The organism is Pseudarthrobacter sp. alpha12b (assembly GCF_054130495.1).
On record NZ_CP196746.1, the window covers coordinates 2,110,801 to 2,336,893 of the forward strand.

Sequence of the window (226,093 nt, forward strand, 5' to 3'; positions counted from 1 at the left end):
ATCTTGCCGTCGACGGTCTTGGTGACAACCTGCGGCTTGCCCACGGTCAGCTCGAAGCCTTCGCGGCGCATCTGCTCAACCAAAATGGCCAACGCCAGCTCGCCACGGCCCTGGACTTCCCAGGCGTCGGGACGCTCGGTGGGGAGCACCTTGATGGAGACGTTACCGATCAGTTCCTTGTCCAGGCGGTCCTTGACCTGGCGGGCGGTGACCTTGGCGCCCTTGACCTTGCCGGCCAGCGGGGAGGTGTTGATACCGATGGTCATGGAGATGGCGGGATCGTCCACCGTGATCAGCGGCAGCGGCTGCGGGTTCTCGGCGTCAGTCAGGGTCTCACCGATGGTGATGTCCTCGATGCCGGCGACGGCGACGATCTCGCCGGGGCCTGCGGACTCGGCCGGAACGCGGTCCAGCGCCTTGGTGGCCAGCAGTTCGGTGATCTTGACGTTCTTCAGCTCACCGTTTGCGCGGGCCCAGGCAACAGTCTGGCCCTTGCGCAGGGTGCCGTTGTAGATCCGGAGCAGCGCCAGGCGGCCCAGGAACGGGGAGGCGTCCAGGTTGGTGACGTGCGCCTGAAGGACGCCTTCGGGGTTGTACGTCGGGGCGGGGATGTGCTCGATGATGGTCTTGAAGAGCGGCTCGAGATCTTCGTTCTCCGGGGCGGTGCCATCAGCGGGCTGCTCGAGGGATGCGCGGCCAACCTTGGCTGCAGCGTAAACGACGGGAACTTCGAGGATCTTGTCCAGGTCGAGGTCGGGCACTTCGTCCGCCAGGTCGGACGCCAGGCCCAAGAGCAGGTCCATGGACTCGTGAACGACTTCCTCGATGCGGGCATCGGGACGGTCGGTCTTGTTGACCAGCAGGATGACAGGCAGGTGCGCGGCCAGGGCCTTGCGGAGGACGAAGCGGGTCTGCGGCAGCGGACCCTCGGACGCGTCAACGAGGAGGACAACGCCGTCGACCATGGACAGGCCGCGCTCCACCTCGCCACCGAAGTCAGCGTGGCCGGGGGTGTCGATGACGTTGATGGTGATGGTCTCGCCGTTGGAGGACGGACCGTTGTAGGCCACCGTGGTGTTCTTGGCCAGGATGGTGATGCCCTTTTCGCGCTCAAGGTCACCGGAGTCCATCACGCGGTCTTCGAGGTGGTTGTGCTCGGCAAAGGAGTTGGTCTGCTTGAGCATGGCGTCGACCAGAGTGGTCTTGCCGTGGTCAACGTGGGCCACAATCGCGACGTTGCGCAGGTCACTGCGCGAGGCAGTGGCTACCGCGGTGTTGGTGGTGGTTTCAGACATGCGTAAAGGCTCGATTCAGTGGAGTCAGCTGTTGTATCGCGACATTTCCAACTGGAACGCACGACGGACAAGGCCCTTGGCACAGGGCGCCTTCCTCTATTCTAGCCGCTGAGCCATTTGTTGGCCTAAATTCCGGCGGGATTGCCGGCCAGCAGGGAGGCCGCTTTCAGGCGCCGGTGGTTCCTGGTGTGACCAAGTTCACTGCCGCCTCCGCGTGCATGGCATGATGTCTGTGACACCGAGCCCATCCTTCAAGTACGCCGGAGACAACGATGCCCCCTGCCAACGCCAGCACCATGCGCGGTGCCGCATGGGCTGCCGCCGCAGTGGTGTCCGGGCTCGTCGTGGTGGCGGCAGCCCTGGGACCCGCCAGCCAGGGACCGCCCGCCGGCTCCCCCGACGGTGGCCTGTCACGGGCCGCCGCAGGTCAAGCAGGCAACGGCAACTCCGCAGCCGGGCAACCGGGCAGCGCGAAGCCGGCGGTGACAGCCACTTCCCACGTCAGGAACGCCGGCAACGGAAGGATTGAAGCGGTACTGCCGGACATCGGCCGGACCGTGCTGCTGATTGGCGATTCGCAGTCGGAACCCACCGACGGCTGGCCTCGCCTGGGCCTCGCCGCCGCTGGATACAACGTGTACTTCTGCGGCCGCGGCGGTACCGGCTACGTGGCGGCGAACGGTGCCACGGGTAATTATGTGGACGCGCTGCAGCGCGGGGACTGGTTGCTTCCCGCCGGCACTCCCGCGCTGATTGTGATCGAGGGCGGCGGGAACGACGCCGCGGGAGGCGCAAGCAACGCACAGATCGCACGAAACGCCGAACGGCTGATCAGCGAACTGCGCACCCGCTATCCCGGCACGCGGCTGGCAATGATCGGCACCCTGGCACGGGGAGCAAACGACGGCGGCGGCCGCCGGAGCGAGGTGGACGCTTTGCTTGGTGCCGTGGCGGCAGCCAACGGACTGTCCTTTGTCTCCACTGGCGACTGGCTTACCCGGTACGGACTGGCAAAGGACCTCGCTGATGCAGTCCACATGAACGCCGAAGGCCGCCTGGCTCTTGGCGGGATCCTTGAGCGCCGGCTGCGGGAACTTGGGCTGGACCGGAAACCTGCAGCGGAGCAGGGCGCCCTAGCTGCAGTACCCGGGAGCAACAGCGCGCTCCAGGACTGACGCCCAAAGTCCGCCGGCTCCGCCGGTCAAGCAAACACATGGAGCCGGGACCAAACGGTCCCGGCTCCATGTGTTCACAAAAGGCTTCCCGCTATGCCACCTCAGGCGGAAGCATCAGCTTCGCACCGGGGATGGCGTTCAGCAGCGCCTTCGTGTAGTCCTGCTTGGGCGACTCGAAGACCTCGTCCGTGGATCCCGTCTCCACCAGGCGGCCCTTTTCCATCACGCAGACGTGGTCCGCGATCTGCCGAACCACGGCAAGGTCGTGAGTGATGAACAGGTAGGTCAGCCCAAGGTTGGCCTGCAGGTCGGCCAGCAGGTTGAGCACCTGGGCCTGCACCAGCACGTCCAGCGCGGAAACCGCCTCATCACAGATGATGACTTCGGGATCCAGCGCCAGCGCCCGGGCGATGGCAACGCGCTGCCGCTGCCCGCCTGACAGCTCGTTCGGATACCGCTGCATGGCGGACTGGGGCAGTGCCACCTGGTCCAGCAGCGTCCGGACCTTCTTCTCCCGGCTGGCCTGGTCCCCGATCTTGTGGACCCGCAGCGGTTCCTCGATGGTGCGGTAGATGTTGTACATCGGATCGAGGGAACCGTACGGATCCTGGAAGATCGGCTGGACGCGCCTGCGGAACTTGAAGAGTTCGGCAGGCTTCAGGGCGGAGGTGTCGACGCCGTCGAACAGGATCCTGCCATCGGTCGGCTTCTCCAGCTGGAGCACCATCTTGGCCACTGTGGACTTGCCGGACCCCGACTCCCCCACGATCGCCGTCGTGGTTCCCCGCCGCACGTCGAAGCTCACGCCGTCGACGGCCGCAAAGTCCGTCGCCTTGCCCAGCCCCGAGCGAAGCTTGTAGACCTTCCGCAGATCCTGGATCTGCAGGAAGGTATCGGACTTCACCGTCTCGGCGGCGGGCGCCAGGAGGTCCGCCGTTTCCACTCCCTGCTCCTTGGCCACCTGGATACGGCGGCTGGCGAGCGACGGAGCGGACTCCACGAGCCGCTTGGTGTACGGGTGCTGCGGGTTGCGCAGCAGCTCCAGGGACGGTCCTGCTTCAACCACACGGCCCTGGTACATGACCACCACTTTGTCTGCGCGCTCGGCTGCCAAACCCAGGTCGTGGGTGATCAGCAGCACCGAGGTGCCCAGTTCGTTGGTCATGGTCTCCAGGTGGTCAAGGATCTGCCGCTGGACGGTGACGTCGAGGGCCGACGTCGGCTCATCCGCAATCAGCAGGCGCGGCTGGCAGGAGAGGCCAATGGCGATCAGCGCACGCTGGCGCATGCCGCCCGAGAACTCATGCGGGTACTGGTTGGCCCGGCGTTTGGCGTCCGGAAGTCCCGCCTGGGACAGCACCTTGGCGATGTCGTCCGGCCCGCTGGGACGGCCGTTCGCCTTCAGTGTTTCCCGGACCTGGTAGCCGATCTTCCACACGGGGTTCAGGTTGGACATCGGGTCCTGCGGGACCATGCCGATGGTGTTGCCGCGGAGTTCGATCATGCGCTGCTCGCTGGCGTGGGCGATATCCTCTCCGTCGAGCAGGATCTGACCGCCGGAGACCCTGCCGTTGTTGGGCAGGAGTCCGATGGCCGCCAGGGCAGTGGTGGACTTTCCGGAGCCGGACTCCCCCACAATAGCCACCGTTTCGCCCGGCATGATGGTCAGGTGGGCGTCCCGGACAGCCTGGACTTCACCGCCGCCGGTCTTGAAGGTGATGGCCAGGTCACGGATTTCGAGCAGCGGCCTGACGCCGGTGGTGCCGGCCTCATCAATGCGGACTTCTGGAGTTGTCATCTCTTTTTCTCTCATCGCTGACGGCTCTTCGGGTCGAGGGCGTCACGCACGGCGTCGCCCAGCATGATGAAGCTCAACACCGTAAGGGAGAGCGCGGCGGCCGGGTAGAGCATGATTTCCGGGCGGGTCCTGATCGATGCCTGCGCGCCTGCAATATCGTTGCCCCAGGACATGATGCTCTGCGGGAGGCCAATGCCCAGGAAGGACAGGGTGGCTTCCGCCACGATGAACACGCCAAGTTCCAGCGTTGCCAGGACGATGATGGGCGCCAGGGCGTTGGGCAGGACATGGCGGATCAACGCGCCGAATTTGGAGACACCCAGCGCGCGTGCGGCGGTGACGAAGTCCGCGTTGCGTACCTCAATCACCGCGCCCCGCGTGATGCGGGCCATTTGCGGCCACGCCAGGAGCGAGATGACAAACACGACGGTCCACACGCTCTTGTTCTCGCGGAACAGCGGGAGCTGCGTGATCACCAGCGCGCCCAGCACGAGCGGCAGGGCGAAGAAGATGTCGCCCAGGCGGGCCAGCACGGCATCGATCCAGCCGCCGTAGTAGCCGGCGAGGGCGCCGAGGGTCACGCCGATGACCAGGACGCAGAGTACGGAGAGCAGGCCGACCGAAAGCGAGGCCTGCGTGCCGTGGATGACCCTGGAGTAAACGTCGCAGCCCTGGAAGGTGAAGCCGAACGGGTGTCCGGCGGTGGGGCCGCCTTCAGAGTTGGCAAGCTCACAGCCCTCGTTGGGCGGCGTGGACGTGAAGAGTCCCGGGAACAGCGCAATCACGATCAGGGCAAGGATCAGCAGTGCCGAGATGATGAACAGCGGACGACGGCGGAGCTTGCGCCAGGCGTCTGCCCAGAGGCTGAGCGGGGCCTGGTCGGTCTTGACGGCGTCCGTCGCCTGCAGCGGTGTCTCGTCGATGGGTGCCACAAAGTGGCTGTTATTACTGGTCATAGCGGATCCTCGGGTCAAGCCAGGCGTACAGGAGATCGACAAGCAGGTTGGCCACCACGAACACCAGCACCAGCACGCTGACGATGGAGACGATGGTGGGACCCTCACTGCGAAGGACAGCCTGGTAGAGCTTGTTGCCTACGCCGGGAACGTTGAAGATGCCCTCGGTAACAATGGCACCGCCCATCAGGCCGCCAAGGTTGGCGCCCAGGTAGGTCACCACCGGGATCAGCGAGTTGCGCAGGATGTGCGCCAGGACCACCCTGGGCCGGGAAAGGCCCTTGGCGGTGGCAGTCCGCACGTAGTCGGCGTTCATGTTCTCGCTGACCGAGGCTCGGGTCAGGCGGAGGACGTAGGCAAAGGACACCAGACCCAGGACCACTGCCGGCAACAGCAGGGTAACCCAGTTGGCGTTGGCGCCGACGGTGGGTTTGGCCCAGCCGAGCTGCACGCCAAAGACCAGCTGGAAAACGAAGCCCAGGACAAAGGTGGGCACGGCGATGACCACCAGCGAGGCCACCAGGACGGTGGAGTCGAACCAGCCGCCGCGCCGCAGACCGGCGAAGACGCCGAACGCAACACCGAAGATGGCCTGGATGGCCAGTGCCTCGATGGCGAGCATCGCGGTCACCGGGAACACGCGGGCGAGGCTGGCCGCGATGGGCTGGCCGGTGAAGTCGTTGCCCAGGTTGAAGGTGAACAGGTTCTTGAGGAACAAGCCGTACTGGACCCAGAAAGGCTGGTCCAGGTTGTACTGGCTGCGCAGGGTGTCAATGACCGCCTGCGGGGGCTGGCGGTCGCCGAACAGCGCGGCGATGGGATCGCCGGGCAAGGCGAACACCATGTAGTACACCAACAGGGTTGTGCCGAGGAAAACAGGGATCACCTGAAGGAGTCGGCGCAGAATGAACCGGACCACAGGATTACCTGCCTTCCGGTAAGGGGGAAAACGCGTTCATGAGTGCCTTCCTGCCGCTTGCAAGCCAATGGGGGCCCGGACGCAACCGGTACCCCCATCAGCCTGTCGGCAAGTTAGATCTGGTACTACTTGGCGGTGATGCCGTAGTAGAGGATTTCACCGTTCCAGCCGGTCTCGGCCTTCGCAATGTTGTTGCTCCACACGATCGGCCGTGCCTGGTCCCAGAGCGGCAGGCCCGGCAGGTCCTGGAACAGGATCTCCTGCGCCTGGTTGAACTTGGCGTTTGCCTCGTCGGTGCTCTTGGCGGCCAGGCCCTCCTTGAGGAGCTTGTCGAACTCGGGGTTCGAGTACTTCTCGTAGTTGGAGGAAGCGCCCGTGGCCCAGACCGGTCCAAGGAAGTTGTACAGCGACGGGTAGTCGCCCTGCCAGCCCGCGCGGGTCAGGCCGGGCAGCTGCTGAGACTTGCGCAGGTTCAGGACTTCGGCGAACTTGGCGAACGGCTGGATTTCAGCCTGGATGCCGAGGTTGTTCTTGAAACCGTTGGCTACGGCGTCGATCCATTCCTTGTTGCCGCCGTCCGTGTTGGAGGCGATCTGGAGCGGCTTGGAGTTGTCGTACGGCTGGATCTTGTCAGCCTGTGCCCACAGGTCCTTGGCCTTGGCGGCGTCGAACTTCAGGACTTCGCTGCCTTTGATGCCTTCCTTGAAGCCATCGATGACCGGCGGTGCGAAAGCCTTGGCCGGGGTGCGGGTACCGTTGAAGACCACCTTGGCGATTTCCTCGCGGTTGATGGCGTAGGACAGCGCCTGCCGACGCAGCTTGCCGGCTTCACCCTGGAAGTTCGGGTTGTAGCCCGGGATGTTGAGGGTGGAATCGGTGGCAACGGCCTTGGTGGCGTTCCGGTCCGGGAAGTCGTTGACGTAGGTCTTCAGTGCGTTGGACGGCAGCACGTCAGTGATGTCCAGGTTGTCCGACTGCAGGTCGGTGTATGCCGGGCCCGGATCGGTGTAGAACTTGAACGTCACGCCGCCGTTTTTGGCTGCGCGGGTGCCGTTGTAATCGGCGTTCTTCACAAGGGTGATGGACTGGTCGTGGACCCAGGAACCCTGCTTCTCAAACTTATATGGACCGTTGCCTACGGGGTTTTCGCCGTAGGTCTTGGGGTCTTTCAGCGCAGCGGAGGGCAGCGGGTAGAAGGCTGAGTAGCCAAGGCGCAGGGACCAGTCAGCTTCGGGCTGGGCGAGCTTGACGGTGATCGTGGAATCATCCGTTGCCTGGAGACCGGACATCGTGTCGGCTTTGGGGGCTGGTGTTGTGGTGGTCTTGCCGTCCGCACCCTTGGCAGAATCAACGGCAGAGACATCCTCGTAACCGGCGATGGACTCGAAGAAGAATCCATTGTTCTGCAGGTTCTTGGAGTTTGCAGCGAAGTTCCAGGAGTCAACGAAGGTCTTGGCCGTGATGGCTTCACCGTTGGTGAACTTCTGGCCTTGCTTGACCTTAATGGTCCAGTTCTGCGCGTCGGACGACTCGATCGAATCGGCCAGGGCATTGACCGCCTTGCCGTTTGCGTCGTAGCTGCGAAGACCCTCGAACAGCAGGTTCACGACGCGGCCGCCGTAGACCTCATTCGTGTTGGCCGGCAGCAACGGGTTTTGTGGCTCGTTGCTGTAGGCGGTGATGACCTTATTCGGATCGCCGGCGGCATTGCTGGCACCGTCGTTGCTGCCACCGCCGCCGGTGCCGCATCCGGTCAGGGCAAGCGCGGCGATTGCCACGATGCCCAGTGCTTTGGAAGTGCGCGTAAAACGCATTCCGCCTCCTATGAGTTGTGGGAGAGATGTATAGGGGAATCTTGTGCTTCCCCGCAGGCCGGACGCAGCTCACCGCTGTGACGAAACCTACATAATACGAGTTAGCCTAACCGCACAAAGTCCAGATACTGGTACTCCGTTGCCAAACCGTGACCGGCGCAGTGAAATGCCCCAGGCCACAGTGGATAGTTAGGCACGTCACATGCTACTCGCCGGTAGGCCGGACGGCGAATCGGCAGCACAAGGGCCGAAGGACCCCTAGCGGCACGGCTGCCCTATGACAGCCGCCACTCCCATACGTTCCACCACACGCCGAGGGGACCGGGGCTGGTCTTCACTCCGGCCACCCGCGAATTGAAGGCGGTTGTCCCCAGGCTTTGATAGAGCGGCAGGCCGTATGCGTCCTCCCAGATGTGCCTGTCGATCTCGGCCAGGAGCTCGTCCTGTTTACCCAGGTCCGTGGTCAGAGCCAACTGCTCCATCACCTTGTCCGCGTCGCCGTCGGAATATCCCGTGAAGTTGCTGCCTGCCCCGGTGCGGAAGATTTGCGGCACCCTGCTGACGCCCGCTTCCGTGCCGATCCATCCTGACACCGCGGCGTCATAGCCGCCCCGGCTCAGCGAGGCAGCCCAGTCTGCGCTTCCCTGTCCGCCGTCAACCACGCGGAAGCCGGCCAGCCCGGCCGAGTCCCGGATCAGTGCGAATGCCCTGGCACGGTTCGGATTGTCCCGGTTATAAAGAATGCGGACGGTGGGGGTGGCGTCCTTGAGAAGCTTCTTTGCCCCATCAATGTCCACCTTGGCGTAATCAAACGACCCGTTCTTCTTCACCGTGTCGTCGTATTTTGGCTGTCCCGGCAGGAACACGAATGAGTCCAGCGGCTTGTTATCCGGCACCTGGGCTCCAACGACGGCGTCCACGATCGCCTGCCGGGGAACTGCTTTGAGGAAGGCTTCCCTGACGTCCTTGTCGGCAAACGGCCCGGAAAAGTTCAGGTCCAGGTGGTCGTAGCCGGATTGTTTGTACCGTTCAACCGTGATGCCCTGACCTGAGAGGCCGGTGAGGAGGTCGTCCGTGGCGGCCGACGGCTGTGGCGAGATGATGTCCGCCTGGCCGTTGCGCAGCGCGTCAACTGCCGCCGGAACCGCCCCCGTGAACCTGACATTGATCTCGTCAAGCCAAGGTTCCGCGCCCCACGTGTAGTCCCGGTTCCGGACCAGTTTCATGGACACTTCCGGCACGATGTCGCGGACAATGTAGGGGCCGCTGGACAGGTAGAGTGCCGGATCGTCGGGAACGGATTTTGTGTCGAACCCGGTGTTCCAGAAGTCACCGACTTTCTTGAGCGCGGGGTGGGACGCCGGCTTATCCGGGTTGCCCCGTGGCGTGTCCTTGAGGAGCTTGACCAGGTCTTGCTCATCATTGAGTCCGCTCTTGGCAGCGACCACGTGGGCCGGGAGCCCGACGTCGAACGCCACTTCCCAGTCCGCATACGGTGCGGCGTACTCGATGGTGATGGAACGGCCGTCCGACCCGATTTCGGGAAACAGGGTACCCGCCAGGCCCGTGGTGTCGGAGGCGACCGAGAAGTATTTGGTTCCCTTCCCGGCGGCTGGATCGACGTCGTCGAAGTAGCCCGACCCTGCGGCCCAGCTCAGCAGGAGGTCGGAGGCTCCGATCGGTGCGCCGTCTGACCACTTGACGCCCTCGTTGACCGTGTACTTCACCTTGAGCGGCTGGTCCGAGACCTTCTCGAAGTGCCCGAACTTGTCGTTGCGGACCACCTTGGAGCTGGCGTCGAGGTAAAAAAAGCCCGAGTGTGTGATGGCGCCGATTTTCGAGTTGATGTCGGTGTTGCCGTTGGCGCTGTAGGGGTTGAACGAGGAGAAGGCGTTGACCTCGGCCACGGTGACGCTGCCACCGCGCTTTGCCTCCCCCACCACCACGGACGGGGCGCTGCTGCCCGAGCAGCCAGAAAGAACCAGCGCAGCCGCCAATGCGGCGATGAGCAACTGCACCAGACGCCGGACCGGCATGCCGCCTCCTTGTAATTTCCCTCTCCGGAGGGGACTGGGCCGCTGCGATCGCGCCCTACAAACTCAGGATACTTGGTGATGCCGGCCGGCAACGGAATCGGGCCCCCCTCCAGACGCATCAGGGGGTGCCTGCACCAGTCGATCCCCTCCGTGCCGGTGAGCAGCGCCCGGGCCCGGCGCCGATGTCCCTCCCGGACGCCGGGTTCCATCCGGTCCAGGAGGGACACGACCATCCGGGACCGCGGGTTCCGTGATCTGCACACAGAGAAGCCCTTCCCGGTGACCCGGGAAGGGCTTCTCTTCTTGAACCTGATGTCAGCGTCACCTCTGCTATGTCAGTGGCTCCGCGGAGAGGATCGTGCGTCCTAGTACTTGCTGTAAGTCAGCTTCACTTTGCCGTTCTCCAGGCTGACTTTGGCGCTCATGGACACGGAGGTGGTGTCCGTTGTGGGCTTCCAGTCAGCTGTTCCGAAACCGTATGAGTTGTCCTTCTCATAGGTGACGGTGGCTTTCCCGGGAGTCTGCGTGCTAATCCGCCATGGGGACGAGCCGTAGGGGTCCTTGCTCATGGTGAACGTGGGCTTCGTGGTGAGTGTCCAGTGGAAATTGCGTGAATAGCGCGAGGAAGCGTAGTTGTTGAGCGGGCAATTGGCCGGCTCTGCCTCCGTGGACTTCACACATTCGGCAAGGTAAGCGTCGATCTGCGCCATGGCTTCGGACTTGAGGGCATCAGAGGCGTCCACCTTGAGGCTGGCGGTCGGGGGTGCCTGGGCGGCCCCGATGGTTACCAACGCCATCGACTTTTTAGCCGTCAGATACTTTTCCGAAGACGGCAATTCCACCGTGTACTCACCAGGGAACGCAGGGTAACTGAAGCCGGATGACCCCAAAGAGCTGCCGGCAAGGTCAACGTCGAGCTCCTGACCATTGATCAGGACCTTCTGCACCGCTGTGTCCGAGGTGATGCGCACGCTCTGAAGAGGTGTTGACTCCATCTTCCAGTGGTCGTCCAACAGCTCAGGGTTGGACTTACGGAGGCTGAACGTCGTCTGCTGCTTACGGCCGTCCTGGTGAACGTCGGCCACTACGGTGGCTTTGTCGTCGGAGACCTTCGTGGAAACAATGTCGAAGCCGTCGATCCGCTTGCCGGCCTTGGCGTAAACCTCGTCGGAAAGCAGGACCCTTTGATCGTTGGCGAGGCCGGGATCGGCCAGCGCCATCGCCTTTGAAGCCTCACCGTTTTGGAGCGCCTGGAGGTAGCTGCTCACGGTCTTATCAGGACCGTTGTTGCCCTTGATGACGTTGAGGGCGATGACTCCACCGACCACCAGGACGACCACGAGACCGGCAGAACCGAGGATAAGTCCAAGCTTCCGCTTCGTCTGTGCTGACATCGGCTCCCGCGGCGCCAGCGCAGGATGGGCTCCAGGGGCTGCATAGCTGGCCGGAGCAGCCGCAGCAGTAGACGCAGTGGCAGCCGGTGCAGTCACAGTCGGATCGGCAGGAGCGATCTTGTAAGCCATAGCCAGGGGGACGTACCTGCTCAGCTGGGGCGCGACATAGCGCGCTGATGCTTCTGTTGCACCGCCCCAGAGCATCAGGAAGAACGGGGTCCACCACGCCAGCGTCATGCTGCCGGCGCCCGATGCCAGTGACCCGGCGTCGAAGGTGCCGGTCACGCTGCTGAGCCACGTCATCAGCGTCCCGGCCATAAGGAATGCAGCGGGGAGCATCACCCAGTCAGTGATCTTGTTGGTTACCACCGGTCCACGGCGCAGGTACCAGAAGACAGAGGCCACCACGATCGAAATCAGCGCCAGGAGAAGCAGCAACCCGCCGGCCCAACCCGGTATGCCGTACTGGGAGAGGGCGCTTCCGAAGCCGAAGCTGATGTCTGAACCCGAAGAATTCGCCGAGGAGGCCACCGGGGAGCCAAAATTCCAGGTGCGGCTGAGTGCACTTAGATGACCCAGGCCGAACATGAAGAGGCCTGCCGTAGGTGCCCACAGGGGCGAGGAGAGCGTGGCCTGCCAGCCGGACTTAATGCCCAGGACGAGCACAACAACCGGGATGGCGATGGCCAAAAAGACGCCGTAGTGCACGGCTACGGTTTCAAATGCCCTGCGAACCGCCGCACGGACACCAACGCCTGCAGTGGCGCGAGGGCGCACTGATGCCCGCCCTGCGGAAGTGGCGAGCGTTCCGATAACCAGCGCGAACACGAATGAACCGAATGTCACTGCCCCGATCGGGCTGATCTTCACGCTCGGTACCGGCACTGACATGGCAAAAATCGCCCCGACGATGTTAACCAGGAGAGTGAAGACCAGACCCGTTACTGCTGCCTGGATCCAGATGCCGGCTGAAGTTTGAGCTGCGGACCGTTTGGCGGCGTACCGCCCGCCCAGGAACAGCACCGCGATCGACACGGCCGTCAGCAGCAAGGGAACGGCGAAGAAGGAGGCCGATCCGTGCACGTTTCCCATGAACGGGATAGTGGCGTCGATGCTGGAACCGAGCGCGCCAAGTTGGCTCATGACGACCAGCTGGATGGCCATCTGGCCCACCAGGGACCATGGTGACGGCATCGAGTCACCGCTGGGGAGCATGGAATTCGAGGGTATCTCGGTGTTACCCCCATTGCTGGCGCTAATACCGATCAATGCCAGAATCAGGAAAAGGAACGCGGTAATCAGAATCACCACATACGAAATGGCCCCGACCAGGGCCCCAGGAATCAACGTTTTGTAGTCGAAAGAATTGAAACGGCTGGGCACTGGTGCAGGACCCGACCCAGCTCCTTCATGACTATCGTTCCCTGCGCTGGCAGCAGGTGGCCAGTCAGGCGCCTCATTGATTGGCCCGGATAACCTGGTCTGCGGACGATGCGGTTCAGTCACAACAAATTCCCCCTAATTGTTTTTGTACTTCTCATCGTGCCACGGGCTGATTCTTATTACGCGGCGTGTCATATCCTGCGAAATTCCGTGGCCTTCGCCGGCTTTTGGAAAGAATGCCACAGGGGTCCGGCATCGTTCGACCGTCTAGGCCGCGATATACCGACCCTCGCGATTTAGGTGACTGGTGCAGTTCCACGGTGAATGACTTCCAGACCTCCACCCGGGGCCTAGCCATCCCGGGATTCGGTGAAGTTTGCTTCCATAACCGGGCCCAGGTCCTTCAGAGGAAACTTTGATCAGATCCTCGTGGTCTTTACCCGGGCGAGGCTCCTGGTACTGATGGGGGCTGTAATGTCCTGGTGGTTCTTCCCGAGGGCATCCAGCGCTGGACTTCCAGGCCCCATAGCGGGCGGTAAGGGCCATGTTCCGCATTCATATCGAGAAAACGGCTGTCAATGCTGCTACAAGAAATGCCACCCTCATACGGTTTCACGGAGGGCGGCATTTCTACTGTTTCAGGCGACGAATCTATACGTTAAATCTAAACTCCACCACGTCGCCGTCGGCCATGACGTATTCCTTGCCCTCAATCCGGACCTTGCCGCGGGACTTTGCCTCGGCCATGGAGCCGGCATCCACAAGGTCGTCGAAGGAGACTACCTCGGCCTTGATGAAACCGCGCTGGAAGTCGGAGTGGATGACGCCGGCCGCCTGCGGCGCCGTGTCCCCCTGCCGGATGGTCCAGGCCCGTGCTTCCTTGGGGCCTGCCGTGAGGTAGGTCTGCAGCCCCAGGGTGTGGAAGCCAACGCGCGCCAGCTGGTCCAGGCCGGACTCGTCCTGGCCGTTCATCTCAAGCATCTCGCGCGCTTCTTCCTCGTCCAACTCCACGAGGTCCGCCTCAAGCTTGGCGTCAAGGAAGATGCAGTCTGCCGGCGCCACCATGGCGCGCAGCTCCTCCTGCTTTTCGGGGCTGCCCAGGATGCCTTCGTCGGCATTGAACACGTAGATGAAGGGCTTGGCGGTCAGCAGGCCCAGCTCCTTGAGGTGTTCCATCTCCAGCTTGTCGCTCTTGATGGAGGAGTAGATGGTGTCTCCCCGCTCCAGCACCGCCTGTGCGGCCTTGATGGCGGCGAGCTCGGCGGCTTCCCGCTTCTTGATCTTGACTTCCTTTTCGACCCGCGGGATGGCTTTTTCGATGGTCTGCAGGTCGGCGAGGATCAGCTCGGTGTTGATGGTTTCCATGTCCGAGCGCGGATCCACCTTGCCATCAACGTGCACCACATCGGGGTCGTCGAAGACCCGGACAACCTGGGCGATGGCTTCAGCTTCGCGGATGTTGGCCAGGAACTGGTTGCCCAGCCCCTCCCCTTCGGACGCGCCCTTGACGATGCCGGCGATGTCGACGAAGGATACGGCGGCGGGCAGGACGCGCTGCGAGCCGAAGATCCCGGCGAGCTTCTGGAGCCTGGGGTCCGGGAGGTTCACGACGCCGACATTGGGTTCGATGGTGGCGAACGGATAGTTCGCGGCCAGGACCTGGTTGCGGGTGAGCGCGTTGAAGAGGGTTGATTTGCCGACGTTGGGCAGTCCGACGATGCCAATAGTAAGAGCCACGAGCATTGATTCTACCCGCCGGGCCCCGGCAGCCAGTACCGAGGAATGTCACTGCCCATAATTGTCAGAGCCCCGTGCAACAGTGAAGTCATGGATGCTTTTGCCTTGATTCTGGCCCTTCTCATGCTGCTGCTTGGTGCACTTGCCGGCGCTGCTGCCACCTATTTTTCCCTGCGCAGGAACTCGCATGCTTTGGAGACGGACTTTGACCAGGTGTCCTCCCGCCTTTCAGAGGTCACGGCGCAGCTGGCAGCGGCCGACGCCGAGCGGCGGCTTTTGGCTGCACAGAACCGTGAGCTGGGCGAGGCCAGGACACAGGACGGCAGCGTGCTGCGCGCGCTTGCTCCCGTGGCCGAAAAGCTTTCCGCGGTCCAGCAGCAGGTGGCGCTGCTGGAGCGGGACAGGGTTGAGCAGTACGGCCAACTGGCTCAGCAGCTGCAGGAGGCACGGCTTTCCGATGAACAGCTCATTCGGTCCACGCATGCCCTGGAATCGGCCCTGCGCTCCAACAGCGCCAGGGGCCAGTGGGGCGAGGTGCAGCTTCGGCGCGTGGTGGAAGCCGCGGGCATGCTCCGCCACGTGGACTTCCTGGAACAGGTCCACAGCGCAGGCCACGACTCAGCTGTCCGACCGGACCTGGTGGTGCAGTTGCCGGGCGAGAAGCAGCTGGTGGTTGACGCCAAAGTCCCGTTGTCGTCCTACCTCGAGGCACAGGAGCTGGGCGCGGTGGATCCGCGCCCGGGCCAGCCGGCCGGGACGCAGTCGGCGAACGACGGCCGGAACCGGCAGGCTCTGCTGGCGGCCCACGCCAAGGCCCTGCGCGCGCACGTCGACGCACTGGGTAACAAGAAATACTGGGACATCCCCGGGAACTCGCCCGAGCTGGTGGTTTGCTTCATCCCGGCCGAATCCATCCTGGCGGCGGCACTGACGGCGGACGCCGGGCTCCTGGACCATGCGCTGTCCCGCAACGTGGTCCTCGCGTCCCCGAGCACCCTCCTGGCAGTGCTGAAGTCCGTGGCATTCACCTGGCGCCAGGACGTCCTGACGGACAGTGCCCGCGAGCTCTTCGAACTGGCTCGGCAGCTGTACGACCGGATGGGCACCCTGGGCGATAACGTCACCAAGCTGGGGTCTTCCCTGAAGACGTCCGTGGACCGCTACAACGCCATGATAGGCACCCTGGAAGCCAGGATCCTGCCCACCGCACGGAAACTCAACAACCTGGAGGAGTCCGGCCTGGTTGCACCTCCGCTTGTGGAGGTAACCCCACGGGCGCTGGTGGCACCCGAACTCCAGGGCGACGACGAAGCAGCCTGAAAGGGTCCCTAAGTGCAGGAAGGCCGGGCAGCGGTTGGCTGCCCGGCCCATTCCGTTTGAGTGTGGTGGCGTCTAGCTGCGGGACCGTCGTCCGCCCAGCGCCCGGCTGACGTCGCCGGCCTGTTTCAGCGTGGCCCGGAGCTCCTTGGGCAGCGAGAAGAGGAGGTCTTCCTCGGCTGTGACCACTTCCTCCACGGCGCCATAGCCGTAGTCGGCCAGCAGCCTCAGCACGTCCTGCACCAGCACCTCGGGAACGGAAGCCCCGGACGTGACGCCCACGGTGGCAACGCCTTCGAACCAGGCTTCGTCAACCTCGTTGGCGAAGTCCACCCGGTACGAGGCCTTGGCACCGTATTCGAGTGCCACCTCCACCAGCCGGACGGAGTTCGATGAGTTGGCCGAGCCCACCACGATCACCAGGTCTGCCTTGGGCGCAATCTTCTTGATGGCTACCTGGCGGTTGGTGGTGGCATAACAAATGTCGTCGCTGGGCGGATCCTGCAGGGTGGGGAACCGGTCCTTGAGCAGCCGGACGGTTTCCATTGTCTCGTCCACGCTCAGCGTGGTCTGGGAAAGCCAGATGACCTTTTCGGGGTCGCGGACAGTTACCTTGTCCACTTCGTGCGGCCCGTTGATGATCTGGATGTGCTCCGGCGCTTCACCGGAGGTGCCTTCCACTTCCTCGTGGCCGTCGTGGCCGATCAGGAGGATGTCGAAATCGTCCTTGGCAAAGCGGACGGCTTCCTTGTGCACCTTGGTGACCAAGGGACAGGTGGCATCGATGGTGCGCAGGCCCCGGTTTTCTGCCGATTCGACAACTGCCGGAGAAACGCCGTGGGCGGAGAAGATCACCAGGGCACCTTCGGGCACTTCATCTGTCTCGTCGACGAAGATGGCGCCCTTTTCCTCCAGCGAGCTGACCACGTGGACGTTGTGGACAATCTGCTTACGGACATACACGGGCGGCCCGTAGTGTTCCAATGCCTTTTCGACGGCGATCACGGCCCGGTCGACGCCGGCACAGTAGCCACGCGGAGCAGCGAGCAGCACCTTCTTGGTGCCGTTCACCGGGGCTGCAGCCGCTACTTCCTCAGGCGAGCGGCGCCTGCGCGGAATGGTTGGCATCGAAAGGGATACAGCCGAGGTGGTCATCCCTCCATGTTACCGGCTGGTCCCTGCCCGTTTCCGGGATGCGAACAACGTCACAATGCCAACTGCCACCAGGACGCCACCGGTGACAGCGGCCGTTGCGATCCACGTTTGGAAGTCCGCGCCCGCGGCGGCAAGGAACTCGTCGCGGAACATATTGGCCACCGCGTTGCCGGTGTCCGTGGCCTGGGCACGCGCCGAGCCCAGCTGCAAACCAAGGCCCCACAGCCCGGCGAGTGCCAGTCCCCCAAGACCGGCGGCCAGCAGCACGGTCCAGCGGCGTCGCGCCGCCACAAGCGCCAGCAGGAACGCTACGGCCGAGCCGATGGCCAGGATGTAGCCCATGGGTGCATAGGTGGCCAGCCGTTCAGTCCACTCCCTTTGTGCGGGCTGGCCGACGTTGATCAGCGTTTGTTCCGGCGGGTCGAGGGGAAGACGGGTGGTGCGGGAGATCTCCTCCGAACCGAGGGCAACCAACGGTGCGACGTCGAGGGTCAGGGTCGATGCCGACGCGCCGCCCTGCGTGCCCGCGGCGGGATCGGCAAAGCTAAGGCGGTGGCTTCGGCGAAGGGTCTCCTCCCAGGCCCCCGGATAGCCGGGCAGCCCGGTCAGCGACTCCGCCGCCTTTTCAAGCATCGGCTCCACCAGCCCCGAGAGAAACCCAGGGACCGACCCGGTATCAATGGTTCCCACCGCCGCAGCAGCCAGCTTCCTTTGGAACTCGGAGTCCTTGCCGAGCGGAGCTGCGAGACGGACAAACCCGTCTTCCTGGACGATGTTCCGGTCCACCCATATGGCGGGCACGGCAACGGCGGCCAGGAGGATACCCAGCACGGTGGCGATGGCAGAGACAAAAGTGCGCACAACAGGTCCTTAGGGGTTGGAGGCCTTATCCCATCCTAGGCAGGGTCGAGGGGCTTCCCCTGTCAGTCCCCGGTGCTACACCTTATGGATAAGGTTGATTGACCGCCCACAACAGATCAAGGACCGCATGCCCACAGCACCAGCCTCCCAACGGCGTCCCCATGTCTGACCAGGCCTCCTTTCCGGGTGCTGCACCCACTACCCTGCCGGCCACCGCAGCGGAAACCAGCCCGGATAACCCGTGGCCGCTGCAGCTGCTGTCGCAGAAGCTGAAGGCCCACATCGACCGCACCCCGTCGGCGTGGGTTGAAGGCCAGGTCATCGAACTGAACCGCCGCGGCACCAACGCCTACCTCACCCTCCGTGACGTGGATGCCGAGGTATCGCTGCCGGCTTCCGTCTGGACCAAGGTCCTGGAACGGCAAAACCTTCCGCTGGAGCGCGGTTCACGGGTGGTAGCCCTGCTGAAACCGGAATTCTGGCTGAAAACGGGAAGGCTGAACATGCTGGTGCGGGACATCCGACCGGTCGGATTGGGTGACCTGCTGGCCAGGATTGAGCGGTTGCGCCAGGCCCTCGCGGCTGAGGGCCTGTTCGCCGACTCCCGGAAGAAGCGGCTGCCGCTGCTGCCGCACCGCATCGGCCTGATCACGGGCCGTGACTCAGACGCCAAGAAGGACATCCTTCGGAACGCGGCCCTGCGGTGGCCGGCGGTGGAGTTCGAGATCCGCGAGGTGGCCGTGCAGGGCAACACGGCGGTGGCACAGGTGGTCCGCGCCCTGCGTGAACTGGACGTCCACCCGGAGGTGGATGTCATCGTTATTGCCCGGGGCGGTGGCGCACTGGAAGATCTCCTGCCATTTAACAGCGAGGACCTGATCCGGGCAGTCGCCGCGGCCAACACGCCGGTGGTGAGTGCCATTGGCCACGAGGCGGACCGCCCGCTGCTGGACTACGTGGCCGATCTCCGTGCCTCCACCCCCACCGACGCGGCCAAACGCATCGTCCCCGAGGTATCGGAGGAACTTGCCGGCATGCGCCAGGCGCGGGAACAGCTGCGGCGCTGCATGGAGCGGCTGGTGGACCGGGAGTCTGACCGGCTGGCAGCACTGCACTCGCGGCCCGTCATGGCGGCGCCCGAGGGCATGGTCTCCGTCCGGGGCGAGGAAATCGAACGGTTGCTGCGCCGCTCCTCAGCTGCAGTGAGCTCCACGGTGGTGCGGGCAGCGGACCAGCTTGAGCATTTGAAAGCCCAAGTGCGCGCGCTCTCGCCGCAGAAGACCCTGGACCGGGGGTACGCCGTCGTCGAACTGGCGGGAGACCAGGCCGCCCGGATCGCCGAAGCCGGCCACGCCGTTGTCCGCAGGCCCGCCGAAGCGCCGGCGGGTGCCGTCCTGTCCATCCGTGTGGCGGAGGGCCGCTTCGGCGCCACGTCCACGGGGGCACTGCAAGCAGGAAACCCAGACCAGCACCAGGAATTGGAAGAGAAGGCATGACCGAACAGAAACCAGAGTCCGACGTCGCAGCCCTGAGCTACGAGGAAGCCCGGGAGCAGCTCATCGCAGTGGTGGGCAGGCTGGAGGCAGGAGGGGCAAGCCTCGAGGAATCCCTGGCCCTGTGGGAGCGCGGTGAAGCGCTGGCCGCACGCTGCGAGGAGTGGCTGGAAGGCGCACGGAAGCGGCTGGCCGCTGCCCGGGACCAGCCACTGTAGCCAAGCGCAAAAACTGGAACCGGCAGCACCGGGGCCAAGGAACGGTGGTCAGGAACGGGCTACCAGCTCGCGTTCGGTTTCAACGTCGAATTCGGCCTTGGGCCACTCCAGGCGAAGGTCGGACAGAGCGGACATCACCAATTGCTGCACGGCGATCCGGGCAAACCACTTCTTGTTGGCCGGAACGACGTACCAGGGGGCCGCGGCTGAACTGGTTTCGTCGAAGGCGGCCTGGTAGGCCGCCATGTAGTCGTCCCAGAAGGCCCGTTCCTTCAAGTCACCGCTGCTGTATTTCCAGTGCTTGGCAGGATTGTCCAGCCGGGCCAACAGCCGGGACTTTTGCTCATCCTTGCTGATGTTGAGCATCACCTTGACGATCTTGGTGCCGGCGTCGGTTTGGCGTGCCTCGAATTCGTTGATTGCCCGGTAGCGCCGGCTGATTTCGTCGGGCGTTGCCCAATTGTGGACCCGGTGGATGAGGACGTCTTCGTAATGGGAGCGGTCGAAAATGCCCACCATTCCGGCTGCCGGCACCTCCTTCTCGATGCGCCAGAGGAAGTCATAGGACCTCTCCTGCTCCGTAGGGGCCTTGAACGCCTTGAATTGGACGCCTTGGGGGTCCATGGTGGCCATGACGTGGTTGACGATTCCGCCTTTGCCTGCCGTGTCCATCGCCTGCAGGACCAGGAGGACCCGCTTCTTCCCGCCGAACCTCGACTCCGCGAACAGCTTTTCCTGCATTTCTGAGAGCTTTCCGTCCAAGTCCGCCAGCAACGCTTCACCGTCGGCCTTGTTGCCGCTGTAGCCCGGAGTGGTGTCAGGGTCCACCGCGGCCAGCGAAAATCCCTTCCCAACGCGCATGGTGTCGGAGGGGTGCTGGTCGAAGCCGACGACGCGGGCCATGGTGTTCCTTTCCGCAAGGGGTACACGGGCCCGGCGGCCCGTGAGCACAGGCTAGTTCCCCTGGTACCTGCTTAGGAAGTCCCCCATGCGCCCGATGGCTTCCTCAATGTCCTTGACGTTGGGCAGCGTCACCATGCGGAAGTGGTCCGGGCGCACCCAATTGAAGGCCCGGCCGTGGGAGACCAGGATCTTCTGTTCCCGCAGGAGGTCGAGCACAAACTTTTCGTCGTCCCGGATGTGGTAGACCTCGGGGTCGAGCTTCGGGAACAGGTAGAGGGCGCCACGGGCCTGCTGCGTGCTGACGCCCGGGATGGCGTTCAGCATGTCATAGGCCTTGTTGCGCTGCTCCAGCAGCCTGCCGCCGGGGAGGATGAGGTCCTGAATGCTCTGGTAGCCGCCCAGCGCGGTCTGGATGGCGTGCTGGGCCGGGACGTTGGCGCACAGGCGCATGTTGGCCAGGAGGTTGATGCCTTCGAGGTAGTCGGCGGCATCCTTCTTGGGCCCGGAAATGGCCATCCAGCCGGCCCGGTAGCCGCACACACGGTAAGCCTTGGACAACCCGCTGAAGGTCAGGCACAGGACATGGTCGCCGGTGAGGCCGGCCAGGTTCACATGGACGGCGTCCTCGTACAGGATCTTCTCGTAGATCTCGTCGGCGAAAATCACCAAGCCGTGCTTCTCGGCAAGGGCCACGATGCGCTTCAGGGTCTCTTCCGGGTACACGGCGCCGGTGGGGTTGTTCGGGTTGATCACCACGATGCCCTTGGTGCGGGGCGTGATCTTGGCTTCCATGTCCTCAAGGTCAGGCTGCCAGCCGGATTCCTCATCGCAGAGGTAATGGACGGGCTTGCCGCCGGCGAGCGCCACGGATGCCGTCCATAGCGGGTAGTCCGGGGTGGGGATGAGGACTTCGTCGCCTGAATCCAGCAGCGCCATCAGGGACATGGTGATCAGCTCACTGACACCGTTGCCCAGGTAGATGTCGTCAACGTGGATGTTCTGGATTCCCCGGGTCTGGTAGTACTGCGAGACGGCGGTGCGCGCGGAAAAGATGCCGCGGGAATCGCTGTAGCCCTGGGCATGGGGCAGGTGGCGGATCATGTCCACCAGGATGGCGTCCGGCGCCTCGAAACCGAACGGCGCCGGGTTTCCGATGTTCAGCTTGAGGATCCGGTGGCCCTCCGCCTCCATCTGCTGGGCGGCCTCAAGGATCGGTCCACGGATGTCATAAAGGACGTTGTTGAGCTTCGTGGACTGCCTGAATTCTGCCATCCCTCAAATATGCCACAGGAAGGATGCATGGCCGTTGAGACATCCGCCACACGGCCGACGGCGGCTGCCGGACCTTCAAAAGTCCGGCAGCCGCCGTCGTGCTCACCAACGTGTCCCCTGCCCCTGCGCGCAGGCAACGGGAATCTACTTGACGATTCCCTTGTCCTTCAGCCATGCGTTGGCCGCAGTCTTGGCGTCCTGCTTCTGGCTGCCGCTGACCGCCCGGTTGAGGTTGATCAGGTCATCCGTGGTGAGGGTGCTGGACACCGAGTTCAGCGCCTGCTTGGCCTTGTCCGTCATCTTGGCCTTGTTGTAGAGCGGCAGGACCTGCTGGGCGATGAAGTTGTTCTTGGGATCCTCCAGCACCACCAGATCGTTGTCCGCGATGGACGGCGTGGTGGTGTAGATGTCGGCCACCTGCACCTGGTTCTCCAGCAGCGCCTTGAGCGTCACCGGGCCGCCGCCGTCGCTGAAGGGCTCCAGCTTCTTGGGTTCGCAGTTGTAGTTCTTCTTCAGCCCGGGCAGCCCGTAGGCGCGCTCGGCGAAGGTGGCCGGGGCGCCCACGACGATCTCGCTGCAGACCTTGGCCAGGTCCTCAATGGACTTCAGCTGGTACTTCTCCGCGGTTGCCTTAGTCACCACCATGGCGTCCTTGTCCTCCGCCTTGGAAACGTCCAGGACGCCGAGCCCGTCCGGGAGCTTGCCCGGCAGGGCCTTGGCAATGTCCCCTGCGGAGACTTCCTTGGCTTCCTTGTCCACGTACAGCAGCAGGTTGCCGCTGTAGTCCGGCACCACATCCACTGAACCGTCCTGGACGGCCTTGAAGTAGACCTCGCGGGAACCGATGTTCGGTTTGGTGGTGGCCGTGATTCCGTTGGCGTTCAGCGCACCGGCGTAGAGTTCGGCGATGATCTGGCTCTCCGGGAAGTCGGCGGAGCCCACCACCAGGGACGTGGCTCCGCCGGAAGCTCCGGCGCTGGAGGCCGGGGCGTTTTTCAGCGGATCGGACGAACCTCCGCAGGCGGACAGCGCCACTGCCAGGCCAAGCCCGGCGGCCAGGCCGCTGAACGCCCGCCTGCCGAGGCGCTGGGGACGGCTATCTTTCATGACTTACCTCCTTGTACAACAGTCTCCGCGACAACGGGGTCTGTGAGATCAACCGCAGCCTCCTGGCTGCGGCGGGACAGTTTTGAGGCCCCTGGTGCCAGGAAACGCCTCTGGAACAGGGACAGGACAAGGTCGACGGCGATGGCCAGCACGGCGATGAGGAGGGAACCTCCCAGCATCTGGGGGAAGTCGCTGAGGACAAGGCCGTCGAAGAGATAGCGGCCCAGGCCGCCCAGGTTAATGTAGGCAACCACGGAGACGGTGGCGATCACCTGCAGCACGCCGGTCCGGAAGCCGCCGAACATGACAGTGAGGGCATTGGGTAGCTCGGCCCGGAACAGGACCTGCAGTTCGGTCATGCCCATGGCCCGGGCGGCGTCCACCACGTTCCGGTCCACACTGGAAATTCCGGCATACGTCCCGGCCAGGAGCGGGGGTACCGTGAGGATCACCAGGGCCCAGACCGGGGGCATCAGCCCAATGCCGGCCAGCAGCACGAAAAGAATAAGCAGGCCAAGGGTGGGCAGGGCGCGCAGGGCGCCGGCCAGTGCGACGACGGCCACCCGGCCCCTTCCCGTGTGGCCGACGAAGAGCCCGACGGGGACGGCGATGGCGGTGGCGATCAGCATCACGAGTCCGGTGTATTGCAGGTGCTCCCCCAGCCGGGCGGGGATGCCCATGCTTCCGGTCCAGTGCATCGGCTCGGCAAGCCAGGCGAAGGTATCGGCGAACACGTTGCTCATGCTGCATCACCAGCCGGAGACGTGGCCCGATCACCAGCGGCGGGTGTTCCCGCAAGGGTGCGCTGGGTCCCGTGGTCCTGCGGCCTTACCGCCCGCTCCCACGGGGTGAGGACGCGCTCCAGGAGGACAAGGACGGCGTCCATCAGCAGCGCGAGGACCAGGATGGCGATGATGCCCACCACCACCTCGGTGACGAAGTCCCGCTGGAGCCCGTCGGTGAAGAGCATGCCAAGGTTGCCGACGCCCAGCAGGGCCGCAACGCTGACCAGCGAGATGTTGCTGACGGAGACCACCCGCAATCCGGCGAACATGACCGGCAAGGAAAGCGGCAGGTCGACCTGCAGGAAACGGGCCAAAGGTTTGAAACCCATGGCCTGCGCGGCCTGGCTGACGTCGGCGTCCACGGAGTCGAAGGCATCGAGGGCCGCGCGCACCAGCAGTGCCACGGCATAGATGGTCAGTGCCACCACCACGTTGAGGGGATCAAGGATCCGGGTGCCCAGGATGGTGGGGAGGATGATGAACAGCGCCAGCGACGGGATGGTGTACAGGAGGGAGGACGCCGTCAGTACCACGGAGCGGAGGGCCCTGTTCTGCCGGGCCACCTGCGCCAGCGGGATGGAAATGAGCAGGCCCAGGACCATGGGAACGAGTGCCAGCACCAGGTGCTGGCCGCCGCGCTCCAGGATCATGCCGGTGTTGGCCAGGAACCATTCCATCAGAGGGCAGCCTGCCGCACCTGGCGCGCTTCCTCGATCAATGCCAGGACCTCACCGCCGCGGACCACACCCAGGACCACGCCTTCGGCATCCACGGCGACGCCGAGGCCGGACGGCGAGGACAAGGCGGCGTCCAGGGCCCGGCGGAGGCTCTCCCCCGGCCGGAACAGCGAGCCGCCGGGAACGAGTTCAGTCTCCGTGCCCGGTGCCGACCAGCCCAGCGGATGCCTGTCCGCATCCACCACCAGCTGCCACCCGCCGGCAGCGCTGGAATCCGACTGGTAGCCTCCGGAAGCACGGATGATCGTGGGCACCGGGTGGATCGCCACGCCGTCGGACGGGGTGAAACCCAGGTGGCGGAAGCCACGGTCGCGCCCCACGAAGGACGCCACGAAGTTGTTTGCGGGCGCCCTCAGGATTTCCTCCGGCGAGGCGTATTGGGCCAGCTTGCCGCCGGTGGCGAAGACTGCCACCTTGTCGCCAAGGATGGTGGCTTCATCAATATCGTGCGTCACGAAAACGATGGTCTTGGCAAGGTCCTTCTGCAGGCGCAGCAGCTCCTGCTGCAGTTCGTCGCGGACCACGGGATCCACTGCGCTGAACGGCTCATCCATGAGGAGCACGGGCGGGTCCGCGGCGAGGGCGCGCGCCACGCCGACGCGCTGCTGCTGGCCGCCGGAAAGCTGCGACGGGTAGCGGCCGCCCAGGGAGTGGGCCAGGCCCACCACGTCCAGGAGCTCCTGCGCCCGCCTGCGGGCCTCCGCTTTCGAAACCCCGTTCAGCCGCGGAACGGTGGCAATGTTGTCCAGGACCGAGCGGTGCGGCAGCAGACCGGCCGACTGCATCACGTAGCCCATGGACCGGCGCAGTTCAGCCGCCGGTACGGAGGTGACATCCCGGCCGTCCACGGTGATGGTCCCTGAGGTGGGTTCCACCATGCGGTTGATCATCCTGAGGGACGTGGTTTTTCCGCAGCCGGAAGGGCCCACGAAGACGGTAACTGAACCTTTGGCGATGGACATGGACAACGCGTCCACGGCCGGCTGGCCGCCGGGGTACTGCTTGGTAACGCTTTGGAACTCGATCATCGCCTGGTCCATGGTGCGGACTAACCTGTTCTCTTGGACGGGCTGATCACAGCACCGCGACATTGCCATAAGCACGCTGATAGTTACGGTAGCCCAAACGGGGGCAGGCTTCAGCAGCTGAGGCCCTAATCCGCGCAAAGGAATCCCTACTGTAACCATTCGGTACCCCGGCCGCAGCGGATGGGTTTCCCGGATCCGGCTGTTTGGCGGCTCCTGTCCGGCAGCCGTGGGCGGGCCTAAAGTGGAGCCGTGACCAACTTGGAAGTTTCGCCGCAGGAGGAAGTTTGTCCGCCCGCTACTGAAGGAGGGACGTCCGGACCCTGCCTGCAGCTGTGGCCCGAACGGGAGGTGCCGCTGGGCGGGGTCCGCGCCATGAACGTCAAGCGCACATTGCCCCAGCGCGGACTCCCCACAATCGGGGCTTGGTGCTTCCTGGACAGCTTTGGCCCGGACCGGACCGCAATGTCCGTCCTTCCCCATCCCCACATCGGATTGCAGACCGTGACGTGGCCGCTGGCGGGGCACATCCGCCACCGGGACAGCGTGGGCAGCGATGTGGTGGTGCGCCCCGGAGAGTTGAACATCATGACGGCGGGCCAGGGCGTATCGCACTCCGAGTTCGCTGTGCTGCCTGCCGACGGCGGGGAGTTGCCGCTGCAGCGGGGCCTGCAGCTCTGGATTGCCCTTCCTGACGGGGACCGCCACCGGGAGCCGGCATTTGAACAGCACAGGGAACTGCCGCGAGCCAACGGCCGGGGCTTCACGGCCACGGTCATGGTGGGAGAGTTGGCAGGGGTGGTGTCCCCTGCAACGGTGTTTTCGCCGATCGTCGGCGCGGACATTTCCTGCGAAGGGGACGCGGCGGTGCCCCTGAACCCCAGCTTTGAGCACGGCATATTAGTGCTCGACGGCGGCCTGGCGGTGGACGGACAGGGCCTCCCGGCGGGACCGCTGGGCTACCTTGGCACCGGCCGCAGCGAACTGAGGGTGGAGGCGCTCCCGGGCACCAGGTTCCTGCTGATTGGCGGTGAGCCGTTTGGTGAGGAACTGCTGATGTGGTGGAACTTCGTGGGCCGCACCCATGACGAAGTGGAACAGGCCCGGGAGGATTGGGAAGCGCAGGCCGGGCTGCCCGATGCTGAAACGGCTGCGGCCCGCTACGGCCTGGTGCCCGGCCACGGCCCGGATGCCGGGGCGGAGGCCGGCCGCATCCCGGCTCCCCCGCTCCCCGGCGTCCGGCTGACGCCCCGGAAGCGCTCCGTGGGCTAAGCGGGTTCTGCCAGCAGCTGCAGCACGCCGAACACCGGTTCCTGGTCCAGCACCCTGACGTCCGTCACACCGGCTGCTTCAAGGTTCCGCCGGAATGACTCCTGCAGCGGCGCCACGTTCATGCCCAGTCCACCGCCCAGGATTACGGGGCCCTGGATCTTCAGCTGGGCCAACACTTGGCCAGCCAACGCCGCGAGGTCCTGCCCGGCCTGTTCCAGCAAAGTTGCACTGTCCTGGTGCCCGGACGCAGCGGCTTCCACAACGTGCCTGGCCTGCTGTGCCCAGAAGCGCCTTCCCGTGTCCGGTGAGTGAAACAGTGCGATGAGCTTGTTGGGATGGTCCAGCCCGCAGGATGCCAGGAGAGCCGCCGTGAGCTGGTCAATCGGCAGGCCCTGGTTCATCCTGCGCAGACTGTGCCGCACCGCTTCCCTGCCCAGCCAGTAACCGCTGCCTTCATCCCCCAGCAGGTATCCCCAGCCGCCGGCCCTGGCCTCGCCGCCGTCGGCATTGCGTCCCCAGGCGGCCGAGCCGGTGCCCGCAATGACCGCTACTCCGGTGGCGGCGCGGCCAGCGGCCAGCAGCAGGCGGGAGTCGTGAACAACGGTGACGCGCGCTCCCGGGGCCAGGGGCTGGATCAGGGCAGCCAGGGCGGCCGCGTCCTCATCGGTATCGATTCCGCCGGACCCCGCGTACACCCGGTCCACATGCCCGCCGCCTATCCTGGCAAACAGGTCCGCCAGGTTGCGTGCCGCCTGCTCGCGGCTGACGTTCTGGACGTTGGAGCTCCCGGCCGACTCGTCAGCGACGGGGAGGCCGTCCTCGAAGCGAATGCCGTGCGTCTTGGTGCCGCCAATGTCCAGCCCAATCGTGATGCCGTGCAATTGTTTGCCAGCTGCGCCCGCAGCATGCTCGACAGAACTGGCGGAGGGGTTCTGGGTGTTCGTCACGTCACAAGGGTACTTGCCGCGCGGTGGTTGGCGCCCAGCCGCCGGGGCACTCGCTGCCGCCTGCCGTCGTCGGACGATCTTTCCCGGCTCAACGGCCTGCCCGGGTGACCAGTCCCGCCAACAAGCCCGGCCCCTGTGCCACCACCAACTCCCGGAAAAGCCTTGCCGGAACCGGCTCACTTTCCGGTTTCCGGCGCCGCCAGCTCACGCCCACTTCACGGAAGGCGAGCGCTGAGTCCAGCGGCAGTTCCACCCACCCCAGGTCTCCCGTTTCAGGACGAGGGGTCCGGCCGGGAGCGTCGCCGCCCGGCGGCAGGATGCTGACGCCCAGTCCCGCCGAGACCAGCCCCCGGACGGTGTGTGAATCCTGGCTTTCGAAGGCGATCCGCGGGCGGTACCCGGCCTCGCGGAAGAGTGCGTCCGTCAGCGATCGCAGCCCGTAGCCGGGCCCCAGCACAACCACCGGCTCCGTCCGGATGTCGGCCAGCCGCGCCATCCGCTGCCGCGCGAGCGGATGGGCATGATGCACCACCAGGCGGAGCGGCTCGCGGTAGAGCGGCGCCGAATCGAGGTTTTTGCCTGGCGGAGCCACGGGTGCGGTCAGGGCAAGGTCGGCCCCACCGGATGACAATTCTTCCAGGCAGGTGCTCCGGGCGCCTTGGCTGAGCCGGAATCCCGTCCCTGGATGCCGTGCCCGGAAGGCACTGATCAGCAGTGGCAGGGTGGCCTCGCCGAAGGTGTGTTGGAACGACACGGACACGGTGCCCCTGACCACGTGGGACTCATTCCGGACCAGGTCCAGACCGGTCTGGAACTCCGCGAGCGCCTGCTCAATATAGGGCAGCAGCGTGCGGGCGGCAGGCGTTAGGCGGACCCCGCGGCCGTCCCGGACCACTAGTTCGGTGCCGACGGCGGCGCTGGCCCTCGCCAGTGCCCTGCTCACCGTCGACTGGGGTACCCCGAGGAGTTCCGCCGTCTCCGTCACATGTTCAGTCCGCCCCAGCTCGGCAAGCACCGGCAGGAGTGGCAGCAGCTGCGCCAGCTGTTTGCGGTCCGGTTCCATGGAACCCTTCCTCCTTGCCGGTGAACGATCTGATTTTGCTATCAGTTTGGCATGAAGCATGCATTGGAGGCATTCATCGCCGGCGGACTACTCTGGCTTGATGCCACAGAATGCAAGCGCCGGCATTGACGCTTCCCCCATCTGGAACGGCCATACCAAAGGATCCAGGGCCTACGGGCGGATCCTGGCCGGCCTGTCCTGCGCGGGCGTGGCCACTTTCGCCCAGCTCTACTCCACCCAGGCGGTCCTGCCCCTCTTGGCGGCCGACCTTCGCATTACGGCTGCCGAGGCCGCCCTCACCATCTCCCTGGCCACTGTGGGCCTCGCCACCACGGTGATTCCCTGGTCCTTCCTGGCGGACCGGATCGGCCGGGTGAAGGCCATGATGTGGGGCATCACCGCGGCCACCGTCCTGGGGCTGCTGGTGCCGATGTCCACCAACTTCACCATGCTGCTGGTCCTGCGGCTCCTTGAAGGAATGGCGCTGGGAGGCATTCCCGCCATCGCCATTGCCTACCTCAACGAGGAGGTCAGCAAGGCCCACGCCGCGCTTGCGGCAGGAAGCTACGTCGCCGGCACCACGTTGGGAGGACTGTCCGGACGGCTGGTGGCGGGACCGGCCGGCGAACTCTGGGGCTGGCGGTCGGCAGCCCTGGCCGTTTCCCTGCTGGCGACGCTGGCCGCCGTCGCGTTCCTTGTCCTGGTGCCGCGGGCCAGGGGCTTTGTCCCCGCCCAGGCCTCGGGCCTCCGCAATGCCATCAAGACGCTCGGCAGGCACCTGGGAAATGTCAGGCTGCTGGCCCTCTACGCGCAGGCGTTCCTGATGATGGGCGGGTTCGTGGCCGTCTACAACTACCTGGGCTTCAGGTTGTCCGGTGCGCCGTTCGGGCTGCCGGCCACGGTGATCAGCCTGATCTTCCTGGCCTACCTGTCCGGCACCTTCTCCTCCCGCTGGGCCGCGGGGATGACCACCAGGTACGGGCGCCGCAATGTGCTGCTGGCAGGCCTTGCCCTCGCCCTGGGCGGACTGGCCCTGACCCTCACGCCATCCCTGGTACTGATCCTGTCCGGGCTGGTGGTGTTCACCGGTGGTTTCTTCGCAGCCCACAGCATCGGCTCCGGCTGGACCGGCGCCATCGCCAGGACTGGCCGGGCCCAGGCGGCGTCGCTGTACAACCTTGCCTACTACCTCGGTTCCAGCCTCTTGGGCTGGGCCGGCGGCCTGGTCTTCCAGGCCTGGGGCTGGAGCGCCCTTGCGGGAGCCGTCATGGTCCTGGCGTGCCTGACTGCCGCAACTGTCGCCGTCGTCCATCCCCGGACGGAGCGCACCTCCTGACATCGGCGCACGGCACGCGAATTATTCAGCTTCAGGCGGCCGAACGGTGGTGTGGATGTTCGGCAGGACGCGCGTCTGCTGCGCGGATGGCGGCGATTCTGCGGTCTAGGATGAACTGAGGACCGCTTGGAAGGAACCGCCGTGAGTACGAATGCCAGGAACACCAGGCCAGGGGCGCACCTGGAGCCGCTGGACGCCATTGACGAGCGCCTCCTGGCGGCCCTCGTGGCCGATGCCAGGATCTCCAACAAGCAGCTCGCCGAGATGGTGGGGATTGCGCCGTCCACAGCCCTGATGCGGACCCGGGCACTTTCGGAGCGGGGCATCGTCCAGGGCTACGAGGCGAAGCTGAGCCTGTCAGCCATCGGCAGGTCCGTGCAGGCACTCGTGGCTGTCCGGCTTCGCGCCCACGACCGCGACCAGATAGACCGCTTCACCGCACGCGTGCCGCACCTGCCGGCCGTGCTTTCCACCTTCCACACCTCGGGCTCGGTGGACTACCTGCTGCACATCGCCGTCGGAAGCACCGAAGACCTGCGGGACTGGGTACTGGACAACCTGGCCACCGACCCCGTAGTGGGCCACACGGAAACCACCCTTGTCTTCGAACACATCCAAGGCAACCACGGCCCGCTTCCGGACTAGCCGCAGGGAGCGGCGCCAGGGCCCGCTGCCGATGCCACTGCTCAGGCGGTTGCCTGCTGCCTCGCCGCCTGGACCGCTGTCGCGGCAGCAAGCGCGAGTGCTGCCGTGCCGCACAGCAGGACGAAGCCCTGCACCGCCGCGGCCATGCCGAACGCGGCGCTGGCCCAGCCCAGGCCCAGGACCGGCACTGCGCTCCCCAGGTAGGTGATGACGTAGACGGTGCTGATGATCTGCGCGTGGCGGGCCGCTTCCACCCTGGCTGCCACCTCATTGAAGACGGTCCGGAACGCCAGCCCCTGCCCCAGCCCCGCGGCAACGGCGGCGCCCACCAGCATCAGGGGATTGTGCCAGGCGCCGGCGGCGCCCAGCAGCATGACGGAGACGCCCAGCACGGCCAGGCCGGCGGGCACGGTCAGGCGCCCGCGAACGGTCACCAACTGGCTCAGTGCCGACGCCCCAAGCGGCAGGCCCGCCAAAACACCGATCAGCGGCCGCGAGTCCGTGCCCAGGACCTGCGCGAAATAGCCCGGGGCCAGTGACAGGGAGAAACCAAACACGGCAAAGCTCAGGAAGCCGACGCCGGAGGCCAGCCAGAAAGCGCCCCTCGCCTGGCGCGACACGAAAGGCCGGCGCGGTGCCAGCGCGTGCAGCGGCCGGGACACCGCGGGAACCATGATTGCCGGCCGGGCACGGATCAGGTAGAGCGGCACCAGGAGCCCGGCCAGGAGGAGCGAATGGACCACGTACGGAGCTGTGGTGGCACCCGGAAGCAGGGACAGCAGGCCGCCAATGACGGGGCCGGCTGCCACTCCCCCTGAAGACGCCAGCAACGTAAAGCGCGATGCCCACTCCGGCCGGGACGGCAGCAGTTCACGCAGGGCAGCCGCGCTGGCCCCCGTGGCAAGCGCAACGGCCATACCCTGCAGGGCCCGGCCGGCGCACAGGGCGGCCAAAGACTGGGCTTCGGCAAAGATCCAGCCGCCTGCCAGCCCGGTCAGCACAGCGACCAGGAGGGCGGCGCGCCGGCCGATATGGTCCGACCAGTGCCCGGCCAGAAGCAGCGTTCCCACCAGCGCCAGGACGTAGCTGGCGAACGCGGCGGTCACTTCCAGGCTTGACAGCCCCAGGTGGGCCTGCAGCAGCGGATACAGCGGCGTGGCAAGGTTGGCGCCCACCAGGAGCATGAAGATGGCCGCTCCGGAAATCACCAGCCGCGCGGTGGTGGAGGCATTCCACCCGCTGGCCGTGGCCATTACCGGGCGCATGCGCAATTCGCTGAAAACCGTCATTGTGCCGCCTTAAGGGTCGCCGCGGCGGGTGGTCCTTGTGGGAGCCCAACGCGGATACAACTGTGTTGGTTCAAGAGTGCGGCACGGCTGCGCGACGCATCCAACATTGAGTGGATAATTGAGCAAAATCATCAACATGCGGATCCCCCCGTGATGGAGAGTGACGATCTTGAACAAGCTGGACCCGACAGACCTGAAAATCCTCCTGGCCCTCATCAGGGATCCCCGGATCCAGATCGGTGAGCTCAGCGAGTCCCTGGGCATCGCCCGCAACACGGCGCAGTCGCGCGTGCGGCGCCTGCTCCGCGCCGGGGTGCTGCGCCCGGGCGGCCGTGAGGTCGACCTTGAGGCGGTGGGCTATGACGTGGTGGCCTTCGTGACCATCGAGGTTTCCCACCGCGAGCTCGACGGCGTCGTGGCGGCGCTGCGGCTCATCCCGCAGGTCCTTGAAGTCCATGAAATATCCGGCCGCGGGGACGTCTGGTGCCGGGTGGTTGCCACCGACACGCACAACCTCCAGTCGTCCCTGCGGCAAGTCCTGAGGATCAAGGGAGTCATCCGGACAGAGACCGTCCTGGCCCTGCACACCCACATCCCGTACCGGACGGAGCCTCTTATCAGCGGTCTCAGCAGTGCCGCGTCCCCGGCTAGGATTTCCTGAATGACCATCATCGATAACGCCGTCTACGTCAACGGCGTCCGCCACGCCGAGCCCGAGAGCCTGGAGCAGACCTTTGAGACGCTGGCCCGGCATGGCGGCATGGCATGGATCGGCCTCTACCGTCCCACGGCGGAGGAGATGACCGCCGTCGCCACCGAGTTCGGGCTCCACGCCCTGGCGGTGGAGGATGCCGTCTCGGCCCACCAGCGGCCCAAGCTTGAGCGTTACGACGACAACCTGTTCACCGTCCTGCGGCCGGCCCGGTACGTGGATGCCGACGAAACCGTGGAGTTCGGCGAACTCCACGTCTTCACCGGGAAGAACTTCGTAGTGACCGTGCGGCATGCCGAAACGGCGGGTGTTGCCAGGGTGCGGCAGCGGCTGGAGGGACGGCCGGACCTCCTCCAGCACGGGCCCGAAGCAGTGCTGTACGCCCTGCTGGACCGTGTGGTGGATGACTACGCGCCGGTGGTGGCAGGGCTGGAGAACGATATTGACGAGATTGAGGACCAGCTGTTCAGTGGCGATTCCTCTGTATCACGACGGATCTATGAGCTCGCCCGGGAAGTCATCCAGTTCCAGCGTGCCATCCACCCCCTGCCGGAAATGCTGGACCAGCTGAAGCGGGGCTTCGAGAAGTACGCGGTGGAAACTGAGCTGAGGCATAACCTGCGCGACGTTGAGGACCACGTAGAACGGGTGATTTCCCGGGCAGACTCATTCCGGGATTTGCTGCAGAACGCCCTGACCCTGGACGGAACCCTGACTGCCAACCGGCAGAACGAGGCCAGCGCGGAGCAGAATGAACAGGTCAAGAAGATCTCATCCTGGGCAGCAATCCTGTTCGCGCCGTCATTTGTAGCTGGAATCTACGGGATGAACTTCGACAATATGCCCGAGCTCCACTGGTTCTTCGGCTACCCCTATGCACTGGTCCTCATGGTTGCTGCAGGGGGCCTCATGTACGGCATCTTCAAGAAGAAGGGCTGGATCTAGGGGTTTCGGCCCGGCCAGCCTTTCCGGCCGCCAGCGCCGCCCGTGCGTTGCCCGCCGCGTGGACCAGGACCGAGACAGCCAGGAACGCAACCAGCACCTGGGCGGTGGCAACGAATACCCTGGCCCACCCGCCGTCGAGGGTTGGATCGAGAAAGTCGTAGACGTACCACCCGTCGAGGCCGCCACGGATCCAGGAGAACGCGAGGAACGCCACCGGGTAGGCCAGCCAGGCAACGGGCCGCCACCACGACCCGCGGACCGTCCTTGTGACCAGGAGCCAGTCAAGTGCCGTCACCAGCGGGGCGAGGCGGTGGTGGACCATCTGGGGCCAGTACAGATCCCAGCTCCACCACGGCTCCCCCGGCGGAGCGACCAGCACCACATAGATAATCCCCGTCATCACCAGGTACAGGGCCAGTGCACCGAAGAGGTGGTCCCACCACAGCGGCAGCCGGTTCCGCCGCCGGACTCCTGAAACGATTAGAACGAGCCCCAAGGCAAGGTTCCCCTGCACGGTGAACTCCGAGTACAACTGGGGAACATCCACATCGTTGCCGGGGAGGGTGGCGTCAAACGTCTTCTGGACAAGGGCGGCGAGCACGAAAAGCCCGACAAGGATTCGAACGGCCCGGACCCAGGGGCGGTCGGGGTGCAGGGCGCGGTTGGCGGCGGTGCTTCGGCGGACCCGCGGCACCAGCAGAGCAGCAGTGGCGGCCGGCTTCGGGAGACTCATGGAGACAGCGTGGCGCCGTTGCTGCTGAAGGGCTAGGGTCCTTTGGCAGTCAGGGGTTCACCGCTCGCCGGACCGGTAACCAGCGGCCCGGCGGGCGGGGGTTGCCGTCAGGCGTTGGTTTTGCGCTTCAGCCAGCCCCAGACGCCGGTGGCGACGAACAGGACCAAGCCGATGATGGCGAGCCAGAGGAGGCCCTTAACGACGAAGCCGACGATGGACAGGATGAGCCAGATGACCAGAAGTCCAATAATGATTCCCATGGGCCCACTCTAGGCCCGCCCTTGTGGAATGGATTGGGCATTCGTCAGCGTTTCGCGGACCAGCTTTGGTGGAGCTAAGGAGATTCGAACTCCTGACCTCTTCGATGCGAACGAAGCGCTCTACCAACTGAGCTATAGCCCCGGATTTGGCCGCACCCTGCAATGTGCTCCAGGTTGGTGCGGAACCGGTGTCCCTAGGCTACAAATAATCCGTGGCCAACGCCAATTGGAGCCCAGTGGACTTCCGCACCCATGGTGCGGGCCGCCGTCGTGCCTTATGCGCGGCGGCGCTGAAGGACGTCGTCGAGGTTGCTGAGGGCGCTTTGTGCCTTGGACAGCTGCTGTGCTTCCGCTGCAGCTGCCGCCTCTGCCGCCGGCGCTGCGGACGCGCCCTGCTTCAGTGACGGCTTACCAACGGCTTTGGGCGCTTCCGGGAGTTCAAGCGGCTGCGGCTCTGGACGCTCTGCCTTCGGGGCCTCCACATAGACAGGCTTGGGGACCTCCACGGGCTCCCAGGGGGTGCTGGCGGGCGTTGCCGGCGCGGATGGCACGGCGCTGGTGTCGCCGGCAGCTATGGCGACGGCGAGGGCTGCTTCACGGAGTTCCACAGCGGTAAGCGGCTTGACCTTGGGCGCGCCTGCCTCGGCGTCGAAGAGCGGGCTTTCCGGCCGGGCCGGGATCGCCTGGGGCTTAGGAGGCATGGCTTCGGCCGCCTCCGGGCGGCGCGCCGGCGCACTCATGGCCGAGCGGAAAGCGGCGTCCACCTTTGCCTTGCGGTCGCGGACGGCGAGCCACCGCAGCAGGGCCACGGACCCCACGGTCAGCACCGTGCAGACGACCGGAAGCGAGGGTGAGCCCAAACCGAAGGGCAACAGCACACCGGAAATGAAGGCGGTGGCCAGGGACAGCAGCCCCACAAGGGCCAGGGCAGTCCGGCCGTAGCGGATGCGGAACGGCGCCGCAGGTGGGGTGCTTGAAGTGCCGGCAGCACTCTTCCTGGGTTCCATGGCTTTCTCCTGCTGGGCGGCGGCGTTGAGGACCAGGCCGGCGCGCGGGTCCGGCCCTTCCTCCGCGGGGGCGTCTGCCAGGAAGTCGCCGGCGGGCTGGAACTGGTGCCTGCGGTTCCGGAGGACGTAAGGGGCAACCCATACAATCCAGAGCGCGACGGCAACCACAAGGATCACTGAGCTGCTAAGGGGGAAGTCCACACTCAAAACCGTATGAGCATCATGCCTGCTCAGGCCGCATTAGCTGCGGTGTGTCGTGTCCCCACCGGCAAACGGTTGGATTTATGACCGGCGCGACGCCAGCCAAGGGCCCAGCAAGCCTTCCGGGACCTCTTCCGAGGTGAGGGCGAACGAACGGTGGTCAGCCCATTTGCCGTTGATGTGCAGGAAACGGGGCCGGTAACCTTCGTCCCGGAACCCCAGCTTTTCCACCACCCGGAGGCTTGGTCCGTTCTCAGGCCGGATGTTGATTTCCATCCGGTGCAGGCCAAGGGCCCGGAAGCAGTGGTCCGTTACCAGCGCCACGGACGTGGGGGCAATCCCCCGCCCCGCCCGGGACTGGTCCACCCAGTACCCCAAGGTGGCCATCATGGCCGAACCCCAGACAATTGAAGACACCGTCAGCTGGCCCACGATCGCAGGGTTCCGGAGGCCCGGCCTCCACTCGGTGATGAGGAAGGGCAGCGCTGTGGCCTGTGCCGCCTGAATATTGAGCGAGCGGACCATGTGCCGGTAGTCGGGAAGTCCGCCGGCCGGGTCCGGGTTGGAGGCCTCCCACGGCGCCAGCCACTCGCTGTTCCGCGACCGTACCTCTGTCCATTCCTTTTTGTCGCGGTACCGGATGGGCCGCAGGACCAGATCGCCGCATTCGAGGGTGACCGGCCAGATGGGACCAGTGCGCACGCCGCTACCGGGAAAGGCCGGCGGTGAAGCCCGGCAGCCATTCCCGCAGGCCCGGCCCCAGGTCATCGCTGTCGACAGCCAGCTGGACACAGGCTTTGAGGTAGCTGAGCTTGTCGCCGGTATCGTAACGGCGGCCACGGAATACCACGCCGTATACGCCATACCCTTCACCCTCACCCGACGCAAGTTCCTGAAGGGCATCCGTCAACTGGATTTCGCCGCCACGGCCCGGCGCAGTGTGTTCGAGGACGCCAAATACGGCAGGGTGCAGGACATAACGTCCAATCAGCGCCAGGTTGGACGGCGCTTCCTCGGGCGAGGGCTTCTCCACGAGCCGGTTGACGCGGACGTAGTCTTCGCCGTCTATCTCCTGGACGTCGGCGCAGCCGTAGGCGCTGATCTGTGAGGGTTCCACTTCAATGAGGGCGACGACGGACCCTCCAGTTTTCGCCTGCACGTCAATCATGATGCTGAGCAGTTCGTCGCGAGCATCGATGAGGTCGTCGCCCAACAGGACAGCGAAGGCTTCATCGCCCACATGCTGCTTTGCCCGGAGGACGGCATGCCCCAGTCCGTGGGGATCGCCCTGCCGGACGTAGTGGATGTCACCGAGCTGGCTGGCTGCCTGGATGGACGCAAGTTTCTCCGTATCGCCCTTGTCCTGGAGGGTCGATTCGAGGGACGGCACCCTGTCAAAGTGGTCTTCGAGGGCCCGCTTGTTGCGGCCGGTAATCATCAGCAAGTCGTTGAGGCCCACGTGGACGGCCTCCTCCACCACATACTGGATGGCAGGCTTGTCCACGACGGGAAGCATTTCCTTGGGCATCGCCTTGGTGGCAGGCAGGAACCTGGTACCCAGGCCCGCTGCGGGAATGACGGCTTTGCGGACTCTGGGTTTACTGGTGTTCACCGGACTAATCTAACGTCAGCGTCAAGTATTTCCGTAACCAAGTACGGCAGGCAGGCACCCGGCTCGAGGCTGTGGAACGCCGTGCGATGCAGGGAGGACAACATGCTGCAAGAGACGAACGCCGTCAAGGACGATATCCGGGCCACCCACCGGCAGCGGCGGGCAGGCCTGGCGCCGGCGCAGCTGGAAGCTGCGGGCCTGGCCCTGGCCACCCACGGGGAAGCCTGGGCCGGATTGGTTACGGAAGGCCGCCCCGGCATAGCCTGCGTGTACCTTGGCGTGGGCCAGGAGCCACCCACCCTGCCACTGGTCAACGCCCTGCATCGCAGCGGCCACAAGGTCCTGCTGCCGGTATGCGAACCCGCCAGGGAGTTGAGCTGGGTGTTCTGGACCCCGGACACAGGCTTCGAGCGCAGCAAATATGCACCCATCCTGGAACCAACGGGGCTCCGGCACGGGCCGGAAACGGCTGGCAATGCAGCAGTGCTTTTCATTCCGGCAACAGCCGTGGACCTTGCCGGCAACAGGATTGGCCAGGGTGGCGGGTACTACGACAAATTCCTGGGACACCTCGCCACGGCAGGGAAGGAAATCCCGTTGGCTGCTGTTATCTACGATGACGAATTGCTTCCCGCCGGCCGGATTCCCGCCGAGGAATTCGACCGGCCGGTCCCGGGTGTCCTTACACCCTCCGGGTACCGGCCCCTGGCCGGCGGCGCCTGAGCCCGGGCCTACCGGACGCAGTGATAGAATTAGCACTCAGGCCCTGCGACTGCTAACGGATTACCAGCTGGCAGCACGGGACCTCTCGTTTGCCCAAGAGGAGGAGCACCAGTGCCAACATATGCTTACGCCTGCAAGGATTGCGGCCACGCCTTCGACATAGTCCAGTCGTTCTCGGACAGCAGCCTTACGTCCTGCCCTGAATGCCAGGGCACGTTGCGCAAGAAGTTCAACAGCGTCGGCGTCGTCTTCAAGGGCTCTGGTTTCTACCGCACGGACTCCCGCGACTCCAAGGGCAGCTCTGTCTCCCCCGCACCTGCCGCGGCTCCAGCTGCACCCGCTGCCGCCCCCGCCGCTTCGGCGCCGGCATCCGCCGCGAGTTAAGCAGCACAGTCTTCACGACGGCGGCCGGCGCGTTCGAGCGTCCGGCCGCCGCTGTCCACATAGCCGTCGTCCCGGCTCCCTTGCGTCACTGCCCGCAGCTAGCGTGGGCGCATGCCCATACTTCCCCGCCGTCGCCGCGCCGGCCTCCGGTATTCCACCAGCACCGCCAACATCGGCCGCGGCCAGAGGAAGCGCCCCCTGCCCGCCCGTGTTGCCGGCTGGTTGAGCCGCAACCGCCGGCTCGCCGCTGCGTTGCTGTTGTGCGCAGCTGCCGCCGTGGCCGTCCAGCAGCTCACTCCCGCCCCGCTCTCCACCGCCACCGCACTGGCCGCCGCGCGGGATCTTCCCGCCGGAACCGCTGTGACTGAAGCGGACGTGGCCCGCGTCCAGGTACCGCCAGGGATGGTGGCGGACGGTTTCCTCACGGATGGCGACGCCGCCACAGGCAGGCAGCTCGCCGCCCCCATGCGCAAGGGCCAGCTCCTCACCGATGCCCAAATGCTGGGCCCCGGGCTTCTCGCAGGTACGCCGCCCGGTTCAGCCGCAGTTCCACTGCGTATGGCGGATGCCTCATCCATCCAGCTGGTCTCCCCCGGCCAGTTGGTCAACGTGGTGCTCACATCAGCTAACGGATTCGACCAGCAGGGCCCCTCCGAGGTGTTGGCGTCCGCCGTCCCCGTTCTGTGGACCTCGAACAAGGGCGGCCAGAGCGGACAATGGCTGGGCACCTCGGAGACGGACGGACTGATCGTGGTGGCAGCCACCGCAGAACAATCGTCACGCCTGGCCGGAGCCTCCACGCAGGGCAGGCTGTTCTTCGTCATGGTGGGGCCGCCCTGACCAGCCGGCACCAACCGCGGGCCGGGACGCGGCGGTCAGCCCCAGTGCGGCGGTTTCTGTTCCTTCAACCAGGTGTCGTGGTCGTCTTCCCGGTCGCCCCAGCTGCGGGCGTCGTCTTCCGCGGCCTTGCTGGGGAGGATCTCCCCGGTGCCGCCCGTTACCGCTGGGGACACCGGGGCAGCTCCTGCGGGGCCCGCAGGAGCTGCCCCGTCAGTTCCTGTTTCCGTCTGCCCGTTCTTGTTCTCGTCCTGGCGCATGTCTTCCTCGCGGCCGTTTTCCTCAGGCCTGTCTTCGCCAGGCCTTTCTTCCTCAGTCATGGGCCCAGCCTCGTGGTTGCCACTTTCGCTGTTCCCCCCTGCGCCGGAATCCCGGGGCAGGTAAGAAACTCCGGCGGAGGGCGCTGCGCCAATTCCATTGAGCGCCTGGTCGACGTCGTCGTCAAGGAAACCGACTGACTGGCTGTTCCTGCCCGGCAGCACCATCTTTTCCAGGCCCAGGTAGCCGGCAATGCGGTCTGCGCAGGAGGAGGGGTCCGTGAACACCTCGATGGTCCACAGCGGCATGTACCGCCAGCCCAGGCGTTCCAACAGTTGCGGGCGCAGCCTGCTGCGTTCACGCACGCTCATGGTGCGGTACTGCGCGGTGCCGTCGGACTCGATAGCCACGGGCCGGGGAATGTCGGAATCATCGCGGTCCATGGTGTTCAGGGGGTCGGCCGCTGCAACCACATCGATGGCGCCGTCGTACTGGTGCCAGACCCTGGCGCCGCGGGCACGCAGCCGCTCCCCCAGGTCCGCCACCAACGGGTCCGCGCCAAGCGCCTGTTCGCTGGCAGCGGCACGGGACGCCGGGGTACCGAGGTCCGTGTTGCCGGCAATTTCCCGGTCCAACAGTGCGTACAGGTCCACCGCCCCGTGGGTGAGCCGGGTCTGGTCCAGGTCCTCGGGCCGGAAGCAGGTGAGCACGTGCATGGAACGGCGGGCCCGGGTCATGGCCAGGGCAAACTTCTCCCGGCCGCCCTCAGCAGACAGCGGCCCGAAGTTGTGGAGCGCACGGCCGTGCGGGGTGCGCCCGAATCCTGGCGAGAAAATCACGTGGTCGCGCACCAGGCCCTGGGCGCGTTCCAGGTCCACCACCCGGAAGGACTCCGGGCCGGCACCGAAGAATCCCGCCAGGCCCGGCTGGTTGGACAACTGGAGCCGGATGGACTCACCGATCCTGGCGGCGTGACGCAGGCTGGCGGTGACCACCGCGAGTGACGTTCGCGGCCGCAGGCGGGCGTGCTCAAACACCAGCTCCACAACCCGGTTGACCTCGGCAACCACGGACTCCACGCCCTCGTGATCGGCGCTCGGCAGGCCGGTGCCGTCCGGCAGGTATTCCACCAGCAGGGACCGGTCCAGCCCCGTGGCCGACTGTCCTTCCGGCAGCCGGCGCAGGCCGCCGTCGTAAAAGTTCTTGCTCAGCTGCAGGACCAGGTCCTCGTCCACTGCGCGGTACACCACGTTGAGCCGCCACACCGGCAGCACGGCAGAGAGCGCGGTGAAGGCGCTCTCCACGCGGTGGTGGGCCGACTCGCCGGGGGCAAGCCGCTCCACACCCACGGTGAACGTCCGCGGCGTTGCGATGCGCGGGTCGCCGAAGGCAATGACCTGGCGTGCCCGGGCGATCGACGGAAGGACAGCCTGCAGCGACGTGGCCTCCGCGTCGAGGATGACGACGGCGTCGAAGTGCTGCTCGGCGGGAAGCAGGCCCGTCATCAGGTACGGACTGACCGACCAGACCGGAACCAGCGTCCCGATCAGCTCGGGCGCCTGGGCGGTAAGGGACGGCAGGGAGACCCGGCCGTCCTTGAGCAGGCTGCGCAGGAGGTCTGCCTGGCGCGGCTGGGCGGCGATGGCTGTGCGCCACCGCTCGGCGAGGTCCCACCGCAGGCGGGCGGCGCCGCTGGCGATGTGCGCGTTATCGGCGAGCCGGTACTCCGCTTCCAGCTGGCGGAGGGCGTCGCCGTCGGACATGGCAAGGTAGTCGTCACCGCTGATCATCGCTTCCAGCGCTGACTGCCACCAGGCCAGCTCCAGCTCGGCGGCAACGGATCCTTCCGGGACTTCCCGTTCGGCAAGGTCGGCAAGGAGTTCGCCCAGGCCGTGCTCGCGCATGTTCTCGATGAGGAGGGTGCGTTCGGGCAGCGTCTTGAGCGTGTCGGTGTCTGCCACCAGGCGTTCCAGGCGATCCATCAGCTGCGCGTAGGGGACGGTGGACAGAGCCCCGCCGTCCTCCGTGTGCCGCAGCGACTCGCCCAGCTTTGCCAACTCCTGGTCCAGGGACCGGTACATGGCGTTCATTTCGGCGAGGCCGGACGGGACGGCAGGGTGGCGCTGCGTGGTGGCATAGCCCGCCCACAGGGCACGCTGTTCCTGGACCAGCACCAGGGACGAGTGCAGGTCCGCGATGTGAACGCCCGGACGCACGTATTCCTTGGCCACCCGCCGCAGCCTGGAGCGCTGCATGGCGGTCAGCTCGATGCCGCGCTCACGCCGCCACGCGGACGGCGCCGTGGCGGAGATCAGGTCCGTCACGGGCCGGTCGAAGATGTCAGGGGTGAACTTGTCCAGGCTGCCGCGGACGGCGACCAGCAGTTCCAGCTGCTCACCCCACTCCGCGAAGGATTCGCCCAGGCGGATTTCGGCATGCTCCGCAACGGCGTGCATGCGGTCGCGCAGGATGGGAAGGCTCTTGGCCACGGAACGGACCAGGTCTTGGGCTTCCTCGGTCTCCTTGCGGGTCAGCAGCCGGGCGCCGTGCCAGGGGCTGGTGGTGGCAGCCTTGCTGAAGCTGCCCAGTTCGGCAGCCCGGCGGAGCCTGCCTGCCAGTTCCTCGCGGTCCCGGATGCTGTCCAGGACGCTCCGCTTGAGCCGGACGGTGGTGGCCGGGGCGGGGTGGATGGAGGTGAGCTGGGCGAGTGACTGCATGGCCTGGTACGGCGAGCAGCCCCATCTGTCGCGGACGTTATGGAGCGACGCCACGTGGTCCATCAGCGCGTGCCGGTGTTCGGTCAGGGTGTTGTGGAGGTTCCCCAACTGCGGTTCCAGCGACTTTTCGTTGCGGACGATCGCCCGCACCAACTGGCCCTTCAGCTGTTGGGCGGTGACGTTCCCGGTGAGCTGGAACAGGATGGACTCCAGCCCCAGTGTTTCCAGGTGTCCGGAAACCTCGTTGAGGCTGGCACGGCGGTCGCCCACCACCAGCACCGTCTTGCCGGCATCCACCAAGGCGCCGATGGTGTTGATTGCCGTCTGGGTCTGGCCGGTTCCGGGCGGACTGCTGACCACAAGGGAGTCCCCGGCCCGGGCAGCATCAACCACGTACTGCTGGTCCGTGTCGGCATCCAGCAGCAGCAACTCGTCCTTGGGGTGCCTGTTGTCCAGGTGCGGGAAGCGGGACGGGTCCGGCTCCTGGACGTCCACCACTTCGCCTCCGGCGGCAGTGGCCAGCGAGGAAACGATGGGGTGGGAGTCGTTAATCCAGGGGTCGTCAAGGTTGCCGGAAAGGTCCGCAAAGGTTGAAACCAGCAAGTTGTGCTGGGTTTCGGCGCCATGGATGGGCCGGATCAGGGTGGCCAGCCGGTCCAGGACGGGCTGGGGGTCGAACCGCGCGGTGCTGTAGGCGAGGCGGGTGACGGCATTGACGTCAAACACGATCCCGTGGATGTTTTTCAGGTGCCGCACCAGGGCAGGGTTGATGTGGGCCTGTTCGGTGAGCTGAAGTTCGAAGTCATCCTCCCCCGGACGCACCGTAAGGGAGATGGCGGTCAGCATGACCGGGGCGGACACCCGCTGGGGTTTGCCCCCGACGGCGGACGTCCACACCACGGTGCCCGCGGACAGGTACCCGGCGTCGATCCCGCGGTCGTTGGCGAGCTCGAAGATTTTGGACCGGATGTTGCGCGAAGCCCGGGCGGCCACCACATATTGCTGCCTGTCACGGATCAGCGTGGACAGACGTGTGCGGCGCCCGGCCATGAGCTGGGCGAGCCCGGAGGGGTGCGCCGATGTCAGGTCAATGGAGCCTTCGGGCGTCTTGGTGAAGCGCAGCATTGTGTCCGCGCCAGTAACGGGTTTAAGCCCGGACAGCCATTTACGAAGCTCTTCCGAGCCTTCCGGGTGGCCTTGACCAACTGACACTTCTGCCTTCTTTTCTGCGTTTGCACGTGACGCCCTGGACCATACCGGCATAGATTCGAGAGTAGCCGGTCCGGCGCCGGACTTGAGAGACCGCAACACTGGAGCACGGCAATTCGCCGTGGATTCATCCGGGAAAAGCAGTGGCCGGCCCCCGCTGGCGGAGGCCGGCCACTTAGGATGCTATTCCCATTCGATGGTTCCCGGCGGCTTGCTGGTAACGTCCAGCACCACGCGGTTTACGCCGTCCACCTCATTGGTGATCCGGCTGGAAATCCGGGCCAGGAGGTCGTAGGGCAGGCGTGACCAGTCGGCCGTCATCGCGTCCTCGGAGGAAACAGGGCGGAGCACGATGGGGTGGCCGTAGGTGCGGCCGTCGCCCATGACACCCACGCTGCGCACGTCGGCGAGCAGGACCACGGGCATCTGCCAGACCTCGTTGTCCAGTCCGGCTGCCGTGAGCTCGGCACGCGCGATGGCGTCCGCCTTGCGCAGCAGGTCCAGCCGCTCCTTGGTCACCTCGCCAACGATCCGGATGCCCAGGCCGGGGCCGGGGAACGGCTGGCGGCCGACGATCTCCTGGGGCAGGCCCAGCTGTGCGCCCACGGCGCGGACCTCGTCCTTGAACAGGGCGCGCAGCGGCTCAACGAGCTCGAACTGCAGGTCCTCGGGGAGGCCGCCCACGTTGTGGTGGCTCTTGATGTTCGCGGCACCTTCACCGCCGCCGGACTCGACGACGTCCGGGTACAGGGTGCCCTGGACCAGGAACTTGATCTTCTCGCCGTGGGCAGCGGCCTCGGCGATGATGGCCAGTTCGGCTTCTTCGAAAGCGCGGATGAATTCGCGGCCGATGATTTTGCGCTTGGTTTCGGGATCGCTGACACCGGCGAGGGCCGAGAGGAAGCGTTCCTGTTCGTTGGCCACGTACAGCTTCACCCCGGTGGCGGCCACGAAGTCGCGCTCAACCTGCTCTGCTTCGCCTTCACGCAGCAGTCCGTGGTCCACGAACACGCAGGTGAGCTGGTCGCCCACAGCCCGCTGGACCAGGGCTGCCGCCACTGCGGAGTCCACGCCGCCGGAGAGGCCACAGATGACCCGTGCATCCCCCACCTGCTGGCGGATGCGCTCCACCTGCTCTTCCAGGATGTTGCCGGTGGTCCAGTTGGGCTCAAGCTTGGCGCCCTTGAAGAGGAAGTTCTCCAGCACCTGCTGGCCGTACGCGGAGTGCTTGACCTCAGGATGCCACTGCACGCCGAAGAGCCCTTTCTCCTCGTTTGCGAAGGCTGCTACTTCAGCACCTGCCGTGGTGGCGAGGACATCGAATCCTGCGGGTGCCTCGTGCACGGAGTCGCCGTGGCTCATCCAGGTCTTCTGGTGCTGGGGCATGCCCTCAAGGACCGAGCGGCCGTCACCCAGGATGGTGGTTTCCGTGGATCCGTACTCCCGCAGGCCGGTCTTGTCCACCTTGCCGCCCAGGGCATTGGCCATGGCCTGGAATCCGTAGCAGATTCCAAAGACGGGGACGCCGGCTTCGAAGAGGTCGGCACCCACGCTGGGGGCGCCGTCGGCATAGACGCTGGAGGGGCCGCCGGACAGGATGATGGCGGCGGGGTTCTTGGCCAGGAGCTGCTCGGTGGAGTAAGTATGCGGAACCACTTCCGAATACACATTCGCTTCCCTGACGCGGCGGGCAATCAGCTGCGCGTACTGGGCACCGTAATCAACAACCAGCACCGGCTTCTGGGAAGTCTGGGATGCAGTGGGAGTAGTCACCGTAATAGCCTACTTTGCGCCCTTGCACCGGCGCACCTTGAGACGCCGCGCTGTGACGGAGCAGACGTACGACGGCGGGGCCGACGCACGCAGGGCCCGGCACCTAAGCGGCCGGTACAGCCGCCGCTAGTAGCGCTGCGGGGCCTGCGGGTTGGCGGCCAGTTCGGCCTCCACCTCGGCGTGGAACTTCTTCTCTACGATGAACGACAGGAACGGCACCACGCCGCCCAGCGCCAGCAGGACCAGCTTCAGGAACGGCCAGCGCATCAGGGACCACAAGCGGAAGTTGGAGATCAGGTACACCACGTACATCCAGCCGTGCACGATCAGGACCGTGACGGAGATGTTCACGCCGTTGAGCACTCCCGGCGGTTCCGCGTCGGCGAACCCGAAGCCGAACGGCTGGCCGGTCACCGCGTTGGTGCCGCCGGCGAACAGGTACTGCCCGAAGCCGTACCGGACCACGAGTTCGGCGCAGAGCAGCAGCAGCATGGTGCCGGTCAGGTAGGCCATGACCTTGTAGAACTTCAGGGCCGACCGGATCTGCGCCTCGGTACCGCCAAAGCGGCGCTTCTTTCCGGTCTTGCCGCCGGATGCCTGCGACGACGGGGTGGCCGGTTTCGGATCAATCATGGCTGTACCTTCTGCTGGTTCTGGTCAGGCTGCTGGTGCTGGTCAGGTTGCTGGTTCTGTTCAGGTTGCTGTGGAAGCTGATGCGTTTCGTGCTGGTGCTCTTCGGGGGCGGCGCCGCCTTCCTGGTCGAGGGCCTCCTCGAGGTCCCGGTGGTAGTCGTCCTTGACCAGCCGCCACCAGATAAAGAATGCGAAGCCGGCGAAAACCACCCATTCGATGGAGTAGAAGAGGTTCAGCCAGTTGATGTGCTGCCCGGGCGGCTGCGGTCCGATGTCCAACGGCAGGAGCTTTCCGGTCAAGGCCGCGGCGCTGACGTCCTGGCCGCCCACCACCTCTGCCGTGGCCGACACAAAACCGGGGTAGCTGCTCACGTCCCAGTAGTTGATGAGCTCCGCCACGGAGACAGCCGAGGCCTCCCCCGGCTTGGGAGCTTTCCCGGCCACCGGCGCCTCGGACGGCAGCAGGCGCCCCGTCAGTTCAACCAGGCCCGACGGCGGCGCTGCCGCATCCTGGGGTTCGGCCACCCACCCGCGTGCCACGGGGATCCAAGTCTGCGGTGTTGCGCCCGCTCCGCTCAGGGTTGGGGCACCGTTGACGGCAAAAGCCGAAACCACCCAGTAGCCGCTCTTGCCGTCATGGAGCCGGCCGGGAACCAGGACCTGTTTGTCCGGGCTGTATGTCCCTTGGGCGGTGACCATCTGGTCGGCGACGCTGCCGTGGAAGAACTCACCCGGCTGGAGCGTGCCGGTGAGCGGCTGCACCTGCTCTGACGCCTGGTTGACCGGCACTTCGGGTTGGGTGGAGCGGCCGAACTGCCACTGGCTCAACAGCACGAAGACCCCGGAGAGCGCGATCGCGAAGATAAAGCCTGCGATCCATCGGGGCTTAAGGGCTGTTTTCCACACGTCTTAACCGTACTTCGTACTTCTGTAGAACAACTAAACGCCAGGGGCGTCCGGGCCCCGGGCCGGGAGATTGCCTAGTGGTCGAAGAACACCAGGCTGGAGTTGATGAGTTCGGCGATCACTTCGGGGTCGTAGGCACGCCGCAGCGATTCCCGGAATGATTCCTTGGAGAGGGACCGGGCCAGGGTGGCCAGCACCTCCAGGTGGTCGGAGAAGGAGCTGGCCGGGGTGGCAATCAGCAGGATGACCGTGGCGGGGCCGTCGGTGGCTCCGAAGTCCAGCGCGTGGCCGTACTTGGTGATGCCCACGGCGATGGAGGTCTGGGACACGTATTCGCTGCGGGCATGCGGCAGGCCGATGCCGCCCGGGAGCCCTGTGGCCAGCTGGTGTTCCCGGGCGTTGACGTTCTTCAGGAACCCGTCGAGATCCGAGATCCGCCCGGCGGCGTGGAGCCGCTCTGCCAGTTGGTTGGTGGCGTCGGTCTTGTCCTTCGCCTCCATCTCCAGGATCACCATGTCGGCGGTGGTCAGGTGGGCGTCATACGGGTCCAGTGGTTCCGCCAAGGCGTATCCCTTCGGTCAGCAGTGGGGCGAACGGCCCGTCAACGCAAGGGCACGATATCTTCCGCGCCCAGGCGGGCGGCGTCTGCGGATTCGTCGTCCGGCTGTTGCTGGCTAAGGCGTTCGGCCTCCACGCGGGCAAGGTAGTGGCGGACTTCGTTTTCACGCTGCGCGTCACTCCAGCCAAGGACGTCACCCATCAGTTTAGCGACAACGGGGGCCGCGGACACGCCGCGGTCCCATGCTTCGATGGAGATCCGTGTGCGCCGGGTCAGGACGTCCTGCACGTGGCGGGCACCTTCATGGCTTGCGGCGTAGACAGCCTCGGCCTGCAGGTAGTCGTCAGCACCAGGGAGCGGCTCCGCCAGTTCCGGGTTCTGCCCGATGATGGCCAGGACTTCGGGCGTCATGGATCCGTACCGGTTGAGCAGGTGCTCGATCCGCGCTACGTGGACCCCGGATTCCGCTGCGGTACGGTTCCGCCGGTTCCAGGCGGCCCGGAAGCCGCTGGCGCCCAGCAGCGGGATGGTCTCGGTGCAGCTGGGCGGGACCCGTTCGTCCATGGTGCGGGTGGCCTCGTCAACGGCATCCTTGGCCATGACCCGGTACGTGGTCCATTTGCCGCCTGCCACCACCACCAGGCCGGGAACGGGATGCGCCACCACGTGCTCGCGGGAGAGCTTGGCGGTGGAGTCGTTTTCACCGGCCAGCAGCGGCCGCAGGCCCGCGTAGACCCCTTCGACGTCTTCCCTGGTCAGGGGGCGCTTCAGCACCTGGTTGACATGCTCCAGGACGTAGTCGATGTCCTTGCTGGAAGCGGCAGGATGGGCCTTGTCCAGGTGCCAGTCGGTGTCGGTGGTGCCGATGATCCAGTGCCGTCCCCAGGGGATGACGAACAGCACCGATTTCTCGGTGCGCAGGATCAGGCCCACCGTGGACTGGAAGCGGTCGCGGGGAACCACCAGGTGGATGCCCTTGGAGGCGCGGACTTTCAACTGGCCGCGGTCGGTCACCATGGCCTGGGTTTCGTCGGTCCACACGCCGGTGGCGTTGATGACCTGCTTGGCGCGGATGCTGAACTGCGTCCCGTCCTCGCGGTTTTCCACTTTGGCCCCGACTACCCGTTCGCCTTCCCGGAGGAAGTCCACCACCTTCATTTGGTTCACGGCATGGGCGCCGTAGTAGGCAGCCGTGCGGACCAGGTTGGCACAGTATTTGGCGTCATCCACCTGGCCGTCGTAGTACCGGATGGAGCCAACGAAGGCGTCGTCCTTAAGACTGGGGGCGGCTCGCAGGGTGCCGCGCCTGCTCAGGTGCTTGTGGAACGGTACCCCGCGACTGTGTCCGCTGGAGATGGACATGGCGTCATAGAGGGCAATCCCGGCGCCCACGTAGGGCCGCTCGATGAACGGCTTGGTGAGCGGATAGAGGAACGGCACCGGGCGGGCCAGATGGGGTGCAAGCTCGGAGAGAAGCAGCCCGCGTTCCTGCAGGGCCTCTTTGACCAAGGCGAAGTCCAGCATTTCCAGGTAGCGCAGGCCGCCGTGGATAAGTTTGGAGGACCGGGAGGACGTACCAGCGGCCCAGTCGCTTGCCTCGACGATGCCAACGCTCAACCCGCGGGTCACGGCGTCAAGCGCAGCTCCCGCGCCAACGATTCCGCCGCCCACAATCAGGATGTCAAGTTCCTGGCCAGGTTCCGTGGTGCCGCGCAGCCGCCGGATGGATGCTTCCCTGGCTTCCGGGCCAAGGACCCCGCCGTTTGCAGGAACACTCTTCATTGAACGCCTCCAGTGCCTCTAGTGCCGGTAGTAAACCCACACTACTTGCTAGTGGCGTGCTTGGGCAGGGCGGGAGCTGGCTGCCCCGCCCTGCCGCGAGGTGTCAGTTCCCGGCGTACGGGGACACGACGACGTCGACGCGCTGGAATTCCTTCAAGTCCGAGTATCCGGTGGTTGCCATGGAGCGCCGCAGCGCGCCAATGAGGTTGGACGTGCCGTTGGTGTGGTGGCCCGGTCCAAAGAGGACCTCCTCCAGCGGGCCGACGGTGCCCACGTTGGCGCGGTCCCCGCGCGGCAGCTCCAGGTGGTGTGCCTCCTGGCCCCAGTGCCACCCTTTGCCGGGTGCTTCTTCTGCCCTGGCCAGGGCACTGCCCAGCATGACGGCGTCGGCGCCCATGGCAATCGCTTTGACGATGTCACCCGAGGTGCCCATGCCGCCGTCGGCAATGACGTGCACGTAGCGGCCGCCGGACTCGTCCATGTAGTCGCGGCGGGCAGCCGCGACGTCGGAGATGGCGGAGGCCATGGGTGAGTGGATGCCCAGGGCGCGGCGCGTGGTGGTGGTGGCACCGCCGCCGAAGCCCACCAGCACGCCGGCGGCACCGGTGCGCATGAGGTGCAGTGCCGGGGTGTAGCCCGCAGCGCCGCCGACGATCACGGGGACGTCGAGTTCGTAGATGAACTGCTTGAGGTTGAGCGGTTCGTGGTCCTTGGAGACGTGCTCGGCGGACACCGTGGTGCCGCGGATGACGAAGATGTCGACGCCGGCCGCGACGACCGTCTTGTAGTGCTCCTGCGTGCGCTGCGGGGTCAGGGAGCCGGCAACGGTGACGCCGGCCTCGCGGATCTCGGCCAGGCGGGACGTGATGAGCTCGGGCTGGATGGGTGCCTGGTACAGGTCCTGCATCCGCCCGGTGACGGCCGGGCTGTTGGTCTCGTCCTGGAGCGCAGCGATCTCGTCGAGGATGGGCTGCGGATCCTCGTACCGGGTCCAGAGGCCTTCCAGGTCCAGGACGCCCAGGCCGCCCAGCTTGCCCAGTGCGATGGCGGTCTGCGGGGACATGGCTGAGTCCATCGGGGCGGCGATCACCGGCATGTCGAACTGGTACGCGTCGATCTGCCAGGAGACGGAGACATCCTTGGGGTCACGGGTGCGACGGTTGGGGACGATTGCTATGTCATCCAGGGAGTAGGCACGACGCCCACGCTTGCCACGGCCGATCTCGATCTCATAAGTCACTGCTCTAGGTTATCCCAGCAGGTCCGGCGATCTGGCCCGGGTTGTTTCCCCGCGGGTAGCGCTGCCGATGGCGGCAGCGCGGGAGAAGCCCTTAGCCTTAGGCAGGGGGCTTCGGTGAACGCTCCCGCCACAAGCTCTCCAACGATTGGGCCTCCTTCCGGTATGACACATTCCAGTCCTTTTCCCGCCGGCGCGCCCGTGCATTCGCTGGACCATTGGCTCTCCCCCGAACTGGCCCAGGCCAGCCCGCCGAACGCACCGTCCCGGCTGCGCCAACTGGCGGATGCCCAGGGCACCCTGGCGGCTGGTTGGAGCAGCGCCATCGCTGGTGGCCCCGTCCTCGCCATCGCAGGTGCATTTTTTTCAGCAATGTATGGAAATCCGGCCGCAGTGCTGGTCCTGGGCCCGTTGGGGGGCGCCCTCATGCTGCTGGGCCTATCCTCGTGGAAGCGGGTCCGAGCCACCCTGCCCAATACCGACCGGATCCTGATCAGCCGTGGCCCGGGCTCGGCCCGCGGTGGCATCGCCATGGTGTCCCTACTGGCAGTTGCCCTCGGCGGGATCCTGTCCGTGTACCTGCCCTCGGCCGCTGCGAAGGGCGATGGCACGGCCACAACGCTGGTGGGGGGCTTCGTGCTGATCCTGGCCCTCCTGGTCGCGTGCATCGTGATCCCATCTACGGTCATGGGCCGTGCCCGGCAGTCGTTCCGGCTGCGGGTTCAGGCCAACCCCGGACTTCGCCGTGCTGTGGAAGAAGACCTTGCCGTATGGCATGACCCCTACGGCAACACAGGCTACGGCCCGTTGTGAGGCGTACGCTTCCCGATACAGTGGCTTGATGGGCAGCCGCTGGACATTTGACGGGCACATCGCCGGTATTGGCACCGTATCCGGTCTGCGCGCCGTGGTGGGCATCTGGCAGGACTCCCCCTTTGGGTTGTTCGCCGACGTCATGGTGCAGCAGCCCTCCGGGTACCGGGTTCTGTTGGCGCCGTCGCCGGATGTAGCAGAGTTCATTGCATCGACGTACAGCTTTGATGAGGTGCGGGTGGTGGACGTCCGTGCGCGTCTGTCCGGTGGCCGGTTAACGGTCGACGCCGGTCCCTTGGCAATACAGGCCGTCACCGGAGCGAGAACTTTCCTGGGCACAGCTTTGCGGGCCGTGCCGCGACGCCTTGCGGTGCACCCGCGCTGGCTTTCCGCCGTCAATCCGCTCGCCGCCTTGGCAGCTCCCGGCGCCCGCACCTACGGTTCTGCCGGCAGCGGCAGGACGGAGTTCTATGGGGTGACCGACCTGCACCACGTGACGTCCGCCGTCGTCACGTGGGAAGGAGCCGACGCCGGCGCGTTGGCGCCGATCCGGCCCGCGGTGACGTTCGGATTCAGCAGCGTCCCGCCACGGCCCAGCGTGGCCAGGGTGCGCACCACCGTGGTGGACGCTTAGAGTCCTGTCGGCTCCTCCACCGTGAGCTGCGACTCGAACATGCGGAAGTACCTGCCGCGCAGGGCGACCAGCTCCTTGTGCGTGCCCTGTTCGACGATACGGCCGTCCTCCAGCATGTACACGACGTCCGCCTTCTCGATGGTGGCGAGGCGGTGGCTGATGGCGATGATGGTGCTGCTGCGGTCTGCGAAGAGCCGGGTGAAGATCCGGTGCTCGGCGAGTGCATCGATCGCCGACGTGGGTTCGTCCATCACCATGAAGGACGCGTCCCGATAGAAGTTCCGGGCCATGGCCAGGCGTTGCCACTGGCCTCCGGAGAGGCCGCTGCCCTTCCGGCCCCGCGGGTCTTCCATCCAGTTGCTGACGTGGTTGTCCAGGCCGTTGGGCAGTTTGTTGATGAATTCCAGTGCCTCGGCGTCGGCGGCTGCCGTGCGGACCCGGGCATCGTCGCGGGGGCTGTCCACATCTCCGAAGTAGATGTTTTCCGCGGCCGTGGCGAACTCGTACTTCAGGAACTCCTGGCTGAGGACTGCCAGGTGCCGATGCCAGGAGGTGACGTCGACGGCGGCGAGATCCACGCCGTCGAGCAGCACCTGCCCGGAGTCCGGGCTGTAGAGGCCAGCGAGGATGCGGATCAGCGTGGACTTGCCGGCGCCGTTCTCCCCCACGACGGCGATGTGCTGGCCGCGCCTGATGGTGAGGCTGATGCCCCGGATCACCTCGATATCGCTGCCCGTGTAGGTAAAGCGGATGTCCTTCAGCTCAATTTTCTGCGGAGCCTCCAACAGGGACGGTGAATGTTCCGAGTGCGCGGGCATCGCCATGAACAGCTCGTAATCCTTGAGGTTGGCGAGGTCCTCGTCAATGGAGCTGAGGGAGGACACCAGGTTGTTGGCGGTGGACAGGGCGCGGCTGACGATCTGCTGCACGTAGAGGAACTGGCCGACAGGGGCTGCGCGGGCGATGATCTGGCCCACCACCCAGATCAGTGAGACAACCTCGGCACCGTACTGCAACGCGTCGGCGGCCAATTGCTTGGGGATGTAGCGGCGCTGGTAGTCGAGGCGGCGCCGCTCGTCAGCATCGCGAAGCCGGGAACGAAGGTCCATGAGGAATCCGACAATCCCGTAGAGCCGCATCTCGGCAATATGCTGCGGCCGCAGAAGGTTGGTTTCAATCATGCGGCGCTGGCGGCGTGAATCCACCTGCGTGTTCCAGTGGGCAATCTGCTCCCTGGAGAGCTTGAACTGCAGGTACACGCTGGGGACTATGGCTACCAGGACGATGACAGCGATCCACCAGCTGACCAGCAGCAGGGCGCCGATGGCCAGGATGACCGAGACAAGTTGCGTGAAAATGGCAGCGATCCTGTCCAGGACCCGCGCGTACGAATCGGAAAACCTCTTGGCGCGGTCATAGAGGTCAATGGTTTCTTTGTCGTCGTAGCGCCAGAATTCCAGGGCCAGGAAGCGCTCATACATCTGGTCCCCCACGATAGCGCCCACTTTGAAACTCATCAGCTGCTGGATGTAGCGGTCCACGCTGTTGAAGGCACCCCAAAACAGACCCAGCGCTGCAGTGACGATGACGTAGACGATGGCAAGGCGCCCCGCTCCACCGTCGCCCGCGTAGGCAGCCGCCAAGGCCGTGGTGGTGAGCGACGCGTAGAAAGTGGTGACAAGCGGCAGCACGGCCGATATCAGCGAGCCGAGCACCTTCATGACCACGGCGCCGGGGGACGCGCGGAAACTGACCCGCAGCACCTGGGCTACGGCGCGGGCATAGGGACGAAGGGCCAGCCGCTTTTGCGGGTCTCGTTTGGGGGTCAATTCCGCCGGATGGCGCGGTTGGGACATGGAACCAGCCTAGTGCTGCACTTGACCTGAAAAGCGGCCGCTAACCAGCGAGACGCAGCACGAGTGCTTCCTCCAGAATGCTTCTTTGACCAGGCCGGACTCCTGGTGGCCAGTGGGTTGGTTCGGGGGTGGGGTGTTCGGGTTTGTAGTGCCGGCCGGTGGGTGAAGTCCAGCCCGGAGGCTCGTTATTGGTTGCGGCATCAGGTACCCACGGGCGGGCGTGCTTGAGCCGGTGATGTTTGGGGCAGAGCTGTGCCAGGTTGCTGGTGCCAGTGGTTCCGCCGTGCTCCCAGGCCGTGAGGTGGTCGGTTTCATTGTCCAGGGTGCGGTTGGTGCAGCCGGGGAAGGTGCATTTGCCGTCGCGCATTCGGATCCAGCCTTTGATGGTCTCCGGTAACCGGTAATTCTTCCGGCCGATCTCGAGGGGTGCGCCGTCGCGGGGGTCGACGAGGACCCGGTAAAACGACTCCGCCCCGTCGGCGACCAGCCGCCGTGCCATCGACACGGGGATCGGGCCGAACCCGTCCAGCACCGCCGGCTCGTCCGTCAGCCCGAGGAGAGAGAACACCGGCACCGTGACCAGCACATCGGCCCGCGGAGTGGGAAACTGGCCCGCATCGGTGGCGCTGCCTGCACCCAGGAGTAGCGATGCTGCGATGTCAGGGCGTAGTTGGGCGAGGGTGCGCTCTTCGTCAGGGCCCTGGAGGCCTCGGGCGGTGGCGGTGGTGCGGTTCCAGATCGCGCACGCGGTGTCGCCGGGGAGATAGAGCGAGATCCAGGCCATGCCGTCGCGGTCCGGGGTGTATTCCATCCGCCGGTCGGCGACGCCTTTGGCGTGGCGCTTCTCAAGTGTCTCGGGGTGGTGGCGTTCCCGCCAGGCGCGGACCTTGGCGCGGAACCGGGAGGGGATGAGTTCGCCGGGGGCGGCGCCGCGGGCGGGGTTGGCCGCACCGGGGTCGAAGAAGTGCACCACCAAGGCTGCAGCACCGTCGGGGGTGAGCCCTTCGGTTTCGTCGGCAACAATCCGGGCGTGCTGCCAGGAGATTGCACCCGTGGCAAGTGCGTCCAGGACCGGCGGCAGTGCGCACACCCGAAGGGACTGCTCCACGAACGCCCCGGCAGCCCCTGAACTGATCGTCAGGACCCCCGCGATCTCCTCCACCGCTGACATCTCCGCATACGTGCGCTCATGCACCGGCGCGTCCGGGGCGATCATGGCCTGCTGGAACCCGATGCACTCCACCGCGTCCAGGGCTTCCCCGGCCGCGAGCTGCGCCTTGAGGCGCGACGTCACCTCCAGCCGCTCCAGCCGGATCTCATACCGACGCTGCAACACATCAACGCCGGCACCAACACCAGCCCCGGCAGCCAGGAAAGCGTCCTCACGGTCCAGCGCATCCAGGGCAGCAACGGAGGCACGAATACCCTCCAAAACCACACCAACCCCACCGCTGAATTCCATATGGACATCATGCAGCGGGGGTCCGACAACGCGCCCTCGGGGCCCGACAACAAGAGGAGGCGGGAAAGTCCCGCCTCCTCTTTCACACGCCTTAGCGTGAATAAAACCCTCGCCGTTTACCGGGAGCCGTAGTTCGGTGCCTCGACGGTCATCTGGATGTCGTGCGGGTGCGATTCCTTCAGGCCGGCGGAGGTGATCCGCACGAACTTGCCGCGGACCTTCAGCTCGGGAATGGTGGGTGCACCGGTGTAGAACATGGTCTGGCGCAGGCCGCCCACCAGCTGGTAGGCCACTGAGGACAGCGGGCCACGGTAGGCCACCCGGCCTTCGATGCCTTCGGGGATCAGCTTGTCATCACCGGAGACGTCGGCCTGGAAGTAGCGGTCCTTGGAGTAGGACGTGTTCTTGCCGCGCGACTGCATGGCCCCCAGGGAGCCCATTCCACGGTAGGACTTGAACTGCTTGCCGTTGACGAAGATCAGGTCGCCCGGGGACTCGTCACAGCCTGCCAGGAGCGAGCCCAGCATGACGGTGTCGGCGCCGGCCACCAGGGCCTTGCCAATGTCACCCGAGTACTGGAGGCCGCCGTCGGCGATCAGCGGCACGCCGGCCGGAATGGCAGCCTTGGCGGATTCGTAAATGGCGGTGATCTGCGGAACGCCCACACCGGCCACCACACGGGTGGTGCAGATGGATCCGGGGCCAACGCCCACCTTGATGCCGTCGGCACCGGCGTCGATCAGTGCCTGTGCCCCTTCCCGGGTGGCAGCCTGGCCGCCAATGATGTCCACGTGCGCGGCAACGGGATCGGACTTCAGCCTGCGGATCATGTCCAGGACACCCTGGGAGTGGCCGTTGGCGGTGTCCACGAACAGGGCGTCGACGCCGGCGTCCACCAGGGTCATGGCGCGTTCCCAGCCGTCGCCGAAGAAGCCGATGGCGGCACCGACGCGCAGGCGGCCCTCGTCGTCCTTGGTGGCCAGGGGGTACTGCTCGGCCTTGGTGAAGTCCTTGGTGGTGATCAGGCCCTTGAGCCGGCCCTGCTCGTCCACGAGAGGGAGCTTTTCGATTTTGTTGGTGGCCAGCTTGTGCGAGGCTTCCTCGCGGCTGATTCCCACGTGCCCGGTGACCAGGGGCATCTTGGTCATGACGTCGCTGACCAGCCGCAGCGGGAAATCGGATTCCGGCACGAAACGGGTGTCGCGGTTGGTGACGATGCCCAGCAGGCGGTTGTCCTCATCCACCACGGGCAGGCCTGAAACGCGGTAGTGGGCGCAGAGATCGTCCAGTTCCCGCAGCGTGGCCTCGGGGCGGATGGTCAGCGGGTTGGTGATCATCCCGGACTCGCTGCGCTTGACCCGGTCCACCTGGTCCGCCTGGTCGGCGATGGACAGGTTGCGGTGCACCACGCCCAGGCCGCCCTGGCGGGCCATGGCGATGGCCATGCGGGACTCCGTGACGGTGTCCATGGCGGCGGAAAGCAGCGGGGTCTGCACGGTGATCCGCTTGGAGATCCGCGAGGAGGTATCTGCCTCCGACGGGATGACATCGGTGTGGCCCGGCAGGAGCAGCACGTCGTCATAGGTCAGGCCGATGAAGCCAAAGGGGTTGTGTTCGGGCTCGGTCATGAGTGCGCCTCTTACCTTGGTTGCTGGGTCACGGGTAGGGGTTGCAGCCGATGACCAGCCCGTAATTACGGAACTGGCCTGTGCAGACGATCCTGCGGGAGCACCGTGCAGCACGGCGTTCCGGGGGCAGAAAGTGTTGAGTAAATATTAGAACCTTGGCGCCAATCCCCCTATTCCACGCCGACAATGTGAGCAACCCCACGGTCCCCAACCGGGGGCGTGCCCCCCCCCCCCCACCCTGGGGACTCGCTCAGCTCCAGCCCGTGGCCGCCAGCAGTCGCTGCTCGAACATGGGGATCATGGTTTCCACATAGGTCCTGGTGAGGTGGTTGTCGTCCTTGTACACGTACACATTCCCCACCACGGCCGGGCAGACGCCGCGCGCACAGATGAAGTCGCTCATGTCCATCAGGTGCAGCCCGGGCAGCTTGCCGCGGTAATTCTCCAGCGGCGACGGCTCCACCAGGGACTCGGCCAGCGACGGGTTGCAGGCAGGCGCATTGGGACCGTTCCGCTGGGCGCACTGGGGCATGTTGAAGGTGAACCGGGGGTTGTCGCGGATGCCCAGGATCTCGATTCCCGCCTCGGCGAAAGGTTTCACGCCGTCGAGGTATCCGGGCACTTCGGTTTCGAACGGGGCGTCCTCGTGGGTCAGCGACGCCACTGTGAATACAGCATCCGGGAGGTGTTCCAGGACGTAGGCGGAGCTGGCCCTGTTGTAGGCGTTACATTCCGCGTTACGCGCCCCAGACTCCGCACCGAAGCGGCAGGCGGGCATCAGCAGGGTCACAAGCTCCCAGCCGCGCGCGGCCGCCACCGGTGCCAGGGCGGCAAGGTACTGCTGGGCGTGGGAGTCGCCCAGGACCACGATGCGCTTGGTTGACGGTTCCTCCGGCAGCTCCTGCCGGCAGCCCTCCAGGATGGGGTCGCTGGTGGCGTTGGCACCCGTGCAGGGCGAGTCGATTCCGGCCCAGTCATTGTCCAGCGCGGTGGGCCCGGGGATGGTTCGAGCCCGCGGAGCCGGCGAGTTTTCGTTCTCCGGGGTGAGCGCCAACGCCCCGGGCGTAAGCTCCCTCGGCTGTGCCGCCGTCGCGCTTTCCTCTGCGGTGAGCGATGTCTGCCAGACCGCCACCGGCCCGGCCAGGACGGCACCGCAGGCAACAATGACGACGGCGGTCCGCCAGGCCCGGAGCTTGGGCCAGTGCCAGTCGCGCAACGGCTTTTCCACGAAGCGCGTGGTCAGGACGGCGAGCACAATGGAGGCCCCGACAATGCCGAGACCCTGCTTGAGGTTTGGCGCTTCCACGCCGGTGGCCGCGAGCGCCAACACCAGGACGGGCCAATGCCACAGATACAGGGCGTAGGAGTTGTCACCCAGGGCGACGGCGGCCCGGCTGCTAAGGAGGCGGTCCACGCCGAACCGGCTGCCGGTCTGCCCCGCAACGATGATGGCGGCGGCGGCCAGCGTGGGCCATAGCGCCACGTACCCCGGGAAGGATCGGTCAACGGCCAGGACCAGCCCGCAGGAGACCATCGCCACCAGCCCGGCCCAGCCCAGGGCTATGCGGAGCAGGCGCCCTGGCCGCAGGTAAGGCAGCGCCAGTGCCAGCAGGGACCCCAGCGCAAACTCCCAGAGCCGGGTGCGGGTATCGAAGTAGGCGTAGGCCTGGTTGGAGGCGGTCTGGTCGATGGAGTAGGCCAGGGACACTGCGAACACTGCCCCGAAAACCAGCGCCAGCAAGCCACGGTAGGTCAGACCCTGCAAGCGGGGAGCCCGGCTCAGCAGGTTCAGCACCGCAGCCGTGGCGGCAAAGACCAGCGGCCACAGGATGAAGACCTGACCCTGGATGGATAAGGACCAGAAGTGCTGCAGCGGGCTGGCGCCGGCGTGGTCCTGCGCGTAGTAATCCACTGCCGTGTCTGCCAAGAGCCAGTTCTGGCGGTACAGCAGCGACGCCCAGGCCTGGTCCAGCACCTGCGGCCAGCGGCCCTGCGGCAGGATCAGCCAGGTGCCGGCCAGCACTGCGAGGATCACCACGACGGCGGCCGGCAGCAGCCGCTTGAACAGGTGCAGCCAGTGCGCCACGAGCCGGAAGGGGTTGCCTGACTCCGCCTTGCGGATAAAGGACAGCGTGAGCAGGAAAGCCGAAATCAGCAGGAAGACGTCCACACCGCCGGACACGCGGCCCAGCCAGACGTGGTAGGCCACCACCATCAGGACAGCCAGGGCACGGAGCCCCTGGACCTCCGGGCGGAACGTGGGCTTCCGTTGGCGGCCCGCGGCACTGGACCCGGGTTCAGGTGCCTTCGGGGTTTCCGTTATCGACACTAGAACCTCTCAAAATGCCCGCCAGCCAAAGCATCAAGCCTAGCCAAGGTGGTCTGCCCCGGCCAATTAAGGCTCGGGTTCGGACTATGCTGGCCCCAACCATCGAAGGGAGCCCGCGTGGTTGTCCAGCTGCGGATTTGCGTGCCCAAGGAGCTGTCCGCCGTCACCCTGAAGACCTGCCGCGACCAGCGGGGAACTGCGGAAGTTGCGCTTGTTCCGGGGGCGGCCGTGGTGCCGCAGGGCGATGTAATTGAGGTGCTGATCGCCCGGGAGTCAGTGGAGGAACTGCTCGAGAAGCTGGAGATCCTGAAGGTCCCGGACGTGGGCTCCATCGCCATGGCCACGCCGGAATTCGTCCTGTCCAGGAATGCTGACCGGGCGGAGCGCGCCGCCCCCGGGGACGGCGCGGACGCGGTGATCTGGGATGACGTCACCCGGCAATCGGGCGAGGATTCCCGGCTGACCTGGAACTTCCTTGCCTTCCTGGTGCTGGCAACGCAGCTCGCCGGAATTGGAATCGTGACAGATTCCCCCATTGCGATTGTGGGTGCCATGGCGGTAGGTCCGGAGTTCGGCCCGCTGGCCGCCCTCGCCGTCTCGCTTGTCACCAGGAAGTGGAAGCTCGGGCGGCGCGCCGCAGTTGCGCTGGGCGTCGGCTTCCCCGTTGCCATGCTGTTGGCGGCGCTGACGGCATGGCTTTCAATCCCCCTCGGACTTTTTCCGCGTGATGCCTTGGACAAGGGCTCCGCGGTCGAGTTCATCTACCATCCGGGTCCGTATTCACTGATTGTTGCCCTGTTGGCCGGGATCGCCGGGATGCTTTCCATCATCGGACGGCGTTCTGCAGCCCTTATCGGCGTGTTCATCTCCGTGACCACTGTCCCGGCGGCAGGGTACGTTGCGGTGGCCTTGGTCCTGGGTGAATACCAGAAGGCGGCCGGCTCGGCCCTCCAGTTGCTGCTCAACCTCGTGGGCATCGTGGTGGCCGCCGTCGCGGTTTTGCTCTTTTACCGGATGGTTTCCAGGCGTGTGCCGCACGGCGTGGCACGGAGCCTGAAACGCCAGCGGAGCGGCAGCAGCAACCAGGCCTGATCCATGCCCTCTACGATCGCAGCAGGGCACGCAGGGTCTGGATGGTGTCCGCTTCAGCCGGCGTCTTGTCGTCCCGGTACCGCTTGACGCGCGCAAAACGAAGGGCGATTCCACCGGGGTAGCGCGGCGACTGCTGGACGCCGTCGATGGCAATCTCGACGACGGTGACCGGCTCAACCCACACGGTGCCGGCAGTGCGCCGCACCTCAAGTTCCTGAAACCTCCCGGTCTGCCACCGCAGCAGTTCATCGGTGAGGCCCTTGAAGGTCTTGCCCACCATCACGAAACCGCCGGGCTCTCCGAACTCGCCTGCGGGGTCAAGGGCTCCAAGGTGCAGGTTTGAGAGCATCCCGGTGCGGCGCCCTGACCCCCATTCGCAGGCGAGCACCACCAGGTCGTAGGTGAGCACCGGCTTCACTTTCACCCAGTTGGATCCACGGCGGCCGGCCGCGTAAGCCGATCCGATCGCCTTCACCACGACTCCCTCGTGGCCCGCGGCAAGCGCCTCCTGCGACACACGCTCAGCGACGGCGGGATCGGCAGTGACCTCCCCCGGGATCCGGTGTTCCGGTGCGATGCGCTCGAGCACGTTGATGCGGGTAGACAGCGGTTCATCGAGCAGGTCCCGCCCGTCGATGTGCAATACGTCGAAGAACCAGGGATGCAGCACTGTTTCCCGCGCCGCGTCAGCGCCGAACCGCGCCATGGTCTCCTGGAATGGCCGCGGGCCGCCCTCCTCGTCGAGGGCAAGGGTCTCACCGTCAAGAATCACGTCCTGCAGCGGCAGTCCGCGCACCACCTCAACCACTTCGGGGAGCCGGTGGGTGACGTCGGCCAGGTTGCGCGTGTAGATGCTGACATCCTCGCCGGCACGGTGCACCTGGATGCGGGCGCCGTCGAGCTTGTATTCCACGGATGCCTCCCCGGTGGCTTCCAGGGCTGCGCTTGGACTGCCTGCGGTGGCGGCGAGCATGGGCTGCACCGGACGGCCCACCATCAGGCCGACGGCGTCAAGCCCGGCTTCCGTGCCGGTGATGGCCAGCAGGGCGGTTCCGCCCAGGTCGCCGGAAAGCATGGCGGCACGGCGTACGGCAGCAACGGGCTTCCCGGCGGCGCGCGCAACGGCATCTGTCAGCACACCCTCCAGGGCGCCGGTGCGCAGTTCGCCCAGGAGGACCCCGGCGATGAATGACTGCTCCGGCGCGGTGGCCGCCGCCATCAGCTTCCGCAGCGTGGCTGCGCGCCCGGCGCCCGATCCGGTACCCGCCGTGGCAAGCAGCCGGTCCAGGGCGGCGTCGAGGTCGGCCACGGTGAGGGTTGGCTCGACGGCGGGTTCCTCCTTGGCCGCCGCCACGGCGCTCCAGCCCACGCCCACGCGCCCCTGGCGCGGCTTGGCAACGAGCCAGCCCACTGCCGTCGGGATTTGGGCCGGCTCAAGCCGGCCCAGCAGCTGGGCCAGCGCATCCACTTTCGCCAGCCGGGAACGGGTGGAGGTGACGGCCTTCGCGGTTTTGACGAGCTCAAGGAGCAGCATGGCACCATCCTGCCACGGGCACTGGACAGGCCAGGGGTGCTGCTCCACAATGGGCGCGTGGGGATCATCGTGGCGAACCTGTTCATCACCCTCGACGGCGTCTACCAGGCGCCCGGCGGCCGTGAAGAAGACCCCGAAGGCGAATTCACGTTCGGCGGCTGGCAGGCGCCGGTATCCGATGATGAAGCCGGCGCGGCCATCGGGGCCGAAATCGCGGAGATGGACGCCCTCCTCCTCGGCCGGAAGACCTACGACATCTTCGCGTCCTACTGGCCCCACCAGTCCGGTGGGATCGCTGACACGCTCAACCAGGTCCCCAAGTTTGTCGTGTCCGGGTCCCTGGATGACCCTTCATGGGCAGGTACCACTGTGCTGCCGGACGCTGTGGCGGCGGGCAGGCTGCGGGAGGAGTACCGGCAGGTGCACATGTTCGGCAGCGGGGTCCTCATCCGCTCGCTGCTGGCGGCAGGCGTTCTGGACCGCCTTCACCTCTGGCTGTATCCGGTCACGCTCGGGCAGGGCAAGCGGCTCTTCGACGCCGGAACGGTGCCGGCGACGTTCCGCCTCGCCGAGCCGGCGCGCAGCTACCCGAAGGGTGCAGTGTCGCTGGTCTACGAGCCGGCGGGCGGGGTTGAAACGGCAGAGATGGGGGCCGGATAGCGGTCACAACACAAAAACCGGTCCAGCGGATGCTGGACCGGTCTTTTAGTGCAGAGGAGCCGCTTGCGGCGAAACCGCTAGTGGCTGTGGCCTGCGTGCTCGTCCTCTTCGGCGGGCTTCTCCACGACGAGGGTCTCGGTGGTGAGAACCAGGGCGGCGATGGAGGCCGCGTTGCGGAGGGCTGCACGGGTGACCTTGACGGGGTCGATGACGCCAGCGGCGATCAGGTCCTCGTACTCACCGGACTTGGCGTTGAAACCGTTGTTGGTCTCGAGGTCGGCAACCTTGGAGGTGACCACGTAGCCGTCGAAGCCGGCGTTCTGGGCGATCCAGCGCAGCGGCTGCACCAGTGCGCGGCGGACGATGCCCACAGCAGCAGCAGCGTCGCCTTCGAGGGCCTTGACGGAAGCGTCCTCATCCAGTGCCTTGAGGGCGTGGATGAGGGCGGAGCCGCCGCCGGCCACGATGCCTTCTTCGAGGGCAGCGCGGGTGGAGGAGACTGCGTCCTCGATGCGGTGCTTCTTTTCCTTCAGTTCAACTTCGGTGGCAGCGCCAACCTTGATGACGCCGATGCCGCCGGCCAGCTTGGCCAGGCGTTCCTGGAGCTTTTCACGGTCCCAGTCGGAGTCGGTGCGGGTCAGCTCGGCGCGCAGCTGGGCAACGCGTGCCGCTACGTCCTCGGCCGAACCGGCGCCGTCAACGATGGTGGTGTTGTCCTTGGTGACGGTGATGCGGCGGGCGGTACCCAGCACCTCCAGGCCAACGGAATCCAGGCTCAGGCCCAGTTCCGGGGAGACAACCTGCGCACCGGTGAGGGTGGCGATGTCCTGCAGCATGGCCTTGCGGCGGTCGCCGAAGCCGGGAGCCTTGACCGCCACCACGTTCAGGGTGCCGCGGATGCGGTTGACGATCAGCGTGGACAGGGCCTCGCCCTCAACGTCCTCGGCAATGATGAACAGCGGCTTGGAGCTCTGCAGCGCCTTTTCGAGCAGCGGCAGGAATTCCTGGATCGAGGAGATCTTGCCCTGGTTGATCAGGATGAGTGCGTCCTCGAGGACTGCTTCCTGGCGCTCCGCGTCGGTGACGAAGTACGGGGACAGGTAGCCCTTGTCGAACTGCATGCCCTCGGTGAGGACCAGTTCGGTCTGCGTGGTGGAGGATTCCTCGATGGTGATGACGCCATCCTTGCCCACCTTGCCGAAGGCCTCGGCGAGGAGCTCGCCGATTTCGTCGCTCTGGGCCGAGATGGCGGCAACGCTTGCCACCTGCGTGCCTTCAACAGGGCGCGCGTTCTCGAGCAGGCGCGCAGCCACGGCCTCAACCGCAACCTCGATGCCGCGCTTGATCTGGCCGGGGGCAGCGCCGGCTGCCACGTTGCGCAGGCCTTCCTTGACCAGTGCCTGGGCCAGGACCGTAGCGGTGGTGGTGCCGTCGCCGGCAACATCGTTGGTCTTGGTGGCTACTTCCTTGGCCAGCTGGGCGCCAAGGTTTTCGTAGGGGTCGTCCAGTTCCACTTCGCGGGCGATGGTGACGCCGTCGTTCGTGATGGTGGGAGCGCCCCACTTCTTGTCCAGGACGACGTTGCGGCCGCGGGGGCCGAGCGTCACCTTGACGGTGTTCGCGAGCTTATCGATGCCGGCCTCAAGGGACCGGCGGGCAGCGTCATTAAACGCAAGCTGCTTTGCCATGGTTTTGTCCTTTCAAAGACAGAAACCCCGCACTGCCGGCCAGCATGAGCATGGCCGGCGGCACGGGGATCCGGAAGAGTTACTTTACGACGATCGCCAGGACGTCGCGGGCGGACAGTACCAGGTACTCGGTGCCGCCGGTCTTGACTTCGGTTCCGCCGTACTTGGAGTAGATGACGACGTCGCCAACAGCTACGTCAACGGGGACGCGGTTGCCATCTTCGAAGCGGCCGGGGCCTACAGCAACAACTTCGCCTTCCTGCGGCTTCTCCTGTGCGGAGTCCGGGATGACCAGGCCGGAAGCCGTGGTCTGCTCGGCTTCGAGCGGGCGGACAACAATACGATCCTCAAGAGGCTTAATAGAGACCGACACTCGGACCTCTCCTTTTCGTCAGCAAATTCGTGGACTGGAAAGCTTTCCGCCGTAGCTGGCAAACCGTCGTCGCGGTGCCGGCAGCAGCCTGGCTGGCAGCTCTTCATGTGTTAGCACCCTCCTAGGGAGAGTGCTAATGAAGACTCTATGTAAGGGTTAGCACTCGGTCAAGGTGAGTGCCAACTTTTTCGTCATGGGCGGACAGCTTTACGGTCGGACGACGCCGGACCGCCGGGCTGGGAACATGCAGCGCGCCTAACGGCCCAGGTCGTCGAAGTCCACGTCCTCGCCGCCGTCGGTGTCGCCGCCGCCCTGCTTCCGTCCCCGGTACAGCACCCAGCCGGACGCCGCTGCGGCGAGCAGCGCGGCAACGAGGAAGACGATGCTCCCCGCCCGCGCGCCGTCGTACAGCCCGCGGATGTCGCGTGACTGCTGGCTGTTGTCCTGGATGTCGTTGCCGCCCACGGAATAGACGGTGGCGTTGAACGTGTCCAGCAGGAAAATGATCACCAGCAGGGCGATGCAGACCACGGCCACCACGGCGGAGGCGATCAGGACGGGCCGGGCAAACCTGGCCGGCCCGCGGTCCCTCGACCCGTTGTCGCCGGTCTCGCGGGGGGCTGCGCTGTCATCCATGGCTTCAACAGTATCCGCATCCCGGCCGCGCGCTCCTCCACTAGGCTGGAACCCATGGCTCACGCTCCCCAGGACCAGATTGCACCGCTGTTGACCCCCGAAGGGTGGGAGCTGCTGGCATCCCTGGGCCCCTACCGGGATGAGGACTCATTCGAGCTCAACTCCGCACTCCGGAAGGCCGGCCACCCCGCCGGGCTCGTGTCCGCGGTCCTCACGCAGTCACGGCTGCGCACAAAGGCGCAGGCGAAATTCGGCGAGTTCGCCCGGCAGATGCTGTTCACCCAGGCCGGCCTGGAGCAGGCCACGCGACTGAACGTCGCCGCCCACCACGCGCAGCGGTTCGCCGCTGCCGGGATCAGCCGTGTGGCGGACCTGGGCTGCGGCCTCGGCGCCGATTCCCTGGCCCTCGCCTCCCTTGACCTCAACGTCACGGCCGTCGAAATGGACGAAACCACCGCTGCCTGCGCCACGGTGAACCTCATTCCGTTCCCCAACGCCACGGTGGTCCACGCCGATGCGGCGTCGGTCCTGCTGGAGGGGGTGGACGGCGTCTGGTTGGATCCCGCACGCCGGGTCACCTCCACGTCAGGCACCAAGCGGATCTGGGATCCCGAGGCGTTCTCCCCGCCGTTGTCCTTCGTGGAATCGCTGGCCGCGGAGGGCAAGGCGGTGGGTGTGAAGATGGGCCCGGGCATGCCGCACGAGTCGGTGCCCGCGGGCTGCGAGGCGCAGTGGGTGTCGGTGGCCGGGGACGTCACCGAGGTGACCCTGTGGTTCAACGCCGTGCGCAGGCCCGGGGTGCGCCGCGCCGCCCTGGTCCTGGGATCTGACGGGCCCGCCGAACTGACCAGCGGTGACGACTTCGGCGCCGGCCCGTCCGCGCCGGTGGGACCGGTGGAGGGCTACCTCTACGAACCTGACGGCGCGGTGATCCGCGCCGGGCTGGTGGCCGACGTCGCGCTGCAGCTCGACGGCCACCTGGTGGACGAACACATCGCCTACATCTGCGCCCCGGAACTCCTGGACACCCCGTTCGCCAGGGCCTACAAGGTCCTTGATGTCATGCCCTACAACGTCAAGGCACTCAAGGCCTGGGTGAAGCAGCAGGGCATTACCGTGCTGGACATCAAGAAGCGCGGCACCGCCGTTACTCCGGAAGAGCTGCGGAAGCAGCTGCTGCCCGGCGGAAAGAACGCCAAAAAGGGCGGCAAAACGGCCACCCTGGTCCTGACGCGCATCGGCGAGGACCGGGTGGCCATCGCGGTGGAACCTGTATAGATGCCTACTGGGCGCGCATGAACTCCTCGGCTGCCCGAATCTGCTCCGCGCTGGGCCGCACCCCCGTATACAGGACGAACTGCTCCAGCGCCTGGATGGTGGCCACCTCGGCCCCCGTAATGACCGGCTTGCCTGCGGCACGGGCCGCACGGATCAGCGGCGTTTCAGCAGGCAGCGCCACCACGTCGAACACCAGCCGTGCCGCGTCGATGGCCTCGGCGGGGAAGGACAGGCTGTCGGCTTCCGCACCTCCCGCCATGCCGATGGGGGTGACGTTGATGATCAAGTCCGCCGTCCCGCCGTCCAGCGCTGCCCGCCACTGGAAGCCGTACTGGTCTGCGAGCGCGCGCCCAGCTGCCTCGTTCCGGGCGATGACGGTGACATTGGCGAAGCCGGCGTCCCGGAGGGCGGCAACGGTGGCCTTGGCCATGCCCCCGGCGCCCTGGACCAGTACGGAATAGTCGGTGGGGACTGAGTTGGTGGCGAGGAGCTGCTCGATCGCGGTGTAGTCGGTGTTGTACGCCTTGAGGTGGCCGTCAGTGTTCACGATGGTGTTCACCGAGTCGATGGCCTTGGCGGAAGGATCCATCTCGTCCACCAGCGCGATGACGTCCTCCTTGTACGGCATGGAGATGGCACAGCCACGGATGCCCAGCCCGCGGACGCCGGCGATGGCTTGTTCAAGGTTGGTGGGCGCGAAGGCCTTGTAAATCCAGTTCAGGTCCAGCTGCCCGTAGAGGTGGTTGTGGAACCGGGTCCCGTTGTTGCTGGGACGGGCAGAAAGCGAGATGCAGAGGGTCATGTCTTTATTCAGAATGGGCACCAGACCATTAAAGCGTTTCCGCCGTGGGTCAGGGGCAGCCGGTTCCCGCAGGAAAGGGCCCGACGGCGGCGGGCAGCTTCCCCGGCGCCGGAGCCTTCCCCGCCAGCACGGCGGCCAGTGCGTCGAAGGCGGCGTCGGTGCGGCCGTACAGCGCCAGCTTCACCGGCGCGGCTGAGCCCTGAAGCGGCCAGGGGGCGTCCAATGCCACGGCGATGTCCCCGCCCGCCGGTTTCCCGCCGAACCCGATGAGGTTGACCAGCGGCCCTGAGCCCACCGTGAGCCCGGCACGCGCGGCAGCGGCTTCGAAGCGCTCCCGGTCCCCCGGTCCCCCGCCGGCCACGCGCACGGAACCGGGCACCAGGGGTCCGCTGCAGCGACCGGAGACCACCGTCACGGCCGACGCCGAGACTTGGGCCGACAGGGCTGCCCCGCTTCCGGCCGGAGCACCTGCGCCGGCCGTTCCGGCAGGCGGGGTGGTCCGGGCATGCCAGATCATCATGGTGGCCACGCGCTGTGCTGCCTCATCCAGGCGCGCGGCGGGAAGGGTTCCCGTGGCCAGGGCCTGGATGATGGCGGCATGCGCCTGCTCCACGTCAGCAGGCATCAGCAGCAGGTCGGCGCCGGCTGCCAGGGCCTTCACCGCAGCCGCGCCGGCCGGGTACTGCTTGTCCACGGCGCCCATGTTGAGGGCGTCAGTCACGGCCACACCCTTGAAGCCCAGGCCCCTCAGTGCCACGTAGCTCGGGGCAGAGAGCGACGCCGGCACACCGGGTTCCAGCGCGGGCACGGCGATGTGCCCGGTCATGACGATCGGCAGGCCCGCGGCGACGGCGGCCTGGAAGGGTTTCCAGTCCCGGCCGCGGAGTGCGTCGATGCCGGCCGGCTGGACGGGCAGGCTGAGGTGGGAGTCCGTAGTCACCGAGCCGTGTCCGGGAAAGTGCTTGACAGTGGGGAGCACACCCGCGTCCAGCATGCCTTGGGAGAACGCGGTCCCCTGGGTTGCCGCGGCGGCCGGATCGGCGGACATGGAACGCGCACCGATGGTGGGGTCCGCGGGGCCGATGGTCACGTCCGTGTCCGGCGCGAAGTCGAGGTCGAACCCCAGCGGCACCAGCTCGCCGGCCATGGCCTTGCCCGCCTGGCGGGTCAGTGCCTGGTTGCCGGCGGCTCCGTAGCTCATGGGGGTGGGCCACTCGGTGAGGGGCGCCCCCAGCCGCGCCACCGCGCCGCCCTCCTGGTCCACGCCCAGGATCCCGGGCCAGCGCCGGCCATCGGCGGCAACGGCCTGCTGCAGCCGCTGGTTCACGGCGCCCATGGCGGCCACGTCCACCTTTCCCTGCGGGTCGCGCGGCACGTTGTCGCCCATGATGATGGACCCGGCCAGGTGCAGGCGCTGGATGAGGGCGGCGTGGGCTTCCACCTGGTTGCCTTTGAAGAACGGAAGCAGGACCTGCCCGGCCTTCTGCTCCGGTGACATCGCCGCTACGGCTGCCACCGCGGCGTCCTGGTCACGCTGCTCCGGGCCCCACCCCAATGGCCGGGAGCCTGGGTCAGGTGAGGGGGAAGCGGTGGGAGGCGCCGGCGTCGTACTTGCCGATGCGGACGGGGAGGCGCCGGCAGGCGGCGCGGAGGACGACGGCGGGACCGGACTTGGGGAGGCCGAACAGGAGGCCAGGGCCATTGCGGACAGGGCCAGGAGGAGGGGGAAGGATTTGGCAGGACTGGATTTGGCAGGGCTGTGACGCAGGGGGAACGGAGCCATCAATACGATGCTACCCCTGCACTAGACTTGAACCACCCGTTCGCCTGCCGGCAGCAGCCTGTGAGCGGCATCAGCCAGCGGCAAACCGGACAGTAAGGAAACGTGTGAAGATCGACTTCGCGTCATCGAGGCAGTCAACCCTCGGTGTTGAGTGGGAGCTTGCCCTGGTGGACGGAAAAACGGGCGAGCTCGCGTCCGTGGCCAACCAGGTGCTCCGCGGCGTGGCCTCGCGCCACCCGGAACTCAACGAAGACGACGAACATCCGCACATCAAGCAGGAACTGCTGCTGAACACGGTGGAGCTGGTCACCGGCATCTGCGAGACGGCCGCCGAGGCCAAAGAGGACCTGAGCCGGTCCGTCGCCGCGGTCCGCGAGATCACAGATCCCATGGGCGTGGAGCTGTTCTGCGCCGGCAGCCACCCGTTCAGCCCGCCGCAGCTGCAGCCCGTGACGGACAAGGCCCGCTACGCCAAACTCATCGACCGCACCCAGTGGTGGGGCCGCCAGATGGTCATTTACGGCGTCCACGTGCACGTGGGCCTGGACCGCCGGGACAAGGCCCTGCCCGTGCTGGACGGCCTGGTCAACTACTTCCCGCACTTCCAGGCGCTCTCCGCGTCCAGCCCGTTCTGGGGCGGCGAGGACACCGGCTATGCCTCCCAGCGCGCGCTGATGTTCCAGCAGCTTCCCACCGCAGGCCTGCCCTTCCAGTTCAAGTCCTGGGAGGAATACGAGTCCTACGTCCAGGACATGACCACCACCGGCGTCATCGACACCATCTCCGAGATCCGCTGGGACATCCGGCCGGTGCCTGCGCTCGGGACCATCGAGATGCGCATCTGCGACGGCCTGGCCACGCTGGAGGAAGTGGGCGCCATCGCGGCCCTCACCCAGTGCCTGGTGGACGAGTTCTCCACCACCCTGGACAACGGCGGCACCATCCCCACCATGCCGCCGTGGCATGTGCAGGAGAACAAATGGCGCGCTGCCCGGTACGGTCTGGACGCCATCATCATCCTGGATGCCGCAGGCCGGGAGCAGCTGGTCACCGACCACCTGCTGGAGACGATTAACCGGCTGGAGCCGGTGGCGGCCAAGCTGCGCTGCTCCGACGAGCTTGCCGACGTCGAAAAGATCATCCGCCGCGGCGCCGGCTACCAGCGGCAGCGCCGCGTTGCCGCGGAGAACGGCGGGAACCTCCAGGCCGTGGTCCTGGACCTGGTCAAGCAGATGCGGAACGGCCCCACCGCCTGAGGTAGCCCCTCGCCTGACGTGGCCCGTGGCTGACGTGCCCCTCCCGAAACGGGGCACGTCGGCGCGGACACGCCGGCCGGCGTCGTGATGTACGACGGCGACGCACCCCAAAGTGCCCCGCGACGGTTGGGCCGGGCCAACCGCCGCCGGGCCAGCTGCCGTCAGGCCGGCAGCGACACCGAAGTGACCGGCATCGACGAGTCGGGGGCGAAACCAATGCCGCTGGGTGAAGCGCCCGCCATCATCAACTGCGCGCCCAGGGCTGCCACCATGGCGCCGTTGTCCGTGCACAGGTCCAAGGGCGGCACGTGCAGCCGGATGCCGGCGGACGCGCAGCGCTGCCCGGTCAGTTCGCGCAAGCGTGAGTTGGCTGCGACACCGCCACCGAGCAGGACGTCCTTGATGCCCTGCTCGCGGCAGGCCAGGACCGCCTTGGACGAAATCACGTCCACTACGGCCTCCTGGAAAGCGGCCGCAATGTCAGCCACGGGGATCTCCTCCCCGCGGGCCTCGAACTGCTCCACGCACCGGGCCACCGCCGTCTTGAGCCCGCTGAAGGACCAGTCGTACCGGTGCGGGCCGGGCTCATCCGCCGTGCCCATGTACTTGGGCTGGGTGAGGCCGCGGGGGAAACGGATGGCTTTGGGGTTGCCGTTGCGGGCCATCTTGTCGATGGCCGGTCCGCCGGGGTAGCCCAGCCCCAGGATGCGGGCCACCTTGTCGTAGGCCTCGCCGGCGGCGTCGTCGATGGTGGAGCCGAGGAGCTCAACGTCGCCGGTGATGTTCCTGATCCGCAGGATCTCGGTGTGGCCTCCGGACACCAGCAGGGCGCCCAGGTTCTCCGGCAGTTCCTGTTTCCGGCCGCTGGCACGGTCATCCAGAAGTCCCACGCCAACGTGCGCCACGAGGTGGTTGATCGCATAGAGGGGTTTCCCGGTAGCGACTGCGAGCGCCTTGGCAGCGCAGACGCCCACCATGAGTGCGCCGGCCAGTCCGGGCCCGGATGTTACGGCGATGGCGTCCACCTGGTCCAGGCTGACCCCGGCGTCGGCCAGTGCCTGCTCAAGGGTGGGGACAAAGGCGTCCAGATGGGCGCGGGACGCGATCTCCGGGATGACGCCGCCGAAGCGGACGTGCTCGTCCATGGAGGAAGAGACGGTGTTGGTCAGGAGGGTGGTGCCGCGGACGATCCCCACGCCGGTTTCATCGCAGGATGATTCGATGCCCAGTACCAGGGGCTGCGAGCGGTTCATGGCTGGCCTGCTTCCATTGCCTCGTGGCCGTCAGTGTCAGGTGCAGCCAGCGGGAGCCGCATGATGAGGGCGTCCACGCCGTCGCGGTAGTAACGGGGCCGGACGTGGATCTGCTCGAAACCGAACCGCACATACAGCTTCTGCGCCCGCGGGTTGTCGGCACGGACCTCGAGCAGGACGTCGGCGGCGCCGCGGCGCCGGGCCTCCTCGATCAGTTGCGTGAGCAGCGTGCTGCCGATGCCCCGGCCCTCGAAATCGGGGACGACGGCGATCGTCTGGACGTCCGCGATGGGCTCGATGCACATCAGGCCTGCATACCCCACGATGCCGTCACTGGACTCCGCCACCAGGTAGCGGCGGGTTTCCGGCTGGGAAAGCTCGTCCAGGAACATCTGCACAGGCCATGCATCAATGGGGAAGAGCTGGTGTTCCAGCGCGCCGACGGCGGGCACATCGTCCAGCGTCATGTCGCGGACGGTGACTTCAGCCGGCCGGGGATCCGGGGTGCTGCTCACAATGCCCGCTTCCGTGGTCCGGGGACCTGGGCGTCGGATTCGCGCAGGTACAGGGGAGTAGAGTCCAGGAGGGTGTGTCCGGAGGCCAGCCGTGCCAGGGCGAACTGGCCAAGGTACAGGGCGTCGGGCTGCTCCCCCGCGAAGTCCGGGTGGGCCTGGAGCACGTCGGTGTACAGTCCGGCACCGGCGCCGAATGCAGGCAGGTCGGGAAGGTCTGACGCGAAACTCACGTGGGGCCCATCCTCCAGCACGGGCAGCTGGCCGTCGTCCAGGCTGTACCGGGCCCAGTAGACCTCCTTGCGGCGGGCGTCCGTCACCACCAGGAACTCGGAAACGGCGGCGGTGGACTCGGCTACTTCCAGGGCCATCGCGTCCAGGCTCACCAGCCCGTGCAGCGGCTTGCCCCAGACGAATGCCAGGGTGCGGGCGGTGGCAATGCCGGAGCGCAGCCCGGTGAACGGGCCGGGACCCACGCCCACCACCAGGGCGTCAACGTCCTGTCCGGTCACGCCGGCCGACGACAGCATGGCGTGGATGCCGGGCGCAAGCACCTCGGCATGGCTGCGGGTGTCCTCCGTGGCGAAGCTGGCGAGCACACTTTCGGGAGCGTCATCGGTGACCAGCGCTGCGCTGGCGACGGCGGAGGTATCGATAGCGAGGATCAGCATGCCGCTCCCCCGCCCGGGCCCGCCAGTTCGGGGACGGTTGCCCACCGGGGCCCGTACCCGCGCATCACGATAGTCCGGGGCTCGTCCGTGTCCTCGCCGTCAAAGTCCAGGCTTCCGTTGGATTCAGCCACCCGTGTGGATTCCAGCCCGATGGCACGGTGCAGATCGATCTCCAGCCGGCTGTCGCTCAGGTGCTCCACGCGCTCATGCCCCCACTCCACCACCGTCACCGATGAATCCATGGTGTTTTCGAGGTCGATGTCATCGATCTCTGCGGCCGAGCCCAGCCTGTAGGCGTCCACGTGGACCAGGTCAGGGCCGCCCGGTCGCCGACCGTCCGGCAGGCTGGGATGGATCCGGACCAGGACGAACGTCGGCGAGATGATGCCCGGCCGGACGCCCAGGCCTTCACCCAGCCCCTGCGTGAAGGTGGTCTTCCCGGCACCCAGCTCACCGGACAGCACCAGCAGGTCCCCGGCCTGCAGCACCTCTGCCAGGCGTGCGCCGAAAGCGTGCGTCTGTTCCGCCGTCGTCGCCATGAAGGTCTTTTCCCAGTTGGGAGTGGACTGTTCCGCGCTCACGCGGCCCCCGCCTTGCCGGGCACGCCGACCAAGCCCTTAACGTTGCCCGCCGGCTGATCCTCGTTGATGAAGCGCCGGGGAACACGCGGACTGATCCTGGTCACCACTTCATAGTTGATGGTCCCGGCTGCGCGGGCCCAGTCGTCCACCGTGGGACCGCCGTCGGCGCCGTCCCCGAACAGTTCCGCCTCCGCCCCTTGCAGGCCAGCTCCGGAAGCCTCCGGGCCGAGGTCGATGACCATCTGGTCCATGGCGATCCGCCCCACCACGGGGTAGGTCTTCCCGGCCACCCGGACGGGGCCGCCGGTGGCCACGCGCGGGACGCCGTCGGCATAGCCCAGCGGAATCAGCGCCAGGGTGCTCGCTGTCCTGGTGCGGTAATGCAGCCCGTAGGAGACGCCCTGCCCCTCAGGCACCTCCTTGCACTGCGACACCAGCGTGCGCAGCGTCATGGCGGGGCGGAGGCCGAGCTCTGCGGATGTGGTGCCGTCGAACGGCGAAAGCCCGTAAATGCCAAGGCCCACGCGGACCATGTCAAAGTGGGTGTCCGGCCGGGACAGGGTAGCGGGGGTGTTGGCAAGGTGCCGGACCTCGGGATCCACCCCGGCGTCCTCCGCGATGGCCAAGGCCTCCCGGAAGGCGGCCACCTGCTGGTCCGTTTCGGGCCGCTCCGGCTCATCGGCGACGGCCAGGTGGGAGAAGATGCCCACCACGCGCAGCAGCCCTTGGTCCTGGTATTCCACGGCCTCCCCAACCAGGCGGTCCCAGGCCTCGGGGGTGGCGCCGTTGCGGCCCAGCCCGGTGTCCACCTTGAGGTGTATCCGTGCCGGACGTTCCTGTTCGCGGGCCGCGGCCACGATGCGCTCCAGCTCCCAGCCAGAGCAGCCGATGTCGACGCCGGCGGCTACTGCGGCGCCGAAGTTGCTGTCCGCGGTGTGCAGCCAGGCGAGAAGCGGTGCGTCGATGCCGGCCGCACGCAGCGAGAGGGCCTCGGAAATGTGCGCCACACCCAGCCAGGACGCGCCTGCCTGCAGGGCTGCACGGGCCACGGGGACGGCGCCGTGCCCGTACGCATCGGCTTTGACGACAGCCATGACTTTCGCGGGGGAAGCAGCGGCGGCAAGCCGGCGGACGTTGTGCCGGATCGCCTCCAAGTCGATCACGGCGGACCGCTCGTGGCGGGGGTCCGGCCCGGAGGCAGCGCTGAATTCACCGGTTGTTGCGGGGTAGGTCACCTAACTGATTCTAGTGCGGCCACTTCGCGCCGAATAATCGGGGCGCCCGGGGGCTCCTCAGGCGTCTGACAGGTGCGCGATGGTGGCTGCCGCCCGGCGCTGCGCTGCCAGCGGCACGTCCTCGATGATGTCCGCGAGGAACGCGAAGCGACGCAGCCATTGGCTCGTCTGCCGTTCGGGGCGGGCGTTGGCGCGTCTCCACCAGTCGGCAATGTCGCCCCAGCCCGGGGCTGCCAGCGATCCGCCAACCTCCTGCACGGCCAGGGCTGCGCACAGGTTGGCGAACCGCAGCCTGTCCCCCAGCGGCCAGCCGGCCAAGGTGCCGACGATGAACGCTGCGTCGAAGCAGTCCCCGGCGCCGGTGGGGTCGTGGGCCTTGACCGGGAGCGACGGGACCCACTCTTCCTCACCGGTTTCCGAGTCCACCGCCATTGCGCCCTGGGGGCCAAGGGTCACGACGGCCACCGGAACGCGGTCCGCCAGCGCATAGAGGGCACTCCACGGATTGTCCTTGCCCGTGAACGCCATGGCCTCCCGCTGGTTGGGCAGGAAGGCGTAAAAGTACTGCAGGTTTTCGAGCCTCACCGGTGCCCATTCCCCGCTGGGATCCCATCCCACGTCTCCAAACAGCTTCACCCCTGCGCTATGGGCTGCCCGGGCCCACGGCTCCACTTCCAGGCCCACCTCTGCGATGCCCGCGAGCGCGTTGGGCGGCGTTCCGATCAGTTCTGAGCTTGTCACCGGGGCGGAGTGCCCGTGGGTGACCAGGGAGCGGTCCTGGTCCACGCAGAGGGACACGGTCACCGGAGAGTGCCAGCCCGGAACACGGCGGGAGAGGCTGAGGTCAACATGTTCCTGGCCGGAGAGTATCTTCCAGTTGAAGTCCCCGTATCCGTCATCGCCGAAGGCTGCCGCCAGCCCGGTGCGCAGCCCCAGCCTGGCCGCGGCGATGGCCTGGTTGGCCACCCCGCCCGGACAGCTGCCCATGCCGTCACTCCAGATTTCGGTGCCGGGTTCGGGCCCGTGGGGCAGGCCGGTGAAGATGATGTCCTGGAAGACCGTCCCGGCCAGCAGGAGATCGAATCCCGGTTCAACCTGTGAGCGGACGGCGGCCAGCGGATCGAAGGGGCGGGCTGGAATCGCGTCCATGATGGGCACAATACGCCGTGCCGGAGTGCTGCGGTAGGGCCCTTGGAAAGGGTGTGGACAGGCTGTCGGAGGCTGGTCCTAGACTGCAGGGTATGCGGCTTCTGATTGCCGGCGGCGGGGGTTTCCGCGTGCCGCTGATATACCGGGCTTTGCTGTCCGGCCGTTTCTCCGGGCTGGCCAGTGAGCTGGTGCTGCATGACGTCGATCCCGCCCGCCTTAATGCCGTCACCGCCGTGCTGCGCAGTATGCCCGGATACGGAGAAGCGCAGCTTCCGGTGCATCCCACCACCGATCTTTCCGAAGCCCTGTCCGGCACCACCATGGTGTTTGCCGCCATCCGGCCCGGCGGCACCGCGGGGCGCGTGGCGGACGAGAAGGTGGCACAGGACCTCGGCCTGCTGGGCCAGGAAACCACCGGCGCCGGCGGGATCTCCTACGCTTTGCGGACCATTCCGCACATGCTGGACCTTGCCCGGCTGATGCGCCAACGCTGCCCGGACGCGTGGCTGATTAACTTCACCAACCCGGCCGGAATGGTCACCGAGGCGTTGCTCCCCATCATGGGAACCCGGGTCATCGGGATCTGCGATTCTGCGGGCGGGCTGGTGCAGCGGGCGGCGCGCGCCGCGGGCGCCCCCTTGCCGGACGGACGGCTCGACGGCGCGGGCTACTACGGGCTGAACCATCTGGGCTGGCTCTACCGGCTGGAGTCCGGCGGCCGGGACATGCTGCCCGCCCTGCTTGCGGACGCCGGGGCCCTGCAGTCCTTCGAGGAAGGCAGGCTCTTCCCCCAGCCGTTCCTGGCCGGACTGGGCCTGCTCCCCAACGAGTACCTGTATTACTACTACCAGCGCGATTCCGCCCGGCGGGCCATGCAGGCAATGGCGCAAACGCGCGGCGAAAGCATCCACCGCCAGCAGCAGGAGCTGTATCCGCGGCTCGCCTCCGCGGGCCCTGAAGCATACTGGCTGTGGGAGGAGGCGCGGCGCTCCCGCGAAGAGGGGTATCTGGCCGAGGCCCGGGGCGACGGTGAGCACCGGAACGAGGAGGACCTGGCCGGCGGCGGCTACGAACGGGTGGCGCTGGCGGCCATGCGGGCCCTCGCCGGCGGCGGCGATGCGCAACTGATCCTCAACACTGTGAACGCACTGCCTCCCCCGCGCAAACCGGACCCCGGCGCGCCCGCGCCCGCCACGGCCGTCCCGAGTGTTGCCCAGCCAGCCATTCCCGGCCTGCCCGCGGACGCCGTCGTCGAGGTCCCCTGTACTGTCACGGCCAACGGCGCCGTCCCGCTCCCCCAAGAGGCGCCGGCCGCCCCGCAACTAGGGCTGCTCCAGCAGGTCAAGGACGTGGAGCGGCTCACTGTGCAAGCCGCCACAGCCGGCAACCGTGCAGCGGCGCTGGAGGCCTTCGCCCGGCATCCGCTCGTGGATTCAGCAGGCCTGGCGGCGAAGCTCCTTGTCGATTATGAGGAGGCGTTTCCGGCCTTGGGGAAGATGTGGGAGGGGGGTGGGCGTTAGGGGAAGGAGTAGTGTTTTATCGAATGCGCACTGAACCGGCTCCCCTGACACGCGCCGGCGGCCGGAAGGAGGACCCGTGGCACTGATCCGCAGGGTTGCTTTGCTCTCCCTCCACACCTCCCCCATGGAACAGCCGGGCTCCGGTGATGCGGGCGGAATGAACGTCTACATCCGCGAGCTGGCCTCGGCGCTGGCGGAGGCGGGCGTGGAGGTGGAGATCTTCACGCGAGCCACCGCGGCCGACCAGCCCGCCGTCGAGCATCCCGATCCCGGCGTGTGCGTGCACAACGTCCTTGCCGGACCGCCCAAAAAGATCCCCAAAGAGGAGCTTCCGGGCCTGCTGCACGCCATGGTCGCGGAAATCGAGCAGATCCGCCGCCGCCAGCCGCACGGCCGGTACGACGTCATCCATTCGCACTATTGGGTGTCCGGGATCGCCGGGCTGGAGCTGTCCGAGCTGTGGGGCGTGCCGCTGGTGCACACCATGCACACCATGGCCAAGGTCAAGAACCTGCTGCTGGAGTCCGGTGAACAGCCGGAGCCCCGGCGCCGCGAGCTGGGCGAGCACCGCATCGTTGAGGGCGCGTCCCGGCTCATCGCCAACACCAGCTCCGAGGCTGCCGAACTCGTGTCCCACTACGGCGCCACCTACGACCGGATCGACATCGCTCCGCCCGGCGTGGACCTCGCCGCGTTCACGCCCGCGTTCCGGGCACGGTCCAGGGCCGGGCATGGCGTCAGCCCGGACACGTTCCACCTGGTGTTCGCCGGCCGCATCCAAAGGCTGAAAGGCCCGCAGGTCCTGGTCAAGGCGGCGGCGCTGCTGCGGAAACGCCGCCCGGACATCGATCTGCGCGTCACCATCCTGGGCGCCTTGAGCGGCAACAAGGAATTCAACCTGCGCTGCCTGATTGAGGAGGCAGGAATGGACGACGTCGTCACGCAGCTTCCGCCCGTGAAGGCACCTGAGCTTGCCTCCTGGTTCCGCGCGGCGGATGTTGTGGTGATGCCTTCCTTCAGCGAGTCCTTCGGGCTGGTGGCGTTGGAGGCGCAGGCCTGCGGCACACCGGTGGTGGCCACCCGGGTGGGCGGGCTTTCCCGCGCGATCTTCCACGGCCGGACCGGCCTGCTGGTGGACGGCCACCACGCAGCCGACTGGGCCGATGCCCTGGAAGCCCTGTACGACGACCCCGCCACCCGCGAGGACCTGGGCCGCGCCGCCGCCATCCGGGCACAGAACTCCGGCTGGCAGCGCACTGCCGCCATCACGCTGGAAAGCTACCACGCCGCCGTCGACAACTTTGTGGGCCGCCGCCTGGCCCCGGTGGTGCCTGCTTCCTGATCTTTCCTTCCGGCCGTTCCTTCGCCGGTGGCCTAGGTGCTGTTAGCTTAGGGGCAGGTCTCCGGCGCCTGCCGGTGCAGGAAAGGACAAGGATGTCTGCTCTCCCTTCTGATCTTGAGATAGCCCGCGCTGCCCGGATCCGGCCCATCGGGGAGATCGCGGCCGCAGCGGGGGTCAATGCCGACGCCCTGGAGCAGTACGGGCGGTACAAGGCGAAGATCGATCCGGCCAGGCTCGCAGCGCCGGACCCGCACGGCAAAGTGGTGCTGGTCTCGGCGATGTCGCCCACCCCGGCCGGTGAGGGCAAATCCACCACCACTGTGGGGCTGGCGGATTCGCTGGCCCGCGCCGGCCACAAGGTGATGATCGCGCTGCGCGAGCCGTCCCTGGGCCCGGTGCTGGGAATGAAGGGCGGCGCCACCGGCGGCGGTTATTCGCAGGTGCTGCCCATGGATGAGATCAACCTGCACTTCACCGGCGACTTCCATGCGATCACCTCCGCCAACAATGCACTGATGGCGCTGGTGGACAACCACATCTACCAGGGAAACGCGCTGAACATCGATCCACGAAGGATGACATTCAAGCGCGTCCTGGACATGAACGACCGGGCCCTGCGGGAAGTTGTCATCGGCCTGGGCGGCCCGACGCAGGGGGTGCCGCGGCAGGACGGGTTCGACATCACCGTGGCCTCCGAGATCATGGCGGTTTTCTGCCTCGCCACGGATCTCGCGGACCTCCGCACCCGGCTGGGGCGCATCACGTTCGGCTACACGTATGACCGGGCACCCGTGACAGTGGCGGACCTCGGCGTCGAGGGTGCTTTGACGCTGCTGCTGAAGGAGGCGGTCAAGCCCAACCTGGTGCAGACCATCGCCGGCACCCCTGCCCTGGTCCACGGCGGTCCCTTCGCCAACATCGCCCACGGCTGCAATTCGCTCATTGCCACCCAGACCGCCCGGCGGCTGGCGGACATTGTGGTGACGGAAGCCGGTTTCGGGGCTGACCTGGGGGCCGAGAAGTTCATGGACATCAAGGCCCGGTACGGCGGCCTGGCACCGTCCGCCGTGGTGGTGGTGGCCACCGTGCGGGCCCTGAAGATGCAGGGCGGGGTTGCCAAGGACAAGCTGTCCCAGCCGGATGTAGCTGCCCTGGAGGCCGGGGTGGTTAACCTGCGCCGGCACGTGCACAATGTGGAGAAGTTCGGGGTCACACCGGTGGTGGCCATCAACAAGTTCTCATCCGACGCCCCGGAGGAACTCGAGTGGCTGCTGGCGTGGTGCGCCGCCGAGGGCGTGCACGCCGCCGTCGCCGACGTGTGGGGCCGGGGCGGCGGGGGCGACGGCGGTGACGAACTCGCCGCTTTGGTTGCACAGGCTGTGGAGACTCCCAGCCACTTCCGGCACCTGTATCCCCTGGAGCTGTCTGTGGAGGACAAGATCCGTACCATCGCCCAGGAGATCTACGGTGCCGACGGCGTTGACTTCTCCGTCCCGGCATTGAAGCGGCTTGCCGACATTGAGCGGAATGGCTGGAGTTCGCTGCCCGTGTGCATGGCCAAGACGCAGTATTCGTTCACCGACGATGCCTCCCGTCTGGGCGCCCCCAAGGGCTTCACCATCCATGTCAGGGACCTGCTGCCCAAGACCGGTGCGGGCTTCATCGTGGCGCTGACCGGCGCGGTCATGACTATGCCCGGCCTCCCCGCCGTCCCGGCAGCCCTGCGCATGGACGTGGACGCGGACGGCAATCCGGTAGGCCTCACCTGACCCTCCACCAACGCCACATCACCTCCCGCCCCACAACCACCAACGCCCCATCACACCCCGCGTCCCTCCCACCAACGCCCCATCACCTCCCGCGTCCCTCCCACCAACGCCCCATCACCTCCCGCGTCCCTCCCACCAACGCCCCATCACCTCCCGCGTCCCTCCCACCAACGCCCCATCACCTCCCGCCCCACAACCACCAATGCCCCATCACCTCCCGCCCCACAACCACCAATGCCCCATCAGCTTCAGAAGCTTCCAGGACTGGCCTGTGGATAACTCCTGCAGCGGCAGAGCTCCCTAAGACAGAATGCCAGCATGCATAGTCGCGCTGGACTGCCCTCGAATCTGGCAAATTCCCCGTTTACATTCGCCTCCGCGTTGGCGTCAGGTGTGCCTGCCGTCAGATTGCGAGGGCACGACGTAGCCCACGTGAGCAGAGGTTTGTACCGCCCAGCTGTTTGGAGCTTTGAGCTGAAAGCGGCGGCGCGGGCTCTGTCGGAAGTTTCACCGGGAGCTTGGATTTCACACGTCACCGCGGCACGTCTGCATTGTCAGCTGCTGCCGAACTGGCTGTCGGACTCGACTGAACTGCATTTGAGCAAACCTAAGCAATTACCCCAGGTGCGGCGAAAGGGAGTGGTGGCTCATAACGTCATCGCAAGCGACGACGAGATAGAGGCTTTTGACGGCATACGAATCAGCACTCGTTCCAGAACGTGGCTCGATTTGGCTCGCCGACTGTCACTAGCAGAATTAGTCTGCCTCGGCGACCAGATCATTCGCATCCCCCGGGCAGAGTTTGAAGGCCGATCAGAGCCTTTCGACTCACTTGACGGGCTGCGCATCTTGGTTGGACGACATCCCAACCTTCAGGGCATCGTCCGCGCCAGGGATGCCTTGGAACTAATGCGAGTTGGAGCTGATTCGGCACCGGAGTCCATGCTGCGACTGGCCATGATGGACGCGAATTTACCTGAGCCTGATTTGCAAGTCGCACTTCGTCCGGGTGACCCTGCCTCCCCTACCGCCGATCTCGGCTACCGTCACCGGCGTCTCGCAATCCAGTACGACGGCGGGCATCACCTTCTCGAGGCTCAGCAGTTTAGCGACCGGAGGCGGAACAAGGCCTTTGAGTCAGCGGGTTGGACAGTTCTTGTGTTCACCAAAGATGACGCCAAGGACGGCTTTGAACGGGCTACGGGACAAATCAAGCGACACCTGCGTACGACTAGGAAGGATCATCCCTATACAGCCGGTTTTGTCAGTGACTGCTGACGTGGTGGCGGGAAGGCTCTCCGGAGATGCGCATGAGGTGATGGCGCGTCGCCGGAAAGCCTGCACGAGGTGATGGCGCGTCGCCGGAAAGCCTGCACGAGGTGATGGCGCGTCGCCGGAAAGCAGCAGGAAGTGATGGGGCGTGTTAATGGGGAACGCTCCCCCACCCCGGAGGGTGAGGGAGCGCCCGGAACGACAGAAGACCGGGGTTAGCGCTCCAGGTCGCCGCGGATGAAGGCCTCGACCTTCTCGCGGGCGAGGTCGTCGTTGAACTGCTCCGGCGGGGACTTCATGAAGTAGCTGGACGCGGACAGCAGCGGGCCCCCGATGCCGCGGTCAAGGCCGATCTTCGCCGCGCGGATCGCGTCGATGATCACACCGGCGGAGTTCGGCGAATCCCAGACCTCCAGCTTGTACTCCAGGGACACCGGGGCGTCGCCGAAGTTGCGGCCCTCGAGGCGGACGAACGCCCACTTGCGGTCATCGAGCCACTGCACGTAGTCGGACGGACCGATGTGGACGTCCTTGGCAGCCAGCTCGGCCTCCACGTTCGAGGTCACGGCCTGGGTCTTGGAGATCTTCTTGGACTCCAGCCGGTCACGCTCGAGCATGTTCTTGAAGTCCATGTTCCCGCCAACGTTCAGCTGGTAGGTCCGGTCCAGGGTCACGCCACGGTCCTCGAACAGCTTGGCCATCACGCGGTGGGTGATGGTGGCACCGATCTGGCTCTTGATGTCATCGCCCACGATCGGAACACCCGCGGCGGTGAACTTGTCCGCCCATTCCTTGGTGCCGGCAATGAACACGGGCAGGGCGTTGACGAATGCGACGCCTGCGTCGATGGCTGCCTGGGCGTAGAATTCGGCAGCCTGCTGGGAGCCCACGGGCAGGTAGCAGACCAGGACGTCAGCCTTGGCGTCCTTCAGGGCCTGGACCACGTCCACGGGCTCTTCGGTGGACTGCTCGATGGTCTCGAGGTAGTACTTGCCCAGGCCGTCGAGGGTGTGGCCGCGCTGGACGGTGACGCCGGTGGGCGGGACGTCGGCGATCTTGATGGTGTTGTTCTCGCTGGCCAGGATGGCGTCGGAAAGGTCAACACCGACCTTCTTGCCGTCCACATCAAACGCGGCGACGAACTCAACGTCACCCACGTGGTACTGGCCAAACTCAACGTGCATCAGGCCCGGAATGGTTTCTGCCGGATCGGCATCCTTGTAGTAGTGGACGCCCTGCACCAGCGAGGCGGCGCAGTTGCCCACGCCAACGATTGCAACACGGATGGGATGTGAAGACACAGAACTCCTTTGGGGACAAACGTCAGCCGGCCTGGTTTGCCTCCGAGGAATGGACGACGGCGGCCGGCTGGCTTGGCGCCACGCGGCGCCTTTTCATACTACCCAACAGAGCGGGACCGGACGCGGTTGCGCCCGGTCCCGCTCTGTAAAGAAAACCTCGGTCAGGCGTTTTGCTTCCAGAGGTTGATGTCCGATTCCACTGCGAATTCGTCAATGGCGGTCAGCTCCTCAGCGGAGAAGCTGAGGTTGTTGATGGCGGACAGCGTGTCCTCCAACTGCCGGACACTTGAGGCGCCCACCAGCGCCGACGTGACGGGCGAACCCTTTGGCTGGTCGCGCAGGATCCAGGCGATGGCCATCTGGGCCAGGGACTGTCCGCGGCCCTCGGCGATCTTCCGCAGCCCGCGGACCCGGTCCAGCTTCTCTTCCGTGATGGAGTCCTCGGAGAGGAAACGTGCCTTGGCTGCCCGCGAGTCCTCGGGGATGCCGTGGAGGTAGCGGTCCGTGAGCATCCCCTGCGCCAGGGGCGAGAAGGCGATGGATCCGGCCCCCACCTGGTCCAGCACCTCGTACAGATTCGGCGAGCCGTCCTCGGTCCAGCGGTTGAGCATGGAGTAGCTGGGCTGGTGGATCAGCAGCGGCGTACCGAGTTCCTTGAGGATGCGGGCAGCCTCGAGGGTCTGTTCGGGCGTGTAGGAGGAAATGCCCGCGTACAGCGCCTTGCCGGAACGGACGGCGTAGTCCAGGGCGCCCATGGTCTCTTCCATGGGCGTTTCGGGATCCGGCCGGTGGCTGTAGAAGATGTCCACGTAGTCCAGGCCCATGCGCTGGAGGGACTGGTCCAGGCTGGAGATCAGGTACTTGCGGGAACCCCATTCCCCGTACGGGCCGGGCCACATGTAGTAGCCGGCCTTGGTAGAAATGACCAGTTCGTCCCGGTACGGCTTGAAGTCGTCCCGCAGGTGCCGGCCGAAGTTCGTTTCCGCGGATCCGTCCGGCGGACCGTAGTTGTTGGCGAGGTCGAAGTGGTTGACGCCAAGGTCGAAGGCACGGCGGAGGATGTCCCGCTGTTCCTCGAAGCGCTTGTCGTCGCCGAAGTTGTGCCACAGGCCCAGGGAGATGGCCGGGAGCTTGAGCCCGCTGCGGCCCACCCGGCGGTAGGGCATGGATTCGTAGCGGTTTTCCGCTGCAGTGTAGGTCATAACTATCAGCTTTCCGTCTGGGTAGTGATGATTGCGGCGCTCCACGGCGCCAGGGCCAGGGCCGCGCCGTCCAGCCCGGTCCCTTCATCCGTGGCCAGCAGGACGCTGCCGAAGGCACCGTCCAGCCGGAGCTTGGAGTCGGAGAAATTCAGCAGCACCTCGATGGATCCGCGCCGGAAGCGCAGCCACCCGGCGTCGTCGTCGAACGAAACCTCCGTCTCACCGAAGCCAAGCCCCGCGAGGTCCGGATGTGAACGGCGCAGCGCCGTCAGCGACCGGTACAGCTCCAGGAGCCGTGCGTGGTCGCCCGTGGCGGCCTCGGCCCAGTCCAGCTTGGACCGGCGGAAGGTTTCCGGGTCCTGCGGGTCAGGCACGACGGCGGGATCCCACCCCATGCGCTCGAACTCCTTGATGCGCCCTTCCGCGGTGGCCTTCCCGAGCTCCGGTTCGGGGTGCGAGGTGAAGAACTGCCACGGTGTGGAGGCCCCGTATTCCTCACCCATGAACAGCATGGGCGTGAACGGGGAGGTCAGCGTGAGAACGGCGGCCACGGCGAGCTGCCCGTAGGACAGGGACTGCGAGAGCCTGTCCCCCGTGGCCCGGTTGCCGATCTGGTCGTGGTTCTGGTTGCAGACCACCAGCGCCGCCGGGTGGACCAGCGAGGCGTTGATGGGGCGTCCGTGGTGCCGGCCGCGGAAGCTGGAGTAGCTGCCGTCGTGGAGGAACCCGTCCTTCAGCACCTTGGCCAGCACGGCCAGGGATTCGAAGTCCGAGTAGTAGCCTGTGGTCTCGCCGCTGACGCTGACGTGCACTGCGTGGTGGAAATCATCGCTCCACTGCCCAGCCAGGCCGTACCCATTGGTATCCCGGGGATAGACCAGGCGCGGATTGTTGAGGTCCGATTCCGCGATGAGCGTCTTGGGCAGCCCGGTCTCGGCCGATACGGCGTCGCCCAAAGCCCCCAGCTCCTCCAGGATGTGCACCGCGCGTTCGTCCTTCAGCGCATGCACGGCGTCGAGGCGGAGCCCGTCCGCGTGGTAGTCGCGCAGCCAGAGTGCGGCGTTGTCCAGGATGTATTCGCGCACCACGTCCGAGCCGTGCCCGTCCAGGTTCACGGAGTCGCCCCAGGTGTTGGCGTCGCCCTGCTTCAGGTAAGGCCCGAATTTGGGCAGGTAGTTTCCGCTGGGTCCCAGGTGGTTGTAGACCACGTCCTGGATGACGCCCAGCCCTGCCGCGTGGGCGGCGTCAACGAAGCGCTGGTACGCCTCCGGCCCGCCATAGCCTTCATGCACGGCGTACCACTGGACGCCGTCGTAACCCCAGTTGTGGGTGCCGTTGAAGCCGTTGACCGGCAGGAGCTCCACGAAGTCGATGCCCAGGTCCGCCAGGTAGCCCAGCTTCTCCACGGCAGCGTCCAGGGTTCCTTCGGGCGTGAAGGTGCCTACGTGGAGTTCGTAGATGACGGCACCCTGCAGGTCCTTGCCGCGCCAGCCGGCATCCTGCCACCCGTACGCGGCGGGATCGTAGGTCCGGGACAGTTCGTGGACCCCGGAGGGCAACCGCAGGGACCGGGGGTCCGGGACGGGGGTGGTGTCCCCGTCCAGCAGGTAGCCATAGTCCACGTCGCCCTCCGCAGGGGCGTCAGGTGCAGTCCACCACCCCTCGGATCCCGGTGCCGTGTCCTTCTTCTGCATGGGGTACTGCCGGCCGTCGGCCAACAGAACCACCGAGGAAACGTCCGGGGCCCACACATCGAAGCGCTCGGGGCCAACGTTGACCAGGGTCATGCCTTTTCTCCATCCACGGGTACCAGCAGGGCCACGGGGTAGGTACCCAGGACCTCTGCCACCGAAACCCGGCCCGGCCCGTAGCCGGCGCCGGTAAGTTCGTCGCGCATGGCAGTGGAAAGGTCGACGGCGGTGTCCCGCCACCCGCCGCCGGCTTCCAGTCCGGCGGGGAGCCGGGTGGCAAGCGTGAGGGCGCCGAAGGAGGCATCGGTTCCGCGGGTGAACGCGAGCAGGTGCCCTGCAGCCGCGCCGGTGGCTGCCACCGGGGTGTAGCCCTGGAACAGTTCCGGACGGTCGCGGCGCAGGCGCAGGGCCCGCGAGGTGACCAGCAGCTTGCTGGCCTCTGTGCCCGCTTCCGGCAAGGTGCCGGCGTCGAGCTTTGCCAGCTCTGCCTGCCGTGCAGCAAAGTCCACGGGCCGGCGGTTGTCCGGGTCCGTGAGCGACCGTTCCCAGAATTCGCTGCCCTGGTACACGTCCGGCACGCCGGGCATGGTCAGCTGGACCAGCTTGGCGGAAACCGAGTTGACGGCGGAGTAGGCGTCGATGCGGGCCACGAAGTCCTCGACCACCTGTGCCACCTTGGTGTTGTCGAAGACTGCGTCGACGGCAGCCTTCACCTTGGCCTCGAAGTCCTCGTTGGGATCGGTCCACGTGGTGGAGTTGCCGGCCTCCCGGGCCGCCTTTTCCGCATAGCCCTGCAGCCGTTCCCGGCTTGCCGGCCAGGCCCCGACGATAGCCTGCCACAGCAGGTTCTCGTACGGACCGTCCGGAATCGGCGCCAGGCTCCGGAGCGTCTCCAGTGTTTCCGCCCACTCCTGCGGCAGCTCGGCGATGACCGAGATCCGGGCCCGGGCGTCCTCGCTGCGCTTGGTGTCGTGGGTGGACAGGGTGGTCATGGACAGCGGCAGGTCCTGCTGGCGCCGCTGCATTCGCCGGTGGAATTCCTCCGGCGCCACCGCGAACTCAGTGGGTTCGGCGCCCACCTCAGTCAGGGTGCCCAGCCGGGTGTAGCGGTAGAACGCAGTGTCCTCCACGCCCTTGGCCATGACCATGCCGGAGGTCTGCTGGAACCGGATGGCAATGGGATTGGCGGGGTCCAGCAGCAGCGTAAGGAGGGTTCCCACCGCCACTTCCAGGTCCGGCCGGTGCGCCGCGGCAGACTCGCATGCCTCCTTGAGGACGTCGGCGCCTACCGGCAGGTAGGACCGGTACACCGGGAAGGACGCGATGATTTCCGCGATGGCATCAGCCGCCTGGTCCACGGTGACGCCGTGGGACTCGGGGACCAGCCGGGCCAGCCGCAGGACTTCCGAGCGCAGGATGCCGTCGGCGATCATGCGCTTGGTGCCGCGGATCATCGCGGCGTAATCGGCGGGTTCGGAAGTTCCCCGCAGTGAAGCGTCCAGCGCGTCCAGCGCCTGCTGCCCGGCAGGGTCAACGAAGACCCGGTCCACGTCCGCCAGGGCGTCGTACCCGGTGGTGCCTTCGCAGGCGAACTCCTGGGGCAGCACCTCGCCCGGTTCAAGGATCTTCTCCACCAGGACGTACGCGCCGCCGCTGAGGTCCTTGAGCCAGCGGAGGTAGCCGGCAGGATCAGCCAGCCCGTCCGGGTGGTCAACGCGGAGCCCGTCCACCAGGCCCTCGGTGAACCAGCGGCCCACCTCGGCATGGGCCTTTTCGAAGACGGACGGCTCCTCCACCCGGATACCGGCCAGGGTGGTGACCGCGAAGAAGCGCCGGTAGTTCAGCTCGGCATCGGCACGGCGCCAGTCCATCAGCTGGTAGTGCTGGCGGCTGTGGACGTCCTGCGGGGAGTCGCCCTCGCTGTACGTTCCCTCGGCCAGCGGGAACCGGTGGTCGTAGTAGCGGAGTTCGCCGTCCTTGATCTCGAGCTTGTCCAGGTCGGCGTCCGAGCCGAGCATCGGCAGCCGGACCTTTCCGCCGCCCAGGTCCCAGTCGACGTCGAACGCCTCAGCGTACGGCGATTCGCGCCCTTCCTTGAGAAGGGACCACCACCAGGGGTTCTGCGGCGGGGATGCCACGCCCACGTGGTTGGGCACGATGTCCACCAGGACGCCCATGCCGTGCTCGCGGGCTGCCTTGGAGAGGGCCAGCAAACCTTCGGGGCCTCCGCGGTCCGGGTCCACAGTGGAGGGGTCGGTCACGTCGTAGCCGTGGTCCGAGCCCTTCTCCGCGGTGAGGATGGGTGACAGGTACACCCAGTCCACGCCGAGGTTTTTCAGGTACGGGACCTTCTCGGCGGCGTCGAACAGGGTGAAGCTGCTGCGGATCTGCAGGCGGTAAGTGGAGACCGGAGTCCTCATGCCTTGGCTTCCTCGTCGGCGCCTGTTGCCCTTGCCTCGCTTGCTTCCGCGGCCTTGGTCTGGGCCTCCACCATCTCCTCCTGGGCTTCCTCATGCTCGGCCATGGACGCGAGGGAAGCCGCGGCGGACGTGTCCACTTCAGCCTCGGGACCGGAGTAGGCACGCATAACCACCATGGACTTGGCGTCCAGCGTCAGTGTTGCACCAGCCTTGAGCGGTTCGTAGGCGTCGGCCTGCGCGGCGGTGTCGATCAGGACCTCCCAGTACTGGGAGTATTCGTCGGAAGGCAGGCAGAAGTCCACGGCGCCATCGTGCGCATTGAACGCCATGATGAAGCTGTCGTCGGTGATGCGGCGGCCGCGTGAATCCTGTTCCTGGATGCCGTCGCCGTTATAGAACACACCAATGGTCCGGCCGAAGCCGCTCCCCCAGTCCTCCGGCAGCATTTCGGTGCCGTCGGTCTTCAGCCACACGATGTCCGGCAGCTTTTCGCCTTCGCCGCGGCGTACCGGCCGGCCGTCGAAGAAGCGGCTGCGGCGGAACGTCGGGTGGTCGTGCCTGAGTTTGTTGACGAAAGCAGTGAACTCGATCAGCGGCTGGTCCATGGCTTCCCAGTGGATCCAGCTGAGCTCGGAGTCCTGGCAGTAGGTGTTGTTGTTGCCTTGCTGGGTGCGGCCCAGCTCGTCGCCGTGCAGCAGCATGGGCACGCCTTGGGAGAGCAGCAGCGTGGCGATGAAGTTCCGCTGCTGGCGGGCGCGCAGGGTCAGCACCTTATCGTCGTCCGTATCGCCTTCAACGCCGCAGTTCCAGGAGCGGTTGTGCGATTCGCCGTCGTTGTTGCCTTCACCGTTGGCCTCGTTGTGTTTCTCGTTGTAGGACACCAGGTCCCGCATGGTGAAGCCGTCGTGGGCGGTGACGAAGTTGATCGAGGCCACCGGGCGGCGGGCCGAGCTTTCGTAGAGGTCGGCGGAGCCGGTCAGCCGGGAGGCGAACTCGCCCAGCGTGGCGGGCTCGCCGCGCCAGAAGTCGCGGACTGTGTCGCGGTACTTGCCGTTCCACTCCGTCCACTGTGGCGGGAAGTTCCCCACCTGGTAGCCGCCGGGACCCACGTCCCACGGCTCCGCGATCAGCTTGACCTGGGAGACTACGGGGTCCTGCTGGATGAGTTCGAAGAAGGTGGAGAGCTTGTCCACGTCGTAGAACTCACGGGCCAGGGTGGAGGCGAGGTCGAACCGGAAGCCGTCCACGTGCATCTCGGTGACCCAGTAGCGCAGGGAATCCATCAGCAGCTGCAGGGAGTGCGGGTGGCGCACGTTGAGCGAGTTTCCGGTGCCCGTGTAATCCATGTAGTGCTTGAGGTCGTTGTCCACCAGGCGGTAGTAGGCCTGGTTGTCGATGCCCTTGAAGGACAGCGTGGGGCCCAGGTGGTTGCCTTCGGCCGTGTGGTTGTACACGACGTCGAGGATCACTTCGATACCGGCGCGGTGCAGGTCGCGGACCATGGCCTTGAATTCCTGGACCTGGTGCCCCACGTCGCCGGTGGCGCTGTAGGTGTTCTGCGGAGCGAAGAAGCCAATGGTGTTGTAGCCCCAGTAGTTGTTAAGGCCCTTCTCTTCCAGGGTGCCGTCGTTGACGAACTGGTGGACGGGCATAAGCTCGATGGCGGTGGCGCCGAGTTTCTTCAGGTGCTCGATAACCGCAGGGTGCGCCACGCCGGCGTAGGTGCCGCGCTGCTCTTCGGGGATTTCCGGGTGCAGCTGCGTGAGGCCCTTGACGTGGGCTTCGTAAATAACCGATTCGTGGTACGGGATCTTCAGCTGGCGGTCGCCGTCCCATTCGAAGAACGGGTTGATGACCACGCCATGCATGGTGTGCGGTGCCGAGTCGGCATCGTTTTGGGAGTCGGGGTCGCCGAATTCGTAGGAGAACAGTGCGGGATCCCAGTCGATCTGGCCCTGGATGGCCTTGGCGTAGGGGTCCATCAGCAGCTTGTTCGGGTTGAAGCGGTTGCCGCTCGCTGGATCGTACGGCCCGTGCACCCGGTAGCCGTACTTCTGGCCGGGCTGGATGTGGGGCAGGTAGCAGTGCCACACATAGCCGTCCACTTCGGTCAGCTCGATCCGGGTTTCGGTCAGATCGTCGGACAGGAGGCAGAGTTCGACCCGCTCGGCCCGTTCGCTGAACAGGGCGAAATTGGTGCCGGTGCCGTCAAAGGTAGCTCCCAGCGGGTAGGCAGTTCCAGGCCAGACTTCCATCGTGCTCCTCATTATTTTGTCAGCAGCAGACGGCATTGGAACGCCCCTACTGCTGGTGCGAACTAATGCCTACCGTAGTGGTTGGCTGTGACTATTACGTTTCCAGGCTCCATAGTTACTAAGCATGCTGACTTTACCCCAAATTTCGGGTAGGGCGTCCGCAACGCGGCCCGCCGTGATCGGCCCGCCGGATACGGCTTCCGACGCCGCCCTCCCGGCGTGGCCGTGCAGGGCGGCCCCCAGCGCGGCGATGGCAGCCCACCGCACGTCCCCTTCGATGCCCGCCGCACTGAAGCGGCCGACGTCGGGCCCTGCCTGGGCGACCAGCGCACCGATGACGCCGGCCAGGACGTCCCCGCTGCCGGCGGTGGCGAGCCACGGCGTGCCGTCCGCCTGGCTGAAGGTGGTGCCCCAGGGTGCAGCCACGAGCGTGGTGGCGCCCTTAAGGAGGACGGTGGCCCCGGTGCGCTCGGCCGCATGGCGGACAGCAGCCAGCGTGCCGGCTTCTACTGCCTCCCGGTCCTCCCCGCGGCCCAGGCGCTTGAACAGCGACGCGAGCTCCCCGGCGTGCGGCGTCAGCACCACGTGCGGAGCGAGCATGGCAGGCAGTGCGGGCAGCGCGCCGGCGTCGGCCACTACGGGAAGGTCCGACGCAATCGCGTCCCGTGCGCGGGTCAGCTGTTCGTGGTCGTGCGGTCCCATGCCTGAGCCCACCAGCCAGGCTTGCACGCGGTTTTCCGCCACGGTTCCCGTGCTGCAGACAACTTCCGGGCAGGACTGGCGGACCAGGTCAGCCACCGCGGGCGGCCCCAGGTACCGCACCATGCCCACTCCCGCAGCCAGCGCGCCCCGGCAGGCAAGGACCGCGGCGCCGGGGTAGTCCTCGGAGCCGGCCACGACGCCCAGCACGCCGCGGGAGTACTTCTGGGCACGCCGGGCCGGGTGCGGCAGGAGGCGGGCCACGTCGGCGTCCTCCAGTCGGCGAAGGGACGGCCGCGGCAAGTGCTCCTCGATCCCGATCTGCACCACCAGCACGCGGCCGGCATGGTCGGCACCGGGGTCGGCCAGCAGGCCGGCTTTCGCGCCGCCAAACGTCACGGTCAGGTCTGCCGGCAGGACCGGGGCGGTGGCCTCACCGGTGTCCGCGTCGACGCCGCTGGGTAGGTCGCAGGCCACCACGAAGCCGTCACGGTGTGCGTCAGCGAGAGCCTGGATCAAATCCGCGGCGCTCCCCCGCAGCCCGCCCTTGGCGCCGGTTCCCAGCACGGCATCGATCACGACGTCGGCCCGGGCGGCTTCCGCCGCCAGTCCCGGCAGTGCCGCTTCGGTTAGCCGCTGCACCCGGCCGCCGGCGCGCTCAAATGCGGCCAAGCCGGCCGGATGAGCGGCATCCCCGGTGAGCACCGCCGTCGTACGCATTCCACGGGCGGCCAGGAAGGCGCCGGCGAACAGGCCGTCGCCGCCGTTGTTGCCCTTGCCGGCCAGCACCGCAACCCGCGCACCGTTCAAGCGGCCGCGGCGGGACTTCAGTTCATTGACGACGGCGGTGGCCAGCCCGTGCGCGGCGCGCTGCATGAGCACGTCCCCCAGCCCGGCGGCCAGGAGGGGTTCCTCGGCGGCCCGGACTTGTGTTCCGGTGTAGGCGCTGATCATGCGGGGGCGGCCGGGTCAGCCCTCGGCCACGACCGTGGCGGTGGCGATGCCGCCGTCGTGGCTGATGGACAGGTGCCAGCGCTTGACGCCCTTGGCCTCGGCAACCGCAAGGACGGTCCCCTTCACCTGGACGGTGGGCCCGTTGTGGTCGAGGCCGATCCAGCAGTCCTGCCAGTTCATGCCGGCGGGCGCACCGAGGACCTTGGCCACCGCTTCCTTTGCGGCGAACCGGGCGGCCAGGGACCGGGTGTTCAGTTCCCGCTCGGCAGGCACGAACAGGCGATCCCTCAGGCCCGGTGTCCGTTCCAGCTGCCGGCCGAACCGTTCGATGTCTACTACGTCTACCCCAATGCCAACAATCATGCGTGTCATTCTACGGTGGCGCTCCCGGCCGGGAGGCGGTCTGCGCCACGGTTCGGGAAGGATATTGGCCTTGTCCGCCATCAGCGCAAACGTGGGGTTTTTGGCACGGCAGTGTTAACGAGGAAGCCCCAGGCCGTAGGGGCCTGGGGCTTCCGATCTCCTGGAACGAACCGGCTATTCGACGGTGACGCTCTTGGCGAGGTTGCGGGGCTGGTCCACGTCGTAGCCCTTCGCTGCGGCGAGTTCCGCGGCGAAGATCTGCAGCGGGACGGTGGTCAGCAGCGGCATGAGCAGGGTGGGGGTCTCGGGGACGTAGAAGACGTACTCGGCGTAGGCCTTGACGGCTTCGTCGCCTTCCTCGGCGATGACCAGGGTCCGGGCACCGCGGGCGCGGACTTCCTGGATGTTGGAGACCACCTTGGCGTGCAGCGAGTCACGCCCGCGCGGGGACGGGACCACCACGAACACCGGCTGGCCTTCATCGATCAGGGCGATGGGGCCGTGCTTGAGCTCACCGGCGGCGAACCCTTCGGCGTGGATGTACGCGATTTCCTTGAGCTTCAGCGCGCCTTCCAGAGCCACGGGGTAGCCCACGTGCCGGCCCAGGAACAGCACGGACTTCTCGTTCGCCATGGACCGGGCCAGTTCGCGCAGCGGGCCGGCGTTGTCCAGGATCTTCTGGATCTTCGCGGGGATCTTGTTCAGGTCCGCGAGGACGTCCTTGATCTGGCCGGAGAAGATGTTCCCGCGCAGCTGCGCCAGGTACAGGCCCAGCAGGTACGCGGCGGTGATCTGGGCCAGGAACGCCTTGGTGGAGGCCACCGCGATCTCCGGGCCCGCGTGCGTGTAGAGCACGGCGTCGGATTCGCGCGGGATGGTGGAGCCGTTGGTGTTGCAGATCGAGATGGTCTTCGCGCCCTGTTCCCGGGCGTACCGGACGGCCATCAGGGTGTCCATGGTCTCCCCGGACTGGCTGATGCAGACCACCAGGGTCTTCTCGTCCAGGATCGGGTCCCGGTAACGGAACTCGTGCGCGAGCTCCACCTCGGTGGGGATCCGGCACCAGTTCTCGATGGCGTACTTGGCCACCATGCCCGCATAGGCGGCGGTGCCGCAGGCCAGCACGATGATCTTGTTGACCTGCTTCAAAAGCTCCGGATCGATCCGCAGCTCATCCAGGGTCAGCTTGCCGTCCAGGTCCGACCGGCCCAGCAGGGTCTGCGCCACGGCGTCGGGCTGGTCATTGATTTCCTTCTCCATGAACGAGGAGAAGCCGCCCTTTTCCGCCGACGCCGGGTCCCAGTCCACGTGGTATTCCTTGCCCTGGGCCGGGTTGCCGTAGAAATCGGTGATCTCAACACTGTCAGCAGTGATGGTCACGATCTGGTCCTGGCCCAGCTCCACCGCTCGGCGGGTGTAGTCAATGAACCCGGACACGTCCGAGCCCAGGAAGTTCTCCCCCTCGCCCAGGCCCACCACCAGCGGTGAGTTACGGCGCGCGGCCACGACGACGTCGGGCTGGTCCGCGTGGACCGCCAGCAGCGTGAACGCTCCTTCAAGGCGCTGGCACGCCAGTTCCATGGCCCGGGTCAGGCCACCGTTCGCGGTGTCCCCGCCCAGCTGGTTCCGCAGGATGTCAGCCAGCAGCGCGGCAGCGACCTCGGTGTCCGTCTCGGACAGGAACGTCACACCCTTGCCCAGCAGCTCGAGCTTGAGCTCGGCGAAGTTTTCGATGATGCCGTTGTGGATCACGGCGAGCTTGCCGCCATCAGCCAGGTGCGGGTGCGCGTTGCGGTCCGTCGGGCCGCCATGGGTCGCCCAACGCGTGTGACCGATCCCGGTCACCGCCTCCGGCAACGGGTGGGCCTCCAGCTCACCAATCAGGTTGCTCAGCTTCCCGGACTTCTTCCGCGACTCAATGCTCCCCTGGGACACCACCGCCACACCGGCAGAGTCATAACCGCGGTACTCCAGGCGCCGCAGTCCCTCAAGGACAACATCCAACGCACTGTGACCATTAATTGCACCGTCAACCGAACGGCCTACGTAACCCACGATTCCACACATAGGCACAAGACTATCGGCAGCGTGCCGGTTGCTCTAAACCGGCGGGCCGCCCTCCCGGGCATCCGTGACGCACGTCGCCGCGCTGAGCAGGACCGTCATTTCGTGATGGGGCGGGCGCGGGGCAGAATCTTTAGCGTGACTTCGCAACGCAATGAAGCGAACGGGGAGGGTGCCTCGCCGTTCGTGGAGCTGGACCGGCAAACCTGGTCCCGGCTCGCAGCCCAGATGGAACAGCCCCTTAATGAAGAGGACGTGCTGCGCCTTCGCGGGCTCGGCGACCCCCTGGACATCAATGAAGTCAGGGATGTTTACCTGCCGCTGTCACGGCTCCTGCACCTGTATGTGGAGGCGGCCGGGCAGCTGCACGCGGCCACCACCACCTTCCTGGGTGAGCAGACGCAGCGCACCCCGTTCGTGATCGGCGTGGCTGGCTCGGTTGCCGTGGGCAAGTCCACCATCGCCCGCGTGCTGCGGGAGATGCTGCGCCGCTGGCCCGGCACCCCCAACGTTGAGCTCATCACCACCGACGGGTTCCTCTACCCCCTGGCCGAGCTCAAGCGCCGGCAGCTGCTGGACCGGAAGGGTTTCCCGGAGTCCTACGACCGGCGGGCGCTGCTGCGCTTCGTGAGTGAGATCAAAGGCGGGGCCGAGGAAGTCCGCGCGCCCTGGTACTCCCACGTCACGTACGACATCGTGCCCGGCAAGGAAGTGGTGGTCCGCCGCCCGGACGTGCTGATCGTTGAGGGCCTGAATGTGCTGGCGCCGGCCCGTCCCCGCCATGACGGCCGGCAGGGCCTGGCGCTGAGCGACTTCTTTGATTTCTCCATCTACGTGGACGCGAAGACCTCCTACATCGAGGAGTGGTACGTGGACCGGTTCCGCAAGCTTCGCAGCACCGCGTTCGCGCAGCCGGAGTCCTACTTCCACCGCTACGCCACACTGTCCGATGAAGAGGCAGAGAACACCGCCCGGGACATCTGGAAGCGGATCAACGAGCCCAACCTGGAGGAGAACGTGCTTCCCACCCGGGGCCGGGCGCAGCTGGTGCTGACCAAAGATGCGGACCACTCCATCCGCCGCATGCTGCTCCGGAAGGTTTAGCACAGGTGTGCTACCAATGCGGGTCTCCCAGCCGGCGCAGCTTCACGCGCTTCCTCGCCGCCGGCGCCGGACTGACCGTCCTGGCTGCCTGCACGCCCGAGGCACCCAAGGCCGTGGCGCCGTCGTCGTCCGTTGCTTCCTCTCCTGCCCCCTCCCCTGCGGCCATCACCACAACAGCCGGCCCGACGGCGGAAACCGCCACGGTAGGCCAGTCGCCTGAGGCTCCCACCCCCACGCCGTCGCCCTCGGCAACACTTGCGCGGCAGTTTTCGCTCGATGATCCGGCAAGTCAGTGGGTCATCGTGAACAAGCACCGGCCGCTGAAGCCGGCGGACTATGTGCCGGCTGACCTGGTGCGTCCCGCCGTCGCCATCTCCGCTGCAGGTGAGGCGGCGCTGCTGAACAGTACGACGGCGGCTGCGGCGGAGGCGATGTTCGCGGCGGCCGCGCGGGACGGCGTGGCGGTGGTCCTGGCCAGCGGTTACCGCTCCTACACCACGCAGGTGACCACGTACAACGGGTACGTCGCGGCGCGGGGACAGGCCGACGCCGACACGGCCAGCGCGCGCCCCGGCCATTCGGAGCACCAGACCGGGTGGGCGTTCGACATCGGGGACGGCGGCGGTGCCTGCAGCTTCCAGCCGTGTTTCGCCGAGCAGCCCGCGGCCACGTGGGTGAAGGCGAACGGGCACCGGTTCGGGTTCGTGGTGCGGTATCCGTGGATGCTGCACCCCATCACGGGGTACTACTACGAGCCGTGGCACCTGCGGTATGTGGGGGTGGAGGCGGCCACGGACATGCTGAACCGGGGCATCGGCACGCTGGAGGAATACTTCGGCCTGGAAGCGGCGCCAGCGTACCTGTAATGCCGGTGCGCTAGGTTGGTTTGCATGCTTAGTGGATTCAAGAATTTCATCATGAAGGGCAACGTGGTTGACCTTGCCGTCGCCGTTGTCATGGGTACTGCCTTTGGCGCGGTTGTCACCGCACTGGTGAACAAGGTGCTGATGCCCTTCGTCTCAGGCCTGGTGGGCGCGCCCAACTTCGACAGCTTCGCGAGGGTGGAGCTGAACGGCAACGCCATCGAGTTCGGGGTCCTGCTGACCGCGATAGTGAATTTCCTGCTGATTGCCGCGGCGATCTACATTGTGGTGGTGATGCCGATGAACATCATGATCGAGCGCCGCAACCGCCGGCTGGGGATCAACAAGGACGTGAAGAAGGATGCCGCCGAGGATCCGCAGGTTGCGCTCCTGACCGAGATCCGGGATGCGCTGAAGGACCGCGTCTAGTTACTTCTGCACAGACGTGTGGCCCGTCTCCTTTCGAGGAGGCGGGCCACTTTTGTTTGCTGCTAGTTCGAGGCCAGTTCGAGCGCGAGTTCCGTCCGGACCACCTGGGCGAGGTGTTCGGCGATGGACTGCGCGGTGTCTTCGTCAGCGGCCTCCACCATGACGCGCACAACGGGCTCGGTGCCGGAGGGGCGGAGCAGGACGCGGCCGGTGTCGCCCAGTGCTGCTTCCGCTGCCGCCACGGCCTGGGCCAGGACGTCGCTGCTGCCTACGCGGCTGCGGTCCACGCCTTTGACGTTGATGAGGACCTGCGGAAGCTTGGTCATGACCGTGGCGAGCTCTTTGAGCGGCTTCTTGGTCAGGGCCACCTGCGCGGCGAGCTGGAGTCCGGTGAGGAGGCCGTCGCCGGTGGTGGCGTGGTCGGAGAAGATCACGTGGCCGGACTGCTCGCCGCCCAGGTTGTAGCCGCCGTCGCGCATGCCTTCCAGGACGTAGCGGTCCCCCACTGCGGTTTCCAGGATGGTGATGCCGGCGTCGCGGAGGGCGATCTTGAGGCCCAGGTTGCTCATGACGGTGGCCACCAGGACGTCGTCCTTGAGCTTGCCGGCCTTTTTGAGCGCTACGGCGAGGATGGCCATGATCTGGTCGCCGTCCACCTCGTTGCCCTCGTGGTCAACGGCCAGGCAGCGGTCAGCGTCGCCGTCGTGCGCGATACCCAGGTCCGCTCCGTACTTTACAACGGCTTCCTTGAGGGGGCCCAGGTGGGTGGAGCCCACGCCGTCGTTGATGTTCAGGCCGTCAGGATCCGCGCCGATGACGATGAGGTCGGCGCCGGCGTCCTTGAAGAGCTGGGGCGAGCAGCCGCTGGCGGCACCGTTGGCGCAGTCCAGCACCACGGTGAGGCCGTCCAGGCGGTGCGGGAGGGTGCGGAGCAGGTGGACGATGTAGCGGTCCTCTGCGTCGGAGAAACGCTGGATCCGGCCGACGTCGGGGCCGATGGGGCGGACGGCTTCCTTGCTCATCTGGGCCTCGATGGCGTTTTCCACGTCGTCGGGCAGCTTCTGGCCGCCGCGGGCGAAGAACTTGATGCCGTTGTCCGGCGCCGGGTTGTGGGAGGCGGAGATCATGACGCCGAAGTCGGCGTCCAGGTCTGCCACAAGGTAGGCGGCCGCGGGGGTGGGAAGGACGCCGGCATCGTAGACGTCGATGCCTGAGCTGGAGAGTCCGGCTTCCACGGCGGCGGCGATGAATTCGCCGCTGGCGCGCGGGTCTCTAGCCAGCACGGCGCGGGGCCGGGAGCCGTTGGAGTTGCGGTCGTGACCGAGCACGACGGCGGCCGCCTGGGCCAACTGCAGGGCCAGTTCTGCTGTCAGCAGGCCGTTGGCCAGCCCCCGGACACCATCAGTTCCAAATAATCTAGACACCGGTCAAGTGTAGAGGATGGGTGCATGGGAACCTGCGTAGGCGACTCCTTCTGGCCCGGATCTACTTGGTGAGTACCTGCCTGTTGCTTCGGCCAATTACTGGGACTACCTGCTTTTTTGCGTTGTTACCTGTCTTTGCTCTAAACCCTCGCCACGCCTATTTGGCGGCCCCTACGATCCATGCATGACACCTAGCTATGGGGGCTTGGCGCTCGAAATTGTAGTACCGGTCTACAACGAAGAAGCGGTACTCGAACGCAGCATCACAAGGCTCGCCGAATATCTGACGAATGAAATGCCGTCGACGTGGAAAATCACCATCGCCGATAATGCAAGCACCGACAGGACTCCGGTGATTGCCGCTCGACTCAGCGAGCACTTGGACAACGTCGATTACCGCCGCCTTGAAACCAAGGGACGCGGCCTGGCACTGAGAGATGCCTGGACCGCTTCCGATGCAAAAGTCCTCGCCTATTTGGATGTGGATCTCTCTACTGATCTTGCGGCACTCCCACCGCTGGTGGCCCCGTTGCTGTCCGGGCACTCTGACATCTCAATCGGAACCAGGTTGGGGCAGAGTTCGAGGGTAAGCCGAGGGCCCAAACGGGAGTTCATTTCCCGGTCCTACAACTTTCTCCTGCGGCGCACCATGCAGGTGCGGTTTTCGGATGCCCAGTGCGGGTTTAAAGCCATTCGAGCTGACGTCGCGCACCGTCTCCTTCCACATGTGGAAGATAACGGCTGGTTCTTCGACACCGAACTCCTGATCATTGCTGAGCGATCAGGGCTCCGAATCCATGAAATCCCGGTGGATTGGGTGGATGACCCTGACAGCCGGGTGGACATTACTCAGACCGCCCTGGATGACATCCGCGGGATGGTCCGGGTCGGTTCGTCCCTGATACGGGGACTCATCCCGGTCCAGGCGATCTACGCCGAATTAGGGCGCGGCCCAATAGCGCCAGTCGGCCGGCCGAGCTTCTTTGGCCAGGTGCTCCGTTTTGGACTTGTAGGGGTCGCCTCGACAATGGCGTTCGCACTGCTGTATCTCATGATGCAAGGGCCTTTGGGGTCTCAGGAAGCCAACTTCCTTGCACTCCTTCTTACAGCTGTAGGAAATACAGCAGCAAACCGCAGGTTTACGTTTGGCATCAGTGGTCCAGAAAAATTGTTGATCCAACAATTTCAAGGTTTCTTGGTCTTCCTGTTGGCCTGGAGCATCACATCTTCATCCTTGTTGGTACTGCACTCAGTGCACTCAGATGCTGCCCCGAGGGTGGAACTCCTTGTTCTCACTGCGGCAAATATCTTCGCAACTTTGGTGAGGTTCGTGCTCCTTCGGCTTTGGGTCTTCCGAGCGAGCCGAACGACAGGCAGGGCGTCCAGCATCCGGATGGCGCATGCAGGAAAGTCCGGCCTGTGAAACTCACAGAAGAACAGCCGACTACAGCTAAGCGGACAGGCGAGGTCCCTGTTCACCAGCATCTGGAGAGATTGGCTCTTGGCGCCCTAATGCTCGTGGCAGGGCTCACGTACGTCTGGGCTGTCGACAGAAATGGCTGGGCAAACGCCTATTACTCTGCGGCGGTACAAGCAGGCCAGCACAACGTAGAAGCATTTCTCTTCGCTTCGGCTGATTGGGGTAACTTCATCACGGTCGATAAGCCCCCACTAAGCATTTGGGTGATGGGGATGTCTGTCCGAATTTTTGGCCTCAACTCTTGGTCCTTAATTGTTCCACAGGCCGTAATGACACTCGTCAGCACGTTCCTGTTGTTCCGGCTTACGAGGCGTTGCTTCTCCTTCTCTACTGCCCTAATGGCAGGAACTGTTTATGCTTTCGCTCCCATCACTGTCCTAATGGCTCGGTACAACAACCCGGACCCCCTTATGATTCTTCTGATGGTCTGTGCCCTCTACGCAGGTGTCCGCGCAGCCGAGACCGGCCGCTTCGGATATATGCTTTTGGCAAGTCTCCTTCTTATTTTGGGATTCTTAACTAAACAATTGCAGGCCTTCCTGGTACTGCCCGCCGTTGCCGCTACATATTTGTTATATGCGCCAATTTCTTGGCGCAAGCGGGTGAGCGGGCTAGGCATCGCCGGCATCACCCTGGGGATTGGTTCCCTGTTGTGGCCGCTCTTCGTAGATTTGATGCCCCATTCGAGCCGCCCGTACATAGGCGGATCGACAACAAACAGCATGCTCGAACTCACAATGGGATACAACGGCCTCGATCGCATCCTGCAGCACGGTGATACTCCCTCTGCGGCCCTGATTCCAGACCAATTTCGCAGCGTAGAATCGGATGCCGGATTCTTCCGGCTGCTCAATGCAAACTACGGCCAAGAAATAGGTTGGCTCCTGCTTCCAGCTTTGCTTTCCTGCATAGGCTCGACTGTTCTCGTCGCCAAAGGAAGCTACACCCGTCGCCAGTCGATTCTGGCCTGTGCAGCGAGTGCATGGACTATCACGACCTATATGGTGCTCAGCTTTATGGGCAGTAGCTTTCACTCCTACTACACTTCCTCCCTAGCGCTTCCCATGGCCCTCTGTGTTGGTCTAGGGATCGACATAATGAGACGAGTGGTGAAGACCCGCATTGGCCGCATGACCGTGGCACTAGCGGTGGTGGTAAGTGTCGTTTTCTCGCACGGGATGTGGCAGGTCAGCAGCGCTTATCCGGATTGGCTGGGGACCAGCCTTCTGCTCCTCGGGGTGTCTGCAGCTGCAGCCCTTGCCGTCCGGGCCCCACAACAGTGGATTCCACGCCTTGCCGGAAGTATTGCGGTGAGCGCACTCCTTGTGGGACCGCTTTTTTGTTCAGCTCTCACGCTACAGTCGCCGCAAGAGGGATCCAATCCCGTGTCAGGTGGGCTAACTAAAAATGCAAATACGCTGAGTAGGTTTCTGCAGGGGGTCAAGCAACAAGAGCCCGCCTGGGCAACAGGCATAGCGATAGGTATGAAGCCAAGCCCCGCAATGGTAAACCTAATTCGGAAGGCGCCTGAGAGTTGCACGTGGGCTGTTGCGACTTATCCCGGCCAGACGGCCGCTCAATATCAACTTGCAACAGGACGCACTGTGATGGCGATTGGTGGATTCGCTGCCGTGGACCCAACACCGACCCTGGAACAATTTCAGGCGGCAATATCCGCCGGTCAGGTCTGCTATGTGGTCGAACAGCAAGAGCAGCTGAAGGTGCCAGGCAACAGCAAGGACCTTATCGCCCTACAGGACTGGGTCAAAGCAAACTTTGAAGCGGAGAAGATAGATGGCTCAAACGTCTATAACGTCAGCACTCGATGAACCGAGTACAGGACAACCAAATGCACCCAGGCCTGAACTATGGAGGAGATACTGGCCGGAGGCGTTGCTATATGGAGTGGCCGGTTTCGTCTACTTGTGGAACCTCACGATAAATGGATGGGGCAATCCTTATTATGCCTCTGCGGCGCAAGTAGGCGCTGCAGATTTCGAAGGTCTGCTTTACGGTTCGGCTGATGCAGGAAATGGCCTGTCGGTAGATAAGCCGCCAGCGCATCTATGGATCATCGCATTGTCTATAAGGCTATTCGGCCTCAATTCGCTCAGTGTCCTGGTACCACAAGCATCGATGGGGATTGCAACAGTTGCCGCGGTCTACAGGACTACTCTCTGCTGGTCCAGTCGGCGCCAAGCCCTTACCGCTGGACTTTTTGTGGTCCTAATTCCGGTAACTTCCATGATTTTTCGGTTCAATAATCCGGATGCCTTACTCCTCCTTCTTTGGTCCTTGGCGGTCTTCTTCGCCGTGAAGGCTCTAGAAAAGCACCAGGCGAGGTACCTTTACGCTGTCTCACTGATTCTTGGGATTGCATTCCTGTGCAAACAGTTCCAAAGTTGGATTCTGGTACCGGCGCTCGTACTGGCGTTCTTGGTGTTCGGTGATGGCCGACTGCGGGCAAAACTGTTTCACTTGTCTGCCGGCGCAGCGGTTGCGCTTATCCCGCCCTCATTGTGGATAGCCATCGTTGAACTCACCCCGCCGTCGCAAAGACCATGGATAGGTGGAACATCTACAAACAGCTTTCTTGACCTTACTTTTGGCTACAACGGCCTCGGTCGATTAACCGGCCAGACGGATCTGGGCGCAGTTAATCCAAAAGACTTTTCAGGAGTAGTTGGATATGACGCCAGTCTAATCCGCCTCTTCACCATCAACTACGCTCCCGAGGTGGCGTGGCTACTGCCGGTTGCCTTCGTGGGTGCCGCACTACTGGTCATCAGACTCTGCCGCCGCAGCGCGTCCCAATTGGAGTCTTATGCCACAACCCTACTGGTCACTTGGTTCCTGACCACTTTCACAGTGCTCAGCTTCATGACGGGTGATATTCACCCGTACTATACGTCGATGCTGGCTCTACCGATGGCATCGACGGGCGCCGCCGCCTTCGAAGCGTTCTGGGTGAACCGAAACAGGACGCTTTATATGCGAGGGGCCGCAGTCATAACGCTCTTCTGCGCTGTGCTCACATCCGGTATGCTCACCTGGTTTCAGGGCTGGCAGCCTTGGGCATCTTTGGGAATTAAAGTCGGAGCGCTTGCGTCGGCCGGAGCCTTACTGCTTCCCCATACAATCAAACGACCTCGAGCCGTTGCAATGTCACTCTTAGTGGCAGGCACGACAATACTTTTGGTCCCTTCCTTGTTCGTCGGAGAGTCCATATCAACTCCCCAGCAAGGATCGTTTCCGATTTCTGGACCCGTTCCGACTGCCGACAGCTGGCACAAACGGGACGCCGATCAATTACGGCTGGACGAAAGGAGCAAGTACGCATTGTCACGAGGTGAACCCGTGATCCCAGAAATCGCAGCCTATGTTGAGGCAACATCTTCTGGCACGCGTTGGGCAGCCGCAACGACGGGAAGCGAAAATGCAGCTTTGTACCAGCTCGCCACGAATCGTGCAGTAATGTCAATCGGCGGTTTTTCTGCATTGGATTCCTATCCGGCACTGGATTCCTTCAAGGACTATGTACGCGCAGGAGAGGTGCACTACTACATACACCAGCCGGGGATTCTAAGCTGGTCCGCTGGATCTAACACGCTATCTGTTGTCTCTTGGATTGAAGACCACTATCCGTACCGGGAATTCTCCGGAGTTCGTCTTTATGATTTGTCGCGGCAACTACCAGATTGAAATAACACAGAAGCCCGCCCCACCAAACGGCGGGACGGGCTTCTGTGTAAGCGGTCTTAGCGCTTGGAGTACTGCTGAGCCTTGCGGGCCTTCTTGAGACCGGCCTTCTTACGCTCGATGACACGAGCGTCGCGGGACAGGTAACCGGCCTTCTTCAGGGTCGGGCGGTTGTTCTCGACGTCGATCTCGTTCAGCGAACGGGCGATGCCGAGGCGCAGTGCGCCGGCCTGGCCGGAGATGCCGCCACCGTGAATGCGGGCGATAACGTCGTAGGCGCCTTCAAGATCGAGGATCTTGAAGGGCTCGTTGACGTCCTGCTGGTGCAGCTTGTTGGGGAAGTAGTTCGCCAGCTCGCGGCCGTTGATGGTCCACTTGCCGGAGCCGGGCACAACGCGGACGCGTGCAACGGCTTCCTTGCGGCGGCCAACAGCTGCGCCGGCAACGGTCAGGGCCGGGCGCTCCTTCTTCGGCGCAGCTTCAGCAGCTGCACTTTCAGAGGTGTAGCTGGTCAGGTTTTCCTCGGCCTCGACGACCTCGGTGGTCTCTTCGTTCTGAGCCACGATTCTCCTTGTATAGATAAGTTGTTTGGTGGCCAGGACTACTGGGCGACCTGGGTGATTTCGAAAGTCTTGGGCTGCTGGGCGGCGTGGGGGTGCTCAGCACCGCGGTACACCTTCAGCTTGCCGAGCTGCTGGGCAGCCAGGGAGTTCTTGGGGAGCATGCCCTTGATGGCCTTCTCAACGGCGCGGACCGGGTTGGATTCCAGCAGTTCCGCATAGTTGACGGAGGTCAGGCCGCCCGGGTAGCCCGAGTGGCGGTATGCACGCTTCTGCTCCAGCTTGGCGCCGGTCAGGGCTACCTTTTCAGCGTTGATGATGATGACAAAGTCGCCCATGTCCATGTGGGATGCGAAAGTGGCCTTGTGCTTGCCGCGCAGCAGGATTGCGGTCTGGCTTGCAAGACGACCAAGGACAACGTCGGTGGCGTCAATGACGTGCCACTGGCGGTTGATATCGCCGGGCTTCGGGGTGTACGTACGCACGGTGTTTGCCTCGTTCTTGTTCTGGCGTTCTTGTTTAGGTGTCGCTAGCTCGCGCACCTACTGTCTGCGCGCTACCGGAACAGAGGTGAGGGCTCCATGTAACCAGTCATCCTGAGGTTCCGAATGTGCCCGTTGAGTAGTTATCCTGCAACCGGATTCTCAAGCGGGCACGCACCATCGGAATAGGACACGCACAACGACTACCAAGATTAGCGCGTCAGGTGGTTCGGGGTCAAAATGAGGTAGTCGGGGGCCGCCGGGGCCGTGCCGGTTCACTCAACACAGGGGGATGCAGTGCTGTCAGCGGCGAACGGGGACTCGATCAGCGTGCTCTTAGTCCTTGGCGCCGCCCTCACAGGGTGCATCCTCTCCCCCATCGCCGAACTCCTGATAGCAAAGCTGCTCCCGAGACTCGGAGAAGCACCGCGCCTGCAGGCAAGAATTACGACGGCGGCGCTAACCGGCGTCGCGTGTGCGGCCTTTGCGGTACATTTCGGCAGCGCGTTGAGCCTTCCAGCATTCCTATTACTTGCGGTGTTGGGCGTCCAGCTGGCAAGGATCGATGTGGCGCTGCATTTACTGCCCAATCCGCTCGTGTTGACACTCCTAGCCGGCGGTCTCTTACTGCTTTTATTGCCAGAAATATTTGGTAAGCAATCTGATGATTTTCTTCGCGCAACACTCGGAGCCGTCATTTTGTTTGCTGGCTACCTGATTTTGGGACTAATTTCTCCCGGCGGCATCGGGATGGGCGACGTGAAGCTCGCAGCACCTGTCGGTCTTTACCTGGGGTACCTAGGCTGGAGCCACCTCCTCTACGGAGGGCTCATCGGCTTCGTCTTGAATGGCATTGTCACTGTGCTTGTGCTCAGCCGAAAAGGCCGGGATAAAGCCACCGAAGTACCTCATGGACCCTCGATGCTATGCGCCCTAGCGGCCGTCACCTTCTTCATCGCTTAGCCGCAGGGCGGTGCTCACACCGGAGCCACGGAGTGGCCAGTACAAGTAGCCCGCCGGGTACCTGCAAACGATGACTGAGTACCACCTCCCGCTTTCGAGTACGTACTTTTCGCACGCCTTGAAAAAGTCGAGTACCACTACGCGTTGTTGCCGTATATGCCCTAGTGACAATCTCTTCTTAGCGAAGTCCAGCCGCTAAGGATTTATGGGGGCAGCTGGAAATTCGTTGAAATAAATCCAGATCAATTTCACCGAATTAAGGAAAATACAATGACTTCTCTCATGGTCTCGATGATGGCTTTCGTCGCCGGCGTCAAGGATCGCTTTGACTCTGAAAAGGGAGCGACTGCCACGGAATACTCCCTTCTCGTAGGGTTGATTGCCCTGGTGATCGTCGCTGGCGTCACGCTATTTGGCGGAAACCTCAACACTTTCTTCAACGGACTCGCAGGCAAGGTTGGCGCCTGGTAGAAGCCAGCGCCAACTAGAGAAAGACGCCAAAATGTCAACCTTCAATGCCTTTGTTCGAGAACTGGCAGTTGCCATCCGGACGATCCTCACCACCGAGAAAGGCGCAACGGCCACTGAGTACTCACTGCTCGTGGGACTAATTGCCTTGGTTATTGTCGCAGGGGTGACCCTCTTCGGCACTAACCTGAATGCCTTTTTCAATGGTCTAGCCGGCACTGTCGGCGCCTGGTAATCATCCGGGATCGGTGTGCCGCGCCAACTGCGCGGCACACCGAACCCTTTTCACGCTGCAACTGTCCAGGGGGACCCATTGAAACGCAGCCCCAGAAACCGAAAAGACAAAGAGCGGGGAGCCGTTGCCGTCGAGTTTGCGCTTGTAGCGCCGATTCTCGTCGCGTTGATCATTGCAATCGTTGAGTTTTCTAACGCCTACAACATCCAAGTGTCGGTCACGCAAGCATCACGTGAAGCGGCCCGGACAATGGCAATCACCCACGATGCCACAAAGGCAACTGCCGCGGGCAAAACCGGCGCACCATCCATCAACACAGCGCTGCTGAGTTTCGATTACTCGGCGGCTACGTGCCCGGCTGCGACTCCAATGCCAACTGCATCCGTAACCGTGACCTACACGGGGACTTCTCTCACAGGGTTTTTCGGGTCCTCGCTGGTTCTCAAAGGCAAAGGAGCCATGCAATGCGGTGGTTAACCAGATTCCATGGGGATGCAGAATCTCGTGAACGCGGGGCGGCGGGTGTCATGGTTGCGGTCATGATGCTGGTCCTCATCGGTGCCGGCGCCATGGCTGTTGATGTCGGCCAGATCTATGCCGAGCGGGCACAACTCCAGAATGGCGCAGATTCAGGCGCGCTTGCCGTGGCCAAGAGCTGTGATCCTGGACCATGTGTGGCCTCACTGGCTGGACCTCTAGCCAACGCGAACTCCAATGATGGTGCCAGCGACGCTGCTGTGGACCTGAGTGTGGCCGGCCAGGTTACGGTCACGACATCGACAAGAGACGGCTCCAACAGCTTTTTGGCGAAAATGTTTGCGAGCGCGCTGAACGCGGGGCCGGTCACGGTAGGCGCCACCTCAACAGCCGCTTGGGGATCGCCCGGATCTGGTCCGGCTACGTTGCCCATCACGTTCGCGCCGTGCCAGTTCGATGTCGACGGAACGGTTCACACAATTCTGACTCACGGCAGTGAAACCTGTGTCAGTGACAGCCCCTCCGGCGCGGCCATACCAGGCGGATTTGAATGGTTGATGCCGGACCCGGGCAAGTGCCAGGCCACCGTATATCCGGACGATCCGACAACAGCCGGCGTCACCGACCCATACGCCATGACAAACACGGGCCTGAGCATTCCCTCGGAATGCAAGGCACTCATACCCACGTACCTGAACAAGGTAATTCTGTTTCCCGTCTTTACGCCCGCCAGCGGCACCGGCGCGGGCGGCAAGTACTACATCAAGGGCTATGCCGCGTTCCTTCTCCTCGGATACAGCTTCCCCGGAGCCGAAGGCGGCGACCTGACAGGTCTTGGCGGCAGCGACCGCGGCGTTCGAGGCAAGTTTGTCGAATGGGTAGCCGACCCGACGCTCTACGGCGGCGGCGGCTATGACGGTGGCGGCGTGGATCTGCCGCCACATCTGGTCAAGTAAAAATCTAAGGGGAAAGTAATGAAAGCACGCCTACTGGGAGGCATCGCCGCGCTGGTTGTAGCAGTCATTGGCACGGTCCTTCTCTTCAATTACGTCCAAGGCGCGGACCGACGCGCATTGGCGAACACAGAAACAGAGGACGTACTCGTTGTAAAACAGAACGTCCCGGCCGGAACGCCGGCCAGTCAACTCGCCCAATACGTGACTACCAAGCCCGTGCCACGCACCGCCGTCGCAGCCGATGGAGTTCGTGATCTGGGGTCGCTTGGATCTACGGTCACATCCGTAGCACTGGTGCCTGGTGAACAGTTGCTCAGCAGCCGCCTGGTTGACGCAAATGCCTACCTCGGCCCCTCCCGGGTAGCAGTCCCTGCGGGACTCCAGGAAATTACTCTCCGTCTGGGGATTGAACGGGTCGTCGGCGGCAAAATCCAGGCTGGCGACACAGTGGGCGTCTTCATCTCTATGGCAGACCAAGCAGGAGGTGGCAACGGAACCCAGCTGACGTTCCATAAGGTTCTGGTCACCGCGGTTCAATTCAGCTCCGGGGCGGCGGCGCAAACCCAGGGACAGGCGACACAGGGTGGCTCGTCCGGCGCACTTAACGCCGCGAGCGAGAACAAGCCAACGTCAAGCGATTCCTATCTGATCACTTTCGCACGGAACGCCATCGACACCGAAAAGCTGGTCTATGCAGCTGAATTCGGGAAGGTCTACCTCTCAAAAGAACCGGCTGACGCCAGCGAGGGCACTAACGGCGTCGTCAATCAGACAAAGGTATTCAAATGAGCCGCTTCATTTTGATCTCACCCTCCACCGACTACGAACGGAAGGTTCGGGCGTCTGTAGCCCCTCTCAGCGGCTCATTGCAGTTTTTCCAAGCCGCTTACCTCCCCGAGTCCCCTGACGACATCCTTCGGCAGCAGGCCGGCGAACCTCCAGAAGTGCTCATTCTGGGCCCTGGTCTTCCGCAGGACGAAGCTCTCAAATTCGCCGCGGTAATGGACCTGCAATACCCGGAAGTCAGCATCGTCTTGGCAGCGGAAGACGACGGCGAGCTCGCCTTGAGTGCAATGCGCTCCGGCATCCGCGACCTGATCCCGCCGGCAGCAGATACGGACCAGGTCCGAGCACTGGTGGAACGGGCAAGCCTTGCCGCCGCTGGACGCCGCCGCGGTTTGGCCCCGAACACTGCTGAGCGTCCTGCCGCTGAAGGAGGGCGGGTTATTGCGGTCATGTCTCCCAAAGGCGGGGTCGGCAAGACCACAGTTGCTAGCAACCTGGCAATCGGTTTGGGACAGGTGTCACCCATGAGCGTGGTGGTCGTCGACCTGGACCTCCAATTCGGCGACATCGCAAGCGGCCTGATGCTCGAGCCTGACTTCACGATCACGGACGCTGTGGTGGGTGCCGCAAGCCAGGACGCAATGGTGCTCAAAACATATCTGTCTCTGCACCCCAGCAACATCTACGTCCTGTGCGCGCCCCGCAATCCCATCGATATGGATCGGATATCCGGCGAAAATATCAGCCACCTCCTGCGCCAATTGCGGGCCGAGTTCCAATATGTGGTGGTCGATACTGCACCCGGCCTGGGCGAGCACGTTCTGGCAACACTGGAGCAGGCCACGGACGCCGTTTGGGTGTGCGGCATGGATGTGCCGAGCATTCGTGGATTGCGAACCGGATTCCAGATCCTTTCGGAACTCGATCTGCTTCCTGATAACCGACATGTGGTTCTCAATATGGCGGACCGGCGGACAGGCCTGACCGTCCAGGATGTTGAGGCCACCATCGGCGCTCCAGTGGATGTGGTTCTTCCCAAGTCGCGCGCGGTGCCGTTCTCTACTAACAAAGGAGTCCCCCTTCTTCAGGACGGAAGCCGGGATGGAGCAGCCAAGGGTCTGCGCAAGTTGGTCGAGCGTTTCAAACCTAATTGGGAAGCACCGCGGAAGAAAGTCCACAGAAGGGCGGTAGTACAGTGAGCCTCACCAACCGTTTTGCCAAGATGCGTGGCGAGTCCGATCCCGGCGCTCCCGCTATTTCCCCACATGCCGCCTCTACTTTGGGCACCATCCAGCAGGCCCAGGCAGCAGAGCAAGCCCAAGTACCAGTGACGGTAGAAGTTACCGGTGGGATTGCGAGTGAGGCGCTTACGGGCCTTAAAGAACGTGCCAGCCAGGCACTGTACGAGAGGCTTGGCTCCCGCATCACGGACTCATCCCTTGAGGAGGCCGAACTCCATCAGTTCGTGAAGGATGAGCTGAAGGCAGTGGTTGATGAGGAACAGGTCCCTCTGTCACAGGGTGAGCGACAGCGACTCACACGGGAGATCATCGACGATGTCCTGGGACACGGGCCGCTGCAGCGGTACCTCGATGACCCGTCCGTCACAGAAATCATGGTCAACAGAGCAGACCAGATCTACGTTGAGCGGAACGGCCACCTGTTTCTCACTGACACCAAGTTCAGCAACGAGGAGGCGCTTCGCAGGGTCATCGAACGGATCGTCACCCGGATCGGTCGCCGGATCGACGAATCTTCGCCTCTGGTGGATGCCCGCCTGGCAGACGGCTCCCGTGTAAACGCCATCATCCCGCCTTTGGCTGTCAACGGCGCTTCTCTGACAATCCGGAAATTCGGCAGGGAGGCTCTGACCGTCCAAAAGCTCATTAGCTTCGGCAGCCTGTCTCCTGAAATGGCAGAACTGCTCCAAGCTTGTGTGCTCGCGAAAATGAACATTATCGTCTCGGGCGGTACCGGCACCGGTAAGACCACTATGTTGAACGTACTGTCCTCTTTCATCCCCGCGACGGACCGTATCGTCACCATTGAAGACGCCGTTGAGCTTCAGTTGCAGCAGGACCACGTGGTCAGGCTGGAAAGCCGGCCAGCGAATATTGAGGGCAAAGGTGAAGTCTCCATCCGTGACCTGGTCCGCAACTCCCTCCGCATGAGGCCGGACCGCATCGTGGTTGGTGAGGTCCGCGGTGGCGAATCGTTGGACATGCTCCAAGCGATGAACACCGGCCACGACGGCTCAATCTCGACCGTCCACGCCAACTCACCACGTGATGCCGTGGCCCGACTCGAAACCCTCGTCCTGATGGCAGGGATGGACCTGCCGCTCAGGGCAATTCGGGAGCAAATCGCATCCGCGGTTAACCTGATCGTCCATATCTCCCGGCTCCGCGACGGTACTCGGCGGGTGACGCACATAACTGAAGTGCAGGGCATGGAAGGCGACATCGTCACGCTTCAGGATGCTTTCGTCTTCGACTACTCTGCCGGCATCGATGCGAACGGCAGGTTCCTCGGGAAGCCTGTTCCGACCGGGGTCCGTCCACGGTTCACGGACAGGTTCGAAGAACTGGGAATCAGGATTTCTCCCTCCGTATTCGGAGCCCAAGGGCCAAGGAGTCGATAGATGGAAACTCCAGAAGCCCCTGTCATGATCCTGGTCGCGGGGGTGCTGATGATCTTCACGTCGATTATTGTCACCTTCGTTGTCGTATTGAAACCCGGGCATGCGATCCCGCTCGCACGGCGCCGGCCGGATGTGCCCGCAAGCGCTTCCAGGCTGACCGTCCTGACTGATACTGCCGTTGGCGCCATTAACAAGCGCCTCAAAGGAAAAAACGATTTCCTGATCACTCGCGAGAAGCTGGAACGGGCGGGGCTGAAGGCCCAGCCTGCCGACTTCCTGCTCATGATGGGCGCGGGCGCGCTGGCAGGGAGCGTGTTCGGTTTCCTCCTTGGGGGGCTCTTCTTCGCGATCATTCTGCTCGCAGTTGTTCCCGCCGGAATGCTCGTCTATCTTTCGGTCCTTACCTCCAAGCGCAAGAGCAAGTTCGACGAGCAATTGCCGGACACCTTGCAGATGCTCACCGGAAGTATGCGGGCCGGTCATTCCCTCCTGCGGGCTATCGACGCGTCGGCACGTGAAAGTGACGCACCGATGTCGGAGGAACTGAGCAGGATTGTCAACGAAACCAGGATCGGCCGCGACTTAGGCGAATCAATGACGGAAGTGTCTTTCCGCACCGGCAGTGAAGACTTCAGCTGGATCTCCCAAGCCATCGAGATCCACCGGGAGGTGGGCGGAGATTTGGCGGAAGTGCTTGATCACGTCGGCGAAACCATCCGTGACCGCAACCAGATACGCCGTCAGGTGAAGGCCCTAAGCGCCGAAGGAAAGATGTCGGCTGCCGTTCTCATGGGACTGCCGGTGGTTTTGTTCTTCGCCCTGATCCTGATCAATGGGCAATATGCGAAAACGTTCACGAGTACAGTTCCCGGTTTCCTGATGCTAGGCGCTGCGGCTGTAATGCTCACTGCCGGCGGCTTTTGGCTCAGCCGGCTGATTAAGCCGAAGTACTAGGAGCGCGACATGTCACCCATTGCACTCGGAGCCATATTCGCCATCGTTTTGCCCATCACCTATCTCGTGTGGTCGGTAGCCGCTACAGATAGGGTTGCCCTTCGGAACATACAGGCGAACCTAGGACAACGCGCAAGGAACGCAGCTCCGCAAAGTTTGGCCGTGGAATTCAGCGCAGTGGCCCGCAAGGTCACGCCAGTGCGTTATGTCGCATGGCTGGACAAGCAGCTCGCTGCCCTGGGGCGCCCCAAGGAGTGGCCCCTTGAGCGGCTCTTGGTGGTGAAGCCGCTGCTCGCCCTCGGTGCCGGACTTCTGGCCCTGTTTTACTTCCTCGCCTCGCCAGAGCCGGCACGCTTCGCGATTCTCATTGCCGCTCTTGCGTTTGGCTATTTTGCACCTGACCTCTTGATTCGCAGTAATGCTGAGAAGCGGAGAGACAAGATTCGGCAGGAGCTGCCGAACACTCTGGACCAAATGTTGATCTCTGTCCAAGCTGGTCTTGGATTTGAAGCTGCTATGGCGCGCACAGCGCAAAATGGAGGCGGCCCCCTGGCTGACGAAATGATGCGGACACTGCAAGACATGCAGGTGGGCCGCTCCCGCAAGGAAGCCTATTTGGACATGTCCGACCGTGTTGACGTTCCCGACCTCCGCTCATTCATCCGGGCCATCGTCCAAGCGGATGCTTACGGAATCGCCATCGCCAAGGTGCTAAAAGTGCAGGCCCACGAAATGCGGATGAAGCGCCGCCAGCGCGCCGAGGAACACGCCATGAAGATACCAGTGAAGATTCTCTTCCCACTGATCTTCTTCATCTTTCCGACCCTCTTCATCATCCTGCTGGGGCCGGCCGTCATGAACATCATCGCCGCGTTCTCCTAGGAGGAGTCATGAAGCAACTAGTACAGGCATTGTCGCTGATCCGAAGTTTTACGCAGCGTCTAAGGGCTGAGGAAGGCGGCGCAACCGCCACAGAATATGGAATCACAGTCGGTTTCATTGCCATTGTGATTGTGGCTGGAGTGGGCCTGTTCGGCCTGTCGCTCAATGGTTTCTTCGACCATCTAACCACCGGGATTAAGACCGCGCTCGGTATCCCCTAGCAGAAGCTGTCAGCTTCGCGCCTAATGGCGCCACATAAACCGGACCCCCTCGGCACCCAGAACCGAGGGGGTCCTCTTGTGCGCCCATAGTCAGCTACGAACCAGAGCATCAGCGCAGGCCAAACCCACCAAAAGCGCAGTGAAAGCGCACCCCGTAAAGGCTTTGCGCAGGATGCGGCAAAATCCGGTCAAGCTGCCGGTTGAGGTTGCTAACTTCGATTCAGTGCTGGTGCAGTGCCAGCCAATCCGTCTCGCTCAGGAGTCAAAATGCTTTCTCTCTACACCAAAGTCATGATCCGTCTTCGCAGCGAAAAGGGCGCAACGGCCGTTGAATACGGCATCATGGTCGCGCTCATCGCCGTTGTCATCATCGTCGCTGTCAGCACCCTCGGCGGACAGCTGGGAACCCTTTTCACGGGCGTCACCAAGGACATCGCACACCCGTCTGCAACCGCCGTTCCCACCAGCTAGCCCCACCGTTCCGGACCCCATATCGAAACGGCGGCAGCCTGCCCCGCAGGAACAAGCAACCCAAGAGGAGGAGCAGCAGGTGAAACGCGATTCGGAACGCGGCGCGGCAGCCGTTGAATTCGCGATCCTGCTGCCCCTCCTCTTGATGCTGGTGCTGGGAACCATCGAGTTCGGCCGCGCCTACAACGCCCAAATCACCCTGACTAACGCGGCCCGGGACGGTGTGCGGGTGATGGCAATCAACAACAACCCAACCGCGGCCGCGAGCGCAGTCCAGACGGCAGCCGCGTCGGTCAGCTCAACCATTCCCTCATCCGCCGTTACCGTGAGCCCAACCACGTGCAGCACGGGTACCCAGGTGACGGTTACCGTCAAGTACACGCTTTCCACGATTACCGGCATCGCGGGGCCGTTCCCCATGACCGGCAAAGGAGTTATGTTGTGCGGGGGCTGAGCCGGGACAGACGGGCCGCCCACCAGCCCGGCGATCGCGGCGCGGTCAGCGTCATAGTCGCGATCCTCATGGTGACGCTCCTCGGCTTCGTGGCGATTGCCGTCGATGTAGGCGTCATCTACTCGGAACGGGCACAGCTGCAAAGTGGCGCCGATGCTTCGGCGCTCGCCATGGCGCAAAAGTGCGGTGTCAATTTGACGGATCCAACGTGTTCAACAACGTCGGCGCTGGCAGCCAGCCTGGCCAATCAGAATGCACTGGACGGGAAAAGTAACGTCTCATCCATTCAGCTCGACAAGGCGGCGCGAACAGTAAGCGTGACTACGTCGGCAAAACAAGATGGTGCACCCCAGGACTCCGTCTCGCTCTACTTCGCACGTGCCCTCGGGATCAGCAGCGAGAAAGTAATGGCAAAATCGTCTGCCACGTGGGGGATTCCCTCCAAGGGTCCCGTAATCCTTCCGCTGGCCATCGCCTACTGCAAGTTAGACATCCTCGCCGGTTCGACGGCGGGCACCGAACAGGTGTTAGAACAGTCAGTCAACGGGTGTGGAGGCATCCCGGGCGGGTTCGGCTGGATCCAAACCGTTTCCACTAAATGCTCCATAACAGCAACGGCGGGCGCATCCAGCAATGCTGGGATCTGGTTTTCCAGTGACGTTGGAGCAAGTGTCCCGTCCACTTGCAGTCAGACCGATTTCAATCAAATGAACAACCAAACCGTCCTCCTGCCTTTATACGATTTAGCTACCGGCACGGGTTCCAGCGGGAAGTACTACGTCAAGGGGTTCGCGGCCTTCCATGTGACGGGATACCAGTTCGCAAGCATCGGTTGGACGGCAGGCACAAAAGTGACCAACAAGACGATCCGGGGCTACTTCGTGAAATACGTTTCCCTCGCCCAGGGCTTTGAACTCGGCAACGTCCCGGACTTTGGCGCCAGCGTTGCCCGGCTCACCCTCTAATTCACCAACAACACACCACGGAGTCCAACGTGAAGTCTCGCCTGCTCGCCGGAACGGCCGCCGTCGCCCTGGCGCTTGTGGGAGCCCTCCTCATCATCGTTTATGCGAACGGCGCCGATGCACGAGCGATGGCCAGCACCAACCCCAAGAAGGTCCTGGTTGTCCAAAAGGCCATACCCGCCGGGACCCCGGTGAACGACATGACGGCGTCGCTCGTCATCGAGGACGTGCCAGCGGCAGGCGTTGCAGCAACAGCCCTCACGTCACTGGACGGCAAAGGCGGAACGGTGGCCGCCGTGGACCTGGTCCCGGGCGAACAACTTCTCGCCGAACGCCTCGTCGCCCCCAAGGATGCCAAGAGCAGCGGCGTCCCGAAGGTGCCGGCAGGCATGCAGGAAGTGACCTTCGAGCTGGAACCAAAAATGGTTGTCGGTGGCCGTCTTGAAGCCGGCGACCATGTTGCCATTGGTTTCAGCTTCGCCGGTGGGGCTGACAAGTCGAAGCCGGCTGAGCCCACCACCCAGCTGGCCCTCCGCAAGGTCTTGGTTACAGCCGTCCAACGCGCGCCGCAAGCAGCTGATGCAAAGAAAACAACCGACGGCACAAACCCGCAGGACACCACCCTTCCCCAAGGCTCCTTCATGGTGACCGTGGCGGTGAGCGACGTGGACGCCAACAAGATCATCTTCACCACACTGAATGGCAGCCTCTGGCTCACCAAGGAATCCCTCGACGCCCAGGACAACGGCCCATTCGTAGCCAGGAAGGACACGGTGTACAAGTGAGCCGCTTCGTCCTCCTCTCCCCCAACGGCGACTTCGACCAGAAGCTGCGTGCCGCCGTCGCCAACGGCCTGCGCGGAACCGTCCAGACCATCGCGAGCGATATCCTCCCCGCCGGCCCGGCAGAACTGTTCGCCCTCCTCAACCAGGAGCAGCCGGAGGTGCTGATCATCGGCCCTGACGTTCCGTACGAAGAGGCGCTGCGGTTCGCCAAGGTCTTCGACGTCCAGCTCCCCGGCCTCAGCCTGGTCCTGGTCAGCGACGTCGAGCCCGCCGCACTCCTCCACGCCATGCGCGCCGGCATCCGCGACATCCTCAGCCCGCAGGCGGACGCGGCGGAGATCAGGGTGCTGCTGGAACGCGCCTGCCAGTCCTTCGCCACCCGCCACCGGAACCCGGAAACACACGCCGAACAGAACAGCAAGGGCCTGGTCATCGGCGTCTTCTCCCCCAAGGGCGGCGTGGGCAAGACCACCCTGGCCACCAACATCGCCATCGGCCTGGGCCAGATCGCGCCCATGAGCGTGGTCATCGTGGACCTTGACCTCCAGTTCGGGGACGTCGCCTCCGGCCTGTACCTCAACCCGGAGCACACGGTCACGGACGCCGTCACTCCCGCGGCCGCCCAGGACTCCCTGGTCCTCAAAGCCTTCCTCACCGTCCACCCGGCAGGCATCTACGCCCTGTGCGCCCCGCCCAACCCCGTGGACGCGGACCACATCACCCCGGAGCAGGTCAGCCACCTGCTGGAACAGCTGGCCCAGGAGTTCCAGTACGTTGTGCTGGACACCGCCCCCGGCATGCCGGAAATCGGCCTCGCCGCCATGGAGCAGTGCACGGACGTGGTCTGGGTCAGCGCCATGGACATCCCCAGCCTCCGAGGCCTGCGCTCCGGCCTGGAAGTCCTCCGCCAGCTGGACATCATGCCCGAATCCCGCCACGTGGTCCTGAACATGGCCGACGCCAAGGCAGGCCTGAACGTCCAGGACGTCGAGTCAACCATCGGCGCGCCCGTGGACGTCAGCGTCCCCCGCTCCCGCGCCGTGGCACTGTCCACCAACCGCGGCATCCCCGTCCTGCAGGAATCCAAAAAGGACCCCGCCGTCAAAAGCCTCCGCCAGCTGGTGGAGCGCTTCAATCCGGCATGGCGCACGCAGACCCAGCGGAAACTTCACCGAAGGGTGGTCATCTGATGAAACTCTCCGAACGCATCAATGCGGCCCAGTCGCGCAGCCAGGCATCCGGCACCGCGCTGCTTGAGGCACCGCGTCCGGCACCTGCGCCCTCGCCGTCCCCAGCGGAAAGCACGGAGCGGCACCTTCCGGCGCACGCCGCCGTCGTGCATTCAACGCACGACGCCGGCACACAGCCGGTGCCCAGCGCACCGAAGGTGGACGTCTTCGCAGCCATGAAGGACAGGGCGGCCACCGCCCTGTTCGAACGCATGGGAACCCGTTTCAACGACGCCGCCGTCAGCGAACAGGAGCTGCGGAGCACCGCCAAGGAGGAACTCACCCGCATCGTCGACGCCGAGCAGGTGCCGCTGACCCCCGAGGAACGCACCCGCCTGGTCCAGGACGTCGCCGACGACGTACTGGGCTACGGCCCCCTCCAGCGCCTGCTGGATGACCCGGCCGTCACCGAAATCATGGTCAACCGCATGGACCAGATCTACGTGGAACGCAAAGGCAAGCTGACGCTCGCCGAATCCCGGTTCAGCTCCGAGGAACACCTGCGCAAGGTCATCGAACGCATCGTATCCAAGGTGGGCCGCCGCATTGACGAGTCCTCACCGCTGGTGGACGCCCGCCTGGAGGACGGCTCCCGCGTCAACGCGGTCATCCCCCCGCTGGCAGTGGGCGGGTCCTCCCTGACCATCCGAAAGTTCAGCAAGACCCCGCTGACGGTCCGCAACCTCATCGACTTCGGGACCCTGACGCCGGAGATGGCCGAGCTGCTGAACGCCTGCGTCAAAGCCAAGCTGAACATCATCGTTTCCGGCGGTACGGGCACGGGCAAGACCACGCTCCTCAATGTGCTGTCCTCCTTCCTGCCCGCGGACGAACGGATCGTCACCATCGAGGACGCCGTGGAACTGCAGATCCAGCAGGACCACGTGGTCCGGCTCGAAAGCCGGCCGCCCAACACCGAAGGCAAAGGCGAGGTGACCATCCGCGAGCTCCTCCGCAACTCCCTCCGTATGCGTCCGGACCGGATCGTGGTAGGCGAGGTCCGTGGCGGCGAATCGCTGGACATGCTGCAGGCGATGAACACCGGCCACGACGGCTCCCTCTCCACCGTGCACTCCAACTCGCCTCGCGACGCAGTAGCCCGCCTCGAAACCCTGGTGCTGATGGCCGGCATGGACCTTCCGCTCCGCGCCATCCGTGAGCAGATCGCCTCCGCCGTGAACCTCATCGTCCAGATTTCCAGGCTCCGGGACGGCTCCCGCCGCATCACCCACGTCACCGAGGTCCAGGGCATGGAAGGTGACATCGTCACCCTCCAGGACGCCTTTGTCTTCGACTACTCGGCCGGCGTGGACGCGCAAGGCCGGTTCCTGGGCAAGCCTGTTGCCACAGGCATCCGGCCACGGTTCATCGACCGGTTCGAGGACCTGGGCATCCACGTGTCCCCCGCCGTCTTCGCCGGGCCGCTGACCCCGGGCGCCAAGTAGGGACGCGGCCATGATTATCGCCATCGGAACCGTCATCCTCCTGGCAGCCATCTGCCTGCTCGGCGTGGCCGTGCTCCTGCCCAGCGCCCCCTCGGTGCCGCTGGACCGCCGTCGTCCGTTTGAACCCGAGCCGCCGTCCTCGCTGTCCCGCCTGGCGCTCTCCGGCGTGAGGTCCTTCGAACGGCTGCTCTCCGGGCGGAACGTCAAGCTCTTCTCCCGCCCCGAACTGGAGAACGCCGGCCTGCGCCTCAGCCAGGCCGAATTCTTCCTCCTGGTGGGAATCGGCGCCTGCGTCGGGATGCTGGTTGGCATAGTGACAGTGGGTCCCCTGGTGGGACTGCTGCTCGCCCTGCTGGCACCCTTCGCAGGCAAACTGGTCCTCGGATTCCTGGCCGGCAGGCGCCGCACCGCCTTCGACAGCCAGCTTGGCGACACCCTGCAGCTGCTCTCCGGCGGCCTGCGGGCCGGGCACAGCATCCTGCGCGCCATCGACGCCGCCGCAACTGAGTCCCAGAAACCCACCTCCGAGGAGATGCGGCGGGTGATCACCGAAACCAGCCTTGGCCGTGACCTGCTCGCCGCCCTCAACGACACCGCGGACCGGATGAAGAACGAGGACTTCGTCTGGATCTCGCAGGCCATCCAGATCAACCGCGAAGTGGGCGGAAACCTGGCCGAGGTACTGGACCAGGTCAACGAGACCATCCGCGAGCGCGCGGAGATCAAGGGCCACATCAAGGCCCTGGCGGCAGAAGGCAAGTTCTCCGCCTACATCCTGATCGCCATGCCGTTCGGCATCGTGGCCATGCTGCTGGCAGTGAGCCCCAGCTACATGAACTCGATGTTCACCCATCCCCTGGGCTGGGTGATGATCGGCGCCTCCTTTGTCCTGATGACCATCGGCGCGCTGTGGATGCGCAAGATCATCGACCTGAAGTTCTGAGGGCCCCATGAACCTGATCGTCCTGCTCTCCGTCCTGTTGGTCTGCGTCCCCCTGGCAGCGCTGGCCTGGTCCGTCCTCACCGTGGACAAACAGGGCCGCCTGGCAGTCACCGATCTGCTCTCCCGCGGTGCACCCGCCGTCGCCGCCGCACCAGCCGGAGCGCCGGCGCGGCTCGAGGCCCTGGGCCGGCGGCTCACTCCCCCTGCCTACGTCGCATTCCTGGACCGCCTGCTGTCCCTCGCCGGCCGGCCCGCCTCCATGCCGCTGGGCAAGGTGCTGGGGTCCAAGCTCGCCCTCGGCCTGGCCGGCGTGGCCATGGGCGGCTACCTGGCAGCGGTTGGAGGCAGTCCCCTGATGAAGCTCGCCGGGCTCTTCGTCCTGTTCCTGGGCTACTTCATCCCGGACCTGCTCCTCTACAGCAAAGGGCAGGAGCGGCAGAAGGCCATGCAGCTTGAGCTCGCCAACACGCTGGACCAGATGCTGATCTCCGTGGAAGCCGGGCTTGGCTTCGAAGGTGCAATGGCGCGCGCGGGCGAGAACGGCAAGGGCCCGCTTGCAGAGGAACTGGTCCGCACCCTGCAGGACATGCAGGTGGGACGCAGCCGCCGCGAGTCCTACATCGCACTGGCCGAACGGACCAACATCCCGGAACTGCGCAGCTTCGTGCAGGCCGTAGTCCAGGCCGACACCTACGGGATCGCCATCAGCCGGGTCCTGCGCGTCCAGGCTAAAGTCATGCGGGTCAAACGGCGCCAGCGGGCCGAGGAAAAGGCCATGAAGCTGCCCGTCATGATCCTTTTCCCGCTCTTGTTCTTTATCTTTCCGGTCCTCTTCATCGCCATCCTGGGACCGGCCGTGATCAATACCGTGATGACCTTCAGCGGACAGTAAAGCAAACTCAGTGCGGCAGCAAGGTTGCCTCAAGGTTTACACAGAAAGACAAGAAATGGGACACCGAAGGATTTCCAGGAAGTAGCCTTGAACAATGCAGAGTCACGATCCCGGTTCCAGCGGAAAGAGCCCCGCTGCGGACTCCCCGCTGGCCGGGGTCACGGCGCCTATCGCCCCCGCTCCCCCCGCCGGCGCGTCTCCCGCACTGGAAACGGCTGCTCTCTTGCCGTTGGTTGACGCCGCCGTCCTGGAGGAACTCGAGGACGAGCTGGCCGGGTCCGGGCTGGCGCAGCGCTTCGCCCGGGACTACGCCGCCATGTGGGACCTGCGGCTTGCCCGCCTGGGAACAGCAGTGGAGAGCCAGGACGAGGACTCCGCCCTGGACGCCGTGATCAGCCTCAAAATCAGCTCCGCCATGGTTGGCGGGCTGCGGCTGGCCAAGCTCGCCGAACTCCTGGAAGGTGTGATCCGGCAGGGTGACTTTGTCCAAGGGCAGGCGATGATGGCAGGCGTGGCCCTGGACGGGGCACGCACGGTGTCCGAGCTGCAGTCAACCTACATCCTGGAAAAGGGCTAGCCCTTACGCATCGTCCGGCCGCCGCGGCGCCAGCCGGTACCCAACCCCGCGCACCGTCTGCAGCCAGCGCGGCGACAACTGGTCCTCCTTGAGCTTGCGCCGCAGGTTTCCCACATGGACCTCCACGGCGCGCTCATCCGCCTCGCTGATGTAGGTGTCCCGTTCATAGAAATCGCCCCGCACGGCCCGCACCAGGTCAGCCCTGGTGCACACGGCACCACCGCCCTTCAGCAGCACATGCAGCAGGTCGAACTCACTGCGGGTCAGTCCAAGCGGCTCGCCCTTGACTTCCACCGTGCGTGTCCGGTGGTTCAGCAGGAGCCCGTTATGCCGCATCACCCCAGGGTCGGCCGACGCAGCGGGAGCCGGGGCCTGTCCCCACTGCGTAGTGGACGGGTTCTCCCCTGCTATCTCATGCCGGGGCCTGCGCATCATCGCCGCCACCCGGGCCCGGAGTTCCCGTGGCCTGAAGGGTTTGGCGATGTAATCGTCCGCGCCGGCGTTGAGTGCCGACAGCAGGTCCGGTTCCTCCGTCCGGCCCGTCAGCATCACCACATATGCATTGCTGAAATTCCGGATCCGCCGCAAAACCTCGAATCCGTCAATATCCGGCAGGCCGATATCGAGCGTCACAACGTTGGCCTGCTCGCTGCGGACTACCTCAACCCCGGTCCGCCCATCAACCGCTGTATGTACTTCGAAGCCCGCCTGGGTCAGTACGCCTTCTAGGAGGTTGCGTACATCCGCGTCATCTTCGATTACGACAGCTACACCAAGATCGTCCATTGCTATCCCTGCGCCAGGCGGAGATGGCCCCCCATTGGCCCAGCGCCAATGCCATTCCCGCTCCAACCATTTATACGCTACTAGTAAGCCTTGCTGATGACATCCGTATTCGCCCTAAAAATTGAAAAGTCAATTATTATGACAAGACGTGTGCAGTATGGCGGGAAAGGGTAAGTGCCAGGGTACGTAAAGCAATTGAATGACCCTGGCAGGGCCTGCAATCCAGTTGTGAAGGGGTACGAGTCAGAAACATGGCTGAGCCATTGTTCCACCGCGGGCCCGGTCGCATCTTCCGCCGGCTGGGGACCCGCGCCCAAGTGGCGCTGTGCCAGCTGCCCCTCACCGTTGTGGTGGGCGTCATCGCAGTGATCACCCCATTCGCATGGCCCACGCTCCTGCACAGTCCGTTGTACGGGGCCGGCCTTGCCCTTCACGGGATACTGTTCCTTGCCTGCTTCCTGGTCCCCTGGGAACGCCTGCCGCACCGCCCCTACCTGCTGATTCCCGTGCTGGATTTCGCCGCGATCGGGTTCCTGCGCAACGGCGCGGCACCGCTCCTGCCGGGCCTGGCCGTCCTGGTGGTCTTCCCGGTCATCTGGCTCTCCGCGTCCGGCATGCTGGCGCGCAGCAGCCTGGTGCTCAGCTTCGTTGGGCCGCTCCTGATCATGCTCCCCACGGCCGCGGCAGACTTTCCAGCGCTCACGGCCGCGGACCTCACCACGGTGGTTCTCTTCCCCGTCATGATGCTCGCCGTGTCCCTGGCCATCCGCTTCGCCAGCGTGAACCTCCGGCTGCAGCAGCGCGAACTGGCGGACAAGGACCGTGAACTGCGGGACCTGCTGGCGGCAAGCCGGGAACGGGAAAAGCTGCTCGAAACCGTCCTGGACGCCACCGACGTCGGGATTGCCGCCGTCGACCGTTCCGGCCACTTCCTGGTGTCCAACAGCCGCCAGCGCACCTTCCGCCGCGCCACGGGCGCTGACGAGGCCGTCCCCGGCCAGGGGCACCAGCTCATCTTCGGCCAGGACCGGCGCACCCTGCTTCCCCCTGACCGCCGGCCCATCAGCCGGGCCATGGCCGGGGAATCCTTTGCCGATTACCTGGTGTGGGCCGGCGAGGGCCCGGAGCAGCGCGCACTGTCCACGGCGGCCCGCCCGCTGGTCAGCGTGGACGGCCGCCTCACCGGCGCGGTGGTGGTCTACACGGATGTCACCGGCTGGGTGGAGTCCCTTGCCGCGAACCAGGAACTGATCTCCAATGTCTCGCACGAATTCAAGAACCCGTTGAACTCGATCGTTGGCAACGTGGACCTGGTGCTGGAAGAGGCCGGCAGCCTGCCGCCGCACCTGGCCCAGCGCCTCCTGGTGGTCCAGCGCAACGCGGAGCGGCTGCTGGACCTGGTGGCCGACCTGACGGCCTCCGCCTCCACCACCCTGAACGTCCACCCCAAGCGGACCGACCTTGCCAGTCTGGTGGAAACCAGCCTCAGTTCGGCCCAGGCCTCGGCCCAGCGCTCCCACGTGGAGATCGCCGCCGATGTCCCGTCGCCCCTGTGGGCTTACGCCGACCCGCTAAGGATCGGGCAGGTGCTGGACAACCTGGTTTCCAACGCCATCAAATACTCCCCGGGCGGCGGGAAGATCAGCATCAGCGCGACGGCGGACAGGCAATGGGTGCGGCTGAGCGTCACGGACACCGGGATGGGAATATCCCACGAGGACGCGGCAAAGGTCTTCAACCGTTTCTTCCGGACCGAGTCTGCGCAGAAGGCAGCCATTCCCGGGGTGGGACTGGGCCTTTCCATCACGCGGATGATCGTGGAGCGCCACGGCGGCAGCATCATGTGCGAGAGCGGCGAGGGCCGGGGCAGCACGTTCACGGTAACGCTTCCGGCGGAAGGCCCACCCCCGGCTTTTTGATCATCGATTGCTCCCCACCGGCTCCCTACCCTCGCAAGCTCGGGCCGGGGCCCTCGCCGGCGTGGGCCCCCTGCCGTTTTGAAGCCTCAAACGGCGTTTACGCAGCAATCGATGGGTGGTTAGGATTCGCGGACGGCCCTGGTCTGCTCGGCGCGGGTCAGCAGCTCGCTGTCCGAGGGATAGGCCACTTCCTCCAGCACCAAGGGGTGCGGGGCGGCCAGGACAGACTTCGCGTCCCGCTTCTGCAGCAGCAGCCGCTCGTGCAGCCACCCGGGCTCAACAAGGCCCTCACCCACGTACAGCGCGGAGCCGATCAGCGCGCGCACCATGTTGTGGCAGAACGCGTCGGCCTGGACGGTGGCCACGATGACGCCGTCCTCGCCGCGCCTGAACTCAAAGCGCTGCAGCTCACGAATGGTGGTGGCTCCTTCGCGGGGCTTGCAGAAGGACAGGAAGTTCTGCAGGCCCAAAAGCTTCGAGGCCCCCTCATTCAGCAGGTCCACGTCCAGCGCACTCTTGTGCCACAGCGTGAAGTACCGCTCCAGCGGATCCCAGAGGGCAGGCCCGTCGGCGATCCGGTAGCTGTAGCGCCGCCAGAGGGCCGAGAAACGGGCGTCAAAGCCTCCGGGTGCCAGCGAGATGTTGTGCACCTCCACCGCGCCGGTCAGGTCGCCCAGGACACGGCTGAGTGCTCCGCGGAGCCTGCGCAGCATGGCGACGGCGGGATCAAGTTCGTGCCCGCGCGGCAGTCCCAGCCACTCGGCTTCGGTGAGGTCCAGGTGGACCACCTGGCCCCGGGCATGCACGCCGGCGTCGGTCCGCCCCGCAACGGTGACCCGCACCGCCCGGCGCACCAGAAGCTCGAGTGCCTCCTCCAGGACACCCTGTACGGTGCGCCGTCCCGGCTGCAGCGCCCACCCGCTGAACGGGCCGCCGTCGTACGAAAGATCAAGCCGGATACGCAAAAACCCGCCGCCCCCTGGAACGGGGGCCGCGGGTTTTTGGTGGTTCACAGACCTAAGTCTATGCGAAGAGAGTCAGCGAATTACTTCGCGTCCTTCTCCTCGGCAGCCGGAGCAGCAGCTTCCTCAGCGGCCGGAGCCTCTTCGGTTGCAGCTTCCTCAGCAGCGGGTGCCTCTTCGGTTGCAGCAGCTTCTTCAGCGGCCGGAGCCTCTTCAGCGGGAGCTTCCTCGGCGGCCGGAGCAGCCTTGGCAGCAGCCTGGGTAGCCTCGGCTACGACGGCCTGCTTGGCGGAAACCGGCTCGAGGACCAGTTCGATGACAGCCATGGGAGCGTTGTCGCCCTTGCGGTTGCCGATCTTGGTGATGCGGGTGTAGCCGCCCTCGCGGTTCTCCACAGCCTGCGCAATGTCGGTGAACAGCTCGTGGACGACGCCCTTGTTGCTGATCAGGCCGAGCACGCGGCGGCGGGAAGCGAGGTCGCCACGCTTGGCGAAGGTCACCAGGCGCTCTGCGTACGGCTTCAGGCGCTTGGCCTTGGTCACCGTGGTGGTGATCCGCTTGTGCTCGAACAGTGCTGCTGCCAGGTTCGCGAGCATGAGGCGCTCGTGAGCCGGGCCGCCGCCGAGACGCGGACCCTTAGTGGGGGTAGGCATAATTGTTTCTCCTCATGTGGAAGCCGTGGGCGGCACACCATGGTGCTGCCCGCCGGCCAAGGTCTGGTTTAGAGTTCGTCGTCGCCGAAGGCGGCGTCGTCCTCTTCGATTGCTGCGGCGCGTGCTGCGAGGTCAAAACCGGGAGGCGAGTCCTTGAGGGACAGGCCCAGTTCAACCAGCTTTGCCTTGACCTCGTCAATGGACTTCGCACCAAAGTTGCGGATATCCATCAGGTCAGCCTCAGAGCGGGCAACGAGTTCACCCACGGTGTGGATGCCCTCACGCTTGAGGCAGTTGTAGGAACGGACGGTGAGGTCCAGATCCTCGATCGGCAGTGCCATGTCGGCTGCCAGGGCAGCGTCGGTTGGCGACGGGCCGATCTCGATACCTTCAGCTGCGGTGTTCAGCTCACGGGCCAGACCGAACAGTTCCACCAGGGTGGTGCCTGCGGAAGCAACAGCATCGCGCGGGGCGATGGCCTGCTTGGTCTCGACGTCGACAATCAGCTTGTCGAAGTCGGTGCGCTGCTCAACACGGGTTGCTTCCACGCGGAAAGTAACCTTCAGCACCGGCGAGTAGATGGAGTCAACCGGGATACGGCCGATCTCTGCATCACCGGACTTGTTCTGAGCTGCCGAAACGTAGCCGCGGCCGCGCTCGATGGTCAGTTCGAGCTCGAACTTGCCCTTCGAGTTCAGCGTGGCGATGTGCAGATCCGGGTTGTGGAATTCGACGCCGGCCGGCGGAGCGATGTCCGCGGCGGTGACGACTCCGGGGCCCTGCTTGCGCAGGTAGGCAACGACGGGCTCGTCGTGCTCGGAGGAAACCGACAGGCTCTTGATGTTAAGGATGATCTCGGTGACATCTTCCTTGACACCCGGAACCGTGGTGAACTCGTGCAGCACACCATCGATCCGGATGCTGGTTACGGCAGCACCGGGGATGGAGGAGAGCAGGGTACGGCGGAGGGAGTTTCCGAGGGTGTAGCCGAAGCCCGGTTCCAGCGGTTCAATGATGAAACGCGAACGGTTTTCGGAGACTACCTCTTCGGAGAGGGTGGGGCGCTGTGCAATGAGCACTTAGGTTTCCTTTCGGCGAGCATCCGCTATATGACGCAACACAGGTGGTGGAAATTCGGTCTGAAGACTTAACGCGCTGGGCTTGCCCGGACCATCACTTGGTCCGGGCAAGCTCCTGCTGCGGAAAAGAATTAGACGCGGCGGCGCTTCGGCGGGCGGCAGCCGTTGTGCGCTGCGGGGGTGACGTCCTGGATGGAGCCAACCTCGAGGCCTGCGGCCTGCAGCGAACGGATTGCCGTCTCGCGTCCGGAACCCGGACCCTTGACGAAAACGTCTACCTTGCGCATGCCGTGCTCCTGCGCACGCTTGGCAGCGGCTTCGGCAGCCATCTGGGCAGCGAACGGGGTGGACTTCCGCGAGCCCTTGAAGCCAACCTCACCGGAGGAAGCCCAGGAAATAACAGCACCGCTGGGATCCGTGATGGAAACGATGGTGTTGTTAAAGGTGCTCTTGATGTGCGCCTGGCCAAGCGCGATATTCTTCTTGTCCTTCTTACGCGGCTTGCGAACCGCGCCACGAGTCTTCGGGGGCATTTTTTCTCCTACAGAAAGTTATTGGGGAAAGTCCGTAAATCCCGGGTGGGGATTTTAACGGGCCTTCTTCTTGCCTGCGACGGTGCGCTTCGGACCCTTGCGGGTACGGGCGTTGGTCTTGGTACGCTGCCCGCGGACCGGCAGGCCCTTACGGTGGCGAATACCTTCGTAGCTGCCGATTTCAACCTTGCGGCGGATATCAGCTGCTACTTCGCGGCGAAGGTCACCCTCAACCTTGTAGTTGCCTTCGATGTAATCACGCAGCTCAACCAGCTGGGCATCGGTGAGGTCCTTGACGCGGACGTCAGCGCTGATGCCAGTGGCAGCCAGGGTTTCGTGTGCACGGGTCTTGCCCACGCCGTAGATGTAAGTAAGCGCAATTTCCAGCCGCTTTTCGCGGGGAATGTCTACGCCAGCGAGACGAGCCATAGTGGCAGTACTCCTTGATAAACCGGAGGTCGTAGGCAGTACACCCGCATGTTCCATGCGGCCCCAGCCTCCGACCGGGGGTTAGCTGTCCGGACTCTTTCGAGCTCAATGTTCCAGATCAGCTTGTGCTGCCTTTATTTACTTGCGTGGGTTAGCAACCCAGGATTTCCTTCAGGGAAGGAAATTAGCCCTGGCGCTGCTTGTGGCGCGGGTTCTCGCAGATCACCATGACCCGGCCATTACGGCGGATCACTTTGCACTTTTCGCAGATCTGCTTGACGCTCGGCTTGACCTTCATGGCATTCCTTTGCGTGTAGCAGTTGGTCAACTGGAGCAGCAGTCAGCATGCGCTGCAGCTGCCCAGTAATTTACTTGTAGCGGTAGACGATACGACCACGGGTGAGGTCGTACGGGCTCAGCTCCACCACTACGCGGTCCTCAGGGAGGATTCGGATGTAGTGCTGACGCATCTTTCCAGAGATGTGTGCCAGAACGATGTGCTTGTTGGTGAGCTCAACGCGAAACATCGCGTTAGGCAGCGCCTCGGTCACAACGCCTTCGATCTCAATGACCCCGTCCTTCTTGGCCATACCCTCCGCTAACTGTTGTTGCCGCAGCCCCGCCGGATAGCACCGGGCATGACCACGAACGTTTTTGTTGGATCGATCGCCGGCTCCAGGCCCAAAAGGGCGTGGCAGTCCAGACAACCAACAAACAACACTACCCTGTTGGCCGGTAAAAGTTAAATCGGCCATAGTAGCCTACGAGGTGCGGTACGCACCATATTCGCCAGCCGGAGTGCTCACCGCAACAGCCGCGGCCACACCGTCAACGATGGCCAAACGGACGACGTCGGCTGCCGCGCTTTGAAGCGTGATGAGGCTGATCTGCCGGGCAGCGTCGTCCGAGCGGTCCAGTGCCAATGCCTGGGTGGACAAACAGAAAACGGTGTCCCCATCGGCCAGGGTGTGGCTCGGGTTCAGTGCCCGGGCAATCCCTGCATGGGATGCGGAGGCAGTCCGCTTGCACTCAGCCACATCGAGGACTGCATTAGTTGCCACCACGATAAGAGTGGTGTTGAGGGGCTGCGGATCAGCACTCTTCCCCGAGACCGGCTTAGCTGGCTCGAACGGCAGGCCCAGCGCGTTGACGACCGCGATGGCACCGACAACCGCCCCGTTCTCAAGGGTGACCGAGGCCGTGCCTACACCGCCCTTGAACTGTCCCCTGCCGATCAGCGCCCCGGTGCCGGCGCCGACGTTGCCGCGTCCGACGTCGTGCCCTTCCTTTTGTGCTGCTGCGGCGGCGGTTGCCGCGTAGCCCATGTCCGGCGTCGGCCGTGCTGAGAAGTCGCCGCCCCTGCCGAGGTCGAAGATGGCGGCGGCCGGGACGATGGGCACCACTCCCCCGGGGACGGCAAAGCCGCGGCCGTTCTCCTCGCACCAGCGCTGGGCGCCCGCCGCGGCCGCGAGCCCGTAGGCGCTGCCGCCGGTGAGAACTACGGCATCGACCGCGCTGACCAGCGTGGTGGGGTCAAGGGCGTCTGTTTCGTGGGTGGCCGGCCCGCCGCCCTGGACATCCACTGAGCCGATGGTGCCCGGCGGCGGCAGGACAACGGTGACGCCTGTCAGCCAGCCGTCGCTGTCCTTCTGGACGTGGCCCACGCGAATGCCCGGAACATCGGTAATGGTTCCCATGCCCCCTATTGTCCCCTCTGCTGGCGCGCCCCTGCCGCATCGGCGAACTTTATGCGAGACTGCATTCAACACAGCGTTAACGGGCGACGAAGCCTTGGATAACAGTTCCCTGACAAGGGCATATGCGGGTTTCAGCCCCCTGACGGTCTGGTGTAGTAGTCCCTAGATCAAGCCAGGGCCGGCCACGAGCAGGCTCCCAACCCGGGAGAGACACGCATGACCCGTCAACTCGCCCCCCACCCCTCGGCCAAACCCAACAGGCCGCCGGGGCGCTCAGCAAAAGTTCCAAGACGCCGGTGGACCGCACGGGCCCGCCGCGACTTCTTCGTTTTCCTTGCCATGGCGCTGCCCAACCTTGTGCTGATCGCCGTCTTCACCTACCGCCCGCTGTTCAGCAACATGTACTACTCCACGCTGGACTGGACCCTGGGTTCCCCCACCGCCACCGTGGTTGGCTTTACTAACTACGTCACCTTCTTCACCAGCAACGATGCGCCGAAAGTCCTGGGGACCACGGCGGTGTTCACCCTGGTGACCGTGGGCGGCTCTATGATATTGGGACTGCTGGTGGCGCTGGCCCTGAACGCGAAGGTCCGGGGCACCACGTTTGCCCGTTCCGCCGTGTTTGCCCCCTACGTCCTTTCCGGCGTCGGCGTGGGCCTGGTGTGGCTGTTCATTTTCGACCCCGGCTACGGCGTCCTGGCCTGGCTGCTCCGGGGCATCGGACAACAAAGCCCACAATGGATCAACGATCCGCAGCTGTCGCTGGTCATGGTGATCCTGGTCTACGTCTGGAAGAACCTGGGCTACTGCGCTGTGGTGTATCTCGCCGGGCTCCAGTCCCTTCCGCAGGACGTGATGGAGGCAGCATCCCTCGACGGGGCGAACGGCTTCCGGCGCTTCCTCAGCATCTCGCTGCCGCTGCTGTCCCCCACCACGTTCTTCCTCCTGATCACCACCATGCTCAGCTCACTGCAGGCCTTCGACCTCATCCGGATCATGACGCCGTTGGGCACCGGCACCAGCACCCTGATCTATGAGGCATACCTCCAGGCCTTCGGCGCCTACAACCGTGCAGGTTACTCGGCAGCCATTTCGGTGGTCCTGTTCGCCATCCTCCTGGTCATCACCGTGCTCCAGCTGCGGTTCGTGGAACGAAAGGTGCACTACTCGTGACCTCCCTATCACCGGTGAGCCCGGACCCCGCCGCCCCGGATCCAGGCCTTCGCCGCGACCAACCGTTTTCGCGCCGGAACCTCATCCAGACCGTGGTGGGCGGCTACCTGCCGCTGCTCGTGGCCACGCTGGTGGTGTTCCTTCCCCTGCTGTGGATGGTGCTCAGCTCCTTCAAGCAGTCGGGGGAAATCGTCACCACCGACCTGAAAATCCTGCCGGAAAGCCTGAACCTGGAGAACTACCGGACGGCCATGACCACCGTGCCGTTCGGCCAGTTCTTCCTGAACAGCACCATCGTCACCCTGGCTGGGGCCACCATCAAGGTGCTGCTGGCCATCCTCACGGCGTACGCACTGGTCTTTGTCCGCTTCCCGTTCCGGAACTTCATTTTCCTGCTGATCCTGGTGGCGCTCATGGTGCCGCCGCAGGTGTCCATCCTGCCCAACTTCATCCTGATCGCGGGGATCGGGGGCAAGAACACCCTGTGGGGCATCATCCTTCCCGGCCTTGGCACCGCGTTCGGCACGTTCCTGCTGCGCCAGCACTTCCGTACCCTGCCGGCCTCGATCCTGGAATCGGCCGAGATGGACGGTGCCGGCCACTGGCGCCGGCTGTGGCAGATCGTGGTCCCCGTGTCGGTCCCCTCCGTCGCCACCGTGGCCCTGGTGACCATCGTGACCGAGTGGAATGACTACATCTGGCCGCTCATCATCACGGACCGGCCGGAGACCATGACCCTCCCCGTGGGCCTGACCCTGCTGCAGAACAACGAGAGCAACGCCGCCGGCTGGGGTGTCCTCATGGCCGGGGCGGTCCTGGTCATCGTTCCCATCCTGATCATCTTCGCGGCCCTGCAGCGCTACATCGTGGCGGGCCTCACCCAAGGCAGCGTGACCGGCTAAGCTGCCGGCCGCCGTCGTACGTCCCAACCTTCCAAAGGCAACAACCGAAAGGAACTGTCATGACACTTCACCTGGACCGGAGGCACTTCCTGGGCCTGGCAGGGGTCACCGCCTCTGCTGCCGCCCTGGCCGCATGCGGCGGACCTTCAACAACCGGCGGCGGACAGGCCACATCCCAGGCGGCCGATATCGACTTCAGCGGCGTGAAGCCTGCCGCCAAGATCGACTTCTGGTCCAGCCACCCAGGACAGTCGCAGGACGTGGAGAAGAGCCTGATCGAGAAATTCCAGGCCAAGAACCCGGGCATCACCGTGAACCTGGTCACCGCCGGGGCCAACTACGAGGAAATCGCCCAGAAGTTCCAAACGGCGCAGGCGGCCAAGTCCGGCCTTCCCGGCGTTGTGGTCCTCTCCGACGTGTGGTGGTTCCGCTACTACACCAACGGCAGCATCATTCCCGTTGACGCCCTGACCAAACAGCTGAACATGAAGATGGACGACTTCCAGCAGTCACTGGTCAATGACTACAAGTACGACGGCAAGCAGTGGGCACTGCCTTATGGCCGGTCAACACCGCTGTTCTACTACAACAAGGACCACTTCGCGGCGGCCGGCATTCCGGACCGTGCTCCCAAGACCTGGCAGGAATTCGGTGAGTGGGCGCCCAAGCTGAAGGCAAGCTCCGGCGCCCAGTACGCCTACATCTATCCCGCGCTGGCCGGCTACGCAGGCTGGACGCTGCAGAACATGCTGTGGGGCTGGGGCGGCGGCTGGTCCAAGGAATGGGACATCACCTGCGACTCCGCCGAGTCGGTTGCGGCGCTGCAGTGGGCCCAGGACTCGATCTACAAGGACAAGTGGGCGGGCGTCTCGTCCAAAGAGGCGGCGGATGACTTCTCGGCCGGCTTGACCTCCGCAACCATCGCCTCCACGGGCTCACTGCTGGGGATCCTGAAGTCGGCCAAGTTCAACGTAGGTGTTGGCTTCCTGCCCGGCGGCCCCAAGGCGGAATCCAACGTTTGCCCCACGGGCGGCGCCGGCCTGGGCATCCCCAGCGGCATCACCAAGGAGGAACAGCTGGCCGCCGGGATGTTCCTGGACTTCGTCACCCAGCCGGAGAGCACCGCGGAATTCTCCGCCGCCACCGGCTACATGCCCACCCGCAAGTCGGCGGACATGAAGGCAGTCCTGGCCAAGACCCCGCAGATCCAGACGGCAGTGGACCAGCTCGCGGTGACCAAGGTCCAGGACAACGCCCGCGTGTTCCTGCCGGGCGCCGACCAGGAGATGGCCAAGGCCGCCGCGAAGATCCTCACCCAGCAGGGCGACGTCAAACCCACCATGACGGACCTGAAGACCACGCTGCAGGGCATCTACGACCGGGACGTGAAGCCGAAGCTCAAGTCCTGACTCCCCGCGACGCGCACGCTCGCGAGCGATACGCAAAATCCCTGCCGACACCCATATTCGGAATAAATCAAGCTGTCTGTGACAGTTTGGGTGTTTGGTTGGGTTGGTTGATCCAGGCTTCCCCGGGCGGTGCCGGAGTGACCGGGGGGCTGCGGAAGCGTTCGGGGTGTCGGCGGTAGTAGGCCTCGTGGGCGTGTTGGCGGTGGTTCCGGATGTCTGCTGCGCTGCCATCGTGCACTGAAGTGGGTGTGAACCAGTTCAGGCCACTGTGCAGGTGGTTGTTGTTGTAGTCATCGAAGAACCAGCGCGCAAAGTCTCTAGCTTGTTTGAGCGATTCGAAGCGCTCGGGGAATTCGAGTGAGTACTTCACGGTCTTGAAGAGGGATTCGATGTAGGGGTTGTCGTTGGAGACTCTCGGGCGGGAATGCGAGGGACGGATCCCCAAGGTGCGCAGCAGTTCCCATGTCCGGGCGGACCTCATGGGTCCTCCGTTGTCCGCGTGGAGCACTTTCGGGGCTGTCCTGGCAGCCAGGACTGCGCTGCGGATGAGGTCCTGGGCGAGTGCTGTGTCCTCGACCTGCTCGACTCGGTGGCCCATGACTTTCCGCGAGAAGACGTCAATGATGGTGTAGAGCTTGAGGTGTTGTCTGCCGGGCCCACGAAGCATCGTGATGTCCCAGGACCATAGCTGATTCGGCGCTGTGGCTTGGAGGACTGGTTTCGCGCGGGAGGTTGTTGCGGCGCCAGCGGATCTTCGGCGGCGTCGGTCCCCGTTCTGGCCATGCCGACGGACGATCCGGTGGGCAGATGCCATCGAGCAATAGATGTCCCCGGCATCAGCCATCCTCCTCACGGCTTGTGTGACGGAGAGCCCGGAATACTCCTCGTTGTTAATGGTTTGGAGCAGTTTCTCTTCGTCCTCGGGGCTGATCCTGTTCGGATAGGACCGGTCACGGTGGGCAACGACAACACCGGGGCGTTTGGTGCCTCTGCGATACCGGTACCAGGTCTCGTGGGAGAGCCCCAGCAGGCTGCAGGCCCTGCGGACTCCGTAGCCGACACCACTCAACGCGGTGATCACTCCGAGGAGGACGTCCCGTCGACGGGCTTCTTCAGCCACTCTGGCCGGCCTGGTTCCGGTTCGTCCAAGTGGGGATCTGTTGCTGCCGCGCTCCGGGCCATAGCGTCCAGGAGCGCGGCAGCTTTTCCCAGGATCTCCACCGCGGCCTCCGACTTCTCCAGCTTTTGCTTCAGCCGCTCGTTCTCTGTCCGAAGGTGTTTGAGTTCATCCCTGTCACGCGCTGTCATCCATGCCTTCCCCTCACCTGTCCCGGGTTGAACCCCCGGCGGCAGGAGCCGCCCTTCATCCCGGGCAGCAAGCCAATCACGGAAGGTCGCGGAGTGCACCTGAACCCGGCGGCAAAACTCGGACTTGGAACCCCAGTCCACGCACTTGTCGTATTCCAGCAACAAATCCCACTTCTGCTGGGCCGAGAACCGATGAAACTTTGTGGGACGAGTCGGAATTTCCATGGGCGTTCCTTCCCCGCCCCGAAGTGTCACACAACAGGCTGACACACAGGGTATTTCGGTGTCGACAGGGATTTTGCGTATCGCAGGGGAAGGGGCGCGTCCCTTACGGGATCGGCACCGGGGTGACGCCGAGGGGCACCAGGTGCTCCGCGCCGCCGTCGGGCGCTGAAAGCACCCAGATGCCCTTCTCGTGCACTGCCACCGAGTGCTCCCACTGGCAGGAGCGCTTGCCGTCGGTGGTCACCACGGTCCAGTCGTCTTCCAGGACTGCGGTGTCGATGCTGCCACGGACCAGCATGGGCTCGATGGCGAGGCACAGGCCCGGCTTGATCTTGGGCCCGCGGTGGTTGGTGCGGTAGTTCAGGACGTCCGGGGCCATGTGCATCTCGGAGCCGATGCCGTGGCCCACGTAGTCCTCCAGGATGCCCAACGGCTTGCCGGAGACTGACGAGACGTAATCGTCGATGGCGGCGCCGATGTCACCCACGTGCGTACCCTTGGCCAGCGCAGCGATCCCCCGCCACATTGCGGCCTGCGTGACGTCGGACAGCCGCTGGTCCTCAGGATCCGCGGTTCCCACGATCACCGTGCGCGCGGAGTCCGAGTGCCAGCCGTCGACGATCGCCCCGCCGTCGATGGAAATGATGTCGCCGTCCTGCAGGACGCGGCTGCCCGGAATGCCGTGAACCACTTCCTCGTTGACGGACGTGCAGATGGTGGCCGGGAAGCCGTGGTAGCCCAGGAAGTTGGACTTGGCGCCCGCCTCGTTGAGCACGGCGGCGAAGACGTCATCCAGATGCTTGGTGGTGACCCCCGGCACCGCGGCGGCAACTGCGGCATCCAGTGCACGGCTGAGGACCAGACCGGCCTCGTGCATGGTGCGCATCTGGGCGTTGTTCTTGAATTCGATGCGGGGTTGGCCGAAGGCCATGGTGTTTCCTTTCAAATGGCTGAGGCCCCTCCCGGATGCCGGGAGGAGCCTCGATAAAACCGGGCGCCTTTGGTCAGGCTGCCTGTGCGGCCTTGATGGCCTGCATCACGCGGTTGGTCACTTCGTCGATGGGACCGATCCCGTCAACCTTGGTGAGGATGCCGCGGTCGGCGTACTTCGCCACCACGGCTTCGGTCTGCTCGTGGTACAGGTCAAGGCGGTGACGGATGACGGCTTCGTTGTCGTCGCTCCGGCCCGTTTCCTTGGCACGGCCCAGGAGGCGGTGGACCAGCTCCTCGTCGTCGGCAGTCAGCTGCAGGACCACGTCGAGCTTCTCGTCGCCGTCGGCGAGGATCTCGTCAAGGTAGTCAACCTGCGCGGTGGTGCGCGGGTAGCCGTCGAGCAGGAAGCCGTTTTCGACATCGGACTCGTTCAGGCGGTCGCGGACCATCTTGTTGGTCACGCTGTCCGGAACGAAGTCCCCGTTGTCCATGTACTTCTTGGCCTCGAGGCCCAGCGGGGTTTCACCCTTCACGTTGGCACGGAAGATGTCGCCGGTGGAGATGGCCACAACGCCGAGGCGTTCTGAAATCCGCTCCGCCTGCGTTCCTTTTCCGGAACCGGGAGGTCCAATAATCAGCATTCTCGTCATCGCAAAAGCCCTTCGTAGTGACGTTGTTGTAGCTGCGCATCAATCTGCTTTACGGTCTCCAACCCAACGCCCACCATGATCAGGATCGAGGTGCCACCGAACGGGAAGTTCTGGTTTGCGTTGATCAGCACAAGTGCCACCAGCGGAATCAGCGCCACGATACCCAGGTAGAGGGCGCCGGGCAGGGTGATCCGTGAGAGCACGTACTGCAGGTAGTCAGCGGTCGGCCTGCCGGCGCGGATACCTGGAATGAAGCCGCCGTACTTCTTCATGTTGTCTGAGACTTCTTCAGGGTTGAAGGTGATCGCGACATAGAAGTAGGTAAAGAACACGATCAGGAGGAAGTAAACCGCCATATAGATCGGGTGGTCACCGCGGGTGAGGTTGTTGTTGATCCATTCAACCCACGGTTGCAGTGGCTCGCCGTTCCGGGGCTGGTTGAACTGCGCGATCAGCCCGGGAATGTAGAGCATGGAGGAAGCGAAGATCACCGGAATGACACCGGCCATGTTCACCTTGATGGGGATATAGGTGCTGGTGCCGCCCACGGTGCGCCGGCCGATCATACGCTTGGCGTACTGCACCGGAATGCGGCGCTGTGACTGCTCGACGAATACCACCAGCGCGACGGTCAGGAGGCCCACCACCAGGACGAGGAAGAAGGTTCCCGGTCCCTGCGAGGTCCAGATGGCACCCAGCGAGGTGGGGAACTGGGCGGCGATGGAGGTGAAGATGAGCAGCGACATGCCGTTGCCCACGCCCTTCTCCGTGACGAGCTCGCCCATCCACATGATCAGGCCGGTGCCGGCCGTGAGCGTGATGATAATCAGGATGGTGGTGATAATGCTGGAGTCGGGGATCACCGGCAGCTGGCAGCCGGGAAGCAGCTGCCCGGAGCGGGCCAGGGACACCAGGGTGGTGGCGTTGAGCAGGCCCAGCGCGATGGTGAGGTAGCGGGTGTATTGGGTCAGCTTGGACTGGCCCGACGCGCCCTCGTCGTAGAGCTCCTGGAACCGGGGAATGACCACCCGGAGCAGCTGGACGATGATGCTGGCCGTGATGTAGGGCATGATGCCCAGGGCGAAGATGGACACCTGGAGCAACGCGCCGCCGCTGAAGAGGTTGACGAGCTGGTACAGCCCGCCGGCAGTCTGACCGTTATGCAAGCATTGCTGGACATTCTGGTAGTTCACACCTGGCGAGGGAATGAAAGCACCCAAGCGGAATATGGTGATGATTCCCAGCGTGAACAACAACTTGCGTCGCAGATCAGGCGTGCGAAAGGCCCGGCCAAATGCGCTAAGCAAGCGTCCTCCTGTGGTGTTAATAAGAGTGGGGTGAGGGGAATCGATAGATCCCGACATCCGAGTCTAACGGTTCTTCGCGCCATGCGAACAATCCGGCCCCGGGTCCATGCGCCGGATGGCGGGATTTGATCGCCCGGCGGATACGAAAAACTCCCGGTATCCGGGGCCGAAGCCCACGGATACCGGGAGTTTAACAGCTGGCGCCGTCCCTTTAGAGGGCGGTGGTGCTTCCGCCTGCTGCAGCGATCTTTTCAGCGGCGCTGGCCGAGAATGCGTGGACGGTGACGTCAACCTTGACGGTGATGTCGCCGGTGCCCAGCACCTTGACGGGCTGGTTCTTGCGAACGGCACCCTTTTCGACCAGGTTCTCCACGGTGACTGCGCCACCTTCCGGGAACAGCTCGTTGAGCTTGTCCAGGTTTACAACCTGGAACTCAACCCGGAACGGGTTCTTGAAGCCACGCAGCTTGGGCAGGCGCATGTGCAGCGGCAGCTGGCCGCCGGCAAAGCCAGCCTTCACCTGGTAGCGGGCAGCAGTACCCTTGGTACCGCGACCGGCGGTCTTACCCTTGGATGCCTCACCACGACCCACACGGGTCTTGGCGGTCTTGGCACCCGGAGCGGGACGCAGGTGGTGAACCTTCAGGGCGTTCTGCTTCTCAGCAGCCTGTGCCTTATCAGCAGTGTTCTCTGCCATTTACTTCGCCTCCTCTACCTTTACCAGGTGCGGAACCGTGTTGAGCATTCCAACGGTCACGGCGTCGGCGGTGCGAACAACGGTGTGTCCGATCCGCTTCAGGCCGAGGGACCGCAGGGTGTCGCGCTGGTTCTGCTTGCCGCCAATGGCGGACTTGATCTGAGTGATTTCCAACTGAGCGTCGGAGGGGACCAGGTTCTTAGCCATGACTAAACACCTGCCTTCGGAGCCAGGAGGGCCTTCACCAGTGCCGGGGGCGCGATCTCGTCCAGCGGCAGGCCGCGGCGTGCTGCCACTGCTGCCGGCTCTTCGAGGCGCTTCAGGGCATCAACGGTCGCGTGAACGATGTTGATGGCGTTGGAGGAACCGAGCGACTTGGAGAGGATGTCGTGGATGCCCACGCACTCCAGTACTGCACGGACCGGACCACCGGCGATAACACCGGTACCGGCGGAGGCCGGACGCAGCATTACGACGCCGGCAGCGGCTTCACCCTGAACGCGGTGCGGGATGGTGCTGCCAACGCGCGGAACACGGAAGAAGGACTTCTTGGCCTCTTCAACGCCCTTGGCGATAGCAGCGGGAACTTCCTTGGCCTTGCCGTAGCCCACGCCGACCATGCCGTTACCGTCACCAACGACGACCAGTGCGGTGAAGCTGAAGCGACGACCACCCTTGACGACCTTGGAAACGCGGTTGATGGTGACAACGCGCTCTACGAACTGGTTCTTTTCGGCTTCACGGCCACCGTCGCGGCCGCCACGGCCACCGCGGTCGCCGCGGCCCTGGCCACGGTCGCCACGCTCGCCACGACGGGCGCCACCACGGCGGTCGTCGGCAGCGGGGGCAGTGGTCTCAGCAGCTGCGGCTTCGGGGGCCTTCTGATCTGCAGACACAGTGTCCTTTTCCTTGTTTGCTTCGGTCACAGTGACAGCCCACCTTCGCGTGCACCGTCAGCGACGGCGGCAATCCGGCCGTGGTACTTGTTACCACCACGGTCGAACACAACAGCCTCGACGCCGGCAGCCTTGGCACGTTCGGCAACGAGCTCGCCGACGCGCTTGGCCTTGGCAGTCTTGTCACCGTCGAATGCACGAAGGTCGGCTTCCAGAGTGGACGCGCTTGCTACGGTCTGGCCAATGGTGTCATCGACAACCTGGACAAATACGTGGCGTGCGGAGCGGTTGACCACCAGGCGGGGGCGGACAGCCGTTCCGGAAATGCGCTTGCGGATACGAAGCTGGCGGCGGCTGCGACCAGCAGCCTTGCTCTTGTTCGTACGCTTCTTGTTAATGGAGATGGCCATGGTTACTTACCAGCCTTTCCGACCTTGCGGCGGATGACTTCGCCGGCGTAACGGATGCCCTTGCCCTTGTACGGGTCAGGCTTCCGCAGCTTGCGAATGTTGGCAGCAACCTCGCCGACCTGCTGCTTGTTGATACCTGAGACAGAGAGCTTGGTCGGTCCCTCTACTGCAAAGGTGATGCCGGCCGGAGCCGAAACGTTGACCGGGTGGCTGTAGCCGAGAGCGAACTCAAGGTCAGATCCCTTGGCCTGAACGCGGTAACCGGTACCGACGATTTCAAGCTTCTTCTCGTAGCCTGCGGTGACGCCCTGGATCATGTTCGCGATCAGGGTGCGGGTCAGGCCGTGGAGCGAACGGGAGGCGCGCTCGTCGTTCGGGCGGCTGACGGTCAGGGTGTTCTCGTCCAGGGCAACCTCGATGGGGCTGGCCACAGTGTGGGTCAGCTCCCCCTTGGAACCCTTGACGCTGACGACAGAGCCGTCAACCTTGACCTCAACGCCGGCAGGAACGGTGATGGGGAGACGTCCAATACGTGACATTATTCTCTTCCTTTCCCGTTACCAGACGTACGCGAGGACTTCGCCGCCCACGCCCTTCTTGCCGGCCTGCTTATCAGTCAGGAGGCCGGAAGAGGTGGACAGGATAGCGATACCCAGGCCACCGAGCACGTGAGGCAGGTTGGTGGACTTCGCATAAACGCGGAGGCCCGGCTTGGAGATGCGGCGTACACCGGCGATGGAACGCTCACGGTTCGGACCGAACTTGAGTTCGAGGGTCAGCTTCTTGCCAACCTCAGCGTCCTCTTCCTTCCAGCCGGCGATGAAACCTTCGGCCTTGAGGATGTCGGCAACGCGTGCCTTGAGCTTGCTGTAAGGCATAGACACGGAGTCGTGGTATGCCGAGTTTGCGTTACGCAGGCGCGTAAGCATATCTGCGACAGGATCTGTCATTGTCATGTGGGCTCATGCCCTTCCTCATAACGGTTTCCGCCGTTCCGTCCTTTGGGGAGCGGAGCGGCCGGACCTTTTACGTAGTTAATTAAGCTTCGGTTTTGAACGGGAAACCAAGCGCCTTGAGCAGCGCGCGGCCTTCGTCATCGGTCTTGGCGGTGGTCACAACCGTGATGTCCATACCGCGGACGCGGTCGATCTTGTCCTGGTCGATTTCGTGGAACATAACCTGCTCGGTCAGACCGAAGGTGTAGTTGCCGTTGCCATCGAACTGCTTGCCGCTGAGTCCGCGGAAGTCGCGGATACGGGGCAGTGCCAGGGTGACCAGGCGGTCCACGAATTCCCACATGCGGTCGCCACGCAGGGTTGCGTGTGCACCGATGGGCATGCCTTCGCGCAGCTTGAACTGTGCGATCGACTTGCGGGCCTTGGTAACCTGCGGCTTCTGGCCGGTGATCTGGGTGAGGTCGCGGACAGCGCCGTCGATCAGCTTGGAGTCCTTGGCGGCATCTCCAACACCCATGTTCACAACAACCTTCACCAGGCGGGGTACCTGGTTCACGTTCTCGTACTTGAATTCATCCTGCAGCGTGGCCTTGATGGATTCGGCGTACTTGGTCTTCAGACGAGGAACGATCTTCGTTGCCGGAGTCTCGAGAGTCTCAGTCATTAGATGTCCTTCCCGGAGCTCTTGGACACGCGGATGCGGACGGTCTTCTTGACGCCGTTCTTCTCCACAGTGTCGAGGCGGAAGCCCACGCGGGTCGGCTTCTTGGTCGACGGGTCAACCAGGGCCACGTTGGAAATGTGGATCGGGGCCTCTACGACCTCGATGCCGCCGGTCTTGGTGCCGCGCTGCGACTGTCCAACACGGGTGTGCTTGGTGACGCGGTTGATACCCTCAACCAGCACGCGGTTGGTGTCGGTGAATACGCGCAGAACCTTGCCCTGCTTGCCGCGGTCGCCGCCGCGCTCAGCCTTGGCGCCAGTGATGACCTGAACCAGGTCACCCTTCTTGATCTTTGCAGCCATGGACTAGAGCACCTCCGGAGCCAGAGAAACGATCTTCATGAACTTCTTGTCACGCAGTTCACGACCAACCGGTCCGAAGATACGGGTACCGCGGGGGTCGCCGTCGTTCTTCAGGATCACAGCTGCGTTCTCGTCAAACTTGATGTAGGAACCATCCGCACGGCGGCGTTCCTTCTTGGTACGGACGATGACGGCCTTGACCACATCGCCCTTCTTTACGTTGCCGCCCGGGATTGCATCCTTGACGGTGGCGACAATGACGTCACCGATGCCTGCGTAGCGACGGCCAGATCCACCGAGAACGCGAATGGTAAGGATTTCCTTAGCACCCGTGTTGTCGGCGACCTTCAGTCGCGACTCCTGCTGAATCACTATTTACTCCTTGCGTCGCGCCGGTTCTCAGGCCGTGGTCTTGCTACGGAATGAGCCTTGCGGAACGGTTGATCGGGGTGTCTCTTGACCTGCCTGGATTTTGCCAGACCAGGCCTAAACGCCCGTGCCAGAAGCAGTTGCTCCCACCCGGTCCGGGACGGATCCCGGGCGCACAGGGGCACTATGCTGTGGCACGCTTGTTTACGAGGTTGATGATGGCGCGCAGAAGGCGCCATACAAACTCAATATCCTAGCACGTTTTCCGCCGGTCCCCATATCACCCCGGTCCCCCGGCCTGCAAGACGGACGACGGCGTCACGCGGGGCAGTCTTTCGGCCCGCCCAAGGTGCCACTCCCCCGCCAGTCCGGGCGCCGCCGTCGTCCGCTGCCCAAGACGCGCCATCACCTCCCGCAGCAAAACCACCAACGCCCCATCACCTCCCGCTCATTCCTTCTGGCAAGTGATGGCGCGTTCCCGAAAAAGGTGCAGGACCTGATGGCGCGTTCCCGAAAAAGGTGCAGGAAGAGATGGGGCGTCGAGGAGAAGACGGACGACGGCGTCACGCGGGGCAGACTTTCGGCCCGCCCAAGGTGCCACTCCCCCGCCAGTCCGGGCGCCGTCGTCGTCCGCTGCGGCGAAAGGCTGCCTGGCGTGACGCGTGGGTTAAAACGAGGAAGCCCCCGTTCCCGGAAAGGGAACAGGGGCTTCCAGCGAAGCAGCAGGTGCTACTTGGCCTTTTCGAGGATTTCCACGAGCCGCCAGTTCTTGGTGGCGGACAGCGGACGGGTCTCGGCGATGACAACGAGGTCGCCGATGCCGGCGGTGTTTTCTTCGTCGTGGGCCTTGACCTTGGAGGTGCGGCGGATGACCTTGCCGTACAGTGCGTGCTTCACGCGGTCTTCAACCTCGACAACGATGGTCTTTTCCATCTTGTCGGAGACCACATAGCCGCGACGGGTCTTGCGGTAACCGCGCTCCCCAGCCTTGGCTGCGGTAGCAGTTTCGGTCACGTTCTGGTCCTTTTCACTCACTTGGCGTCCTCCTCGGTCTCAGCCTTTTCAGCCTTGTCGGCCTTCTTGGTTGCAGCCTTCTTGGACTTCTTTTCTTCCTTGGCTTCCACAACCGGTGCGGCAACCTCGGCACGAATGCCCAGCTCGCGTTCGCGGAGAACGGTGTAGATGCGGGCGATGTCCTTCTTTACCGCGCGCAGGCGACCGTGGTTCTCCAGCTGTCCGGTGGCGGACTGGAAACGCAGGTTGAACAGCTCTTCCTTGGCCTTGCGGAGTTCTTCAACGAGACGCTCGTTGTCGAAACCGTCCAGCTGTGCGGGAGCCAAATCCTTGGATCCTACTGCCATTTCTACTCACCACCTTCGCGACGCACAATGCGTGCCTTCAACGGCAGCTTGTGGATTGCCAGGCGCAGGGCCTCGCGAGCTACCTCTTCATTGACACCGGAGAGTTCGAAAAGAACCCGGCCCGGCTTGACGTTGGCGACCCACCATTCCGGTGAACCCTTACCGGAACCCATGCGGGTTTCGGCCGGCTTCTTGGTCAGGGGACGGTCCGGGTAGATGTTGATCCAGACCTTACCGCCACGCTTGATGTGGCGGGTCATCGCAATACGGGCAGATTCGATCTGACGGTTGGTGACGTATGCCGGGCTCAGAGCCTGGATACCCCACTCACCGAACGAGACCTCGGTGCCGCCCGTGGCAGCGCCGGAACGACCCGGGTGGTGCTGCTTACGGTGCTTGACTCGACGTGGGATAAGCATTTAAGCCTGTCCTCCTTCTACAGCAGCAGGTGCTGCTTCAGCTGCCGGAGCCTCAGCAGCAGGAGCTGCGTCAGCGGCCGGGCGGTCGTTACGACGACGGCGGTCACCGCGGTCAGCGCCACCCGGACGGCCGGGACGGTCGCCACGGTTACCGCGGGACGGTGCGGCAGCGGCCTGTGCGGCCAGTTCCTTGGCGGTGACGTCACCCTTGTAGATCCAGACCTTCACACCGATGCGGCCGAAGGTGGTCTTGGCTTCGTAGAAGCCGTAGTCGATGTTCGCGCGGAGGGTGTGCAGGGGCACACGGCCTTCGCGGTAGAACTCCGAGCGGGACATTTCAGCGCCACCCAGGCGGCCCGAGCAGGCGATACGGATGCCCTTGGCACCTGCACGCTGTGCGGACTGCATGGCCTTCTTCATCGCACGGCGGAATGCCACGCGGGAAGTCAGCTGCTCTGCAACGCCCTGGGCCACAAGCTGAGCTTCCATCTCGGGGTTCTTGACCTCGAGGATGTTCAGCTGGACCTGCTTGCCGGTGAGCTTTTCGAGCTCGCCGCGGATGCGGTCTGCTTCTGCTCCACGGCGGCCGATGACGATGCCGGGACGGGCCGTGTGGATGTCCACGCGGACGCGGTCACGGGTGCGCTCGATCTCGACCTTGGCGATGCCGGCGCGCTCCATGCCCGTGGACATGAGCTGGCGGATGCGGATGTCTTCGCGAACGAAGTCCTTGTACCGCTGCCCGGCCTTGGTGCTGTCAGCGAACCAGTGCGATACGTGATCGGTGGTGATGCCGAGTCGGAACCCGTGCGGGTTTACTTTCTGTCCCACTTAGCGAGCCTCCTCTTTCTCCGGGGTAGCGACTACCACGGTGATGTGGCTGGTGCGCTTCTTGATCTGAAATGCACGACCCTGGGCACGCGGCTGGAACCGCTTCATGGTCGGGCCTTCATCAACAAACGCTTCGCTGATGATGAGGTCGCCTTCGTCAAACGCCACGCCGTCGCGGTCCGCGAGGACCCGGGCGTTAGAGATTGCCGACTGAACTACCTTGAATACCGGCTCCGAAGCTGCCTGCGGGGCAAACTTCAGAATTGCCAGAGCCTCATTCGCTTGCAATCCACGAACAAGGTTGACGACGCGCCGGGCCTTCATAGGCGTTACGCGGATGTGGCGCGCAATTGCCTTGGCTTCCATTGCTTTCCTTCTCTCGTCTTTGACGTAAACGCAGGCGCCTAGCGGCGCTTGCCCTTACGGTCGTCCTTGACATGGCCGCGGAATGTCCGCGTGGGAGCGAATTCGCCGAGCTTGTGCCCGACCATCGACTCAGTGACAAACACCGGGATGTGCTTGCGTCCGTCGTGTACGGCGATCGTGTGTCCGAGCATGTCGGGGATGATCATCGAACGGCGGGACCAGGTCTTGATGACGTTCTTGGTGCCCTTTTCGTTTTCCCTGGCTACCTTCACAAAGAGGTGCTGGTCAACGAAAGGACCTTTTTTCAGGCTGCGTGGCATGTGTCCAGGCTCCTATCGCTTGTTCTTGCCAGTACGACGGCGACGCACAATAAGCTTGTCGCTCTCTTTGTTGGGGCGGCGGGTGCGGCCTTCCCGCTTACCGTTCGGGTTGACGGGGTTACGTCCACCGGACGTCTTACCCTCACCACCACCGTGCGGGTGGTCAACCGGGTTCATGGCGACACCACGGACGGTCGGGCGGACGCCCTTCCACCGCATACGGCCGGCCTTGCCCCAGTTGATGTTCGACTGCTCGGCGTTGCCAACCTCGCCGACGGTTGCGCGGCAGCGCACGTCAACGTTGCGGATTTCGCCGGAAGGCAGACGCAGCTGGGCGAAGCGGCCTTCCTTGGCAACAAGCTGGATGGATGCGCCGGCGGAGCGGCCCATCTTGGCGCCGCCGCCCGGACGCAGTTCAACTGCGTGGATGACGGTACCCACCGGGATGTTGAGCAGCGGCAGGTTGTTACCGGGCTTGATGTCAGCACCGGCACCTGCCTCAACAACGTCACCCTGGGAGAGCTTGTTGGGAGCGATGATGTAACGCTTGGTGCCATCAACGTAGTGCAGGAGGGCGATGCGAGCCGTGCGGTTCGGATCGTACTCGATTTCGGCAACGCGGGCGTTGACGCCGTCCTTGTCGTGGCGACGGAAGTCGATCAGACGGTACTGGCGCTTGTGTCCGCCACCCTTGTGACGGGTGGTGATCTTACCGGTGTTGTTACGGCCGCCCTTTTTGGGCAGCGGACGTACCAACGACTTTTCCGGCGTCGACCGCGTGATTTCGATAAAGTCCGCTACGCTCGAGCCGCGACGGCCCGGGGTAGTCGGCTTGTACTTACGGATTCCCATAATTTATTTCCTCGTTAAAGTGGTCTCCGCTACGCGAGCGGACCGCCGAAGATGTCGATGGTGCCTTCTTTGAGGGTGACAATCGCACGCTTGGTGTTCTTGCGGGTACCCCATCCGAATTTGGTGCGCTTGCGCTTACCGGCACGGTTGATGGTGTTGATCGATTCGACCTTGACGGAGAAGATCTTCTCCACGGCCAGCTTGATCTCGGTCTTGTTCGAACGGGGGTCCACCAGGAAGGTGTACTTGCCCTCGTCGATCAGGCCGTAGCTCTTTTCCGACACGACGGGTGCAAGCACGACGTCGCGGGGATCCTTGATGGTGGCTGCACTCACTTGGCATCCTCCTCGTTCTTAGCTGCCTTAGCGGCAACGAATGCGTCGTAGGCAGCCTTGGTGAAGACAACGTCATCAGAGACGAGAACGTCGTAGGTGTTCAGCTGGTCTACGTACAGAACGTGAACGCCGGCGAGGTTGCGCACGGACAGTGCAGCAACGTCGTTATCGCGCTCGATGACGACCAGCAGGTTCTTGCGGTCGGAAACACCGCGGAGCGTCGCCAGGGCGGTCTTGGCGGAGGGCTTGGTGCCTTCAACCAGTTCCGCGACAACGTGGATGCGCCCGTTGCGGGCCCGGTCAGACAGTGCGCCGCGCAGTGCAGCAGCAATCATCTTCTTGGGGGTCCGCTGGCTGTAGTCACGCGGGGTGGGACCGTGGACAACGCCACCACCGGTCATGTGAGGAGCACGGATTGAACCCTGACGGGCGCGGCCGGTGCCCTTCTGCTTGAACGGCTTGCGTCCTGCACCGGAAACTTCAGCGCGGGTCTTGGTCTTGTGGGTTCCCTGGCGGGCAGCAGCGAGCTGGGCAACGACAACCTGGTGCAGCAGCGGCACGTTGGTCTGAACGTCGAAGATCTCTGCAGGCAGGTCAACCTGGACAGTGTTAGCCATTGAACTAGGCTCCCTTCACGGCGGTGCGTACGAGTACGACCTGGCCGCGGGCGCCGGGGACGGCACCCTTGATCAGGAGCAGCGACTTCTCGACGTCAACCGCGTGGACCGTGAGGTTCAGCGTGGTGTGACGAACGGCGCCCATGCGGCCGGCCATTTTCATGCCCTTGAAGACGCGGCTCGGGGTGGATGCGCCACCGATTGAACCGGGCTTACGGTGGTTCTTGTGGGCACCGTGGGAAGCTCCAACGCCGTGGAAGCCGTGACGCTTCATAACACCGGCGAAGCCCTTACCCTTGGTGGTCCCGACGACGTCGATCTTCTGGCCGGCTTCGAAGACCTCTACGGAGAGCTCCTGGCCCAGCTCGTACTCGGCAGCATCTGCGGTACGAAGTTCGACGACGTGGCGGCGAGGCGTGACGCCTGCCTTTTCAAAGTGACCAGCCAGCGGCTTGGTGACCTTGCGGGGATCGATCTGGCCGTAGCCGATCTGAACTGCGACGTAGCCATCAACTTCTGCGTTGCGCAGCTGGGTGATGACGTTCGAGTCTGCCTGGACCACAGTGACGGGGATGAGCTTGTTGTTCTCGTCCCAGACCTGGGTCATGCCGAGCTTCGTGCCCAGCAGGCCCTTTACGTTACGGGTTGCGGTCATAGTCTCTCAGCACCTCCCTACAGCTTGATTTCGATGTTCACGTCAGCCGGCAGGTCGAGACGCATGAGCGAGTCAACAGCCTTCGGCGTGGGATCGATGATGTCGATAAGACGCTTGTGCGTGCGCATTTCAAAGTGCTCGCGGCTGTCCTTGTACTTGTGCGGAGAGCGGATAACGCAGTACACGTTCTTCTCCGTAGGCAGCGGCACGGGGCCAACTACCGTTGCGCCTGCGCGCGTGACCGTCTCAACGATCTTCCGTGCTGAAACGTCAATGACCTCGTGGTCGTATGACTTCAGCCGGATGCGGATTTTTTGTCCCGCCATGTCGCCTGACTCTCTTTCAGTCTGTGCTTCCCCGGTTTAGGGCTGCCCTGTTCACTTACTCGTTGTATGGCTGCCGAAGCATTTGAGGTCGTAACCACCATCCGCCGCACAAGCTGAATCCGGATAGATCCGGGTTCCTCACCTTGCCGGCGCAACCGACCCCCGCGGTCGGGCGTGTCGCGCTGAACACGCATACAAATCCGCAAATCCATTGGGGTGGGTTATGTTTGGTCTCCTACTTGGACCCTGCACCCGGCATTATCCGGATCGGGACGCGAAGAAGCGCTTGAACAACTCATCTAGTATGCCGGAAAAGCACGGCAGATGCGAATTGGCCCCCGACCCGTCCCCCTCACGCCCCATTGCAGTGGAAAGGAACCGGCTGGATGATAGGGGCATGACCCTCGAAGGCACTGAATCGGTGACGGAACTGGCCGGGCGCGTGCCGCCGTCGTTCACCCTTGGCGTCGCGGCAGCGGCGTTCCAGATCGAAGGCGCGCTGAAGGCCGGAGGCCGCGGACCATCGGGGTGGGACGCCTTCGCGGAGAAGCCCGGCGCCATCATGGACGGGCACTCCCCCGCGGTGGCGTGCGACCACTACAACAGGCTGCCGGAGGACGTTGCGCTGCTCAAGGAACTGGGCGCGGACTCCTACCGGTTCTCGCTTTCCTGGCCACGCATCCAGCCTGACGGCCGGGGCAGATTCAACGCCGAGGGCCTGGACTTTTACGACCGCCTGATCGACCAGCTCCTTGATGCCGGCATCTCCCCCATGGCCACGCTTTACCACTGGGACACCCCGTTGCCCCTTGAACACCGTGGCGGCTGGCTGAACCGCGACACTGCTGAAAGGTTCGGCGACTACGCCCGGGCCGCCGGCGAGCGGTTCGGCGACCGGGTGGATCAGTGGGTCACCCTCAACGAACCGGTCTCGGTCACCCTCAACGGATACGCCCTGGGGGTGCATGCACCCGGGCGCCGGTTGATGTTTAACGCCCTTCCCTCCATCCACCACCAGCTCCTCGCGCACGGGCTCGGGGTGCAGGCGCTGCGGGCCGCCGGAGTTGCGGGCGGCATCGGCCTGACCAACCTGCACTCGCCCGTCCGGCCCGCCAGCCGGAAGATCGGCGACCGGCTGGTGGCGCATCTGTACGACCTGCTGGCGAACAGGATCTACGCCGACCCCGTCCTGCTGGGCCGCTACCCCACCCTGCCCTTGTACGCGAAGCCGTGGTTGCGCTCCCTCGGCAAAATCTCCGATGCCGACCTCCGCACCATCCACCAGCCGCTGGACTTCTACGGGCTCAACTATTACTTCCCGGTCAAGGTGGCCCTGGGCCCGGGCATCACGCCCATGCCTGCCGATATGCACAAGGAGATGGCCAAGCTGCCCTTCCACGAGGTGGGCTACGCGGAGTTCGGCAGTACCGGATTCGGCTGGCCGGTGGCGCCCGACCATCTGGGAATCCTGCTGCAGGAAATGCGGGACCGTTACGGGGAGGCCCTCCCGCCGGTGTACATCACGGAGGGCGGGGCGAGCTTCCCCGAACCTGACAGTGTCTCGGAGACGCTGGAGGATACGGACCGGGTGGAGTACCTCGCGACGCATCTCGGGGCGGCACTGGAGGCCACTGCCCCGGGGGGCATTGCGGAGGGCGTTGACCTGCGCGGCTACTACGTGTGGACGCTGATGGACAATTTCGAGTGGGCGGCCGGTTACTCCCAGCGGTTTGGCCTGGTGCATGTGGACTTCGATTCGCTGGAGCGGACTCCCAAACGGTCCTTCTACTGGTACCAGGCGCTCTCCCGGGCGCGGGGCCACCGGCAGGACTAGCGGCCCAGCGGTCGGCGCTCTCTAGCGTCCCAGCACTGTAAGGAAGATCAGCACACAGTTCAGGCCCACGATCAGAGTGGCACTGGTCCAACCGGCCATCCGCAGCGCTTTCGAGTCGGCGTGGATGCCCATCACCTTGCGACTGCCGGTGAGGCGGATCAGCGGAATGAGCGCGAACGGAATACCGAAACTCAGGAGGACCTGGCTGAGGACCAGGGCCAGTGTGGGTTCAACACCGGCACCCAAGACAACCAACGCCGGGATCAGGGTTACAGTCCGGCGAATAAGCAGCGGAATCCGCACCTTCAGCAGGCCGCCCATGATGGTGGCCCCGGCGTAGCACCCCACCGAGGTGGACGCCAGGCCAGATGCCAGGAGCCCCACAGCGAAGGCGACGCCGATAACCGGCCCCAGTGCCGACGTCACCGCTGCGTGCGCACCGGCGATGGTGTCGGTTCCCTCCACCCCGCGGAGGCTGGTTGCGGCCAGCAGCAGCATGGCGATATTGACGATCCCAGCAAGCAGCAGGGCTCCGACGACATCCACGCGGGTAGCCCGGATCAACCGCGTCCTGACCGCGGGATCTTTCGAGAAGCCGTGACGGTCCCGGGCCAGCGCTGAGTGCAGGTAAATGGCGTGCGGCATGACGGTAGCCCCGAGCATGCTGGCTGCGAGCAGGACGGTATCGGTTCCCTCGAACCGCGGCACAAGACCGGCAAGGGCGCCGCCCGCATCCGGCGGCGCGACGAACAGGCCCGAGACAAACCCGATTGCGATGACGCCGAGGAGGGTCAGGATGGCAAGCTCGAAGGACTTCTGGCTCCGGCGCGACTGGAGTGTTAGCAGCAGCATGGAGGCCACGCCGATGATGACTCCGCCCGTCAGCAGGGGCAAACCGAAGAGTAGATTGAGCGCCACGGCCCCGCCAATGACTTCCGCCATGTCCGTGGCTCCGGCAACAATCTCGGCCTGCACCCAGTAGGCACGGCGCCGCTTGGTGCCCAGGCGATTGCCAAGAATCTCCGGCAGGCTCATTCCTGTAGCGAGGCCGAGCTTGGCTGACTGGTATTGAATCAGGACGGCCATGGCATTGGCAGCAACCAAAACCCAAACGAGGAGGTACCCGAAGTTAGCCCCGGCCGTCAGGTTCGCCGCCACGTTCCCCGGGTCCACGTACGCAATGGCGGCCACGAAGGCCGGACCAAGCAGCAGGAGGCGCGACCAGCCCCTCGTGGGGGCGGACTCCGCCGTCATTGTTGAAACTGCCATCGCGTGTCCTCGTCGTTGCGGTCGTCAATAAGACGAGGATAGCGCGAATTTAGGTATACCGAAAAGTAGGAATAAGGCGTGCCAGCACCAAATGCTGCTGCCCCCTGCTAACGCTTCTTGTTGGCCCTGTTGATCCGCTTGGTCCGGTCAATCTCATGCCGGAAATTCCTTCTGACCCAGAACACACCGGCTACCACAGCAACCGCGATGATCAGGAAGATAAGCCACCCCATGTTGATCTCCTTTCCGTGCTGCAACACTACCAGCGGCCGGTGGCCGCAGCATCCCGCGGAACAGCCTAAAAATGGGCAAAAGAAAGCCCCGCTGCTTGGAGCAGCGGGGCTTTCTTATGGATTCAGCGTGGGCCTTGACCCGGCAGATCCTTGATCAGCAAGTACTACTTGATGATCTTGGTAACGCGTCCCGAACCAACGGTGCGGCCGCCTTCGCGGATTGCGAAGCCGAGGCCCTCTTCCATGGCGATGGGCTGGATGAGCGCAACGGTCATCTCAGTGTTGTCGCCAGGCATAACCATTTCCGTGCCCTCGGGCAGGGTGATAACGCCGGTTACGTCCGTGGTGCGGAAGTAGAACTGCGGGCGGTAGTTGGAGTAGAACGGGTTGTGACGTCCGCCTTCGTCCTTGGAGAGGATGTAGACGTTGGCCTCGAAGTCGGTGTGCGGGGTGATGGAACCCGGCTTGACGACAACCTGGCCACGCTCGACATCGTCGCGCTTCAGACCGCGGAGCAGCAGGCCACAGTTCTCGCCGGCCCATGCTTCGTCGAGCTGCTTGTGGAACATCTCGATACCGGTAACCGTGGTCTTCTGGACCGGGCGGATGCCGACGATCTCGACCTCGGAGTTGATGGCGAGGGTTCCACGCTCGGCGCGGCCCGTAACAACGGTGCCACGGCCGGTGATGGTGAAGACGTCTTCGATCGGCATCAGGAACGGCTTGTCGCGGTCACGTACGGGGTCCGGAACGGACTCGTCGACAGCAGCCATCAGGTCCTCAACGGACTTGACCCACTCGGGGTCGCCTTCCAGGGCCTTCAGGCCTGAAACGCGGACAACCGGAGCGTTGTCGCCGTCGAAGCCCTGCGAGCTGAGGAGCTCACGAACTTCCATTTCGACGAGGTCGAGGAGTTCCTCGTCATCGACCATGTCAGCCTTGTTCAGCGCGACCAGCAGGTAGGGAACACCAACCTGGCGGGCAAGCAGAACGTGCTCGCGGGTCTGAGCCATCGGGCCGTCGGTAGCGGCAACCACGAGGATTGCGCCATCCATCTGTGCAGCACCGGTGATCATGTTCTTGATGTAGTCAGCGTGGCCGGGGGCGTCAACGTGTGCGTAGTGACGCTTCTCGGTCTGGTACTCCACGTGGGAGATGTTGATGGTAATACCGCGCTGACGCTCTTCGGGTGCAGAGTCGATCGACGCGAAGTCACGCTTCTCGTTGAGAGTCGGGTACTTGTCGTACAGCACCTTGGAAATGGCGGCCGTCAGCGTCGTCTTACCGTGGTCAACGTGACCAATGGTGCCGATGTTGACGTGCGGCTTAGTCCGCTCGAACTTTGCCTTTGCCACAGGTTCCTCCTAGAACGTTTTCAAATGACATACCCTCCTGCCGCACTTGTCGCGGCAGAAACTCAGGTAAGTCTACTTGGGGGGCTTTGGATTGGTGAAATTGCAGATTCAGGAACTAATACTAGTCCCAAGATCCTGTTCGTGCAGATGGCCGGGGACCGGCTTGACCGGACGAATCCGACCGTGCCCCGGCCACCTGCACCGGCTGTGCTTACCGTTACCGGCCAGCGCACCCGAGTTTGTTGCTTTGAGAAGTCCGGGGACTATTCGCCGCGGGTCTTCTGGATGATCTCGTCGGCAACTGCCTTCGGGACCTCGGCGTAGCTGTTGAACGTCATGGAGTACACAGCACGGCCCTGGGTCTTGGAGCGCAGGTCGCCGATGTAGCCGAACATGCCGGACAGCGGAACGTGCGCACGGATGACCTTGACGCCCTGTGCATCTTCCATGGACTGCATCTGGCCACGGCGGGAGTTGAGGTCACCGATAACTTCACCCATGTATTCCTCAGGGGTGCGGACCTCAACATCCATCAGCGGTTCGAGCAGAACAGGGTTCGCCTTGCGTGCAGCTTCCTTGAAAGCCATACGGCCAGCGATCTTGAACGCCATTTCCGAAGAGTCAACATCGTGGTACGCGCCGTCAATCAGCGTGGCCTTGATGCCGACAACCGGGTAGCCGGCCAGGACGCCGTCGTTCAGTGCGTCCTGGATGCCCGCGTCAACAGACGGGATGTACTCGCGGGGAACGCGGCCACCGGTGACCTTGTTCTCGAACTCGTACAGCTCGCCCTCGGCGGTGTCCAGCGGCTCGATCGCGATCTGGATCTTTGCGAACTGGCCCGAACCACCGGTCTGCTTCTTGTGCGTGTAGTCGTGGCGTTCGACAGCGCGCTTGATGGTTTCGCGGTAGGCAACCTGGGGCTTGCCCACGTTTGCCTCGACCTTGAATTCGCGGCGCATGCGGTCCACCAGGATGTCCAGGTGGAGCTCGCCCATGCCGGCGATGATGGTCTGGCCGGTGTCTTCGTTGAGGGACACCTGGAAGGTGGGGTCCTCAGCGGAGAGCTTCTGGATGGCCGTGGAGAGCTTCTCCTGGTCACCCTTGGTGTTCGGCTCGATGGCAACCGAGATCACGGGCTCCGGGAAGCTCATGGACTCGAGGACGATCTGGTTGGACGCGTCGCACAGGGTGTCGCCCGTGGTGGTGTCCTTCAGGCCGATGGCTGCGTAGATGTGGCCGGCGGTAGCGCCCTCAACAGGCATTTCCTTGTTGGCGTGCATCTGGAACAGCTTGCCGATGCGCTCCTTCTTGCCCTTGGTGGAGTTGACCACCTGGGCGCCTGCTTCCACGTGACCGGAGTACACGCGGATGAAGGTGAGCTGGCCGAAGAACGGGTGCGCAGCAATCTTGAAGGCCAGTGCGGAGAACGGCTCTTCGGAAGAAGGCTTGCGGGTCAGTTCCTTCTCTTCGTCGCGAGGATCGTGGCCGACCATCGGGGGGACATCGAGCGGGTTCGGCAGGTAGTCAACAACTGCGTCGAGCATGGGCTGCACGCCGCGGTTCTTGAAGGCGGAGCCACAGAAGATCGGGTAGAGCTCAGAGTTGATGGTCATCTTGCGGATGCCGGCCTTGAGCTCGTCGATCGAGATCTCTTCACCCTCGAGGTACTTCTCCATGAGTTCCTCGGAGGACTCGGCGACGGTCTCAACGAGGTTCGCGCGGTACTCCTCGGCCTTTTCCTGGAGGTCAGCAGGGATCTCGCGGATCTCATACTTGGCACCCATGGTGACGTCACCCTTGGCATCGCCGGGCCACACCAGAGCGCGCATGTAGAGCAGGTCCACGACGCCGATGAAGTCGTTCTCGGCACCGATGGGCAGCTGCATGACCAGCGGCTTGGCACCGAGGCGGCTGATGATGGTGTCTACGGTGAAGTAGAAGTCTGCGCCCAGCTTGTCCATCTTGTTGACGAAGCAGATACGCGGGACGTTGTACTTGTCAGCCTGGCGCCAAACGGTCTCGGACTGCGGCTCAACACCTTCCTTGCCGTCGAACACGGCAACTGCACCGTCGAGGACGCGCAGGGAGCGCTCAACCTCAACCGTGAAGTCCACGTGGCCGGGGGTGTCGATGATGTTGATCTGGTTGTTTTCCCAGAAGCAGGTCACGGCGGCAGACGTGATGGTGATGCCGCGTTCCTTTTCCTGTTCCATCCAGTCGGTGGTCGAAGCGCCGTCGTGCGTTTCGCCGATCTTGTGGTTCACACCCGTGTAGAACAGGATGCGCTCGGTTGTGGTGGTCTTGCCGGCATCAATGTGGGCCATGATGCCGATATTGCGGACCTTACTAAGGTCGGTAAGCACGTCCTGTGCCACGGGGTCTCCTTTTGGGATGGACTACGCGTTCGCCGCCGGCTCGATCGAGCCGGCGGCGTCCGGGGAGTATTACCAGCGGTAGTGTGCGAAGGCCTTGTTGGACTCGGCCATCTTGTGGGTGTCTTCGCGACGCTTCACAGCGGCACCGAGACCGTTGGAGGCATCCAGGATTTCGTTCTGGAGGCGCTCGGTCATCGTCTTTTCACGGCGGGCCTTGGAGTAGCCAACCAGCCAGCGCAGGGCGAGTGCGGTGGAGCGGCCCGGCTTGACCTCAACCGGAACCTGGTAGGTGGCGCCACCGACGCGGCGGGAGCGGACCTCGAGCGAAGGCTTGACGTTGTCCATGGCCTTCTTCAGGGCTGCAACGGGGTCGCCGCCGGACTTGGCGCGTGCGCCTTCGAGTGCACCGTAGACAATGCGCTCTGCCGTGGACTTCTTGCCGTCAACGAGCACTTTGTTGATGAGCTGGGTTACCAGCGGGGAACCGTATACCGGATCCGAAACGAGCGGCCGCTTGGGGGCCGGACCCTTGCGAGGCATATTACTTCTTCTCCATCTTTGCGCCGTAGCGGCTGCGGGCCTGCTTACGGTTCTTCACACCCTGGGTATCGAGGGCGCCACGGACGATCTTGTAGCGGACACCCGGGAGGTCCTTCACACGACCACCGCGAACGAGCACAATGGAGTGCTCCTGCAGGTTGTGGCCAACACCGGGGATGTAGGCGGTAACTTCCACGCCGCCGTTGAGGCGCACACGTGCCACCTTACGCAGAGCCGAGTTCGGCTTCTTCGGGGTGGTGGTGTAGACGCGGGTGCAAACACCGCGGCGCATGGGGCTGCCCTTAAGCGCGGGAGCCTTGGTCTTTGAGACCTTAGGCGTGCGGCCCTTGCGGACCAGCTGGTTAATCGTAGGCACTCTCGTGTTCTCCGTTTTATCCGGAGTGGCTGTTTCCGGCCACTCTCCTGTTGCGTTGCCCCGCCGCCCGGGCCCTGAAGGGAATCTCCATGGCGGCGAAGGCGAAGCCTTAATAGTCGGATCGCACACCGGGGCGAAACGTACATTCCTGCAGTTCCCTAGGCATGCAAAAATGTGGCATACGTTGCACAAGAACCCTGCAAACCGGAAACGTCGCTCTGGCCCAGCCTTTCAGCTGATACCGGCGCACTCATCCACTGCCACAATAACAATTGGTAACCAGTCTAGCATGGACAGGCTCCATGCCTTAATCGACGGGTTAAACGGAAGGGATGGTCCCCCACCTTGCGGTGCGGGACCATCCCTTCGTCAGGCGTCAACCTCAGTGGTTACCGGAAGTCGTTGCCCAGATCGTAGTCATCCAGCGGGATGGCGTGGAACTCTGGAGCTCCGTCACCGCCCAAGGTGTCGTACGAGAAGTCACTGAACGCGCTGGGGCCGGTGAACAGGTTGGCCTTCGCTTCCTCAGTGGGCTCCACGGTGACCTCGGTGTAGCGCGGGAGGCCCGTGCCGGCCGGGATCAGCTTACCGATGATGACGTTTTCCTTCAGGCCCAGCAGCGGGTCACTCTTGCCTTCCATGGCCGCCTGCGTCAGGACGCGGGTGGTCTCCTGGAAGGAAGCTGCGGACAGCCAGGACTCGGTGGCCAGCGACGCCTTGGTGATGCCCATGAGCTCAGGACGTCCGGAAGCCGGAGTCTTGCCCTCGGACACAACACGGCGGTTGGCATCCTCGAAGCGGCTGCGCTCGGCGAGCTCGCCGGGCAGCAGGTCCGATTCGCCGGACTCGATGACCGTGACGCGGCGCAGCATCTGGCGGACGATAACCTCGACGTGCTTGTCGTGGATGCCGATGCCCTGGCTGCGGTACACACCCTGGACCTCGTCCACCAGGAACTTCTGTGCCGCACGCGGGCCCATGATGCGCAGGACCTGCTTGGGGTCCACCGGGCCGTTGATCAGCTTCTGGCCAACGGCCACGTGGTCGCCGTCTTCGATCAGCAGGCGTGAACGGCGGAGAACCGGGTACGCGATCTCTTCCGTTCCGTCATCCGGGGTGATGACCAGGCGCATCTGGCGCTCGGACTCTTCGATGGTGATGCGGCCGGCTGCTTCAGCAATCGGGGCAACACCCTTCGGAGTACGGGCTTCGAAGAGCTCCTGGATACGGGGCAGACCCTGGGTGATGTCGTCGCCGCCGCCGGCGGAAACAGCACCACCGGTGTGGAACGTACGCATGGTCAGCTGGGTACCGGGCTCGCCGATGGACTGTGCGGCGATGATGCCCACGGCCTCGCCGATGTCCACGGTCTTGCCGGTGGCCAGCGAACGGCCGTAGCACAGGGCGCAGGTGCCGACGCTGGACTCACAGGTGAGTACGGAGCGGACCTTCACCTCGGTGATGCCTGCCTTGAAGAGCTCGGCGATGACAACGTCGCCGCAGTCGGTGCCGGCGGCCGCGAGGACGTTGCCCTCGGAGTCCACGACGTCGACAGCCAGCGTACGTGCGTAGGCGCTGTTCTCGACGTTCTCGTCCAGGACCAGCTCACCGTTGGAGTCGGCGACGGCGATGGGCGTGACCAGGCCGCGCTCGGTGCCGCAGTCCTCTTCACGGACGATGACGTCCTGCGAGACGTCCACCAGACGACGGGTCAGGTAACCCGAGTTGGCCGTACGCAGTGCGGTATCGGCCAGGCCCTTACGGGCACCGTGCGTGGCGATGAAGTATTCCAGCACCGACAGGCCCTCGCGGTAGGAGGACTTGATGGGACGCGGGATGATCTCACCTTTAGGGTTGGCCACCAGGCCACGGATACCCGCAATCTGGCGGACCTGCATCCAGTTACCACGTGCACCGGAGGACACCATGCGGTTGATGGTGTTCATCGGGGACAGGCTCTCACGCATCACCGAGGCGATGTCATTGGTTGCCTTGTTCCAGATTTCGATCAGTTCCTGGCGGCGCTCGTCGTCGTCGATCAGGCCCTTGTCGTACTGGCCCTGGATCTTGGCGGCCCGTTCCTCATACCCGGCAAGGATTTCCGGCTTGGCAGCAGGAACCTCGATGTCGGAGATGGCGACGGTGACGCCCGAACGGGTGGCCCAGTAGAAACCGGCATCCTTCAGGTTGTCCAGCGTTGCGGCGGTGACAACCTTGGGGTAGCGCTCGGCGAGGTCGTTGACGATCCGGGACAGTTCGCCCTTGTCGGCAACAGCCTCGACCCACGGGTAGTCCTCGGGCAGGGTCTGGTTGAACACAACCTGGCCCAGGGACGTCTGGACAAGCGCCGGCTGACCGGGCTCCCAGCCTTCCGGAGCCTCCCAGCCTGCGTAGGGAACGAACCCTTCGAGCCGGATCTTGACCTGCGAGTTCAGGTGCAGCTCGCGTGCATCGAAGGCCATGATGGCTTCCGAAACGGAGGAGAAGATCCTGCCTTCGCCCGCCGAACCTTTGCGCTTGGTGGTCAGGTGGTACAGGCCGATGATCATATCCTGCGAAGGCAGGGTGACCGGGCGTCCGTCAGAGGGCTTCAGGATGTTGTTCGAGGACAGCATCAGGATGCGGGCCTCAGCCTGCGCCTCGGGGCTCAGCGGCAGGTGGACTGCCATCTGGTCGCCGTCGAAGTCGGCGTTGAACGCGCCACAAACCAGCGGGTGCAGCTGGATTGCCTTGCCTTCAACAAGCTGGGGCTCGAAGGCCTGGATGCCCAGGCGGTGGAGGGTAGGTGCACGGTTGAGCAGCACCGGGTGTTCGGTGATGATCTCTTCGAGCACGTCCCAGACCTGCGGGCGGTAGCGCTCCACCATCCGCTTTGCCGACTTGATGTTCTGCGCGTGGTTGAGGTCAACCAGGCGCTTCATCACGAACGGCTTGAAGAGCTCGAGGGCCATCTGCTTGGGCAGGCCACACTGGTGCAGCTTCAGCTGCGGGCCGACGACGATGACCGAACGGCCGGAGTAGTCGACGCGCTTGCCGAGGAGGTTCTGGCGGAAACGGCCCTGCTTGCCCTTGAGCATGTCGCTCAGGGACTTCAGCGGACGGTTGCCCGGTCCGGTGACCGGGCGGCCGCGGCGGCCGTTGTCGAAGAGGCTGTCAACAGCTTCCTGAAGCATGCGCTTCTCGTTGTTGACGATGATCTCCGGAGCACCCAGGTCAAGCAGGCGCTTGAGGCGGTTGTTGCGGTTGATCACGCGGCGGTACAGGTCGTTGAGGTCGGAGGTGGCGAAGCGGCCACCGTCCAGCTGGACCATGGGGCGCAGTTCCGGCGGGATCACCGGGACGGCGTCGAGAACCATGCCGAGCGGGCTGTTGTTGGTGGTCAGGAACGCGTTGACCACCTTCAGGCGCTTGAGGGCACGGGTCTTGCGCTGGCCCTTGCCGTTGGCGATGATGTCGCGCAGCAGGTCGGACTCGGCCTGCATGTCGAAGTTCTCAAGGCGCTTCTTGATGGCTTCGGCGCCCATGGAGCCTTCGAAGTACATGCCGTAGCGGTCGCGCAGTTCGCGGTACAGGCCTTCGTCACCTTCGAGGTCGGCGACCTTCAGGTTCTTGAAGCGGTCCCAGACCTGCTCGAGGCGCTCGATGTCGGCGTCGGCACGCTTACGCACGTTGGCCATCTGGCGGTCGGCGGAGTCGCGGGCCTTCTTCTTGTCGGCAGCCTTGGCGCCTTCGCCCTCGAGGCGCGCAATTTCGCCTTCGAGGTCGCGGGCAATCGCGGCGATGTCGGCGTCGCGGTTGTCGATCAGCTGCTTCTTCTCGATGTCGTGCTCAACCTGCAGGTTGGGCAGTTCCTCGTGGCGGGCAGCCTCGTCGACGCTGGTGATCATGTAGGCAGCGAAGTAGATGACCTTCTCGAGGTCCTTCGGGGCCAGGTCAAGGAGGTAGCCCAGGCGGGACGGAACACCCTTGAAGTACCAGATGTGCGTGACGGGGGCGGCCAGTTCGATGTGGCCCATGCGCTCACGGCGGACCTTGGCGCGGGTGACTTCAACGCCACAGCGCTCACAGATGATGCCCTTGAAGCGCACGCGCTTGTACTTGCCGCAGTAGCATTCCCAGTCCCGGGACGGGCCGAAGATCTTCTCGCAGAAGAGGCCGTCCTTCTCGGGCTTGAGCGTGCGGTAGTTGATGGTTTCCGGCTTCTTAACCTCGCCGTAAGACCAGCCGCGGATGTCTTCCGCGGTGGCGAGGCCGATCTGCATGAGGCCGAAGGAGGATTCGCTGGACATATGGTCCCTGTTCTCTCTTGTTCTCTAAATTCTGAAGTCTTGGTGCGGAATGAGGGAGGTGGGGTACGACGGCGGGTGGGCACCCGCCGTCGTACGCCCGCCTGCTAGACCTCTTCTACGGAGCTGGGCTCTGCGCGAGACAGATCGATGCCCAGTTCTTCCGCAGCCGTGAAGACTGCGTCATCAGAGTCACGCATTTCAATTGTGGTTCCGTCCGTGGAAAGCACTTCCACGTTCAGGCACAGCGACTGCATTTCCTTGATCAAGACCTTGAAGGATTCGGGAACGCCCGGCTCGGGGATGTTCTCGCCCTTGACGATCGCTTCGTAGACCTTCACACGACCGTGGATGTCATCGGACTTGATCGTGAGGAGTTCCTGGAGGGTGTAGGCGGCGCCGTAAGCTTCGAGCGCCCACACTTCCATTTCACCGAAGCGCTGGCCACCGAACTGTGCCTTACCACCCAGCGGCTGCTGCGTGATCATGGAGTACGGGCCGGTGGAGCGCGCGTGGATCTTGTCGTCCACCAGGTGGTGGAGCTTCAGGATGTACATGTAGCCGACCGAGATCGGATCCGGGAACGGCTCGCCGGAGCGGCCGTCAAACAGGCGGGTCTTGCCCGAGGAGTTGATCAGGCGGTCACCGTCGCGGGTCACGTTGGTGGAATCCAGCAGGCCCGTGATTTCCTCTTCGCGGGCACCGTCGAACACCGGCGTTGCAACAGTGGTGGGACCACTCTCGCGCGGCAGGTTGGGCAGCTGCTTGACCCACTCGGGCTCGCCTTCGATCTTCCAACCGGTCTTGGCAACCCAGCCGAGGTGCGTTTCGAGCACCTGGCCCACGTTCATACGGCCCGGAACACCCAGCGGGTTCAGGACGATGTCAACGGGGGTGCCGTCGGCAAGGAAGGGCATGTCCTCGATCGGAAGGATCTTGGAGATAACACCCTTGTTGCCGTGGCGGCCGGCGAGCTTGTCGCCGTCGGTGATCTTGCGCTTGGCGGCCACGTAGACGCGGACCAGCTGGTTGACGCCCGGGGGCAGCTCGTCGTCGTTGTCGCGGTCGAAGACGCGCACACCGATGACGGTGCCGGACTCGCCGTGGGGAACCTTCAGGGAGGTGTCGCGGACTTCGCGGGACTTCTCGCCGAAGATGGCGCGCAGCAGGCGCTCTTCCGGGGTCAGTTCGGTTTCACCCTTCGGGGTGACCTTTCCAACCAGGATGTCCCCTGCTTCAACCTCGGCACCGATGTGGATGATGCCGCGCTCGTCCAGGCCTGCAAGGACTTCCTCGGACACGTTGGGGATGTCACGGGTGATTTCCTCGGCACCAAGCTTGGTGTCGCGGGCATCGATCTCGTGCTCCTCGATGTGGATGGAGGAAAGGACGTCCTCGGCAACGATGCGCTGCGAGAGGATGATGGCGTCCTCGAAGTTGTGGCCTTCCCATGACATGAATGCCACGAGCAGGTTCTTGCCCAGTGCGAGTTCACCCTGGTCCGTTGCCGGGCCATCGGCGATGATGCCGCCAACTTCCAGGCGCTGGCCTTCGTTGACCAGGACACGGTGGTTGTAGCAGTTGCCCTGGTTGGAGCGGGCGAACTTGTTGATGCGGTAGTTGGTCTCGGTGCCGTCGTCGTTGAGCATGATGACGAGCTCGGCGGAAACCTCGGTGACCACGCCTGCCTTCTTGGCGATGACAACGTCACCGGCGTCGACGGCGGCGGCGCGCTCCATGCCGGTGCCCACGAAGGGGGCCTCGGAACGGACCAGCGGCACAGCCTGGCGCTGCATGTTGGCACCCATGAGTGCACGGTTGGCGTCGTCGTGCTCCAGGAACGGGATCAGGGCGGTAGCCACGGACACCATCTGGCGCGGGGAGACGTCCATGAACTCGACGTCCCCGGCGGGAACCAGGACCGGCTCGCCTCCACCACCGCGGGCACGGACCAGGACGGTCTCTTCGGCGAACTTCTTGTTCTCGTCGAGCGGGGCGTTGGCCTGTGCGATCAGGACCTCGGCCTCGTCGTCGGCCGTCAGGTACTGGACGTCGTCGGACACGACGCCGTCCTTGACCAGCCGGTACGGGGTCTCGATGAAACCGAACGGGTTGATGCGTCCGTAGGAAGCCAGCGAACCGATGAGGCCAATGTTCGGGCCTTCAGGGGTTTCGATGGGGCACATGCGTCCGTAGTGGGACGGGTGCACGTCACGGACTTCCATGCCGGCGCGGTCACGGGACAGACCACCGGGGCCAAGGGCCGACAGGCGGCGCTTGTGGGTCAGGCCCGAGAGCGGGTTGTTCTGGTCCATGAACTGCGACAGCTGGGAGGTTCCGAAGAACTCCTTGATGGCTGCAACCACGGGGCGGATGTTGATCAGGGTCTGCGGCGTGATGGCCTCGACGTCCTGGGTGGTCATACGCTCGCGGACAACGCGCTCCATACGGGACAGGCCGGTGCGGACCTGGTTCTCGATGAGCTCGCCGACGGCGCGGATGCGGCGGTTGCCGAAGTGGTCGATGTCGTCGATCTCGACGCGCAGGTCCACTTCCTGGCCATCGCGGGTGCCCTTGATGGTCTTCTCGCCGGCGTGCAGCGCGACGAGGAACTTGATCATGGCAACGATGTCTTCAACGTGCAGGACGGAGGCTTCCTTGTCGCCAAGGGAGCGGTCGATGCCCAGCTTGCGGTTGATCTTGTAACGGCCAACCTTGGCCAGATCGTAGCGCTTGGAGTTGAAGTACAGGTTGTCCAGCAGGGACTGGGCAGCCTCGACGGTGGGCGGCTCGCCCGGACGCAGCTTGCGGTAGATGTCCAGCAGGGCGTCTTCGCGGGTTTCGGTGGCGTCCTTCTCCAGGGTTGCCCGCATGGAGTCGTACTGGCCGAACTCTTCGAGGATCTGGCCTTCGGTCCAGCCAAGGGCCTTCAGCAGGACGGTGACGGACTGCTTGCGCTTGCGGTCGAGGCGGACACCGACCTGGTCGCGCTTGTCGATCTCGAGCTCAAACCATGCACCGCGGGACGGGATGATCTTCGCGGTGAAGATGTCCTTGTCGCTGGTCTTGTCAGCGGCGCGCTCGAAGTAGGCGCCCGGCGAACGGACCAGCTGGGAGACGACGACACGCTCGGTGCCGTTGACGACGAAGGTGCCCTTCTCGGTCATCAGCGGGAAGTCACCCATGAACACGGTCTGCTGCTTGATTTCGCCCGTGTTGTTGTTCATGAACTCGGCCTTGACGTACAGCGGAGCCGAGTACGTTGCGTCCCGGTCCTTGCACTCGGCCATGGTGTACTTGGGGTCAGCGAACTCCGGATCGGAGAAGCTCAGGGACATGGTGCCCTGGAAGTCCTCAATCGGGGAGATCTCTTCGAAGATGTCCGACAGGCCGGACGTGGTGGCGACGCTGAGATCGTTTTCTTCGACAGCCTTTGCCACGCGTGCCTGCCAGCGCTCATTGCCGACCAGCCAGTCAAAGCTGTCCGTCTGCAGGGCAAGCAGATTCGGAACGTCGAGAGGTTCGTGAATCTTTGCGAATGAGAGCCGGCGAGTGGCACCATCAGTGCTGTCGGCAGTGTTAGCGGTTTCGTTATTAGAGGTGCTCGAGGCGACCAAGAGGGATCCTTCCACAGACCTTCAGGCGTTTTCAGATCTCCCCCGCTGTGCACCCTGCGGAGTGACTCCGCAGCGCTACCATCCGGTTCCGCTATATGACCCGGGGCCTGGACTGACTATGCTGTGACCGTTGTTACGGCACGTTGATTGCCAGCTGCCAGGCAAAGCCCACCGCTATATGAAGGCTGAAGGTAAACAGGGAAGACGCAAATATCTACGATACGGCAAAATAACCTACGTGTCTACCCCACATCCGGCCGGATTGCAAGCACCCGGCTTCCGGCTCCCGTTCAGACGGTTCCGAATCACCTAGAGCCGAAGCGTCACGCCTTCGGCCGTGCAGGCCGCGGAGTTCGCGAAGACGGCATCCCGGACCGCGTCCTGGGATTCCTGGGCCGGTTTGCCCCCGGACCCGGCCGCGGAGGAGCGGTCGATGGCCAACAGGCTGAGCGAGGCGAACAGGCCCTGCAGGTCCCCGGATACGGTGTCCTTTGCGTCCTGGGCCTTCAGGTACACGTCCTCGTAGCCTTTGGAGTCGGTGGGCGAAACAGCGGCGTAGTCCGCCACCAGCCTGTTGAAGAGTTCGCAGGCCTCCCTGGTTCCAGTTGCCGTGGCGCCCTGGCTTCCGGTGCCGGCAGCGCCGGGGCTGCTGGTTGCCGCCTCCCGGGTCTGCGAAGACGGTGACGCCGTTGGCTGGACCGATTCCGCCGGCGCCGGAGTGGACACCGAGCAACCCGCCAGGGCGCCGCCCGTCAGTGCCGCCATGGCACCGATGGCCGCCGCAGTGAGTGTCTTCTTCACGATGTCGCTCCGTCCGTCCCGGCTCCGGACCTGGTGTCCCCCTGCAAAGCGCGTCCCCCTGCAAAGCCTCGCCGTCCACCCTACGCAAGCGGCCGCCGTCGTACACAACCCCGCATATGGGGACCTCTCCCCTGCCGCCCGGTCGGGGCCGCGCAAGGTGCGACAGGCCGCGCCAGGAATGCACATAGCGCCTCCAGCGTTTGAATAGATGGGTGACCAGGCTCACGATAGCCTTGGTGGCTTAGACCGAAACCGGATTGAAAGTGGTAACCATGGGCAACTCTCCCGACAGCAGTGACGTTGTCATCCTCGGGGCAGCACGGACTCCGCAGGGCCGGATCAACGGCCAGCTGTCCAGTCTCACGGCAGTGGACCTTGGTGCGCACGCCATCAAGGCAGCGCTGGCATCCAGTGGTGTCGATGCGGCCGATGTGGAGGCCGTCATCGTGGGCCAGGTCCTCCAGGCAGGCGCCGGGCAGAACCCCGCGCGGCAGAGCGCCGTCGGCGCGGGGATCGGATGGAACGTCCCTGCGGTAACGGTCAACAAGGTGTGCCTTTCGGGCCTGACCGCAGTCATCGACGCCGCCCGGATGATCCGCGCCGGCGAGGCTTCCGTGGTGGTGGCCGGCGGACAGGAGTCCATGAGCCGGGCACCCCACCTGCTTCCGGGATCACGCCAGGGCTGGACGTACGGCTCCATCCAGGCGCTGGACGCTGCCGCCCATGACGGGCTGACAGACGCCTTCGACGGGCAGTCTATGGGCCTGTCCACCGAGACGCGGAACCTTTCGCTGGGCATCGACCGCACCTCCCAGGACAACGTTGCCGCCCAATCGCACCAACGCGCGGCGCTTGCGGCCAAGAACGGAGCGTTCGACGGCGAGATCGCACCCATTAGCGTGAAGCAGCGCAGGGGCGAGCCCTTGGTGGTGGATACCGATGAAGGGGTCCGTCCCAACACATCGATTGAGTCGCTGGCCGGCCTGCGCGCTGCATTCGTCACAGATGGCACCATCACCGCCGGCAACTCCTCTCCCCTGTCAGACGGCGCCGCCGCCCTGGTCCTGGCGTCCCGCGGCTACGCGGAGGAGCACGGGCTGGAGTACCTGGCGGTGGTCGGGAAGCCGGGGCAGGTGGCAGGGCCAGACAATACCCTGCATTCCCAGCCCTCCAACGCCATCATGAACGCCCTCGGTAAAGCGGGCTGGAGCACGGCCGACCTTGACTTCATCGAGATCAATGAAGCGTTCGGCTCTGTGGCCGTGCAGTCCCTCAAGGACCTGGACTACCCGCTGGAGAAGTGCAACATCCACGGCGGCGCCATCGCCCTGGGGCATCCGATCGGCGCCTCGGGTGCACGCCTGGCCGCCCATGCCGCCCATGAGCTGAAGCGGCGCGGCACCGGCAAGGCTGCCGTGTCGCTCTGTGGCGGGGGCGGGCAGGGCGAAGCCCTCCTGCTGTACCGCGACTGATGGCGGGCCCATCCGGAAACGGAGCGGACGGCGTCGGACGGGAACGCTTCCTGGCCGACGCCACTGCCCGCGGGCTGCAGGTTGAGGTGGTGGAACGGCCCGCAGCCAAGAGCCTCGAAGAGGCCGCGGACATCCTGGGAATCAGGCCGGCGGACATCGTCAAGTCCCTGGTGGTCAAGCACAAGGACGGGACGTTCCTCTTCGCACTGGTCCCGGGTGACCGGCAGATCTCCTGGCCCAAGCTCCGTGCCCTGGTGGGGGTGAACAAGCTGTCCCTGCCGCCCGCCGGGACCGCACTGGAAGCCACCGGCTACGAGCGGGGCACCATCACACCGCTGGGCAGCACCACTGCCTGGCCCGTCTATGCCGATGCCACCATCACCGGACGCCGCATCTCCATGGGCGCCGGCGCGCACGGCTACAGCGCGTTCGTGGACGCCGACGCCCTCACCGCAGCCCTGGGCGCCGTGGTGGCGGACATCAGCGACCCCGGCTAAACCAGGCAGCTGCGTTAAAGCAGGAAACCCCGCCCACCGAAGTGGACGGGGTTTCCGAAGGAAAAGGCGTTGTTACTTGAGGGTAACGGTGGCGCCTGCAGCCTCGAGCTGCTCCTTGGCCTTCTCGGCAGCTTCCTTGGTTGCACCTTCGAGGACGGCCTTGGGGGCGCTGTCAACCAGGTCCTTGGCTTCCTTGAGGCCGAGGGAGGTGATGGCGCGAACTTCCTTGATGACCGCGATCTTCTTGTCACCGGCAGCTTCGAGGACGACGTCGAAGTCAGTCTTCTCTTCAACCTCTTCAGCAGCAGCGCCGGCGGGGCCAGCAACAGCTACAGCAGCAGCGGTAACTTCGAAGGTCTCTTCGAAGAGCTTGACGAACTCGGAGAGCTCGATGATGGTCAGTTCCTTGAAAGCTTCAATGAGCTCTTCGTTGCTGAGCTTCGCCATGGTTGGCGTCCTTCCTGTTGTGGTGTCCGAGCGGCGCGGAGCCGGGCCTGACACCGGAGTCTGGTGGGGTGGAGAGAATTAGTTCTCTTCGGCAGCGGGAGCTTCGGCGGGTGCCTCGGCTTCAGCGGCGGGAGCTTCTTCAGCGGCAGGCGCTTCGGCAGCTGCCGGTGCACCGTTCTCTTCTTCAAGCTTGAGGCGCAGTGCGTCGATGATGCGTGCAGCTGCGGCGGCGGGTGCCTTGAGGACGCCTGCAACCTTTGCGAGCTGCAGCTCACGGGACTCGAGGGCAGCCAGTGCGGCGACCTCGGTGGCGTCCAGCGCCTTGCCCTCGAAGTAACCGGTCTTGATGACCAGCTGCTTGTTGGCCTTGGCAAAATCCGTCAGGCTCTTGGCAGCGGCAACTGCGTCACCCTTGATGAACGCGATTGCAGTGGGGCCGGCAAGCTGGCCGTCGAATGCTTCGACACCGGCTTCCTTGGCTGCAATGGCGGTCAGGGTGTTCTTGACGACCGCGAACTTGGTGTCCTGGCCGAGAGAAACACGCAGCTGCTTGAGCTGTGCAACGGTGAGCCCGCGGTATTCGGTCAGGACAGCGGCGTTCGATTCCTTGAAATCGTTAGTGATCTCAGCTACTGCTGAAACCTTGGTAGGCGTTGCCATAACCCTCCTTCCGGGGATAGTGCCGGTATTCGACGGTCCCCGCTCAAGAGAGCTAAAACTAAAAACGCCCCGCGCAGATGCACGGGGCTTGGCTCAACACGGCTGTACCATGGAGCTTTGCTTCGTTCACCTGCGCCGGCCGCCCTGCGTTGAGGGTCCTTCGTCCGGAAAGCCACTGTGGTCTCCAGCGCACAACTACAGAGTTGAGCCATGTTCAGGAGAGTGGATTTCCAACAACCGACGGTCTTTGGTACTCCCAGCTTACGCGAGGCATTGCCGGTCCGCCAAATCGGCGCTCAGCTGGTGCTGGTGTGCAGCGTGGGGAGCTCCTTTTGCCAGATGCCCGTGACCCCGGCCGTCTGGAATCCGAGCTGCTTATTGACGGTCAGGAGGTACCTGTTCTCCGGCGCGTTCCAGGTGTAGATGATGCGTGCGTCCGGGAACTGTTCGCTGAGCCGCTCCATGTTGGCCACCTTGATCAGCAATCCGAGTTTGTTGCCCCGGTGCTCCTGCAGGACCAGGGTGTCGTCCTGGAACACGACGTCGGCCCTGTGCGCCAAGACGGTGATGGTGGTCAGCCCCACCAGCGTTCCGGTGGCGATGTGCTCCACGGCGGTGACCACCGTTCGCCTGCCCTGCGCGATGGCGACGTCCTCCGCCTCGCGGAGGATTCCGCCGTCGAACACCATGTCCTGCTCAACAGGCACGTCCAGCGACGGGTCAACGTCGGCGCCTGCCTGGTTTTCGAGGGCTGCAACAGCCTCCAGCCAGCGGTCAGGGCAGCGGTCAGTCCAGTGGTGCAGCCGGTACCTGCCGTTGTTCGCCTCCTCGGCTTCAGCCTGGAGGTCGGCCACCAGTTTGGTGTCCAGGGGCAGGAGGCAGGAGCTGAACTGCTCAATGTGCTGCAGGGTGTAACCGGTCTTCTGCGCGAACTCCACTTCGCGGCTCTCCAGCGGTACGAACCCCTGCCCGGAACCGGGAACCAGCTGGGCCCGTTCAAACTCATGCAGCGATGCGCCCGGGTGGTTCGTGTCCACCAAGATCATGGTGCGTCCTTCACCCCTGGCAAGCTGTTCGGCAGCCTCAAGCAGGCGGCGCCCCACACCCTGCCGCTGGAACTCGGGCAGGATGTCCAGGGTGAGTTCGGCAAGGTCCAGGTGGTCGGTCAGGGGCAGCGCAATGTCAACCGTGCCAACGATGGCGCCGTCCACCTTGGCGACGAGGATCAACTGCCGCTCATACGGGTCCGCGAACTCAAGCAACTTTTCCTGGGGACCGTAAGCAAGATCGTCACTGCCCCACGTCTGCATCCGCACCTTGCGGCCCACTTCCACGGCGGCAAGGAAGTCCTCCGCGTCCGGGGAATCCAGTGAGTCGGGAATCCATAGCTGCTCGATCTTCACGTCTATTGCCATTCGGGCATCATCCCAGCCGTTTCTGCCACTCACCTTCAGAGCCAGCGGGCCTGAATCCAAGTGCGGTATTTATCGCCAGCATATGCTGGTTTTCGCTTGCATTCCATGTCAGGACCGAGCGCGCCGGGAGCCATTTTTCGCAGGGCGCGGCGCAGGTTTGCACCCTTGATCAGCATCCCCAGGCGGTGGCCCCGGCGCCCGGCCGCCACCAGCGTCCAGGGTGGGTCCCCGCTCCAGGGTCCTCCAGACCTCCAGAGTGTGGGCCTCCTTCATGGCCTGGCAGGCCATGAGCTGAACGGACGGTTCGGCGTTCCCGCGGCCAAAAAGAAGACCGTCCCGGCGCGTAAACGCCGGAACGGTCTTCGGTTGCTCCGGCATCAAGCCGGAAGCAGGAACTTCAGTGAGGAATTACGCCTCGGTGAGCACCTTGGTGACGTTGGGGTCGACAGAGATGCCGGGGCCGAACGTGGTGGCAACGGTTGCCTTCTGGATGTAGCGGCCCTTCGCAGCGGACGGCTTGAGGCGAAGCACCTCTTCCAGTGCTGCTGCGTAGTTCTCGGCCAGCTTGATGGCGTCGAAGGAAACCTTGCCGATGATGAAGTGCAGGTTGGAGTGCTTGTCGACGCGGAAGTCGATCTTTCCACCCTTGATGTCGTTGACGGCCTTGGTGACGTCGGGGGTCACGGTGCCCGTCTTCGGGTTCGGCATCAGGTTACGCGGACCCAGGACCTTACCGAGGCGGCCAACCTTGCCCATGAGGTCAGGGGTGGCAACAGCGGCGTCGAAGTCGGTCCAGCCGCCGGCGATCTTTTCGATCAGGTCGTCGGAACCAACGAAGTCGGCGCCCGCCGCGATTGCTGCCTCCGCCTTGTCGCCGGTTGCGAAAACCAGGACGCGGGAGACCTTACCGGTGCCGTGGGGCAGGTTGACGGTGCCGCGGACCATCTGGTCAGCCTTGCGGGGGTCAACGCCCAGGCGGAAGGCGACCTCAACGGTGGCGTCGAACTTGGACGGGTTGGTGTCCTTAGCCAGCGTTACTGCCTCGAACGGTGCGTAGTGCTTCTCCGCGTCGATCTTGGCGGCTGCTGCCTCATATGCTTTGCTGCGCTTTGCCATGCTGCTTATTTCTCCTTGTGCAGTTGTGGTCTGCGGACCGCGCTGGGCCCTGCCACAGTCGGTGTCCCGGTTCGTTATCCGGCCCGGTTGACCAACATTTCAATTTTTTGGTGCCGGTGTCCCGGCGGTGCCGCCCGTCGTCGTCAATTACCCTGACGCTGGACAGCGGTAAGGGGTATTAGCCCTCGACGGTGATGCCCATGGAGCGGGCGGTGCCGGCGATGATCTTCGCTGCGCCTTCGAGGCTGGTGGCGTTGAGGTCTTCCATCTTGGTGGAGGCGATCTCGTTGACCTGGGCCTGGGTCAGCTTGGCAACCTTGACGGTGTGCGGGGTGGATGAACCCTTGGCAACGCCTGCAGCCTTCTTGATGAGCTCCGCAGCCGGCGGGGTCTTGGTGATGAACGTGAAGGAACGGTCCTCGTAGACCGTGATTTCCACGGGGATGACGTTTCCGCGCTGGGCTTCCGTTGCAGCGTTGTACGCCTTGCAGAATTCCATGATGTTGACACCGTGCTGGCCAAGCGCAGGACCGATCGGCGGGGCCGGGTTGGCGGCACCTGCCTGGATCTGCAGCTTGATGAGGCCGGTGACCTTCTTCTTGGGAGCCAATGTAGGGTCCTTCTCTCAATAACGTCCTGGGGCACAGGAGCGTGCCTCAGGTTTTTGGCCGCCATGGCGAGGCGGCCGGCCGTCCCGGTGCCGCTAAGCGGGCGGCGCCGGGACGAATTCTAGGATTCTCAGATCTTGGTGACCTGGTTGAACGCCAGGGTGACAGGCGTTTCGCGCTCGAAGATGGAGACCAGCACCACGAGGGTCTGGGACTCGGGCTTGATCTCCGAGATCGTGGCGGGGAGGGTCTCGAACGGACCTTCCTTGACGATGACGGACTCGCCGACCTCGAAGTCGACGGCCACGGGAGCCTGGTTCTGCTTGTTGACCGGCTTGCCCTTCTCGGCCTGCTCTTCCTCGAAGACAGGGGCGAGCATAGAGAAGACCTCGTCAAGGCGCAGCGGGACCGGGTTGTGGGCGTTGCCCACGAAGCCGGTGACACCGGGGGTGTGGCGGACGGCGCCCCAGGAGGCGTCGGTCAGGTCCATGCGGACCAGGACGTAGCCGGGGATGCGGACGCGGTTGATCACCTTGCGCTGGGCGTTCTTGATCTCCACGACTTCTTCCATGGGCACCTGGATTTCGAAGATGTAATCTTCCATGTCCAGGGTCTGGATGCGGGTTTCAAGGTTGGCCTTCACGCGGTTTTCGTAACCGGCGTAGGAGTGGATGACGTACCAGTCACCTTCCTGGCGGCGCAGCTTGGCCTTGAACTCCTCGGCGGGATCCGCGGCCGCGGTGGCTGCAGCAGCGGCAAGGGCGTCGGCGGGCTCGTCTTCACCGTCGGCCTCGGCAGCGTCAGCAACTGCTACGTCGGAGGCGGCGTCGTCGGATTCGGGCGTGGAGGACTCAACCTCGGACTCTTCACCGGCTTCTGCCGTGACGTCCCGGGATTCTTCCAGCCCAGTCTCGGTTACCTCGAGCTCCTGCTCAGACACTTGGTCTCCTGCTTCCTCATTGCCTAACATGCCTATTTAAATGGCTCAATTCCGCACACCGGCGCTTCCTTCCGGTTACCCGGGCGAAACACGCGGCCTGCGGACCGTGCAGCCTTAGCTGTCCTTGGAGCCGGTGCCGCCGAAGATCCAGCTGACAGCGGTTCCGAAACCAATGTCCAGCAGGCTGACGATGACCATCATGATGGCCACGAACACCAGCACCACGAGCGTGTAGTTGATCAGTTCCTTGCGGGTGGGGGCAACAACCTTCTTCAGTTCGCCGATGATCTGGCGGACGAAAAGTGCAATGCGGGCGAAGAAGTTTGCCTTGGCTTCCTTCTTAGCTGGGCGGCCCTTGGAGCTGCTGGCAGCTGTTTCGGTCACCTGGTCCTCGCTCATCTTTGCAATGGTGGATTACCCGGCCCTGATCAGAACCATGGTTGCTGCGCCTGCCCCGGGCTTTCGCCCAGAGCAGCTTGCGCAGGGCAGACAGGACTCGAACCTGCAACCTGCGGTTTTGGAGACCGCTGCGCTACCAATTGCGCCACTACCCTATGGAGTGAATCCCACTCTTTGATGACCCAACACCAGCTTGAGCTGGGGCGCACGCCATCATCCGTGTTTCAACACCGGTGAACCAGTCTACGCAAGAACTTCGCCTAGGTAAAACCAGCCCGCCCCGGTCCACCCGAAGTCCGGTCTGAAACGTCCTGCACGGGGCAGTCATAAATCAAAACCGGCACCCCGGAGGGTCCGGTGAACAGCATAGAGTAGAACTCGTCGAATCCCACATTCCAGCCTCCGGGCTGCAAGCGAAGAACGGACCTGCCAATGTCTGCCGCCCGCGTTTCCCAACGCATTTCCGCAATTGCCGAATCCGCAACCCTGGCCGTTGATGCCAAGGCCAAGGCGCTGAAGGCAGCTGGCCGGCCGGTTATTGGCTTCGGTGCGGGCGAACCCGACTTCCCCACCCCGGATTACATTGTCCAGGCGGCCATCGAGGCAGCGGGCCAGCCCAGGTTCCACCGCTACTCCCCCGCCGGCGGCCTGCCCGAGCTGAAGAAGGCCATCGCAGAGAAGACCCTTCGCGACTCCGGCTACCAGGTGGAGCCCTCCCAGGTGCTGGTCACCAACGGCGGCAAGCAGGCCGTGTACAACACCTTCGCCACCCTGGTGGATCCGGGCGACGAAATCCTTGTGCCCGCCCCGTTCTGGACCACCTACCCGGAGGCCATCCGGCTGGCCGGTGGCGTACCGGTTGAGGTTTTCGCTGGTCCCGAACAGGACTACCTGGTGACCGTTGAACAGCTCGAAGCAGCCGTGACGGACCGGACCAAGATCCTGCTGTTCGTCTCGCCGTCGAACCCCACGGGTGCCGTCTACTCCCCCGAGCAGGTGGCGGAGATCGGCAAGTGGGCCGCGGCCAAGGGCCTGTGGGTGGTCACTGACGAAATCTACGAGCACCTGACCTACGACGGCGTGCCGTTCACCTCCATCGCCACTGCCGCCCCGGAACTGGGCGACAAGGTGGTCATCCTCAACGGCGTTGCCAAGACGTACGCCATGACCGGCTGGCGGGTGGGCTGGATGATCGGCCCCGCTGACGTCATCAAGGCGGCCACCAACCTGCAGTCGCACGCCACCTCAAACGTGTCCAACATCATGCAGATCGCGGCCCTCGCTGCCGTATCCGGTCCGCTGACCGCGGTCGACGAAATGAAGGTGGCGTTCGACCGCCGCCGCAAGGCCATCGTGGCCGGCCTGAACGCCATTGAAGGCGTGGAATGCCCGACGCCGAAGGGCGCCTTCTACGTCTACGCGGACGTCCGTGCGCTGCTGGGCAAGGAATTCCCCACCGCGTCCGGCACCGCCAGGCCGCAGACCTCGGCCGAACTGGCCTCGCTGATCCTCGACGAGGTTGAGGTGGCAGTGGTTCCCGGCGAGGCTTTCGGCCCCTCCGGCTTCCTCCGCCTTTCCTACGCCCTGGGCGATGACGATCTCGCCACCGGCGTCCAGCGCCTGCAGGACTTCCTGGGCAAAGCGCAGTAGGACGCCCCATCACGTTCCGCAGGAAAAACGCGAACGCCCCATCACTTGGTGATGGGGCGTTCGCGTTTAGGGCCCGAAAGGTGATGGGGCGTTGGAAATTCGGCGGCAGGATCTGATGGGGCGTTTAGAGGAGGCGGCGCTCCGCGGCCCACTTGGTGAGTTCGTGGCGGCTGGAGAGCTGGAGCTTCCGCAGCACGGCCGACACGTGGGTCTCTACGGTCTTGATGCTGATGAAAAGCTCCTTGGCCACTTCCTTGTAGCTGTAGCCCCGGGCAATCAGCCGCATGACCTCCAGTTCACGGGCGGAGAGCCTGTCCAGTTCATCATCGGCAATGTCCGCTGGGGCAGTGCCGAAGGCGTCCAGGACGAAACCGGCAAGGCGGGGCGAGAAGACCGCGTCGCCGCCGGCCACCCGGAACACGGCGTCGGTAATCTCAGCGCCGGAGATGGTCTTGGTGACATAGCCGCGGGCGCCGGCGCGGATGACCGCAACCACGTCCTCCGCGGCGTCGGAGACGCTCAGGGCCAGGAACCGGGTGGTGGACAGGAGCGCGGCGGAGCCGGCGATCACTTCCCGGCCGCCGCCGCCCAGGCCACCGGGCAGGTGCACATCCAAAAGGACGACGTCGGGCCGCTGCTGGGCGATTACGGCGATGGCCTGCTCAACGGTGGCGGCCTCCCCCACCACCTGGATGCTGGCGTCAAGGTCCGCTTTCAGCCCGGACCGGAAGATGGCGTGGTCGTCCACGATGACCACGCGCGCGGAATTGGCCGGCCGGGCGCCTCCGGCACCGGTTCCCTGGATCGAGTTCATGATTTTCCTTCCGCGTGTTCTGCTGCAGCCGGCAGCCTGAGGCGGACCTCGGTGCCGTCGCCCGTGCTGAGGATGGCAGCCGATCCGCCGTGCCGTTTCATCCTGCCGATTATCGATTCCCGGATGCCGAGCCGGTCCGCCGGTACGTCCCCCAGCTCAAAGCCGGGCCCCCTGTCCTTGATGAAGATCTCGGCCTGCCCGTCAGACGCCTCAAGGTAGACCGAGACCGTCCCGCCGCCATGCCGTGAGGCGTTGAGCATGGCTTCCCGGCTTGCCTGGACCAGAGCTTCGTGCGCCTCGGTCATGGCGGTATCACCAACGGTGACCACCTCGACCGCGTTGCCGAGGGAGTCCTCCACCTCGGCGGCAACAGCCTTGATCCGGTCTGAAAGCTGCCCGCTTTCGCGGCCGGGATCCTGAAACAGCCAGCCACGCAGCTCGCGTTCCTGGGCACGGGCCAGGCGGACGACGTCGTGCTCGCTGCCTGCCCGACGCTGGATTAAGGCGAGGGTCTGCAACACGGAATCGTGGAGGTGGGCGGCGATCTCGGCCCGTTCCGTCTCCCGGATCCGGCCGGAGCGCTCCGCTTCCAGGTCCCGCCAGAACTTCAGGGCCCAGGGCAGCAGGACCAGCACCACGCCACCCAGGACAGCCACGGAAGCCAGCAGCGCCAGCCAGGTCTGTTCCCACGAGCCCGAGCCGGACACCATTACCAGGACACCGGCCACCACCAGCGCCAGTCCCGCTGCAAGCCGTCCCCAGCCGCCGGCCTGGTCCGCCTTGGTCTTGTCCACCAGCCCGGCCCGCCGGGTCTCGTCCAGCTGCATCCACGCGATCGAGGCACCGCCCAGGACGGCGGCAGCGGGGATCAGCGTACCGAGGGACACGTCCACGCCCAGCAGCTGGGCGATCATGATGCCGGCCACCAGCAGGAGTCCGCAGCCGAGCAGGATTTCCTTGCCGTACCGCATTCCGTGCGCCCGGAACCAAGGAGGCCCGGGAGGCCCGCCCGCACCGTCCGGAACGGGACCAGGGGCACCTGCAGGCGGTCCGCCGTCGAATGCCACTCCCGGCACCGCCCGGCTCACCGCCGGGGCAATGGGCGACGCCGGGCGGCGGGCGTTGCGGCGGGCGGCCTCATCCGCGGTGGGCACCATGATCCAGAGCCATGCATAAAAGACCAGGCCCGCTCCTCCCGCGAAGGACGCGAGGACCATGCCCAGGCGGACGTTCTTCACGGGCCAGCCCAGGTGCGCGGCCAGGCCGGAGCACACCCCGGCAATGACACGGTCGCTGCTCCGTGCCAGGGGCGGGCGCGCCGGAAGGGTTGTCATGGGTCAATCCAAGCATGGATCAGGGTTGCCCGGACCGTGTCCGGCCGCTTCCCGGGGACAGCTCAGGGACGGTTCAGGGTTTCCCCCAGTAGAGCGCCGACGGGCTGAACGGGAGGATCAAGGTATGAACTCGCAAACCCCCTCCCCCGACGACGAACACCCTGCCGAGCCCCTCCCTGACGGGCAGTCCGGCACGGGCACCGAGCAGCCCCCCGAGCCGCTCCCTTCCCCAGCCTCGACGCCTCCGGACCCCGCGGCGGGTCCCCCGGCCGGCTCTCCCCCGGGCCATGCATTCCAAGGCAGCCCCGCCCCGGCTCCTTCCACCGACTTCTTTGGCTGGATCCGCAGCCAGGGCATCTACCGCGGCAACGACCGGTGGATCGGCGGCGTCTGCAGCGGCATCGCCCACCGGCTCCGCGTGGACCCCATCATCATCCGGGGCGCCTTCGTGGTCCTGACCCTCCTGGCCGGCATCGGCGTCCTGCTGTACGGCCTGGCATGGGCCTTCCTGCCGGAACCGGACGGCAGGATCCATGTCCAGGAAGCAGGCGCCGGCCGCTGGTCCAGCGGCATGACAGGCTCCCTTGTCGCCACGGTCCTGGGACTGACCGGCCTGGGCGGAGGCTTCTGGGGCTGGAGCCACAACGGCCTGAGCGGCCTGCTGTGGACCCTCTTCTGGGTGGGTGGCGCCATCTACCTGATCTACTACCTCTCCCAGCGCAACAAGGCGCACCCCACCATGGCCGGCCACGGCCCGGCGGCCCCCGGCGCCGCCTACCCGATGGGAAGCTACGGGACGGCCCACACCTCAGCGTTCTCCGCAGGCACGGCTTCCGGTCCGGTCCCCACTGCAGCACCCCCGTACGGCAGCGGGTCCGCCGGCACAACGGGCACCGGCGGTACGTCTCCCGGCGCCCCCGGCAGCGGAGTACCTGGCACCGGCGGCTACCCCACCCCGTGGGTCCCGCCGCGGCCGCCAAAGCCCCGGCCATCCGGCCCCGGCGCCCCGGCAGTGGCCATCGCAACGGGATCTGCCCTGCTGGTGGGCGGTGGGCTCAAAGCACTCGACGCCGCCAACATCATCGACCTGGGCGGCTCCGCCAACGCCATTGTCTGGGCCAGCGCGGCGGCAGTCCTTGGCCTGGGCATCCTGGTGGCGGGCTTCCGCGGCCGGACGTCCGGCATTCTCAGCCTCTTTGCCGTGGTGGCGCTGGTCACCGGCGGCATCTACAACACCCTGGACGACAGCCGGATGCGGTTCCAGCAGGTCGACTGGAACCCGGCCAGCATCGAGGAGGCGCGCGGCGGGATCGACATCACCGCCGGGCGCGGGACCGTGGACCTCACAGGTCTCTCCCCAACCGGCCCACTGACGTCCGACGTCGTGGTTCCCCTGGACATCACCGCGAGCAACGTGACCGTGGTGATCCCGCAGAACGTGCCCGTGGACATCAAAGCGGACATGACCATGGGCAACCTGAACGAGGCAAGCGGCCAACGCGGCGGCACCACCACCCGTGAAAGCAGCTACAACACCGACAGGCCCGGCAACCACCTGGTGGTACGCATCGATGGCACCTTCAGCAACGTCACTATCCAGGAAGGCAACTGACATGGACAGCAGCAACATTCCGACGACGGCGGGTCAGGACACCGCCGGACCGGCACCTGCCAGGGTGGGGACGGTGGTGTGGGGACTGATCGTCCTGGCGCTGGCCGCCCTGATCATCGTGGCGCAACTGGGCATCGTCACCCTCAACGGCACCTACGTCCTGATCGGCCTCATGATCGGCGCGGGCGTGGCCCTGGTGGCAGGTGGCCTGCTCTCCGCCCGCAAACGTGACAACGAACCAACTACAGGGAAGTCTTGAACCATGGATAAGTTCTTCAGCATTGTCAGGGGCTTCGGCCTGAAGCGCGGCCCGCAGCGCTGGGTGGGCGGCGTGCTGGGAGGCATCGCGGCGCAGCTCAACGTTGACGTGGCGTATGTCCGCATCGCTTTCCTGCTGTTCTGCCTGCTCCCCGGACCAGCCGTGGTCTTCTACCTCCTGGCCTGGATCATCATTCCGGACCAGCGCAACGAAATCCTGCTGCAGACATTCCTTGACCGGCGGTCGCTCAACCGGCCCTGACCTGCCAGGACCACGGCCCCTGCCTCCGTGAATGATTTCACCGGGCAGGGGCCTTCCCATGTCCGCGGTATCCGTGGCGGACCGGCCCCATGTAACCGGTTTGTGTCGTACCCCACACACCCCACTACACTTCTAGGTGAGCTCAGCGTGGCGCTCTGCCTGTAAACCTTCTCTCCAGGATTTGAGCCGAACATGAAAATTGGAATCCTCACCAGCGGTGGCGACTGCCCCGGATTGAACGCCGTGATCCGAGGTGCTGTGCTGAAAGGCATCGCCGTCCACGGCCAGGAATTCGTCGGGTTCCGCGATGGCTGGCGGGGCGTGGTGGAAGGGGACATCATCGATATCCCCCGCACCATGGTCCGCGGCATAGCCAAGCAGGGCGGCACCATCCTCGGCACCTCCCGCACCAACCCCTTCGAAAACGGCGGCGGCCCGGAGGCCATCAAAGCCCATATGGACCGGCTGGGCATCGACGCCATCATCGCCATCGGCGGTGAGGGTACGCTGGCAGCCGCCAAGCGCCTGACGGACGCCGGGCTCAAGATCGTGGGCGTCCCCAAGACGGTTGACAATGACCTTGACGCCACCGACTACACGTTCGGTTTCGATACCGCCGTCCAGATCGCCACCGAGGCCATCGACCGGCTCCGCACCACGGGTGAATCCCACCACCGCTGCATGATCGCGGAAGTGATGGGCCGGCACGTGGGCTGGATTGCCCTGCACGCGGGCATGGCTGCCGGCGCGCACGCCATCCTCATCCCGGAGCAGAAGGTCAGCATCGAACAGATCACCGAGTGGGTCAACGAGGCCCACGCCCGTGGCCGCGCCCCCTTGGTGGTGGTGGCTGAAGGCTTTGTTCCGGAACACATGGAAAGCCCCCACTCCGAGCGCGGCCTGGACACCTTCGGCCGTCCCCGCCTGGGCGGCATCGCGGACCAGCTGGCACCGGAACTCGAAGCCCGGACCGGCATTGAAACCCGTGCCACCATCCTGGGCCACATCCAGCGCGGCGGCGTCCCCTCGGCCTTCGACCGGGTCCTTGCCACCCGGCTGGGCATGGCCGCCATCGACTCCGTGGTGGAAGGCTACTGGGGCACCATGGTGGCGCTGAAGGGCACCGACATCCAGCACGTCGCCTTCGAAGAGGCGCTGGGCCAGCTGAAGACCGTCCCGCAAAACCGCTACGACGAAGCCGCGGTCCTGTTCGGCTAAGCCCCTGGGCCGCCCTAGGCTGGGATCATGACACTCGATCCCGGCTCAGCGGCCATCATCCAGCTGGCGTGGGCTCGCCGGCTGGGGCTTGACGACGACGCATTCGGTGACGCCCTGGCGTCCGGGGAACGGATTGTCCGGGCCGATGAATCGGCCCGGACCGTCGAATTTGTGCGGTTGTTCGGCAGCTCCGTCCTGGTGGGACCGCCCAGCGTCATCGACGCCGCGACGGACATTCCCGACGAGGAGATGGCCCAGCACGTCACGCTCCTGAAACTGACCAGGGAGCAGGGCGGCCACGGGCTCGGTGCCGCGGCCCTGTTCTTCGCCGACGACCTGCCGCTTCAGCAGCCGTCGGAGGAACTGACGGTCTCGCACGGGAATCCTGAGGCGATCGAGCTGGAGGGCCGCTGCCCACCGGACGACGTCAACGAGGTGGGCCTTTCCGACCTCGAGAACCGCTACACCATCGTGCACGAACTGGACGGCAGGCGCGTGCCCCTGGCCTGCGGGGCCTACGGGGAGTGGGAGGGCCTGCTGGCCAACATGGGCGTACTGGTGGACCCCGAGTGGCGTCGGCGCGGCCTGGGCTCTCTGGCGGGATCCATCGCCGCGCACGAGGCCCTTGCCGCCGGACTGACACTGCAGTGGCGTGCGGACGTCAGCAACACCGGCTGCCTGGCGCTGGCCCGGAAGCTGGGCCTCTCAGCCGGCGGAATCCAGACCAGCGTCCACCTTCGCTGACGGCTGGCCCTGCTGCTGCCCCTGCACGCCCCAGCCCTGGACCGGCTGCGGTTTGGCGAAGAACAACGCCACCGCTGCCCCAACCAGGATCACTCCGGCGGGCAGCAGGATGGACTGGCCCATCGCCGTCGAGAATCCGCCGTGCAGGAACTCCGGCAGCGAACCGCCCATCGCCAGCCCTTCCCCGGCGGATCCGCCGGGCCCTCCCTTGGGCAGCTCGGCGGCAAGCCGGGACTGGATCAGCACGGCAATGGCGGCGCTGCCCAGGACCGCGCCGATCTGGCGGGTGGTGTTGTAGACACCGGATCCGGCGCCGGCCTGCCGTGGCGGAAGGTTCCTGGTGGCGGTGGTGCTCAACGGGGCCCAGATGCCGGCGTTGGCGAAGCCCAGGACCGCGCTGGGAAGCAGGAACATCAGGATGGGTGTGTCCGGCTGCATCAGGGCCGAGTTCCACAGCAGCGCCACGGCCATGAGGACCAGCCCGGTGGCGGTGATGTACTTGGGGTTCACCCGGTCCACCAGCTTCCCCACCACGGGGGCCAGCCCGCCGGAGATCAGCGCCATGGGCACCATCATCAGGGCGGACTGGGTGGGGGTCAGGCCCCTGACCAGCTGGTAGTAGAAGATCAGCGGCAGGCTGAAGGCCGTCACGGTGAAGCCCACGGTGGTGATGCCGATGTTGGCCAGCGAGAAGTTCCGGTCCCGGAACAGCGCCAGGGGCAGCAGCGGCTCGCCCTTGTTGAACCGCTGCCACAGGACAAAGGCGGCGAGCACCACGAGGCCGGCGATGATCAGGCCCCACACGCTGATGGGCCCGGTGATGGTGCCCCAGTTGTAGGTCTCCCCCTCCTGGATGCCAAAGACCAGCAGGAACAGCCCGACGGCGCTCAGCAGGACGCCGGGGATATCGAACTTGTGCGGGTGGGTGCTCAGGGCCGGAACGTTGCGCATTGCCAGGATGAAGCCGACGACGCCGATGGGCACGTTGATGAAGAAGATCCACTCCCAGCCAAGGCCGTCCACCAGGACGCCGCCCAGGATGGGTCCCACAAGGGTTGCCATCCCTGCGGTTGCGCCCCAGACAGCCATGGCCGATCCGCGGCGGTCCGGCGGGAAGATCCGGGTGATCACGGCCATGGTCTGCGGTGTCATCATGGCGGCGCCGAGGCCCTGGAGGACGCGGGCGGCAATCAGGATCCGGACGTCGCCGGACAGGCCGCACCACAACGAGGCGAGGGTGAAGACCACCAGGCCGGACAGGTAGAGCTTCTTGGGTCCGAACCTGTCGCCGAGCCGGCCGGTGATGAGCAGGGGAACGGCGTAGGCCAGCAGGTACGCGCTGGTCACCCAGATCACCGAGTTGATGTCGGCGTCCAGGCCCTCCATGATCCGGGGGTTGGCAACGGACACGATGGTGGTGTCGATCAGGATCATGAAGAATCCGATCACCAGTGACCACAGCGCCGGCCAGGGCTTTTCTACGTTTTCCACTCGGTCGTCCTTTGAGGAGTTTTGGTTGGTGCCGGGCGGAAACCCGGAAAGGTCAGCCCAGCAGGCTCAGGATCTCCGTGCGGGCAAACATTTGCGCCGCGGCCCGTGCCGACGGCGCACCGGCGTCCGGATCGGCTCCGGCGCCCAGCAGGACCCTGGCCACGTCCGTGTAGCCCTTGAATGCCGCGCCCGCAAGCGGGGTCTGGCCCCTGTCGTTGGCGGTGTTGGCCTCGGCGCCGTGCTGAAGGAGCAGCTGCACGGTCGTGGCATTGCCGTGGTACGCGGCCAGCATGAGGAGGGAGTCGCCGGCGGAGTTCGTCATGGTGGCGGGAACGCCGGCGTCCAGGTAGGCACCCAGCAGCGCGTCGTTTCCTTCGCGGGCAGCCTGGAAGAGCGTATGCGCCAAAGCCAGCGCGTCGTCGTCGTCCCCTTCGGCGATCCCCGCGCCGGCGGGAGTGGTCCCGGTGTTCTCAGTCATTAGCGCGGCCCCCTCAGGAATCCGGTCTGGCGCCCCACGACCTGGCCGGCATCAGGGGCGACGATGAGTTCCTGGACGGCAGGATACGGCTCATCGCCGTCCAGGACCGTCAGTATCTCATCCGGGGCCACGGAACGTTTTATGACTGCCAGGGCTACAGGGCCCATCTCGTAGTGCTGCGCCACCGAGGTAACGGCTCCGACCTTCCGTTCCCCCGCCATGACCGGACTTCCGGCGGCGGGCAAGGTGTGCTGCGAACCGTCCAGCTGCAGGAACACCAGCCGGCGCGGCGGGTGGCCCAGGTTGTGGACGCGGGCGATGGTTTCCTGCCCCTTGTAGCAGCCTTTGGCCAGATGCACGGCGGTGCGCAGCAGGTCGAGTTCGTGTGGGATGGTTTTGTCATCCGTCTCGGCGCCGATCCGGGGGCGCCAGGCGGCGACCCGGAGGGCTTCTGCTGCGAGCACACCGGCCAGCGCGTGACCGGACAAGGCCTCCTCCAGTTCGGCGGCGGGGATGAGGTACTCGAACCAGGGACGCTCACGCCCGGGATGGTTCTCCTCGGAAACGGTGGCGTAGGAGTATCCGCCTGCGGAGACGTGCGGCCAGGGGTCCTGCCATGCAAGCCGGCCGGACCATTCGGGCACGGCCCGGGTGCTGCCTACGACGGCCCACTCAGCCGAGACGTCAGCGATGTCCACCCGCAGCATGAACTTCATCCGGTTGAGGTACTCAGCCAGCGGTGCGGCCTCGGCGGCTTCGACAATCAGCCAGGTGGTCCCGCCGTCGTCAATGACCCGGGCGTCAAAATCGATGCGGCCCTGAACGCTCAGGAGCAGCAGCTCGCTGGACTCCCCCGGCTTCAGCGCTGCCACCTGTTGCGAGGAAAGGGTATTGAGCCAGCCCAGCCGGTCCGGCCCGGCGACGGTGACCACGCCGCGGTGGGAAAGGTCGACGACGGCGGTCCCGGCGGCGAGTGCGCGCTGCTCGCGCAGCGGCTCGCCGTAGTGGGCGGCGACTCCGGAGTCAGGGCCGACGGCCTCGACGGCGCCGGGGCGCGACAACAAAGGGCTGGGCGTAGTCATATGAAGTAGAAGTCCTTGAAGGCTAACGGTATTCCGGGTTTTCGAAATCGAAATGGGTTCCGGCGTTCCATTCGTTGGGCAGGTTGCCGTAGGCCGGGTAGCCGCCGGCATCCTTCAGCATCTTTGCCAGGTGCAGCAGGTTCCAGGTCATGAAGGTGGTGTTGCGGTTGGTGAAGTCGCTTTCCGGACCGCCGGAGCCTTCATCCAGGTAGCTTGGACCGGGACCAACGGGCCCGATCCAGCCGGCGTCAGCCTGCGGCGGAATGCTGAAGCCGATGTGCTGCAGGCTGTAGAGGATGTTCATGGAACAGTGCTTGATGCCGTCCTCGTTGCCGGTGATCAGGCAACCGCCCACCTTGGGATAGAACGCCCACTGCCCGTTCCCGTTCAGTTCACCGGAATGGGCGTAGAGGCGCTCGATGAGTTTCTTGGTCTGCGACGAGTTGTCACCCAGCCAGATGGGCCCCGCCACCACCACGATGTCGGCCTCCTGGACGGCGGGATAGAGATCCGGCCATGCGTCGGTGGCCCAACCGTGCTGGGTCATGTCAGGGTAGACGCCGCTGGCGATGTCGTGGTCCACCGTGCGGACCACCATGGTGCTGACACCCTGTTTTTCCATGATGCTGCGGCTGATGCCGATCAGGCCGTCCGTGTTGGATGTCTGCGGCGACTTCTTCAATGTGCCGTTGAAGAAGACGGCTTTGAGGCCGCTGTAGCCGCCGGGCTTTGCTGCTTGTGCCGTGCCGTCTTCCATGGGGCACCTTTCCAGGTCAGGAAACCTTGTGCAGGAACGCGGAGGCGTGCGCCTCCAGCCCCTTTCCTGCTTCGCCGCCGGCGGCGACATCCCACCGCCACAACAGGTTGCCGTCCACCAGACCGAAGATCCGCGTGGCTGCGCTGTAGTCCTTCGAGTGGCTGCCGCGCATCACCATGTCGGTGGTCAGCTGGATCTGCGGGCCCTTGATCTGGCCGTAGTACAGCTCCGAGATTCCGCCGGGGTGCGAGATGGACACCGAGATGTCGAATCCGCCGTCCTTGTTCCGCAGCGCCTCCACCTCGTCGGCGCTCTTCAGCACCGGCACGATGTCCGCCGGCACCAGCCCGGGACCGCCGTCGGCATCAAGCTGCTTGCGCTCCAGCGCCCAAAAGCCGGTCTCGACCGTGAGCGGCCGCAGGCGCGTGCCGTCGTCGTCGGTCAACCAGCTTTCTGCACGGTACTGCAGGTACGGCAGGCCGTTGTGGGTGAAGGAGACGTGCTGAAGGAAGTGCTCGGAGTCCTCGTCGCCGCTGCCCAGCCGGCCACGTCCCTCCCACTCACCGATGAGCCAGGAAAGAGGGACGAGTTCGGGGGTCAGGTCTGTAGGAATCTCAATGGGCATTGGTATTACCTCGAGATACGGCCGGTCCCGGGAAAGGGCTGGCTACTTCTGGCCCTTGAACAGGCGGTAGACCACAAAGCCGGCAAACCAGGCCATGGACAGGCTCGCGATGCCGAGCAGGACAAGGAAGAAGATTTCAAATGCAAGTACGGACATGGTGCCATCCTAACCCGTTAGTAGATGAGTAGTTTGTCTATGAAGTACGCGAGGGATCCGACCGCCGAGACCGGGGCAAGCCCCATGCTCAGGGCGGCCGGGAAGTTCAGCGGGGCGCCGCGGAGCGTGGCCAGCCTCCGGAAGCTGGCCAGTACCGCGCCGACAACCACGCCGAAGACGGCGGCCGGCAGGACGGCGATGTCTGACAGGACCAGCCCGGCGAGCGGGCCGGCCAGTCCGGCAAGCACCACTCCAAGCGGCGCGACGATACTGTCAGGCCAGCGGATAAGCCCTGCCAGCAGGGCCACCGCCGCGCTGATCGCCGCCACCAGGAGCATCTCGCGGACGCCGTTGAACCGGGAGCCGGCAATCCAGCCCGCGCCGAGGCAGGACAACAGGACGCCGGCGCAGCATCCCAGGGTGGATTCCAGCCGCTGCGCCTGCCCGGTGCCGCGGATCAGCTGCACCACGAAGACGGCCATCATTCCCAGCGCCACGAAGGCGGGTGTCCAGTCCAGGTACCCGGGAGCAGGAGCCAGGGCGGCCGCCACGGCGGCGCCGGCACCCGGCAGGGCGATGACGGCGGCGAGGGTCTTCTTGGCCGGGATGCGCAGGAAGTGCGGCCAGCCGATGCCAACCGCCGCGGCGATCACGATGCCCACGGCCACGAGTGCCTCCGGCGAGGCATAGACCCCGGCGATGATCGCAACCAGGCCGGCGATTCCGACGACGCCGATGGTCCAGGATCCAAGCGAACGCACGGGCGCCTGCAGTTCCGCCGTCATGCGGGGGCCGGCCTGTGCTTCGTCGGTGCACTCACTGCGCTGTTTTCCCATCCTGGCGATCGGCCGGAAGGCTGTTCAGCCCCCTCACGGCAGGGCGGGTCCGCCCTGGTCCAATCCTGCCCTATGTGAACTGGATATGTCGCAAAACGTCCCTGTCCACGTCCCGAATCTGTGGTCTGGAAGGGGCTGCCGGGTATACTCAAGGTTCAGCTACGCTCCCTGCTGAGGTGGCTGGCCGGCGGCGTGCTGACGGACCAAAACCTCCTGCAGGAAGCCAGTACCGGCCGGTGAGAATCCGGTTCAGTCGCCCAATGATGCGCGGACGGCCCTTGGAGGAACAATGTCGCACATCCTGTTACTGACCAACAGCACCGGTTCATCGGTGGACATCCTGCCTGCCCTCGAGCTGCTGAACCACAGGGTCCATATCCTCCCCGCCGAGCCCACGGCCCTCCTCGAAACAGACCCCTGCGACATTGTCCTGCTGGATGCCCGCAAGGACCTGGTGGGCGCCCGCTCCCTCACCCAGCTTTTGAAGGCCACGGGCCTCAGCGCCCCGCTTGTGCTGATCCTGACCGAAGGCGGCATGGCCGCGGTGTCCTCTGCCTGGGCTGTTGACGACATCGTCCTCGATTCCGCCGGACCCGCTGAGGTGGAAGCCCGCATCCGGCTGTCCGTCGCCCGGGCGGTCCCCGAGCAGGAGGACGCCCCGAGCGAAATCCGCGCCGCCGGCGTCGTCATCGATGAGGCAAGCTACACCGCCCGGGTCAACGGGGCGCCGCTGAACCTGACCTTCAAGGAGTTCGAACTCCTGAAGTACCTGGCGCAGCACCCCGGCCGCGTGTTCACCCGGCAACAACTGCTGACCGAGGTCTGGGGCTACGACTACTATGGCGGCACGCGCACCGTCGATGTCCACGTCCGGCGGCTGCGGGCCAAGCTCGGTGCAGACCACGAGAACCTGATCAGCACCGTAAGGAACGTCGGCTACCGCCTCACCCTGGTGCGGCAGCAGGAAGACGAACTCACCGAGGCCTGAGCCCGGACCGCCATCGGCGTATAGCCTTGGCTCATGACTCCAGCGCATCCGCAGAAGTGGCCCGTCCATGTCGTCCGGGGCGGAGTTGACCAGCAACTCCTGAAAGACTGCCGCGACGTCCTTGCCGCGGCTGAGGAATCGGACGGCAATCCTTCCATTTCCGAGCAGACCCTGGTGACCATGCGTGCCGGGGATTCCGCGGAACACACACTGCTGACGCTGGCCCTCTACGCGCCGGACGAGGACTCCGATCCGGCGACCGGCCAGGACCTGGCGGGCTTCGCCGTCGTGGTTGAAGAGCCGGACGGCCACGGCATCCTGGAAATCGCGGTCCACCCCTCCTACCGGAACCAGGGCGTTGCTGACCGGCTGGTGGGCGCACTGAAGGAGGTCCGCGGATTTGATGGCCTCAACGCGTGGTCCCACGGCAACCACGAGGCCGCTGCCGATCTTGCCGCCCGCTACGGGTATGCGCCGGTGCGCGAGCTGTGGAAGATGCGGATGACGACGGCGGGCGCGGACCTGCCCGACGCCGGCCTCCCGGACGGGGTGGCCATCCGCACCTTCGTCCCGGGCAAGGATGAGGATTCCTGGCTGGCTGCCAACCGTGCGGCGTTCGCACACCACCCCGAACAGGGGAACCTCACCAGGGCCGATCTCGAGGCGCGCATAGCCGAGGACTGGTTCGATCCTGCCGGGTTCTTCCTGGCGGAGGACCGGGACGGCCGCCTGCTGGGCTACCACTGGACCAAGGTCCACCCCCGGCACGGTGCGCACCCGGCGATCGGCGAGGTCTACGTGGTGGGGGTGACACCGGAGGCGCAGGGCATGGGCCTGGGCAAGGCCCTGACCATCGCCGGCATCAAACACCTCCGCGACGCAGGGTTGAACGCGGTGATGCTCTATGTCGACGCCGACAATGCCGCAGCCGTTGCCCTGTACCGGCGGCTTGGCTTCACCCGCTGGGACATGGACGTCATGTACGGCCCCGCCGGTGGGTAGATAGGGAGCCGGGAACAATCCTTGCCGCGGCGCAAAACAAAGGCCGTGGGGCCTGTGAATGCTTGTAAGGTGGAAATGGAGCCGCGCGGGGCGGAAGCGCCGGCACCGGAGCGCCAGCTAAAGGAGAAGCCATGAACCCGGAACCGTCCGGAACAGCCACGTCCCAGGATGTTGCGGTGCCCGTCAGAGCACGCTTCGGCTCCTCCGAGGTACCGGCATCCAGGGCCACCCAGGACCGCATCGACATCCCGGAGTTCGCACCTAACCTGCAGCCGGAAGGGGACATCCGGCCTGACCGGTTCCTGGACCGCGAACTGAGCTGGCTCGCCTTCAATTCCAGGGTGCTGGAACTGGCCGAGGACCCCACCCTCCACCTGCTGGAGCGGGTCAGCTTCCTGTCCATCTTCGCCTCCAACCTGGACGAGTTCTTCATGGTCCGCGTGGCCGGCCTCAAGCGCCGCATCGCCACCGGGCTCGCCGTCCCTTCCCCTGCCGGGCTGAGCCCCGTGGAGGTGCTGGAGCGGATCAGTGAAGAAGCCCACCGGCTCCAGCAGCGGCATGCAGAGGTCTACGCTGACCAGATCCGGCCGGCCCTGGCCTACGAGCACATCCACCTCATGCACTGGGAAGAACTGGACGACGCCGCCAAACAGCAGCTCAGCGTGATGTTCGCGGAAAAAGTCTTCCCCATCCTCACCCCGTTGGCCGTTGACCCGGCACACCCCTTCCCCTACATCTCGGGCCTGTCGCTGAACCTCGCCGTGGTGGTCCGGAACCCGGTCAGCGACAAGGAACTCTTCGCCCGTCTAAAGGTCCCGGACCAGTTGCCGCGCCTGATCTCCATTGATGGTCCCCGGGCCGGCGCGGTTCCCGGCCGCGTGGCCAGGTTCATCGCGCTCGAGGAAGTCATCGCGGTCCACCTGGACAAGCTCTTCCCGGGCATGGAGGTCCTGGAGCACCACACCTTCCGTGTCACCCGAAACGAAGACGTGGAGGTGGAGGAGGACGACGCCGAGAACCTGCTGCAGGCCTTGGAAAAGGAATTGCTGCGCCGCCGCTTCGGACCGCCCGTGAGGCTGGAAGTCACCACTGACATCAACCCCAACATCCGGGCCCTGCTGATCCGCGAACTGGGTGTGGAGGAATCCGAGGTGTACTCGGTGCCGGCACCCCTGGACCTCCGTGGCCTGTCCGTCATCGCCGGCATCGACCGGGCCGACCTGCATTACCCCAAGCATGTCCCGCACACCTCGCGATACCTGAACGAGTCCGAAACGTCCAAGGCCGCCAACGTGTTCGCCGCCATGCGCCGCCGGGACATCCTGCTGCACCATCCGTACGATTCGTTCTCCACGTCCGTGCAGGCGTTCCTGGAACAGGCCGCGGCGGACCCGAAAGTACAGGCCATCAAGCAGACCCTGTACCGCACCTCCGGAGATTCCCCCATTGTTGACGCCCTGATCGACGCCGCCGAAGCCGGCAAGCAGGTCCTGGCCCTGGTGGAAATCAAGGCGCGGTTCGATGAGCAGGCCAACATCTCCTGGGCCCGCAAGCTCGAGCAGGCCGGCGTGCACGTGGTCTACGGGATCGTGGGCCTGAAGACGCACTGCAAGCTTTCACTGGTGGTCCGTCAGGAAGTGGACGGGCTTCGCCGCTACTGCCACATCGGCACCGGCAACTACCACCCGCGGACCGCCCGTTACTACGAGGACCTGGGCCTGCTGACTGCCAACGAGCAGGTGGGCGAGGACCTGTCCAAGCTGTTCAACCAGCTTTCCGGCTACGCGCCGAAGTCGACCTTCAAGCGGCTCCTGGTGGCGCCCCGCTCCGTGCGTTCCGGCCTCATTGACCGGATCGAAACGGAGATCCGCAACGCCCGGGCAGGTGTGCCGGGCCGCGTGCAGATCAAGGTGAATTCAATGGTGGACGAGGCCATCATTGATTCGCTGTACCGCGCGTCCCAGGCCGGTGTGAAGGTTGACGTGGTGGTCCGCGGTATCTGCTCGCTGCGCCCCGGCGTTCCCGGCCTGAGCGACAACATCACTGTCCGCTCCATCCTGGGCCGGTTCCTGGAGCACTCGCGGGTGTTCGCCTTTGCCAACGGCGGGGATCCCGTGGTGTACATCGGGTCCGCCGATATGATGCACCGCAACCTTGACCGCCGGGTGGAGGCACTGGTCCAGCTGACCAGCGCGGACGACATCACCTACGTCCTTGACCTCCTGCTGCGCTACATGGACCCGGAAACCTCCAGCTGGCACCTGGACAACGAGGGCCGCTGGAACCGGCACCACCTGTCCGAGGACGGGAAGCCGCTTGAAGACGTCCAGTCCTGGCTGCTGGCGTCCCGGCCGCGGCAACGCAGCCTGAGCCGGCGATAGGCAGCCGCGTTGTCGAGCGATGCACTCGTAGCCGACCAGACTGACCACCCGGGGGAACCCGTAGCCGTAACTGCTGCGGGTGCCATCCCATGGCGGGTCAGCAAGGACCGCCTCGAAGTCCTGCTGATCCACCGGCCCCGCTACGACGATTGGTCCTGGCCGAAGGGAAAGATCGACGCCGGCGAGACCGTCCCCGAATGCGCCGTCCGTGAGGTGTGGGAGGAGATCGGCCTGCGGGCGCCCCTGGGCATACCGCTGCCGTCCATCCACTACCACGTGGCGTCGGGCCTCAAGAAGGTCCATTACTGGGCGGTCAAGGTCAACGGCAACGGCCTGGTTCCGGACGGCAAGGAGGTGGACAGCGTCATGTGGTGCGCCCCCGAGAAGGCGGCTGGCCTGCTGTCCAACCCGTCCGACGTCGCACCCCTTGAATACCTGCGGGACGCGCACGAACGCGGCGCACTGGATACGTGGCCCCTGCTGGTGCTCCGCCATGCCAAGGCCAAGCCGCGCTCATCCTGGAGTAAGGCGGAGGGCGAGCGTCCGCTGGCGGCCACCGGGTCCCGGCAGGCGCAGGCCGTGGGCCGGCTGCTGCAGGCATGGCAGCCGATGCGGGTGGTCTCCAGCCCCTGGTTGCGCTGTGTTGCCACGGTGGCCCCCTACGCCCGGGCCACGGGCGCCAAGGTGAAGTTGGCGGAAGGCCTGACCGAGCACAAGCACCAGCGCAGTCCCAAGAAGACCGCCGCCGTCATCGAATCCCTTGTCGATAAGCAACGGCCCGTAGTGGTGTGCACGCACCGGCCCGCGTTGCCGACCGTCCTCAAGCAGCTGGCGCAGCACATGCCTTCACACCTCGCGAAGCTGCTGCCCGCCCATGAGCCCTTCCTGTCACCTGGCGAGCTGGTGGTGTGCCATGTGGCCAACGGCGGGAAGAAACAGGTCGTTGCAGTGGAGCAGTTCAAACCGTTCGACGACTGAGCCAGGCTCGCCCGGCTTGACCCGAGGGTCTTATCCGCCTTGACTTGTGGAACGACGCACAGTTCTGGGGGGATGACGTGCACGCTGCCACGATCGACGTTGCCAATGAAGTCGCACCCATGGCCGTGTTGTGGCCGTTCCTTCTGGCCGGCGGCGTGTACCTCCTGCTTCGATGGACGATTCGAAGGCGCGGCGGGGACTTCCCGGCCCTGGCATCCCGCCACGCTTTCCTGACAGGACTCATCGCTTGGCTGGGAAGTTCACTGCTGTCCGCTGCCAACGCGGGGATCCTCCCCGTGCCCGGCTCCCCCACCGCTTCCGTAGACAAGTTCCCTGCCCTGGCTTGGCCCGTTCTTGGCTGTCTGGTGGCACATGCCCAGGGGCAATTGAGCTACCCCAAAGCCAAGCTCGGGCAGCCAACCGGAACCAAGCGGCGGATCCGGGATGTCCTTCCGCGCCGCCTCGCCTGGACAGTACTGGTGATCTTCGCGGGAGCCGCAGCGCAGATCAGCTGGACGTCCACCCTTCCAGGCTTCGCCCCTCTCTCCTACGAGTCACGGCCCGACGGTCACGGCGGCTACACCACATTCGGCGGCGAAGGCCGCATTCCCGGCGCCGAACTGGCAGCGTACCTGGGCGTTGCCCTGCTCGTCCTCGCGGCAGGGACCCTGGTTCTCCTGGCGCTGGCCGCCCACCGCCCGCCGCTGGCCGGACTCTCCACTGAAGATGATGTCCTTCTGCGGACCATCACCATGAACCGCCTCCTCCGCACCGTTGCCACCGTTGCGTCCGGCCTTGCTGCCATTGCAGGAAACCATGCGGTGCGGCCTGATCCCGAAATCGGACACGGAAGTTGGCTGAACCCGGCAGGGGCGGCCAATCTGGCGGTCCTGCTGGTGATGCTGTTGTGGTCCCCTCCCAAGCTGAATGCCCCACGGGCACGCCTTGGCGCAGGCAGCACCGCGGCACAGCCGGCCACCAAGCTGTCCGTATCCATCGGTGCAGCCATGGGGTTGGCAGCCTTTGTTCCCGTGCCGGCAGCACTGTTTTTTCCATGGGCAGTCGCCGGCGATCCCGCGGTATTCGTGGCGGTATCCGCAGCTTCGGTCCTGGCGGTCGTTTCGCTGGGAGAGGTGTTGCTGCACAGGAACCACAGCACCGCGAACGGGACGCGCTCCTGGCCCCGCCTGCCCATTTCCCCCATCCTCCTGTCCACCCTCGTGGTGAGTGCAGGCGTCTTAGCCACCGTGGTTGTCGCCGTTGCCGGGCAGCAGGCCGCCCTGGGGAGGCAGCCTTCGTGGGGGACCACGTGCTGGACCAGCGCAGGCATCACGCTCTTGTCCCTTGTTCCGATGGTCCTTGCCCGGCGCCGCTACAGCGTTGCGGCGGCGGTGGCGGGACTCGACACCGCTCTCCGGGCCATAACCGTGCACCGAGTGGTGCGCACGCTCGCGGCCTTCTTCGCCGCCCAGGCGGGAGCTCTGCTGATGAGCGCGGGACCAAAGTTGCCCACGGCGTCGCCCCTGGGCCCGGAACCGGGGGACGCCATGTGGCAGGCCGCGTCCGGTGTTGGGGCTGTCCTGGCAGCGGTTGGCGTGGTGATCGCCGTGATCCCCGTGGGAGGAGCGGCGGGGCGTGCCGCCCAGGGCCCGCGGTCTGCTGACGAACATGGACCGGCACCCCGGCCGGTCCGGAGCTGATGTGGACCGCGCCGGCAGGGGCAAGATGTCCTTATGGTTTGGCGCCTCAATGGCGGCCCTGCTACTCACTGCTGCCGCCGGCCTGGCGCTGTATCCCGGAATGCCCGACCCGGTACCGGTGCATTGGGATGGAACAGGCCAGCCGGACGGATTCGCCGGCAAGTCTGTGCCCGCCGTCTTCTCGCCGCTGATGATCGGCGCCGGAGTCGTCCTCCTTTTCGGGCTCCTGCATTGGCTCCTCCCTGCGGTTGTTGCCAGGGGGCGGCAGGGAGATCCTGCCCAGGCCGCTCTCCAGGCCGGTGCGGGCAAAGATGTCCTGGCGGCCCTGGCGCCCGCACTGGCAGTCCTTACCTGCTGGCTGTGCCTAAGAGGTTGGCTCGAGCTCACCGGTCCGTGGACGCTCTGGCCGCCGATGCTTCTCCTGATGGCATTCGCCCTGTGGGTGGTGCTCCGCGCCATCCGGGATGTCTCCGGGCCGCCCGCTTGGCCCCGGTAGACTTGGGGCGTGAGCATCCCAACGCCTTATGAAGACCTCCTGCGCGATGTCCTGGCCACCGGCACGCACAAATCGGACCGCACGGGCACCGGAACCACCAGCGTCTTCGGGCGCCAGATCCGCTTTGACCTGTCACAAAGCTTCCCGCTGATCACCACCAAGCGGGTCCATTTCAAGTCCGTGGCGGTGGAACTCCTGTGGTTCCTGCGCGGCGAGACCAACATCAAGTGGATGACGGACCAGGGCGTCACCATCTGGAACGAGTGGGCGGATGAGGACGGCGACCTGGGTCCGGTCTACGGCGTACAGTGGCGCAGCTGGCCAACCCCGGACGGCGGCCATATCGACCAGATCGCCGAACTTATCGAGAACCTGAAGGCGAACCCCGACTCGCGCAGGCACATCGTGTCCGCGTGGAACGTCTCCGAGCTCAACGACATGGCGCTGCCGCCGTGCCACGCGTTCTTCCAGTTCTACGTGGCCAACGGCAAGCTTTCCTGCCAGCTCTACCAGCGCTCCGCGGACATGTTCCTGGGCGTGCCGTTCAACATCGCTTCCTACGCGCTGCTCACCTGCATGGTGGCCCAGCAGGTGGGGCTTGAACCCGGCGAATTCGTGTGGACCGGCGGCGACGTCCACATCTATGAGAACCACATGGACCAGGTCCTCAAGCAGCTCGAACGCGAGCCGTATGAGTACCCGCAGTTGAGGATCACCCGCAAACCGGCGTCGATCTTCGACTACACGCTGGAGGACTTCGATGTGGTGGGTTACCGGCACCACCCCACCATCAAGGCACCGATCGCCGTATGAGCACCGAAAACTTCACCGATCCCCAGTCCTTCACGGAGGAACTGGCCGCCTCGATCACCGGCGTCGGCCTGGTCTGGGCTCAGACCTCCGACGGCGTCATCGGCAAAGACGGGGACATGCCCTGGCATCTCCCGGAAGACCTCAAGCACTTCACCCGGCTCACCACCGGGCACCCCGTGATCATGGGCCGCAAGACCTGGCTGTCCTTCCCGGACAAGTACCGTCCCCTGCCCGGCCGCACGAACATCGTCATCACCCGGCAGAAAAGCTGGGCCAGCACGCCTGAGGCGGAGGGCGCCGTCGTGGTTCCCTCGCTGGATGACGCGCTCCTGGAGTCGCAGTTTGTTGACGGCGGCGAAACGGTGTGGATCCTGGGCGGCGGCGACGTCTTCCGCCAGTCCACTGACCTCGCCAACGTCGCGGTGGTCACCACTATCGATGTGAAGGCCGACGGCGACACGTTCGCCCCCGAGCTCGGCCCCAGTTGGGAGGCGTCCGCCTCTGTCCCTCCGGACGGCTGGCTGACGGCCGCCAACGGCACGCGCTACCGATTCACCAAATGGTCACGGACCGAGGGCTAGGAACATGCTGAAGAAACCCGAAACCCTGTTCGTGCTGGGCTACATGCTGCTGCCGCTGCTGGCGCTGCTCTCCGCGATCGTGGGGCTGACCATGATCCTGGGCGGCAACAAGATCGCCGGTGCCATCGTCCTCGTGGTGGTGACACAGGTCTTCACCTTCGGGGCGTTCTTTGCGCTGCGGGCCCGCAAGGCTGCCGTCCTGGAGGAGTCAGACCGGGGCTGAACCCGGGACCGCTGCTGTTTGCATGGGGAGACCGCCCCATCGCGGCCGGGCCGCTCCTGTCCTAGGCTGGTGCACGCAGCACTCTGGGGGCTGCTGGACGAATATCGGGGGGAATCCTGGTGGCAGGAACTTTGTGGGGTGCCGACGTCGAGCAACTGCGTGCCCTCGCGCAGCAGTTCAGCAAGACGGCGGACCTGCTGCAGCAGCAGTCAACGCAGCTGAGCAGCCAAATCAACAACAACCCGGCATGGAAGGGCGCAGACGCCCAACGGTTCCGCTCCGACTGAACACCAGCCACCGGACGCTTCTCCAACAGACCGTAACGCGCTTGCAGCAGGAATCCAAGGTCCTGCTCAAGAACGCCGATGAGCAGGAAAAGGCCAGCACCAACGGCTCGGGCGCCGACGGAGGACCGGGCACCGGTTCGCCTGCCGGTAACAACGGTGCCCGCCCGCCAATCCCGGGGCAGGGCGGCAGCGATCCCTGGGGACCGTACTGGCTCACCGATCCAGATTCGCCGTTCCGCGACGGCTGGGACATTTATGGTTTGACCAAAGCCCTGCCGAACCTGCGTGCAGGGTTGTTCGATCTTCCCCATTTCATCAGCAAGGCGGACAACCTCGGCGAGTTCTTGTTTTCCAAGGACTTCCGAAATGTGGCGAAGGCATTCCAGGACTCAAACATGCTGAGCCAGTATTTCAACACCTCTTCCGAGTTGTTCGACGGCAGATGGGACACGGCCCTGAACCTCGCCGAGGGCGGCTAGGCGGCCAAGTTCTTCGAGTTCGGCGGTAAAGCCCTGGGCGGAATCGGGGCTGGCCTCGATGCCCTCGACGCTATAAACAACTTCGCCAATGGAAACCCCGACGACAACGGCCAAGCCTGGTATTCGGTGGTCAAGGCGGGTCTGGGCGCGGCCGGCTTCATCCCACCACCCGTTGGGACTGTTGCCATGGTTGCATCCGGAGCGTTGGCCATCTACGACAATGTTCCGAAAGTCAAGGAAACAGTCAATGCCATTGGCGGCTCCATCGCTGACGGTGCCAAGGAAGTCTGGGAAGGCGCTGGGGACGCCGCCGAAAAAGTCGGCGACTTCTTTGGATTCTGAGCCCACAACGAGAGGTATCGACGATGACTGAGATAACGACGGAAGCCGCCACCATCCCCGATGCCATCGGATATGGCTTTGCCGAGATGGTTACCCTTGCAAGCCTCCAGGGCGGGGACGCCGCGGTCCTCAGCGCTGAAGCACTGAGGGTGGACGGCTATCTGGACAACACGGACATGGTGAGCGCAGGCGCGTCGTCACTGGTGGCCCGAGGCTTGGCCAAAGCCGAAAATGACGGGCTCCTCTCCGTATCAGGTCCCACTGCCGCCGTGGCTGCCCTGCTCTCCTCCGCCATCCGTCGCATTGAGATCTCGCTGCTGACGGCCGAAGGGGGCGACAGCGTAGTCTTCATGGAAAATGATGACATCCATCTGCTGTTCCAGCCCCGCGCCTACTTCACGTGGTGGGCAATGGCTCAGCGGCCGGACGTTACCGCCGCCGAGGCCAACCTCATGGTTATCAAGCAGCACCTGGACAGCAACCCGGAGGGCGGCGCCACTCTTCGCCGCCGCGAGGATCCGACCGGACAGACCCTTTACGTGAAGAAGGGTGGCGACGGAGCATGGACAATCGGCACGGCCGACTCGCGGCAAGAGATCATTGCTGAAACCAGGGGCGTCGATGAGGCTTTCCTTCTTGACCAGATCCGCGCCATCCGTAAGGACTGACTGTGACCTTCGACCGAGACCGTGAACGCCGCAACGACGAAGTGTATGCCGAGCACAAGGCAGCGCTCGCACGGGGCGAGAAGCGCGTTCTGCGCAGGACAAATACGGGTGAGCTGCACAGCTATCCCGGGGACGAGATCGGTTTTTCTCCGGGCCGGGGCCAGGCACAGGTCCGGAGCTGGTGGGGCATGGGAATTGTGTCCGCCTTTCTGGGGCTCATGTTCATTGGCTCCATGGTGCTGTTCCTCGCCTCGTTCAGGCAGGGCACGGCCCCCGAGTGGGGCGCACTGTTCGCAATCGGCCTGGGTGGCTTCGGGGCTTGGTACACCTTTGGCTTGGCAAGGGACGAGTACCGGGCCAAGAAGCTGCGCAAGGAACGCGACACACCGGAACCTGGAGCAGGACATGTCAATCAGTGATTCTCCGCACAGGCTCCGGCCGCCTGCGGCTTCCCGATGAAGCGCGAGTCACCCAGGGGTGATCGATCCTTCCGTACAGAAGCTACTTGTGGAGCGGCCGTACTTCTACGCAACCGGCATGGAGCGCACGGTCCACGCGTATACGAAGGACGAATGGGGCATCGGCGGCTCCCAGCCATCCGGAAACTACTCGGTTCACACGACAACAGGGCTCGTTATCGTGACAGCCCTCATGACCATTCCGGCCCTCGGCGCACCCCTGATTCTGATCATTGCACTTGCCAGCCTCAATCTAATCCTTGTCATTTTCGGACTGCTGGGTACGGTCCTCTTCACAGGAAGCTGGCTCTTGGGAATCGGCAGCCTGCGCCGCGAGTTGCGGGCGACCAAGAAGCGCAAGCTGAAAGGGTTGCCTAAACCGCGCTTTGCCCTTGGCGATGACCAGGCACGCGCCTGGTTCGAATCAAATCCGTCACACATAGCCATTACCCGCGAAAACTTCCCTGATAGCACTCGTCCGTTTCCCGGTGAAACGCAGACCTACCGAAGGTGAATCGCATCCCTGCGGAGTTGCTGGGGAACGGAGCTATGCCTTGGGATGAATACCCGGCCAAGAAGTTGCGCATGGAACGGCATGCGCCGGAACCAGGAGCAGGACATGTCAACCAGTAATCCGAAGGACAGCCACGAATTGCCCGCTAAAAAGAAGGACAAGCGAATCGTTCACCGCACTGTGATGGGTGAACTGCACAGCTACTCGCGGGAGGAACTCGGCATAGTCACTGCGGGTTCACATGCACAGGTACGGTCCGCCGTCGGTTTCCTGGTATTGGCGGCTGTCTTCTCTGCCGTTGCCGTCTTCTCCATCCTGCTGGTCGTCGGCCCCACCAGTAGGGGCCAGGACCCGATGTGGGACGCACTGTTCCTCACTGCTGCGGGCGTGGCCGGAGTCGTGTATGCCCTACGGATGGCAACGGTAGCTTCGAGGGCCAAACGCCTGCGGGCGGAACGGGGAATCCCCGAACCAAGCGCGCGCCAGTTCGACTGGGATCAGGACCGGCATGGCAAGGCGTAGCAAGGGCGTACCGCAGGAAGCAGGCTACGTTCCCTCCCAACCGCCGAAAGAACGCGTTCTGCATCGGCTCGCTGAGAACGGCGAGATAGTCGCATACACGGACGAAGAGTACGGCGTCCGGAAGGACGACGGGCTGGGCGCCATCAAGCCGGTCAATTCCTCCGGCGGCCTGCTGTTTCTCGCAGTCCTGATCACCCTCGCCTTCGGCGGGATGCTGTACGGCCTGGTTCAAATTGCCATCACCGGACAATGGGACATCCTCGGCCGCACCTGGTGGATGTTCCTGCTGATACAAATCCCGCTGCTCGCCGCCTGGGCTGGCTACTTCAAAGAGCGCAAAGCAGAAAAGCTGCGAAGGGCGAAGAACCTCCCGCGGCCCGTCGAATAGCGCCTTGGGGGCGTGCCGTCGTCGTACCTCCCGTGACCAGTCCACAGTGACGTAACCGACTGCGTCCTGCCGGTTGCGAAGTCTAAACTGGACCAATGACTACAGCAGCTACCCCTTCCGTCGGCCTGGTCGGATGGCGCGGCATGGTCGGTTCCGTCCTCATGCAGCGCATGCAGGACGAGGGCGACTTCGCCAACATCAACCCGGTGTTCTTCTCCACCTCCAACGCGGGAGGTGCCGCGCCTTCCTTCGCTGAAGGCGCCGGCAAGCTCGAGAACGCGTTCGACGTCGACACGCTGGCCAAGCTGCCCATTATCGTTACCGCACAGGGCGGCGACTACACCAAGCAGGTCCACGGCGAACTGCGCAGCCGCGGCTGGGACGGCCTCTGGATCGACGCCGCCTCCACCCTGCGCATGAGCGACGACTCGATCATCGTGCTGGACCCGATCAACCGCGACGTCATCGACAAGGGCCTGGTCAACGGCACCAAAGACTTCATCGGCGGCAACTGCACCGTGTCCTGCATGCTGATGGGCCTGGGCGGCCTGTTCAAGAACGGGCTGGTCGAGTGGGGCACCTCCATGACCTACCAGGCAGCCTCCGGTGGCGGCGCCCGCCACATGCGGGAGCTCCTCAGCCAGTTCGGCACGCTCAACGCCGAGGTCAGCACGGAACTGGACGATCCCGCATCGGCCATCCTGGACATCGACCGCAAGGTCCTGGCCCACCAGCGCACCGACATCGACGCCACCCAGTTCGGCGTCCCGCTGGCCGGCTCGCTGATCCCCTGGATCGACGCCGACCTGGGCAACGGACAGTCCAAGGAAGAATGGAAGGCCGGGGTGGAAACCAACAAGATCCTGGGCACCTCCGAGGAAAACCGCGTGATCATGGACGGCCTCTGCGTCCGCATCGGCGCCATGCGCTCCCACTCCCAGGCCCTGACGCTCAAGCTCCGCGAGGACCTGTCCGTGGCCGAGATCGAAAAGCTCCTGGCCGAGGACAACGAATGGGCCAAGGTAGTTCCCAACACCAAGGAAGCGTCCATGGCCGAGCTGACGCCCGTGGCAGCCTCCGGCACCCTGGACATCCCCGTGGGCCGCATCCGCAAGATGGAGATGGGCCCGCAGTACATCAGCGCATTCACCGTGGGCGACCAGCTCCTCTGGGGCGCCGCCGAGCCGCTGCGCCGCATGCTCAACATCGCCACCGGCAACCAGTAACCCGTACAGCTCCCTCACGAGCGGCCCTTCCCCGCATAAGCGTTGCTGCCCGGCACCGGTTATGCGGGCCAGGGCCGCTTTTGCGTTCCGGGGTAGCCGAGAAACGCCACAAGTCGCGCGCGGAGCTCTCCCGGCCGCTCCAGGTGGTTCCATTGCAGCCGGAAGACCCGCCATCCGGCCTCCACAAGCGCATTTTCCCGCCAGCGCTCGGCGAGCAGCACTTCCCGGGTGGGGTTGAAGTCCGTGTACTTGACGGCGCCGTCGAATTCGATGATCACCCGGGTTCCGACTTCGGCGAAGTCTGCCCTGAACAGCCCCGCAATAGTCATGATCTCGACCTGAGGCATGAAGGTGTCTAGACCGAACGAGCAGAGCAGCAGCCTGGTCCGTGTCTCCCCGGCTGATTCCGACCGCCCATCCAGAACATCCAACAGGGCTGCCGCGCGCCTGCCCCCGCGCGCGACACAGCTTTCATCCAGCAACCGCCGCATGGTGTCCATGGACGCGCCTTTGCGGAGCGCGTGGTCACCGATGACAGCGGCCTTATCCAGCGGCAGGATCCGCGCGCAGTCCAGGACGGCCCTTTCGATGGTTGTGGCCAGGATTCCGCGTCCGTCAGGCGTCCATAATGAAGTGCATTCGTTTTCCGGGAGCGGGAGGCGGTGGGTCCGGACGTCCCTGCCCGCGCTGGCCTTCGAATTGGAATACTGAGTTGTCACGTGCACCAGGGATCCGGCGTTCCATACTTGGCAGCCGTGCAGCCTTGCTGCGCTGACGTGGGTGTACCGTGCCTGCCCCGACGTCGACTCGAAATGCGCCATGATTCTGAGCTGGTCCCGGTCCCACGGTTTGATGGCATTCCACTGCGCGCTCCGGATGTAGGCTCCTCTCCGCAACCGGAGCACGGCACCGCTCATCACGGCCGCCGTCACCACCCGGTCATCCAACCCCGCAGCTGCCAACTGCTGCGTGGACGCAACCGCTCCGTCAGGCCATCGACCATCGACCAGGGCACGCACATCATCGGGTTTCACCATTCAAGGGTTGCTGGCGCCCACGGACAGCGAAAGCAGCGGATATCGCTATGTGGACAGCTGCCTCACGGGCGGCCCTCGCCCGCATAAGCGTTGCGGGCCCACGCCGGTTATGCGGGCAAGGGCCGGTTATGTTGCCAGGAACGTTGTGTAACGCTTTGCTGCCTTGGCAAGGGCGGCCGGACCCAGCTGCCGGGTTCCGTCGAAGAGTTGGGGTACGACGGCGGCACCCGGCCCGGTGCCCTGCAGCGCCCAGGTGCCAACAACCTTCCCCGCGGCAACGACCGTCTTCTTGAAGACGCCGTTGCCGCCCGGAACGATCAGGTCAAAATGTTCCGGCGCCAGCACGGGTGTCCTGTCCGTGTAGCCGAGGACGAACTCATCGAATCCGGGCAGCAGGTGGACGGAGCGGCCGGCGGGGACCCCGGATTCCAGGAGGGCAGCCACGTCCGGTGAGAGCCAGTAGCTGGTGCCATCGATGTCCAGCTCCACCAGCTGGTTCCGGACGTGCTGGACCGCGGCGCGCACCTCGGTCAGCGGCAGCTGCGTCCACCAGGCGAAGTCCCGGAGCGTGGCCGGTCCATGGCTGCGAAAATAGCGCAGCAGGAACCCGGCAATCGCCTCCTCCCGGCCGGGCCGGTGGGACACAGGAATCCATTGGTCAAAGGCTGCGATCAGCTGCTGGTTCCCGGCAAGCGGCCCTGGAACCAGCCAGCCGTGCCGGCAGAGCGTGCCCAGGAGATGGATGCCGCGCTGCCCCTGCGTCGGCTGGCCGCCGTCGTCGAATGCCTTGAACAGCTCCGAACGGCTGACGGGACCATCAGTGCGGATGCGGTCCAGCGCCAGGTCGCGTGCCTTCTCCACATCGGACCAGGCAATGTCCAGCTGCCGGTGCCGGGCAGCGATGCTCTTGGTGAGCCGCTCGGCCGTGAGATCCAGCATCCAGCGCAGGTCCTCGGGGGCCACCAGGTGCAGCGTCCCGCGCATGGGCCAGGACCGCACCACCGCTCCTGCATCGATGGCAGCCCGGACGTCGGAAAGGCCCGCCCCGGGTACCCGGGCACCAACCGCCCAGAGCGCGGCCTGCAGGTCCTGCGCCTGCATTGCAGTCATCCACCGGACCAGCTCCGGCACCGAGGCAGCGCCGCCGGCGAGCTGCTGAGATGCCAGACGGAGCCTTCCGATCATCCTGCGATCGCGCAGGGAACCAGATGCAGCCATGCGCCCATCGTAGGCCTGGCAGGGCCCTGGCGGGGCTCCTACAGTTCGAGGCCAATAAGCAGCGGCTCCGGATGCAGTGAAATACCGAAGCGGCGTTCGACTCCGGCGCGCACCTCCCGTGCCACCGCCACCATGTCAGCGGCACTGGCGGAGCCGCGGTTGGTGATGGCCAGGGTGTGCTTGGTGGACAGGGATGCACGGCCGTCGGCCACGCCGCCGGGCTCCAGGCCAAAGCCCTTGCCGAACCCTGCCTGGTCGATCAGCCATGCTGCGGAGAGCTTCACCAGTCCGTCCTGTCCTGCCGGATACTGCGGCGCCGATTCCGGCAGGGTGTCAGCCACGTCCGCCGCGACGATGGGGTTGGTGAAGAAGGAACCGGTGGAATAGGTATCCCTGTCGGTGGCGTCCCAGACCATGCCCTTGGAGGCGCGCAGCCGGAGTACTTCCCGGCGGACGTCATTGGCGTAGGCGCGCTGGCCCGCCTCCACGCCGAGGGAGCGGGCCAGTTCGGCGTACCGGATGGGTGCGCTCATCCGCCCCAGCGGCAGCTGGAATTCCACGGTGAGGACCACGTACCGGGGCGAGCCGTTGACGGTGGTCTGCTTGAGAATGGAGTCCCGGTAGCCGAACTTCAGCTCGGAGTTGGTGAAGGTCTGCACGGCGTTCCGCTCACGGTCCCAGGTGCGGACGGCCGCGATGGTCTGGGAAACTTCAGCACCGTAGGCACCCACATTCTGGACCGGGGTGGCACCTGTGGAGCCGGGGATCCCGGACAAAGCCTCTATCCCGGACCAGGCGTGCCGGACGGCGTGCTCCACGAGTCTGTCCCAGTTGTGGCCGGCCTGCACCACCACTGCCACTCCCCCGCACGAGTCCTCCGCGTTGACCGTGAACCCCTCCGAGGCGATCCTAACGACGGTCCCGGGGAACCCGTCGTCGGACACCAGGAGGTTGGACCCGCCGCTGATGATCAGGACCTGCTCCCCGGCCGCATCCGCGGACCGGACGGCGTCGATAATTTCTGCCTCGGTCCGGGCCTCGATGAACTTGCCGGCGGGGCCGCCGACGGCGGACGTGGTCAGGGAGGAAAGCAGCGTGGGAGTCACCCGTCAACAATACTAGGGAAACCTAGTGGAGCTTCCGGGCCACCGGGGACAGCACGAAGCTCACAGCGAGCATCACCATTACGGCAAGGAGTGAGTGAAGGATGCCCACGTGTTCGGCCAGCATCCCCAACAGGGGCGGCCCGCACAGGAACGCCCCGTAGCCGATTGTGGAGACGACGGAGACCCGTGCCGCCGCCTTGGCAGGATCGTCGGCCGCGGCGGACATGCCCACCGGGAAGCCCAATGAGGCGCCCAAGCCCCAGACAGCGAGGCCCGCATACGCGAGCCACGGCGCAGGGGCGAAGACGAAGATGCCGAGCCCTGCCACGGCCATCGCGGCGCACCAGCGCATAACCGGGACCCGCCCAAACCGGTCCAGCAGGGGCGTCCCGGCGAACCGGCCGATGGTCATGAACATGACGAAGAGGCCATAGCCGGCGGCACCGGCAGCATCGCTCTGCCCATGGCCGTCCGCCAGGGCAAGGGCCACCCAGTCCCCCGCCGCGCCCTCGGCCAGCGCAAGGCCGAGGACCAGGACGCCGAGCAGCAGCGTGCGCCGGTCCCGCCAGGCCTGGGCGATCTTGCGCTTGTTGTCCAGCGGCGCATCCGCCGTGGTGCCGGCAGTGATCACCGGAATGGGACCGGTGGTGGGGTCCCCGAAGTTGTCCGGGGAGTAAGAGCGCTCCCCCGCCACCGGGGTGACGTCGGCACGGAACCAGGTTGCCGCCGTCGCCACCGAAACTGCCACCACGGCCCCGGCCGCCGCAAGGTGCCAGAACACCGGCAGGGACACCGCCGCGGCAAGGGCACCCAGCCCGGCGCCTGCCACGGTCCCCAGGCTGAAGGCGCCATGGAGCCGCGGCATGATGTGCCGGCCCACCGCGCGCTCCACGGCCGCGCCTTCCACGTTGGAGGCGGTGTTCCAGCTCCCGGTTCCCAAGCCGATGACGGCCAGGCCAACGGCCGTTGCCACCGGACTTACCAGCACGGTCGTGCCAAAACCGGCAACCAGCAGGCCGACGCCCACCATGATGCTGCCGGTCCGAATGGTGCGCTTGGATCCCAGCCGCAGCACAATGAGTCCGGAGGCGGAAACGGAGGCAAAGGACCCCAACGTCATGCACAGCAGGATGACGCCGATGTTGCCGGGGCTGAGGTCCAGTGCGTCGCGGATTGCGGGCAGCCGGGACACCCAGGAAGCGAAAGCCACGCCGCTGGCCCCGTAGGCCACCACCACGGCATTCCGCCAGTGCCTGACCTGGAGTGACGTGGCCTCGGTTCCGGCTCCTGCGCTCAAGAGTGCGGGCTCAAGACAGCTTGACGACGGCCTGGGCCTTCATCAGGACTTTCTGCCCGGCCGAGACAACGGTGAGGTCAACGCGGGCGGTGCCGGCATCGGCGTCGAGCTTGCCGATGGTGCCGCTGACCTCGATGGTGGCGCCGGGCTCCGGCGTTCCGGTGGTGTCGGCGACCAGGACGGGCTTGGTGAAGCGGGTCTGGAAGTCGACGACGGCGGCGGGGTCGCCTGCCCAGTCAGTCACCAGCTGGACGGCCGAGCCCATGGTGAACATGCCGTGCGCAATGACGCCGGGCAGTTCCACGCCGGTGGCAAAGGCCTCGTTCCAGTGAATGGGGTTGAAATCGCCCGAGGCGCCTGCGTACTTCACCAGGTCCGTGCGCGTGACCTCGATGGTGCGGCTGCCGATTTCCTGGCCGGCGCTGAGTTCATTGAAGGTGGGGCTCATGGTTACTGTCCCTCTCCGCGGACCAGGATGGATGACGTAGTGGTGGTGACGGGTTCCCGCGAGTCACCGGAACCCAGGGCGAAGATCTCGGAGCGGGTGGTGATCATGGCACCGCCGCCCATGGCCCGGACACCGTCCACATGCAGTTCGGCAACGAGCTGGTCTCCCGCAATGATGGGCCGGTGATGGGTGAAGCGCTGGTCGGCATGGACCACGCGCGAGAAGTCGATGCCGGCGTCCGGATCCTCGATGAGCTGGGCGTCGGCACGCTGGGCGATGATGATGGCGAAGGTGGGCGGTGCCACCAGGTCAGTGTGGCCCAGGGCCTTGGCTGCCTCCACGTCAAAGTGTGCAGGGTGGGTGGCCTTCACGGCGCGGGCGAACTCGCGGATTTTCTCGCGGCCGACGTCGTACACCTCTGCGGCAGGGTAGCTTCGGCCCTGCAGGTCCGGATTGATAGTCATGGATTCCAGCCTATCGCCGACGCAGCCCGGACAGGTTCTGCAACCCGCTGATATGATGGTTTCATCATTTCATCAAGCCGCTAGGAGTTACTCCGTTGCTGTCTTCCGCCCAAGCGCCGCTGTACGAGATCAAGGCCAATTTGTTCAAGGGCCTGGCGCACCCGGCGAGGATAAGGATCCTGGAGCTGCTGGCCGCGTCACCGCAGGAAACTGCGGCCGTCAGTTACCTGCTGGCAGAGACCGGGCTTGAGGCCTCGCACCTCTCCCAGCACCTGGCCACCCTGCGGAAGCACAGAGTAGTGACCTCGGTACGCACCGCCAACGCAGTGACATACCAACTGGCACACCCAGGTGTGTCACAGCTGCTTGCGATCGCGCGGACCTTCCTGCTGGACAGTCTGGCTGACTCCAACGAACAGCTCCGGCTGGCACAGCAACTGCCGGCGGAGCACCTGTCCGGCGGATCAGCCTCGTGACGGCCACCGCTGCCACCGGCCGCGCCACTGCCAGGGCCGCCCAGAGGCTTACCAGGTTCCTCCCGTCCCGGCAGGATTACGCCGGCCTTCGCACATCCTGGCGCACCGACCTGCTGGCCGGCATCACCGTAGGCATTGTCGCCCTGCCGTTGGCCCTCGCGTTCGGGGTGAGCTCCGGGGTGGGCGCCGAGGCCGGACTCATCACCGCAATCGTGGCCGGCATGGTGGCAGCCCTTATGGGCGGGTCATCGGTGCAGGTTTCGGGGCCCACCGGCGCCATGGTGGTGGTCCTGGCACCCGTGGTGGCCGTCCACGGCCCAGGCAGCGTAGCCCCGCTGTCATTGATGGCAGGGCTGCTGGTCTGCATTATGGGATTCAGCGGCCTGGGCCGGGCCGTCGCCTTCATCCCCTGGCCGGTGGTGGAGGGCTTCACGCTGGGGATCGCGGCCATTATCTTCCTCCAGCAGGTTCCGCTCGCAACGGGCACGTCCGGCGTCCCGGGACACAACACCGTGATCGCCGCCGTTGAAGCTGCCTCAGCCGCACAGGCTCCCACAGTCCTGCTGACGCTCGCGCTCGTGGCGGTAGTCGCCGTCGTGATGGTCTTGCTGCAGAAGCTGTTCCGCGCGATCCCGGCGAGCCTGGTCGCGGTCCTCCTGGCCACGGCGTCGGCCGAACTCCTGCAGCTGGATGTCCCGCGGATCGGTCCGCTGCCCCATGCCCTTCCGGCACCGTCCTTCCCCGCCTTCGAGCTTGCCTCCGTTGGCAGCCTGGCGATGCCCGCCGTGGCCGTCGCAGTCCTTGCCGCCATCGAATCACTGCTCTCAGCCAGGGTGGCCGCCGGGATGGCCGGCCCGGACGGCAGGCCCACCGGACACTACAGCCCCGATCGGGAGCTAACGGGACAGGGCCTGGCCTCCATCGCCGCCGGCCTGTTTGGCGGCATGCCCGCCACCGGAGCCATTGCCAGAACTGCGGTCAACGTACGTTCAGGGGCCAAGACCCGCCTTGCCGCAGCTGTGCACGCCGTCGTGTTGCTGGGCATCACCTACCTGGCGTCCGGAATGGTCAGCCGCATCCCGCTGGCAGCACTGGGCGGGGTCCTGATGGTCACGGCAGTACGGATGGTGTCGCGGCGTACCATGATCGCCATCCTGCGCTCCACCCGTGCGGACGCCGCAGTCTTCGTCCTCACGGCCGTCATCACTGTGGCCTTCGACCTGATCGTTGCCATCCAGATTGGGCTTGCCGCGGCGGCACTGTTCGCACTGCGGACATTTGCCTCGCTGAGCGGTGTCCAGCGCGAAGAGATCCCGGGTCCGGCGGCCGAAGGAGACGGGCACATCGCGGTCTTCCGACTGGACGGGGCGATGTTCTTTGGAGCCGCCGAGCGCATCCTCCAGGAGATCAGCCAGGTCAAGGACGTCCAGGTGGCCATTATCAGGCTCTCCCAGCTGCGGATGCTTGACGCGACCGGCGCGCACGCCTTGGTGGAGGTCATCGCGGCCCTGGAACTGTGCGGCATCACGGTGCTGCTCAAGGGCGTCCGGCCGGACCACCTGGACCTGGTGACCAACGTGGGCGTGATCCGTTCCCTTCGGCACCACAAACACCTGTTCCAGCGCCTTCCCGATGCCGTGGAACACGCCCGGAGCCACGTGCTGCGGAACGCGGCAGCTAGCGCCTGAGGTTCCTGCGGATCGCCTGGCCGCGGACCACGATGCCCACGACATGCAGGACCAGCCCAAGCCCGATCAGCGGCAGGGAGCCCATGGCCAGTGCCTGGTTGCCGCTGGTGTTGCCCACCAGGTTGAGGATGATACCGACGGCGATCAGTCCCATGGCGCTGAAGACCAGGACTTTGTAGCGGGTTGGCGCGGTGGCCCAGAATTCGTTCAGCACCGTCCAAGTCTACCGAGTCCCCACCCACCGGGCGGGCGGGACCGGACCCGGGCCGTCAGAACAATGACTCCTGCACTGCCGGCACGTCCGAGGCGTACTCCCCCAGCGTGATGGTCCTGGCCGCCAGCTGGGACAGGTTCACCACGAACTCAGCGTGCGTGCCATCCAGCCGGGCCAGCGCGTTGGCCCCGGTCAGGGCGGCGATCCCGAAGCCGTGCCGCCCCTGGTCCAGCATGTGCGGGTACGCGTGGCGGGGCTGGCTTCCGTAAAGGGCATCAGCATGTGCGGGCCGGAGCCACCGCTCCTCCACAGCCTGGAAGCCGTCGACGGCGGTGCGCGCCAGCAGCGCCAGCACCTCGCCGGCCGCGCGGGCATTGACGGCATCCATCTCCGCGGCCGGGAGCGGCTGCAGCAGTGCGTCCGCCTTGGCTGCGGAGCGCACCTGCTGCGTCAGCCCCAACCGGGCGCTCACCAGATCCTCGATGACCCGCACCACCCGGCCATCCTGCGCCCTGGCAACATACCGCGCCACAGCGGCCCCCTGCTCGGCCAGCCGGTTCCATTTCCGGGGGCCGGAGGCCGTTCCAACTTTGGTGGCGCCTCCGGCGAAGGTGGCCACGTAGAGCCAGTGTTCCTGCATCAGGTAGTCGCGCAAGCCGGGCGTCACCCTGCCGCCGCGGTGGAAGTCGTGCATCAGCCGGGACTCGTCCAGCACGAAGCACCGTTCACATTGCTTGCCCCGCAGCGCCCGGGCAGCGGAGCCGCAGAGGACGTGGCGCCGGGAGCTTGCCGACTGGACCTGGACGTGGCCCAGGCAGAACCTGCCGGGCTCCACCACCTTGAAGCCGACCCGGCTGCCTGCCCCGAGGCTGAGCTCCCGGAAGTCCCCCTCAGGTGACTGGAGGCGCAGGACCGGGCCGCCGCCGTCGTCCGCTCCACTGGAAGGGCCAGCCGCCTTGGAAACCGGCGGTCCATCCCAAAAGACCCCGTGGACCAGATAGCGGGTATCGGTCACGGGGTCTCCTGAAGTGATGGGTGGGCGCTACAGCGCGGGCTGCACCCCAAAGGCTACCGCGAGCTTCATGATCTTCTCAGCGCGGCCCAGGCGGGGGAGGTCGGATCCGTCGCGGATGACGCGGCCGTTGGCTTCGAAGTCGTTCATGAAGTCGGTGGCCCAGGCGACGTCCGACGGCGTGGGGCTGATGACCTCGTTGATGACCGGGGTCTGGTCGATGGCCAGGCAGAGCTTGCCGGTCATGCCCATCATCACGGTGATCCCGGTCTGCTCGCGCAGGATGGGGTGGTTGGTGCCCACAGTGGGGCCGTCAATGGGGCCCGGCAGGTTGCCCACGCGGCTGGCGACCACGAGCTTGGCGCGGGGGTAGGCCATGGCCTCCGGGGTGGCGGCCATGCCGGTGTCGCGGCGGAAGTCGCCGGAGCCGAAGGCCAGGCGGAACGCGCCCTGGGCCTTGGCGATGTGGTTGGCTTCCTCGATACCGAGGGCGGATTCCACCAAGGGGATCACGGGGGTCTTGCCGTCCATGCGGTGGAAGCTCTCGGTGACCTGGTCCGCGGATTCGGTCTTGGCGAGCATGACGCCCAGCAGGCCCGGCGTGCCGCGCAGCCCGGCGAGGTCATCGGCCCAGAACGGGCTGGTGGCGTCGTTGATGCGGACCCACGCTTTGCCGCCGGCGGTGAGCCAGTCGATGACGTTGTTCCGGGCCTGGTCCTTCTGCGAGGGGTCCACCGCGTCTTCAATATCCAGGATGATCGAGTCGGCGCGGGACACGGCCGACTGGTCGAACAGCTCCGGCTTCATGGCATTGACCAGCAGCCAGGAGCGGGCGATCTCTGCGGGGATATTGCGTTCCGGCCTAACGGTTTCGGCGGCGATGGTAGACGTCATGCTTTCTACAGTATCCGCCCCGTGAGCAGCAAGGCGAAGAAAACGGCCGGCTTGTGAGGATCAATACGAACTAAACGGGTTGTGACCGGGCCCTAACGGAAAGCAGGTAGCAGTAAGTGTCTTTATGAGGCTCCATAACGACACTTACTGCTACCCAGTTGGGAGGCGTCAGGGAATGTTGCTGCCGCGCGCCGTGACCCAGAGTTTGTACCAGTCAGCGCGGGTGAGCGCCTGCGCCACCCTGGCGGCGTCGGCGCAGGCGCGGATCCGGTCCGGGTTGACCGTCCCGATCACCGGCGCGATCCCGGCCGGATGCTTCATCAACCATCCGAGCAGAACGGCTTCACCCGAGGTGCCGTACTGGACGGCGAGCTCAGCCACCAGTTCGGCAGTGGCCGCCTCGGCTGAAGTGGGGCTTTCCGGTTCGGCACCGGTGTAGACGCCCCGGGCCAGGGAACCGTACGCCTGCATCGTGATGTTGTTGCGGCTGCAGTACTCCAGCGTCCCGTGCGGGAAGCTGTAGTCCAGGTGTTCCGGGTGGTTGACCAGGACTTGGCTTTCCAGCCATGCCCGCTTGAGCAGGCTCATCTCCAGCTGGTTGGCCACAACCGGGGTTTCCAGCCGGTCCTGCAGCACGTCGATCTGCGCGGCGGACATGTTGGAGACGCCCAACTGCCGGACCTTGCCTTCGGCCATAAGCTGCCCGACGGCGGCTGCCACCTCCGCGGGATCCGCCAGGGGATCCGGGCGGTGCAGCAGGAGGATATCCACGTAGCCGGTCCGCAGCCGTTCCAGGCTGCCGTTGACCCGCTCCAGGATGGATTCCCGGCTGAGGTCGTAGTGGGTCTGCAGCCCGCGCTCGTTCAGCCGGATGCCGCATTTGGTCTGCAGCCGGAGCCGCTCCCGCAGGCCCGGTGTGGCAGCCAGGACCTCGCCGAACACAGCCTCGGACTTGCCGCTGCGGTAGATGTCCGCATGGTCGAACAGGGTGATCCCGGCGTCCAGGGCGGCCTGGACGGCAGCGGCGGCCTGGTCCACATGGTGGCTGCCATGCGGCTCGTCAGACCAGCTGCCGCCCAGTCCCATGCATCCGTAGATGACTTCCTGCATCAGGCCCGCTCCCCCGTCAGGACAGCCGGCCTTCCCAGGACTCCAAGCAAGCCCAACTCAACGCAGCCAGGCGGTGGTGTTGGCCGGCAGCTTGCCGTCCTCCAGCGGGCCGCTGGTGACCAGCACCTCGCCGGCGGGAAGGTCGACGGCGGTGTCCCCGAAGTTGGTCACGGACTGCCAGCCGTTGGGCCGCTTGAAGTGCAGGACGTCCGGATTGCCGTTTTCCACCCACTCAAGGTCCTCGTCCGTCATCAGTTCGTGGCGCAGCTTCAGGGCCTTGCGGTAGAGCTCCAGGGTGGACCCTTCGGTGCCGTCCTGGGCCTCGACGGCGTACTTGCTGAACCAGTCCGGCTGCGGCAGGTGGGTCCCGCCGTCGCCGAATCCGAAGGACGCGCCTTCCACCTTCCAGGGCAGCGGCACACGACAGCCGTCGCGGCCGATTTCCACGCCCTTGTTGCGGAAGAAGGACGGGTCCTGCCGTTCCGATTCGGGAATCTCGGCCACTTCCTGCAGGCCCAGTTCCTCGCCCTGGTACAGGTAAGCGGACCCTGGAACAGCGAGCATCAGCAACGTGGCGGCGCGGGCGCGGCGTTCACCGAGGTCAACGTCCAGCTGGTCCTTGGGGCCGCCGGCAAGCAGCCAGTCCTTGCCGTCCTGGCCCTTGGCGCCGGCCTTCGCCTTGGCCACCTGCGGCAGGCCGTAGCGGGTGGCGTGCCGCACCACGTCGTGGTTGGAGAACACCCACGTGGACGAGGCACCGGTAGCTGCGGCCTCGGCAAGGTTGCGGGTGATGATTTCCTTGTATTCGGCGGCGTCGAAGTCGGCCTGCAGCAGGTCGAAGTTGAACGCCTGGCCCAGGCCCTGGGGGCTGGCGTAGCGGGCACGGCGGGTGGCGTGGACCCATGCTTCGGCGACGGCGGTGCGCGGCGGGTTGTACTCGTTGAATACTTCACGCCATTCGGCGTAGATCTCGTGGACTTCGTCGCGGTCCCAGAACGGGTGCGTGCCGTCGTCAAATCCGTCCACGCCGGTGTTGGCGGCGCTCAGTTCCAGCTTGGAGAGCAGCGGCTCGGTGAGGTCCTTGGTGAGGGCGTGCGCCACGTCGACGCGGAATCCGTCCACGCCCCGGTCGGACCAGAAGCGCAGCGTCTTGAGGAAGTCATCCCGGATCTCCCGGTTGGACCAGTTAAGGTCCGGCTGTTCCTTGGCAAAGATGTGCATGTACCACTGGCCGGGGGTGCCGTCCGGCTCGGTGATGCGCTCCCAGGCGGGTCCGCCGAACACCGAGTCCCAGTCCGACGGCGGGAACTCACCGTTGGGGCCCTTGCCGTCGCGGAAGATGTAGCGGTCCCGCTCCGGGGATCCCTTGGGTGCGGCCAGGGCCTCCTGGAACCATTTGTGCCGGTTGGAGGAGTGGTTGGGGACGATGTCCGCGATCAGCTTGATGCCGGCGTCGTGCAGGGCCTTGGCCATCTCATCGAAGTCGGCCAGGGTGCCGAGCTTGGGATCAACGTCGCGGTAGTCATCCACGTCGTAGCCGCCGTCGGCGAGCGCGGAGGGGTAGAACGGGCTCAGCCAGACGGCGTCGATTCCCAGCGACTTCAGGTACGGGACCTTAGCAGTGATGCCCTTGAGGTCACCGATGCCGTCGCCGTTGGAGTCAGCGAAGCTGCGCGGATAGATCTGGTAGACGGAGGCCTGGCGCCACCAGTTGGGGTCGGCCGGACGGTCAGAGTCGGACAGGGTTGCCAGCGTGGCAGTGGTGGACAAGGGGTGATCCTTTTCTGTGCAGCAGGTACATTTATATTGAATCTAAATTTACTTCCTCAAATATTATCTGGTGCTTTGGACAGGAAGGTCAACAGCATGCCTGAACTGATTCCGGCCACTCCCCAGTTGCTGCGGAGGGTCAGTGCCGGCGCGGTCCTGGACTTCATGCGCGCGTCAGCGGCTGTGACGGTCACGGACGTCATGGCGGCCACCGGCCTGACCCGTGCCACCACCATCGCCGTCTGCGAGGACCTGGTCCGGCGCGGCTGGATCCGGGAACTGGAAAACCAGCGAGAGTTTGGCGGTTACCACAAGGGCCGCCCTGCCCGCCGGTTTGAACTCAACGGGCGTGCGGGCGTGGTCCTGGGCATGGACATCGGCTACTCCAAGGTCACCGTGGTGGTTTCCGATCTCCGGGGCAAGACCCTGGGCCGGTCCAGCAGCCCCTTCCAGGCAGTGGACGTCGGATCCCAGGAGCGCATTGCTTTCATAGACGGCGTGGCCGGGGATGCCTTGGACTCTGCGGGAACCGATTCCGGGCAGGTGCTGGCCGTCTGCGCCGGAGTGGCCGCGCCGGTGGACCGGCACGGGGAGGTGGTGGCCACGCAGGAGTTCTGGGGGCTGTTCGACCTGGGACTGCGGCCGGCCCTCAAACGGGCCCGGGGATGGACGGTACTCCTGGAAAACGATGCCAACCTTGCGGCGCTGGGTGAGCGTTGGCAGGGGGCAGCCTCGGGGATTGACGACGTGGTGGTGATCCTGGCCAGCGAGCGGCTGGGCTCCGGCATTGTGGAGGGCGGCCGGCTGGTCCACGGAACCCGGGGCAGCGCAGGAGAGCTTGCGTACCTGGACCTGGTGGAGGGCGTAGGCGACACCTACGGCATCGCCCACCTGGCCCGCACCTGGGCAGCCGAAGCCCTGGCCACCGCCGCCCCGACTGCCCTCCGCGCCATCCGGCCCGGGCGCGTGGAGGCCGAGCAGGTCTTCGCCGCCGCAGCCCAGGGCGATGCCGTGGCCATGGGCATCCTGGACCGGCTGGCGGACAGGATGGCGCGGGTGGTGGGCACCGTGGCCACCATGCTCAACCCGGAGCTGGTGGTGATCGGTGGCGGCGTGGCCGATTCCGCCCATGTACTCCTCGGCCCCATCAGCGAGCGCCTGGCGGAGTTCACCGCCACCCCCGCACGCGTGGCAGTGTCCCCGCTGGGCGACTCCATCGTGACGGTAGGGGCGGTGCGCTGCGCCCTGGACTACGTGGAGGGGAACTCGCTGGACCTGGCGCTGCCCGTGCCGGCTACTCCGGCATGACCATGGTGCGCAGGTCCAGCTGCCGGAGCACCCGGTCCGCCACCTCGGGGTCCATGTCCGGTTCGTTCCGCGCGGCTACCACTTCCTGCCGGGCGGCGTCCAGGGCGATGGTCTGGACGGCAATGGCCAGCTCACGTCCGCGCTGGCGCTTTTCCGCCAATGGCTCGTTCCGCAGGCTGCCGTCGGTCAGTTCCGCGTGCAGGCGCCTCATCCGGTCCCTGACCAGCGCCACCTTCTCCGGCGGCAGGTCCGTCATGAGGTCGTGCTGCTTCAGGGCTGCGACGGCCGCTGCCTGGGCGCGTGTGGCCAGCAGCCGGACGGCGTCGCGTTCCGCCGTTCCGTCTTCGGTGGCCTTCAGGACGCGCATCAGCCACGGCAGTGTCAGGCCGGGAAGGACCAGGGTGGCGAGCAGCACCGCGCAGGCAATGACCAGCAGGTAGTCCCGGCCGGGGAACGGCGTACCGTCTGCCAGGGTCAGCGGCAGGGCCAGGGCCAATGCCAGGGTGGCCAGGCCGCGCATGCCGCACCAGGTCAGGATGAGGACCTCCTTGAGGGAGGTAGGCTGCAGGAGGTTCTTTCGTTGCCGGGCGCCCAGTGCCAGGACGGCCAGCCACAGGAAACGGACTGCGAAGACCAGGACGCACACCACGATGGAAACGCCGATCATGCCGAAGATTTCCGTCCCCTCGTCCCGGACGACGTGGCGGATTTCCAGCCCCACCAGGCCGAACGCCAGCCCGGTGACCAGCAGCTCCACCACGTCCCAGAAGGCGTTCCTGGTGACGCGTTCGGCTGCGTCCTGCGGGCGGGCATGGCGCTGCATTTCAAGGGCGGTGACCACCACGGCAATGACGCCGGAGGCGTGCACCTCCTCGGCAAGGATGTACGCGGCGAAGGGCACCACCAGGGTCACCGCGCTCCGGGCCACCATGGATGTGACCAGCCGGGTGACCAGCGCGATCAGCCAGCCCATGGCGATGCCCACCACGACGGCAAGCGCCGCGCCCATCAGGAACTGCAGGACGACGTCGGCCTGCACCCTGGTGCCGCCCACGGCGGCTGCCACGGCTGCCTGGAAGATGACGATGGCGGCGGCGTCGTTGAACAGGCCTTCGCTTTGGAGGACCGTGATCAGGCGGCGGGGCATGTGCACGCGGCCCGCCACGGATTCCACCGCCACGGGATCGGGTGGCGCCACCATGGCGCCGAGGGCGATGGCCGCGGGGACCCCGATGCCTGGAATCATCAGCCATGCCGCGCCGGCCACCACGGCCGTGCTGATCACCACCAGCGCCACGGCCAACATGATCAGCGTCCGCCACCGGACGCGGAACACCGCCCACGAACTCCGTTGGGCGGTGGCGAACAGCAGCGGCGGCAGGAAGATGGGCAGGATCAGCTCGGGTTCAATCTCCAGGTCGGGGAAGCCCGGGATGAACGTCAGGGCCACCGCCAGGAGGAGCATCAGGACCGGGTATGGCAGCCGCAGCCTGTCCCCCAGGCCTACAGCCACCACGGTGGCCAGCAGCAGTCCGATAATGAGCGCGAGCTGATCCATACGCCTCTTCCCCGCCGCCGGCTACGCGCGCGGTTCCAGTGCCGCCGCCACGGGCAGGGTGCCGTCGCGGAATTCAATGGTCCGGCCGGCGGTCTGGGGCAGGTCCAGCACAGCGGCTGCCACGATGGCTGTGTTGGCACGGGACGTGTCCCGGTCCCCTTCCGGAGAGGGGTCGACGTCGATCCGTCCCGTTCCGGGTTTGTCCGTCAGCGCGCCGGGGCCAAGGATGGTCCACGCCAGCCCGGTGCCGCGCAGGTACTCGTCCGCTGCCGCCTTGGCCTCCGCGTAGGCAAAGAAGCTGTTGTCCTCCGGCACCCCGTGGTCCTTGCCGGCACCGAAGTAGGAGACCATGACGTACCGGTCCACGCCTGCCTGGGCAGCGGCATCCATGGACCGGATGGCGGCGTCCCGGTCCACCGCGTAGGTGCGCTCGGGACTGCCGCCGCCCGCGCCGGCGGACCAGACCACGGCGTCATGCCCGGCAAGGGCATCGGCGATGGCCGCCGTCGTCGAATTTTCCACGTCCAGGACCGACGGCGTGGCGCCGGTGCCGGCGACGTCGTCTGCGTGGTCCGGGTTTCGGATGAACGAGGTGACGGAGTGGCCCTCGCCGGTGAGGAGTGCGGACAGGAGGAGGGCCACTTTTCCGTGGCCGCCGATGATGGCGATGCTTGTCATGCACCCATTCTGCCCGCCCGGCACCCGCATGCAGAAGCCATCTGGCTTTGAACAGGGCCTTTATGCCCTACTAGGGGTTTCCGGCACCCACCTAGCTTGGGGGCATGGCTGCCGGACCCCATGCGGGGTTAGATGGACCCGCATCAGAAGCAATGTTGAAGCTGGGCCGTTTCTTCACGAGGTGGGACCAGACGGACGACGGCAGGGCGGTGTTCCGGGAAGGCGGCCGCAAAGGTGACATCTTCTACCGCGACCGCTGGAGCCACGACAAGGTGGTCCGTTCCACGCACGGGGTGAACTGCACCGGCTCCTGCTCCTGGAAGGTGTACGTCAAGGACGGCATCATCACCTGGGAGTCGCAGCAGACGGACTACCCGTCCGTTGGGCCCGACAGCCCTGAGTATGAACCAAGAGGCTGCCCCCGCGGGGCGGCCTTTTCCTGGTACACCTACTCCCCCACCCGCGTGCGCTTTCCGTATGCGCGGGGCGTCCTGGTGGAGATGTACCGGGAGGCCAAGGCCCGGCTGGGCGATCCCGTGCTGGCGTTCGCCGAAATTGCCGCCGACCCGGAGAGGCGCCGCCGCTACCAGCAGGCCCGCGGCAAGGGCGGCCTGGTGCGCGTGTCCTGGCAGGAAGCCATCGAGATTGCCGCGGCAGCCCACGTGAACACCATCAAGACGTACGGCCCGGACCGCTGCGCCGGCTTCTCGCCCATCCCGGCCATGTCCATGGTGTCCCATGCGGTGGGGACGCGCTTCATCCAGCTCATCGGCGGGGTGATGACGTCCTTTTATGACTGGTATGCCGATCTTCCCGTCGCCAGCCCGCAGGTGTTTGGGGACCAGACCGATGTTCCCGAATCCGGAGACTGGTGGGATGCGCGCTACCTCATGATGTGGGGCTCCAACGTTCCGGTGACCCGCACGCCGGACGCACACTGGATGACCGAAGTGCGGTACCGCGGCACCAAGGTGGTCACTGTCAGCCCTGACTACGCGGACAATACGAAGTTCGCCGACGAATGGCTTCCGGCGCAGGCCGGCACCGACGCCGCACTGGCCATGGCCATGGGCCACGTGATGCTGAAGGAATTCTTTGTGGACCGGCAGGTTCCGTTCTTCACCGACTACGTGAAGCAGTACACGGACCTGCCCTTCCTGGTCAGGCTGGAGAAGACCGACGACGGCGCCCTCACGCCGTCTAAATTCCTCACCGCCCTTGACGTCCCGGGTGAGTCCACGGCTGAGGACGCGGCGTTCCGCACTGTCCTGTTCGACAAGGCGGCCAGCCGGCCGGCCGTTCCCAACGGCTCCATGGGGTTCCGCTATTCGGCAAGCGGTGAAGGCAAATGGAACCTGGACCTTGAGGAAATCGAGCCCGCCCTGTCCCTCCGCGAAGTGTCCGGGGAGAGCGCCGAAATCCTGCTCCCTTGCTTCGAGGACGCCGGCGGCGAAGGCAGCGTCCTGCGCCGGGGTGTCCCGGTCATGGAGGTGGATGGCCACCTGGTGACCACCGTGTTCGACCTGATGCTGGCCCAGTACGGCGTGGGCAGGGAAGGCCTGCCCGGCAAGTGGGCGGCAGGGTATGAAGACGCTTCCACCCCCTACACGCCGGCCTGGCAGGAGGAGATCACCAGCGTTCCGGCGCAGGCGTGCATCCGGGTGGCACGGGAATTCGCCCGCAACGCGGAGCAGTCACAGGGCCGCTCCATGATCATCATGGGGGCCGGCATCTGCCAGTGGTTCCATGGCGACACCACTTACCGGGCGGTGCTGGCCCTGGTGATGCTCACCGGCTGCATGGGCCGGAACGGCGGGGGCTGGGCGCACTATGTGGGGCAGGAAAAAACCCGGCCCGTCACCGGCTGGGTGTCCCTGGCCAATGCCCTGGACTGGTCACGGCCGCCGCGGACCATGATCGGCACCGGCTACTGGTACATGCACACGGACCAGTGGCGGCAGGATGGCTATTCGGCCGACGCCCTGAAATCGCCGCTGTCCACCGGAACGCTGGACGGCATGCACACAGCGGACGCCATCGCCCAATCCGCCCGGCTGGGCTGGATGCCGTTCTACCCCCAGTTCGACCGCAACCCGCTGGACGTGGCGGATGAGGCGGAGGCCGCGGTCGCCGCCGGGACCGCCGCCGACATGCCGTCCTACATTGCCGATTCACTGAAGAACCGCTCCCTCAATCCTGCCATCGAGGACGTGGACGCACCCCGGAACTGGCCGCGGACCCTGGTGCTGTGGCGGTCCAACCTGTTCGGCTCCTCGGCCAAGGGCAACGAGTACTTCCTCCGCAACCTGCTGGGAACCCACAACAATGTCCTGGGTCCGGACAGCGCCGAGGAGCTCAAGCCCCGGGACGTGGCCTGGCACCAGGAGGCGCCGGAGGGGAAGCTGGACCTCCTGGTCTCCGCCGACTTTCGGATGACGTCCACCACGCTGCTGTCCGACGTCGTCTTCCCCGCCGCCACCTGGTACGAAAAGCATGACCTTTCCTCCACGGACATGCACCCGTTCGTGCACGCGTTCAGCCCCGCGATCGACCCGCCGTGGGAAACCAAGACGGACTTTGACACCTTCCACCTGCTGGCCCGGGAATTCTCCCGCCAGGCCAGGACGCACCTCGGAGTCCGCCGGGACCTGGTCAGCGTCCCGCTGCAGCACGACACCCCGGGCCAGCTCGCCCAGCCCGGCGGACGGGTCCGGGACTGGCGGGACCCGGACATCCCGGCGGTGCCGGGGCAGAACATGCCCGTCTTTTCCGTCGTGGAGCGGGACTACACCGCCATCGCGGACAAGCTCGCCGCCGTCGGGCCCCTGGCGGACAAGCTGGGCTTCACCGTCAAGAACGTCACCTACAAACTCGACGGCGCGCTGAACCGGCTCAGCCACTCCAACGGGGTGATGCTGGGCGGCGCCGCGGACGGGCGCCCGGCGATGGACACCGACGCGAAGATGGCGGAGGCGATCCTGGCGTTCTCCGGCACCACCAACGGCGCATTGTCCGTCCAGGGCTTCAAGGACCTGGAGGTCCGCACCGGCGTGAAGCTGGCAGACCTGGCCGAGGGCTCTGAGGAAAAGTTCATCACCTTCGCCCAGACCCAGGCGGGCCCGGTCCCGGTGATCACGTCCCCGGAATGGTCGGGCTCCGAAACCGGCGGGCGGCGCTACGCCCCGTTCACCATCAACGTCGAACGGCTCAAGCCCTTCCACACCCTCACCGGCAGGATGCACTTCTTCCTGGACCACGACTGGATCACCGACATCGGCGAAGCCCTCCCCATCTACCGGCCGCCGCTGGACATGCACCGGCTGTTCGGCGAGCCCCGGCTCGGCTCCGACGGTGCCATGGAGGTGACCGTCAGGTACCTGACACCGCACTCGAAGTGGTCCATCCACTCCGAATACCAGGACAACCTGCTGATGCTCTCCCTCTCCCGCGGCGGCCCAACGGTCTGGATGAGCCCTGCCGACGCCGACGCGATCAAGGTCCGGGACAACGACTGGGTGGAATGCACCAACGTCAACGGGGTCCTGGTGGCCCGCGCGATCGTCAGCCACCGCATGCCCGCCGGTGTGGTCTACGTCCACCACGCCCAGGAGCGCACCATCGACGTGCCGAAGTCAGAGGCAACCGGCCGACGCGGCGGCATCCACAACTCGGTGACCCGGCTGCTGGTGAAACCCTCGCACCTGGCCGGCGGCTACGCACAGCTGGCGTACGCCTTCAACTACCTCGGCCCCACCGGAAACCAGCGCGACATGGTGGCCACCGTGCGCCGCCGCTCGCAGGAGGTGCAGTACTGATGCGTGTGATGGCCCAGATGGGCATGGTGATGAACCTGGACAAGTGCATTGGCTGCCACACGTGCTCCGTGACCTGTAAGCAGGCATGGACCAACCGTGCCGGCATGGAGTACGTGTGGTTCAACAACGTGGAGACCCGGCCCGGGCAGGGCTACCCCCGCCGTTATGAGGACCAGGACCGATGGTACGGCGGCTGGACCCTGAACCGGCGCGGCAACCTGGTGCTGAAGGCCGGCGGCAGGGTGAAGAAGCTGTTCGGTATTTTCGCCAGCCCCGTCCAGCCCGAACTCAAGGACTACTACGAGCCGTGGACCTACGACTACAAGACCCTGGTGGACGCACCCCTGGGCGACGACTTCCCCGTGGCCCGGCCGAAGTCCCTGATCACCGGGGAAGACACCAAGATCACCTGGTCCGCCAACTGGGACGATGATCTGGGCGGCTCCACCGAGCACGGGCATCTGGACCCGATCGTGGAGAAGATCCGGCGCGAGTCCGAGGACAAGATCAAGTTCGCCTACGAACAGACCTTCATGTTCTACCTGCCCCGGATCTGCGAGCACTGCCTGAACCCGTCCTGCATGGCGTCCTGCCCGTCCGGCGCGATCTACAAGCGGGTGGAGGACGGGATTGTGCTGGTGGACCAGGACCGGTGCCGCGGCTGGCGCCAGTGCGTCACCGGCTGCCCGTACAAGAAGATCTACTTCAACCACAAGACCGGCAAGGCCGAGAAGTGCACGTTCTGCTACCCGCGGGTGGAGGTTGGCCTGCCCACCGTCTGCTCCGAGACGTGCGTGGGCCGGCTGCGCTACCTGGGATTGTTCTTGTACGACGCCGATGCCGTCACCGCGGCGGCGTCGGTCACCGACCCGCAGGACCTCTACGACGCCCAGCTGGACGTGCTGCTGGACCCCAATGACCCCCGCGTCCAGGCCGAGGCCCGCGCACAGGGCATTCCCGAGGACTGGCTTGACGCCGCCCGCCGTTCCCCCGTCTATGCCCTGGCCAAGGTCTACAAAGTGGCCCTGCCGCTGCATCCGGAGTACCGCACTATGCCCATGGTCTGGTACGTGCCGCCGCTCTCCCCCGTGGTGGACCTGCTGCGCGACCAGGGCCACGACGGCGAGGACACCGGCAACCTGTTCGGCGCCATCGACGCCCTGCGGATCCCGGTGGAATATCTCGCCGAGCTCTTCACCGCCGGGGACACGGAGCGGGTCACGGCCGTGCTGCGGAAGCTCGCGGCCATGCGTTCCTTCATGCGGGGCATCAGCCTGGGCGAAGACCCGGACGAGTCCATCCCGGAGTCCGTGGGCATGGACGGGCAAAGCATGTACGACATGTACCGGCTGATGGCCATCGCCAAATACAGCGAGCGCTACGTCATTCCCACCGCGCATGTGGAGCAGGCCCACGACCTGGAGGAGCTGGGCTGTTCACTGGACTTCGACGGCGGACCGGGCATGCAGGATTCTGCACCGTTTGGCGAGGCGAGCGGGAGGCCCGTCCCGGTTGCGGTGGATACCTTCAACGCCCTGCGCGACCGCCAGACCACCGACGAAATAACGGCCGGAACCAGCCTGAAGGGCAGGGTGAACCTGCTGAACTGGGATGGCCGCGGCGCCCCGCCGGGACTCTTCCCGGACAGGGGCCCTGAGCCGGACACCCTGGCCGGCGCCGAGGACCAGCCATGAACCGCCGCCACCAGGTGGTCTACCTCGCCGCGGGCTGGTGCCTGTCCTATCCGAATGGGGAACTGGTGGAGCGGGTTCCGCTTGTCCGGGCCGCACTGTCCGAATTTCCCGGAGCCCTGCCGGAGTTCGCGCCGGTGCTGGACCTCCTGGAGGGCACCCCGCCCATGGAACTGCAGGCCCAGTACGTCCGGGAGTTCGATCTCGGCAGGCGGCATGCCCTGCATTTGAGCTACTGGACGGACGGGGACACCCGCCGCCGCGGCGAAGTGCTGGGCTTCTTCAAGGAGGCCTACCGGCACAGCGGCGTCCTGGTGGACCTGGACGGGGAACTGCCCGACTACCTGCCCATGGTGCTGGAATTCGCCGCCCGGGTGGATGGGGTCGCGGGGCGCGAACTGCTGAAACGCTACCGCGCCAGCCTGGAAATGCTCCGGCTCGGGCTGCTGCGGGACAACCTGCCGCACGCCCGGATCCTCGCGGCCGTGTGCGCCACGTTGCCGGGAAAGTCACCCCAGGACGAGCAGGAAGTGATGCGGATGGCCGGATACGGTCCACCCACCGAAAGTGTGGGACTGGATCCCTATGACCCGCGGCTGCTGCCTGTCAGGAGGTCCTGAGCATGCGGGCACTCGGGGTGGCGCTGGAGACGGAGCCAGGAGCCGCCGTCGTCATAAATACCTGGGACACCATCCTGTGGGGCGTCCTCCCGTACGTCATGGCGGTGGTGCTGGTGGGCGGGCTGGTGTGGCGCTACCGGTACGACCAGTTCGGCTGGACCACCCGGTCCTCCCAGCTCTACGAATCCCGGCTCCTGCGGATCGCCTCCCCGCTGTTCCACTTCGGGCTGCTGGCCGTCATCGCCGGGCACTTCTTCGGCCTGGTGATTCCCATGGCCTGGACCGCGGCGGTGGGCATGAGCCAGGAGTTCTACCACTTCAATGCCCTGCTGGTGGGCGGCATTGCCGGGGTTGCGACGCTGGGCGGTATCGCGCTGCTGGTCTACCGGCGGCGCACCACCGGGCCTGTCTTCATGGCCACCACCAAGAATGACAAGACCATGTACGTGGTGCTGACCGCGGCGATCGTGTTTGGCCTGTGGACCACGCTGGCCAGCGTTTTCGAAGGCGAACACGGGCACAACTACCGGGAAACCGTGGCGCCGTGGTTCCGATCGCTGTTCATCTTCCAGCCGGACATCGCGGCGATGGCGGCCGCGCCGTTCTCCTTCCACCTGCACACCCTGGTGGGGATGGCGCTCTTCGTCATCTGGCCGTTCACCCGGCTGGTGCACGCCTTCACCGCGCCGCTGCACTATTTGTTCCGCCCGTACATCGTCTACCGGTCGCGGGACAAGGAGACCAAGGGCAGGGGCTGGTCCGCCGTCGGCACCCCGGACAGGGATACGCGCAACCGCTGACACGCGGTGCGTTTTGGATAGTGAGGAGCGGCAGTGGCCGGAACAACATCGACGCCAGGCACCGGCCGGGCACTGAACCTGGCGCTGGCGACGGCGGCGTCCGTGGCGGGTTTCTGGGCGTGGAACTCGGTGGCCACGCTGGGCGCGTTCTACACGCAGAACCTGGAGCTGACGCCGGCCGCCACGGGCATCCTGGTGGCCATGCCGGTGTTTGTCGGTTCGCTGGGACGGATCGTGGTGGGCACCCTCACGGACAAGTACGGCGGCAGGGCCATGTTCACCTTCGTGCTGCTGGCCGCCATCCCGCCCATCCTCCTGGTGTCCGTGGGAGGCCTCGTCAGTTCCTTTGCGCTGGTGCTGGGGGCCGGGCTGCTGCTCGGTGTGGCCGGGACCGTGTTCGCCGTCGGCATCCCGTTTGTCAGCGCCTGGTATGAACCCGCACGCCGCGGCTTCGCCACCGGCGTCTTTGGCGCGGGCATGGGCGGGACCGCGCTGGCGGCCTTCCTGAATCCCCGGCTGGTGGCCGGGATCGGATACTTTCAAACGCACCTGCTGATCGCCGGGGTCCTGGCCGTGACGGCGTCGCTGGTCTGGTTCGCCATGAAGGAATCGCCGGGCTGGGCACCGAACCACGCGCCGGTGCTGCCCAAGCTCCTGGACGCCGCCAGGATGACGGTCACCTGGAAGATGTGCTTCCTGTACGCCGTGGTCTTCGGCGGCTTCGTCTCCTTCGCCACGTACCTGCCCACCTACCTGCGGGACGTCTACAGCTTCGACCCCGCCGGCGCCGGCGCCCGGACGGCCGGGTTTGCCCTTGCCGCTGTCCTTGCGCGCCCCGTGGGAGGGGTACTCGCGGACAAGCTTGGCCCCAAGCCCGTGGTGCTCGTGGCGCTTGCCGCCGTCGCCGTCCTGGGCTGGGTGGTGAACCTGCGGCCCGACGGCGAGGTCCCGGCAGGTGCCACGTTCGTTGCCATGGCAGCGGCGCTGGGGCTGGGGACGGGCGGCGTGTTTGCGTGGGTCGGCGTCCTGGCCCCGGCGGGAAAAGTGGGCAGCATCAGCGGCATCGTGAGTGCCGCCGGCGGTTTGGGCGGCTACTTTCCGCCGCTGGTCATGGGCGCAACCTATGACGCCGCGACCCGCAGCTATTCGATCGGGCTGCTCCTGCTGGTGGGCACGGCCCTGGTGGCCGTGGTGTTCACCCTGTTCGCGGTCCAGCCCAGGGCCGGGACGGCAGCGGTTCAGCGGGCACGGTAACGCAGGTACACCACCCCGTTGCCGAACCGGCGCTGGTCCAGCAGCTCCAGCCGTGCCTGCAGCCCGTCCGGCAGGAAGCGCAGGCCGCCGCCCACGGCCACCGGGTTGATGAACAGCTGGCACTCGTCCACCAGCCCGGCTTTGAGGGCGTGCGCCGCGAGGGTGGGTCCGCCGATGCTGATGTCCCTGCCGCTGTTTCTTTTGAGGTCCTGCACCGGCTCCGGGCGGAACTGCCGCTCCAGGCGGGTCCTGGGCGTGGCGGCGCTGTCCAGTGATGTCGAGTACACCACCTTGTCCGCTCCCTGCCAGATGCGCGCGTAGTCCTGGATTACCGGCGGATCTTCGGAAGTCCCCATGGTTTCCCAGACGGACATCACCTCATACATCCGGCGGCCAAGCAGGTAGGTGCCCACATCCCGCTCCAGGTCATTGACGAAGGCGTGCACTTCCTCATCCGGCGCGGACCAGTCGAAGTTGCCGTCTTCGTCTGCGGTGTAGCCGTCGATGGACATGATTGCGGAGTAGATCAGCTGCGCCATGGGCCCATTCTGCCGGTGCGGGGCAGATTCCGCACCACCTCAGAGCAGGTTCGCAGCGAGAGTCCTGGCGATGAATGTGCCGTAGCGTTCGGCGGACCATTCCCGCTTGATCACCAGGGTCTCGTAGAGTTCGGCGGCCGTTGAGGTGAACATGACGTCGGCAGCCTCGGCCGTCGTGAGGCCGGGCCGGAGGAGCCCCCTGCCCACCAGCTGCCGCGCATTGTGCAGCATCCGGCGGTAACGGGCGTCGTCCACGTCACGCAGCAGTGCCGCCATGGAAGCGTCCCCGCTGGCCGCTGCGTCCCTGATGAGAAGGTAGACCGGGGCGCCGATGGGACTGATCTCCGTGGTGAACCGGCCGAACCGCTCCATCAGGCGTACTGGATCCGTCTCCGTTGTCTGGGCGAGATCGGACCTCTGCTCGGCCGGCGCACCGCCGGCGCCGAGGAGGCTCTCCTCGTAGATGGCGCGGACCAGCCCCGCCTTACTGCCGAAGTTCTTGTAGACCGATTCGGCGGACACCCCGGCAGCGCGCGCAATCTCCGCAATCGTCGTCGCCCCAAATCCCTGTGCGAGGAACAGCTTACGGGCGTGCGTCCGGACGCTGTGCAGCGACTCCGCAGCGAGCTGCCGGCGCCGCCGTGCATCGTAACTTCGCCTGGCGGGGCGTCTCCCGGAGGCATTGACTGGGCCCTGCATACGGTCTTAAACTCCAATCAATACAGCTAACTGTATTGAAATAAATCTAACAGGTCACAGCCTCGCCCGGCGAGGCACCAAGGAGCTTTTCCATGGACACGCCAGACGGCGTGGACCGCCTCCCCGACGGCCCTGTGCGCCGAATGTTTTCCGCAACACAGCGGCGCGACCTCGAAGCCATGATGGCCGAGTTCGCAGACGACTACGTCAATATCACCCCCAACCACCCGGCCCGCAGCTTTACCGGAAGCGCGCAGGTGCGGAAGAACTGGTCCGCAATGTTCGCAGGGATCCCGGACATGACCGTGACAGTGCTGGACTCGGCAACCGGTACCGGCGGCAAGGTATGGGTCGAATGGGGATCGCGCGGCACCCGCCTCAATGGCAGCGCCGTCGAGCAGGCCGGCGTGGCAATCTTCAGCGTCCGCGGCGAGCGGATTGCGGCTGTCAGGTTCTACCTGGAGCCTGTCGAAAGGGATACGGCGGATGTGAATGCCGCGGTCCAGGCTGTCACCGGAGCCGGCCCGGAAGGAGCACGGCCATGATTTTACTGGTAGGGGCAACGGGTGACCTGGGCGGCCGGGTGGCCTGGCTGCTGCGTGAATCCGGGCAGGATGTCCGCTGCCTGGTCCGGCCCACCACTGATGATTCTCCGCTCCGGGCGATCGGCGCTGAGACTGTCCGCGGCGACCTCACCGACCCCGCAACGCTGGCACCTGCGTGCAGGGGCGTCGAAACGGTGATTGCCACGGCAACAGCGATCACCCGCCGCTTTGCGCGGACCAGTTCCGCCACCATTCGGGACGTCGACGAAGTGGGCATGGGCCATCTGGTTGATGCCGCGGAGGCCGTCGGCGTGCAGCGCTTTGTCTACCTGTCCTTCCCGATCGGCAGCGCCAGCCTCCGGACCCCGCTGGAACAGGCCAAGCTCGCCATTGAGCGGCGCCTGGCGAACTCCCCCATGCGGGCCGTGGTGGTCCGTTCCGACGGCTTGCAGGAAGTCCAGCTCAGCCGCGCCGCACGGTTCGACCTCGCGGCAGGTAAGGCAGCCGTCATCGGCAAAGGTGACACCCGTCGTCGGCTGGTGTCCACCGGGGACATTGCCGCCCTCGTCGCCGCCGTAGCGCTGGAGCCCGATCCGCCTGCACAGATCGACGTGGGCGGACCCGAGCCGCTGACCAAGAAAGAGATCATTGGGCTGGCAGGGGAACTGGCCCACCACCCGCTGAAGGTGCAGCACATGCCGCGCCCCGTGGCGCGGCTGCTTACGCTCATGTTGAAACGCAGAAACGACGCCATGGCTTCCGCGCTGGGCGTCGGGTTGTCTTCGGATATCGAGGAGGCCACCTGGGATGACAAGCCCCTCCGCCAGCGTGGGATCAACCCGAAGTCTGTCAGCGCGTTCCTCGCGGAGCAGGCCCGGGCCTACGGCGCCTGAAACGGGCTTACCGCTCCCGGGACACAAGGAACTGTTGCCCCAGCGTCCAGAGGTTGGAGACTGTCCAG

Annotated in this window: 221 protein-coding genes, 2 tRNA genes and 1 pseudogene (2 of these 224 running past the window's edge); 89 read left to right on the forward strand and 135 right to left on the reverse strand. The window is 65.1% G+C overall.

The features are described from left to right. A protein-coding gene (gene typA / locus ACTAQI_RS09625; RefSeq protein WP_457950780.1) for a translational GTPase TypA crosses the window boundary here: on the reverse strand, positions 1-1,295 show its 5' portion. 634 nt of this gene lie to the left of the window's left edge; the window shows 1,295 of its 1,929 coding nt (coding positions 1-1,295); it begins with the start codon at positions 1,293-1,295; its stop codon lies beyond the left edge, outside the window. Between the two features lie 272 nt (positions 1,296-1,567). On the opposite strand from typA, the gene ACTAQI_RS09630 reads away from it, so the two are divergent. Beyond that, positions 1,568-2,470 (forward strand): SGNH/GDSL hydrolase family protein, encoded by a 903-nt coding sequence (locus ACTAQI_RS09630; RefSeq protein ID WP_457950781.1) that lies wholly within the window; start codon positions 1,568-1,570, stop codon positions 2,468-2,470. Positions 2,471-2,561: 91 nt separating this feature from the next. Here ACTAQI_RS09630 and ACTAQI_RS09635 read toward each other — a convergent pair whose 3' ends face one another. The 7 genes from ACTAQI_RS09635 to ychF form a co-directional block, all read right to left on the reverse strand. Further along, positions 2,562-4,268, reverse strand: coding sequence for a dipeptide ABC transporter ATP-binding protein (locus ACTAQI_RS09635; RefSeq protein WP_457950782.1), 1,707 nt, complete (start codon positions 4,266-4,268; stop codon positions 2,562-2,564). Positions 4,269-4,279: 11 nt separating this feature from the next. Continuing rightward, on the reverse strand, positions 4,280-5,224 hold the full coding sequence (locus ACTAQI_RS09640) for an ABC transporter permease (protein ID WP_457950783.1): 945 nt from the start codon (positions 5,222-5,224) through the stop codon (positions 4,280-4,282). Further along, positions 5,214-6,143 (reverse strand): ABC transporter permease, encoded by a 930-nt coding sequence (locus tag ACTAQI_RS09645; RefSeq protein WP_457950784.1) that lies wholly within the window; start codon positions 6,141-6,143, stop codon positions 5,214-5,216. Before ACTAQI_RS09645 ends, ACTAQI_RS09640 begins: the two co-directional genes overlap by 11 nt. Positions 6,144-6,268: 125 nt before the next feature. Then, positions 6,269-7,957, reverse strand: coding sequence for a peptide ABC transporter substrate-binding protein (locus ACTAQI_RS09650; RefSeq protein ID WP_457950785.1), 1,689 nt, complete (start codon positions 7,955-7,957; stop codon positions 6,269-6,271). A gap of 275 nt (positions 7,958-8,232) precedes the next feature. After that, positions 8,233-9,993: an ABC transporter family substrate-binding protein gene (locus ACTAQI_RS09655; protein ID WP_457950786.1), complete on the reverse strand. Its 1,761-nt coding sequence runs from the start codon at positions 9,991-9,993 to the stop codon at positions 8,233-8,235. Between the two features lie 365 nt (positions 9,994-10,358). Beyond that, positions 10,359-12,602: a YrzE family protein gene (locus ACTAQI_RS09660; RefSeq protein ID WP_457950787.1), complete on the reverse strand. Its 2,244-nt coding sequence runs from the start codon at positions 12,600-12,602 to the stop codon at positions 10,359-10,361. Positions 12,603-13,421: 819 nt separating this feature from the next. After that, positions 13,422-14,507, reverse strand: coding sequence for a redox-regulated ATPase YchF (ychF, locus tag ACTAQI_RS09665; protein ID WP_457950788.1), 1,086 nt, complete (start codon positions 14,505-14,507; stop codon positions 13,422-13,424). Positions 14,508-14,597: 90 nt separating this feature from the next. On the opposite strand from ychF, the gene ACTAQI_RS09670 reads away from it, so the two are divergent. Beyond that, positions 14,598-15,827, forward strand: a complete 1,230-nt coding sequence (locus tag ACTAQI_RS09670) for a DNA recombination protein RmuC (RefSeq protein ID WP_457950789.1) — start codon at positions 14,598-14,600, stop codon at positions 15,825-15,827. Positions 15,828-15,899: 72 nt separating this feature from the next. Here ACTAQI_RS09670 and ACTAQI_RS09675 read toward each other — a convergent pair whose 3' ends face one another. Both ACTAQI_RS09675 and ACTAQI_RS09680 read right to left on the reverse strand, forming a co-directional pair. Beyond that, entirely contained in the window at positions 15,900-16,979 is a 1,080-nt protein-coding gene (locus ACTAQI_RS09675; protein WP_457950790.1) for a 4-hydroxy-3-methylbut-2-enyl diphosphate reductase, read from the reverse strand. A gap of 9 nt (positions 16,980-16,988) precedes the next feature. Next, entirely contained in the window at positions 16,989-17,840 is an 852-nt protein-coding gene (locus ACTAQI_RS09680; protein ID WP_457950791.1) for a hypothetical protein, read from the reverse strand. Positions 17,841-18,001: 161 nt separating this feature from the next. Here ACTAQI_RS09680 and xseA point away from each other — a divergent pair, with 161 nt between their 5' ends. Together xseA and ACTAQI_RS09690 are read left to right on the forward strand one after the other, a co-directional pair. Continuing rightward, positions 18,002-19,336: an exodeoxyribonuclease VII large subunit gene (xseA, locus tag ACTAQI_RS09685; protein WP_457950792.1), complete on the forward strand. Its 1,335-nt coding sequence runs from the start codon at positions 18,002-18,004 to the stop codon at positions 19,334-19,336. After that, a complete protein-coding gene (locus tag ACTAQI_RS09690; protein WP_056334565.1) occupies positions 19,333-19,551 on the forward strand; it encodes an exodeoxyribonuclease VII small subunit in 219 nt (72 codons plus the stop codon). The genes xseA and ACTAQI_RS09690 overlap by 4 nt, the downstream gene beginning before the upstream one ends. Before the next feature lie 48 nt (positions 19,552-19,599). Here the strand turns inward: ACTAQI_RS09690 and ACTAQI_RS09695 are convergent, their stop codons facing one another. From ACTAQI_RS09695 to ACTAQI_RS09720, 6 genes are all read right to left on the reverse strand, one after another. Further along, positions 19,600-20,454 carry a polyphosphate kinase 2 family protein gene (locus ACTAQI_RS09695; protein ID WP_457950793.1) on the reverse strand — a complete coding sequence of 285 codons (855 nt, stop codon included), beginning with the start codon at positions 20,452-20,454 and terminating at the stop codon, positions 19,600-19,602. 51 nt (positions 20,455-20,505) lie between these two features. Then, a complete protein-coding gene (locus tag ACTAQI_RS09700) occupies positions 20,506-21,726 on the reverse strand; it encodes a pyridoxal phosphate-dependent aminotransferase (protein WP_457950794.1) in 1,221 nt (406 codons plus the stop codon). 144 nt (positions 21,727-21,870) lie between these two features. Further along, the gene (locus tag ACTAQI_RS09705; protein ID WP_457950795.1) at positions 21,871-22,833 is read right to left on the reverse strand and encodes an ABC transporter substrate-binding protein; all 963 of its coding nucleotides are present in this window, start codon (positions 22,831-22,833) and stop codon (positions 21,871-21,873) included. Then, on the reverse strand, positions 22,830-23,576 hold the full coding sequence (locus ACTAQI_RS09710) for an ABC transporter permease (protein ID WP_457950796.1): 747 nt from the start codon (positions 23,574-23,576) through the stop codon (positions 22,830-22,832). Before ACTAQI_RS09710 ends, ACTAQI_RS09705 begins: the two co-directional genes overlap by 4 nt. Continuing rightward, a complete protein-coding gene (locus ACTAQI_RS09715) occupies positions 23,573-24,295 on the reverse strand; it encodes an ABC transporter permease (RefSeq protein WP_457950797.1) in 723 nt (240 codons plus the stop codon). Before ACTAQI_RS09715 ends, ACTAQI_RS09710 begins: the two co-directional genes overlap by 4 nt. Then, entirely contained in the window at positions 24,295-25,395 is a 1,101-nt protein-coding gene (locus ACTAQI_RS09720; protein WP_457950798.1) for an ABC transporter ATP-binding protein, read from the reverse strand. Before ACTAQI_RS09720 ends, ACTAQI_RS09715 begins: the two co-directional genes overlap by 1 nt. A 237-nt stretch (positions 25,396-25,632) precedes the next feature. Here ACTAQI_RS09720 and ACTAQI_RS09725 point away from each other — a divergent pair, with 237 nt between their 5' ends. Beyond that, a complete protein-coding gene (locus tag ACTAQI_RS09725) occupies positions 25,633-26,652 on the forward strand; it encodes a pirin family protein (protein WP_457950799.1) in 1,020 nt (339 codons plus the stop codon). Here the strand turns inward: ACTAQI_RS09725 and ACTAQI_RS09730 are convergent. Then, positions 26,649-27,599 (reverse strand): N-acetylglucosamine kinase, encoded by a 951-nt coding sequence (locus tag ACTAQI_RS09730; RefSeq protein ID WP_457950800.1) that lies wholly within the window; start codon positions 27,597-27,599, stop codon positions 26,649-26,651. The two genes, ACTAQI_RS09725 and ACTAQI_RS09730, sit on opposite strands and share 4 nt — an antisense overlap. An 88-nt stretch (positions 27,600-27,687) precedes the next feature. Then, positions 27,688-28,662: a LysR family transcriptional regulator gene (locus tag ACTAQI_RS09735; RefSeq protein ID WP_457950801.1), complete on the reverse strand. Its 975-nt coding sequence runs from the start codon at positions 28,660-28,662 to the stop codon at positions 27,688-27,690. A gap of 100 nt (positions 28,663-28,762) precedes the next feature. Here ACTAQI_RS09735 and ACTAQI_RS09740 point away from each other — a divergent pair, with 100 nt between their 5' ends. Both ACTAQI_RS09740 and ACTAQI_RS09745 read left to right on the forward strand, forming a co-directional pair. Next, on the forward strand, positions 28,763-29,998 hold the full coding sequence (locus tag ACTAQI_RS09740; RefSeq protein ID WP_457950802.1) for an MFS transporter: 1,236 nt from the start codon (positions 28,763-28,765) through the stop codon (positions 29,996-29,998). Positions 29,999-30,139: 141 nt separating this feature from the next. After that, positions 30,140-30,643, forward strand: a complete 504-nt coding sequence (locus ACTAQI_RS09745) for an Lrp/AsnC family transcriptional regulator (RefSeq protein ID WP_026265760.1) — start codon at positions 30,140-30,142, stop codon at positions 30,641-30,643. 41 nt (positions 30,644-30,684) lie between these two features. Here the strand turns inward: ACTAQI_RS09745 and ACTAQI_RS09750 are convergent, their stop codons facing one another. Further along, on the reverse strand, positions 30,685-31,932 hold the full coding sequence (locus ACTAQI_RS09750; RefSeq protein ID WP_457950803.1) for an MFS transporter: 1,248 nt from the start codon (positions 31,930-31,932) through the stop codon (positions 30,685-30,687). Between the two features lie 169 nt (positions 31,933-32,101). Here ACTAQI_RS09750 and ACTAQI_RS09755 point away from each other — a divergent pair, with 169 nt between their 5' ends. Further along, positions 32,102-32,593, forward strand: a complete 492-nt coding sequence (locus ACTAQI_RS09755; protein WP_457951030.1) for an Lrp/AsnC family transcriptional regulator — start codon at positions 32,102-32,104, stop codon at positions 32,591-32,593. Further along, positions 32,594-33,589, forward strand: coding sequence for a magnesium/cobalt transporter CorA (corA, locus tag ACTAQI_RS09760; protein ID WP_457950804.1), 996 nt, complete (start codon positions 32,594-32,596; stop codon positions 33,587-33,589). On the opposite strand, the gene ACTAQI_RS09765 is transcribed toward corA, so the two are convergent. From ACTAQI_RS09765 to galU, 6 genes are all read right to left on the reverse strand, one after another. Beyond that, positions 33,567-34,322, reverse strand: coding sequence for a Pr6Pr family membrane protein (locus ACTAQI_RS09765; RefSeq protein WP_457950805.1), 756 nt, complete (start codon positions 34,320-34,322; stop codon positions 33,567-33,569). The genes corA and ACTAQI_RS09765 overlap by 23 nt on opposite strands. 107 nt (positions 34,323-34,429) lie before the next feature. After that, positions 34,430-34,582: a hypothetical protein gene (locus ACTAQI_RS09770; RefSeq protein WP_175316385.1), complete on the reverse strand. Its 153-nt coding sequence runs from the start codon at positions 34,580-34,582 to the stop codon at positions 34,430-34,432. A gap of 66 nt (positions 34,583-34,648) precedes the next feature. Then, positions 34,649-34,724: transfer RNA gene (locus ACTAQI_RS09775), tRNA-Ala, on the reverse strand. Between the two features lie 133 nt (positions 34,725-34,857). Continuing rightward, complete coding sequence (locus tag ACTAQI_RS09780; RefSeq protein ID WP_457951031.1) at positions 34,858-35,766, reverse strand: hypothetical protein; 909 nt, start codon at positions 35,764-35,766, stop codon at positions 34,858-34,860. A gap of 105 nt (positions 35,767-35,871) precedes the next feature. After that, positions 35,872-36,492 carry a GNAT family N-acetyltransferase gene (locus ACTAQI_RS09785; RefSeq protein WP_457950806.1) on the reverse strand — a complete coding sequence of 207 codons (621 nt, stop codon included), beginning with the start codon at positions 36,490-36,492 and terminating at the stop codon, positions 35,872-35,874. A 4-nt stretch (positions 36,493-36,496) separates the two neighbouring features. Further along, positions 36,497-37,402, reverse strand: coding sequence for a UTP--glucose-1-phosphate uridylyltransferase GalU (gene galU / locus ACTAQI_RS09790; protein WP_457950807.1), 906 nt, complete (start codon positions 37,400-37,402; stop codon positions 36,497-36,499). 102 nt (positions 37,403-37,504) lie between these two features. Between galU and ACTAQI_RS09795 the strand changes: the two genes are divergently transcribed. The 3 genes from ACTAQI_RS09795 (at position 37,505) to ACTAQI_RS09805 (ending at position 39,349) form a co-directional block, all read left to right on the forward strand. Next, the gene (locus ACTAQI_RS09795; RefSeq protein ID WP_457950808.1) at positions 37,505-38,125 is read left to right on the forward strand and encodes a 5-formyltetrahydrofolate cyclo-ligase; all 621 of its coding nucleotides are present in this window, start codon (positions 37,505-37,507) and stop codon (positions 38,123-38,125) included. Between the two features lie 111 nt (positions 38,126-38,236). Next, on the forward strand, positions 38,237-38,509 hold the full coding sequence (locus ACTAQI_RS09800) for an FmdB family zinc ribbon protein (protein WP_457950809.1): 273 nt from the start codon (positions 38,237-38,239) through the stop codon (positions 38,507-38,509). A gap of 111 nt (positions 38,510-38,620) precedes the next feature. Continuing rightward, entirely contained in the window at positions 38,621-39,349 is a 729-nt protein-coding gene (locus ACTAQI_RS09805) for an RcpC/CpaB family pilus assembly protein (RefSeq protein WP_457950810.1), read from the forward strand. A 35-nt stretch (positions 39,350-39,384) separates the two neighbouring features. Here the strand turns inward: ACTAQI_RS09805 and ACTAQI_RS09810 are convergent, their stop codons facing one another. The 7 genes from ACTAQI_RS09810 to ACTAQI_RS09840 form a co-directional block, all read right to left on the reverse strand. Continuing rightward, on the reverse strand, positions 39,385-43,584 hold the full coding sequence (locus tag ACTAQI_RS09810) for an AAA family ATPase (protein ID WP_457950811.1): 4,200 nt from the start codon (positions 43,582-43,584) through the stop codon (positions 39,385-39,387). Between the two features lie 129 nt (positions 43,585-43,713). Then, complete coding sequence (guaA, locus tag ACTAQI_RS09815) at positions 43,714-45,303, reverse strand: glutamine-hydrolyzing GMP synthase (protein WP_159631439.1); 1,590 nt, start codon at positions 45,301-45,303, stop codon at positions 43,714-43,716. A 126-nt stretch (positions 45,304-45,429) separates the two neighbouring features. Continuing rightward, positions 45,430-45,936, reverse strand: coding sequence for a DUF3817 domain-containing protein (locus ACTAQI_RS09820; protein WP_457950812.1), 507 nt, complete (start codon positions 45,934-45,936; stop codon positions 45,430-45,432). Next, positions 45,933-46,841: an SURF1 family protein gene (locus tag ACTAQI_RS09825; protein ID WP_457950813.1), complete on the reverse strand. Its 909-nt coding sequence runs from the start codon at positions 46,839-46,841 to the stop codon at positions 45,933-45,935. Before ACTAQI_RS09825 ends, ACTAQI_RS09820 begins: the two co-directional genes overlap by 4 nt. A gap of 74 nt (positions 46,842-46,915) precedes the next feature. After that, positions 46,916-47,404, reverse strand: a complete 489-nt coding sequence (locus ACTAQI_RS09830; protein WP_457950814.1) for a PTS sugar transporter subunit IIA — start codon at positions 47,402-47,404, stop codon at positions 46,916-46,918. Between the two features lie 38 nt (positions 47,405-47,442). Further along, complete coding sequence (locus tag ACTAQI_RS09835; RefSeq protein ID WP_457950815.1) at positions 47,443-49,182, reverse strand: glycerol-3-phosphate dehydrogenase/oxidase; 1,740 nt, start codon at positions 49,180-49,182, stop codon at positions 47,443-47,445. A 103-nt stretch (positions 49,183-49,285) separates the two neighbouring features. After that, a complete protein-coding gene (locus ACTAQI_RS09840; RefSeq protein ID WP_457950816.1) occupies positions 49,286-50,422 on the reverse strand; it encodes a GuaB3 family IMP dehydrogenase-related protein in 1,137 nt (378 codons plus the stop codon). 162 nt (positions 50,423-50,584) lie between these two features. Here ACTAQI_RS09840 and ACTAQI_RS09845 point away from each other — a divergent pair, with 162 nt between their 5' ends. After that, positions 50,585-51,232 (forward strand): hypothetical protein, encoded by a 648-nt coding sequence (locus ACTAQI_RS09845; protein WP_457950817.1) that lies wholly within the window; start codon positions 50,585-50,587, stop codon positions 51,230-51,232. A gap of 28 nt (positions 51,233-51,260) precedes the next feature. Further along, the gene (locus ACTAQI_RS09850; RefSeq protein WP_457950818.1) at positions 51,261-51,866 is read left to right on the forward strand and encodes a hypothetical protein; all 606 of its coding nucleotides are present in this window, start codon (positions 51,261-51,263) and stop codon (positions 51,864-51,866) included. Here the strand turns inward: ACTAQI_RS09850 and ACTAQI_RS09855 are convergent. The 4 genes from ACTAQI_RS09855 to ACTAQI_RS09870 form a co-directional block, all read right to left on the reverse strand. Further along, positions 51,863-53,722, reverse strand: coding sequence for an ABC transporter ATP-binding protein (locus tag ACTAQI_RS09855; protein ID WP_457950819.1), 1,860 nt, complete (start codon positions 53,720-53,722; stop codon positions 51,863-51,865). The two genes, ACTAQI_RS09850 and ACTAQI_RS09855, sit on opposite strands and share 4 nt — an antisense overlap. Before the next feature lie 40 nt (positions 53,723-53,762). Then, the gene (locus tag ACTAQI_RS09860; RefSeq protein WP_457950820.1) at positions 53,763-55,184 is read right to left on the reverse strand and encodes a DUF222 domain-containing protein; all 1,422 of its coding nucleotides are present in this window, start codon (positions 55,182-55,184) and stop codon (positions 53,763-53,765) included. A 116-nt stretch (positions 55,185-55,300) separates the two neighbouring features. Next, complete coding sequence (gene guaB, locus ACTAQI_RS09865) at positions 55,301-56,812, reverse strand: IMP dehydrogenase (RefSeq protein WP_188570898.1); 1,512 nt, start codon at positions 56,810-56,812, stop codon at positions 55,301-55,303. A gap of 250 nt (positions 56,813-57,062) precedes the next feature. Beyond that, positions 57,063-59,135, reverse strand: coding sequence for an acyltransferase family protein (locus tag ACTAQI_RS09870; RefSeq protein ID WP_457951032.1), 2,073 nt, complete (start codon positions 59,133-59,135; stop codon positions 57,063-57,065). A gap of 123 nt (positions 59,136-59,258) precedes the next feature. Between ACTAQI_RS09870 and ACTAQI_RS09875 the strand changes: the two genes are divergently transcribed. Further along, positions 59,259-60,233, forward strand: a complete 975-nt coding sequence (locus ACTAQI_RS09875; RefSeq protein WP_457950821.1) for a DUF389 domain-containing protein — start codon at positions 59,259-59,261, stop codon at positions 60,231-60,233. 10 nt (positions 60,234-60,243) lie between these two features. On the opposite strand, the gene ACTAQI_RS09880 is transcribed toward ACTAQI_RS09875, so the two are convergent. Further along, a complete protein-coding gene (locus ACTAQI_RS09880) occupies positions 60,244-61,767 on the reverse strand; it encodes an ATP-dependent DNA ligase (RefSeq protein WP_457950822.1) in 1,524 nt (507 codons plus the stop codon). A gap of 57 nt (positions 61,768-61,824) precedes the next feature. Between ACTAQI_RS09880 and ACTAQI_RS09885 the strand changes: the two genes are divergently transcribed. Next, positions 61,825-62,427, forward strand: coding sequence for a dihydrofolate reductase family protein (locus ACTAQI_RS09885; RefSeq protein WP_457950823.1), 603 nt, complete (start codon positions 61,825-61,827; stop codon positions 62,425-62,427). A 77-nt stretch (positions 62,428-62,504) separates the two neighbouring features. Here the strand turns inward: ACTAQI_RS09885 and groL are convergent, their stop codons facing one another. The 3 genes from groL to ACTAQI_RS09900 all read right to left on the reverse strand — a co-directional run bounded on the left by groL (position 62,505) and on the right by ACTAQI_RS09900 (position 65,124). Next, positions 62,505-64,115, reverse strand: a complete 1,611-nt coding sequence (gene groL, locus ACTAQI_RS09890; protein ID WP_457950824.1) for a chaperonin GroEL — start codon at positions 64,113-64,115, stop codon at positions 62,505-62,507. 79 nt (positions 64,116-64,194) lie between these two features. Beyond that, a complete protein-coding gene (gene groES, locus ACTAQI_RS09895) occupies positions 64,195-64,488 on the reverse strand; it encodes a co-chaperone GroES (RefSeq protein ID WP_003805290.1) in 294 nt (97 codons plus the stop codon). A gap of 255 nt (positions 64,489-64,743) precedes the next feature. Beyond that, positions 64,744-65,124 carry a hypothetical protein gene (locus ACTAQI_RS09900; RefSeq protein ID WP_457950825.1) on the reverse strand — a complete coding sequence of 127 codons (381 nt, stop codon included), beginning with the start codon at positions 65,122-65,124 and terminating at the stop codon, positions 64,744-64,746. A 54-nt stretch (positions 65,125-65,178) separates the two neighbouring features. On the opposite strand from ACTAQI_RS09900, the gene ACTAQI_RS09905 reads away from it, so the two are divergent. Further along, entirely contained in the window at positions 65,179-66,402 is a 1,224-nt protein-coding gene (locus ACTAQI_RS09905; RefSeq protein ID WP_457950826.1) for a THUMP-like domain-containing protein, read from the forward strand. Positions 66,403-66,406: 4 nt separating this feature from the next. Here the strand turns inward: ACTAQI_RS09905 and ACTAQI_RS09910 are convergent, their stop codons facing one another. Beyond that, a complete protein-coding gene (locus ACTAQI_RS09910) occupies positions 66,407-67,225 on the reverse strand; it encodes a shikimate 5-dehydrogenase (RefSeq protein WP_457950827.1) in 819 nt (272 codons plus the stop codon). 28 nt (positions 67,226-67,253) lie between these two features. After that, on the reverse strand, positions 67,254-68,702 hold the full coding sequence (locus tag ACTAQI_RS09915) for a glycoside hydrolase family 3 N-terminal domain-containing protein (RefSeq protein ID WP_457951033.1): 1,449 nt from the start codon (positions 68,700-68,702) through the stop codon (positions 67,254-67,256). A gap of 389 nt (positions 68,703-69,091) precedes the next feature. Between ACTAQI_RS09915 and ACTAQI_RS09920 the strand changes: the two genes are divergently transcribed. Then, entirely contained in the window at positions 69,092-70,243 is a 1,152-nt protein-coding gene (locus ACTAQI_RS09920; protein ID WP_457950828.1) for a glutamate--cysteine ligase, read from the forward strand. A gap of 161 nt (positions 70,244-70,404) precedes the next feature. On the opposite strand, the gene tsaD is transcribed toward ACTAQI_RS09920, so the two are convergent. Genes tsaD through ACTAQI_RS09950 form a run of 6 tightly spaced genes read right to left on the reverse strand, consistent with a single transcriptional unit; the run spans position 70,405 to position 75,644 of the window. Then, positions 70,405-71,496: a tRNA (adenosine(37)-N6)-threonylcarbamoyltransferase complex transferase subunit TsaD gene (gene tsaD, locus ACTAQI_RS09925; protein ID WP_457950829.1), complete on the reverse strand. Its 1,092-nt coding sequence runs from the start codon at positions 71,494-71,496 to the stop codon at positions 70,405-70,407. After that, a complete protein-coding gene (rimI, locus tag ACTAQI_RS09930) occupies positions 71,493-71,963 on the reverse strand; it encodes a ribosomal protein S18-alanine N-acetyltransferase (protein ID WP_457951034.1) in 471 nt (156 codons plus the stop codon). Before rimI ends, tsaD begins: the two co-directional genes overlap by 4 nt. Before the next feature lie 44 nt (positions 71,964-72,007). Then, positions 72,008-72,679, reverse strand: a complete 672-nt coding sequence (gene tsaB / locus ACTAQI_RS09935; protein WP_457950830.1) for a tRNA (adenosine(37)-N6)-threonylcarbamoyltransferase complex dimerization subunit type 1 TsaB — start codon at positions 72,677-72,679, stop codon at positions 72,008-72,010. Next, a complete protein-coding gene (gene tsaE / locus ACTAQI_RS09940) occupies positions 72,673-73,218 on the reverse strand; it encodes a tRNA (adenosine(37)-N6)-threonylcarbamoyltransferase complex ATPase subunit type 1 TsaE (protein ID WP_457951035.1) in 546 nt (181 codons plus the stop codon). Before tsaE ends, tsaB begins: the two co-directional genes overlap by 7 nt. Before the next feature lie 38 nt (positions 73,219-73,256). Next, positions 73,257-74,495, reverse strand: a complete 1,239-nt coding sequence (gene alr, locus ACTAQI_RS09945) for an alanine racemase (RefSeq protein WP_457950831.1) — start codon at positions 74,493-74,495, stop codon at positions 73,257-73,259. Between the two features lie 57 nt (positions 74,496-74,552). Next, positions 74,553-75,644 carry a carbohydrate kinase family protein gene (locus tag ACTAQI_RS09950; protein WP_457950832.1) on the reverse strand — a complete coding sequence of 364 codons (1,092 nt, stop codon included), beginning with the start codon at positions 75,642-75,644 and terminating at the stop codon, positions 74,553-74,555. Positions 75,645-75,736: 92 nt separating this feature from the next. Here ACTAQI_RS09950 and ACTAQI_RS09955 point away from each other — a divergent pair, with 92 nt between their 5' ends. The 4 genes from ACTAQI_RS09955 (at position 75,737) to ACTAQI_RS09970 (ending at position 81,553) form a co-directional block, all read left to right on the forward strand. Then, positions 75,737-77,164 carry a family 4 glycosyl hydrolase gene (locus tag ACTAQI_RS09955; RefSeq protein ID WP_457950833.1) on the forward strand — a complete coding sequence of 476 codons (1,428 nt, stop codon included), beginning with the start codon at positions 75,737-75,739 and terminating at the stop codon, positions 77,162-77,164. A gap of 76 nt (positions 77,165-77,240) precedes the next feature. After that, the gene (mshA, locus tag ACTAQI_RS09960) at positions 77,241-78,506 is read left to right on the forward strand and encodes a D-inositol-3-phosphate glycosyltransferase (protein WP_457950834.1); all 1,266 of its coding nucleotides are present in this window, start codon (positions 77,241-77,243) and stop codon (positions 78,504-78,506) included. 92 nt (positions 78,507-78,598) lie between these two features. Next, entirely contained in the window at positions 78,599-80,275 is a 1,677-nt protein-coding gene (locus tag ACTAQI_RS09965) for a formate--tetrahydrofolate ligase (RefSeq protein WP_457950835.1), read from the forward strand. A 318-nt stretch (positions 80,276-80,593) separates the two neighbouring features. After that, a complete protein-coding gene (locus ACTAQI_RS09970) occupies positions 80,594-81,553 on the forward strand; it encodes a DUF559 domain-containing protein (protein WP_457950836.1) in 960 nt (319 codons plus the stop codon). A gap of 209 nt (positions 81,554-81,762) precedes the next feature. Here ACTAQI_RS09970 and ACTAQI_RS09975 read toward each other — a convergent pair whose 3' ends face one another. The 8 genes from ACTAQI_RS09975 to glmS form a co-directional block, all read right to left on the reverse strand. Beyond that, on the reverse strand, positions 81,763-82,848 hold the full coding sequence (locus tag ACTAQI_RS09975) for an inositol-3-phosphate synthase (RefSeq protein ID WP_141159814.1): 1,086 nt from the start codon (positions 82,846-82,848) through the stop codon (positions 81,763-81,765). 161 nt (positions 82,849-83,009) lie between these two features. Then, positions 83,010-84,050, reverse strand: coding sequence for an L-glyceraldehyde 3-phosphate reductase (mgrA, locus tag ACTAQI_RS09980; RefSeq protein WP_457950837.1), 1,041 nt, complete (start codon positions 84,048-84,050; stop codon positions 83,010-83,012). Between the two features lie 5 nt (positions 84,051-84,055). Next, positions 84,056-85,837 carry a malto-oligosyltrehalose trehalohydrolase gene (treZ, locus tag ACTAQI_RS09985; protein WP_457950838.1) on the reverse strand — a complete coding sequence of 594 codons (1,782 nt, stop codon included), beginning with the start codon at positions 85,835-85,837 and terminating at the stop codon, positions 84,056-84,058. Continuing rightward, positions 85,834-88,161, reverse strand: a complete 2,328-nt coding sequence (treY, locus tag ACTAQI_RS09990; RefSeq protein WP_457950839.1) for a malto-oligosyltrehalose synthase — start codon at positions 88,159-88,161, stop codon at positions 85,834-85,836. The genes treZ and treY overlap by 4 nt, the downstream gene beginning before the upstream one ends. Further along, positions 88,158-90,416 (reverse strand): glycogen debranching protein GlgX, encoded by a 2,259-nt coding sequence (gene glgX, locus ACTAQI_RS09995; RefSeq protein WP_457950840.1) that lies wholly within the window; start codon positions 90,414-90,416, stop codon positions 88,158-88,160. Before glgX ends, treY begins: the two co-directional genes overlap by 4 nt. A gap of 69 nt (positions 90,417-90,485) precedes the next feature. After that, entirely contained in the window at positions 90,486-92,069 is a 1,584-nt protein-coding gene (locus tag ACTAQI_RS10000; RefSeq protein ID WP_457950841.1) for an NAD(P)H-hydrate epimerase, read from the reverse strand. Positions 92,070-92,084: 15 nt separating this feature from the next. Then, positions 92,085-92,432 carry a holo-ACP synthase gene (locus tag ACTAQI_RS10005; protein ID WP_091721869.1) on the reverse strand — a complete coding sequence of 116 codons (348 nt, stop codon included), beginning with the start codon at positions 92,430-92,432 and terminating at the stop codon, positions 92,085-92,087. A gap of 174 nt (positions 92,433-92,606) precedes the next feature. Further along, positions 92,607-94,499 (reverse strand): glutamine--fructose-6-phosphate transaminase (isomerizing), encoded by a 1,893-nt coding sequence (gene glmS, locus ACTAQI_RS10010; protein WP_457946035.1) that lies wholly within the window; start codon positions 94,497-94,499, stop codon positions 92,607-92,609. A gap of 105 nt (positions 94,500-94,604) precedes the next feature. On the opposite strand from glmS, the gene coaA reads away from it, so the two are divergent. From coaA to mscL, 3 genes are read left to right on the forward strand one after another with little or no spacing between them, the layout of a single operon-like run. Then, positions 94,605-95,600, forward strand: a complete 996-nt coding sequence (coaA, locus tag ACTAQI_RS10015) for a type I pantothenate kinase (RefSeq protein WP_457951036.1) — start codon at positions 94,605-94,607, stop codon at positions 95,598-95,600. A gap of 5 nt (positions 95,601-95,605) precedes the next feature. Next, positions 95,606-96,466: a M15 family metallopeptidase gene (locus tag ACTAQI_RS10020; protein WP_457950842.1), complete on the forward strand. Its 861-nt coding sequence runs from the start codon at positions 95,606-95,608 to the stop codon at positions 96,464-96,466. 24 nt (positions 96,467-96,490) lie between these two features. Next, positions 96,491-96,892 (forward strand): large conductance mechanosensitive channel protein MscL, encoded by a 402-nt coding sequence (gene mscL / locus ACTAQI_RS10025; protein ID WP_457950843.1) that lies wholly within the window; start codon positions 96,491-96,493, stop codon positions 96,890-96,892. Positions 96,893-96,954: 62 nt separating this feature from the next. On the opposite strand, the gene glmM is transcribed toward mscL, so the two are convergent. Then, on the reverse strand, positions 96,955-98,316 hold the full coding sequence (glmM, locus tag ACTAQI_RS10030; protein ID WP_457950844.1) for a phosphoglucosamine mutase: 1,362 nt from the start codon (positions 98,314-98,316) through the stop codon (positions 96,955-96,957). 184 nt (positions 98,317-98,500) lie between these two features. On the opposite strand from glmM, the gene ACTAQI_RS10035 reads away from it, so the two are divergent. From ACTAQI_RS10035 to ACTAQI_RS10045, 3 genes are all read left to right on the forward strand, one after another. Continuing rightward, entirely contained in the window at positions 98,501-99,739 is a 1,239-nt protein-coding gene (locus tag ACTAQI_RS10035) for a glycosyltransferase (RefSeq protein WP_457950845.1), read from the forward strand. Next, on the forward strand, positions 99,736-101,625 hold the full coding sequence (locus tag ACTAQI_RS10040) for an ArnT family glycosyltransferase (protein ID WP_457950846.1): 1,890 nt from the start codon (positions 99,736-99,738) through the stop codon (positions 101,623-101,625). The genes ACTAQI_RS10035 and ACTAQI_RS10040 overlap by 4 nt, the downstream gene beginning before the upstream one ends. A 76-nt stretch (positions 101,626-101,701) precedes the next feature. Beyond that, a complete protein-coding gene (locus ACTAQI_RS10045; protein ID WP_457950847.1) occupies positions 101,702-103,498 on the forward strand; it encodes an ArnT family glycosyltransferase in 1,797 nt (598 codons plus the stop codon). Between the two features lie 56 nt (positions 103,499-103,554). Here ACTAQI_RS10045 and rpsI read toward each other — a convergent pair whose 3' ends face one another. Together rpsI and rplM are read right to left on the reverse strand one after the other, a co-directional pair. Next, on the reverse strand, positions 103,555-104,058 hold the full coding sequence (gene rpsI, locus ACTAQI_RS10050; RefSeq protein ID WP_457950848.1) for a 30S ribosomal protein S9: 504 nt from the start codon (positions 104,056-104,058) through the stop codon (positions 103,555-103,557). 38 nt (positions 104,059-104,096) lie between these two features. Then, complete coding sequence (gene rplM, locus ACTAQI_RS10055; protein ID WP_015937805.1) at positions 104,097-104,540, reverse strand: 50S ribosomal protein L13; 444 nt, start codon at positions 104,538-104,540, stop codon at positions 104,097-104,099. A 294-nt stretch (positions 104,541-104,834) separates the two neighbouring features. Between rplM and ACTAQI_RS10060 the strand changes: the two genes are divergently transcribed. The 20 genes from ACTAQI_RS10060 (at position 104,835) to ACTAQI_RS10155 (ending at position 120,881) form a co-directional block, all read left to right on the forward strand. After that, on the forward strand, positions 104,835-105,500 hold the full coding sequence (locus ACTAQI_RS10060) for a prepilin peptidase (protein ID WP_457950849.1): 666 nt from the start codon (positions 104,835-104,837) through the stop codon (positions 105,498-105,500). 270 nt (positions 105,501-105,770) lie between these two features. Continuing rightward, positions 105,771-105,971 (forward strand): Flp family type IVb pilin, encoded by a 201-nt coding sequence (locus tag ACTAQI_RS10065; RefSeq protein WP_457950850.1) that lies wholly within the window; start codon positions 105,771-105,773, stop codon positions 105,969-105,971. A 31-nt stretch (positions 105,972-106,002) separates the two neighbouring features. Further along, a complete protein-coding gene (locus ACTAQI_RS10070) occupies positions 106,003-106,203 on the forward strand; it encodes a Flp family type IVb pilin (protein ID WP_457950851.1) in 201 nt (66 codons plus the stop codon). Positions 106,204-106,281: 78 nt separating this feature from the next. Next, on the forward strand, positions 106,282-106,680 hold the full coding sequence (locus ACTAQI_RS10075; RefSeq protein WP_457950852.1) for a TadE/TadG family type IV pilus assembly protein: 399 nt from the start codon (positions 106,282-106,284) through the stop codon (positions 106,678-106,680). Next, complete coding sequence (locus ACTAQI_RS10080; protein WP_457950853.1) at positions 106,668-107,636, forward strand: pilus assembly protein TadG-related protein; 969 nt, start codon at positions 106,668-106,670, stop codon at positions 107,634-107,636. The genes ACTAQI_RS10075 and ACTAQI_RS10080 overlap by 13 nt, the downstream gene beginning before the upstream one ends. 18 nt (positions 107,637-107,654) lie before the next feature. Next, positions 107,655-108,425, forward strand: a complete 771-nt coding sequence (cpaB, locus tag ACTAQI_RS10085; RefSeq protein WP_457950854.1) for a Flp pilus assembly protein CpaB — start codon at positions 107,655-107,657, stop codon at positions 108,423-108,425. After that, positions 108,422-109,621, forward strand: coding sequence for an AAA family ATPase (locus ACTAQI_RS10090; RefSeq protein WP_457950855.1), 1,200 nt, complete (start codon positions 108,422-108,424; stop codon positions 109,619-109,621). The genes cpaB (ACTAQI_RS10085) and ACTAQI_RS10090 overlap by 4 nt, the downstream gene beginning before the upstream one ends. Continuing rightward, positions 109,618-111,063, forward strand: coding sequence for a CpaF family protein (locus ACTAQI_RS10095; protein ID WP_457950856.1), 1,446 nt, complete (start codon positions 109,618-109,620; stop codon positions 111,061-111,063). Before ACTAQI_RS10090 ends, ACTAQI_RS10095 begins: the two co-directional genes overlap by 4 nt. Beyond that, positions 111,064-112,017, forward strand: a complete 954-nt coding sequence (locus ACTAQI_RS10100; RefSeq protein ID WP_457950857.1) for a type II secretion system F family protein — start codon at positions 111,064-111,066, stop codon at positions 112,015-112,017. A 162-nt stretch (positions 112,018-112,179) separates the two neighbouring features. Next, positions 112,180-112,899: a type II secretion system F family protein gene (locus tag ACTAQI_RS10105; RefSeq protein WP_457950858.1), complete on the forward strand. Its 720-nt coding sequence runs from the start codon at positions 112,180-112,182 to the stop codon at positions 112,897-112,899. An 8-nt stretch (positions 112,900-112,907) separates the two neighbouring features. Then, on the forward strand, positions 112,908-113,120 hold the full coding sequence (locus tag ACTAQI_RS10110; protein ID WP_457950859.1) for a Flp family type IVb pilin: 213 nt from the start codon (positions 112,908-112,910) through the stop codon (positions 113,118-113,120). A 267-nt stretch (positions 113,121-113,387) separates the two neighbouring features. Continuing rightward, positions 113,388-113,591, forward strand: a complete 204-nt coding sequence (locus tag ACTAQI_RS10115; protein ID WP_457950860.1) for a Flp family type IVb pilin — start codon at positions 113,388-113,390, stop codon at positions 113,589-113,591. A 79-nt stretch (positions 113,592-113,670) separates the two neighbouring features. After that, a complete protein-coding gene (locus tag ACTAQI_RS10120) occupies positions 113,671-114,045 on the forward strand; it encodes a TadE/TadG family type IV pilus assembly protein (protein ID WP_457950861.1) in 375 nt (124 codons plus the stop codon). After that, the gene (locus ACTAQI_RS10125; RefSeq protein WP_457950862.1) at positions 114,033-115,010 is read left to right on the forward strand and encodes a pilus assembly protein TadG-related protein; all 978 of its coding nucleotides are present in this window, start codon (positions 114,033-114,035) and stop codon (positions 115,008-115,010) included. Before ACTAQI_RS10120 ends, ACTAQI_RS10125 begins: the two co-directional genes overlap by 13 nt. Before the next feature lie 29 nt (positions 115,011-115,039). Beyond that, positions 115,040-115,795: a Flp pilus assembly protein CpaB gene (gene cpaB, locus ACTAQI_RS10130; RefSeq protein WP_457950863.1), complete on the forward strand. Its 756-nt coding sequence runs from the start codon at positions 115,040-115,042 to the stop codon at positions 115,793-115,795. After that, complete coding sequence (locus ACTAQI_RS10135) at positions 115,792-116,985, forward strand: AAA family ATPase (RefSeq protein ID WP_457950864.1); 1,194 nt, start codon at positions 115,792-115,794, stop codon at positions 116,983-116,985. The genes cpaB (ACTAQI_RS10130) and ACTAQI_RS10135 overlap by 4 nt, the downstream gene beginning before the upstream one ends. After that, positions 116,985-118,469 (forward strand): CpaF family protein, encoded by a 1,485-nt coding sequence (locus ACTAQI_RS10140; protein WP_457950866.1) that lies wholly within the window; start codon positions 116,985-116,987, stop codon positions 118,467-118,469. The genes ACTAQI_RS10135 and ACTAQI_RS10140 overlap by 1 nt, the downstream gene beginning before the upstream one ends. 10 nt (positions 118,470-118,479) lie before the next feature. Then, on the forward strand, positions 118,480-119,412 hold the full coding sequence (locus ACTAQI_RS10145) for a type II secretion system F family protein (RefSeq protein WP_457950867.1): 933 nt from the start codon (positions 118,480-118,482) through the stop codon (positions 119,410-119,412). 7 nt (positions 119,413-119,419) lie between these two features. Continuing rightward, positions 119,420-120,304: a type II secretion system F family protein gene (locus ACTAQI_RS10150; protein WP_457950868.1), complete on the forward strand. Its 885-nt coding sequence runs from the start codon at positions 119,420-119,422 to the stop codon at positions 120,302-120,304. 94 nt (positions 120,305-120,398) lie between these two features. Then, positions 120,399-120,881, forward strand: coding sequence for an Hpt domain-containing protein (locus ACTAQI_RS10155; RefSeq protein ID WP_457950869.1), 483 nt, complete (start codon positions 120,399-120,401; stop codon positions 120,879-120,881). Positions 120,882-120,884: 3 nt separating this feature from the next. Here ACTAQI_RS10155 and ACTAQI_RS10160 read toward each other — a convergent pair whose 3' ends face one another. After that, positions 120,885-121,667, reverse strand: a complete 783-nt coding sequence (locus tag ACTAQI_RS10160; protein ID WP_457950870.1) for a response regulator transcription factor — start codon at positions 121,665-121,667, stop codon at positions 120,885-120,887. Between the two features lie 251 nt (positions 121,668-121,918). Here ACTAQI_RS10160 and ACTAQI_RS10165 point away from each other — a divergent pair, with 251 nt between their 5' ends. Further along, a complete protein-coding gene (locus ACTAQI_RS10165; RefSeq protein ID WP_457950871.1) occupies positions 121,919-123,586 on the forward strand; it encodes a sensor histidine kinase in 1,668 nt (555 codons plus the stop codon). 119 nt (positions 123,587-123,705) lie between these two features. Here the strand turns inward: ACTAQI_RS10165 and ACTAQI_RS10170 are convergent, their stop codons facing one another. The 8 genes from ACTAQI_RS10170 to ACTAQI_RS10205 form a co-directional block, all read right to left on the reverse strand. Next, the gene (locus tag ACTAQI_RS10170) at positions 123,706-124,599 is read right to left on the reverse strand and encodes a tRNA pseudouridine synthase A (protein ID WP_457950872.1); all 894 of its coding nucleotides are present in this window, start codon (positions 124,597-124,599) and stop codon (positions 123,706-123,708) included. A gap of 32 nt (positions 124,600-124,631) precedes the next feature. Then, on the reverse strand, positions 124,632-125,201 hold the full coding sequence (gene rplQ, locus ACTAQI_RS10175; protein ID WP_457950873.1) for a 50S ribosomal protein L17: 570 nt from the start codon (positions 125,199-125,201) through the stop codon (positions 124,632-124,634). Between the two features lie 68 nt (positions 125,202-125,269). Beyond that, on the reverse strand, positions 125,270-126,280 hold the full coding sequence (locus tag ACTAQI_RS10180) for a DNA-directed RNA polymerase subunit alpha (protein ID WP_013601812.1): 1,011 nt from the start codon (positions 126,278-126,280) through the stop codon (positions 125,270-125,272). Between the two features lie 131 nt (positions 126,281-126,411). Further along, entirely contained in the window at positions 126,412-126,813 is a 402-nt protein-coding gene (gene rpsK, locus ACTAQI_RS10185; protein ID WP_018760435.1) for a 30S ribosomal protein S11, read from the reverse strand. A gap of 54 nt (positions 126,814-126,867) precedes the next feature. Next, positions 126,868-127,242, reverse strand: coding sequence for a 30S ribosomal protein S13 (gene rpsM / locus ACTAQI_RS10190; protein ID WP_028275004.1), 375 nt, complete (start codon positions 127,240-127,242; stop codon positions 126,868-126,870). Positions 127,243-127,426: 184 nt separating this feature from the next. Next, positions 127,427-127,540 (reverse strand): 50S ribosomal protein L36, encoded by a 114-nt coding sequence (gene rpmJ / locus ACTAQI_RS10195; RefSeq protein ID WP_009358722.1) that lies wholly within the window; start codon positions 127,538-127,540, stop codon positions 127,427-127,429. A gap of 70 nt (positions 127,541-127,610) precedes the next feature. Continuing rightward, positions 127,611-127,832: a translation initiation factor IF-1 gene (gene infA, locus ACTAQI_RS10200; protein WP_009358723.1), complete on the reverse strand. Its 222-nt coding sequence runs from the start codon at positions 127,830-127,832 to the stop codon at positions 127,611-127,613. A 171-nt stretch (positions 127,833-128,003) separates the two neighbouring features. Further along, complete coding sequence (locus tag ACTAQI_RS10205; protein WP_457950874.1) at positions 128,004-128,939, reverse strand: P1 family peptidase; 936 nt, start codon at positions 128,937-128,939, stop codon at positions 128,004-128,006. Positions 128,940-129,155: 216 nt separating this feature from the next. Between ACTAQI_RS10205 and ACTAQI_RS10210 the strand changes: the two genes are divergently transcribed. From ACTAQI_RS10210 to ACTAQI_RS10220, 3 genes are read left to right on the forward strand one after another with little or no spacing between them, the layout of a single operon-like run. Next, the gene (locus tag ACTAQI_RS10210; RefSeq protein WP_457950875.1) at positions 129,156-130,115 is read left to right on the forward strand and encodes a carbohydrate ABC transporter permease; all 960 of its coding nucleotides are present in this window, start codon (positions 129,156-129,158) and stop codon (positions 130,113-130,115) included. Next, on the forward strand, positions 130,112-131,017 hold the full coding sequence (locus ACTAQI_RS10215) for a carbohydrate ABC transporter permease (RefSeq protein WP_457950876.1): 906 nt from the start codon (positions 130,112-130,114) through the stop codon (positions 131,015-131,017). Before ACTAQI_RS10210 ends, ACTAQI_RS10215 begins: the two co-directional genes overlap by 4 nt. A 59-nt stretch (positions 131,018-131,076) precedes the next feature. Further along, positions 131,077-132,426 carry an ABC transporter substrate-binding protein gene (locus ACTAQI_RS10220; RefSeq protein WP_457950877.1) on the forward strand — a complete coding sequence of 450 codons (1,350 nt, stop codon included), beginning with the start codon at positions 131,077-131,079 and terminating at the stop codon, positions 132,424-132,426. A 67-nt stretch (positions 132,427-132,493) separates the two neighbouring features. On the opposite strand, the gene ACTAQI_RS10225 is transcribed toward ACTAQI_RS10220, so the two are convergent. The 25 genes from ACTAQI_RS10225 to rpsJ all read right to left on the reverse strand — a co-directional run bounded on the left by ACTAQI_RS10225 (position 132,494) and on the right by rpsJ (position 147,285). Beyond that, positions 132,494-133,546: an IS3 family transposase gene (locus tag ACTAQI_RS10225; protein WP_457946093.1), complete on the reverse strand. Its 1,053-nt coding sequence runs from the start codon at positions 133,544-133,546 to the stop codon at positions 132,494-132,496. Beyond that, positions 133,504-133,959 (reverse strand): hypothetical protein, encoded by a 456-nt coding sequence (locus ACTAQI_RS10230; protein ID WP_457946092.1) that lies wholly within the window; start codon positions 133,957-133,959, stop codon positions 133,504-133,506. Before ACTAQI_RS10230 ends, ACTAQI_RS10225 begins: the two co-directional genes overlap by 43 nt. A gap of 103 nt (positions 133,960-134,062) precedes the next feature. Next, entirely contained in the window at positions 134,063-134,890 is an 828-nt protein-coding gene (gene map / locus ACTAQI_RS10235) for a type I methionyl aminopeptidase (protein WP_457950878.1), read from the reverse strand. A gap of 73 nt (positions 134,891-134,963) precedes the next feature. Continuing rightward, positions 134,964-135,533: an adenylate kinase gene (locus ACTAQI_RS10240; RefSeq protein ID WP_387558946.1), complete on the reverse strand. Its 570-nt coding sequence runs from the start codon at positions 135,531-135,533 to the stop codon at positions 134,964-134,966. 5 nt (positions 135,534-135,538) lie between these two features. After that, the gene (secY, locus tag ACTAQI_RS10245; RefSeq protein WP_457950879.1) at positions 135,539-136,849 is read right to left on the reverse strand and encodes a preprotein translocase subunit SecY; all 1,311 of its coding nucleotides are present in this window, start codon (positions 136,847-136,849) and stop codon (positions 135,539-135,541) included. A gap of 211 nt (positions 136,850-137,060) precedes the next feature. Next, positions 137,061-137,546: a 50S ribosomal protein L15 gene (gene rplO / locus ACTAQI_RS10250; protein ID WP_236799105.1), complete on the reverse strand. Its 486-nt coding sequence runs from the start codon at positions 137,544-137,546 to the stop codon at positions 137,061-137,063. Further along, positions 137,547-137,753: a 50S ribosomal protein L30 gene (gene rpmD / locus ACTAQI_RS10255; RefSeq protein ID WP_009358731.1), complete on the reverse strand. Its 207-nt coding sequence runs from the start codon at positions 137,751-137,753 to the stop codon at positions 137,547-137,549. 2 nt (positions 137,754-137,755) lie between these two features. Beyond that, positions 137,756-138,472: a 30S ribosomal protein S5 gene (gene rpsE / locus ACTAQI_RS10260; protein ID WP_457950880.1), complete on the reverse strand. Its 717-nt coding sequence runs from the start codon at positions 138,470-138,472 to the stop codon at positions 137,756-137,758. Next, on the reverse strand, positions 138,469-138,852 hold the full coding sequence (rplR, locus tag ACTAQI_RS10265; RefSeq protein ID WP_159631366.1) for a 50S ribosomal protein L18: 384 nt from the start codon (positions 138,850-138,852) through the stop codon (positions 138,469-138,471). The genes rpsE and rplR overlap by 4 nt, the downstream gene beginning before the upstream one ends. Before the next feature lie 2 nt (positions 138,853-138,854). Beyond that, positions 138,855-139,391 carry a 50S ribosomal protein L6 gene (gene rplF, locus ACTAQI_RS10270; protein ID WP_159631365.1) on the reverse strand — a complete coding sequence of 179 codons (537 nt, stop codon included), beginning with the start codon at positions 139,389-139,391 and terminating at the stop codon, positions 138,855-138,857. An 18-nt stretch (positions 139,392-139,409) separates the two neighbouring features. Beyond that, the gene (gene rpsH, locus ACTAQI_RS10275) at positions 139,410-139,808 is read right to left on the reverse strand and encodes a 30S ribosomal protein S8 (protein ID WP_018769139.1); all 399 of its coding nucleotides are present in this window, start codon (positions 139,806-139,808) and stop codon (positions 139,410-139,412) included. Positions 139,809-139,890: 82 nt separating this feature from the next. Then, a complete protein-coding gene (gene rplE / locus ACTAQI_RS10280; RefSeq protein ID WP_018769138.1) occupies positions 139,891-140,472 on the reverse strand; it encodes a 50S ribosomal protein L5 in 582 nt (193 codons plus the stop codon). After that, complete coding sequence (gene rplX / locus ACTAQI_RS10285; RefSeq protein WP_015937845.1) at positions 140,472-140,834, reverse strand: 50S ribosomal protein L24; 363 nt, start codon at positions 140,832-140,834, stop codon at positions 140,472-140,474. The genes rplE and rplX overlap by 1 nt, the downstream gene beginning before the upstream one ends. 3 nt (positions 140,835-140,837) lie before the next feature. After that, on the reverse strand, positions 140,838-141,206 hold the full coding sequence (gene rplN / locus ACTAQI_RS10290) for a 50S ribosomal protein L14 (RefSeq protein ID WP_003803789.1): 369 nt from the start codon (positions 141,204-141,206) through the stop codon (positions 140,838-140,840). A gap of 726 nt (positions 141,207-141,932) precedes the next feature. Beyond that, positions 141,933-142,238 carry a 30S ribosomal protein S17 gene (gene rpsQ, locus ACTAQI_RS10295; RefSeq protein WP_141159769.1) on the reverse strand — a complete coding sequence of 102 codons (306 nt, stop codon included), beginning with the start codon at positions 142,236-142,238 and terminating at the stop codon, positions 141,933-141,935. Then, complete coding sequence (gene rpmC / locus ACTAQI_RS10300; RefSeq protein ID WP_387557555.1) at positions 142,235-142,564, reverse strand: 50S ribosomal protein L29; 330 nt, start codon at positions 142,562-142,564, stop codon at positions 142,235-142,237. Before rpmC ends, rpsQ begins: the two co-directional genes overlap by 4 nt. Positions 142,565-142,566: 2 nt before the next feature. After that, a complete protein-coding gene (gene rplP / locus ACTAQI_RS10305) occupies positions 142,567-142,983 on the reverse strand; it encodes a 50S ribosomal protein L16 (protein ID WP_015937848.1) in 417 nt (138 codons plus the stop codon). Further along, entirely contained in the window at positions 142,984-143,814 is an 831-nt protein-coding gene (rpsC, locus tag ACTAQI_RS10310) for a 30S ribosomal protein S3 (protein ID WP_056334253.1), read from the reverse strand. After that, complete coding sequence (gene rplV / locus ACTAQI_RS10315) at positions 143,815-144,180, reverse strand: 50S ribosomal protein L22 (protein WP_009358304.1); 366 nt, start codon at positions 144,178-144,180, stop codon at positions 143,815-143,817. Between the two features lie 38 nt (positions 144,181-144,218). Beyond that, positions 144,219-144,500 carry a 30S ribosomal protein S19 gene (gene rpsS / locus ACTAQI_RS10320; RefSeq protein WP_003803803.1) on the reverse strand — a complete coding sequence of 94 codons (282 nt, stop codon included), beginning with the start codon at positions 144,498-144,500 and terminating at the stop codon, positions 144,219-144,221. A gap of 12 nt (positions 144,501-144,512) precedes the next feature. Next, positions 144,513-145,352 carry a 50S ribosomal protein L2 gene (gene rplB / locus ACTAQI_RS10325; protein ID WP_026264302.1) on the reverse strand — a complete coding sequence of 280 codons (840 nt, stop codon included), beginning with the start codon at positions 145,350-145,352 and terminating at the stop codon, positions 144,513-144,515. A gap of 29 nt (positions 145,353-145,381) precedes the next feature. Then, positions 145,382-145,687, reverse strand: a complete 306-nt coding sequence (gene rplW / locus ACTAQI_RS10330; RefSeq protein ID WP_011692807.1) for a 50S ribosomal protein L23 — start codon at positions 145,685-145,687, stop codon at positions 145,382-145,384. Beyond that, entirely contained in the window at positions 145,684-146,304 is a 621-nt protein-coding gene (gene rplD / locus ACTAQI_RS10335) for a 50S ribosomal protein L4 (RefSeq protein WP_457950881.1), read from the reverse strand. The genes rplW and rplD overlap by 4 nt, the downstream gene beginning before the upstream one ends. 4 nt (positions 146,305-146,308) lie before the next feature. Further along, entirely contained in the window at positions 146,309-146,959 is a 651-nt protein-coding gene (gene rplC, locus ACTAQI_RS10340; RefSeq protein WP_102973689.1) for a 50S ribosomal protein L3, read from the reverse strand. A 17-nt stretch (positions 146,960-146,976) separates the two neighbouring features. Continuing rightward, positions 146,977-147,285 carry a 30S ribosomal protein S10 gene (rpsJ, locus tag ACTAQI_RS10345; protein WP_003803825.1) on the reverse strand — a complete coding sequence of 103 codons (309 nt, stop codon included), beginning with the start codon at positions 147,283-147,285 and terminating at the stop codon, positions 146,977-146,979. Between the two features lie 397 nt (positions 147,286-147,682). Here rpsJ and ACTAQI_RS10350 point away from each other — a divergent pair, with 397 nt between their 5' ends. After that, positions 147,683-149,119 carry a GH1 family beta-glucosidase gene (locus ACTAQI_RS10350; RefSeq protein WP_457950882.1) on the forward strand — a complete coding sequence of 479 codons (1,437 nt, stop codon included), beginning with the start codon at positions 147,683-147,685 and terminating at the stop codon, positions 149,117-149,119. Positions 149,120-149,140: 21 nt separating this feature from the next. Here the strand turns inward: ACTAQI_RS10350 and ACTAQI_RS10355 are convergent, their stop codons facing one another. The 9 genes from ACTAQI_RS10355 to ACTAQI_RS10395 form a co-directional block, all read right to left on the reverse strand. Next, entirely contained in the window at positions 149,141-150,388 is a 1,248-nt protein-coding gene (locus ACTAQI_RS10355) for an Nramp family divalent metal transporter (RefSeq protein WP_457950883.1), read from the reverse strand. Positions 150,389-150,495: 107 nt separating this feature from the next. After that, positions 150,496-150,621 carry a hypothetical protein gene (locus tag ACTAQI_RS10360; protein ID WP_457950884.1) on the reverse strand — a complete coding sequence of 42 codons (126 nt, stop codon included), beginning with the start codon at positions 150,619-150,621 and terminating at the stop codon, positions 150,496-150,498. 164 nt (positions 150,622-150,785) lie between these two features. Continuing rightward, a complete protein-coding gene (tuf, locus tag ACTAQI_RS10365) occupies positions 150,786-151,976 on the reverse strand; it encodes an elongation factor Tu (RefSeq protein WP_018760460.1) in 1,191 nt (396 codons plus the stop codon). Between the two features lie 263 nt (positions 151,977-152,239). Beyond that, on the reverse strand, positions 152,240-154,354 hold the full coding sequence (fusA, locus tag ACTAQI_RS10370; protein WP_457950885.1) for an elongation factor G: 2,115 nt from the start codon (positions 154,352-154,354) through the stop codon (positions 152,240-152,242). 69 nt (positions 154,355-154,423) lie between these two features. Beyond that, positions 154,424-154,894 carry a 30S ribosomal protein S7 gene (rpsG, locus tag ACTAQI_RS10375; protein WP_003803829.1) on the reverse strand — a complete coding sequence of 157 codons (471 nt, stop codon included), beginning with the start codon at positions 154,892-154,894 and terminating at the stop codon, positions 154,424-154,426. 1 nt (position 154,895) lies between these two features. Next, on the reverse strand, positions 154,896-155,270 hold the full coding sequence (gene rpsL, locus ACTAQI_RS10380; protein WP_009358312.1) for a 30S ribosomal protein S12: 375 nt from the start codon (positions 155,268-155,270) through the stop codon (positions 154,896-154,898). A 389-nt stretch (positions 155,271-155,659) separates the two neighbouring features. Beyond that, entirely contained in the window at positions 155,660-159,559 is a 3,900-nt protein-coding gene (locus tag ACTAQI_RS10385; RefSeq protein ID WP_457950886.1) for a DNA-directed RNA polymerase subunit beta', read from the reverse strand. 104 nt (positions 159,560-159,663) lie between these two features. Further along, positions 159,664-163,173 (reverse strand): DNA-directed RNA polymerase subunit beta, encoded by a 3,510-nt coding sequence (gene rpoB, locus ACTAQI_RS10390; protein ID WP_457950887.1) that lies wholly within the window; start codon positions 163,171-163,173, stop codon positions 159,664-159,666. A 309-nt stretch (positions 163,174-163,482) separates the two neighbouring features. Then, entirely contained in the window at positions 163,483-163,974 is a 492-nt protein-coding gene (locus ACTAQI_RS10395; protein ID WP_457950888.1) for a hypothetical protein, read from the reverse strand. A gap of 272 nt (positions 163,975-164,246) precedes the next feature. Here ACTAQI_RS10395 and ACTAQI_RS10400 point away from each other — a divergent pair, with 272 nt between their 5' ends. After that, on the forward strand, positions 164,247-165,446 hold the full coding sequence (locus tag ACTAQI_RS10400; RefSeq protein WP_457950889.1) for an acetyl-CoA C-acetyltransferase: 1,200 nt from the start codon (positions 164,247-164,249) through the stop codon (positions 165,444-165,446). After that, positions 165,446-165,943 carry an aminoacyl-tRNA deacylase gene (locus ACTAQI_RS10405; RefSeq protein ID WP_457950890.1) on the forward strand — a complete coding sequence of 166 codons (498 nt, stop codon included), beginning with the start codon at positions 165,446-165,448 and terminating at the stop codon, positions 165,941-165,943. The genes ACTAQI_RS10400 and ACTAQI_RS10405 overlap by 1 nt, the downstream gene beginning before the upstream one ends. Before the next feature lie 72 nt (positions 165,944-166,015). On the opposite strand, the gene rplL is transcribed toward ACTAQI_RS10405, so the two are convergent. From rplL to ACTAQI_RS10450, 9 genes and pseudogenes are all read right to left on the reverse strand, one after another. Beyond that, positions 166,016-166,390 (reverse strand): 50S ribosomal protein L7/L12, encoded by a 375-nt coding sequence (gene rplL / locus ACTAQI_RS10410; RefSeq protein ID WP_139029946.1) that lies wholly within the window; start codon positions 166,388-166,390, stop codon positions 166,016-166,018. 78 nt (positions 166,391-166,468) lie between these two features. Then, positions 166,469-167,050: a 50S ribosomal protein L10 gene (gene rplJ / locus ACTAQI_RS10415; RefSeq protein ID WP_141942696.1), complete on the reverse strand. Its 582-nt coding sequence runs from the start codon at positions 167,048-167,050 to the stop codon at positions 166,469-166,471. A gap of 296 nt (positions 167,051-167,346) precedes the next feature. Next, positions 167,347-168,465, reverse strand: a complete 1,119-nt coding sequence (locus tag ACTAQI_RS10420; protein WP_457950891.1) for a GNAT family N-acetyltransferase — start codon at positions 168,463-168,465, stop codon at positions 167,347-167,349. Between the two features lie 7 nt (positions 168,466-168,472). Then, positions 168,473-168,680: pseudogene (locus ACTAQI_RS10425) on the reverse strand (GNAT family N-acetyltransferase); the annotation flags it as partial. A 193-nt stretch (positions 168,681-168,873) separates the two neighbouring features. Continuing rightward, on the reverse strand, positions 168,874-169,581 hold the full coding sequence (gene rplA, locus ACTAQI_RS10430) for a 50S ribosomal protein L1 (protein ID WP_457950892.1): 708 nt from the start codon (positions 169,579-169,581) through the stop codon (positions 168,874-168,876). A gap of 178 nt (positions 169,582-169,759) precedes the next feature. Continuing rightward, positions 169,760-170,191 (reverse strand): 50S ribosomal protein L11, encoded by a 432-nt coding sequence (gene rplK / locus ACTAQI_RS10435; RefSeq protein WP_018760472.1) that lies wholly within the window; start codon positions 170,189-170,191, stop codon positions 169,760-169,762. Positions 170,192-170,319: 128 nt separating this feature from the next. After that, positions 170,320-171,129, reverse strand: a complete 810-nt coding sequence (gene nusG, locus ACTAQI_RS10440) for a transcription termination/antitermination protein NusG (RefSeq protein ID WP_457950893.1) — start codon at positions 171,127-171,129, stop codon at positions 170,320-170,322. A gap of 114 nt (positions 171,130-171,243) precedes the next feature. Beyond that, on the reverse strand, positions 171,244-171,528 hold the full coding sequence (secE, locus tag ACTAQI_RS10445) for a preprotein translocase subunit SecE (RefSeq protein ID WP_142133076.1): 285 nt from the start codon (positions 171,526-171,528) through the stop codon (positions 171,244-171,246). Positions 171,529-171,610: 82 nt separating this feature from the next. Continuing rightward, positions 171,611-171,683 (reverse strand) — tRNA-Trp (locus ACTAQI_RS10450). A 277-nt stretch (positions 171,684-171,960) separates the two neighbouring features. On the opposite strand from ACTAQI_RS10450, the gene ACTAQI_RS10455 reads away from it, so the two are divergent. Further along, positions 171,961-173,178, forward strand: coding sequence for a pyridoxal phosphate-dependent aminotransferase (locus tag ACTAQI_RS10455; RefSeq protein ID WP_457950894.1), 1,218 nt, complete (start codon positions 171,961-171,963; stop codon positions 173,176-173,178). Positions 173,179-173,302: 124 nt separating this feature from the next. On the opposite strand, the gene ACTAQI_RS10460 is transcribed toward ACTAQI_RS10455, so the two are convergent. Together ACTAQI_RS10460 and ACTAQI_RS10465 are read right to left on the reverse strand one after the other, a co-directional pair. Next, positions 173,303-173,992 carry a LuxR C-terminal-related transcriptional regulator gene (locus ACTAQI_RS10460; protein WP_457950895.1) on the reverse strand — a complete coding sequence of 230 codons (690 nt, stop codon included), beginning with the start codon at positions 173,990-173,992 and terminating at the stop codon, positions 173,303-173,305. Beyond that, positions 173,989-175,326, reverse strand: coding sequence for an ATP-binding protein (locus ACTAQI_RS10465; RefSeq protein WP_457950896.1), 1,338 nt, complete (start codon positions 175,324-175,326; stop codon positions 173,989-173,991). Before ACTAQI_RS10465 ends, ACTAQI_RS10460 begins: the two co-directional genes overlap by 4 nt. Positions 175,327-175,450: 124 nt before the next feature. Between ACTAQI_RS10465 and ACTAQI_RS10470 the strand changes: the two genes are divergently transcribed. The 5 genes from ACTAQI_RS10470 to ACTAQI_RS10490 all read left to right on the forward strand — a co-directional run bounded on the left by ACTAQI_RS10470 (position 175,451) and on the right by ACTAQI_RS10490 (position 179,420). Continuing rightward, positions 175,451-176,938, forward strand: coding sequence for a PspC domain-containing protein (locus ACTAQI_RS10470; protein ID WP_457950897.1), 1,488 nt, complete (start codon positions 175,451-175,453; stop codon positions 176,936-176,938). Between the two features lies 1 nt (position 176,939). Then, complete coding sequence (locus ACTAQI_RS10475; RefSeq protein ID WP_457950898.1) at positions 176,940-177,197, forward strand: hypothetical protein; 258 nt, start codon at positions 176,940-176,942, stop codon at positions 177,195-177,197. A 3-nt stretch (positions 177,198-177,200) separates the two neighbouring features. Further along, the gene (locus ACTAQI_RS10480; protein ID WP_457950899.1) at positions 177,201-177,458 is read left to right on the forward strand and encodes a PspC domain-containing protein; all 258 of its coding nucleotides are present in this window, start codon (positions 177,201-177,203) and stop codon (positions 177,456-177,458) included. 192 nt (positions 177,459-177,650) lie between these two features. Next, positions 177,651-178,676 (forward strand): ATP-dependent 6-phosphofructokinase, encoded by a 1,026-nt coding sequence (locus ACTAQI_RS10485; protein ID WP_159631345.1) that lies wholly within the window; start codon positions 177,651-177,653, stop codon positions 178,674-178,676. 27 nt (positions 178,677-178,703) lie between these two features. Next, a complete protein-coding gene (locus tag ACTAQI_RS10490; protein WP_457950900.1) occupies positions 178,704-179,420 on the forward strand; it encodes a GNAT family N-acetyltransferase in 717 nt (238 codons plus the stop codon). Here the strand turns inward: ACTAQI_RS10490 and ACTAQI_RS10495 are convergent. The 6 genes from ACTAQI_RS10495 to ACTAQI_RS10520 form a co-directional block, all read right to left on the reverse strand. After that, the gene (locus ACTAQI_RS10495) at positions 179,382-180,911 is read right to left on the reverse strand and encodes a DHA2 family efflux MFS transporter permease subunit (protein ID WP_457950901.1); all 1,530 of its coding nucleotides are present in this window, start codon (positions 180,909-180,911) and stop codon (positions 179,382-179,384) included. The two genes, ACTAQI_RS10490 and ACTAQI_RS10495, sit on opposite strands and share 39 nt — an antisense overlap. A gap of 52 nt (positions 180,912-180,963) precedes the next feature. Continuing rightward, positions 180,964-181,389, reverse strand: a complete 426-nt coding sequence (locus ACTAQI_RS10500; protein ID WP_457950902.1) for an ankyrin repeat domain-containing protein — start codon at positions 181,387-181,389, stop codon at positions 180,964-180,966. Continuing rightward, complete coding sequence (gene ygfZ, locus ACTAQI_RS10505) at positions 181,389-182,471, reverse strand: CAF17-like 4Fe-4S cluster assembly/insertion protein YgfZ (protein WP_457950903.1); 1,083 nt, start codon at positions 182,469-182,471, stop codon at positions 181,389-181,391. Before ygfZ ends, ACTAQI_RS10500 begins: the two co-directional genes overlap by 1 nt. A gap of 22 nt (positions 182,472-182,493) precedes the next feature. Next, positions 182,494-183,228 (reverse strand): flavodoxin family protein, encoded by a 735-nt coding sequence (locus ACTAQI_RS10510; RefSeq protein WP_457950904.1) that lies wholly within the window; start codon positions 183,226-183,228, stop codon positions 182,494-182,496. A 16-nt stretch (positions 183,229-183,244) separates the two neighbouring features. Then, positions 183,245-183,853 (reverse strand): nitrobindin family protein, encoded by a 609-nt coding sequence (locus ACTAQI_RS10515; protein ID WP_214944932.1) that lies wholly within the window; start codon positions 183,851-183,853, stop codon positions 183,245-183,247. 173 nt (positions 183,854-184,026) lie between these two features. Beyond that, the gene (locus tag ACTAQI_RS10520; protein WP_457951037.1) at positions 184,027-184,794 is read right to left on the reverse strand and encodes a permease; all 768 of its coding nucleotides are present in this window, start codon (positions 184,792-184,794) and stop codon (positions 184,027-184,029) included. A gap of 340 nt (positions 184,795-185,134) precedes the next feature. Here ACTAQI_RS10520 and ACTAQI_RS10525 point away from each other — a divergent pair, with 340 nt between their 5' ends. The 18 genes from ACTAQI_RS10525 to asd all read left to right on the forward strand — a co-directional run bounded on the left by ACTAQI_RS10525 (position 185,135) and on the right by asd (position 198,891). Then, the gene (locus tag ACTAQI_RS10525; protein ID WP_133345752.1) at positions 185,135-185,833 is read left to right on the forward strand and encodes a winged helix-turn-helix transcriptional regulator; all 699 of its coding nucleotides are present in this window, start codon (positions 185,135-185,137) and stop codon (positions 185,831-185,833) included. A gap of 33 nt (positions 185,834-185,866) precedes the next feature. Beyond that, positions 185,867-186,835, forward strand: a complete 969-nt coding sequence (gene mshD, locus ACTAQI_RS10530) for a mycothiol synthase (RefSeq protein WP_457950905.1) — start codon at positions 185,867-185,869, stop codon at positions 186,833-186,835. 131 nt (positions 186,836-186,966) lie between these two features. Then, positions 186,967-189,216, forward strand: a complete 2,250-nt coding sequence (locus ACTAQI_RS10535) for an RNA degradosome polyphosphate kinase (RefSeq protein ID WP_457950906.1) — start codon at positions 186,967-186,969, stop codon at positions 189,214-189,216. Between the two features lie 9 nt (positions 189,217-189,225). Further along, on the forward strand, positions 189,226-190,194 hold the full coding sequence (locus ACTAQI_RS10540) for an NUDIX hydrolase (protein ID WP_457950907.1): 969 nt from the start codon (positions 189,226-189,228) through the stop codon (positions 190,192-190,194). Positions 190,195-190,271: 77 nt separating this feature from the next. Then, positions 190,272-191,894 carry a hypothetical protein gene (locus ACTAQI_RS10545; protein ID WP_457950908.1) on the forward strand — a complete coding sequence of 541 codons (1,623 nt, stop codon included), beginning with the start codon at positions 190,272-190,274 and terminating at the stop codon, positions 191,892-191,894. Continuing rightward, the gene (locus tag ACTAQI_RS10550) at positions 191,863-192,390 is read left to right on the forward strand and encodes a DUF1648 domain-containing protein (RefSeq protein ID WP_457950909.1); all 528 of its coding nucleotides are present in this window, start codon (positions 191,863-191,865) and stop codon (positions 192,388-192,390) included. Before ACTAQI_RS10545 ends, ACTAQI_RS10550 begins: the two co-directional genes overlap by 32 nt. A 9-nt stretch (positions 192,391-192,399) precedes the next feature. Continuing rightward, the gene (locus ACTAQI_RS10555) at positions 192,400-193,203 is read left to right on the forward strand and encodes a thymidylate synthase (RefSeq protein WP_457950910.1); all 804 of its coding nucleotides are present in this window, start codon (positions 192,400-192,402) and stop codon (positions 193,201-193,203) included. Beyond that, a complete protein-coding gene (locus tag ACTAQI_RS10560; RefSeq protein WP_457950911.1) occupies positions 193,200-193,784 on the forward strand; it encodes a dihydrofolate reductase in 585 nt (194 codons plus the stop codon). Before ACTAQI_RS10555 ends, ACTAQI_RS10560 begins: the two co-directional genes overlap by 4 nt. Before the next feature lie 4 nt (positions 193,785-193,788). Next, positions 193,789-194,007 (forward strand): NF038396 family protein, encoded by a 219-nt coding sequence (locus ACTAQI_RS10565; protein ID WP_214944926.1) that lies wholly within the window; start codon positions 193,789-193,791, stop codon positions 194,005-194,007. Positions 194,008-194,126: 119 nt separating this feature from the next. Next, positions 194,127-194,294 (forward strand): hypothetical protein, encoded by a 168-nt coding sequence (locus tag ACTAQI_RS10570; protein WP_457950912.1) that lies wholly within the window; start codon positions 194,127-194,129, stop codon positions 194,292-194,294. Between the two features lie 41 nt (positions 194,295-194,335). Continuing rightward, the gene (locus ACTAQI_RS10575; protein ID WP_457950913.1) at positions 194,336-194,773 is read left to right on the forward strand and encodes a hypothetical protein; all 438 of its coding nucleotides are present in this window, start codon (positions 194,336-194,338) and stop codon (positions 194,771-194,773) included. A gap of 186 nt (positions 194,774-194,959) precedes the next feature. Next, positions 194,960-195,115, forward strand: a complete 156-nt coding sequence (locus tag ACTAQI_RS10580) for a hypothetical protein (protein WP_457950914.1) — start codon at positions 194,960-194,962, stop codon at positions 195,113-195,115. A gap of 23 nt (positions 195,116-195,138) precedes the next feature. Continuing rightward, positions 195,139-195,783 (forward strand): hypothetical protein, encoded by a 645-nt coding sequence (locus ACTAQI_RS10585; RefSeq protein WP_457950915.1) that lies wholly within the window; start codon positions 195,139-195,141, stop codon positions 195,781-195,783. Between the two features lie 2 nt (positions 195,784-195,785). Then, entirely contained in the window at positions 195,786-196,202 is a 417-nt protein-coding gene (locus ACTAQI_RS10590) for a hypothetical protein (protein ID WP_457950916.1), read from the forward strand. Between the two features lie 58 nt (positions 196,203-196,260). Beyond that, entirely contained in the window at positions 196,261-196,755 is a 495-nt protein-coding gene (locus ACTAQI_RS10595; protein WP_457950917.1) for a hypothetical protein, read from the forward strand. Between the two features lie 105 nt (positions 196,756-196,860). Further along, positions 196,861-197,277: a hypothetical protein gene (locus tag ACTAQI_RS10600; RefSeq protein WP_457950918.1), complete on the forward strand. Its 417-nt coding sequence runs from the start codon at positions 196,861-196,863 to the stop codon at positions 197,275-197,277. Further along, the gene (locus ACTAQI_RS10605; protein ID WP_457950919.1) at positions 197,264-197,665 is read left to right on the forward strand and encodes a hypothetical protein; all 402 of its coding nucleotides are present in this window, start codon (positions 197,264-197,266) and stop codon (positions 197,663-197,665) included. The genes ACTAQI_RS10600 and ACTAQI_RS10605 overlap by 14 nt, the downstream gene beginning before the upstream one ends. Before the next feature lie 95 nt (positions 197,666-197,760). Beyond that, on the forward strand, positions 197,761-198,891 hold the full coding sequence (gene asd / locus ACTAQI_RS10610; RefSeq protein ID WP_457950920.1) for an aspartate-semialdehyde dehydrogenase: 1,131 nt from the start codon (positions 197,761-197,763) through the stop codon (positions 198,889-198,891). Positions 198,892-198,950: 59 nt separating this feature from the next. Here the strand turns inward: asd and ACTAQI_RS10615 are convergent, their stop codons facing one another. The 6 genes from ACTAQI_RS10615 to ACTAQI_RS10640 all read right to left on the reverse strand — a co-directional run bounded on the left by ACTAQI_RS10615 (position 198,951) and on the right by ACTAQI_RS10640 (position 204,461). After that, the gene (locus ACTAQI_RS10615; RefSeq protein ID WP_457950921.1) at positions 198,951-199,928 is read right to left on the reverse strand and encodes a hypothetical protein; all 978 of its coding nucleotides are present in this window, start codon (positions 199,926-199,928) and stop codon (positions 198,951-198,953) included. Positions 199,929-200,054: 126 nt separating this feature from the next. Further along, positions 200,055-201,146: a winged helix DNA-binding domain-containing protein gene (locus ACTAQI_RS10620; RefSeq protein WP_457950922.1), complete on the reverse strand. Its 1,092-nt coding sequence runs from the start codon at positions 201,144-201,146 to the stop codon at positions 200,055-200,057. A 38-nt stretch (positions 201,147-201,184) separates the two neighbouring features. After that, a complete protein-coding gene (locus tag ACTAQI_RS10625; RefSeq protein WP_457950923.1) occupies positions 201,185-202,252 on the reverse strand; it encodes a UDP-N-acetylmuramate dehydrogenase in 1,068 nt (355 codons plus the stop codon). 22 nt (positions 202,253-202,274) lie between these two features. Then, positions 202,275-203,549, reverse strand: a complete 1,275-nt coding sequence (locus tag ACTAQI_RS10630) for an MFS transporter (RefSeq protein ID WP_457950924.1) — start codon at positions 203,547-203,549, stop codon at positions 202,275-202,277. A gap of 10 nt (positions 203,550-203,559) precedes the next feature. Next, positions 203,560-203,997 carry a MaoC family dehydratase gene (locus ACTAQI_RS10635; RefSeq protein WP_457950925.1) on the reverse strand — a complete coding sequence of 146 codons (438 nt, stop codon included), beginning with the start codon at positions 203,995-203,997 and terminating at the stop codon, positions 203,560-203,562. Between the two features lie 2 nt (positions 203,998-203,999). After that, positions 204,000-204,461, reverse strand: coding sequence for an FAS1-like dehydratase domain-containing protein (locus tag ACTAQI_RS10640; RefSeq protein WP_457950926.1), 462 nt, complete (start codon positions 204,459-204,461; stop codon positions 204,000-204,002). 95 nt (positions 204,462-204,556) lie between these two features. Here ACTAQI_RS10640 and ACTAQI_RS10645 point away from each other — a divergent pair, with 95 nt between their 5' ends. Both ACTAQI_RS10645 and ACTAQI_RS10650 read left to right on the forward strand, forming a co-directional pair. Continuing rightward, positions 204,557-204,937, forward strand: coding sequence for an ArsR/SmtB family transcription factor (locus ACTAQI_RS10645; RefSeq protein ID WP_457950927.1), 381 nt, complete (start codon positions 204,557-204,559; stop codon positions 204,935-204,937). Then, positions 204,934-206,625, forward strand: coding sequence for a SulP family inorganic anion transporter (locus ACTAQI_RS10650; RefSeq protein WP_457950928.1), 1,692 nt, complete (start codon positions 204,934-204,936; stop codon positions 206,623-206,625). Before ACTAQI_RS10645 ends, ACTAQI_RS10650 begins: the two co-directional genes overlap by 4 nt. On the opposite strand, the gene ACTAQI_RS10655 is transcribed toward ACTAQI_RS10650, so the two are convergent. The 5 genes from ACTAQI_RS10655 to ACTAQI_RS10675 all read right to left on the reverse strand — a co-directional run bounded on the left by ACTAQI_RS10655 (position 206,615) and on the right by ACTAQI_RS10675 (position 211,625). Beyond that, on the reverse strand, positions 206,615-206,839 hold the full coding sequence (locus ACTAQI_RS10655; protein ID WP_457950929.1) for a DUF3188 domain-containing protein: 225 nt from the start codon (positions 206,837-206,839) through the stop codon (positions 206,615-206,617). The two genes, ACTAQI_RS10650 and ACTAQI_RS10655, sit on opposite strands and share 11 nt — an antisense overlap. A 55-nt stretch (positions 206,840-206,894) precedes the next feature. Continuing rightward, positions 206,895-207,854, reverse strand: a complete 960-nt coding sequence (locus ACTAQI_RS10660) for a DUF2797 domain-containing protein (protein WP_457950930.1) — start codon at positions 207,852-207,854, stop codon at positions 206,895-206,897. Between the two features lie 27 nt (positions 207,855-207,881). Continuing rightward, positions 207,882-208,745, reverse strand: a complete 864-nt coding sequence (locus ACTAQI_RS10665) for an HpcH/HpaI aldolase/citrate lyase family protein (RefSeq protein ID WP_387557703.1) — start codon at positions 208,743-208,745, stop codon at positions 207,882-207,884. 168 nt (positions 208,746-208,913) lie between these two features. Continuing rightward, a complete protein-coding gene (locus ACTAQI_RS10670) occupies positions 208,914-209,855 on the reverse strand; it encodes an aldo/keto reductase (protein WP_457950931.1) in 942 nt (313 codons plus the stop codon). Between the two features lie 57 nt (positions 209,856-209,912). After that, complete coding sequence (locus tag ACTAQI_RS10675; protein WP_457950932.1) at positions 209,913-211,625, reverse strand: glycoside hydrolase family 13 protein; 1,713 nt, start codon at positions 211,623-211,625, stop codon at positions 209,913-209,915. A gap of 96 nt (positions 211,626-211,721) precedes the next feature. Between ACTAQI_RS10675 and ACTAQI_RS10680 the strand changes: the two genes are divergently transcribed. After that, complete coding sequence (locus ACTAQI_RS10680) at positions 211,722-212,933, forward strand: ROK family protein (protein ID WP_457950933.1); 1,212 nt, start codon at positions 211,722-211,724, stop codon at positions 212,931-212,933. Here ACTAQI_RS10680 and ACTAQI_RS10685 read toward each other — a convergent pair. Together ACTAQI_RS10685 and ACTAQI_RS10690 are read right to left on the reverse strand one after the other, a co-directional pair. Continuing rightward, entirely contained in the window at positions 212,920-214,491 is a 1,572-nt protein-coding gene (locus tag ACTAQI_RS10685; RefSeq protein ID WP_457950934.1) for a Na+/H+ antiporter, read from the reverse strand. The genes ACTAQI_RS10680 and ACTAQI_RS10685 overlap by 14 nt on opposite strands. Before the next feature lie 21 nt (positions 214,492-214,512). Further along, entirely contained in the window at positions 214,513-215,169 is a 657-nt protein-coding gene (locus ACTAQI_RS10690) for an SDR family oxidoreductase (RefSeq protein WP_457950935.1), read from the reverse strand. Positions 215,170-215,273: 104 nt separating this feature from the next. Here ACTAQI_RS10690 and ACTAQI_RS10695 point away from each other — a divergent pair, with 104 nt between their 5' ends. From ACTAQI_RS10695 to ACTAQI_RS10715, 5 genes are read left to right on the forward strand one after another with little or no spacing between them, the layout of a single operon-like run. Further along, the gene (locus ACTAQI_RS10695; RefSeq protein ID WP_457950936.1) at positions 215,274-218,984 is read left to right on the forward strand and encodes a nitrate reductase subunit alpha; all 3,711 of its coding nucleotides are present in this window, start codon (positions 215,274-215,276) and stop codon (positions 218,982-218,984) included. Next, positions 218,984-220,678 carry a nitrate reductase subunit beta gene (gene narH / locus ACTAQI_RS10700; RefSeq protein ID WP_457950937.1) on the forward strand — a complete coding sequence of 565 codons (1,695 nt, stop codon included), beginning with the start codon at positions 218,984-218,986 and terminating at the stop codon, positions 220,676-220,678. The genes ACTAQI_RS10695 and narH overlap by 1 nt, the downstream gene beginning before the upstream one ends. Then, positions 220,675-221,295, forward strand: coding sequence for a nitrate reductase molybdenum cofactor assembly chaperone (gene narJ / locus ACTAQI_RS10705; RefSeq protein WP_457950938.1), 621 nt, complete (start codon positions 220,675-220,677; stop codon positions 221,293-221,295). Before narH ends, narJ begins: the two co-directional genes overlap by 4 nt. Positions 221,296-221,297: 2 nt before the next feature. Beyond that, positions 221,298-222,095 carry a respiratory nitrate reductase subunit gamma gene (gene narI / locus ACTAQI_RS10710; protein WP_457950939.1) on the forward strand — a complete coding sequence of 266 codons (798 nt, stop codon included), beginning with the start codon at positions 221,298-221,300 and terminating at the stop codon, positions 222,093-222,095. Positions 222,096-222,128: 33 nt separating this feature from the next. Beyond that, on the forward strand, positions 222,129-223,349 hold the full coding sequence (locus ACTAQI_RS10715) for an MFS transporter (protein ID WP_457950940.1): 1,221 nt from the start codon (positions 222,129-222,131) through the stop codon (positions 223,347-223,349). On the opposite strand, the gene ACTAQI_RS10720 is transcribed toward ACTAQI_RS10715, so the two are convergent. Beyond that, positions 223,334-223,888, reverse strand: coding sequence for a dihydrofolate reductase family protein (locus ACTAQI_RS10720; RefSeq protein ID WP_457950941.1), 555 nt, complete (start codon positions 223,886-223,888; stop codon positions 223,334-223,336). The genes ACTAQI_RS10715 and ACTAQI_RS10720 overlap by 16 nt on opposite strands. 39 nt (positions 223,889-223,927) lie before the next feature. Continuing rightward, positions 223,928-224,587 (reverse strand): helix-turn-helix domain-containing protein, encoded by a 660-nt coding sequence (locus ACTAQI_RS10725; RefSeq protein ID WP_457950942.1) that lies wholly within the window; start codon positions 224,585-224,587, stop codon positions 223,928-223,930. A 92-nt stretch (positions 224,588-224,679) separates the two neighbouring features. Here ACTAQI_RS10725 and ACTAQI_RS10730 point away from each other — a divergent pair, with 92 nt between their 5' ends. Then, entirely contained in the window at positions 224,680-225,132 is a 453-nt protein-coding gene (locus tag ACTAQI_RS10730) for a nuclear transport factor 2 family protein (protein ID WP_457950943.1), read from the forward strand. Next, complete coding sequence (locus ACTAQI_RS10735; protein ID WP_457950944.1) at positions 225,129-226,025, forward strand: SDR family oxidoreductase; 897 nt, start codon at positions 225,129-225,131, stop codon at positions 226,023-226,025. The genes ACTAQI_RS10730 and ACTAQI_RS10735 overlap by 4 nt, the downstream gene beginning before the upstream one ends. A gap of 7 nt (positions 226,026-226,032) precedes the next feature. Here the strand turns inward: ACTAQI_RS10735 and yidC are convergent, their stop codons facing one another. Then, on the reverse strand, positions 226,033-226,093 hold the 3' end of the coding sequence (yidC, locus tag ACTAQI_RS10740) for a membrane protein insertase YidC (RefSeq protein ID WP_457950945.1). It continues 728 nt past the right edge of the window; only the last 61 of its 789 coding nucleotides appear in the window; its start codon lies off the right edge, out of view — the gene reads right to left on this strand; it ends in the stop codon at positions 226,033-226,035.

Bases quoted from the DNA above. Each gene is read 5' to 3' on its own strand.
- ACTAQI_RS10080 (WP_457950853.1), top strand. From the start codon at position 106,668: ATGCGGTGGTTAACCAGATTCCATGGGGATGCAGAATCTCGTGAACGC.
- ACTAQI_RS10165 (WP_457950871.1), top strand. From the start codon at position 121,919: ATGGCTGAGCCATTGTTCCACCGCGGGCCCGGTCGCATCTTCCGCCGG.
- ygfZ (WP_457950903.1), bottom strand. From the start codon at position 182,471: ATGACTACGCCCAGCCCTTTGTTGTCGCGCCCCGGCGCCGTCGAGGCC.
- ACTAQI_RS09740 (WP_457950802.1), top strand. From the start codon at position 28,763: ATGCCACAGAATGCAAGCGCCGGCATTGACGCTTCCCCCATCTGGAAC.
- ACTAQI_RS10520 (WP_457951037.1), bottom strand. From the start codon at position 184,794: ATGACGGCGGAACTGCAGGCGCCCGTGCGTTCGCTTGGATCCTGGACC.
- ACTAQI_RS10155 (WP_457950869.1), top strand. From the start codon at position 120,399: ATGCAGAGTCACGATCCCGGTTCCAGCGGAAAGAGCCCCGCTGCGGAC.
- tsaB (WP_457950830.1), bottom strand. From the start codon at position 72,679: ATGCTGATCCTCGCTATCGATACCTCCGCCGTCGCCAGCGCAGCGCTG.
- ACTAQI_RS10585 (WP_457950915.1), top strand. From the start codon at position 195,139: ATGACTGAGATAACGACGGAAGCCGCCACCATCCCCGATGCCATCGGA.
- rpsM (WP_028275004.1), bottom strand. From the start codon at position 127,242: ATGGCTCGTCTCGCTGGCGTAGACATTCCCCGCGAAAAGCGGCTGGAA.
- ACTAQI_RS10605 (WP_457950919.1), top strand. From the start codon at position 197,264: ATGGCAAGGCGTAGCAAGGGCGTACCGCAGGAAGCAGGCTACGTTCCC.
- rplR (WP_159631366.1), bottom strand. From the start codon at position 138,852: ATGGCCATCTCCATTAACAAGAAGCGTACGAACAAGAGCAAGGCTGCT.
- ACTAQI_RS10350 (WP_457950882.1), top strand. From the start codon at position 147,683: ATGACCCTCGAAGGCACTGAATCGGTGACGGAACTGGCCGGGCGCGTG.
- rplF (WP_159631365.1), bottom strand. From the start codon at position 139,391: ATGTCACGTATTGGACGTCTCCCCATCACCGTTCCTGCCGGCGTTGAG.
- ACTAQI_RS10160 (WP_457950870.1), bottom strand. From the start codon at position 121,667: ATGGACGATCTTGGTGTAGCTGTCGTAATCGAAGATGACGCGGATGTA.
- ACTAQI_RS10560 (WP_457950911.1), top strand. From the start codon at position 193,200: ATGAGCACCGAAAACTTCACCGATCCCCAGTCCTTCACGGAGGAACTG.
- ACTAQI_RS09905 (WP_457950826.1), top strand. From the start codon at position 65,179: ATGGCTCACGCTCCCCAGGACCAGATTGCACCGCTGTTGACCCCCGAA.
- rplO (WP_236799105.1), bottom strand. From the start codon at position 137,546: ATGGCAGAGAACACTGCTGATAAGGCACAGGCTGCTGAGAAGCAGAAC.
- ACTAQI_RS10145 (WP_457950867.1), top strand. From the start codon at position 118,480: ATGATTATCGCCATCGGAACCGTCATCCTCCTGGCAGCCATCTGCCTG.
- ACTAQI_RS09735 (WP_457950801.1), bottom strand. From the start codon at position 28,662: ATGGAACCGGACCGCAAACAGCTGGCGCAGCTGCTGCCACTCCTGCCG.
- ACTAQI_RS10205 (WP_457950874.1), bottom strand. From the start codon at position 128,939: ATGGGAACCATTACCGATGTTCCGGGCATTCGCGTGGGCCACGTCCAG.
- ACTAQI_RS10400 (WP_457950889.1), top strand. From the start codon at position 164,247: ATGGGCAACTCTCCCGACAGCAGTGACGTTGTCATCCTCGGGGCAGCA.
- ACTAQI_RS09835 (WP_457950815.1), bottom strand. From the start codon at position 49,182: ATGAAGAGTGTTCCTGCAAACGGCGGGGTCCTTGGCCCGGAAGCCAGG.
- ACTAQI_RS10695 (WP_457950936.1), top strand. From the start codon at position 215,274: ATGGCTGCCGGACCCCATGCGGGGTTAGATGGACCCGCATCAGAAGCA.
- ACTAQI_RS09855 (WP_457950819.1), bottom strand. From the start codon at position 53,722: ATGTCCCAACCGCGCCATCCGGCGGAATTGACCCCCAAACGAGACCCG.
- ACTAQI_RS09820 (WP_457950812.1), bottom strand. From the start codon at position 45,936: ATGATTGATCCGAAACCGGCCACCCCGTCGTCGCAGGCATCCGGCGGC.
- ACTAQI_RS10685 (WP_457950934.1), bottom strand. From the start codon at position 214,491: ATGGATCAGCTCGCGCTCATTATCGGACTGCTGCTGGCCACCGTGGTG.
- rpsG (WP_003803829.1), bottom strand. From the start codon at position 154,894: ATGCCTCGCAAGGGTCCGGCCCCCAAGCGGCCGCTCGTTTCGGATCCG.
- ACTAQI_RS10690 (WP_457950935.1), bottom strand. From the start codon at position 215,169: ATGACAAGCATCGCCATCATCGGCGGCCACGGAAAAGTGGCCCTCCTC.
- map (WP_457950878.1), bottom strand. From the start codon at position 134,890: ATGGCCTTCGGCCAACCCCGCATCGAATTCAAGAACAACGCCCAGATG.
- ACTAQI_RS09915 (WP_457951033.1), bottom strand. From the start codon at position 68,702: ATGTCACCGGAGCAGAAGGCCGGGCAGGTCCTGCTTCCGTTCTTCAAA.
- ACTAQI_RS10240 (WP_387558946.1), bottom strand. From the start codon at position 135,533: ATGCTGATTATTGGACCTCCCGGTTCCGGAAAAGGAACGCAGGCGGAG.
- ACTAQI_RS10725 (WP_457950942.1), bottom strand. From the start codon at position 224,587: ATGCAGGGCCCAGTCAATGCCTCCGGGAGACGCCCCGCCAGGCGAAGT.
- ACTAQI_RS10580 (WP_457950914.1), top strand. From the start codon at position 194,960: ATGGTTGCATCCGGAGCGTTGGCCATCTACGACAATGTTCCGAAAGTC.
- ACTAQI_RS10405 (WP_457950890.1), top strand. From the start codon at position 165,446: ATGGCGGGCCCATCCGGAAACGGAGCGGACGGCGTCGGACGGGAACGC.
- ACTAQI_RS10720 (WP_457950941.1), bottom strand. From the start codon at position 223,888: ATGGCGCAGCTGATCTACTCCGCAATCATGTCCATCGACGGCTACACC.
- ACTAQI_RS09655 (WP_457950786.1), bottom strand. From the start codon at position 9,993: ATGCCGGTCCGGCGTCTGGTGCAGTTGCTCATCGCCGCATTGGCGGCT.
- ACTAQI_RS09635 (WP_457950782.1), bottom strand. From the start codon at position 4,268: ATGACAACTCCAGAAGTCCGCATTGATGAGGCCGGCACCACCGGCGTC.
- ACTAQI_RS10470 (WP_457950897.1), top strand. From the start codon at position 175,451: ATGAACTCGCAAACCCCCTCCCCCGACGACGAACACCCTGCCGAGCCC.
- ACTAQI_RS09650 (WP_457950785.1), bottom strand. From the start codon at position 7,957: ATGCGTTTTACGCGCACTTCCAAAGCACTGGGCATCGTGGCAATCGCC.
- treZ (WP_457950838.1), bottom strand. From the start codon at position 85,837: ATGACCCTGGTCAACGTTGGCCCCGAGCGCTTCGATGTGTGGGCCCCG.
- narI (WP_457950939.1), top strand. From the start codon at position 221,298: ATGCGGGCACTCGGGGTGGCGCTGGAGACGGAGCCAGGAGCCGCCGTC.
- ACTAQI_RS09845 (WP_457950817.1), top strand. From the start codon at position 50,585: ATGACACATTCCAGTCCTTTTCCCGCCGGCGCGCCCGTGCATTCGCTG.
- ACTAQI_RS10460 (WP_457950895.1), bottom strand. From the start codon at position 173,992: ATGAACTCGATCCAGGGAACCGGTGCCGGAGGCGCCCGGCCGGCCAAT.
- mscL (WP_457950843.1), top strand. From the start codon at position 96,491: ATGCTTAGTGGATTCAAGAATTTCATCATGAAGGGCAACGTGGTTGAC.
- mgrA (WP_457950837.1), bottom strand. From the start codon at position 84,050: ATGACCTACACTGCAGCGGAAAACCGCTACGAATCCATGCCCTACCGC.
- ACTAQI_RS10510 (WP_457950904.1), bottom strand. From the start codon at position 183,228: ATGGAAGACGGCACGGCACAAGCAGCAAAGCCCGGCGGCTACAGCGGC.
- ACTAQI_RS09660 (WP_457950787.1), bottom strand. From the start codon at position 12,602: ATGCTCCCCAGCGGTGACTCGATGCCGTCACCATGGTCCCTGGTGGGC.
- narJ (WP_457950938.1), top strand. From the start codon at position 220,675: ATGAACCGCCGCCACCAGGTGGTCTACCTCGCCGCGGGCTGGTGCCTG.
- ACTAQI_RS10455 (WP_457950894.1), top strand. From the start codon at position 171,961: ATGTCTGCCGCCCGCGTTTCCCAACGCATTTCCGCAATTGCCGAATCC.
- groL (WP_457950824.1), bottom strand. From the start codon at position 64,115: ATGGCAAAGCAGCTTGCGTTTAATGACGCTGCCCGCCGGTCCCTTGAG.
- ACTAQI_RS10005 (WP_091721869.1), bottom strand. From the start codon at position 92,432: ATGATTGTTGGCATTGGGGTAGACGTAGTAGACATCGAACGGTTCGGC.
- ACTAQI_RS09795 (WP_457950808.1), top strand. From the start codon at position 37,505: ATGCTGCAAGAGACGAACGCCGTCAAGGACGATATCCGGGCCACCCAC.
- infA (WP_009358723.1), bottom strand. From the start codon at position 127,832: ATGGCCAAGAAGGACGGGGTCATTGAGATCGAAGGCGTTGTGACCGAG.
- ACTAQI_RS10680 (WP_457950933.1), top strand. From the start codon at position 211,722: ATGCCTGAACTGATTCCGGCCACTCCCCAGTTGCTGCGGAGGGTCAGT.
- ACTAQI_RS09900 (WP_457950825.1), bottom strand. From the start codon at position 65,124: ATGGATGACAGCGCAGCCCCCCGCGAGACCGGCGACAACGGGTCGAGG.
- ACTAQI_RS10565 (WP_214944926.1), top strand. From the start codon at position 193,789: ATGCTGAAGAAACCCGAAACCCTGTTCGTGCTGGGCTACATGCTGCTG.
- ACTAQI_RS09720 (WP_457950798.1), bottom strand. From the start codon at position 25,395: ATGGACCAGGCGATGATCGAGTTCCAAAGCGTTACCAAGCAGTACCCC.
- ACTAQI_RS10735 (WP_457950944.1), top strand. From the start codon at position 225,129: ATGATTTTACTGGTAGGGGCAACGGGTGACCTGGGCGGCCGGGTGGCC.
- rimI (WP_457951034.1), bottom strand. From the start codon at position 71,963: ATGACGCTGGACGATGTGCCCGCCGTCGGCGCGCTGGAACACCAGCTC.
- ACTAQI_RS10640 (WP_457950926.1), bottom strand. From the start codon at position 204,461: ATGACTATCAATCCGGACCTGCAGGGCCGAAGCTACCCTGCCGCAGAG.
- ACTAQI_RS09675 (WP_457950790.1), bottom strand. From the start codon at position 16,979: ATGACCACCTCGGCTGTATCCCTTTCGATGCCAACCATTCCGCGCAGG.
- rpmD (WP_009358731.1), bottom strand. From the start codon at position 137,753: ATGGCTAAGAACCTGGTCCCCTCCGACGCTCAGTTGGAAATCACTCAG.
- rpsS (WP_003803803.1), bottom strand. From the start codon at position 144,500: ATGCCACGCAGCCTGAAAAAAGGTCCTTTCGTTGACCAGCACCTCTTT.
- ACTAQI_RS10355 (WP_457950883.1), bottom strand. From the start codon at position 150,388: ATGGCAGTTTCAACAATGACGGCGGAGTCCGCCCCCACGAGGGGCTGG.
- ACTAQI_RS09670 (WP_457950789.1), top strand. From the start codon at position 14,598: ATGGATGCTTTTGCCTTGATTCTGGCCCTTCTCATGCTGCTGCTTGGT.
- ACTAQI_RS09860 (WP_457950820.1), bottom strand. From the start codon at position 55,184: ATGGAATTCAGCGGTGGGGTTGGTGTGGTTTTGGAGGGTATTCGTGCC.
- ACTAQI_RS09965 (WP_457950835.1), top strand. From the start codon at position 78,599: ATGTCTGCTCTCCCTTCTGATCTTGAGATAGCCCGCGCTGCCCGGATC.
- tsaE (WP_457951035.1), bottom strand. From the start codon at position 73,218: ATGGCGACGACGGCGGAACAGACGCACGCTTTCGGCGCACGCCTGGCA.
- glgX (WP_457950840.1), bottom strand. From the start codon at position 90,416: ATGGAAGTCTGGCCTGGAACTGCCTACCCGCTGGGAGCTACCTTTGAC.
- ACTAQI_RS09950 (WP_457950832.1), bottom strand. From the start codon at position 75,644: ATGGACGCGATTCCAGCCCGCCCCTTCGATCCGCTGGCCGCCGTCCGC.
- ACTAQI_RS09850 (WP_457950818.1), top strand. From the start codon at position 51,261: ATGGGCAGCCGCTGGACATTTGACGGGCACATCGCCGGTATTGGCACC.
- ACTAQI_RS10490 (WP_457950900.1), top strand. From the start codon at position 178,704: ATGACACTCGATCCCGGCTCAGCGGCCATCATCCAGCTGGCGTGGGCT.
- asd (WP_457950920.1), top strand. From the start codon at position 197,761: ATGACTACAGCAGCTACCCCTTCCGTCGGCCTGGTCGGATGGCGCGGC.
- ACTAQI_RS09970 (WP_457950836.1), top strand. From the start codon at position 80,594: ATGCATAGTCGCGCTGGACTGCCCTCGAATCTGGCAAATTCCCCGTTT.
- rplB (WP_026264302.1), bottom strand. From the start codon at position 145,352: ATGGGAATCCGTAAGTACAAGCCGACTACCCCGGGCCGTCGCGGCTCG.
- ACTAQI_RS10000 (WP_457950841.1), bottom strand. From the start codon at position 92,069: ATGATCAGCGCCTACACCGGAACACAAGTCCGGGCCGCCGAGGAACCC.
- ACTAQI_RS10210 (WP_457950875.1), top strand. From the start codon at position 129,156: ATGACCCGTCAACTCGCCCCCCACCCCTCGGCCAAACCCAACAGGCCG.
- ACTAQI_RS10220 (WP_457950877.1), top strand. From the start codon at position 131,077: ATGACACTTCACCTGGACCGGAGGCACTTCCTGGGCCTGGCAGGGGTC.
- ACTAQI_RS10230 (WP_457946092.1), bottom strand. From the start codon at position 133,959: ATGGAAATTCCGACTCGTCCCACAAAGTTTCATCGGTTCTCGGCCCAG.
- ACTAQI_RS10665 (WP_387557703.1), bottom strand. From the start codon at position 208,745: ATGACGTCTACCATCGCCGCCGAAACCGTTAGGCCGGAACGCAATATC.
- ACTAQI_RS10070 (WP_457950851.1), top strand. From the start codon at position 106,003: ATGTCAACCTTCAATGCCTTTGTTCGAGAACTGGCAGTTGCCATCCGG.
- ACTAQI_RS10150 (WP_457950868.1), top strand. From the start codon at position 119,420: ATGAACCTGATCGTCCTGCTCTCCGTCCTGTTGGTCTGCGTCCCCCTG.
- ACTAQI_RS10065 (WP_457950850.1), top strand. From the start codon at position 105,771: ATGACTTCTCTCATGGTCTCGATGATGGCTTTCGTCGCCGGCGTCAAG.
- ACTAQI_RS10480 (WP_457950899.1), top strand. From the start codon at position 177,201: ATGGATAAGTTCTTCAGCATTGTCAGGGGCTTCGGCCTGAAGCGCGGC.
- ACTAQI_RS10360 (WP_457950884.1), bottom strand. From the start codon at position 150,621: ATGGGGTGGCTTATCTTCCTGATCATCGCGGTTGCTGTGGTAGCCGGT.
- rpsJ (WP_003803825.1), bottom strand. From the start codon at position 147,285: ATGGCGGGACAAAAAATCCGCATCCGGCTGAAGTCATACGACCACGAG.
- corA (WP_457950804.1), top strand. From the start codon at position 32,594: ATGACCATCATCGATAACGCCGTCTACGTCAACGGCGTCCGCCACGCC.
- guaB (WP_188570898.1), bottom strand. From the start codon at position 56,812: ATGACCGAGCCCGAACACAACCCCTTTGGCTTCATCGGCCTGACCTAT.
- secE (WP_142133076.1), bottom strand. From the start codon at position 171,528: ATGAGCGAGGACCAGGTGACCGAAACAGCTGCCAGCAGCTCCAAGGGC.
- ACTAQI_RS10485 (WP_159631345.1), top strand. From the start codon at position 177,651: ATGAAAATTGGAATCCTCACCAGCGGTGGCGACTGCCCCGGATTGAAC.
- rpmC (WP_387557555.1), bottom strand. From the start codon at position 142,564: ATGGCAGTAGGATCCAAGGATTTGGCTCCCGCACAGCTGGACGGTTTC.
- ACTAQI_RS10615 (WP_457950921.1), bottom strand. From the start codon at position 199,928: ATGGTGAAACCCGATGATGTGCGTGCCCTGGTCGATGGTCGATGGCCT.
- treY (WP_457950839.1), bottom strand. From the start codon at position 88,161: ATGAGGACTCCGGTCTCCACTTACCGCCTGCAGATCCGCAGCAGCTTC.
- ACTAQI_RS09630 (WP_457950781.1), top strand. From the start codon at position 1,568: ATGCCCCCTGCCAACGCCAGCACCATGCGCGGTGCCGCATGGGCTGCC.
- rplJ (WP_141942696.1), bottom strand. From the start codon at position 167,050: ATGGCAACGCCTACCAAGGTTTCAGCAGTAGCTGAGATCACTAACGAT.
- glmS (WP_457946035.1), bottom strand. From the start codon at position 94,499: ATGTGTGGAATCGTGGGTTACGTAGGCCGTTCGGTTGACGGTGCAATT.
- rpsK (WP_018760435.1), bottom strand. From the start codon at position 126,813: ATGCCCCCGAAGACTCGTGGCGCGGTTCGCAAGCCGCGTAAGAAGGAC.
- ACTAQI_RS09805 (WP_457950810.1), top strand. From the start codon at position 38,621: ATGCCCATACTTCCCCGCCGTCGCCGCGCCGGCCTCCGGTATTCCACC.
- ACTAQI_RS10730 (WP_457950943.1), top strand. From the start codon at position 224,680: ATGGACACGCCAGACGGCGTGGACCGCCTCCCCGACGGCCCTGTGCGC.
- ACTAQI_RS09695 (WP_457950793.1), bottom strand. From the start codon at position 20,454: ATGGCCCGCGTCGTCGGCTTCGACCAGCACCCCTCCGACACCATGCGC.
- ACTAQI_RS10600 (WP_457950918.1), top strand. From the start codon at position 196,861: ATGTCAACCAGTAATCCGAAGGACAGCCACGAATTGCCCGCTAAAAAG.
- ACTAQI_RS10620 (WP_457950922.1), bottom strand. From the start codon at position 201,146: ATGGCTGCATCTGGTTCCCTGCGCGATCGCAGGATGATCGGAAGGCTC.
- ACTAQI_RS09710 (WP_457950796.1), bottom strand. From the start codon at position 23,576: ATGAGCAACGTGTTCGCCGATACCTTCGCCTGGCTTGCCGAGCCGATG.
- ACTAQI_RS09765 (WP_457950805.1), bottom strand. From the start codon at position 34,322: ATGAGTCTCCCGAAGCCGGCCGCCACTGCTGCTCTGCTGGTGCCGCGG.
- mshD (WP_457950905.1), top strand. From the start codon at position 185,867: ATGACTCCAGCGCATCCGCAGAAGTGGCCCGTCCATGTCGTCCGGGGC.
- ACTAQI_RS10140 (WP_457950866.1), top strand. From the start codon at position 116,985: ATGAAACTCTCCGAACGCATCAATGCGGCCCAGTCGCGCAGCCAGGCA.
- rplA (WP_457950892.1), bottom strand. From the start codon at position 169,581: ATGGCAAAGCGCAGCAAAGCATATGAGGCAGCAGCCGCCAAGATCGAC.
- ACTAQI_RS10100 (WP_457950857.1), top strand. From the start codon at position 111,064: ATGGAAACTCCAGAAGCCCCTGTCATGATCCTGGTCGCGGGGGTGCTG.
- ACTAQI_RS09880 (WP_457950822.1), bottom strand. From the start codon at position 61,767: ATGCTGCTCCTTGAGCTCGTCAAAACCGCGAAGGCCGTCACCTCCACC.
- ACTAQI_RS10420 (WP_457950891.1), bottom strand. From the start codon at position 168,465: ATGGCAATAGACGTGAAGATCGAGCAGCTATGGATTCCCGACTCACTG.
- ACTAQI_RS10670 (WP_457950931.1), bottom strand. From the start codon at position 209,855: ATGCAGGAAGTCATCTACGGATGCATGGGACTGGGCGGCAGCTGGTCT.
- ACTAQI_RS10535 (WP_457950906.1), top strand. From the start codon at position 186,967: ATGAACCCGGAACCGTCCGGAACAGCCACGTCCCAGGATGTTGCGGTG.
- ACTAQI_RS09750 (WP_457950803.1), bottom strand. From the start codon at position 31,932: ATGACGGTTTTCAGCGAATTGCGCATGCGCCCGGTAATGGCCACGGCC.
- rplC (WP_102973689.1), bottom strand. From the start codon at position 146,959: ATGACCGCAACCCGTAACGTAAAGGGCCTGCTGGGCACGAAGCTCGGC.
- ACTAQI_RS10035 (WP_457950845.1), top strand. From the start codon at position 98,501: ATGACACCTAGCTATGGGGGCTTGGCGCTCGAAATTGTAGTACCGGTC.
- ACTAQI_RS10110 (WP_457950859.1), top strand. From the start codon at position 112,908: ATGAAGCAACTAGTACAGGCATTGTCGCTGATCCGAAGTTTTACGCAG.
- narH (WP_457950937.1), top strand. From the start codon at position 218,984: ATGCGTGTGATGGCCCAGATGGGCATGGTGATGAACCTGGACAAGTGC.
- rplD (WP_457950881.1), bottom strand. From the start codon at position 146,304: ATGGCTAACACTGTCCAGGTTGACCTGCCTGCAGAGATCTTCGACGTT.
- ACTAQI_RS09715 (WP_457950797.1), bottom strand. From the start codon at position 24,295: ATGGAATGGTTCCTGGCCAACACCGGCATGATCCTGGAGCGCGGCGGC.
- ACTAQI_RS10550 (WP_457950909.1), top strand. From the start codon at position 191,863: ATGGACCGGCACCCCGGCCGGTCCGGAGCTGATGTGGACCGCGCCGGC.
- ACTAQI_RS09690 (WP_056334565.1), top strand. From the start codon at position 19,333: ATGACCGAACAGAAACCAGAGTCCGACGTCGCAGCCCTGAGCTACGAG.
- ACTAQI_RS09640 (WP_457950783.1), bottom strand. From the start codon at position 5,224: ATGACCAGTAATAACAGCCACTTTGTGGCACCCATCGACGAGACACCG.
- coaA (WP_457951036.1), top strand. From the start codon at position 94,605: ATGGGGCGGGCGCGGGGCAGAATCTTTAGCGTGACTTCGCAACGCAAT.
- ACTAQI_RS10090 (WP_457950855.1), top strand. From the start codon at position 108,422: ATGAGCCGCTTCATTTTGATCTCACCCTCCACCGACTACGAACGGAAG.
- ACTAQI_RS09705 (WP_457950795.1), bottom strand. From the start codon at position 22,833: ATGAAAGATAGCCGTCCCCAGCGCCTCGGCAGGCGGGCGTTCAGCGGC.
- ACTAQI_RS10475 (WP_457950898.1), top strand. From the start codon at position 176,940: ATGGACAGCAGCAACATTCCGACGACGGCGGGTCAGGACACCGCCGGA.
- rplE (WP_018769138.1), bottom strand. From the start codon at position 140,472: ATGACTGAGACTCTCGAGACTCCGGCAACGAAGATCGTTCCTCGTCTG.
- ACTAQI_RS10525 (WP_133345752.1), top strand. From the start codon at position 185,135: ATGTCGCACATCCTGTTACTGACCAACAGCACCGGTTCATCGGTGGAC.
- ACTAQI_RS10115 (WP_457950860.1), top strand. From the start codon at position 113,388: ATGCTTTCTCTCTACACCAAAGTCATGATCCGTCTTCGCAGCGAAAAG.
- ACTAQI_RS10515 (WP_214944932.1), bottom strand. From the start codon at position 183,853: ATGCCCATTGAGATTCCTACAGACCTGACCCCCGAACTCGTCCCTCTT.
- xseA (WP_457950792.1), top strand. From the start codon at position 18,002: ATGTCTGACCAGGCCTCCTTTCCGGGTGCTGCACCCACTACCCTGCCG.
- ACTAQI_RS09810 (WP_457950811.1), bottom strand. From the start codon at position 43,584: ATGCCGGTATGGTCCAGGGCGTCACGTGCAAACGCAGAAAAGAAGGCA.
- rplL (WP_139029946.1), bottom strand. From the start codon at position 166,390: ATGGCGAAGCTCAGCAACGAAGAGCTCATTGAAGCTTTCAAGGAACTG.
- rpsH (WP_018769139.1), bottom strand. From the start codon at position 139,808: ATGACAATGACAGATCCTGTCGCAGATATGCTTACGCGCCTGCGTAAC.
- rplX (WP_015937845.1), bottom strand. From the start codon at position 140,834: ATGGCTGCAAAGATCAAGAAGGGTGACCTGGTTCAGGTCATCACTGGC.
- ACTAQI_RS09770 (WP_175316385.1), bottom strand. From the start codon at position 34,582: ATGGGAATCATTATTGGACTTCTGGTCATCTGGCTCATCCTGTCCATC.
- ACTAQI_RS10500 (WP_457950902.1), bottom strand. From the start codon at position 181,389: ATGACTGAGAACACCGGGACCACTCCCGCCGGCGCGGGGATCGCCGAA.
- tsaD (WP_457950829.1), bottom strand. From the start codon at position 71,496: ATGAACCGCTCGCAGCCCCTGGTACTGGGCATCGAATCATCCTGCGAT.
- rplQ (WP_457950873.1), bottom strand. From the start codon at position 125,201: ATGCCTACCCCCACTAAGGGTCCGCGTCTCGGCGGCGGCCCGGCTCAC.
- ACTAQI_RS10635 (WP_457950925.1), bottom strand. From the start codon at position 203,997: ATGAGCCCCACCTTCAATGAACTCAGCGCCGGCCAGGAAATCGGCAGC.
- ACTAQI_RS09700 (WP_457950794.1), bottom strand. From the start codon at position 21,726: ATGGCAGAATTCAGGCAGTCCACGAAGCTCAACAACGTCCTTTATGAC.
- ACTAQI_RS09955 (WP_457950833.1), top strand. From the start codon at position 75,737: ATGCGGCTTCTGATTGCCGGCGGCGGGGGTTTCCGCGTGCCGCTGATA.
- ACTAQI_RS10385 (WP_457950886.1), bottom strand. From the start codon at position 159,559: ATGTCCAGCGAATCCTCCTTCGGCCTCATGCAGATCGGCCTCGCCACC.
- rplP (WP_015937848.1), bottom strand. From the start codon at position 142,983: ATGCTTATCCCACGTCGAGTCAAGCACCGTAAGCAGCACCACCCGGGT.
- rplV (WP_009358304.1), bottom strand. From the start codon at position 144,180: ATGGAAGCCAAGGCAATTGCGCGCCACATCCGCGTAACGCCTATGAAG.
- cpaB (WP_457950854.1), top strand. From the start codon at position 107,655: ATGAAAGCACGCCTACTGGGAGGCATCGCCGCGCTGGTTGTAGCAGTC.
- rpmJ (WP_009358722.1), bottom strand. From the start codon at position 127,540: ATGAAGGTCAAGCCGAGCGTCAAGCAGATCTGCGAAAAGTGCAAAGTG.
- ACTAQI_RS10465 (WP_457950896.1), bottom strand. From the start codon at position 175,326: ATGACAACCCTTCCGGCGCGCCCGCCCCTGGCACGGAGCAGCGACCGT.